Genomic DNA, 228,113 nt, shown 5'->3' with positions numbered 1-228,113 from the left:
GCCGATGAGGATATAGGACGCCCAACACAGCCCCGCGAACAACGCGAGCGCGACGCCGCGCCAATCCAGCGCTGCCGAGCCGCCGCTTACCGGAAGCAGGAGGAGCAGCCCGGCCACAGCAATTCCGACCCAGAAGAAATCGCTGCGCCGGCGAGATGTGATCACGGCCACGCTTAAAGGCCCGATGAACTCTATCGCGATCGCGATACCGAGAGGGATGTAGGAGAGCGCGTGATAGAAGCTGAGGTTCATCGCGCCGAGGACGACGCCATAAGCGAGTAGCGATCGCCATCCGCCGGAACGAAGACGCAGCCGCCAGGGCGGGAGGACAGCCGACAGGAGAAGCGCGCCGACCACCAAACGCATCGCCGTCGTTCCCTCAGGCCCGATGGCCGGGAACAGGCTCTTGGCAAGGCTTGCGCCCACGGTCACCGACAATAGCGACAGAAACAGCGCGCCAAGCGCCAGCCAATCGGGGCGTGCACGGGAGCTTGGAATTACCGGAATAGCAGTCATCGCATCCTCAAAGCAGATTTCGCGACAACTACATTTTTCACGCTGATAAGGGTGATCGAGTTTGACGGGAACGCGATAAATATTATCACCCAATCCGTCTTTGCGATAAGGATTGCCGGATGGACGATTTCGATCTCAAGCTGCTGCAGCTGCTTCAGGAGAATTCCGCACGGCCGGTTCCGGAAATCGCGGCGGATGTAGGCCTTTCAGTTCCCGCCTGTTATCGCCGGATCCGCCAGCTTCGCACGTCGGGAGCGATCCAGCGCGAAGTTGCGGTCGTGGGCGCCCGCGCGCTTGGCTGGCCGCTTTCCATGATTGTCCTGGTCACGCTCGAGCGTGAAGGCCCGCATACCGTCGACGAGATGATTTCCGTCCTCGCCCAAGTCCCTGAGGTCATTGAAGCCTGGAACGTGACGGGCGACCATGACATCGCGGTTCGCATGGTGGCTGAAGACATGGAAGGCTATGACGCGCTCGTTCGGGAGCTGTTCGCTGCGGATGATCGCGTGCGCAGCTTCAAGACGCTAGTGATCATCCGGGACGTGAAGACACGAAGTCCCATTCCAGTTGCCAAATCCGCGTGGTCCAGGAATCTTGGCCGCCGTTAGGCGATGATGGCCGATTTCGGACTGGCAGCTTTCGGGCGGCGAACTTGGAGAAGCGGACGGTCAAAATCGGTGGGCGAGTTTGGCAGTTCGCGACCGGTTCCGGATATTAAGCCCTCACTTTAGGGGAGGGGTTAGCATGGGGTCCTTACTGTCTCCAAGATTGAGGTTGCGGCTCATACGAATTTTGAAATGCTGAGGTGGCCTGCGCCACTCTGGTATGAGCTTGGCGATCACATCGAACAGCTTATCGTTAGCCTTGGGCTCTTCCTGCTAGTCATTGCTCTTCGTGAACTTCATATCCTACCTCGCCCGAATACCCCATCTAACCTGCTTGTGTCGGCAACTCTCATCCCGATCGGCAGTCCTTGGCCCCAAGTTTGGTTGCCCCGTCGACGTAGCCAGCGCTATCTAGCCAACGGCATCGATGACCGCTCGCACGATGCTGGCAGTGCCTTTTCCCAAAGGCATGATCGGGTCGCGATCGCCCATGGCTTCCTTGATGCAATAATAGGCGGAATGGCTGCTGCTCCGCCAGGCAAAGACGAAGAAGTCCGCGTTTTTCGCAAGGTTCGTAAGCCTGGCCGTCGCCACAAGATCGGCATTGAGTGTGACTTCGACGCCGGGAAACATGGTTTCGAGTTGGTTTTTGGCACGGCTTCCGGCTGCCTCGGTGAGAGTATAAATACCAATGGTCTTGTCCGACAGATCGGGGAGCGCCTCTTGGTCGCTCGCCTGCTCTTCGGCGTCGATGACGCCGAGCGCTTCGCGGTTGATCCCATAGTCCTGCGCGAGAACGCGAAATGCGTGGCGTTCGTCCGCACGCAGACGATGAGCAAAACCGATAGCCTTGCCGACGACGAGCAGGAAGAATTGCTGGCGTGCACTTTGACAATCGACCGATGGCGCCGGTGCAAGGGCCAACGCTTCCGCGACGTCGAGGGACCAACCCACATGCGCTGGCGATCCCATGCGCTCTTCGACGTCGCTCAAGGCGTCGAGGAGCGACAGGTAATCGGCACTTGCAACGCCGGCATCCAGAAGCTGGCCGAGCATCTGGGACAGCAGCGCGAGGTCGACCGACGACAGGCCATCGTCCATTGCGACAAGCATGAAGAGCGTGTTTGCGATCGGCTTGACCGTGGGCGGAATGGGGCCATCGTCGCCGAGGAACGCGGCGTGGATGGAAGGGATCGCATGCCGCACGATCGCCGCGCTATCGCCGCCCGCGTTCCCGATCCTGTCGGCGAACGACCGCGCCCGCTCCGGAGCCCCGCGGATCGCATCCGCATCCCAGGTCACCGCCGCGTCGGCAGGCAGGGTAGCGGCTGTGCCGCCCGCCAGCCCGGCAGCCCAATCGAGCCACCCGATGGCCGCTTCCGATACGCTGACCGCAGCCGGCTCGGCACCGGCAGGACTCTCCACCTCCTCGGCCGGCCACGCCGCTGCCACTGGCACAGCCTCAACGTCGATGGACGGCGGCGAGACCTGCAAAGCCTCATATTTGGCCCGGTTTGCCGCCGACAATTCGTCGACAAGCTGCCGGCTTGCCTCGACCGTTGCCACGACCTTGTCGATGGCCTCCCTGGTGCCTACGAAGGAGGCACAGTGAATGAGGCGGGTGATCGTCCTTTTGCTCTGCGGGAGCGCCAGATAGAGTTCGATGGCGCGATCGAAATGGCCGTCATCGAAAGCTTCGTCGGCGGCGTCGATATTCGGCGCCTCGCTCGCGGCGGGATCGATGGCGATCAGTTCGGCAATGGCTCCGGCAGCACGCTCCGAATCGGGCAGCAGCCCGCCGAGTTCGGCAATGATTTGCGGGCTGGGATTCGGGCGGCTTCGCTCGAACAGCAGAAATGCCTTCACCACGCGCGGCGTGCGAACGCCGCGGCGCGAGCGGAACAACTGCGGGTAGCGATTGCCGACCTGCTCGACAAAGGTCGCGAGAAGCTCGTCGCTACCGCCGCTCGCTTCGGGAAGATCGAGATGCGTCCGGTACAGCGCCTCGATCAGATCGGCGATGATCTGCGGCGGAAGCGCCAGTTCGGAGAGCGTCTTGATCAGCCAATGATCATGAGCGATTTGCGGCCACAATCCGAGGCCGGCGCGCATCCGCACATCGAGGAAACGCAGATTCTCCTCGTTGAGGCGCGCGCTTTGCTTCAACTCGTCGAGCAACGACTGAGCCTGGGCCTGATCCTGGACAAGCAGCGAGCGATCGAACTCCGACCGAATGGCCCCGACCGGGCGGCGCTCGATCTTCTTGCGCCGCGGCCGTCCCGCGAGGAGGGCAGCCAGCACGCCCAGATCATCGGCGATCCGCCGGTTAGCCGCTGCGTCGGCGCCCGCGAAACGAAAGACCGGCGTGCCGAACGCGCTCCCGAGCGCCGTGGCCATAGGGTCTGCTGCGGCGGCCGACGTCCGGTCGAAATGCGCGAACCATGCGCGCCCGAACCATGCGTTCAGCAGGCGTTCGAGTTCCCCGGTCCGCTCATGATCGCGCGCCGCAGCATACCAGCCGGCAATTTTGCCGTCGCGGACGAACGGAAGGATGATGGGGGCAAGATGCTCGGCGTCGCCGAGCAGCCTGAGCCATGGATCGACGGCTTCGGCTATCGCGGTCGGGATGCTGCCATCTGAGACGGCCGCCCAGTCGAGACCGTTCGGCGCCGCGAAAAAGCGCGTGAGCCACGCAACATGGTCGGGGCCGAACTCAGGCATCGTCGGCCAGATATGATTCAAAGACGATCCGTGCCTGGGCGATGGTCTGCCGCGTCGTATCGTAGACGACATGTTCGTCGTTGAGTTCAAGCCCGTTGTAGGTAAGATTCATCGATCCGGTCAGCAATCCGCGGGAAAACAGCAGACCCTTCGTATGAAGGAGCTGGCGCCGGACAATCACGAGCTTATCGCCCACGCCCGCCTCCAGCGCCCCGGTCTCGAGCGCCGCCAGCAGTGGATCATTGTGTCCGTCGAAACTGGTCGCGATGCCGAGCGGAGTTCCCCGGGACATAAGATAGACCAACAGTTCGATCAGGCGAACCTCGCGTTCGCCCCAATCGGGGTTGAGCGCCGAGAAGCCCGCGGCCCGGTTGTCGAGAAGAATGACGTTGCTGATCCATGGGCTGACCAGCCAGGCGCGCTCGCCGCCCGGCGACAGGAGTTCGGACAACAGCATCTGCTGAAGCAACTCGCGGATCAGATTATGGCTGGTGCTTGCACTCTTGAAAATGCGGCGTGTCGCAAAACTCATTGCAGCGCCTCCGCAATGTCGATGTCGGCCTCAAGATTTCCGCCAACGCGGCGGATCGCCTGGGTCCGTGCAAATACCGAGAGATAATCCGCTTCGACGGGATTGGTCGCGAGGAAGGTAAGCGCGTCGGCCATCCGGTCGCATTGCGCCAGTGCGCAAACGAGCGTAGCGACGCCGGTTCGTGCCAATTGATCGAGGCATCGCTCGCGCCAGGTCGGGTCATCCAGGTCGATCGTCGCGGCGCCCTCTGGAAGGAAGGCCCGAACAAGCAATGTTTCGGGTGCCGGCAAATCGCTGAACGTCGAATAGAGGCCGAGGCCCGCCTGGCGGATATAGGAGCCTCGCGGCCAAAGCAGACCATATATGACGCTGAAGCGCCACTGGTCGGGGTTAATCGTCGGCGTATCGATGCCCGCAGCGCCAAGCGCCTGATCGAGATCACTGCTTCGCGAGAGACGATAGGCGATCACGCGCGCGTCGAGTTCGACGCCGAGCCGGGCCTCCTCGCCATCCCAGAGTTGCAAGGCGTCACGCAGGAAGCGGTCGCTTTCGGCGCTCGACCCCGGCCGCAAAACGCGATTGCCGAGCGCCACCATGAAGGTGTGCGACGTGACATAGCCCTGTTCCGCAATCAGGTGACGAAGCGCGGTAAAGGCGCGGTGCGTGGCTTCGGCGCCCGACGCCCTTCGCATCGCCTGGAGCGCCTCGGCGAGAGCATCGTCCGGGGCCGCCGCGACCGCTTCGGTGACGAAGCGCTTCAACTGGAAATCGCTCAGCGCAAAATCGTTCTCGCGAAGAGCAGCACTCATCAATGTGTAGAAGCGGCGCGGATCTTCGACATATACGCGCTGGATCTCCTCGATGTGGCCATTCCCGCCCGGCGCCATCTCGCTGATCCACAATTCGCTCGTCTGATCCCGGGATATATCTTCGATGTCGCGCGGCCCCGCATGGATATCGACCACCAGTTCGTCGGTGTCGACCTCCGGACAGAGACTTTGGATCGCGTGAAGCACCGCAGCGGCGATGGTCGCCGTGAAGCGTTCGCGCAACCAGCTTTCCCATTCCTCCCCCAGCGGTTCGCAAAGGCTGCGCCCCAGCGCCAGAAGGTTGCGCACGACGTCGGGGTTGGCGAGATGGGCCGCGAGATCCTGACGGAGGCGGTCCTGGGCGTTCCCCTGTGCGCTGGCATCATCCACAATTTGCGACTGGAACAGGAAATTGAGGGTCTGGTCGAGATCGAGGTCGGCGCTTCCCCCGGCGAGATTGGCGGCCGCTTGGCGGAGATCGATCGTCTTGGCCACAGCCTCGTTGGTCAGCGTGGTCAGGAGCAATTGCGCGAGCCAATCGCGGGCAAATATGTTGTCGATACCGCCGAGCAGTGGGCCCTGCCGCGCCTGATGATGGAAATAGGCGGTGCGCATCGCCCGGGCGAGTTCGTCGGCACGGCCATCGAAACTTTCCCACGGGCGGTCCGGCAACGCCAAACGCATGCAAAGAGCATCCACTGCAATCGTGAACCCAAGCCCGACCCGTTCGCCGCCGGACTCGAAATAGAATTCCTTAACTGCCGACGTTCCGTCCTGGAACATGATGTTCGCATCGCTGCCCAGTGCGATGCGCCGCGTCTCGATCGGACAATGGCCCTGGTGCGTGAAAAATTCCATGGCGCGGACATGGTCGGACCATCCGCTTCCAGCAGGTGGCGAAAAAGCAAGGCCCGCCACGCGAGCGATCAATTGGCTCCGCCACCGCAGCCGCGCATTCGAACTATCCACGACGTTGGATGGCGGAAGCGACACACGATAACCCCGCGGACGAAGGACCTGCACTTCGGCGACGCCGCCCCCGCTCTCGATCGGCCAGCGACCGAGCACATCGCCCGCAGCGAAATCACCGACAGGAACGGCCTGTTCGCGCATGGCGTCGAGGTCGGGCGCGACCCAGTGTCGTTCGCGTTCATGGTGCAGTCCGAAGCGCCGGGAAACGCGGCCAGGAGCGAATTCGCGCAGTGCCTGGCCGATCGGCATCACCATATCTTCTGGGTCCGCAGAACCGGGTGATGGCGGAAGCGTGATCATAACCTCGGGCAAATTCAGGCTGGTGAACAGGTTCGCTGGCGCGAACTCGGGCAACGGAGCGTTACCCAGCCAATAATCGCCACCGGCCTGGCCGAGCCAGCGCCAGTTGGTCTCGAGCCTGCGGGCTGCGGTGGGCAGCACCTCGGTGAGCAAGGGACGAGGTTGCTCCCAAAGAAGCAGTTGGACATCCTCTGGAGCCAGCTTCAGCGACTTGGAGAGAAATTCGGCATAGCGATCTTGCTCGGCGGGCTGCACGATGATCCGCCGGAGAGCCTCTGCCAATCGGGTCTGCCGGGTTCTGCTCGACGCATGGTCGCTTGGTTTGGCCAGATCTTGCCAGACGCCGCTTCGGCTGGTCGCATCTGCCGCCGCGAGATAGTCGAGCGTCGCGTACACCGCCTGGATGCGTTGGATGTAGCGATTTGTGGTGGGAAGCGACCGCACCGGCAGTTCGGGATCGAAAAGCAGATCATAGCCCTGATAGGCGATGCGATCGCGGCCATAATCCGACAGGATTGCGACCGTCCAGGGCCGCATCTTTCGCGAACGCCCTGCCCGCCCCTTGCGCTGCAGGAACTGGGCGACATCCCGTGGTGCCTTGTGCTGGATAACGGCGCCGACCCGAGGGTCGTTGAAGCCGACCTCGAGCGCCGCCGTCGCCACAATGATGTCGAGATTGTTGCCGACTCCCGGATCCATCGACATGACCCTGCCCACCGACTTTCGATCCTGCTGCTGCAGCGTATGGCCGATCCGGGTCACCGCATCCCAATCCTGACCGTCAAGCTTGCGGCTCTCGACGGTGGAGGGAAACCGCAAGGTCGCGAGTCCCCCCGCCGGCTTGCGACGCAAATCCGGGGCCCCGCGTCGGTCGCGCCCTTCGGCGTCGAGCATCGCAAAATACATTCGATTGGTCACATCGATGTCGTCGGTGAACACGAAGAGGCGTTCACCGACGACGCCTTCGCTTCTGCGGCCCGCCGGATCATCGAGAATCCGCGACAAGAGCATTGCCGTCTGGATCGAAGTTGAGAGCAAGGCGGTCCGTGAGACAGGATCGCCGCGCAGCGCGAGCATATATTCGGCGCCTTCGGCAATCATGTCGATGCGCGATGGCGTGACCTCGGCGCACGCAGCCTCGGAAAGCCCGGTGAGCCGGGCGAAAAATCGGGCTCCGTCCTTCAGCGTTGCCGAAAGTCCGACGAAAGAAACGGGGCGCCTGAGCAACCAGCGCCAACGGCGGATAAGATAGGCGACCTGCGCGCCGGACGTGCCGGCATAAGTGTGCACTTCGTCAAGCAGCATCAGTTCGGCGGGACGTGTCGCCCGGTCGCCGATACCGAAAAGATGCCGATAGCGACCGTCGCCGATCCGCTGGTTCAACATCTCGGTTGTCGTGAAAAGAATGTCAGGACTTTCCCGCACGAGCCTTTCGCGCGTCAGAATGACCTCATCGCTCTCGATCGTCGCGTCGCAGGTCAGGCAGCAGAGACGCTCGCGCGCCTCCGTCCGATCGGCGTCGAGCCAGACCATGTCGCCCAGGCAATTCTCCGTGGGGCACCGGATGAAATCGCACCGCAGCCCTCCGCCGATCTGCTGCCATCCGGTCTTGGTGTTATGGGCGAATGCCGCGCTATGCGGCGTCGGACCGAAAAATGTTCCGATCAGGATCTTGCGGCGTCCCTTGGCGCCCAGGCTCGCGTCCAGGCGGCGCGCCTGCGAATAGACTTCGGCGAATTGATCTTTGAGCAATTCGTTGCGCGGATAGAGAGCCAGGACTTTCACCCAGCGCGCTGCGGCGGGATCTGTTTCGATATGCGCCGCGACGCACGCCAGCGCGGGCAGATAAAAAGCAAGCGTCTTGCCGCTACCGGTACCGGCACTTACCAAAGTCCCGGAAGACCGGCCGTTGAAACCGGCGAGGATCCGGGCTGTCGCCTTGACCTGGAAATCGGCGAGCGCAAAATCAGCGCCATAGCTACCGATCAGCGCAGCAAGTGCGCCGCGAACGACCGCGTTGTCCGTTACCTCGTCAACGGCACGCACCGCATCGGCAGCCAGCTTGTTCCGCTTCGGGTAGCTTCGGCGCCGCCACAAGAAGCGGAAATCGGCAACGAGCGTCGGCGCAGTCTGCCACAGGATCGGTCCGGCATGTTTCGGAAAAAGCTGGCGCAAACGAAAGCTCAACCGCACGGCTTCGGCCATTCTGGACCTGTAGCGCGCCTCATTGTCGTCGCCGACATTCAGGATCAACGCGCGTGCGATCAGTGTCGCGATGACTTCGCCTGCCCCGGGGTAAGAAACATTCCGACCCATAACCGGGTCGTCAAGCAATGCATCGATAATGCCGTGAAGCTCCGCAGGAGCAACATGGCTATCGACCAGCCCCCAACTCAACAGGCGCGCTTCCATCTGCTCGACAGCGTCGAGCACCGCCATCAACAAGCCTTCGTCGCCATCCATCACGCGGCAACGATGCGATAGGAATCGAAGGCGTCATTGTCCTTGAGCCACGCGCTGACGCTGGGCGTCAGCAGCGTCAGCGCAGCACCTCTTGCCTGAACGGCTGCCAGAAACTTCTTCACATCATCCGGTACAGCAAAATCGAATTCGCCGGCGATTGTCTTCAAATCGGAGGCCAGTTGAAGCACGGCGGCGATCTCCGCTGCGCTCGAAGGCATCGTCTCAAAGGCCGCACGAAATACTTGGTACTTGCTCTCATAGCGGGTGAGCGCGCTGTTGTTCTGATCGGTCCCGGCAATTCGGCTACGCACGACGACAGGCGCGTCGCCGGTAAAAATAGCACCGCGATGCGCCTTCCAAGCTGCCTTGGCATCGGTAGCAATATCTGTCGCGGCTGCCGCGAGATCGCGTGTGAGCGTCGTCCATGACTTGCCGGTCTTGAGGGTTCCCGACCGTCTGTCCTGCGCGAATTTGTCTCGCAGCGCAGCGGCGCGCGCCTGCGCAGCGGCGAGCGTTGCGGGAGACTGGGTCATCATGCCCGCCTTGGCGAGGACACGGGACTGCGTCAAACTCCGTTCGAGTTCCTCGACATCCTTGGCGAGTTCGCGGCTGAGATCGGTGAGCAGCGCGGTCTCCTGGACGTTGGAACCCATCGCATCGAGCGTTTCCAGATGTTCGCGCAGGGCCGCGGCACGGAGTGGAAGGGCGGCGCTCATTGCGGATCTCCCGGGGCTGCCGCGTCCGCAGCGACGCGATCGAATAGCGCGATGATGTCGGCTGCGACGATCATCGGATCCGACTGTCGGCGCACTTCCATCTGCTTTTCGACACGGGGCGCCCCGAGCGACACAAGCATCTCGGCATCCTTCAGGAAACCGAGAGTGCGCTGGATCAGACCGAGATCGATGACACCCAGCGCGTTCAATAATTTGGGCAATTGGTCGCGCTCCGCTTCGCTGACCACCGCGGCCGCGTTGACCAGTTCGGCATAAGGGCTGGTCTGGAACTCGGTGAGATTCCGCCCGAAGCGCGCGACGTCGAAATTGGCCTGGCTCGGCCAGCACTGGGTCTTCTGCAAGAGATGGACAATGCTTTTGAGGTCGGCGACGAATGCATTTTTGTCGAGCTTTGTATCGTCCAGGAACTCGCCGACCTCGTCCCGGAATTGCCGCAGCAACGCGATCACCGGCTGCACACGGTTCCAGACGCGGTCGTCGCCTAGCGAAGGCAGAAACACCCGAATGTCGTCGGAAACACCGTCCGGGATAGTTGCGCGTTCTGCAGGCTCCAACTGCAATGCATCGTAGATGCGCACGAGATCGATCGCGAAAGGCGTTCGGCCATTGCCCTGATAGCTCGCCGAGCGATCGCGCAGGGCGTCCTGCATAAGCTTGCGAATATCACGCCCGTTGCTTCCGTTGAGCGCGTGCGCGCGCAATTGATCCCATTGCGGTTCGACGTTCGAGCTGTCGAGCGGCCCGGGCTGGTCGAAAAGTGCGGCGAGCATGGCTTGCGGCCCCGCGATGCGAACGGGCGGTTGCATGCCGGCTATCCGAGCCTGCGTAAGCAGCGCGTTGCCGATGAAATAGGCCGCCGTCTTCGCGTCTGCGATCAGCATCGGCTCGAGTTGTCGGCGCAGGTCATCGACGATTGGCATCGCGGCGACATAATCGTCATCGCCTTCGGGATAATCCCAACTGCCACCATGGTGCTGGTAGCGCAGCGCGCCGAACATGCCCTGCCGCATTGTCCCGTCTTCGTCGCGATAATCGGTACAGACCGTCAATTCGCGCCCACCCGTAGGATTATTGCTGGCGCCGGCGATAGCGAGCCTGCTGCCGACGACCTCGACTTCCGGGATACGAAGTCCCGGTCCGTCGATGGATTTCTGCAGCAGTGCCGCCAATGCATTGCGGATCGCACGCGCGTCGGCTTGAATAAGCGGCTCGCCCATCGCCCAGCGGTCGAGTTTTCCGACCCATGCCGCGATTTTCGGATCCATCGGGCCTTCCGCGGGAAGTTGATCCGCTGCTGCTGACCCACCGTTTATCGTCGGCGTATCTGAGGGGGCAGCGCCAGGCGTTTCGGTCGTCTTGACGAATTTGACGTTCGCAAGATCTTCGGGCGTCGGTACGCCGAAGGTGCGAAAAACGAGCGGTTGGACGTGCGCCAGCGTTTTCGCGTCAGGCGCATCCCCGCCCCATATTGCGAGCGTGCTCTGCAGACGCCGCTTTGCCGGATCGGGGATGCTCAATTGCCGGACGAGATTGGCCAGATAGCCGTTGGGCTGGAGCCCGTGATAGGCGGACGGCGGGAATTCGCCCCGGATATAAGCATCGCGATCGAGCAGCGTGTTTCGCAGTATCTCGTTGATCACCCGGCGCGGGTTGAATGTGAGTTTTGCGTTCTCGAGAAGATGCTGTTCGGCAAGGCGCTCGATGGCGGCGCGATTGAACGGAAACAGGGGAAGTCCGGAATCGGACTGGCCGAATGCGTCCAGCGCAGCCGCGGCCTCCTCCGATCGGGCATCGTCATGCCAGACCGGAAGCCAACCGGCCTGGGTGTGCGTCGTCTGATTCTTTCCGAAGCGTTCTTTCAATCCTTCCTCGCCCCAGCGGGCGGCGTTGAGATAAGCTCCGACCATCTCGACCACGGCCGCCTTCGTCTCGGCCTCGCTGCGCGGCGCGTTTCCGATCATCCATATGCGCTGCGCGCGCGTCAAAATGGTTTCGCGTGAGGTGAGATAGCCGTCGGTCAGCGCCAGCGCGGTCCGCATCGTGGCATAGACCTGCTTGCCATCGCGCGTGCCTTCTTGAATGCACACATTCAGCAGGGCTTCCTGGATACCGGAGAGGGCCGCGAAGTCTTCGACGAGGAGCACCAGCTCCCTGCCCTCCTCCAAAAGCGACTCGCGGACACCCATAATGATATCCTGCAGCGTCAGCCCGCCGCTGCTCTGCTCGAGCCGGAACACATGACTGATGGCGCGGTCCACGACCGAATTGAGTAGCTTTGCGATAGGCTCGCGCCGCGCGGCATCGGCTACGGCAATTTGCGAGAGATAATAGTTGCGGACAGGAAAGGCCGCCTCCGAGATATCGCAACTTTCGGGAACGAGAAGATCATCGCCGAAGAATTGCGTATCCGTTTCGCCGCCAACGCTTTCTTCATCGCGCCCTTTGATCGCTCGGGAAATGATCCGGCTGAAGACGCTATTCGCATAATGCTCGTGGAGAACCGCGTCCCGAAAGAGCTTGGGCAGTTGCTCGGCGTGCCCGATGAGCGGGCGCAGTTCTGCGCCCCGACCGGAATCCTCCGAAACTTGCGCACGCATTTCCTTCGCACGGTCTGCCAACGCATTCTGCAGTTCGGCTACGAACCTGACGATGATCTGCGAGGCGTTCACTTCCGCTACCGCCCTGCTCAACTCCTCGCGCGGTTTGGCGTAACGAGGGTTATTCTTGAGCGGGTCCAGGATGAGTTCGACGACCTTGCGTAGGCTCGCGCTCTTCGGAATTCGAATAACGAGCAAATCTTTATAGCGCTTGGACCGTTGCAACTGCGCATCGAGCCAGCGGATGACATGCGATTTGCCGACGCCCGACGGCCCGGTGATCGGGCACAGGATATAGCCCGCCGGAACATCATCGCTAAGGAAGGCATCCAGCAATTGCTTCTCGGAGACCACCGTCTCGCGGTTTGTCACCGCCGCTCGCGCAACAAGCGGAGTCGGTTGATGAACGGCCAGAAGAACCGAGACGTCGGCTGTCTCCGCTTCATTCTTGATGCACGCGTTCACGGCATCGGCGCCGGGCCAATAAGCTTCGAGCATCACCGGACCTTCTTCGCGACGAGATTGATATGACTGACGTCGCGCCATCGCTTCCCGGCACGGCCCGTCAGCGAGATGCCTTCCCCGGCGTCGCTCCGTTGCTCGAGTTTGATCGATCCTTCGCGATCAAGTCGCTGCAGCGCGCGAGACAGCGATGTCGAAATGCTGCCCTCATCGGGCCGTGGCCAAGTCCCGTCCTTGAGCGCGGCTTCCACGTCCCGGCGATATTTGCCCCCGTCAAGGATTGGAACAATCTCGGACAGGCGCCCGACGAATTCGCCCGCGAGCAGCATTTTGGCGCTCCCGAAAATATCGGGCAGCGTATCCCGAACGGCCTCGGTCGGGTCGATGTCCCAATTGCCCGCGTCGCGCGCTAAGCCAAGATAAGGCATCCAGGCCCGCAGTCCGTTCCACCGCGTATCATTTTGCACGATTGTCGTGGTTCGGGGATCGGCGATCTGGCGTGCCGCGAGGCTTTCCCATCCGGCTACAGCGGAGGGCATGGCATATACATCCTGTGCGAGCATCCACGCCGCCCCCTTGGAGAAATCGGCGCTTTGGGCGCCTTCGGCGTCCCAGAAGCGGGCATTATTCTCTTCCTTCAATACGAGCCTGCGCGCCACATCGGGCAATCGCGCCTCGGCGATATCGGGTTTTGTACCGAGGATGGTGCGATAGGGCTCGGCGATAGCGAAGGAATCTTTACCGGCTTCGAAAAGCCCGAGCGACGTCCAACGCGTCAACGTGCGCCCCAGATGTCCCGTATCGAACGAATCGATCATGCTCCCGCAGGCGCCCAGAAGCTGCTCGGTATCGCGCGGAGAAAAGCGGACCGCTGTTCGCACCAGGGTAATCAGAACATTGTAAAGCCCGTCGCTCGGACGGTTCAGGATGGTCACGATCGGGCTCCGCGCAAAAACTGCTCTTGGGTCAAAATATTGGATCCGGTATCGCCCAGGCGCCTCAGAGGATGATCGGGATCCGAGGCAGTGCGCGACGCAAGAATTACGTGGACCGGCTTGCGAAGGTCAAGCAGCCCGCGATCGATATCGAGCGTGTCGAATATGGTCGCTCGCGGTAACTGGTACAGCGAGCCGCAACGCCTTTCTTCCGCCATGTCCTGCAGAAAGATCATGCCGCCTGGAACGCGTTGATGCAGCGTCGAGAAGCGGGGTTCGCTTGTGCGGAAACTCAACGGAAGACAAAGTTCGCGAATGCCGAAGGTCGAGACCAGAGCTTCGACGACCGGGTAGACCGATCTTGCCTCCAAGGGCCCCGGAAACAGAAGATAGACGGGCGAGGAGAGATCGAGATGCCTGAACCGGTCTGTCCAGGTCGCGGCATCGAAAGGCCACAGCCCTTCAATCCCGGTCGCGGTCGGCTCGGCGTAGCCCTGAGCCGGGCCTCCGGTCGCACGATCCGCAGGACATCCACCGCACGCCCGCGACACGATGATGGTTCGGCCCGGTGCATGATTGCGGTATAGCCGCTCGAGCAGAACCGAGAACTCCTGGGAAGCCGACAGCAAATCTTCGAGCAGGTCCTGACCGGCATTGGATGCTTTGAAGGCGCGCGTTCTTTCGGCTCCAAGGTCGCGAACAAAGATCTCCTTCGTGCGATGCCCAGGTTGACTGAGCCGAATAACCGTATGCCGGAAATATTCGGCCCAATCGTCCTCATCGTCGGCGTCGAAGCTCCCGCCCGCTGCGCATTCGAGATCAGCAAACCGTGCCGGCGACTGCGATTCAAGCTCGAGCATCTTCGCCCTGGCCATCATGATCAGCGTCCGCATATTCCAGGCCTGATTATAGTCCGATTCTTGGCGGAGGCGATCCGGCACGGTTCCGAGGTCGATTTCACAGATCATCCCGTAATCATCGAGCTTGTCGGCACTGTCATACATGGCCGCCCAGCGCTCGAAAGCGAGATCGTCGCTGATCAGGGACGGCGCAGCGATTCCTTTGGCGACCTCGATATCTTTCTGGGAATAGATAAGGAAAGATCCCGAGCGACATCCATCGCGGCCGCCGCGCCCGACCTCCTGGTAAAAGCGATCGAGCGTTTCCGGAACCGCGGCATGGATGACCGTGCGAACGTCCCGCTTGTCAATCCCGACGCCGAAGGCCGAGGTTGCGACCATTCCGTCGAGTTGGTTCGCGGCCCACGCATCGATCGCGGCCGCGCGCTCGCCATGCGGCGTCTTGCCGTGGAAGCTGGCGAGGCGCTCATAGCCTTCGGCTCTGAGAATCTTCAGCCAGTCATCGGCGTCGCTTCGCTTGGTTACATAGAGGATGAACGGCCGCGGCGCGTGCCGCAGCATTTCGAGTACCTTGCGCCGTTTGGAAAAGATGTCGTCGTCACGATGGATCCAATATTGCGGCTCGGGCCGCAAATAGATCGACGCCGTCATCTGCACGCTTCTTGCCGGACCGAACAGGGCGTCGATCGTTTCGATAGTGTCCGGCGCCAGTGTCCCCGACATCAAGATCGTCCGGAAAGGCGTCGTGGGACACGCAGCGAGCAAGCCGCGCCTTACGCCGGCGAGCATTTGAAATGCCGGTCGAAACCCGTCGCCCCACTGGCTGACGAGATGCGCTTCGTCGATGACGAGATACGAGAGCAGGTTGAACCGGGCTGCATCGTAGAGGGCCGGCAGGAGCGCGCCGACTACGGCCTCGGGCGAGCAGTAGAGCACGCCTTGCGTGCCTCCTCGAATTGCCGACTTAATGGCGTCCCGGGTTTCGGAAGAAAGGCCCGCGTGCCACGCGATGTGCGGGATCGGCCGTCCGGGAAAGCGTTTCCGCAGCAACTCGGTCATTTGCCGAGCCTGATCCAGAACGAGCGCGGTTGTCGGAACCACACAAAGCACAAGACCAGCTTCCAGCCCGCGCGCCAATACCGGGGCCTGTGCAACGAAGCTCTTGCCTGAACCCGTCGGCAATCCGACAATCAGGGTTTCGCCGGGCGGCAAAATCAAAGCGCTGCGGACCGCCTCGCGCTGACCTGGCGAAATATAGTGGGAGAAGCCACTCGCTTCGCCCAGAAAGGGATCGATCTCGCGTTGCCGGGCATTGCGAACGTTCGTCTCGGCGAATATTTCTTCGAACACAGGCTGGTCGGACGGCTCCAGCCATTCAGGCTGCCAGGGTTGAGCGTCAATGAGGCCGTAACCGCTTTGCTCGCTGTGCAGGCGAATGCCACATTGCCGCCAGCGCTCCGCCTTCGGCCAGTCGCTGGAAGTCGGCACGCGAAGATGGGTAGTGCCGCCGGAACGCCGGGACTCTCTGCGAAGCACATGGCGAAGGAGCGCGATCAGATCGCTTTTGCACACGAGGCGACCCGCCCCTTGGGACTGGGCGAGTATTTGGCGGATACGTTCGAAGACACCGTCGCCGTCGCGGGAGGCTTTCGGCAACTCGTAGCCGCGCAGATCGGCGATCGCGTCTTCAAGAGCCGGGAAATCGAACGGCGCTGTCATAGTCCACCCGTCAGACGATCGGTCGCAGCCGTGCTCCCGGTCATGAAGACCGCGCCGATCGTTTCGAGACGCACTTGCGGACGAAGAATGCCCTCGCGGGTTGCGGCCGCTATGGCGCGTTCAAGCTCGATCGCCGCGCTGTCCGCCGATGGATCTTGCCCGATACGGGTCTCCATCTGCGAGATACGTCCATAGTCGATCGTCGCAGCCTCCGCCGCGGCGGCATTCAGTCGCGTGACAAAGTCCGGGTCTTCACGCAAATATTCTTCGGCGCGCACTCGGCCTTGCGCGCAAAATTCGGTCCAATAGGCAAGACAATCGATCTGCAAGCTGCGTACGCGCTGCCATCTGCGGGCATTGATGTTGATGTCGCGTCCCTGGTCGCCGCCGGAGCCATAGGGTCGTCCGAGCATCGCGCGCAAATCGCCCTGCGGAACGAGGTTAAGACTGCTGTCGAGCCAGACGGTCGAGAAGGACGGCGCGAGAGCAAGGTCGCCCCGTCGACGCAGTGCCGCGCGCGCGGCACTGCTATCCCTTCCATGCGCAGCGAGCACAGCATGCACAGCCTCAAGATCCGCATCCGCAAGAAAATCAAAGCGCAAGAACACATCCGCGACCTGATCGGCGTCATATCGAGAATCTTCGCGCCATAGGGCGAAGGAACGCCCGCGATCGTCAGCGTCCGTAATAGCGCCGATACCGGTCAAGAATGGCTCGCCATATCGAAGCAGGCGCACGCCTGTCTCACGTCCATCGCGGCTGAGTACCGTGCGACGTTGAAAGCTGAAGGGCACCGATTTGATTGCCCGTCCGGACCGCGGATCCGGCACGAAGTCGAGCGAATTCGAGCAATGATCCAAAAACAGCGGAAGCGGCAGAAGGGTGTGGCCTCGTTCGGTCGCATATGTGTAGCGAAAGGGAGAAGCTTTTGGGTCCGCAGCCTGGTTCGCGCTGCCCAGACGGCCGAACATCAAAGTCTGCTCCAGCCACAATGTCGTGTCATCAGCGATCTGACGCCAGTCATCGTCGACGTCGCATAGAAGGTCCGTGAGATCCGATGGCGGAGCGCCAAGCGCGTCGAGTGCATCTTGCTGGTCGATCGCCTTGAGTTCTTTCTCGATGCGCCCCGCGTCACCGGTATCGGCATCGACCAACGCTTCAAGTGCCTCATGACCTTCATCAAACACGAGGGCCGGAAGGCTGCGAACCGTGGCATCGATCAAATATTGAAGACTGGCGACGGAGCGGTCGAAGATCTTGAGTGCGCCGTCGAGATACTTCGTCCAGATCTCCTCAAGCGGATCATCTTCACACAAGAGCAGGATCGACCGCACCGATTCTCCAGAGCCGTAACGATCGACCCGCCCGAGGCGCTGCTCCAATCTATTGGGGTTGAGCGGCGTATCATAATGCACAACGACTTTCCGGCCGCCTTGGAGATTGAGCCCTTCTTCCGCCCGGCGGTCGCATACCAGAATGCGATGATCCGGATGCACATTGAACAAGTCCCAGTCATTGTCCTGCGGGCTGTGCCGATCGACCGGGCACCGCATGGCCGAACGCAGATGGTCTGCGAGCGCATTGGCGGTCGAACTGTCGCTGCAGAACACGACACATTTGCATCCTTGTTCAAGCATCGGCCCCATCGCCGCGATCATCGCCCGCGCGCGATCCTCGAACAGACCGCCGCGCTCCAGGGTCCGCGCGATCGCCGTGAAGCGATCAATATTTCCAACCGCCTCAGGCCGACGCGCGAGAAAACCAACCATGCCCGCGCCCGACACCGCATATTGGGACGCGCGATCGAGCACTTGAGAAAAGGCAACATGGCGCCGTTTGCCATCTTCGCCTGGCTCATCCCCCAAGGCCACCGCTTCCGCGAATTTCCAATCCTCCATCGCGGTGGTCAATGCCCGGCGGTCCGCACTGCGGTAGCGATGGACGACGGCCCCGGCGCGGTCGGGGGTCAGACCGGCGACATTTCGGCGACGATGCCGGAGAATTCGGCGATTGAGCCGGTAAACCTCGCTCAGATGGGCACGCGTTTTACCGATCGCCTCGATCAGCGCCGGATCCTCTTCGTCCGGCATCTGCTCGACGATGGCGCGCAACGCCGCGACATGCGCCTGCAGCAGACCGTCGTGAGGAAAAAGTTCCACCAGAGCGTCGAGCATATGGTCGAGATAGAGTGCGTTTTCAGGCACGAGCCCCGCTACGATCTCGGCCAGCGGCTGGCGCGCCAGGATCTTGGCCCGAAATGCTTCGATGCTATCAAGGGGAAAATTCGCCGGATCCAATATGTGCAGCATGGTGAGAAAGCCGCGTTCGTTGTGCAGAACAGGCGTAGCCGACAACAGCAGGACCCGCTCGATCGATGCCGCCGCGGCAGCGATCTTGGCATAGGCCCCCGCGCCGGCATCCCGATCGATGAGATGATGCGCCTCGTCAACGACCAGCATGACGGCGCGCGAAAACAGAGGTTCCGCAGCGTCAACCTCGCTCATCGCAACAATATGAATCGATTTGCCGAGCAGATCGCCAAGCAGGAATTTTTCGCTGAGTTCGCTATGCCATTGCAGCACAAGCGCATCGGGTACGACGATCAGGATCGTGACGTCATTTCCGCAATCGAGCACGCATTGCCGGATCAGGATACCGGCCTCGATCGTCTTTCCCAGACCGACTTCATCGGCGAGAAGATATCGTTGCACCGGATCCTGCAAAATGCGCCGCACCACCTCGATCTGGTGACTTTCCAACTCGATCGCGGAAGACAGCAAGGCCGACATGCCGAGCGATGCAGCGCGTTGGGCTAGCTGGCTGCGCCTGAATGCGCTTCGCCCGTCAGAAAAGCGCGGACTCTCATTGATGTGGTTGGCGAGAAAAAGTGTCGGATCGACGATCGGCCTCGCCCAACGGGTAAAAACGTCGATCACATTCAGATGCTTGGTGACCTTGTTGGGAAACTGGACCAATTGCGTGTCGCCATGGTCATCGAGCAGGCGTCCGATTTCCCACGCGCCGATAGAAATATCGAAATGATAAACGCGCGTTTGCTCCGGGATGCGCGCTGGCGCCACCGCATCCACAGGCAGCGACACGTTGATCGGACTCGCGGACGGCGCATCAAAATATTGTACGGTGCACCGATCGCCGACGCGGTCTGTCTGCTTGCCTATTCCCCAAGCTGCATGCTCGCCTGCGAGCGCCCTTACAAACACCATTTCCCCCGAATCAGCGCTCCGATTGTATCGAAGTCTTAGTCAGGGTCCCACATATTATTCGATAATTTCAACCGATTTGAAATGTTTCCAGCCCGTCTTTCTCAATTCGCAAGCTGGGCAAGTATCACAGCCATAACCCCATTCGTGCCGTACCTTCCTCTCGCCAGTATAGCAGGTATGGGTATTCTCCCGAATGAGATCGACCAAGGCGTTCCCTCCGATATCCTGGGACATCTTCCATGTCGCGGCCTTGTCGATCCACATGAGCGGCGTGTGGATGACGCAGTTGCTGCCCATGCCGAGGTTGAGCGTGACCTGTAGCGACTTGAGCGTGTCATCTCGGCAATCGGGGTAACCCGAATAATCGGTTTCGCACATACCGCCGACAAGATGCCGCAACTGGCGGCGATAGCCGAGCGTCGCCGCCATGGTGAAAAATATCAGGTTGCGGCCCGGTACGAAGGTATTCGGCAACCCGTCTTCGCGCATCGCGATTTCGGCCTCTCGCGTAAGCGCGGTTTCGCTGACCTCGCCGAGAATGGACAGATCGAGCATATGGTCGGGACCGAGCCGGTCCTTCCATTCGGCCTTCAAGCTCGTAACCCGGGCGAGAAATTCATCGCGAACCTCGAGTTCGACACGGTGTCGCTGTCCATAGTCGAACCCGACCGTTTCGACCGTTTCGAAATTGTCGAGCGCCCAAACGAGGCATGTTGCGCTGTCCTGCCCCCCCGAAAACAGAACAAGTGCACCGCGGTCGTTCATGCACTGACCTCCTCTTCACCCCAATAGGAACAGGCTTCGCTAACCGAATCGCGGTAGACGCTAACCCGATGCAAATTGGAAATTTCGGGTCGGAGACGATCCCATATCCAGCGCGAGATATTTTCCATCGTGGCCGGGCCAAGGTCGTTGATTTCGTCAAGGAAGCGATGGTCGAGCGCATCGCGCGCGTCTTCCATCATCTGCTCGAGCCTGCCCAGATCGACAATCATGCCGGTGACAGGGTCTGGCCGACCTCGCACAGTAACTTCGGCCCGATAGCTATGACCGTGAATACGCCGGCTCGGCTCGGTAGCGATCGACCGATCAAGCGTATGGGCTGCGTCGAAACGAAATTGCTTGCTGAGTTCGAACATCAGCGGATTCCGATCATCTTGTGCGACTGGAGCGAAAGTCTCCAGCGCGGGTTTTCGGTACAATATCTTATCGTGGCGGCGAGATTGGCTTCGGCGTCGGACGAGTCCATCGGCTGAAGAAAAAAATGCTCGAAATCGAGGCCGACGAATGCTTCGGGCGGGGCTTTGGGCTGCGGATAGACGAGTTTGAGTTCGTTCCCGCGGGTAAGCGTCACCGGAGCGTCCGATTTAGGAGAGACGCATATCCAGTCGAGGCCCGCGGGTGCGTCCTGCGTGCCGTTTGTTTCGACACCGATTTCGAACCCGCGCGCGTGAAGCGCCTCGACGAGCGCCGAATCGACCTGGAGGAGCGGCTCGCCTCCTGTCAGCACGACGTAGCGGCCTTCGTGTGGGCCTTGCCACTCGCGCTCCACAGCCTCGGCAAGCGCGTCGGCATCGACAAACCGTCCGCCACCGGTTCCGTCAATTCCGACGAAATCTGTATCGCAAAAGCTGCAAACCGATCCGGCACGGTCCTGCTCGCGCCCTGACCAGAGATTGCATCCGGCGAAACGGCAGAAGACGGCGGCCCTGCCGCTTTGCGCCCCCTCGCCCTGCAGCGTCTTGAAGATTTCTTTCACGGCATAGCTCATAGAGGCTCGGCACCCTGTTCCAGAAGCGGGGCGGGCACGGCTTTACGCCGCCGGCGCTGATCGGCCTTCACGATGCCGATAAGATAATGTTTGAGCAGCGCCACATCGCGGTTGATGTTCTGAAGCGATTTCCATCGCCGCACTTCGCCGTCAAAGTTCCATTCGCCGCTCGTCCAGGCGGTCTTGCCTTTGAGGCACTCGAGCCCTTCACGGAAATCCTCGACGCTACGCGCATCCGATCGCTGCGCGAGCACCTCCATCACGTCGCCCAGCGCCTGGATGCCGGCCCCGTGGAGCAGCCGCGATGTCGCCGGCGTTTGACCGTGCCAGTCCAGCGAAAATGTCGTTTTGACCGCCTCGAAGAAATTGGAAAGAATCCGCACGCAGCGCTGCACGCCATGCGGCCCGCGAACGAGTTCGCGCATGACGCCGTTGTTGAGCGACTCCATGATGATGCGCTGCATGACCGTGTCGGCAATCATGCCTTCGGGAACGGTGTGCTGCTTGATCCGGCGATGGAGCGCCGTGTCATCGAAATTGAGGCGGGCAACGATATCGGCCGCCGCCGACCGTCGGCCGAGCCGTGGCGGCAAGTCGTCGACCGTCGGCAGCAGTTCATAGATCAACGACTTCGGAAGCGGTTTGGTGTTGTTGATCAGGACGAACTGACGGCGCAGTTCCGCCTCGTCGCGGCAGATGAGGACGGAAACGAAAACCTGGAAATCGCGCGCGACGTCGGACAGCGCTGACAGCCGTTGCTGCCCGTCGACGACTAGACCGGGCGCGCCCTCGCTCATGTCGATGATAAGGCGGGCAAGCCCGCCCTCAAGATGCTCGACCGAAACGCGGTCGGTAAAGGCGACGACGATCGGGTTCGGAAGCACCGAATTGGGCTTTTCGAGATAGTCGCGAATTTCGCGGATATGCGCCGCGACCTGCGGACGCTGGAACCCGCTGAGTTCACCTTGCGCGTCGCGGCCGATCCGGTCGATCGTCGCAAAGCGCAGCACATCGGCAGCGCTTGCGGCAAAGCTGAGGACAACATGTTCCTCACTCTGCTTCGCACAGACAGTGTTGAAGATCATCGGGTCGGCTGACGGCACGCTTTAAATCCAATCGTTGAATATGGTTCTGATAGACGGCGAGATTGTGGATGCCACGGCGCTTGTTGCGATTGCTGCCGCGGAAGATGATGACATCGACCGAGGCATGTTTGCAGATGGCGCACGGGCATTGCTTCCAGGGCATTTCCTCGAGCGTGGTGCGATATCGATCGGCGAGTTTGGCGAGCGCAGGGGACGCCTTGCAGTCGTCGTACGGCCGCTCCTCGACGAGCGGCGCGCTGTACACGAGCACATTGTGCAGCGTTTCTTCGAGATCGGCTTCGCCCCGATCGAAGGCCCGAAGGGAAGTCAGCGCGCTTGTTTCCATGGCGAGAAGGTCTTCGGCGCGGAAGATGCCCTTTTTTACCGAGCGCTGCAGTTTGGGATTTTCGATCGCCTGCGGCACGCGGATCGACGTGAAATATTTAAGCGCGAGCCCTTCGCTCGGCAGGTAATAATTCTGCTTCGCATCCTTGAATGCGCGGATGAGCGGCGAGGTCGTATCGAAGCTCGCAATATCGTAGCCATGGAAGCTATCGATGTCGTCGGCCTTCGCAAAGCCGAGGATATGCAGCCGCGTGCTCGCTGGAACGGCAGCGCGGATCGCCTCGAGGCACAGTTTGATCTCGGGCGATTTCAATGGGACCATGCCGCCGAGCGCCAGATAGTCATAGCCCATCGCGACCAGCCTTCGCGCGGCTTCGGCCATGCTCCCCGGCGACCAACCCTGGACCACGCCGAGCGGCTTGAAATCGGCGCCGATCGCAAGCGCTTCGCGGCGAAAGCCATCGGCATTTTCGAGCGTGATCTCGAAGCGATGGCGGGCATCCTCGTTTCCGCCCTCCATAGCTGTCAGCCCGGGATCGAAATCGAAGATGATGTGGTCGACCGAGCAGCCATGAGTGAAGCCGCATTCGTCATAAAACTCGGCCATTTCCATCGGCGTATAGGGCGGCTTTTCTTCCTGCACATAAGTGAAAGCGCCGCAGTCGCCGAAGATGGAGAGGTGAGCGAATTCGGGTTTGTCTAGACGTAGAAATTTGCGCGCGCCCACCAGCGCGAAACGCCGTGCCTGGCTAGCCGTGTATTTCCCTTTAACCCGGTGATCGCCGACGATGCCGCGCGAGACGAGAACGCCGTCATAGGGCGCATAGCCGAGGATTTCGTGCGGATAGGCGTCATCCCAATAGGGCTGTCGTTCCGCCGGACTGCGGTCCGCGATGAAATCGAAGGCAGGATCGACATAGTCGAGACTGTCGGCGAAGATGAACTTCATGGACGCACCCGCGCGAGCTTTCGATCTATCCGACACAAATGCTCAGCGAGACGATGGATATCCTGAGACGTCGACTGTATCTGGTTCCACTTGAAGCCAAGTTCTTCCCACTGACCGCTCGTCCAGTGGCAGTGAGGTGCGAGGCGATCGAGCGAAGCCCGAACCTCAAGCTCGGGTTCTGCGGTACTGTCCGCGCGCACCATGATCTGGTCCATCAGGACACCCATTGCGCGGATACCGGCCGAATGCATCAATCGGCTCTGCGTCGCCTTTTTTCCCCACGCGTGGGGAAAAGCGTCCCTGACCGCGGACCAATAGATAAATAGCGTCCGGTACATGGCGTCGGTGTCGACGTCATTTCCACCCCGATACTGCGAGAGCGCGCCCATCGACGACTTCAGATTTTGGCCTATCGCTGCGCGAAGGGAGGAGTCGGTGATGACACCGACGTTCGCCGGGTCCGATTTGCGCTTCAGCATCTTGTGGAACGGCGAGTTGGGATCCTTCGCGAGCTCTTCGGTCAGCAAGCTCGGGAGCCGGCGCTCCTCAAGATCCTGCGGCAACAATCCCCCGACTTGCGGGAGGAGTTCGTCGATGAGGCGTGCTGAAAGCGGCTTGGCCTTGTTCACAAGAATGAACTGCTCTCGGGCGGTTGCAAGGTCCGCGCTCAGGAAGCCCACGACGGGAACCACATGTGCGTCATTCTTGGCTTGCGCCAAAGCGAGTGAGCGCTGCTGACCATCGACGATCCAGGCGGCTCGTTTTCCTTCGGCACGCGCGGGAATAGTGATGACGCCGCCATCACTGATGTCGGAGCAGTCTTTTACGCCGCGGCCACGCACGGCCCGGAAAGTTACATCTGACGAGAAGGCCAGGATGATGGCGTTGGGGAACAGGATCGGCCCGGAATCGAGAAACTCCGCGATCGATCGGACATGGCTTTTGATTTCTGGTCGCTGAAACCCCTCGAGTTCGTCATTCGAGCGGCCCACGCGATTGATATCGGCGATGCGTGCGATATCGGCCCCGCGAAGGAAAAAAGCGAAGACCTCAATATTGTTGCCTTGGCGCGTGCGGGTCGCCCGAACGCGCAATTGCTCCTGCTTCCTCACGCTACGTTTTCCCGCTCTGTCCGCAAGCTGCGGACCAGGCCGACAAAGCGGCTTTGCTCGCACGCGATTCCAAGATCATCGCGGAGCAACCTCAGCATCCGCGTCGATCGGCCTCCCATCACTTCCCAATGCGCCGTGAGGATTTCGCGAAGCTCCTCGTCGGTCTTGCGCTTCCCAACGGTGCGGATTGGGCGGGGCCAGTTTGCCATCGCAGCCTCGACTCTGCTGGCATGGTCCATCGCCCCAGCCGCCTCAAGGCCCGGAAGCACGCTGTTCGCGAAATGCCGCACGGCTCTGGCGGCGAAGTTCGATCTCGTGCCTCTGTATGGGCTATTCGCGCCATCGAGACGCGCGTCATAGGGCATCTGCAAATCGGCGAGCACCCCCAGGGCTGGCGATCCCGAGAAGAGGCGCACGCGCTGGAACAAGAGTGCTGGCAGCGACAGGATCTCCGATTCGATCATCGCAAGATAGGCTTGCGGAAGGGCAATCAAACAAGGCCCGTCTGATGCGGCAATTACCGTCGCAAGAGGCTGCGAAAAAGGGGAGTTACCCTGTAGCCAGCGCCACCAGATGCCGGCATCGGCACCATCGCTTAGCGTGGCGAGAATGTCGTCCTCACCGGCCAGCACTGACGCTTTATAACTTGGCACCTGCGTCTCTGCGGAAATGAGTCCGAGACCGGCAGACACGATATAATGGGAATAACCCGCGTCGCTCGCGGCGCGGCGGCTTTCAGCATGGCTCCCGCCCTGATAGAGGTTGGCCGCTGATACCCGCTGCGATGCCGCGTTCAGGGCTGCCACCCATTGTTCGCCGACAGCCTCGATTGCGCCCGCATCGAGGCTAGAGACGCAGGCCTCCGCGGTCCCCGCCTTTTTCTTCGTACAAGCCGTGATTATCGAGCCCATGCCATAAACTGCAAAATAAATGATCGTTGCTATGTCATATACTCAAAAAAATGTGCATTCCAAACTGCATTTACGCCGTCCGATCCCGCGTTCGCGCGCGGAAGGTGGATACTCCTCTCGCTGTCTAAAGAGTTGGCGCCCAAGCATTGCTGAAAGCAATTTGACGCGGGCGTGTGCGCCCTTATCGTGCCACCATGACCCAGACATCGACCGCATCTCAAGCGCTGACGGCCCGGCACAAGCGCTGGGTTGCCAATCATTTCAAGGGCAAAGTGAAGGAACTTGAATATCAGTTGATGACGCTGGTTGACGCATGCGATCATTCGCTCGCGCTGTTCTCCGAGGGAGCTGAAACGCCGCCTGCCAATGGCGCGGCAGTGATGTACAGCTTCTCCGCTTTTGCGAACGTCGTGCAGACCATGAAGGACGCAGTGAAGACAGTCGCCGGGCAGCAGTTGAATTGGGCGGACATCGACAAGCTACGCCACGGCGCCTTCCTGCACGCGGCGCGCAATGCCATCACTCATGACGGCCATCCTGTTGTAAGTGCCTGGGCCGACGGACGGTACTTTGTTCCGGCAAAGATCATACGCTTCGGACTCCAAGGCCAGGTCATCACAATCGCCCCACCCCTCGACGATATCCGGACGGTCTGCCTCGCCTTCAGCTCTGATTTTTGCGGCCTTCTGTCCACTGCCCTAGTGGGCGTCGTGGACCAGCCCGATCTTGCGGGCAGCATGTTCGATTTGGCTGATCTTGACGAGGTTTTTGCGGAGAGTTTGATCATTCCCGATAGCGTCAAGGCAATATTCACCGCTAATCGCGACCAAGTCGTGGCAGCGCTAGAGGGGATAATCCACGATCCAATTTCGGACATGATCGCCATGCTAGCCGAGCTGGCCCAAAAGTGCGAGGCACGGCTGCGCATTTGAATCGGGCTGATTTGCACGTGGCCTGACGCCTCAAAATGGTTTCCAACGCCGTCACCCTCTTCCGTGGCGTACTTGTGGTTTGCCAATGCGGGGCTGCACGGCGCTAGATTGCGGTCCGCCTGGTGAAGCCGTGATCGGGCATCCGCCGACGAGTCGTGGGCCAGATTAACGTAGCGCGCTGCCGCCTTCGAGCACATAACTTCGTAATTTGGCGTTTTGCCAATAGTTGACGTGCGCGGGATAGACGAAGCGCCAAGCCATGTGTCGATCGAGCGACCGCTTTCGGGCGGCCGCTGATAGAGGCTGGAATGACTGACATCAGGCGCAAAGTCGCCAATCGAACCGGATGGAATGTAGGTGATTTTGTGACGTCGCTAGTTGTTGCTCAACGTCATCGCTTATCTTTCGTTGTCATTCAAACCGTACACGAATGCAGCTAAGTACCTGATTTATTTAAATTAACGAACTCTCTTAATCAGCGGGTCCTAGGTTCGAGCCCTAGTGCGTCCACCATTTTCTCAATGGCTTAACGGCCATTTCCTCCCTTCATTCCGACAATGTCATTTGCGCATTCCGACAAGTCAGCGGGCGCGCTTCCCTAGCAGAAGATTGCGGACAACGCGGTTGGAATGATCGTTCTCGACGGGCAAGCCCTCTCGAACGCCGACATGCTACGCCGATCAATAGATTTCGTGCCAATTCTCGATTTCCGACGAGCGGTTCGCGAGGCCGAAGCAGATAAGCCCGGGGCGACTGGCCGATGCCGAACCTTTTTCCAGCCGGTATTCGAGGCGTCGGCAGCGGAAACCCTCGACCTGCTCCTCGCGCGTGACGGTCAGCATGCCCTTCGCGGCCCGCCCCTGCCAGCGGTGGACGTGGCCGACCGGCCAGCTGCCGGCGCGTTTGGCGCGTTCGCCATATTGGCCGCTGAACTGGTCGTAGGGAAATTTGGGACGGCCATCGAAGTCGATCCCGCCCTCGCAATCGTTGCAGCTGACCTCGCCGAACTTGTTGTAGCCGGCCTTTTGCGCCTCGATCTCGGGCGGCACGCGCAGGCCGTCGATATAGGCCGCCCCGACGGACGTCGCGCGAGCGGGTTCCGGTGCGGGCGCGGGGTCGTTCGAACCCGTTTCGCTGCCCTCCTCTGCCCCGTCGGGGGACGGCTCGCTTCCACCGCCGCCGTGCAGCCCGCTCGCGATCGTGTCGCGCACGACGCTTTGGACCTCTTCCTCGGCCTGTTGCGCGGTGCGATCGACAAGGCGCTTGAGCAAGCTCTGGGCCTGCGCCGCGTGGGCGATGCCGAACAGCGTGGCGGCCGCCACGATCGTGCGAAAAACCTGTCGCATGAGGGTCTCCTGATTGTCGTGATGCCGGGGGGAAAGGGTCAGCCGAGGTCGGTGGTCAGCGTGGCGGTCAGCCGGCGCGGCAAATTGTAGAGGTAGATGCCCGACGGCCCGTTCGCCCAACCGAATTTGTTGCCGACATTGGCGATCTGGACGCGCAGCGTCGCGGGCGCCTTGCCAAGCTTGAAGCGATAGCGCCCACCGACCGACGCGATCGCGCGCGCCGGAATGACGAGCTTGCCGTCGGTGCTCGCGACGCGGTCCGAGGTGCTTTCGACGACGAGGTCGACCGAGACGGCGGGCGCGAAGGTTGGCCGGTAATCGAGCACCGCGGTCGACAGGCGACCGAAACTCGCCAGCGGCTTTCGGCCGAGTTGCTCGCTGTCGACCGCGTCGCCCGACAGCGTCGCGTCGATCAGCGCGGTGCCCGCGATCGCGGTGAGTCCCGGCGCGATCTGCCCCGAAAAGGAGAATTCGGCGCCGCGATGGTGGACGTCGCCGAGCTGGCGGAACACCCGCGCCGTATCGACCGAGTAGAAGGGCTTGGACACCTCGAACACGCCCGCGACGAGGCGGATCGCCGGGGTGATCGACCAGCGCACGCCGGCGTCGAACTGGCGGGTGCGGATGGCGGGGGGCGCCTCGTCGCGGTTGACCGCGTGGCCGGGCGCAACTGGGCTTTCCTCCAGCCCCTGCGTATAGCTGCCGTAAAAGGCGAGCGACGGCGACGCATAGACGGCGGCGGTCGCGTTGAGCAGCAACGGGCCGTCCTTGGTCGTGATGACCGGCGCGCCGGGGCCGAAGACGCGCTTGCGATAATCGGTCTTTTGCAGCCCGACGCTGATTTCGCCGACATCCTTCCACCGCCCCTCATAGGCGATGCCCGCTGTCCATTGTCCGACCGTGTCGCGCGTCTGCGGGCCAAAGCTGGTGACCGGTTCGGGGACGGTCACCGGGTCCTCGAGCGGATGGTTGCCGATGAAGATCTCGCGGCTGCCGCCATAGGTGCGCGACCTGTCGCGGCCCTTCAGCGACAGGTGCAGCGTATGCAGGCGCGGCCCGTCGGCGAAACGCCGCGACAGCCGCATTTCGCCGCTGGTCGAGGCCGAGCGGCGGCCGGGCTCGGCGATCACCACCTCGTCTGCGGTCCCGTCGGGCCGGACGTTGAGAAAGAGCTGGGTGTGCGAGCGATCGAGGTCGAGGATCGAGCGGAAGGCGCCGGCCTTGAGCGTCCAGTCGCCGCGCCGGATCGTCGTCGTCAGGCCGGTGGCGATGGTCTGGCCGTCGTTGGCCGCCCATTTCTGCCCGATCCGCTTCACCCGCTCGAGCCGCGGCGGCAGATGGTCGCCGGCGGTAAGCAGCAACGGCGGCAATTCCTCGTCGGCGATGCCGATGCGGCTCCAGAAAGGCGTGACCTCGACCCCGTCGACCGGCTCCCAGCGCGCGATCGCCGCCATGGTGCGGAATTGCGCGCTGCCGCCCGTGTGGTTGCGGTCGGAAAAATAGCCATAGCCCGCGCCGAGCGACAGCCGGTCGGTCACCGGCAGCTGGCCGTCGAGTTCGACCACCTTCGCGCCGAAGGGCCCGAGCCGCCCGCTGACGCTGAGCAACCGCTTGTCGCCGGGCTTGCGCAGCTCATATTCGGCGATGCCCGTGGGCGCGGGAAAGGGATAGCCCTGCGCCGACAGTCCGACGCGCATCTGCAACCCAGCGATCACCCGGTCGGTGAAGCTCGCCTGCTGGTCGATATAGAGACCGTCGAGGCGGATATTGCCCGCCTCTGCGGCCGAGAAGCCGCGGACATAATTGGGATTGTAGATGCCGATCTGCTCGCCGCCGATCGAGGTGCCGAAGGCATCCTCGGCGCTGGTCGTCGCATTGTCGTCGGTGCGCTGGGCGAGCGCGGGGGCGGGCGCGGCGGCGAGCGCCAGCCCGAGCGTGGTCAGGGTAAAGCGGCGCATCATTTCACCTCCTTCATGCGGCGTTGAACATCGTCCCAGTCGGTCATGAACATCGCCGCGGCGAGGCGTGCCGCGGGGCGTTCAGGGCTCAGCCGATCACCGCGCAGATCGTCATTTTCGTGGGAGTAGCTCGACATATGGACGAGCAGCGGGTGGATGCCCGCCGCGCCGGGCTGATACCAGCTGCGGTCGTGCTGCAATTTCAGCGCGAGCGGCCGCGGACCCCAGGCATATTCGGAATCGGGATCATAGTCGGGGAGCCGGTCGGCGACATACAGGCCATAGGCCGCGCCGGTGCGGACCTGGAATCCCCCGCGCTGCACGCCCTCGGCCTGTACCTGGCGGCGCGCCATCATGTCATAGGGGTTGAGGAGAACACTCAGCACTGCGCCCTCCTCCGACGGCGTCAGGTAGCGGCCGTCGCGCTGGACCGTGTCGGAACTGCCCTCGATCACGCTCTTGGCGCGGAGGGTGAAGGTCGCCCCGACCAACCGCACGCCATCGAGCGTCGGCACGACCGAGATGTTGATGTCGGCGTGCAGGCTGGTGCCGCGCACGTCGCGCAGCGACGGCTGGCGCATCAGCGCGTCGAACGCGACCATCGCGCGGCGGCGCAGCAGGTCGATCTCGGCGATCGGAATCCGCGCCAGATTGCGCGGCTGGTGGACATGGACGTCGGGCGCCTTCGACGCCCAGCCGGGCAGGCCCGCACCGGGTTCGGGCGCGGTGCCCGACCAGCGTGCCATCAGCTTCTTGGGCGCGCGGCTGTCGCCGGGCGCGGCGTGCGCCGCAAGAATGGCGGGCGCAGCCGCGAACAAGCCGAGCATCGCAAGACGGATCAGGGGATTTTTCATCGGTCGGACTTTCGAACGGAGAGGATAGCCATCAACCCGGCAGGCCGAGCGCGCCGCCGAGACCGCGCAGCAGCCCGCGCTTCTTCTTCGGCTTTTCATCAGCGGCGGGCGCATCCTCGTCGTCCCCGCCCGCCATCATCGCGGCGAGATCCACCCCGAGCAGGCTCATATGCCTCGCCCGGGTGCGCAGCTTGACACTCCAGCCGGCGGGCGCCTCGCGCGGCGAGCCATAATTCGCCTCGGGGCCATAAGCCGTCATCATCAGCATCGCCGATTCCGCCGCGGTGGCGACCGCCGTAGGCACAGCGCATTCGGTCGCCGCGGGCGCGAGCAACACGCGTTGCTGGACGAGGCGCGCGATATCGCCCTGTTCGAGATAGTCGGGAAGCGCCATCGCGGGCATGCGCACCGTGCTCGACGTCCACATCACGATGGTGCCGTCCTCCTTGGCACCGGTGACCGACAGCAGATAACCGCGCGCATTGGCGAGCGCGGGCCAGCTGACCATGACCGCGCCCGAGGCGAGCGCGCCACTCCGCGGCGCGAGCGGCGCGAGGAAGTCATTCCCCGCGGCGACGGCAAAGCGCATCTCCGGCGTATAATTGCCCTGTACGACATGATCGCCGATCAGCGAGCCGCCGCGCGGCACGCGCGTGCCGTCCCGGCTGTTCGGCCATTCACCATAGGTCGCGTGGCTCGCGGTCGACGGCGGCGTCATCGCGCGCACATCGGGCAGGACGCCAAAAGGCGAGGCGCCGCCGGGCTTCATCGTCGCGAGATCGCTCACCACCGGCTGCCCGGCGGGCGCGGTTTCGCCGCAGCCCCAATAAAGCTCGATCCGCCCCTTGGGCTTGCCGGCCGGGCCGGGCCGGAAATCGGGCCGCCCGTCGGGCTTGGGCGTTCCAACCGCCGGAGTCAGCAGCGGCAGGCGATCGCCAGCGCGCAGCCCCTGCGGAGGCAAATGGTCGGCGCTCGGCACCGCGTTGCGGTGCACCGACCCCAGCTGGAGCATCAGAGTCTTTTCGATCCCTGCGGGCTGACCGGTTGCCATGCCCGATACGGTCTCTGCCGACAGCCAATAGACCGCGTCGATCTTTTGCTTGGGTGCCGGCTGGGCGGTGGCGGCGGTCGCGGCGATGGCAAGCGCGGCGAGCGCGCTGCCGGAAAGGAGCATCTTCATGTTAGATATCGCTTTCGGGGTCAGGGCTGCGGGGTCGCGGCGGGGGTCACGATCGGCGGCGAGACGTGGAGGCGCAGGCCCGGATGATCGATGACGAAGCGCCGGTCGGCGAACATGTCGATGCCCAGGATCACCGCGGGCTGTTCGAGCGTGAAGCCGAGGATCTTGAAGATCGAGAGATCGGCGATACGGACCTTCTTGCCCTCGACCTTTGCCTCGCCGATCGACAGCGCCGCGATCGGCGCCTCGACGCTGGGCATCGCATGATTGGTCGCGCCCTTGATGTCGGTCGCCTTGACCACCCCGGGGCTGTCGGGGGTGATCCCGATCGCCTTCGCCGCCGCCCAGTTGATGATCGTGCCGCGCGCGCCGGTGTCGAGGATCGCGGGGACTTCGACGCCATTGAGGCGGATCGTCAACCGCGGCGCACGCATGTCGTCGAGGGTGAAGGGCACCGAGGCCGGGAGGCCGTCCAGCCTGTCGGCCTCGACCTTTCGCGTCATGCGCCAGCGGCGGCCGGGAATGTCGAGTTCGACCACGAAATCGGCGATGATGTCGGCGCCGAGGATGCCGTCGACGCCCAGATGGTCGGTCGGCCCGGGGGGCAGCAGCATCAGTTCGGGCGCGCGGAAGACATGGCCCGCGACCTCGACCTGGCTGACGATCGTCGTTTCGACATCGCTGCGGCCCGCCGCGCCATCGAGCGGGTCGTCCGACAGCTTGGCGACCAGCCCCGGCATTTCGGTGCGCAGCTTGGGCATGATCGTCGTGCTGCTCGCCGCGGTGTCGATGACGAAGCGCCTGGGCGCGCCGTCGTCGATGCGGACGAGCACCACCGGGTGGCCCGAGGGCAGGATTTCGAGCGGCTGCGCGGCCGCGGCGGCGGGCGCCGCGATGGCCGGCGCGGGTTCGGCGGCGGCCGAGCGCGTCTCGGCGAGGATGAGGGCGCCGAGCAAGCCGAAGGCGGCCAGCCCCGTGCGATAACGATGTGCCATAGCGTGTCTCCTGGGCGGCGAGGTGCCGCGATGGAGGCCGGCTATCGGACGGGCGCGGGCGCCGCCATCGGCGTGCGATCAAGCCGGATCGGGCGTCGCCGGGCAGGAATTGGCGCGACGAAGGCCGACACCGATGCGACGAGCGAGGACGTCAGCCGCGCCCACTTCCCTTATGCTGGGCGCAAACTACACAATGGAACCGCCATGCCGTTGAAGCCCGAACATCGTCAGACCATCTGGCTGGTCATCACGACCTGGACCCTGTCCGGGATCCTCTACCTCATCCCCTATCATATCTTCAGCGGCGCCAGCACCTATGTGCTGGTGTCGGTCGTCAACATCTGCGTCATGGGGACGCTGTTGTCGTGGGGGGTCTGGTGGACCGTGCGCCGGACGCGCCGACGCAACATGGCGGTGCGGCTCGCCGCGATGGGCGTCGCGGTCTGCCTCGCGTCGGGCACGCTCGCGCTGATCGACGCCGCGACGGGCGAATGGATCGGGCGGCTGGTGGTGTCGAAACAGATGTCGGCGCCCTTCGGGCTGCGCGCCACCAATAATTTCATCGCGCTTATCTGGCAGTTCGCGCTGCTCGGCGCCGCCTTCACGGTGATCGAGGCGAACAAACTGACACGCGAGCGCGAGTTCGAACTCGCGGTGGCGCGCGAGACCGCGAGCCGTGCCGAGGCCGCGGCGAGCGCCGCGAGCCTCGCCGCGCTGCGTTACCAGCTCAACCCGCATTTCCTCTTCAACACGCTCAACGCCATCTCGTCGCTGATCGTGACGCGCGAATATGCCACCGCCGACGCGATGCTGGCGAAGCTGTCCGAATTCCTTCGCGCGACCTTGTCCTCCGAACCCGACGCGCTGCTGCCGCTCGAGGACGAACTCGCGACGCTGCAACATTATCTGGAGATCGAGAGCGTACGTTTCGGCGAGCGGCTCGCGGTCGAATTCGTCTGCCCGCCGTCGCTCAACGCGGCGCTTGTGCCGAGCTTCCTGCTCCAGCCGCTGATCGAAAATGCGATCAAATATGCGCTCGCGCCATCGGCAGTGCCGGTGACGATCCGCGTCGAGGCGGCGCGCGAGGGCGACACTTTGGTCGTCACCGTCGAGGACGACGGCAACGGGCAGGAAAAGGACATGCGGCCGGGCACCGGCGTCGGCATCGCCAATGTCCGCCAGCGGCTCGAAGCGCTCTATGGCGCGGCGGGCAGCCTCCGGACCGAAAAAAGGGCGCGCGGCTTCGTCGCGGTCGCCCGCCTGCCGTTCGACACCCAGGTCGAGGGAGCGGCGACATGAGCGCGCTCACCGTCCTGCTCGTCGACGACGAACCGCTCGCGCTGCGCCGGCTCGAAACTTTGTTCGGCGACATCGACGATGTCGCGGTGATCGGCACCGCATCGACCGGCGGCGAAGCCGAGGAGCGCATCGCGGCGCTGACGCCCGACCTCGTCATGCTCGACATCTCGATGCCGCAGAAAAGCGGCATCCGGGTCGCCGCCGACCTGGTCGCCAACCCGCGGCCCGAGATCATCTTCGTCACCGCCTTCGAGCAATATGCGCCCGACGCCTTCGAGGTCGACGCCGCCGACTATCTGCTCAAGCCCGTGCGCTTCGACCGGCTGCGCCAGGCCGTCGAGCGCGCGCGCCGCCGCCGCGCGATGCGCGACGCCGCCGACCGGCTGGCTGAGGCGCCAGTGGCCGAGGCGCGCGACGAGGCGATATGGGTCCAGGTCGCCACCGGCAACCTGCGTCTGCCGATCGCGCAGATCGAATGGGTCGAGGCCGCGCGCGACTATGTGCTCTTTCACACCGCGACGCGCAGCTACATCCACCGCATCTCGATGGCCGCACTCGGACAATTGCTCGATCCGCAGCAATTGATGCGCGTGCATCGCTCGACCTTCATCCGCCCGGCGCTGGTGAGCAGCGTCCAGCGGCTCGGCAAAGGGCTGATCGCGCTCGAGATGGCGGATGGCGCGGTGGTGCAGGTCGGGCCGAGCTATGTCCACGCCGTCCTCGAACGGTTGGGGCTCGCCTGACGCCTTCGTCGCGCGAGCGGCCGCCTTCGTCGACGCACCACCCGTCCTGTCGCGCCGCGATCGGCTTTCGAAGCACCACCGAGGCGCAGCCGCGCCGCCTGTCCTAGCCACGAGTTGCGGCATCCAGCCGCGAGCAGAGGTTGCCGGCCCCCTTCCCACCCCCGGCAAGGCCCGGCGCCTCTGCTCTCCCCCTCATGATGGAGAGACAGATGAAGCAAACCCTCCCCCTCCTCGCCGCGGCGATCGCGCTCAGCCTGCCCGCGTCAGCGCTGGCCGCCAAGGCCGAAGCGAAGCCCGAGGCCCGCGCCAAGGCCGAAGCCAAGCCCGAGGCGCGTGCGAAGGCCGAGGCCAAGCCCGAGGCCCGTGCCAAGGCGGAAGCGAAGCCCGAAGCCCGCGCCAAGGCCGAAGCCAAGCCCGAAGCCTGACCGCAACGGGACAGCGAGTGCCGGCGGCGTCCCCCCGGTTCGCCGGCACTCCTTCTCCGCGCGCGACCGAAGCCATCGTCAAGGCTCTCCCCGCCCGCTCCCCACACTATCCAGAAACGAGGCGATGATATGCGAACCCTTTTCCAAGCGGCGGCCTGCGCCGCCTTGCTGCTGACCCTGCCCGCTCCCGCGATTGGCCAGGGTCTGTTCAAAAGCATCGCCAATCGTCTTTCCGAAAGCACCGACAAGGAAAAGCCGGACGCGGCGCCGGATACGGGCGGCAAACCCGCCGCCGCGAAGCCCGCCGCCAGGAAACAATCCGCGTCGACGGTGCAATATCCCGGCCAGATGCCGCCCCCCGACGGTTTCGCCGCGGTCAAACAGGCCTATGACGATTTCGGCAAGGTCCGCTGTACCGGCTGCGAGGGCGGCTATGCCTATGATGGCTGGGCGGTCTTCCCCCGCGACGAAACCCCGCGCCCCTACAACGGATCGAAGCATATTCTCGGCGAATTCGCGATCGGCCAAGTCCACACATGGCAGGGCGCCGAAGCGCAAGGATCGCTGACGATCGTCAGCGAAGAGCCGGTCCAGGGCTTCCGCTGCCGCCAATTGCTCTACCGACTGACCAAGGACGGCGCCTCCGCCGAACGTCCGGGCCTGATCTGCTGGGGCTATGCCAACCAGTTCGCGGGTTCCGAAGGCTGGAACATGGTCTATTGAGCGAGAGTCCCCATAGCAATTCTACGCAGCTTGCCGGCGTTCGCCGTCGGCCTGACCCTGTCGAGCGCAGCCGCGCGGGTCGCAGCAGCGGCGGCGTCTCGCCATGGAGTCCAAAGGCCCGGATTTCTCATGGCTGCAGGACATCGTCGGCCTTGCTCCGCTGCAGCGCGCATTCGCGGGCGAAGAAGTCGAGAAGCGCGCGAACCGACGGCAGCAAACCCCGGCGTGAGGGGAATACGGCGTGCACGATGCCGGCCGGCGGTCGCCAATCCGGCAGGACATGAACCAGCCGCCCAGCCTGGACGTCCGGCCAGATCAACAACGTCGGCAGTTGTACGATCCCCAGCCCTTCGATCGCGGCCGCACGCAGCGTCGCCAGATCGTCGGTAACGATGCGCGGCGTGTAGGGAACGGTTGCTTTCCGGCCATCGGCACTTTCGAGGTCCCATCGATAATCCGATCGTACCGGACCCAGGTCGAGGCTGGGAAAGCCATTCAGGTCGGCGGGCGATCGGGCGGGGCCTGCGATCAGTTCGGGGCTTGCGACCAGACATTGCCGGCTGTCGTCGAGTTTACGCATGACCAGGCCGGTATCGTCGAGGGGCGGGAAGCGGACGCGGATCGCGAGATCGAACCCCTCCGCGATCACGTCGACCGGCCGGTTTAAGGTCTTGAGATGGACCTCGACCGCCGGGTTCGCCTTCACAAAACGGGCGATCAGGCCGCTGAACTGAAATTGCAGAAGCCCGACCGGGCACGCCATGCGGATCACCCCGCGCGGTTCGGCCCGCAGTTCGGCGATGGCCTGCTCGGCCGCATCGGCCTCGGCCAGCATGGCGACGCAGTGACGATAAAATTCCTGGCCAACCTCGGTCACCGAGAAGCGGCGCGAGGAGCGGTTGAGCAGCCGAACGCCGAGCCGGTCCTCGAGCGCCGCGATCCGCCTGCTGAGCTTCGATTTCTGCAGACTGGTCGCGCGGGCGGCGGGCGCAAAGCCGCCATGATCGACGATCTGGACAAAATAATAGAGGTCGTTCAGATCCTTCATCGTTCCATTCATAGGACGCTGCGTCCGGAATCGCAATCTTTCGCGCTCGGCGATGCAGGAGCATCTTCCTCGCAAGTCAGCAGCGCCCCGTCTGGGGTCGCTCCCCGAGGAGATGAACGATGAACAAGACGATACTCGGCCGCTATGGCAATGAGCACGGCCATTGGGTGGGCGACGGCTTCCCGGTCCGCTCGCTCTTTTCCTACAATATGCTGGATCGGCACATCAGCCCCTTCCTGCTGCTCGACTATGCGGGACCGCATTATTTCGCACCGACGACCGATCGGCGCGGTGTCGGCCAGCATCCGCATCGCGGGTTCGAGACGGTCACCATCGTCTATGACGGCGAGGTCGAGCACAAGGATTCGGCGGGCAATGGCGGTGTGATCGGCCCCGGCGATGTCCAGTGGATGACGGCCGCCAGCGGCATCCTCCACGAGGAATATCATTCGGCGGCCTTTGCAAAGACCGGCGGTCCGTTCAAGATGATCCAGCTCTGGGTCAATCTGCCCGCAAAGGACAAGATGGCGCCCAGCGGCTATCAGGGCATCACCAACGCCGACATTCCCGTGGTCGAACTGGCCGGCGGTGCCGGGATGGCGCGCGTGATCGCCGGCGATTTCGGCGATGCCAAAGGTCCCGCCAGGACCTTCACGCCGATCAATGTCTGGGATCTGCGCCTCACCCGCGACGCCGACATGACCCTGTCATTGCCCGAAGGGCACACGGCGATGCTGGTGGTCCTTGGCGGACATCTGACCGTCGAAGGCAATCAGGACGTCGGCGAGGCGGAGATGCTGATGCTGAGCCGCGAAGGCAGCGAGGTGCATCTGCGCGCCAACGGGGACACGACCATATTGGTCCTGACCGGCGAGCCGATCGACGAACCGATCGTTGGCTATGGCCCGTTCGTGATGAACACCGAGGCGGAAATCCGCCAGGCGATCGACGACGTCAACAGCGGCAGGTTTGCGATGGCGGCCTGATTGAAAGCCCGGCTCCTTTCGACACGGAGCCGGGCTTTTTTTGACCCGCGCCGGACCGGTCAGCGTTGAGAGTGATTTTTGCGGCCCGATAGCGGGCATTTTACAGGAGGACGACGATGACCAGTGAAGCCACCCGGGACCCAAGGGCCGACCATCTGCTGACGCCGCAGAACGCGGCCTTCATCATCATCGACTATCAGCCGGTGCAGGTGAACTCGATCGCCTCGATGGACCGGCAATTGATGCTCAACAATATTGCCGGCTGCGCCCGGGCCGCGGTCGTCTATGATCTGCCGATCATCCATTCGACGGTCAATGTCCAGACCGGCCTCAACAAGCCCCCGGTGCCGCACGTCGCCAAGGTTCTGGCGGACTATCCGACCTATGACCGCACGACGATCAACAGTTGGGAAGATGTCGAGTTCAGGAAGGCCGTCGAGGCCACCGGGCGCAAGAAGCTGATCATGACCGCGCTGTGGACCGAAGCCTGCCTGACCTTCCCCGCGCTCGACGCGCTCGCGGCCGGTTATGAGGTTTATGTCCCCGTCGACGCGGTCGGCGGCACCTCGCTCGCCGCGCATGAGGCGGCGCTGCGCCGCATCGAACAGGCGGGCGGCCAGATGATTTCCGTCCCCCAACTCTTCTGCGAACTACAGCGCGACTGGAAACGTAGCGAGACCGTTCCCGCCTTCATGAACCTGTTCATCGAGACGGGCGGCACCGCCGGCATCCAGTTTTCCTACGACCGCACCGAATAGCATCGCACAAACAGCCCGCGCGCCGGTGGGGCGCGGGCTGTCCACCCCGCTCAGCAAGGAGAAAACCCATGTCCACGCCCGCCAATTTCAACGGCGCCCGCCCGGTGATCGATCCCGATGATGCCGCCGAATGGGCGCAGGTCTATACGAAGATCTTCCCGCCCCAGCAGTTGCTGATCGAAAGCTACGCCAAGGCGCAGCAGGTCGCGAACGATCGCGAAGAACTCGATTCACAGCGTGTTTGAGGCAACCCGCATCCCGGCCCGCCATCGCCCGTTCGATCAGCGGGCCGGAACGGCATGGGGTCGGTTCGACTGCCGGGGCTTTTCGCTCACGACGACAATGAGAATCGATTTGCCATCAAGCGCGGCGGGTTCATGATGCACGACAGCGCCCAACGAGAATCAGGAGAGACGAAATGACCGACGCACCGACCATCATCCTCGTTCATGGCTTCTGGGGTGGCGCAGCTCACTGGGCCGGCGTCATTCCGCTGCTCCATCAAGCGGGACTCACCAAGCTGAAAGCGGTCGAAATGCCGCTCACGTCGCTGGCCGACGATGCCGAGCGCACCCGCAAGATGATTGCACAGGTCGGTGGCCCGGTGCTGCTGGTAGGGCACAGCTATGGCGGCGCGGTCATCACCGAAGCCGGCACCCATCCCGACGTTGTCGGGCTGGTCTATATCGCCGCTTTCGCTCCCGACGCGGGTGAAAGCCCGGGCGGCATAACGCAAGCCAATCCCCCGGCGGGCGCGGCAGCCATCGCGCCCGACAGCGATGGATTTTTGTGGATCGCACAAGACCAATACCACGCGAACTTCTGCCAGGATCTGCCCGAGGATCAGGCGTTGGTGATGGCGGTGACCCAAAAGGCGCCGCTAGGCTCGACCTTTGGAAACACGATCTCTCAACCGGCATGGAAGAGCAAGCCGTGCTGGTACCAGCTGTCGGAACAGGATCGCATGATTGCGCCGGCCAATCAGGAGATGATGGCCTCGCGGATGGCGCCCAAAAAACTGATCCGACTCGCCGCAAGCCATGCGTCTCTGGCGTCGCAGCCCAATGCGGTCGCCGCACTGATAGTCGAGGCGGCACAAGGCTGACGGGGACAAGGGATCGGCTGGCGACTTGCGAAGCGGATTTTCGAGATTGACCGCCGAGAGGTGGTGTTCAGTTGATCCTGCGTTGTCCGTTCCCGGGTGGCTGGTCCGCACGCCGCCCTGAATATGGCGATATCGTCGCCGCATGGCTGATTTCAGAGCAAGGGAAACACCAAGACCATGACGATCGAACGCATCATCGACAAACGGGAACGCGATCTCGGCGGCGGTTTCGTCGTCGGACGGGTTCTGCCCTTCCACGCGCGCCGGATGGTCGGGCCGTTCATCTTCTTCGACCATCTGGGTCCGCTCGACCTGGCACCGGGCATCCCGCGCGATCTGGATGTGCGTCCTCACCCGCATATCGGCCTTTCGACCGTGACTTATCTCTATTCGGGCCAGATCACCCATCGCGACAGCCTGGGCTTCGAGCAGGAGATCCGCCCCGGCGAAGTCAACTGGATGGTCGCGGGCAGCGGCATCACCCACAGCGAACGGCTTGAATATGCGCGCGCGCATGGTGCGAACATGCACGGGATCCAGGCCTGGGTGGCGCTGCCCGTCGAGGCCGAGGAAAATGATCCCAGCTTCCACCACCATGCCGGGGCCGACCTGCCCGAATGGGACGAGCATGGCGTCAAGGGCCGGTTGATCGCGGGCGAGGCCGATGGCCTTTCATCGCGGGTGACAGTTCATTCGCCGCTCTTCTACCAGCACTGGGAGATGCAGGCCGGCGCGCGTCGTAGCGTCACCACCGCTTATCCCGAACGCGCGGTTTATTGCGCCGTCGGACAGATCGAGATTGGCGGAACGGTGCTGGGCGCGGGCCAGATGGCGGTGCTGAACGGACGCGACGGCGCCGATGTCACCGCGAGCCAGCCCTCCACGGTGATGGTGCTGGGAGGCGAGCCGATCGGCGAGCGGTTCCTGCTTTGGAACTTCGTTTCGTCGAGCAAGGACCGGCTCGAACAGGCGCGCGAGGATTGGACGGCCGGGCGCATGAAATTGCCCGACGCGGACCACGCCGAATTCATCCCGTTTCCCGAGGTTGCGAAATGACCGCCGGCATCCAGGAAACGCGGGGACATCACCGGACATCGAATGGCTTGGGCCGGGTCCGAAATCCTCCATATACGGATGGCTGGAACCGTCCGATGATAGCCGAACAAGGAAAGCTGCCGCTATGGCCGAAATAACGATCACCAAGGAAGACGATGGCCGCCATGGCCGTTACCTGGCGCGGGTCGCCGGGATCGAGGATGCGGCCGAACTGGTCTTCACCCATCGCGGCCCCGGCCTTATCAGCGCGGACCATACCGGCGCGCCGGAGAGCCTGAGGGGCACGGGCGCGGCGGCGGCGCTGGTCGATTTCCTCATCGCCGATGCACGGGGCAATGGCTTTCGCATCATTCCCTTATGCCCCTATGTCCGCGCGCGATACGAGAAGCACCCCGATTGGCAGGATGTGATGACCGTCGGCCCGGGCGAAAAGCCGAGCATCGCCGCAAGGCCGCACCCATGACCCGTCTGCTCGGCATTTCGGGCAGCCTGAGGACAGGCTCGTTCAACACCGCCCTGCTCCGCAACGCGGCCGGGCTGGTGCCCGAGGGCGTATCGCTCGATATCCGCACGTTGCACGGCATCCCGCTCTACGACGCCGACGCGGAGGCGGCGAGCGGCCTGCCCGATGCGGTGGTCGATCTGAAGGAGGCGATCGCGTCGGCCGATGGTGTGATATTGGCGACGCCCGAATATAACAACGGGATACCCGGCGTGTTCAAGAACGCGATCGATTGGGCCTCGCGCCCGCCGGGCGACATTGCGCGGGTGTTCGGCGGGCGTCCGTTCGCGATTCTGGGCGCGTCGCCGGGTGGGTTCGGTACGCTGCTGGCGCAAAACGACTGGCTGCCGGTGCTGCGCACCCTTGGTGTGACCTTGTGGACCGGCGGCCGGATGCTCGTCTCGCGCGCGTCGGGGATGTTCGACGAGGATGGCGCGATGGGCGATCCCGGCGTCCGCAATCAGCTCGCGACGTTCCTTGCTGGTTACACCGACTTCATTCGACAAAAGGACGGCTGACACGATGGCGCAAAAGACCATGGCCCATGTTTCCGATGCTCAGGGCAGCCCGCTCGCGGTCGCCATCGAGGTGTCCGGTCATCATATCTTCGGGGACGAACCCCTGTCCAAGGGCGGAAAGAATCTGGGTCCGTCGCCCTATGACCTGCTCGCCGCCTCGCTTGGCGAATGCACCGCGATAACCATTCGCTGGTACGCGATTCGTGAAGGCTGGCCGGTCGAACATGTCGATGTCGAGGTTCGTCATGGCAAAAAGATGGAAGCGGGATCGGAGCAGATGATCGACGAGTTTCACAAGACCGTCACCATCATCGCCCCCGATTTGTCGGAAGAACAACGCCAAAAGCTCTTTGACGTCGCCGAAAAATGCCCCGTTCACAAAACGTTGACTGGCGCCATCCGGATCGCAACCGAACGCGGATCATAGCCGGCGCCAGCCGGAAATCAGCGCCGTGGGTGAAAAGTGCATCGCGGATGCACCTGGGCCGTGGGTGGACGGCCCTGCGTTGGCGCCGAACGGGTTTTGCGTGTGTCTCGCGTCACAGCATCGTCCGTCTGCATCGCCTATCGGGATGGCATCGGATGAAAAGGCGACGGCAAGGAGATGAAAAGTGAGCGATAGAAAAGACGCCCCTGAAACGATCAGTGACGAAGCGCTCGACGCGGTCAGCGGCGGCCTGCCGGCCGTGCAGGCCGCGCGCGAGGCGGCGCGCCGGGCCAGCGTCAATTTCGTGATGGCGGACGGATCGGTCAAGGCCGGCGACGGATCGGTGAAGCCAGGTGACGGGTCGGTCAAGCCCGCCGTCGGCGGTTAAGCTCCCGGCCATCCTCGGCCCACGGTCGGACTCTAATGCTCGCGCCCCTCGAGCAGCGCGATCAGGCGAACGAAACGGTCGCCCGCCTCGCTGAGCGTGTCGAGCAGGCCTTCGTCGAGTTCGGTCTGCCCGCCCGCCGGGGTCGACAGGCTGCGCAGCCGATCGGACAGGAACACCGCCAGCGCGCGATAGAAGCGCGCCGCGAACCCGCTGTCCGCCGCGAATTCGGCGAGGATCGCGGCGCGCGGCACCGCGAGCACCCGGACATGGTCGCGCGCGGTCACCGTTGCCGACGGCAGCGCCTTTTCCACGAACGACATCTCGCCGACCACATCGCCGAGCGCGAGGTCGGCAACATGCGCACCGGCGGGGCTGGTGACCGCCAGCGTGCCATCGGTGACGAAGAACAGCTCGCCGATCGCCTGCCCCGCCTTGATCAGCACATCGCCGGGCGCGAGGCTGCGGACGCTGCCGTGACGCGACAGCCAGAGGATGTCGCTGTCCTCCAGATCGCCCAGGATATAGAGCGCCTTGCGCATATCAGTCCTCCAGCAATTGGCGGCGCGCGAGCGCGGCAAAGGCGCCATTTCGCGCCATGAGGTCGGCGAATGTTCCGCTTTCGACAAAGCGCCCGCGTTCGAGGACGCAGATGCGGTCCGCATTGCGCACGGTCGACAGCCGGTGCGCGATGGTGATCCGGCTGGCGTCGAGCGCGTCGAGGGTCGCCGCGACTATCGCCTGCGTCGCATTGTCGAGCGCGCTGGTCGCCTCGTCGAAGAACAGGAGGCGCGGCCCTCCGGCGAGGGCGCGCGCGATCAGGATGCGCTGGCGCTGCCCGCCCGACAGCGTCCCCGCCCCTTCGGTGACCATCGTGTGCAGCCCCATCGGCATCTGATCGAGGTCGTCGGCCAGCCCCGCCGCATCGGCCGCCGCCTGGCATTGCTCGAGCCCGGCATCGCTCGCGCCGCGAATATTCTCCATGATCGTCCCCGCGAACAGCTGGCTCGACTGAAGCACGACGCCGATCTGGCTGCGCAGCCGTGCCGGATCGAGGCTCGCCAGTTCCTGCCCGTCATAGGCGATCGACCCCGTGGTCGGCGCCTCGAAGCCGAGCAGCAGCCGCAGGACGGTCGATTTGCCGGACCCCGACCCGCCGACGATCGCGACATGTTCGCCCGGCGCGACGCTCAGCGACAGGTCGGCGAGCAGCGGCGCCATCGCCTGATCATAACCGAAGCTGAGCCCCGAAACCTGGATGTCGCCGGTCAGCCGCCCCGGGTCGGCGCGTCCGCCCGCCGCCTCGATCTCGGCGGTCAGGATCGGGCGTGCGCGCTCGGCCAGCGGGCGCGCGGTGTAGATCGCGAGCAGCGAGTCGCACAGCGCGACAAGGCTGCCCTGAAAGATCGCGAAGGCAGCGAGGAAGCCGATGAACTGCCCCGGCGGCACATCGCCCGACACGAGCAGCGCCGCGGTCGCAAACAGCGCGATCAGGCCGATGATGCCCCAGGCATCGGCAAAAGCGCCGAAATGCACGCCGATCCGCTGTCCTCGCGCATCGGCCGCGCGTTCGAGCCTATAGGCGCGCATCCAGCGATCCCGCATGCGGTCTTCGGCCGCCGCCGAGCGCAATTTGGGCAATCCCTCCAATATCTCGAAGGTGAGACCCGCGAGCTTGCCGTCGCGTTCGGCCGCCTCGCGCAGCGGTGCCGCCTGTGCCACGCGGCTGACCGCCACCGCGCCGATATAGACGAGCGTTACGCCCAGCCCGGCGAGCGCCATGCGCGGTTCATAGGCGAAGAGCAGGACAAGATAGAAAAGCGAGAAAAAGGCGGTCAGCCCGGCGTTGAGCAGGATGCTTGCGACCAGCGCGCGAATACCTTCCAACGCCTCGATCCGCTGGTTGAAATCGCCCGGCGACAGCGTCTTGAAGAAACGCGCCGGCAACCGCAGCACGCGATCGGTCACCCCCGCCGCCATCGCGACCTGGCCGCGCCCGGTGACACGCGCGACGGCGAGCGCGCGCACCGCGGTGAAGGTGGTCCCAACCAGCGCCGCGATCACCAGCGCGATACCAATGCCGATCAGCAACCCGCCGGCGCCGCCGGTGACGATCTCGTCGAATATCCAGGCGCTGGCGACCGGAACGATCAATCCGAGCAGCGCCGTGCCCAGCCCCGCGCCGGCGATCAGCGGCAGTTCGCGCCGGATGCCCGCGGCGACGCTCACCGCCATCGGACGGAACGACGACAGGTCGCCGACCAGCGGCGCATAGAAACGCCAGCACAGCGGGTGTACCTCGCCGGGATCGAGCGTGTGGCCTTCGGCATCGCGATAGGCGCCGCGCTGCCACAGGGCTGCGCTGACATCGCCCTCGCCGTGCTGCACCAGCATCGGCCCCGTATCATCCTTCCACCAGCCCGGCGCCAGGATCGTCCGCCCGGCGCGCAAACCAGCGATCCGCGCGAGAACCGGGGCCTGCGCAAAGTCCATGCGCGCACCGCGAAAGATCGCAGGGTCGACCGTTTGACCGAGCGCCTCGCCGAGCGCTGCGATCGCCCGCGCGATCTGGTTGCCCTCGACGCTGCCCGGCGGCCCCGCGCCGAGCCGGTCGATCAGCGACGCGTCTCGCGCCGCCGCTTCGGCCGCAAAGGCCGCGTCGACTGCGGCGCCGGGATCGTCGTCCGCGAATGTCCCTGCGGGCAGCGGCACGAGCGTGCAATCATCGAGCACAACGACGACGAAGCGCCGGGTCCCTTCGGGCAGCGGCGCGACATGCCCCTCGGTCTCGACCAGTTCGACGAAGCGCCGCCGCTCGGCCGTCACCAGATAGAGTTCGAGGCGCCCCGCCGCGACGCGCCAGCCGGAGCCGCCGTGCGGCAACGCCCGGGTCGCACCCGCCGACAAGGCGATCGCGCCCGTCACGCCTCGACCAGCCCCGCATAGACGCCGCGCCCGGCCATCAGTTCGCCATGGTCCCCCGCCTCGACCACCCGCCCCTGTTCGAGCACGAAAATCCGGTCGCAATCGCGGATCGCCGACAGCCGGTGCGCGATGATGATGCAGGTGATGCCGCGCCGCCGGATCGCCTCCATCACCCCATGTTCGGTGACCGGATCGAGCGCGCTGGTCGCTTCGTCGAGGATGATCAGGCTGGGATCGCTGGCCAGCGCGCGTGCGATTTCGATCCGCTGCCGCTCGCCGCCCGAAAAATTGCCGCCACCCTGCGCGATCGGCGCGTCATAACCGCCGGGCCGCGCCGCGATGACGTCGTGGATCATCGCATCGCGCGCCGCGCGGATCATGTCGGGTTCGGGCAAAGCGTCATTCCACAGCGTCAGATTGTCGCGCACCGACCCTTTGAACAGCATCACATCCTGCCGCACATAGGCGAGGCGGTGCGCAAGCGCGGCGCGCGGCCAGTCGAGCAGGGCGCGGCCGTCGAGCAGCAGGTCGCCGCCGCGCGGCCGTTCGAGCCCGGCGATCAGCTTGCCGACGGTCGATTTGCCCGACCCCGACGGCCCGACGAGCGCGATGCGTTCGCCGGGCAGCAGATCGAAGCTGAGTCCGTCGATGAGCGGCGGATCGAGCGGCGCATAGCCGAAGGACAGGTCGCGCGCGCTCACCCCTCCCTGCGGCAGCCGTCCGTCGGAGACAGGATCGGCGCGATCGAAACGCGGATCACTCGCCTCGGCCAGCACATCATCGAGCCGTCCGGTGTATGAGCGGATCTGGTGCAGTTCGGCCCCGAAACCCGCAAGCGCCGCGACCGGCGCGACAAAGCTTGCCGCCAGCGTCTGATAGCCGACGAGTTCGCCCAGCGTCATCGTCCCGCCCATCACGGCAAAGCCGCCCCACACCAATATGGTCGCGATAATCAGCGCACTGATCAGCGCCGGCATCGGCTGCACAAAGGCGGCCAGCCGCGCGACCTGTTGCTCGCCGTTCTGGACCGCGATCGTCAGGCCGGTCCAGCGCGCAAACAGCATATCCTCGCCGCCCGACGCCTTGAACGTCTCCATATCCTTCAAACCCGCGACACGCGCCCCCGCGAGCTTGCCGCGGTCGATTGATATCTTGCGATAGCGGTCGGACAGCAGACGGTTCGACAGCAGCAGGACGGCAGCGTTGAGCAGCGCTAGCGCGGCGATCGCCAGCGTCAGCGCCCAATGATAAAAAAGCAGCACGATCAGGAAGAACAGGGCGCTGACCAGATTGACCGCCGCCTGCGCCAGATGGCCGGTCAGCAGCGTCGCCAGCGATTCATTGAGCTTCACCCGGTCGGCGATCTCGCCGGCGAAGCGCTGGTCGAAAAAGGCCACCGGCAACGTCAGCAGCTTGCGCATCAGCGCCCCGCCGGTGTTGAGGCTCATCGCCATGCGCGCGCGGAGCAATGTGCGCTCCTGCAGTTCGAGGAGGATGAAGCGGATGCCCGCCGTCAGCCCCATCCCGAACAGGAGCGGCAGCAACCAGTCGGACAGGCCGCGGACGAGCACATAATCGACAAAAATCCGGCTGAACACCGGCAGCACCACCCCCGGCACCACCAGCGCCAGCGCGGTCAGGACCACGAACCACAAGGCGGTGCGCACCCCGTCGAACCGCTGGCGGAGCGACTGCGCCAGGCTGGGGCGGCTGTCGCCCCGCTCGAAACCGGCGCCGGGGACGAAGGTCAGCACGACCCCGGTAAAGCCGTCGGAGAATTCGGCGATCGTCTCGCGGCGGCGACCCGACGCCGGATCGTTGAGCCAGACCTGACGCGCGTCGATATGCTCGACGACGAGAAAATGGTTGAAATGGACAAAGGCGATCGCCGGCAATGGCAGGTCGGCGATATGCTCGGGCTCGGCCTTCAGCCCCTTGGCCTCCAGCCCCAGCGAGCGCGCCGCGCGCAGCAGGCTCGACGCCTTGGTCCCGTCGCGCGACACCCCGCACAGCGCGCGCAGTTCGTCGAGTCCCATGTGGCGGCCATGCGCGGCAAGGACCATCGCCAGCGAGGCCGCCCCGCATTCGGCTGCTTCGAGCTGGAGCACCGTTGGCGTAGATCGGCGCCGTGCCATTCGCTAGTTACCGGCGCCCGGCACCAGCAATCCGATGATGCGCCGGTCGGCGACCACCACCCTGCCCGCGACGATCGATCCCGCGCTGATCGCCCCCGGCGGTCCCTTCGACGCCGACCAGGCAAAGCCGCTCGCATTGGCGGCGTCGCGGTCGAGCAATATCCGCACCTCGATCGGCGCGCCGCGCGCGGTCAGTTCGGCTACCAGCTGGTCGTTGCGCAGCATGCGCCGCATGCCCTCCGGGGTCGCGGGCAGCGGCGCGACCGACGCGACGCGGCCGCGGATATGGCCATAGACCGCACGCTCGACCGCGGTCGGCGTGATCTCCGCGCGCATCCCCGGCGCGATGCGCTTGCCTTCGGCGGCGGGAACATAGAGCAGCGCCACGAGCCCGCCCTGGTTGGGCGCGACGGTCGCGAGCGCGGTGCCCGGGGCGACGATGTCGCCGGTGCCCAGCTTCACCTCGGTGACGCGTCCGGAAACGGTCGCGCGGATCACTTCCTCGTCGCCGAGCCGCGCCTCGAGCCGCTCGATCAGGCGCTGCTGCGTATCGACCTCGCGCTGTTCGTCGAGCAGGGCGAGACCGCTGGTGCCCGATCGTGCGTCGGCATCGACGCGCACGCGCAGCGCCGCCTCGCCCAGGTTCGACAGTTGCTCGCGCACCGCCGCCAGTTCGATCTGGACATCGACCAGTTGGTCCTGGGTGATGAAGCCGCGCGCGATCAGTTTCTCCATCCGGCCCGCGCGCTGCTCGAGATAGCTGGCGCGGCTGGTCAGCGCGCGGCGGCTTTCGGAGATCGTCGCGAGCCGGGCGCTGTCGGCGCCGCGTTCGCGCCCGCCCTGTTCGCCGTAAAAACCCTGCAACCGCGCAAGCCGCGCCTGGGCATCGCGCAGGTCGAGGCGGGCGTCGGCCAGTTCGCGGGTGAGCTCGGTGCGGGCAATGGTTGCGATCGGCTGGCCGATCCGCACCGCATCGCCCGGGATGACCAGCATGGTCTGGATACGGCCATCCTGCGCGGCGGCGATTTCGGCGAGGCCCGACCGGTTGATCAGGATGCCACTCGCGCCCACCGTCACCGGCGCGCGCGCAACGCTGGCCCAGATCAGCGCCGCGACCAGCGCGACGGCGAAGGCGCCGAGCAGTATCCACGACGGGCGCGGCACCAGCGTCAGTGGGGCGTCGAGCCGCTCCGGATTCGCCATGCGATCCAGCGCCGTCTGCCGATAGATGGTTTCGCTCATCCGCGTGCCGCCCCTGTTGCCATGCGCACGCGACCCATATTGTTCTATCCGCGCACATGAACCGATTTTCCCCGTTGTGACAAGGGTGTCGGCATCGCTGTGACGCAAGGCACACTATCGCGCGCGGAATCGGCTATGCAGGACGCCTGTCGGGAAGGATATTCCGACTCGGGCCGCAACCTGTCGAACCGCCGCCTCCGCGCGGCGTTGTTAGGAGAATTGCGATGACCAGAAAGACCGACAAAGTGACCAGGGCGGGCGCCGTCGCGCTGAGCGAGGACGCGCTCGGCCAGGCATCGGGCGGCGCAGGCCCGACCTATATCAAGCTCGACCCCGACTTTGGCAGCGTCGTGCAGAAGGTCAACGAGGTGAAGCTCAGCCCCGCGACCGCCGCGAACAAATATACGCCCAACCCGGTGAAGTTATGACGGCGTAGCGGAGGATCGCGCGCATGGCGCCGCACGACACGACGGCGGGTCCGTCCGACAGCATCGACGGCTATGTCGGCGACTCGCTCTATCCGAGCAGCTTTCATGCGAGCTTCGCCCCGCCAAATATCGACGCGATGCTGGCGCATGTCGGGATCGCGTCGCCGCGCGGTCATGGCACGCGCTCGCCCTTCACGATGGTCGATATCGGCTGCGGCGACGGCATCGGGCTGATCCTCAACGCTGCCGCGCATCCCGAGGGGCATTTCATCGGTATCGACGGCAATCCGAACCATGTCGCGCGCGGCGCGGCGATGGCGGCGGAAATCGGCCTCGATAACATCGAACTCCATCATCAATATTTCGACGCCGCGCTGGCGGCACAAGCCGGCGACGCGGCCGATTATGTGCAATGCCAAGGCGTATTGGCCTGGGTCAGCGAAACCAATCGCGGCCATGTCCTCGACCTCGCCGCCCATATGCTGAAACCCGGCGGGGTGATGGCCGTCGGCTATAATTGCCTGCCCGGCTGGACACCGATGGTCGCGTTCCAGCAAATGCTGTGGACACTGGCGGACGGCCTGCCGGGCACGCCGACCCAGCGGTTCGAAACCGCGCTTGAACAGCTACGCGCGACCGGGATATTCGAAGCGGGCCATTGGGAATGGATCGACGAGATGCGCGGCCGCCTGCCGACCGATTATTTCGCGCATGAATATCTCAATCGCCACTGGACGCCGCTCTGGTCGGGCGCTGTTCTCGAAGCTGCGGCGGAGCGCGGACTGGCGCTGGCCGGCCAGGCGAGACCTAACCGCTTGCGCGCCGATTTTGCCCTGAAGGCGGCATGGCGCGAAACACTGTCCACGATCGCCAATCCCGCCGCGCGCGAATGCGCGCTCGACCTGCTCACCCGCAACTGGTTCCGCACCGACCTGTTCGTGAAACAGCGCTACGCGCGGCTTTCAGCGACCGAACAGGCCAAGGCGCGGATGCAGGGCTGGTGGTCAGCCCCGCGCCCGCTCGGCGAAGCCAGTTTCGAGGCCCGCACCGCCGCCGGCACGATCCGTTTCGACAACGATGCGGCGCATGCGATCCTGCGCGCGCTCGAAAACGGGCCGCAACCGCTGACCGCCGTGGCTGACATCGGCGAGGCCGATCTGTTCAACGCCCTCGACGCGCTCTTCATGGCGGGCGAAGTGGTCCCCGCCGACCCGCCGGCCGACGTGCCGCTGGCGGCGGCGACCCACGCCGCCTTGCTGCGGCTCGACGCCGCAACGATCAATGGCGCGGTTTCAAGCCACGGGGTCATCGGGATTCCGCGCGGGTCGCTACGGCCGTGACTTCGCAAGTCGGACGCTAGCCGAAAGCAGTCGATTGGCGCCAAAGTATCCCTATCAACTGGTCAGCAGCTTCAGGCCCGAAAACAGCAGGACAGCCGCAAGCGCCGGACGCAACAGATGATCGGGCGCACGACTGGACAAGAGGCTGCCGACGATCACGCCGGGGATCGATCCCACCAACAGGCTGATGAGCAGCGTCGGATCGACATCGCCATAGAGCCAGTGCCCCGAACCCGCCACCAGGGCCAGCGGAACCGCGTGCACGATATCGGTGCCGACAATCCGCGAGACCGGCAGGTGCGGGTAGAGCATCAGCAGGGCGGTCACGCCGATCGCCCCCGCCCCGATCGACGAGATGGAGACCGCAACTCCAATGAACGCGCCGAGCATCACGGTCGGCAGCAGTGCCCGCCCATCGTCGGGACCTTCGTGCCGCCGCGCGAACCGCATGAGATGTCCCTGAAAAAACGCGGCGAACGCCGTCAGGATCAACATAAAGCCCAGAAACAGAATGATGACATGCTCGGCACCGTCGCCGATACTGCCGAGCCCCTGCAACGCGACGACCGAAAGGACAGCGGCCGGGATCGATCCTGCGGCGAGACGGCGAAAAATATGCCAGTCGACGGTGTCGCGCCAGCCATGGACGGTGCTCCCCACCGTCTTCGTCAGCGCGGCGAACAGAAGGTCTGTGCCAACGGCTGTCTTGGGATTAACGCCGAACATCAGCACCAGCAGCGGCGTCATCAGCGACCCGCCCCCAACGCCTGTCAGCCCGACCATGATGCCGACCAGCAAACCCGCGGTCGCATGCATCGTGTCGACATGTTCAAGCAGATTTTGGAGCAACCCGATCACCCAGGAATTGACAGACGCATCCGACCTTCTGACGAAGGCCGTTCGGACTGTCGAATGAATTTGCTGTCATCGGCGCTGATCCGCCTGCGACGCCTTGAGCAACGCCTGGGCCAAGAGGGGCAGGGTTTCCACGAACCCCGTATCGTTTCAGGCAATCGACGACGGACGCGACGGCGGCAAGGGTTTCGCGCGGATCGCGTGTGCAAATCGTGTCGAGACCGAGCGTCTTTGCGCAATGGTCATTGCCCGCATGGGCAAGCATCCAGATTTGGCGTTTTAACCGTTCAATCGCGCCCGGTGCAGCCGGGCGGACGGGGCCTCAGCAGAGCGCGACCGGCAGCGGCGCCCGTTGTTCGACCGTCATCGACCGCCAATGCGCCATTGACGAAGAGTTTCCGAACACCGACGCTCAGTTCGCGCGGGTGCATATAATCGGCGCGCGGCGCATATTGGGCAGGATCAAAGACGAGCACGTCCGCAAAAAAGCCTGGACGCAGGTAACCACGCCCGTCGAGCTTGTAGATGTCGGCGGTGCGGCCGGTCGATTGACGGATGAAGGTCCGCAAGTCGATGACCTTGCGCTCGCGGACGTAACGCGCATATTTTTCGGGGAAAGTCGCGAACATGCGGGGATGGCCGTCGGACCCGTCGGATGACGTCACCATCCACGGCTGCGTCATCAACAGGTCGACGTCCGCCTGCGCCATGTTGAAGGACGCGACGGCGGCGCCGCCGCCCTTCTGTCCCTCGCCCTTCGCCTCGATACCCTGACGGATGATCCGCAGCGCCGCGTCGCGCGGATCCGCCCTCCACTCCTCTGCAACCTGTTCCAGCGTCCGGCCGGTCCAGGGAAAGCCCTGTGCGATCAGGAGCAACGCGCTGGCCCCGCCGCGCCGGCGAAGATTGTCCTGCATTTCGCCCCGGATCCGCGCCAGCGTGACGGGATCGTCGAGCCGCTTCAGCAACGCCGCCCCGCCGCCATCGACCGCCCAGCGCGGCAGCAGCGACGCGTCGAGACTCGATCCCGACGCCAGCCAGGGATATTGGTCTGCAGTCACGTCGACCCCCGCCTTGCGCGCGGCGTCGATCGCGGAGATCACCGCGCCGGCCTGACCATGAACGTCGACGCCGAGCGCTTTCAGATGGGCGAAATGGACCGGCATTCCGGCCTGCCGGCCGATCTCGATCGCTTCCTCCACCGACCCGAGCAGGCCGATGCTGTAACTCGATTCGTCGCGCTGGTGGGTGTCGTAAAGGCCGCCGCGGATCGCCGCCTCGCGCGCCACGGCGACGACCTCGCCGGTGGTGGCGAAGCTTTGCGGCGCATAGAAAAGCCCCGTGGAAAGGCCTACCGCGCCTTCGCACATGCCCTTGGCGACCAACGCCTTCATCGCATCGAGTTCGGCCGAGTTCGGCGCGCGCGCATCCTGACCCAGCACCCGCTGGCGCACTGGTCCGAAGCCAACGAAGGGCACGATATTGGTGCCGATCCCCGATCCGGCCAGCCTGGCGGCATCCTCCGCGACGTCGGGCGTGCCATAGCCATCGACCCCGATCATCACCGTGCTGACCCCTTGGGCCAGCCAGGCGGCATTGACGCGCACCGTCGGGTCGGGCGAGCGGAGGAAGCTGTCGGCATGGGTGTGCGGATCGATGAAGCCGGGCGCGACGATCAACCCCTTCGCGTCGATGACCCGGGGCGCCGAATAGTCGCCGGACGGGCCGACATGGACGATCCGGTCGCCCCGGATCGCGACGTCGCCGACAAAGGGTTCGCCCTCGCCGCCGTCATAGATCGTCCCGCCCCGGATGATCACGTCGACCGCCTCGTCCGGCCGCGCTGCGGCGCCGGCCACGCAAAGCAGCGCCGCAGCGGCCGACAGCGAAGCGATCGTCCGGCGAACGGAAAGCGAAGCAAGCGACGACGGCATCGGCGTGATCCTTCTTGTGGGCAGTTGCGACCGCCGGCCGGGGCGCACCCTCGGTCGGCTTTTTCCGGCGACGAGGATGTCTCGAATAAGCGCCCCGCGTCCAGAGAGTGTAGTTGCAGCCCCTATAACCCAATGGCATAAGATCGAAAACCAGCGTCGATATTCGGCCGAAACAGCGGCAAATCCTTGCCCGACAACCGCAGCTTTGGAGCCACAACGCGATGAACCTGCGCCAGATCGAGATATTTCACGCGGTCTTCCTGCACGGCACGGTCAGCGCCGCCGCCCGGTCGCTCAACGTCTCGCAGCCCTCGGTGACGAAGGTGCTGCGCCACGCCGAACGCTCGATCGGGCTAACGTTGTTCGAGCGGTCAAAAGGGCGGCTGATCCCGACGCAGGACGCGCGCACCCTGTTCGCCGAAGTATCCGACATCCAGGACCGGGTGCGGTCGCTGCGCCAGGCGTGCCAGAACCTGCGCCACGGGCGCGGCGGCCTGCTCCGCATTTCGGCGCTTCCGTCGCTGGGGCTCGGCGCGATCCCGACGGCTGTCGCCCGGTTTCTGGACGATCATGCGGACGTCATGTTCGATCTCCAGACGCTGCACCATGATGAAATGGTGCGTAAACTCTATGAGCATGAAACCGACATCGCGATCAGTTTCGAAGTGCCGCTGTCGGCTCCCGTCGCCCATCAGGTGATCGGCGAGGGCGAACTGGTGGTCATCTACCGCGAAGAGGATATGCCGGCCGCGCCCCCGCGCCTGCGCCTTGACGAACTGTGCGGGCACAAGTTCATCAGCCCGGCGCAGAGCGGCCCGATCGGACGGATGCTGTCGAGTGAGCTCAATCGGCTGGAGGTCGTGCTGGACGAGGTTGTTTCGGCCCGCACCTATTATGTCGCCGCAGCGCTGGTCAGCGCGGGAGTCGGCATGGCGATCGTCGACAATTTCACGGCGCACGCCGCGCTGCCGCCCGGGCTGGCGAGCCGGCCGCTGCAGCCCGCGATCACCTTCGACATCAACGCGGTCTATCTGCAGAATCGCCCGCCGTCGCGGACAGCGTCGGCATTCCTCGCCGTACTCGCGACGGTGATCGAAGGTCTATAGCGTCAAGCTATAGGATATGGGGCGCTGGATATTGGGGCGTTGCGACAGGGGAAGCTATTATCGGCCCCATTACCATCAGGCAGGTTCCCGGATCCATGATCGAAACGCCCTATCTTCTCTATCTCGGCCATTCCAGCGACCCCGCTGACATCAAGACTTCGCGCGGACTGGCCGTGTTCCGGCCCGACATCTGCATCGGCGAATATCGTCACGACGATTGCCCGTTGACCCTGGACCTGCCGCGCATGGATTTCGCCGCAGCCCACGCCGCCGGTGCGCGGACGCTGGTGCTCGGCATCGCCAATGCCGGTGGCAGGCTGGGCGAGGATCTGATCGTCGATGCGCTGGCCGCGATGGAGGCCGGGCTCGACATCGCTTCGGGGCTGCACCATCGGCTGAACGCCGAACCGCGGCTGATCGAGGCCGCGGCGCGGCGCGGCCGCCAGCTGCACGATGTGCGCGACCCGCGACCCGATATCCCGATCGGCAACGGCAAGCCCCGCGCGGGCAAAAGGCTTCTCACCGTCGGCACCGATTGTTCGGTCGGCAAAATGTACACGACGCTCTGCCTCGCTGCCGCGCTCGACAAACGCGGCGTGGCGGCCGATTTCCGCGCCACCGGACAGACGGGCATCTTGATCGCGGGCGACGGTGTTCCGCTCGACGCCGTGGTCGCCGACTTCATCTCGGGCGCGATCGAACAGGTTTCGCCCGCACGCAGCGATGACGGCTGGGACCTGATCGAGGGGCAGGGATCGCTCTATCACCCCTCGTTCGCCGGCGTATCGACGGGGCTGCTGCACGGCGCACAGCCCGACGCGCTTGTCCTGTGCCATGACCCGGCGCGCCCGCATATGCGCGGCCTGCCCCATTATCCGCTGCCCGGCATTGCCGAAACACTGGAAGCCAATCTGCGCGTAGCCCGGCTGACCAACGCGAATGTCCGGGTTGTGGGCATCGCGCTCAACACCTCGGCCATGCCCGAGAACGAGGCACGTGCCCTGTGCGCCGCGACCGAGGCCGAATTCGGGCTGCCGACCAGCGATCCCTATCGTTTCGGGGTCGAGACGATCCTCGACCGGCTGCTGGAAACCGGTGCCGCCACACACAGCGTCGCCGAAACCGCCTGACGTCGCGATGGCACGCAGCCTGTCGACCCTCGGCGAGATCCTGCCGCTCCACACGCCCTTTCGCATTTCGCGCGGGGTGAAGACCGCGGCGCAGGTCGTCACCGTCGCGATCGCGCAGGACGGCGTCATCGGGCGCGGCGAATGCGTGCCCTATCCGCGCTACGGCGAGAATGAAGAAAGCACCATTCTGACGATCGAGGCCGCTCGCGATGCGATCGAAGCGGGCGCGACGCGTCAGGAATTGCTCGGCATCATGCCCGCCGGCGCCGCGCGCAACGCGGTCGATTGCGCGCTGTGGGACCTCGAACTGCGGCTGGCGGGAAGCGATATCGCGGCCGCGCTCGGCCTCGAAAAGCCGCTGCGCCCGATCGTCACCGCGATGACCGTCAGCCTCGACGCCCCCGATCGCATGGCGGCCGCCGCCGCCGCGCTCGCCGATGCCCCGCTCCTCAAGATCAAGGTCGACCGGAGCGATCCCGCGGCGCAGATCAAGGCCGTCCGCGCCGCGGCGCCGGCGCCGAAGATGATCGTCGATCCCAATGAAAGCTGGACCATCGCCGAAGTCCGGGCCCTCCAGGACCTGCTCACCGAGCTGCGTATCGACCTGCTCGAACAGCCTTTGCCCGCCGATGCCGACGACGATCTGCGCGGTTTCCGCTCGGCGATCCCGATCGCGGGCGACGAAGCGGTGCATGTCGCCGCCGACCTCGACACGCTGCCCGACGGCTATGGCGTCGTGAACATCAAACTCGACAAGACGGGCGGGCTGACCGCCGCGCTCGACCTGGCGCAGGCGGCGCGCGCGCGCGGGCTCGATGTGATGACGGGCTGCATGATCTGTTCGTCGCTGTCGATCGCGCCCGCCTGGGCCATCGCGGCCAACAGCAGTTTCGCGGACCTTGACGGACCGCTCTGGCTTGCAGAGGATCGCGTGGGCGGGGTCAGCGCGGCGCACGGCATCATGTCGCCGCCGCAGCCCGGCTTCTGGGGTGGCATTTGACAGGATCGGGGCACAGGGGCGAATGACGGGACTGCTTCGCCGCTGGGTCGCGGTGCCGCTGTGGCAAAGGGTGCTTGGCGCGCTCGCGATCGGCGTGGTGCTGGGACTCGTCTGGCCCGCCGCAACCGGAGCGATCGCCATCGTCGGCGAACTCTTCGTCCGGCTGATCCGGATGCTCGTCGTCCCGATCGTCTTCATCAGCATCGCATCGGGGGTCACTGCGCTCGCCGACCCGCGCAGGCTGGGATCGGTCGGCGCACGCACCGTCGGGATGTTCGCGGCGACGACCTTTTTCGCGGTGTCGATCGGCATCATCGTCGGCCTGCTGCTCGAACCCGGCAAGGGCGCCGCACTTGCCGGTGCGGTCCCGCATGCGCTGGGCGAACCCAAATCGCTGCACGACCAGCTCGTCGGGATCATCCCCACCAACATCGTCCAGTCGCTGGTCGACGGCGACATGCTGGCGATCATCTTCTTCTCGATCCTCTTCGGCTTCGGCGTCATCCTGGCGGGCGACGAGGGGAAGCCTATGGCCGACTTGCTGCAATCGGCGGGCAAGGCCCTGTTCCACGTCGTGCGGATCGTCATGGAGGTCACGCCGTTCGGTGTCCTCGCGCTGATCGCCAAGGCCGTGGCGGACAATGGCGTCGCGGTCTTCGCCAACATCGGCTGGCTCGCGGTGGGGGTCGCCGTCGGCGTGCTGCTGCAAATCCTGCTCGTGCACATACCGCTGCTCGTCCTCGTCGCGCGGCGGCCGGTGCTGCTCTTCTACCGCACGATCGTCGATGCCCTCGCGGTCGCCTTCTCGACCGCCTCCTCCGCCGCCACCCTGCCCGTGGCGCTGCGCATCGCGCTCGAGGATTTGAAGATCGCACCCGGCGTCGCCAAGACCGTGCTGCCCATCGGCGCCAGCATCGGCAAGGACGGCACTGCCATGTACGTCGGCCTGCTCAGCATCTTCGCGTTGCAGGCGGTGGGGGTCGAGCCCGACCTCCAGATGCTGCTCGTCGTCCTGCTCACCGGCGCACTCGCGGCCTTCGGAACGGCGCCCATCCCCTCGGCCTCGCTGTTCATGCTCGCTGCGGTGCTTTCGGCGGTCGGCGTGTCGCCCGAACAGACCGCGCTCGTCGTCGGCTTCGTCCTGCCCTTCGACCGCCTGCTCGACATGACGCGCACCGTCGCGAGTGCGAGCGCTAACCTGACCGTCACCACCATCGTCGCACGCTGGGAGAAGGCGGACGAGACACCACCGCCCGCTGACACAAGACCCCCGCCATGACGACGACGCTCGCGGCCGGCAGCCCGATCGAAGGGCTCCCCTTACCCGCCAGGCCCTCCGCACGGCGTCTGTTCGGCCTCTACCTGCTGCTCGGCTTTGCCGCCGGGCTGCCCTTCTACATGTTCAACGCGGTGCTTACGCTTCGCCTGTCGAAACACGGCGTCGACATCGTCATCATCGGTTTCTTCGCCTGGATCGCGCTGCTGCCGACCTTCAAATTCCTCTGGGCGCCGTTGGTCGAGCGCTATGACGTGCCCGGCTTTGCGCGCTTCTGGGGGCGGCGGCGCGGGTGGATCATGTTGTCGCAACTCGGCATCTTCACCGCGATGGTCGCCATGGCCTTCACCTCGAACGACAAGAGCCTGCCGCTCACCGCCCTCTTCGCGATCCTGCTCGCTTTCTGGACGACGACATTGGAGGTTGCCGCCGACGGCTGGCGCATCGAACTTGCCCCGACGCAGGCCGAACAGGCACCGATCGTCGCGGCGAACCTGTGGGGCTATCGAAGCGCGATGGTCGCGGCCGGCAGCGGCGCAATCCTTGTCGCGGCGCGTGCCGACTGGACGGTCGCCTATCTGGTCATCGCCTTCGCCGCCTTCCTGCCCTTTCCGATCCTCGCCGCGATGCGCGCCGAACGCGACGGCGCGACCGGCCGCGTGCCGGCGCTCCTCGCCGGCATCGGCGCCAGCCTCCTGATCCTGCTTGGCGCGGCGCTCGTCACGGCGGCCGCCGGCTGGCTGCTGCTGTCAGCCGCCGAAGGCGCGGGCATCTCGGCCAAGACCAATGTCACCCCGGTCGTCCTCGCCGTCGCTCTGCTCCCCTTCGTCCTGCTCGCACTCGCGCTCCCCCGCATCAATCGCCTCAGCGCGGATGCGCTCGCGGGCAAATCGGGTTTTGCCGCCCCCTATGTCGAACTGTTCTGGCGTTATGGCTATGCGGTGCTCGCGGTGCTCGCCTTTGTCTCGCTCTATCGCATGGGCGACGTGCTGACGCTCACCCTGTCGCACCCGCTGTGGAACGAAGCGGGCTACAGCCTCGAACAGATCGGTTTTGCCGACGGCGTCGTCGCGCTCTCGGCGAGCATGGCCGGGGTCGCGCTCGGCGGCCTTCTGTCGACGCGGCTGTCGCTCGGCTGGACGCTGGGCATCGGCGCGGTAACGGCGGCGGCGGGCAACTGGATCTATGTTTGGTTGTGGCACAGCGAAGCGTCCGCCTTCGTCCTCTATACCTCGGTTGCGATCGACCAGTTCGGCAATGGTTTCGCGGGTGCGGTGTTCGTCATCTATCTGTCGATGCTGGTCAGCCCGGCCCATCCGGCGGCACAATATGCGCTGCTCTCCGGCTTCGCCTTCCTGCTGCCCCGCCTGCTCGCGGGTGCATCGGGGTCGATGCAGACGCAGATCGGCTATGACGGCTTTTTCCTGCTGTCGGGGGCGCTGAGCTTCGCCGCGATCTTCCTGTTGCCGGTCATCGTCCGCGTGAAGGCGCGCGCGGCGACATGACGCTGCAGGCCATCTGCGACGCGGGCGTTGCGCCCGCCCTTGAAGCCGTCGAAAGCGGCCGCATCCCCGGCGCGGCGCTCGGCGTCGTCGATGCCGACGGCCGCACCGCCGTGCGCCTTACGGGCATGGCCGCGCTCGTTCCTGACCGCGAGACGCTGACCCGCGACCACTGGTTCGACCTCGCCTCGCTGAGCAAGGTCATCGCAACGACGACGATCATCCTGACCCTCGCCGAACAGGGCCGACTCGATCTCGATCGCGCGCTGACCGACGCGATCCCCGACCTGCGCCAATATGACGTCGCGGGCGCCGCCGAGCGCCGGCTGACCTTCCGTGACTGCCTGATGCACCGCAGCTTCCTGCCCGCGGTCGAGCCGATCTATACCTATGGCGACGACCCCGCGCGGCTGCGCGCCTTCGTCCTCCAGCGCGAATGGCGCCACGGGCCGCCGGTCTATTCGGACATCAATTTCATCCTGCTCGGCATCGCGATCGAACGGATCACCGGCGCGCCGCTCTCCGCTTGGCCGCTCGGCGAAGCACTGGCTTTCGGTCCGCCGCCCGGCCCGGCGGTCGCGACCGAGCATTGCAGCTGGCGCGAGCGCGTCATGAAGGGCGAGGTCCACGACGAAAACGCCTATGCCCTCGGCGGAGCGCCCGGCCATGCCGGGCTGTTCGGCACCGTCGACGGCGTGCTGGGCTTCGCGGCCGCGATGCTGCGCGGCGAAATCCTGTCGCCCGCGATGATGGCCGAGATCCGCACGGCGGGCGAAAACCACCGGACCTGCGGCTGGGAGCGCGCCTTTGCCGGCTGGCACGGCGGCGACGCCTGTTCGGCCGAAACGATCGGACACACCGGCTTCACCGGCACCGGCCTGTGGATCGATTTCGAGCGCGGTCTCGCCTGGACGCTGCTCACCAACCGGGTCCACCCGACCCGCCACTTCGACAGCGGCATCGTGGCGCTCCGCCCCGCCACGGGCAACGCCCTCATCACTGCATGGGACGAACGGACAGACCGATGAAAATGACGATCAAAAGCTTCGCCCTCGCCTCCGCCCTCGCGCTGTCGCTCGCCACGGCCCACGCCCAGACGGCACCGGCCGCACCGCTGCTCTCCACCGTCGAACAGACGCTCGCCACGGGTCCCACCGGCACGCGCTACGGCCTGCTCGTCACGACGCTCGACGGCGAAACGCTTGTGTCGATCGCCCCCGACCAGCGCTTCATTCCGGCGTCGAACACCAAGATGTTCACGACCGCCATCGCCTATGCCGAACTGCCACTGCTCCAGCAGACCGCAAAAGGCACGGGCGTAAGGCTCGAAACGGCCGCCGATGGCAAGGTCGACGTCGTGCTTCATGGCCGCGGCGACGCGGTGCTTTCCAGCGCCGACGACTGCAAGACCGATTGCCTCCAGACGCTCGCCGACGCGGTCGCCGCGAAGACGCGCCATGTCCGCAACATCGTCGGCGACGACAGCTGGTTCCCCGACGAACGCTGGAGCCCGGGGATGAGCTGGAACAATATCCAGTCGCGTTACGGCACCGGCATTTCGGCGCTGACGCTCGACGACAATGAACTGGTGCTCAAACTCGCACCGGGCGCGCTGGGTGCGGCGCCCGCCATTCAGGCCCCGGGCTACTACAGCATCGAAAATCACGTCACGACCGTCGCGGGCAAGGAGGACAAGGTCGCCGCCGACCGGATGCCTAACAGCCGCATCCTGCGCCTGACCGGCACCATCGGCGCCGAGGCCGCGCCGATGACGCTGCGCTACGGCATCGACGATCCGGCGCATTATGCCGCGTGGCGCCTCAGCGAATTGCTGCGCGCGCGCGGCGTACGCGTCGACGGCGACATCGCGGCCCGCCACCGGCCGCTGACCACCGCCGACGATCCCAAGACCCGCGACGGTGCGCCGGTCGCGCTGCCCGCCGAACCCGCGATGCTCGCCGAATTGGCCGCGCCGTCGCTCGCCGAGAATATGATCCGGATCAACAAGGAGAGCCAGAATCTCCATACCGAACTGATGCTGCGCCGCGTCGCGCGGCAAACCGGCAGCGGTTCGATCGCCGACGGCCAGGCGGTGATGCGCAAGGTCATGGGCGAAGCGGGCCTCCCCGCCACCAGCTATTTCTTCGCCGACGGGTCGGGCATGTCGAGCTATAACCGCATCACCCCGCGCGGCGCGGTCGGCCTGCTGAGCTGGATATCGCGCCAGCCGTGGAGCATGGCCTGGCGCGAGACGCTGCCGATCGCCGGGCGCGACGGCACGCTGCAGAACCGCTTCAAGGGCACGATTCTCGAGGGCAAGCTCTTCGCCAAGACCGGATCGCTCAACGCCTCGCGCGCCGTGTCGGGCTACCTCGTAACACGCAGCGGCAAGACGCTCATCTTCTCGGCGCTGGCCAACGACATACCCGGCGAACTGGACAGCCAGGCCACCGCCGCAGTCGACCGCGCCCTCGTCGCGATCGCCGAAGCGCTCTAGGCGGGCGCGAGGACCAGCCGTGTGGAGGCATGACGGTCGACCGCCGCCTTGCTAAACCACAAAGGCTGCATCTCGCCAGCGAGCCATTTTGGATAGAAGTCGCGGTAGCGCGGCGAGCGCGGATCGGCCGACTGGCCGGGCAGCAGCAGGAAGCGGCTGTTGTCCCACGCGCCGACGTCGGCGACGAACAAATAGCTCGCGCCATGCGTCACATCGAAGCCGCGCCGAGGATTGAAGCCGCGCGCCATCGGCGTGTTCCAGTCGCCGCCCGAGCGCCCGCCCATGATCTTCGGGAAAGCCGCCGCAATCGCGCGGTTCGAGGCCGCGAGCGGATGCTCGATCGTCACGCGGTGCAGGTCGCCCCAGCGCCAGCTCGCCGGATCGGGTCCGCCGACTTCAACCGCCTTTTTCCACCCCGCGGCCAATGCGCCATCGACCAACGCATCGCGCGCCACGGCGGTATCGTCGCCGAGGCGCTTGTCGGGACCAGCGAGCATGCGCAGCATTTCGGCGAGGTTGAGCGAAGTCACCAGATCGCGAGCGGCGGCGGGCACAACGCGATCATAGACCGCAGTCGACAGCAACGGCAGCACCATCTCATAGAGCAAAGCCGCAGCGCTGTCGGCATCGATCCCGCAATCCCAGCGCTTGAGCAGCGCCGCCGCCTCTGCCGCTTCGGCCGACGGCGTAGCGGGCAGCATCTTGACGAGCACCCGCGCCGGCAGTGACTGGACGTCGTGCTGCAGCGCGATGCTGTCCTCGATCCGGTGCTTGGGCTGCGCGCGCAGCACTTCGGCGCAGCGATCGTAGCGGAAGGGATCGCTCCAGCCGAAGCTGATGATCCGCTCGCGATAGGGATAATCCGCCGGCAGGTTCATCTGGTTCGCCGAGGCGAACCAGCCCTCGGCGGGGTTATAGACGTGCGGCATATCCTCGACAGGCAGAATTCCCGTCCAGTCGAAATCGCCATCGCCCGGCGCGGGAAACAGCCCGTCGTGCTTGGGGCGGCGCGGGGTGAACCCGATCGTCTGCCAGCCGGTGTTACCGTCAACGTCGGCATAGTGGAGGTTGGTCGGCGAGACGTGCAGCTTGAACGCCTGGCGCAGCGACGCCCAGTCCTTCGATAAGTTGATTGCGATGATCGCGAACCGCATGTTCGCGCCCGGCAGCATGCTGACGGTGGCAAAGGCGACCGCCCGCCCCCGCGCCGCGTCCTCCGACACGATCGGGCGTCCCGCTGCGTAGCGCAGCGTCACGCGCTCGGACGGCGCACCCTTGACTGCGATCTCGTCTTCGAACGTCTCGAATTCCCGCCACGCGCCCTTGTGCCAATATCGGCCGGGATCGCCCTCCTTGGTGCGCAGGATGAACAGGTCGGTCTGGTCGATGTGGAAATTGGTGCGACCAAAGGCGAAGCGGTCGGTGTGCCCCTGCATGATGCCCGGCAGCCCCGGCGCGCCGGCGCCGATGACGTCGAGGCCCGGCGCCGACAGATGGCACATGTGACGCGGGCTGGCGCGACCGATGCCCAGATGCGGGTCGTTGGCGAGGATCGGCCGCCCGGTGGCGCTGCGCGACGGTGCGATCGTCCAGGCGTTGCTGCCGAGCGCGAAGCGGTCGCCCCAGCGTGTTTCGGGGTCGAAGCGCGCCTCCTGTAACGGTTCGAAGCCCCCCGGACGGTTGGCGGGGTCGAGCAGGCCAAGGTCGGCATTACTCACCGCCGCGGTATCAAGCCCCTCGGGTACGGTGAAGGACCAAGCCGGACGCAGCGGTGCCATCAGTTGGTCGGCGTCGAGCAGTCCGCGCGCGTGGAGCTGCGCCCGGCGCACCTCGTCGTCGGCGTCGCCCATGCTGATGCCGCGATTGCGCACCAGATCGCCGATGTCCCAGCGCAGCGGGCTGATCCCGAGAATGCCATATTCGAGCGGCAATTCCGCCGGATTGGCCGCCAGCTCGTCGATCCGGGCGTTGACCCCGGCAACATAGCCCATCGCGCATTCGAGCACATCGGGCGACAGCGCCGCCAGCTCGGCGTCGATATCGCCGCGATAGAGGAACAGCCGCGCCGCCGTGTCGGCGGCGACGAAGCGCGGTCCGAACGCCTCGGCCATCCGGCCCATGTCGCGGCGATGCTCCATGTCGATCTGGAACAGGCGGTCGCGCGCGACCAGATACCCCTGCCCGAAGAAAGCGTCGTGCAACGAGGCGGCGCGGACGTGCGGCACGCCCAGTTCGTCTTCGATGACCTCGACCAGCGCCCGCGCGCCGGACAGCCTGACGGTGCGCGCGTTCTTGCCGCCCTTTACCGCGGGTTTTGCCAAAAGGGTTCCGGGCAGCGCGACAAGCGCAACCGAAGCCAGCAGAAACGCACGGCGCTGGATCAACAGAGCCTCCCCGATAAGAATTGAAGATGACGAGGCGACCCTATCGCAGCGGAGTGCGGCCATGCCATAGCAAGCGGACCGCGCCCTATAACTGCAAGCTATTCCGCGCCCGGCCTTCATCGATTTCGGCGACGCTATGCCTTGGGGCTATAGGTCCATATCGCTAGGGTAATCGCGAAGCTGTTGACCGGCGGTAACCACCCTGTAACCTCCCCGTCACGGAACGGTCTATCCGCGCACCTCGAACGCGGCGATAGCCGGGCCGATACGATGAATATCACGAAAACATAAGAAGGCGGAGCCAAGAGCCCGCCACGCGGTCAGGTGGGACAATAGGGCTAGCCGCGGCACGCACTGGCGGTGTGCGGCGTAGCCTTTGGGCAATTAAGGGGACTTGTTAACATGCGTGATCTTGGACGAATTCGTCGGCCGCTGGGCCGTACATGCCGCTTCGGCGCGGTGATGACCGCGCTGGCGCTGGTTCACAGCGCGCCGGCGTTGGCACAAGAGGCCACCGCCACGCCGAACAGCGGCGAAGCGGCCCCCAGCGAGCAGATCGTCGTCACCGGCTCGCGCATCGCCCGCGACGGGTTCCAGGCCCCCACCCCGGTGATCGTGCTGACGAAGGAAGATATCCAGAACACCTCGCCGTCGAACAACATCGCCGACTTCGTCAACCAGCTGCCGCAACTCGCCGGATCGACGAAGCCCGGCAACTCGCGCCTCAACATCTCCAACGGCTCGGCGGGCATCAACGCGCTCAACCTGCGCAACCTGGGCGAGAGCCGCGTGCTGGTCCTCGTCGATGGCCGCCGGTCGGTCGGTTCGACGATCTTCGGCTGGGTTGATATCAACACTATCCCGCAGGCGCTGATCGAGCGCGTCGAACTGGTGACCGGCGGCGCATCGTCAGCCTATGGTTCGGACGCCGTCACCGGCGTGGTGAACTTCATCCTCAACAAGAAGATGGAGGGGCTGCGCATCAGCGGCGACATAGGGCTCACCGACAAGGGCGACGGCTTCAACTATTCGGGCAGCGTCGCTGGCGGCACCTCCTTCGCCGACGGCCGCGGGCATATCGTCTTCAACGCCGAAATCGCACATCAGGACGGCATCTACGAAATCGACCCCGGGGATCGGCCGTGGAACCACAAGGGCTATCTGGCCATTGCCAACCCCGCATATACGACGACCAATGGCCAGCCCGCCTTCATCACCTTCCGCGAGAATGCTGGTCAGACCAATCAGGCCCCCGGCGGCTTCATCACCGCATCGACCGGGACCTCGACCAATGCTTTGCGCGGCAATTATTTCGGCCAGAACGGCCAGGTCATCCCGTTTCAATATGGGTCGTTCAACTCGCCGGTGCTGAACACCAACGGCACTGGCTCCCCCGTCACGCGCACGGTCGGCGGCGACTGGCGCGTCAACGATTCGGGCCGCCGCATCGGCCTCGCGCCAAAGGACGACCGCTGGGGCGTCTATGGCCGCACCAGCTTCGACGTATCGGATGGCCTCACGCTGTTCGCCGAAGGGTCGTACAACAAGCAGGAAGTCTTCTTCAACGCCGGCCCCAACCTGGGATCGGCGACTCTCAACACCATCGGTTGCACGACCATCCCGGTCCCGACCACCTGCAACGCCTTCGCCCTGCAGACGCTGGGCGCGGCACGGCTCACCGGCGTCAACAGCATCAGCATCACGACCACCGCGGCCGACCTGCCGTTCCGCGGCATCAACAACAAGCGCCAGGTCCAACGCTACGTCGTCGGTGCCGAGGGCGAGTTCGACGCCTTCGGCAAGGCGGCACGCTGGGACATCTTCGGCCAATATGGCCGCTCGGATGTGCGCGAACAGCTGCGTAACATCATGCATGTCACGCGCATGGCGAATGCGACGAATGCGGCGTTTGCGCCCGCCGGCAATGCGGGCGGCTACGCCGTCGGATCGATCCAGTGCCTGATCAACGTCGACACCGACACCACCAACAATGACCCGACCTGCGTGCCGCTCAATCGCCTTGGCATCGGCGTCGCCAATCCGGCGGCGATCGACTATGTGCTCGGCGATCCGTTCCGCAAGCAAGTGCTCGAACAATATGTCACGGGCGCCAACCTGTCGCTGACGCCCTTCGCCACCTGGGCGGGCGACGTCAGCATCGCGATCGGCGGCGAATATCGCGAAGAGAAGATCCGCGGCAGTGTGCCGACGGAGTTCCAGCCGATCGCGACGGTCGACGCCAATGGCCGGCCCGGATTCCGCAACGCCTGGTCGGTCGGCAACTATCTGCCGTTCAAGGGCAGCTATAATGTGAAGGAAGCCTATCTCGAAACGCTGATCCCGCTGGGTTTCGGCCTCGAATTCAACGGCGCGGTGCGCGCGACCGATTATTCGACGTCGGGTTATGTCACCACCTGGAAACTCGGCGCGACCTGGGCGCCGATCGAGGACATCCGCCTCCGCGTGACGCGGTCGCGCGACATTCGCGCGCCGAACCTGAACGAGTTGTTCCAGGCCGGCACCGCGAACAGCGATTCGGTACGCAATCCCAAGTTCAATTCGGCCGATCCGAACAGTGGTCCACAATTCTTTCCCTATTCGGGCCTGACGACGGGCAACCTCGCGCTGGAACCCGAAAAGGCCGATTCGTGGAACATCGGCGGCGTGATCACGCCGCGCTTCCTGCCGGGCTTCAGCGCATCGGTCGATTATTTTCGTATCAACCTGCAGGATGCGATCGACACCATCAGCGCGCAGGAAGTGGTCAACCGCTGTGACGAAGGGGTCCAGGCGTTTTGCGACGCGATCACCACCGATCCGACGCGCTCGACCCCGACGGTGCCTTATCTGCTCATCCGTACCCAGCCCTTCAACTATGTGCGCCGGCTGGTGCGCGGCATCGACTTCGACGCCGCCTATCGCCTGCCCGTGGGTGAAAGCAGCAGTATTACGCTGAAAGGGACCGCGACGCGCTACATCGAGAATCTGGCGGAAACGGGCATCGCCGGGACCACGCCGGTCAACACGGTGGGGGCGAACGGCGGTCAGGCGAGTACACCGAAGTGGATATTCCGCGCCAACGCCAATTATTCGACCCCGACCTTCTCGGGCACCGTGACCGGTCGCGGCGTCAGCTCGGGCAAATATCTGGCGAACGCGATCGAATGCACAAGCGGCTGCCCGACCTCGACCAGCCAGAACCCGACCTATGACAACAACCGCGTCAAAGGGACGTTCTACGTCGACCTCAACCTGACTCAGAAGATCAAGGTCGGCAACGCATCGGAGGCGGAGTTCTTCTTCAACGTCACCAATCTGTTCGATGCCAACCCGCTGCTGCTGCCCGAAACGGGCCTCGCGGCGAACAGCACCTTTTCGGACCTGCTGGGTCGTACCTACCGCGTCGGCGTCCGGTTCAAGCTGGACTGACGCGCATCCAACCAAGGGAGAAAGGGGGGCCGGCGTTGCTCCCCTTTTTTTTGGTCGATGTGGAGGCTTTGACGCGGCGCGAAACCAAAGCGCAGGTTCGAAAACTCTGCATATCGGCCATGATACAGCGTCTATATGTCGCCATATCGGCTTAGCTCTGGCGAATTCGAACGCCGCACCGTAAAGGCGCGGCCATGAAGATCGCGATCATCGACACCAGCACGACGCGCGCCGCGATCATCTCGGATGGCCTGCGCGAGGCCGGACTCGACGATCTGGTGCTGATCGATCCCGCCGGGCCGCTCGTCGCGCAGGTCGAGGCCGCGAAGCCCGAGGTTGTCCTGATCAACCTCGAAAACCCCAGCCGTGACCTGCTTGAGGATTTCTTCGCGATGTCGCGCGCGCTTGCGCGCCCGATCGCGATGTTCGTCGACCAGAGCGATGCCGAGGTGACGGGCGCGGCGATCGATGCCGGCGTCTCGGCCTATGTCGTCGACGGCCTGTCGAAGCAAAGGATCAAGCCCGTTGTCGAGCTTGCCGTCCGCCGCTTCCAGGCCTTCTCGCGGCTCCAGCGCGAACTCGACGATGCCAAGAACGCGCTCGCCGAACGCGCGGTGATCGACAAGGCCAAGGCGATCCTGATGAAGCGTCGCCAGGTCGACGAGCCCGCCGCCTATGCCCTGCTGCGTGGGCAGGCGATGCGCACCAACCGCCGGATTTCGGAAATCGCCGAAGCCATCGTGACCAGCGAAGCGCTGATGGGAGACATGGAATGACCGCCGAGCGCTTCCGTATCGGCTTCCTGCCGCTCGTCGACGCCGCGCTGCCGATCCTCGCGCACGAACTGGGCTTCGCGGCGCGCGAAGGCGTGGCGATCGAGCTGGTGCGCGACATGACCTGGGCGACGGTGCGCGACCGGCTGCTCTACGGCCATACCGACGCCGCGCATATGATCGCGCCGCTCGCCATCGCGACGACGCTCGGCAAGGATCGCCCCGCCGTACCGCTCGCGGTGCCCTTCGTCCTGGGGCTCAACGGCAACGCCGTCACATTCTCGGCCAGGCTGGCGGTAGAGACCGGCCTGACCGCCGCGCTGGGCGACCCGGTCCGGATCGGCGCGGCTTTGAAGCAGACCGCCGACGCGCGCTTGGCGGCGGACAAGCCGTTGCGTTTCGGCGTCGTCCATCGCTATTCGAGCCATAATTACATGCTGCGCTACTGGCTCGCCGGCGTCGGCATTCGGCCCGATCAGGACATCGAGATCGTCGTCACCAGCCCGCCCTTCGCCGCCGACGCGCTCGCCGCAGGCGAAGTCGACGGTATCTGTGTCGGCGAGCCGTGGAACTCGATCGCGGTCGATCGCGGCGTCGGCCATATCGCGCTGGCAACCGCCCAAATCTGGCGCCGCGGCGTCGAGAAGGTGCTCGCGATGCGGGCCACGATCCTCGACGAACGCCGCGAGTCCGTCGAAGCGCTGGTTCGCGCCCTGCATGCGGCGGCGGCGCATTTCATCGAACCCGGCACGGCCGAGGAAAGCGCCGACATATTGGCGCGGCCCGAATATCTCGATGCGCCGCGCGATGCCGTCCTTCGCGCGATCACCGACCGCATCCGCCTGACCCCCGGCGGCGAACCGGTCCATTATCCCGACTTCATGTTCCAATATCGCGAGGCAGCGAACTTCCCCTGGCGAAGCCAGGCCGCATGGCTCTACTCGCAGATGGTGCGCTGGGACTATATGGCGTTCGACAGCACCGAAGCGGCGGCCGCCGGCAACGTCTTCCGGCCCGACGTCTATCGCGCCGCGCTGGCAGGCTCCGGCGCCCCGCTTCCGGGCGCCAGTTCGAAGCTCGAAGGCGGCCTCCACGAACCGATCGGCGCGGGGTCGACGCAGGGCCGCCTGACGCTTGGCAGCGACCGCTTTTTCGACGGCCGCGCCTTCGATCCCGACGATATCGAGGCCTATCTCGCTGAACTTCCATAGCTTTTATTTTATGCTGCACGTGCGAAATAACCGCTTGCGGGAAACCCACGAATCAGGCAGCTTAAACGCACTCGGCAAGGCTGCCGGGGCAGGATAAAGCGGCGACGGCTCCAACGAGGGGGCTGGCCCGCGCGGCACATGGGGAGCCTTTCCCTATAATCCCAACAGGCAATGAAGCCGTCAGGATGCGCCCGCGTGGCCGCCGTCCTGGCGGCTTTTTTATTGCCCGTCACACAAGGGGACGGACGATGACGACGATCAGCGGGGGCAGCGGAACGGGGCCCAAATCGAATTTCTGGACCAGCGGTCACTGGCCGACTTTGGTCGCCGCCTTTCTCTATTTCGACCTCGCATTCATGGTCTGGGTGATGCTCGGCCCCCTCGCCCCCGCGATTTCCGAAGACCTCGGCCTCAGCCCCGCGCAAAAGGGGCTCATGGTCGCGGTGCCGACGCTGGCAGGGGCGCTTCTGCGCGTCGTCAACGGCCTGCTCGTCGACCGCATCGGGCCGAAGCGCTCGGGCGCGATCAGCCAGCTCATCGTCATCGCCGGGCTGTTCACCGCCTGGGCGATGGGAGTCCACAGTTTCGCCGGCACCCTCGCGCTCGGCGTGATCCTCGGCTTCGCCGGCGCCAGCTTCGCGATCGCCCTCCCCCTCGCGAGCCGCTGGTACCCGCCCGAGCATCAGGGCAAGGCGATGGGCTTCGCCGGCATGGGCAATTCGGGCACCGTGCTCGCCGCGCTCTTCGCCCCCGGCCTCGCCAAGCTGTTCGGCTGGAACGCGGTGCTCGGCCTCGCCTGCATCCCGCTGACGATCGTCTTCTTCGTCTATCTCGCGATGGCGAAGGACGCGCCAAACGCGCCCGCGCCGAAGAAGCTGGTCGATTATTTCGAACCGCTCAAGACCGCCGACGCTTGGTGGCTGATGGCCTTTTATTCGGTGACTTTCGGCGGTTTCGTCGGGCTCGCCGCCTCGCTTCCCATCTATTTCACCGACCAGTTCCACCTGACCCCGGTGATGGCGGGCTATTGCACCGCGGCCTGTGTGTTCGCCGGATCGCTGGTGCGCCCGATGGGCGGCGCGCTCGCCGACCGGATCGGCGGGGTGAAGGCGCTGATGATGGTGTTCGTCGTCGCCGCGCTGGCGCTCGCCGGGGTGCCGCAGGCCGCAACCCTGCCCGCCGCGCTCACCCTGTTCGTCATCGCGATGCTCGCGCTCGGCACCGGCAACGGCTCGGTCTTCCAGCTCGTGCCGCAGCGCTTCTCGGCCGAGATCGGGGTGATGACCGGGCTCGTCGGCATGGCGGGCGGCGTCGGCGGCTTCTACCTCGCCTCCTCCTTGGGCTTCGCCAAGCAGTGGAGCGGCAGCTTCGGCCCCGGCTTCTACATCTTCGCGGGGCTCGCCGTCGTCGCGCTGGTCGGGCTGATCTTCGTCAAGGGCCAGTGGCGCGCGACCTGGGGCGCGGCCGAAGGCGTGCGGATCTAAATCATGACCCGCACCCTTTTCATCCTGCTGGCGCTCGCGCCGGCAGGGGTGGCGCACGCCCAGGACGTCACCCTCAAGCCGCTCGGCGAGGCCCGGCTCCGTTACGAGAGCGTCGACCAGGACGGCCTCGCCGCCGAAGCCGACGCCCTGACCCTGCGCGTCCGCGCCGGGGTCGAGGCGAAGGCCGGGCGCTGGTCGGCGCTCGTCGAAGGCCAGAGCAATCTAGGACTTGTCGATGAGTATTTCGACGGCCTTCACGGCGCCGCGACGCGGCCGCTGGTGGCGGATCCCGAGAATATCGCCCTCGCCCGCGCCCAGCTCCGCTACGCCTCACCGACCTTCGGCCTCACCGCGGGGCGCCAGCGGATCGCGCTCGACGACGAGCGTTTCGTCGGCGCGGTGCCCTTCCGCCAGAACGGGCAGAGCTTCGACGCGGTCCGCGCCGAAATCACCCCGGCCAAGGGTATCAAGGCCGACCTGACCTATGCCTGGAGCGTCCGCACCATCTGGGGCATCGATGGCGCGGGCGCGCGGCAGCAAGCGGTGTCGGGCGACAATGTCTTCGGGAATCTGAGCGTCGCGACCCCGGTCGGCAAGCTCGCCGCCTTCGCCTATCTCGTCGATCAGGACGAGGCGACGGTGCAGGGTTTCCGCATGTCGAGCCAGAGCTATGGCGTGCGGCTCGACGGCAGCCAGAAGCTCGGCAAGGCGAAGATCGCCTGGCAGCTGAGCTATGCGCGCCAGTCCGACTGGCACCGCAACCCCAATGATTATTCCGCCGACTATTGGCTCGCCGATGTCGCGGTCGATCTTGGCGGCCCCCGGGTCGGCGTGGGCTATGAAATACTCGGCGCCGACAACGGAATTGCCCTCACCAGCTTACAGACCCCGCTCGCCACCGGGTTCAAATTCCAGGGCTGGGCGGACAAATTCCTCGCCACCCCGCCCGATGGCGTGCGCGACCTTTATGCGAGCGCCGGCTGGGGCTGGCAGGCCGTGGGGCCGCTCAAGGCGGTGACGCTGCAAGCGGTGTACCACGACTATCGCAGCGACCGGGCCAGCCGCTCCTATGGCGACGAGATCGACCTGCTGGCGAGCGCCAAGCTCGGCAAATTCACCGCCTCCGCCCGCTACGCACATTATGACGCGCGCACTCTTGCCACCGACACCGACAAATTCTGGCTGCAACTGGACTGGATGCTCTGATGGAACACCGCCCCCTCAAACCCGACGCCGACACGCGCGAGCATCTCGTCGTCATCGGCAACGGCATGGCCGGCTGCCGCGCGGTCGAGGAACTGCTCGCGCGCGATCCCACCCGCTACCGCGTCACGATCTTCGGCGCCGAACCGCGCGTCAATTATAACCGCATCATGCTCTCCCCCGTCCTCGCGGGTGAGAAATGCTTCAACGACATCGTGATCAACGACGCCGCATGGTACACCGACAACGGCATCGCGCTCGTCGCGGGCGATCCCGTCGCGGCGATCGACCGCGCGGCCAGGACCGTGACGACGCGCGGCGGGCTCAGCGAAAGCTATGACCGGTTGCTGATCGCCACCGGCTCCGACCCCTTCATCATCCCGGTGCCCGGCAAGGACCTGCCCGGCGTCATCGCCTTTCGCGACATGGACGATGTCGACACGATGCTCGCCGCCGCCGATGCGGGCGGCGACGCGGTGGTGATCGGTGGCGGTCTGCTCGGGCTCGAAGCCGCGCATGGCCTCAGCTTGCGCGGCATGAAGGTCACCGTCATCCACCTGATGCCGACCTTGATGGAGCGCCAGCTCGACGAAGCCGCCGGCTGGCTGCTCAAGAACGCGCTCGAAGCGCGCGGCCAGGCGATCCTGACCGGCGCCGACACCGCCGAGATCGTCGGCGACGGCAGGGTCGAAGGCGTGCGACTCAAGGACGGTACGCTGATCCCCGCCAGCCTCGTCGTCATGGCGGTCGGCATCCGCCCCTCGGTCGCCATCGCCCGCGACGCCGGCCTCGCGGTCGGGCGCGGCATCCAGGTCGACGATCATATGGTGACCAGCGACCCCGCCGTGCTCGCGGTTGGCGAATGCGTCGAGCATGACGGACAGGTCTATGGCCTCGTCGCACCCTTGTGGGATATGTGCCGCAGCCTCGCCGACGGCCTCGTCGAGAAACCCAGCGGCTATCGCGGCTCGGTAACCTCGACCAAGCTCAAGGTGTCGGGCATCGACGTCTTTTCCGCCGGCGACTTCTCGGGCGGCGACGGATGCGAGGACATTGTCCTCCGCGACGCGAGCCGCGGCGTCTACAAGCGCGTGATCGTCAAGGATGACCGTATCGTCGGCGCCGTCCTCTATGGCGATACCGCCGACGGCAACTGGTATTTCGACCTGCTCAAACGCCAAGAGGACGTCTCCGACCTTCGCGACCTGCTGATCTTCGGCCAGGCCTTCGCCGCGGGAGGCGGCGCGGCGGACCCTAAGGCGGCCGTTGCGGCGCTCTCGGACGATGCCGAGATTTGCGGCTGCAACGGCGTTACCAAGGGCCATGTCGTCTCGTGCATCGCCAAGGGTGCGCACAGCCTCGACGCGGTGCGCGGCGGTTGCAAGGCGTCGGCAAGCTGCGGCTCTTGCACCGGCCTCGTCGAAAATCTGCTCGCACTGACGCTCGGCGACGACGTCCAGTCGGGGCCTAGAAGCATGTGCAAATGCACCAGCTTCGGCCACGATGACGTCCGCCGCGAGATCGTTGCGCAGAATATGCGCTCGATCCCCGAGGTGATGCAGAAACTGCACTGGACGACCCCCGACGGCTGCTCGTCGTGCCGCCCGGCGCTCAATTATTATCTGCTCTGTGCGCTGCCCGGCGACTATGTCGATGACCAACAGAGCCGCTTCGTCAACGAGCGGCTGCACGCCAATATCCAGAAGGATGGCACCTACTCGGTCGTCCCGCGCATGTGGGGCGGACTCACCAACCCGCGCGAGCTGCGCGCGATCGCCGACGTCGTCGAAAAGTTCAACGCCCCGATGGTCAAGGTCACCGGCGGCCAGCGGCTCGACATCTTCGGGATCAGGAAGGAGGATCTGCCCGCCGTCTGGGCCGACCTCAACGCTGCCGGAATGGTCTCGGGCCACGCTTATGGCAAGTCGCTGCGCACGGTGAAGACCTGCGTCGGGTCCGAATGGTGCCGCTTCGGCACGCAGGATTCGACCGGGCTCGGGGTCAAGGTCGAACGGATGAGCTGGGGCAGCTGGATGCCGCACAAGTTCAAGATCGCGGTGTCGGGCTGCCCGCGCAACTGCGCCGAGGCGACGATCAAGGATTTCGGCATCGTCTGCGTCGACAGCGGCTACGAACTGCATGTCGGCGGCAATGGCGGCATCCATGTCCGCGCCACCGACCTCCTCTGCAAGGTCGCGACCGAGCAGGAGGCGATGGATTATTGCGCCGCCTTCATCCAGCTCTACCGCGAGGAAGCGCGCTATCTCGAACGTACCGCGCCTTGGATCGAGCGCGTCGGGGTCGATTATGTGAAGGCGCGCATCGTCGACGACCAGCCGGGCCGTGAGGCGCTCCGCGCGCGCTTCCTCTATTCGCAGAGCTTTTCGCAGGACGACCCCTGGGCGCAGCGCGCCGAGGGCGCCGAGGCCGAACATCACGCACCGATGGCGCGCTTCATTCCGCAAGGAGAATATGCATGACCACCGCCGAATGGCTCGACATCGGCTGGGTCGACCAGATCCCGGTGCGCGGCAGCCGCACCGTGCAGGTCGCGGGGGGCGACGACATCGCGGTGTTCCGCACCGCCGAGGGCAAGGTTTTCGCGCTGCTCGACCGTTGCCCGCACAAACATGGCCGGCTGTCGCAGGGCATCGTCCACGGCGGCGCGGTCGCCTGTCCGCTCCACAATTGGCGGATCAGCCTGTCGACCGGAGAGGCGCTGGGCGAGGACAAGGGCTGCACGCCCACGGTGCCGGTCAAGATCGACGGCGGCCGCGTTCTCATCTGCCGCGCCAGCACGCTGAAGGCCGCGGCCTGATGACGGAAGCCGTCCGCACCACCTGCGCCTATTGCGGCGTCGGCTGCGGCATCCGCGCGACGGTGACGGGCGAACGGGCGGTCGAGATCGCCGGCGACCCCGATCATCCTGCAAATCGCGGCAAGCTCTGCTCGAAGGGCACGCACCTCGGCGAGACCGTCGGCCTCGAAGGCCGCCTGCTTGCGCCCATGATCGGCACCAGGCGCGCGAGCTGGGACAAGGCGCTCGACCTCGTTGCAAAGAAGTTCCGCGAGACCATCGCGCGCCACGGCCCGGGCAGCGTCGCCTTCTACGTCTCGGGCCAGCTGCTGACCGAGGATTATTATGTCGCGAACAAGCTGATGAAGGGTTTCATCGGCACCGCGAACATCGACACCAATTCGCGCCTCTGCATGTCGAGCGCGGTGGCCGGCCACACCCGCGCCTTTGGCGAGGACATCGTGCCCGCGACCTATGACGATCTCGACGCCGCGGACCTGATCGTCCTTGTCGGCAGCAACACCGCCTGGTGCCATCCGATCGTCTATCAGCGCATCCGCGCGCGCTGCGAGGCGGGCGCCAAGCTTGTCGTGATCGACCCGCGCCGCACCGAGACCGCCGAGGAGGCCGACCTGCACCTCGCGATCCGTCCGGGCAGCGACGTCGCGCTGATGAACGGCCTGCTCGAGCATTGCCGCGAAGCCGGCGTGGTCGATGAAAACTATCTGGCGGCCCATGTCGCGGTGCCGCGGGATTTCTGGGACCAGCTTGGAGAGGGGAACGACCTGTGGTCGGTGGCACGGACATGCGACGTGCCGGCCGCCGACCTCAGGCGTTTCTATGAACTGTTCGCCGCGACCCCGCGCACGGTCACGATGTTCAGCCAGGGGATCAACCAGGCGACCGCCGGAACCGACCAGGTCAACGCGATCCTCAACCTCCATCTCGCGACGGGGCGCATCGGCAAGCCCGGTGCCGCGCCCTTCTCGATCACCGGCCAGCCCAATGCGATGGGCGGGCGCGAAGTCGGCGGGCTCGCCTCGACGCTGGCCGCGCATATGGATTTCGCGCCGGAAAACCGCGCGCGCGTCCGGCGTTTCTGGGCCGCGCCGACGATCGCCGAAAAACCCGGATTGAAGGCGGTGGATCTGTTTCGCGCCGTCGGCGAAGGCCGGATCAAGGCTTTGTGGGTGATGGCGACCAATCCCGCAGTGTCGATGCCCGACGCGAACCGTGTGCGCGAGGCGCTGTCCGCCTGCCCCTTCGTCGTCGTCAGCGACGTGATCGAAAAGACCGACACCGGGGCCTTTGCCCATGTCCGCCTGCCCGCCGCCGCGTGGGGCGAGAAGGACGGGACCGTCACCAATTCGGACCGCACGATCAGCCGCCAGCGCGCGCTGTTTTCATTGCCCGGCGAGGCGATGCCCGACTGGTGGATCGTCAAGGAGGTCGGGCGGCGGATGGGCTGGAAGACCGCCTTCACCTATGATCGTCCCGCCGACATCTGGCGCGAACATTGCCGCCTGTCGACCTATGACAATGACGGTGCGCGCCTGTTCGCACTGCCCGGCGCGGCGCAGGGCGGCACCGCCGCCTATGACGACATGATCCCCTTTCGCTGGGGCGGCGATCATGTCTTTGCCGACGGACGTTTTTCGACCGACGACGGCCGCGCACGCCTCGTTCCCGTCGCGCAAAAGCCGCTGCCCGAACCGCTCGCCAAATGGCCGCTGACGCTCAATACGGGGCGATATCGCGATCAGTGGCACACGATGACGCGCACCGGCCTCGCGCCGAAACTCGCGCGCCACCGCGAGGAGCCGCTCGTCGAGGTCCACCCCGACGACGGCGCGCGCCTCGGCCTCGCCGACGGCGGCCTCGCGCGCATCGAAACCCCCCAGGGCGACAGCCTCTACCGCGTCGCCTTCCACCCCGGCCAGCGCCCCGGCGAGCTGTTCGTGCCGATCCACTGGACCGACCGCACCGCGAGCGGCGGCCGCACCGGCCTGCTCCCCCGCCCGCTCGTCGATCCCGTGTCGGGCCAGCCGGGGTTCAAGCGCACCCCCGCATCGATCGCCGCGGTCGCCCCCAAATGGCGGGGCTTCCTCCTGCTCGCGCGCGAGCTTAGTGAGACCCCGCGCTGCCTGTGGGCGACGCGCGTCGCGGTGCCTTCCGGCGTGCTGTGGGAGGTCGCGGGCAAGGGCGACCTCAAGAGCATCGAAGCGCTGCTTCCCAAGGGCGAACGCATCGAGGCGCAGGACGCCGCGCGCGGCACGCGGCGCATCGCGATCGCCGCGAACGGCCGCCTCGCCGGCGCGCTGTTCGTCACCGAGACCGGCGAATTGCCGCCGCGCGACTGGCTGATCGCCCAGTTGTCCGCGCCCGAGGTCGCCCCCACCCTGCTCGCCGGCCGCGCGCCGGGAATGCAGGCCGACCGCGGCCCGATCATCTGCGTCTGTTTCGACATCGGGCTCAAGACGATCGTCGGCGCCATCCGCGACCAGGGCCTGGCCGAGGTCGCGGCGATCGGCGCCGCGATTGGCGCCGGCACCAATTGCGGATCGTGCCGCCCCGCGCTCGCGCGCATCCTGACCGAGGAGACCAGTAATGCCGCCTGACGACTTCCCCCCCGGCACGGTCTGGCTTGTCGGTGCCGGCCCCGGCGACCCCGAGTTGCTGACGATGAAGGCGATTCGGTTGATCGCGGCGGCGGACATCGTCTTTTACGATGCGCTGGTCGGCCCGGACATTCTTGCCCTTATCCCGCCGCATATCGAACGCGTCGGGGTCGGCAAGCGATCGGGTCGCCATTCGAAGGACCAGCCGGCGATCGACGCGATGCTCGTCGCCGCCGCGGCGGCGGGCAAGCGGGTCGTGCGGCTGAAGGGCGGCGATCCGTCGCTGTTCGGCCGGTCGGCGGAGGAAATGACGGCGCTGCGCGGCGCCGGGCATGTCGTCCATGTCTGTCCGGGCATCACCGCCGCCAGCGCCGCCGCCGCCTCGGCGGGCGTGTCGCTCTCACTGCGCGGCGTAGCGCGCGACGTCCGTTTCGTGACGGCGCACAGCCGCCGCGGCGCAGCGCTCGATCTCGACTGGCCAGCGCTCGCTGCGGCGGGCACCACCCTCGCCTTCTATATGGGGCGCGAAGCCGCGGGCGAAATCGCGCGCGGATTGGTCGATGCCGGAATGCCCGCCGCGACGCCGGTGCTGGTCGTCTGCAACGTCAGCCTTCCCGACGAAAGGCAGCTCGCGACGCGCCTCGACCTTCTCGCGCTCGCGACCCGCGCGCTGGCCGCCGACGCGCCGACGCTGATCCTCGTCGGCGAAGCGGTCGGCAAGGCACCGTCCCCGCACCCAGCCCCGGTCGCCGAAACCGAGGTGGCCTACGGCCGGTAAGGGACGGAATCGGGAAGGATGACGCCAACCGTTCTTGCATAGCTTGCCCAGGCCTCCACCAATTCGGTCCGGCGTTCGGGCTCGGCGAGCGACAGGTCGCGGGTTTCGCCGGGATCGCGGGCGATATTGAACAGGCGCCAGGTCCCGTCGCCGATGTCGGTGAGTTTCCACTCGCCGCGGCGATAAGCGCGCGATCCGAACAACTCCGCGCCCACGCCATCGTCAGGACCATAGACAGGGGCCCGGGGGTCGCGCAGCCAGCGGACCCATGACCGGCCGGTGATCGGGCGGACCGTGCGATCGCCGACCCTCGTCGCCGTTGCATCGACCCCGGCAAGTTCGAGCACGGTCGGCGCGATATCGGCGACCGATTGATATTCGGTCGCGGCGCCGTCACGCCGGGGAATGCCGAACCCGCTGACGAAAGCCACGGCGCGCGTGCCGCCTTCGCTTTGATAGCCCTTTGTGAGCCAGGAAGGCGCGGTCGCAGCCTGGGCCCAACCGGCGCCATAGGTGAGATAGGAGGTCGCCGTGCCGCGATTGGCGAAGCCGTTGTCGGCGCCTTTCAGCGCACCTGCGAGCATTTCGGCGCCGGTAGTCTCGACGTCGAGCGCCTCGGCGCCATTGTCGGCGAGGAAGATGATCACCGTATTGTCGAGTTCGCCCGCGGCGCGCAAAGCCTCGATCACGCGGCCGACATTCTGGTCGAGCCGGTCGACCATTGCGGCATAGATTTCCATATTGCGCGCGGCGAGGCGTTGCTGCCCGGCGGTCAGCGAGTCCCAGCTGCCGTCGCGGTTGCGCGGGGTGTGGGCCGCAACGCCGGGCGCCAATATGCCGAGTTCGCGTTGGCGCGCCAGGCGCCGTTCGCGCAGCACGTCGAAACCCTCGTCGTACCGCCCCTTGTAGCGGGCGATATCCTCGGGCGGCGCCTGCAGCGGCCAATGCGGCGCGGTGAAGGCCAGATAGGCGAAGAAGGGCTGGTCGCCCTGCCCTGCCGCTGGCCGCTCGCCGAGAAAATCGACCAGGCGCGTCGCGAAATAATCGCTCGAATAGAAATCCCGCGGCAAGCGCGTCAGGCGCTCTCCCTGTTCGGTATAGGTCGCCCGGCCACCCTTTTCCGGATCGGCGTCGGTCCCGAAATGATTGTGCCCGCCCTGCAGCAAGGCAAAGCTGCGTGCGAAACCGCGCGCGTGCGGATCCTGCTCAGGGGTCAGGCCAAGGTGCCATTTGCCCGAAAAGAGCGTCTGATAACCGCCGGCCGAAAGCCGCTCGGCCAGGGTCGCGACATCGCTGCGCAAATAGCCTTCATACCCCGGCTGGCCCTGCTGGTTGGGGCGGATCATCTCGGCCATCGTGCCAAGGCCGGCGAGGTGGTTGTCGGTGCCCGAAAGCAGCATCGAGCGCGTCGGCGAGCAAGTCGGCGCGGTGTGAAAACCGGCGAGGCGAATGCCCGCGAGCGCCAGCTTGTCGAGATGCGGCGTCCTGATCTCGCCGCCAAAGGCCCCGAGGTCCGAATAGCCAAGGTCGTCGGCGACGATGACGAGGAAATTGGGACGGCGCTCGGTGGCCGTGGCGGAAAACGGCACGCCGATGGTCACAAGGGTCAAGGCGAGAACGAGAAAGCGGCGGATCATGTTGGCGTCCGTTCGATCGAAACAAAGGGGCGGTGCGCCCGGGCGAATGGAACCCGGGCGCACCGCAAACAGGACCGGCGCAGTCGCAGGATGGGAGAGGAGAGCATGGGCGCCGGCCCATAATGCGTCAGGCCGGTTCGTATTGTACCGCCTTTTCCTTGCGCACCGTGCGGCTGGTGCGGCCGTCGATCGCGAGGGGGATGTCGCCCGCGATCGTGGCGCGGCGCAGCGTGCGGCGCTGCAACCCGAAGTCGGCAACGGCGCGGTGCTGGGTCGCCTGATTGTCCCAGATGGCGACGTCGCCTTCGCGCCAGCGCCAGCGCACGACATTTTCGGGCTTGGTAATATGGTCCTGCAAGATCGCGAAGAGCCGCGCCGAATCCGCCCCGTTCAACCCGACGAACTGCTTGACGAAATGCCCGAGTAACAGGCTGCGCTGGCCGCTGACCGGATGGACGCGGACCACCGGATGCTCGGTTTCATAGACGGTCGAGGCAAAGACGTTACGATGGTCCTTGATGCGCTTGGCGGCGCTTTCGCCGTCGGGCGCGCTCTGCAGGATCGCCGCATAGTCGTAGAGGTTGGTGTGCGTCGCCCACAGCGTGTTGACGAGCTGACGCAGCGTCTCGGGAAGCCCTTCATAGGCGGTCTCGCCATTGGCCCATAACGTGTCGCCGCCGGCTTCGGGGATCGTCAGCGCCCGCAGGATCGACGCCTTGGGATAGGCCTCGACGAAGGTCACGTCGGTGTGCCAGCTCGACGCCGCATAGCCTTCCTTGCTGTCGAGTTCGAGCAGGTAACGCGACCCGTCGGCGACCGGCACCGTCGGATGGGCGACCGGATCGCCGAGCGATGCGGCGAAATCCTCATGCTCCTGATCGGTCAGATGCTGCTGGTCGCGAAAGAAGAGCACCTTGTGGCGCACCAGCGCGGCCTGGATCGCCTGCACCGTCGCCGCGGGAAGATCGCCCGAGAGCTGGACGCCATTGACCACGGCTCCGATAGTGCCGGTCACGGGCGTGACGTCGAGGTCGATTTTCTTGTCGCGAGCATTGGCATAGCTGTTGTGAAGATCCGTCATGATCAGTCTCCTTTGGGGGTTGGACGGCGGGCTATCCGGGAAGGGCGGGATCGGGCGGAACCGGTCGGGGCCTTCGGCGAATTTCGGGAAGGGGCGGCGCGGATCACAGCTTCGTCCGCAGCGTCGCGCCGATGGTGCGCGGTTCGCCGATCAGCGCAGTGACGATGCCGGTGTTCTGCGCCGACAAGGTCTGGAAATAATCCTTGTCGAACAGGTTGCGCGCCCAGATCGACAGGTCGAACAACCCGTCGTCGGTGCGGATGACGATGCGCGCGTTGGCGATGCCGAACCCGGGGACATCGGCATAGCGGCTGTCGCTCGACGAGGTGTTGAAGGTCGAGCGGTGCGAATAGTCGGCGTGGGCGTAGAGCGACAGGTCGCGTCCACCGAGCGCGCCGAGCGGTGCCGACGCGTCGCCGCCCAGCGTATAGGTGAATTTGGGCACGCCGGGCAGTTGCTCGCCGGTCAAATCCTGCTTGCCGCTGAGGTTGAGCCTTTCGGGCGCCTGCGGTGCGTTCGGATAATCGCTATAGGTCGTATCGGCGTAGGCGGCCGACGCATAGAAGCTGATGCGATCGGTCGGCGCCGCGACAAGATCGGCCTCGACCCCGCGCGAACGGACCCCGGGAATATTGGCGATATATTGACGAAAATTGACGGTGTTCGCGATCTGCTCGGTGATCGCGGTCTGGTAATCGCTGATCTCGGTCCAGAAACCCGCGAGGTTGAAGGTTACCGCACGATTGAGCCACTGGGTCTTGACCCCGATTTCGTAACTGTCGACCTTTTCCGGCGCGACATTGGGATCGACCCCGACGGGCAAGCTGGTCAGGTTGAGCCCGCCGGACTTGTTACCGCGCGAATAGGTCGCATAGCCAAGCGCGTCGTCGGAGAACTGCCACGACAGCGTCGCGAGGCCCGACACGCTGTTGTCGCTGAAGCTTGTCGAATAGTCGGTGACGGGATTGAACTGGGTCCGCAGGATCGCCGCGTCGCGCGCGATATCGGCGGGCAAGGTCGACAGGTCGACCCCCGCCACATGATATTGGTGAAAGGATCCGCTCTTCTTTTCACGCGTATAGCGAAGGCCCGCGGTCAGCGTCAGGCGATCGGTGAACTTCCAGTCGAGTTGGCCGAACAGCGCATAGCTTTTGGTGCGCGGGTCGGAGGTCGAATTCGCCTCGAACCCGTTGACCGCCGCTTCCCATGTGGCGAGCGAGAACGGCGATGCCGGTGGCCGGTTCCACAGCGCCGCGGCCGGCCCATAGGCCGTCGCGCCCTTGCCACGGATCACCTGCCAGAAATAATAGGCGCCGACGACATAGTTGATCGGGCCGGTGCTGTCCGATGCGAGACGGACTTCCTGGCTGAACTGACGCTGCCGGTTCGCCTGCTGCGCCTTGGTGATGACCGGCAGCGAGGTGGAGTCGCCGTCGTTGGCGGGGTTCCAGTCCCACCAGCGATAGGCCGTGATCGACGTCAGCTTGGCGCCGCCAATATCCCAGTCGACCTGCCCCGACACGCCATAACCGTCCATGTTCGACTGATAATGGCCGTCGGCCTCGCCGCGGCGCGCGAAGGGATCGATGGTCGGAAAGCTATATCCGGGGAAGCGCGCCGCACGCTGCGCGAAGTTGTTCGGGATCGCGGCACCATTGTCATAGGTGCCGAAATAATCGGCGAAGACGTTGAGCACATGGTTCTGCTTCTGGCGCGCGAAGTCGCCGATGATCCGCACCTCGACATCCGACGAGGGCGTGAAGAGCAATTGCCCGCGCAAGCTCCAGTTCGAATAATCCTGCGCGCGTTCATTCTGGGTATCGTTGTAGAGAAACCCGCGCCGTTCGGTCGCCGAGCCGCTGACCCGGATCGCGAGCAGATCCTGGACGATCGGACCCGAGGCCGAAGCACGCAGCTGATAATAGCCATAATCGCCGACGCTCGCCTCGCCCGAGAATTCGGGGTCGAAGCTCGGCTTGCGCGACGTGATGTTGATCGCGCCCGAGGTGGTGTTCTTGCCGAACAACGTTCCCTGCGGTCCGCGCAAAACCTCAATCTGCTGAAGATCGACGAGGTCGAACTGCGACTGACCGACGCGGCCGTAATAGACATTGTCGATATAGAAACCGACGCCGTTCTCCAGCCCGTCGTTGGTGAGCGCGACATTGCTGCCGAGGCCGCGGATATTGATGTTGGTGTTGCGCGGGTTGAAGCTGAACACCTGCAGGCTCGGCACGAGTTGCTGGACCTGGGTCAGCGTGTAATTGCCGGTCTTCTCGAGCGTTTCCGCGCCCACGACCGACAGCGCGATCGGGACGTTCTGCGCGCTTTCGTCGCGGCGGCGCGCCGAGACGATGATTTCACTGCCGTCATAGCTGTCGCCGCCCGCTTCGGCCGCAGCTTCGCCGTCGATGATGGTCGCGGCGTCGGCGGCGGCCTCAGTCGCAGCGGCGGGCACCGCGTGCCATGCCACGGCGGCGCCGAGCAACAGTTTGAGCCGGTGGTCGGGAGAGAATTTCGTCGTCATATTTTGTCCCCGGGCGGCGTTCCCGCCCCCTTTTTGATGTGTTTGAGATGGGCGCTATGCGCCGCGCCGGATCGTCCGCTCGCCAGACCATCGCCCCACAAAGCGCGAGCCGCGCTGCGCAGGGACGCAGGATAGCGAGCCAGATCCGACAGGTCGGATTGGGTCAGCAAAGGCATGGTTTCACCTGTCGCCGACGCGCAGGCGCCGGACGCTGGACCGTGAGCCCTCGCGTGAGGGATATCGGCCACGATGAAAGGAGGGCGCCGCCGTGCGGAGGGGATGCGGTGGTCCGCTATCCCGCGCACAGGAAGGGCGAAGGTCTACATGATGATACTACACATGCGCATCGCAATACCCCTTCTGGGGGAACGCAATGCCTGGCGCTGTCGCCCGAGCATCACGCGCTTTAGCCGTTGGTAACGCGGAGCAAGCTGCTTTCCCGTTCAAAAGCCGCGGGTCGAAGAGGAGCGGGAGAGCCCGTCACCCGTCTCGACCAGCTCCGAGTGACAATCTCAACTTAAAAGATTGATATTGGAGTCGTCAATGGCGGACCACTGTTTTTGCGGCAAAGAAAATCTTTGAGACGACGAACCGAGGTCTTTCGGACAGGTCGTGCCAGCATCGCGTCCATTCCCGGTCCGCGAGCGGATCGACGCTCGTCAGGCCGGATCGCCGCCGCCGGACAGCAGCAGCCGTGACAGATATTCGCTGATCGGGACTGGAAGCGGAACCGGACCTGCGGGGCCGGTCGAAACGACGACGCTGTCGGCGCATCCGATGCATTTGCCGCCGACGAACAGCCCCTGCCCGATGACGAGCGAACGCTCGCCCACGCGGATGATGCCGGTCGCGACGTCGATGGTGCCGGGGTAGCGCGCCTGTCCCAGAAAGGCGGTGTCGACATTAGCGATCACCAGCGCCGGACTGTCTTCCTTGGCGACCTGCACCCGCGCTTCGGCGAGCAGTTCGAAACGCGCTTCCTCATAAAATTGCCCGGTTGCGACATTGTTGAGGTGGCGGAACATGTCGATGTCGGAAAAGCGGATCGGCACCGCCTTGTGGAGCGGGTAGGAACCGGGATCGAGGCGGGGCGGCGTCGGTTTCATCGCGTTTCCAATCGGTCGCGCCACGCCATCAGCGCGGCATGGGTCGCTTCGGGTACCTCGCGCTGGGGGACGTGACCGCACACGGGAATCATGTGCAGCACGGCATCGGGCAAAGCGGCCGCCATGTCGCGCGAACGATCGGGAGCGACGATCGCATCGTCCTCACCCGCGAGCACCAGCGCCGGACCGGCGATGCCGGCCAGCAGGCCGCACCGGTCGACGCGCGTCGAGGCCGCCGCCTGCTGCTCGGCGAAGCGTTCGGTGCCGCAGCGCAAGAGCATCGCATGTATGTCGGCGAGCAACTCGGCATCGGCGCGGCTGGTGCGCGATAACATCGCGCGGGCGAGACGGTCCGCCAGCAGGCCAAAGTCGTCGCGCGCCTGCATGATTGCCGCTTGCCGCCCTGCCCTGGCTTCGTCGCTGTCGGCGGTGCAGGCGCTGCTGAGCATCGCAAAGCCCGTCAGCCGTTCGGGGACACGCGCGGCGAGTTCCAGTGCGACATAGCCGCCCATCGAATGACCGCAGAGCGCGAAGCGGTCGGGCAGGTCGGCGAGTATGGCCTCGGCCATCGCCTCGACCGAGGCGCCGCGCGGCACGAAGATGCGATCGACAGGCATGCCTTGCCAACTCGCCGCATCGGTGGCGATGCCGCAGATCGCGATTACCGGTACCGTCATCGCGCGCTCCTCTCTTCGGACGGGATGCTGCTACTCTTCAATGATCCCCGCAAGGTCGCGCGCGAAACCTTTCTTGGTTTCGACATCCATGCCGCGCAAGATCTGGATGCGCTGGGCTTGCGGCGACCCCGCGCCGTGCATCGATTCGGTGAGATAACCGACCGCGTTGCGCCCCAAGGTCATATTCTCGATCAACCGCAGGATGCGCTGGCGATATTCGACCGGAACATTGTGTTTGCCCTTCATATATTTCTCGAGGATCGGGCCGATCGTCTCATTCTTGAAGTCGGCGTCCGACGGCATCGTCACCATGATGCCGCCGGCGAGATCCTGCGCGAGGCGCGAAATCTCGTAAGGGAAGCGCGTCACATTATGCTTGCACACATTGGCGAGCATCGCGTCGTTCATGAAGATGCCCGACGGCAGCTGTTTCGCCTCATGGCTCGATGCGATGGCGGAGGAATAGATGGTCTCGTTGAGGTGCGTCATCTCGACGAGCTTGTCCTTGATATGGCTCGCCGCCTCGGCGCCGTTGTAATCGGCGACCTGCGCCGCGGCACCGACCATCACGTCGCCGAGCCCGGTTTTGCAGACGTAACTCGCGCGATGGTACGACGTGAAGCGCGCGACCATGTCCTGCGCGAATTCATATTCGCCGTCCATCAGCACATGTTCGTGCGGGATGAAGACATTGTCGAAGACGACGAGCGTTTCCTGCCCGCCGAAGCGCGCATTGCCCTGGTCGATGTCGCCCGCCTCCATCGCGCGGGTGTCGCACGACTGGCGGCCATAGATGTAGGTGAGGCCCGCCGCGTCGCCCGGCACCAGACCGACGATCGCGAAGTCGCGGTCGGCCTCGCCCATGTTCATCGTCGGCATCACGCAGATCCAGTGCGAGTTGAGCCCGCCGGTCATGTGCGCCTTGGCGCCGGTGACGTACACGCCCGCGTCGGTGCGCTTGACGACGTGCAGGAACATGTCGGGATCGGCCTGTTCGTGCGGGCGTTTCGATCGATCGCCCTTGGGGTCGGTCATGCCCGCGCCGATGATGATATTCGCGCGCTGAGCGTGGCGCATGAAGTCGAGGTAGCGCTGGTGGTAGGGCGTGCCGTGCTTCGCATCGATGTCCCAGGTGATCGAATGGAGGACGCTGATCGTGTCGAGCCCGGCGCAGCGCTGGAAGCAGGTGCCGGTGAGCTGGCCCATCTTGCGCTGCATGCGGTTCTTCATGACGAGGTCTTGCGGCGAGCCGACGATATGGAGGAAGCGGTTGACCGGCGCGTCGATGAGGTCGCTGTGCGCGGTCGCCAGCTCGGGGTCGGCGACCGCGAGGTCATAGGTCATTTTGAGCGCGTTGATCGAGGGGCGGATGATCGGGTGATCGACGAGTTCCGCGACGCGTTCGCCGAAGAGCCAAACCTCGACGCCGCGATTGCGGAGCGAGGCGACATAGTCGTCGCCGGTGACGATCGGGGGGAAGCGCGCCCAGCGGTCGGCGGCGCTTTCTTCGCGGGGGTGGATGGTCATGTGCAGTCTCCCATTTTGTCTATCTTCACGCATATCGCGGAGACGCGGTGTCAAAACAGGGCATGACAGGCGAGGAAAACTCACCATAATGCGCAGCCATCATGGCGACGATCGACGGTTATTATTTTCAGGTTTGCACGAAAGGCGCCGAGCGCGCGGGCAAGCACGTGCGCGACCTGACCCTCGGGACCGGGCTCGACCCCGCCGATTTCGCGGTGCCGGGGTGGCGCGGGTCGGCCGAGGCGATGGCGCTGCTGGTGCGCAATATCTGGGCGGCGCTGGATGACGAGTTTATGGGCCATACCGCGCGGCGGGTGCGGCCGGGGAGCTTCGCCTTCGCGTGCGAGCTGGCGCTCGAGGGGGCCGACGTCGCCGACGGGCTGTCGCGCGCGGCGCGGTTCTACAACCTACTCGATGCGGGGATCGCCACGGGCGTGCGGGCGACTGCGGCGGGGCTTGAGGTCGAGGTGCGCTTCGACCGGCCCGATCTCGATCCCGATCAGTATTTCAGCGAATTCTGGCTGATCATCTGGCACCGGCTCGCCTGCTGGCTGGCGGGCGAGACGATTTCGCTGCTGGCGGCCGAGTTCGATTATCCGCGTCCGCAAGCCTATTTCGAGGAGTTCAAATATCTCTTCCCGTGCCGTCATCGCTTCGACGGCGCGGCGCGGCGAATACTGATGGACGGACACGCGCTGCACGCACCGATCCAGCGCACGCGGGACGAACTGGAGGCGATGCTCGCGGCGGCGCCGCTCGACATCATGACGATCCCCGCGAGCGATGCGAGCGTCGCGCGGCGGGTGCGGCAGTATCTGACGCGCAGCCCCGATCTGACGCTGGAGGAACTCGCGGTGGCGACCGGGCTGTCACCGCACAAGCTGCGCCGCCTGCTCCGCGCGGAGGGCATGACGCTGGCGACGATCCGCGAGAATGTGCGGCGCGACAAGGCGATGCGGCTGCTGACCAGCGGCAATGCGACGGTCGAGGCGATCGCCGAGATGCTGGGTTATGCCGAAGCGCGGAGCTTTACGCGAGCGTTCCGGCAGTGGACGGGGCGGTCGCCTTCGGCTTGGCGGGCTGGTGGGTGAGGTTTGGAATGCATTCCAAGCGCGCCTCTATTTTCCGTTTGTGTCGAGCGAAGTCGAGACACCCCGAAGACGTGCGCGCCCGATGGGTGTCTCGACTTCGCTCGACACGAACGGGATTTATAGGGCGGCTTATCCACGCGCCCTCCACGGCCCCTCCACCCCTCGCTTCGCGAGCGGTCCCCCTTCCCCATGGCCTTCGGCCACAGGGAGGATCTAGCTCCCCCCGCCCCGGCACATGCCGATGACATAGTCGATGATCATCCGGTCGCGTTGCGGCGACGGCGGGCCGAGGACGCCTTGCGCGTGGAGCGGAAGATGCGCGACCGCCTCCCCTGCCCCCTCGCCGAAGACATAATGGTCGAACCAGGTGCGCCACGCTTCACGTTCGGCGTCGGGCAGTTCGCGGATCGAATGCATCGCCAGCATCAGCGCGGCGAAGGGGAAGCGGTCGGTGCGCTGGCCGAACCAGTAGTTGACCAGCACATTGAGCTTGCCGGTCGAGCGGACATGATGCCACCACATCGGCGGCATGAAGAGCGCGTCGCCGGGTTCGAGATCGGCGACCAGCTTGTGCCGTTCGGCCTCGGCATAAAGCGGATAACGGTCGAGGTCGGGATGGTCGGGGTCGACCATACTCGTCGGCTGGCCGGCAATGGTGCGCTCGACCGGGCCGACATAGAGGTTCGAAATCTGCTCGGGCGGGAAGAGCGAGAAGCGGCGGCGCCCCGCGACGACGACAGCGATGTTCGACGCCATGTCATAGTGCGGCGCGATGCGGCTGGCGTTACCGACCCAGATGCGCGGATCGACGCCCTGCACATCGATACCGAGCGGATTTTCGGCAGCGAAGCTCGCGACGCTGTCGGGGGTCGGGGTCGATCCGGCGTAAAGCGTGGGTCCCGCGGGATCGCCGCGGATCGCGAGGAGCCGTTCGACAAGCGTCGCCATCGGCATCTTCTCGCTGCGGAAATTCACCCCGCGCATGTCGTCGGTGTAGAAATAGCGCCCGCCGGTTTCTGGCGGGCCGACCAGCACTGTCAGCGGTTTGCCATTGTCGCGCGCCGCCAGATAGGCGGCGATGGCCTGGTCGCCCTGCCCGGCGGCTGCGACGGCGGGCCAGTGGGACGCGAGACCGCGCATGACGAAAGGGCGCGCGGCGGCGGCGATGGCAGCATCAATCGCCGCCAAGTTAGCGCCGTCAACTTCGTCGATCGTCTTTTCCGTTTCGGTGCTCACGGACATCAATCTAGCCGTTCGTGTCGAGCGAAGTCGAGACACCCCGAAGCCTTGCGGGTCCCAAGCGTGTCTCGACTTCGCTCGACATGAACGGGATTAGGGGGCGGCGCATAGATAGGCGAGATGCAGGCAGCTCGGGCTTCCCGGCGCTTACCGCCCGGGTTCGACACGAACCGTCCGGCTGGCACGCTTGCCGTCGGCGGAACGGCTACGCAGGTCGACCGCGCCGCCGACCGCGACCGGTCCCGCATAGCGCGTCCAGACGCCGCCTTCGACGCGATATTCGATGGTCGTGCCGGGATAGGCGCTGTTCGCTTCGAGCTTGCCCGCGGCGATGCGTGCGCCCGGCGGGGCGACGCGATAGGCGACGCCGATGCGGTCGAGCAGCGGGAATTGCGCCGCAGCGCGGCCGGCAAAATCCTGCCAGCCCGTTTTCAGCTTTGCCCGATCGACACGGCTGTCGCCCCATTCATAGGCCGCCCCCGCTTGATAGGCCGGCGTCCAGGGCGCGGGCGCCCAGCCGCGTTCGGCGAGCGCGAGCAGGCGCGGGAAGAGCATATAGTCGACCTGGCCGTCGGTGCGGATCGTCTCGCTCCACAATTGCGCCTGCACCCCGGCGACGCGGTGGCCGGGCTGGAGCGTCGGGGCATCGTCGATCGGCTTGCCATCGGCATAGATGTTGCGGATCGTCGCGGCATTGGCGGGCAGATTGTCCGGCATGAAGCCGAAGACCTGATATTCGTCGACGCCGCGCGAGGCCCAGTCGTAACCGCCTTCGTCGGGATGCGGCGCATAGGGCATGTCGAAATAACCAAGGTCGGGGATCGACAGTATGACGTTCCAGCCGCGATTGAGCTGGTCGTGCGCCTCGCGGATCGCGCCGGTGTGGAGAACGCCCCAGATGTTGGTCTGTGAATCCTTGGGCATGTTGGCGGCATCGGTATGCCCCATGCCGTCGCTCCAACCGCCGGCGCGCAGCCCCTTGGCGGCAAGGCTGGCGCTGACGCGTTCGATGAAGCGCGGGGTCAGCTTGCCGGGATCGCCGCCATTTTCGGCGATCATCGCGGCGCAGGCGGGCGACTTGACCCAGGCGCCCGCGGTCTCGTCGGCGCCGAGGTGGAAGGTCTTGAGCGGCGTTCCCGCCTGGCGGTGCATGGCGGCAAGCGCGTCGACGACGGTGTCGACGAAGCGATAGGTCGCGGGCAGGCAGACGTTGAGCGTATTGTCGTCATAATTCTGGATGCTGCGATATGCGGTGGTGTCGGCCGGGTCGATCAGGCGATAGGCGTCGGCCTCGGCGGTCTTGCCCGCAGCCGCCAGCCGCGCGTGGCGGAGTTCCATCGCCTTGATCGCGGCGCGGCTGTGTCCCGGCATATCGATCGACGGGATCACCTCGATCTGGCGCGCCGCCGCCGCCTGCACGATCGCGACATAGTCGGCGACGCTGAGATAGCCGTTGACCCCGCCCGTTCCGTCGGGCCCGGCGCCGAGTTGCGGCAGGATGCAGGTCTTTTCCTCCGGGTCGTGGCAGCGCTTCGAGCCGATTTCGGCGAGTTCGGGCAGCGCCGGGATTTCGATCCGCCACCCCTCATCCTCTGCAAGGTGAAGGTGAAGCTTGTTGAGCTTGAACGCAGCCATCGCCTCGACGAGCTTCAAAACCTCGTCGCGGCCGTGAAAATTGCGCCCGAGGTCGAGGTGCAGCCCGCGAAAGCCATATTCGGGCGCGTCCTCGACATGGAGCGGCTTGAGCTTGCCCTGTTCGAACGCCGCCTGTTGCGCGAGCGAGCGCAGCGCATGACTTGCCCCCGCCGCGTCATGCGCGCTGATCGTGACGCCGGATGCAGCGACGTCGAGGACATAGGCTTCGGGCGCGAGCGAGGGGGCGCCGATGCGGATGGTGAGCGGCAGCTTGCCGCCCTCACCCACCCCCGCCGCCGCCAGCGCGGACAGGGCGGGCGCGAGAGCGCTGCGATCGGTGCCGTCGAGCGTCAGCGCGATACCGCCGCCGAGGTCGACGGGCTTGCCCTTGCCCTGCACCGCCCTGGCCGGTTTGGGCAGGATAACGACGCCGGTCGCGGCGGGGGCCTGACGGTCGGCCTGCAGCGCGAAGGCGCGTTCGGGGAGCAGCCAGCGCGTCTTGTCGGCGTCGCTCTTGGTCGCGAGCCGCGCCTCATCGGTCATCGGCGCGACGAAAGGCAGGATTTCGAGGCCGGTTTCGGGGTCGATGACGGGCCGCGTCGCGGCGATCGTGCGCGCCCGCACCCCGTCGGCGACCAGATAGGCGTTGGGCATGCCGAACGCCTTCGAGAAATTGGCGCCGACGCCCCATAATTCGATCTTATGCGTCGACCCGGGTTTCAGCGTGACCCCGGGCTTGAGGGTCAATTGCTGGAGGTCGCCGTTGATCAGGCGATGGTCGAAGATGTCGCTTTCGACGACGGGGAGGCGGTTGACGAAGCTGAAGTAGAGCGAGAGGCTGTGAAGGTCGGCGGGGACCGTGTCGGGCAGCGTCAGCGTGATCGTCGAGAGGAAACAGGCGTCGATTCCCGTCGGGCACGCCGGACGGTTGTCGACCATCGTCAGCCGGTAGCCGAGCGTATCGGCGAAGCGGTCGAACGCCGCCTGCGCGGGGGCTTCGTTCGCGAACGCCGCGGGCGCCATCGGCAGCGCCGCCACCATCGCCGCGGTCGTCATCGCCCTGGCCATCATCCGCATATCCGCTCTCCCGCTCGACAAGTTGTATCTAATTTGTCATGTAGTTTCCCAATGGTCAATGCGCTTCAAATGGGGCGCTTTCAAAAGGGATAGGCGTGACATGGCAGGATTGTCGGCTTTTTGGCGCATCGCGGCGATCCTGATTGGTTTTACATTAGTATTGTCGTCGGCATCGACCGCCTCCGCGACCGATCGTCCGGTTGTGGTCGGCTATCTCGCGGCGTTCAAGGGCCTCGACCTGTCGATCGAACGGACCGACCTGTCGTCCTTCACCCACTACAACCTCTCCTTCGCCAATCCCGATGCCGGAGGCGCTTTCGTCCGCGACGGGCGCATGACCTGCATGGGCGACGAGAATGGCGCGGCCATGCGCGTCGATGCCTTGCGTGCGGCGGTGGCGCGGTTGCACGCGGCGGGCGGAAAGGTGCTGTTGTCGACCGCCGGGGGCGTGATCCCCGGCTGTTCGGGCGACTGGCGGGCGTTGCTGGCGCCCAAGCGGAGCGCGGCGACGGTGGCGGCGCTCGTCGAGCTCGCCGAAACGCTGAACCTCGACGGGATCGACATCGACATCGAAGGGGCGCTGCTGACCGAGATCGACAAGGCCGGCAATTATACGCCGTTCATCGCCAAGCTGTCGGCGGCGCTGAAGGCGCGCGGCAAGCTGCTGACCTGTGCCACCGCATCCTATGAGGGCGGGATGATCCCGATTTCGTCGATCGGCTATTTCGATCTGGTCAATATCATGTCCTATGACGCGATCGGGCCGAGTTGGGGCCAGTCGGGCGACGAGCATTCACCCTATGAGATGGCGAAACGCGACCTCGACCTGTGGCTGGCGCGCGGGGTGGCGCGCGAGCGGCTGGTGCTCGGCGTGCCTTTTTACGGCTACGGGTTCGGCGGCGAGACGGCCAATTGGTCCTATCGCGACCTTGCCGCAAGCAAGGGGCTGGACGCTACCAAAGCCGATGTCATCGGCGATCGCTGTGCGGGTTGCCGCTACATCACCCACAATGGTCCGGCGACGATCGCGGCGAAGGCGCGACTTGCGGCGGAAAAGGCCGGCGGCGTGATGGTGTGGGAATTGTCGCAGGACAGCCCCGATCATGCGCTGACCCGGGCGATCGGGCGCGGATTGTCGCGCGAATAGGTCGCAACGAGGTTGACGCGACGATACCAATGCAACACATGGGGCGGGCGCACTGGTCCTATTGCCGCGCGCGTCGCCAAAGAGGATGTCGTCCGTGTCGCTGATCGATCGCCTGGGTCCGCTCCAGAAGGCGGATCCAACCCCGCTCTACCTGCAATTGCAGAAGATATTGCGCGACGCGATCGAGGGGCAGATCGTCAAGGCCGAGGAGGCGATCCCGACCGAGCGCGACCTGGCCGAGGAATTCGACGTGTCGCGCATCACGGTGCGCAAGGCGATCGACGGGCTGGTCGCCGACGGCATCGTCACGCGGCGGCGCGGCGCCGGCACCTTCGTCACCCGGCCGCGGGTCGAGAAGAGCTTTTCGAAGCTGACCAGCTTTTCCGAGGACATGATTTCGCGCGGGCGACGGCCGTACAGCAAATGGGTGAGCAAGACCGAGGGCACGGTGACCCCCGAGGAAGCGCTGTCGCTCGGGCTGTCACCGGGGTCACTCGTCTATCGGTTCCACCGCATCCGCTATGCCGACGACACGTCGATGGCACTCGAACAGGCGACCATCCCGGCTTACTGCCTGCCGTCGGTCGAAGCGGTGGGCAATTCGCTCTATGAGGCGCTCGAGGCCGCCGGGCATCTGCCGGTGCGCGCGTTGCAGCGGCTGCGCGCGATCGCCTTTACCGCCGAGCAGGCCGAGGTGCTGGGGATCGAGCCGGGGACGCCGGGGCTGTTCATCGAGCGACGCGGGTTCCTGTCCGACGGGCGCACCGCCGAATATACGCAGAGCTATTATCGCGGCGACGCCTATGACGTCGTCGCCGAGCTAAACGGCGGATAGACGGCGCAGAAATTCGCTGTGCGGCGGCAGTTCGGATAGCTGCTCGGCGACGCGGCCGCGCAAGGTGGCGAGGCGGGCGGACAGGTCTTCGGACGAGAGGCCGTCGGCGATCGGGTGCCAGCTTTGCGGTTTGACCCCCTGCCCCGTGAGCACCGCATACCAGTTGGTCGGGCCAAACAGGTCGCTGGGTTCGAACAATATGTTGCCGGTGGCGCGATACGCCTCGATCCTTTCGGCGAGGCTGTCGGGCAGACCGGCGGCGGCGACGTCGCGCCAGAAGGGCGTGTCGTCGCGGTTTGCGGTCGCATAATGGGCGATCACGAAGTCGCGGATCGTCGCATATTCGTGGAGCGCGTCGCGGTTGAAGCGCGCGACGACATGCGGGTCGAAACCGTCGCGCGGCAGCAGCGCGAGCAGCCGGATGATCGTCGTCTGGATCAGGTGGATCGAGGTCGATTCGAGAGGTTCGAGAAAGCCGCCGGCGAGGCCGATCGCGACGCAGTTGCGGTTCCAGATGCGCTTGCGATGGCCGGCGGTGAAGCGCAGCCGATTGGCGTCGGCGAGCGGGGCGCCGGGGAGGTTGGCGCGGAGCGCGGCCTCGGCGTCGTCATGGCCGAGGTGCGCGCTCGAATAGACATAGCCATTGCCGTCGCGGTGCTGGAGCGGGATGCGCCATTGCCAACCCGCTGCCCGCGCGGTCGAGCGGGTGAAAGGCGGCGGGTCGCCGCTGCGCTCCGCGGGCATCGCGACCGCGCTGTCGCAGGGGAGCCAGTGGTTCCAGTCGGTGTAACCGGTCTGGAGCGCACCCTCGATCAGCAGGCCGCGGAAACCCGAGCAGTCGATGAACAGGTCACCCTCGACGATGCGGCCGTCGTCGAGGGTGAGCGCTTCGATATAGCCGTCCTCGGGGTCGAGGGTAACGTCGGCGACCTTGCCCTCGATGCGGACGACGCCCTTGTCCTCGGCATAAGCACGCAGGAAACGGGCGTAGGCGGCGGCGTCGAAATGCACCGCGTGATGGACGGGGCCGTGGCGCGTCGCGGGGGCGAAACGGCCGGCGCGCGCCGCCATGGTTTCGAGGTTGTACGGGCCATGATCGGGATCGCCGCCCGCGGCGAGGTGACGCAGCCAATAGTGGTGGAAATGGATGCCGCTCATCTCGACGCCCATATAGCCGAAGGGGTGGAAATAGCTGTTGTCCGCGCCGCCCCAGCCATCGAACGCGATGCCGAGCTTGATCGTGCCGTGGGTGGCGCGGAGGAAGTCGGCCTGGTCGATGCGCAGATAGCGGTTGAATTCGTGGATCGGCGGCACCGTGGCCTCGCCCACCCCGACGGTGCCGATCGCTTCGGATTCGACGAGGGTGATCGTCTGCTCCTGCCCGGCGAGCGCGCGGCCGAGGGCTGCGGCGGTCATCCAGCCAGCGCTGCCGCCGCCGACGATGACGATGCGGCGAACGGGGCGGGTGCGCGCGCTCATGCCCAGAGCCGCCGCAGCGCTTCGGCGTGGGTGTCCATCGCGCGGACGTCGGTGGCGACGGCGCGGAGCTGGCGCTGGAATTCAGCCATCAGCGCCGGATCGTCGACCTGCAGCGCCTGCGGATCGAAGCCGCGCGGGACGACGCCATGGCCCGCCATGACGAGCGCCCAGCCGTCCTCGACATGCGCCTCGTGGTTGTAATGCGCGAACATGCCGCGCGCGGCGAAGAGGTCGATTTTCGACGCGAGTTCGCTTGAGACCGGCGCGGCGCGCGCGGCGGCCCAAAAGGGCTCGGTGCGCGCGTTGAGCCGGAAATGCTGCGCGGTGAAGTCGCGCACCCGTGCCCGGCCACCGCCGATTTCCTCGTTGTAGATATCGGCCTCGGGCATCGCGGCGCGATCGAGCGGCCAGAGCAGGACGAGCTGTGCGATGGCGAGTTGGAGGAGGAGCAGGTCGGCGCCGTCGAGCGGCGGGGCGTCGCCCGCGGCACGGCCGATGGCGACGACATTGCCGACCCACAGCCGCGCCCGCGTCGCCGCGCCGACCGGTTCGGAACTGCCCTCGACAGGGCGGCCGATCATCGCGGCCAGCGCCGCGCGGGCATCGGTCTCGGACAGACGCGCGCCGTCGTAGAAGAACTCGACCGCGGTACGGTCGGCGAGCGGGATCAGCGTGGTCCAGCCCGCCGGATGCGCGGCGGTGCGGCTGTATAGCGGCAGCGGATCGAAGGGCGCGCCCGATGCGCGCAGGACGCGGTCGCAGAGCAGCGCTTCCTGCTTGGCCCCGCCGGGATCGAGCATGGAGATCAACACGCCATCGGCGTCGACGAACAGATCGGCCGCGACCCGCTGCCCGTCGGCGAGGGTCAGCGCGGCGAGTTCCGTCCCGTCGCGTTCGGACACGGCATCGCGTCCCGGCACGATCCGCACCCCCGCCTTTTCGCAGGCATCGCGCGGCAGCCGGGCGTAACCGCCGGCATCGAGATGCCAGCCGCGCTTGACCGCCTGCCCGGTCGCCTCGCCGCGCTCGCCGGTGCGCCCCTCCTTGGCGGCGGCGGCGGCGAGGCAGAAGTCCTCGAGCCCGACACGCAAGCCGGCGGCGCGCGCGCGGGCCCAGTGCTGGACGAAGGGCAGCGAGGCATAGGGTGTCCCGGCATCGCCATAGGCATGAAGGAAGGCAGCCTCGCCGCCCGACCAGCCGGCATATTGCTGCCCCATGTTGAAGGTCGCGGCGGCCTGTCTGGCCAGCGCCGCTTCGTCGATGCCGAGCAGGCGGTGGAAGGTTGCCAGGTCGGGCGGCGCCACCAGCGCGGCGTGCGGCGGCGGCGCCTCCCCGGTGTCGACCCAGGTCACTTCGGTCCCGAGCCGCGCAAAAGCGCGGGCGATCGCGAGCGCCGCCATCACCGCCGCGACGCCGCCGCCATAGACGGCAACCCGCTGCACCGCGCCGCTCAAGGCGCGGGCGCCGGGCAGTAGGAGGCAACGAAGTCGGCGTGGGACGGCGCCGACTTCGCGCCAAGCGTGATCGTCGCGGCCAGATTGCCGAGCCGATCGGCGAGAAGATCGTCGGGGAGCGTGTCGGCGAGCCGGTCGGCGGCGTGGGGCACGATCCCCTGCCCCACGAACACCGCCTGCCAGCTCGGCGGGCCGAACAGCCCGTCGCGATACGCCTGAACAAAAGCGCGCTGGCGGAAGCGGTCGATCTTGCCGGCGAGCGTGTCGGGGACATTCATCGTCGTCACCTGTTCCCACAAGGGCGCGTCGGCGTCGTTGGCGATATAGTGGAGGATCAGGAAATCGCGGATGCGGTCATATTCGACATCCATCACGCGATTGAACTCGGCGGGCAGCGCCGGGTCGATGCCATCGCACGATGGTAACAATGTCAACATGTGCATGATCGCCATCTGCACGAGATAGATGCTCGTCGATTCGAGCGGTTCGAGGAAGCCGCCCGCGAGCCCCATGCCGACGACATTATGCGCCCATGCCTGGTCGCGCTTACCGGCCTTGAACCGCAACACCCGCGGTTCGGCAAGCGCCTCTCCGTCGAGATTGGCGAGCAGGGTCGCCGCCGCTTCGTCGTCGGAAATGTCTTTGCTGGCATAGACATAGCCGTTGCCGGTGCGGTGCTGGAGCGGGATGCGCCATTGCCAGCCCGCCTTGCGCCGGGTCGAGCGCGTATAGGGAGTGAAGTCGGTCGAGCGCACCGACGGCACCGCCGCGGCGCTGTCGCACGGCAGCCATTTCGACCAGTCGTCGAGGTCGACGCCAAGCGTTCCGCCGAGCAACAACGAGCGGAAGCCCGAGCAGTCGACGAACATGTCGCCCGCGACGCTGGTCCCCGAGGCGAGCGTCACCGCCGCGATGTTGCCACTGTTAGCATCGCGCGCGACATCGACGATCCGGCCCTCGACACGCTCGATCCCGCGCGCTTCGGCCCAGCCGCGCAAATAGCGCGCATAGAGAAAGGCATCGAGGTGATAGGCATAGGCGAAAGCGTTGCGCACATCGTTCGGATCGCCGTTCGGCAGCATGAAGCGGTTCTGCAGCGCGGCGACGATCGGGAAACAATAGTCCGAGAGCGGCGCCGCAACGCCGGCGTTGCGGCCGCGCACCCAATAGCTGAAAAAATCGGCCTCGCCGATCGGGCGGCCAAAGGTACCGAAGGGATGGACATAGCGGTCGCCCTGCCGCCCCCAATTGACGAATTCGATGCCGAGTTTGAAGCTCGCCTGCGTCGCCTGCATGAACTCGACCTCGTCGAGTCCGAGGAAGTCGTTGAAATCCTTCATTTGCGGCAGAGTGGCCTCGCCGACGCCGACCGTGCCGATTTCCTCGGATTCGATCAGGCGGACGCGGAAACGCGAGCGATCGAGCTTGGCGGCGCAGGCTGCGGCGCACATCCAGCCGGCGGTCCCGCCGCCGACGATCACCAGATTGAAAAGCCCCTCGTCCATCGCCTCACACTAACCGCGCCGGATACCGGCGCCAGCCCTTTCGGTCCGGCGCCGGCCCCCGCTTTTAGAAGGTCAGGCGCGCACCGACCTGGTAGCGCCGGTCGTTCCTGAACCAGGCGTTCGGCTTGAGCAGCCCGGTCGAATCGACCTGCTGGAACAGCACGGTATCGGTGCCGAGCAGGTTCGTCCCTTCGAGGATGAATTCGATGTTCTTTGTCGCACGGAGGCGCACGGAGGCATCGAGATAGCCCGTCGCCTGCTGCCAGATCGGCAAGCCGACGCAGCAGTCGATCGCGGTCACCAGATATTTGGAGCGCCAGTTATAGGCGACGCGCGCCGAAATCGGACCCTTTTCATACATGCCGACGAGATTGTAGCTGTGCTTCGAAATCCCCTCGAGCGCGTTCGGTTTGACCGTGCTGTCCTCATAGGTGATGCCGCCGCCTGCGGTGCCGCCAGCGGTCTCGTTGGTCAGGTTGACCGTTTCGATGCCGTTGTTCTTCACATAGGTGTAGTTCGCCTGGACCCCGAAGCCGTCGAGCGGTGCGGGCAGGAAGTCGAAGAAGGTCTGGAAGGCGAATTCGGCGCCGTAGATCTTCGCACCATCGCCGTTGACCGGGCGATCGAGACGGACCGTCTCGGTCACGCCGCCGTTGGTGATTTGCAGGCTGAACTGGCCCGCCTGGATATAATTGTAGAATTTCTTGTAGAAACCCGTGGCGGTGAACGAGCTCGACCGGCCGAAATAATATTCCAGCGTCAGGTCGAACTGGTCGGCGGTCATCGGCTTGAGATTCGGGTTCCCCGACTTGCCGGTATATTGCCAGTCATAGGCGATCGCCTCACCCGCCGCGTTGCGCGTCACATTGGGATCGGAGAAATCGTTGAGGTTGGGCGACAGGCGGTTGATCGTCAGGAAGTTGCGCAACAGCCCGAAATCGGGGCGCGACATCGCACGCGAATAGGCGAAGCGCGAAACCAGCTTGTCGGTCAGGTCGAACTTGACGTTGAAGCTGGGCAAGGCGTGGAAATGATTGGCCTTGGTGGCGTCGGCCACGGTCGCGCCATTGTTGAACGCGATCTCGCTCGCGGTCACGACGCAGCCCGAGGTCGCGGTGGGACGACCATCGACGACGGCACGCTCGCAGGACAATTGGGTCGGGGTGAACGGGTTGGCGAAGGTCGTCGCACCCGCTGTGTCGTTGCGCGTCCAGATGAGGCGCACGCCGAGGTTGCCCGAAATGCCGACATTGCCGATGCTCAGGCTGTCGCCGCCGAACTTGGCCATCGCATAGGCCGACATCGTGCGCTCACCGACCTTCAGCACTTCGCTGGGCAGATAGCAGCCATAGTCGCCGGTGATCGTTTCGCCGGCGCGATAGCCCTGGTTCGAACAGACCGGGAAATATTCGCCGACGCCGATCGTCGGCCGGCCGAGCGTCGCCGCGAGTTCTTCGCGGTTCACCAGCCGGTCCATGTTGAAGAAGACGAACGAATGCTGGTTCAGCTGGTTGCCGGCGAAGAAGTCCTTGCCGAAGCTGTGGATCGCCGTCGAACCCGCAGGATAGGTGGGGCTGTCGGTGTTGAAATAGGGCGCCTGGGTGTAGGTCCAGGTGTTCGAGATATTCGCCCAGTTATAAGCGCCCCACCGCACCGTCTGATCGCGGTCGGCATAGCGGGCGCCGACCTTGATCGCGCTGAGCCAGCCCGAATCGACCTCATATTCCAGATCCGCCTTCAGTGCGATTTCCTTGCCGTCGCTGTCCTCGGTGTGATCGGTGACCGAATAGAAGAAATAATTGTTCGGATTGGTCAGGCCGCCGGCCGACAGGTTGATATTGTCCGCCGTCGTGGGGGTGAAGGTGAGGGTCGGATATTTGCCGGTCAGATCGACATAGGTGTTGGCGTAGCTGCGCGAGGTGACCGACGCGTTATAATTGCTGACGCTGGCATCGACATATTGCCCGTCGAGCGTCAGCCGCACCCGATCGGAGACGTCCCAGCGGAAGTTCAGGCCGAAATCCTGGGTAATCTGCTTGTTCTTCAGCGCGTTGGCGGCGGTGTCCACCTGCGGCGCGCGGCGGTCGTTGGTGCAGCCTTCCCACGAATAGCAGCGGTTGAAGAAGGCCTCGCCATCCTCGTTCAGGCCGAGCCCGCGATTCTCGTCGCCCTCGCCCACATAGGGACGCTGGTACGACCACCAGCCGCTCTGGAAATTGCCGTCGGCGTCGAAGGCGAAGGGCGCGGTGCCCTGAAGCGGGCTGATCAGCGACGCGTCGCCGAACTCATAGTCGCTCGGCTGGCCATAGAGGTCGCCGTAGAAGGTCGACGAGAAGACCGCATATTCGCGCCAGCTGTTGTTATACTGCGAGCGGTTATACTGCCCGGTGAGTTCCATCGTCTCGTCGTTCGAGCGCCACTGGAACGCCGCCGCGGCGCCATAGCGTTTACGGTCATATTCATTCTCGCGCATGAAGATGCCGCTGGGGATATATTGCTTGCCCGGGCCGAACACGCCGTCGAAAATGCCCATGCGTTCGAACTGGATGCCCTGGCTCGCGGTCTTCGCGTGCGAATAGGCGCCGTTGATCATCAAACCGATCTCGCCGATGCCGGTCTGCCAGCGGTCCGAAATGATGCCCGAGAATTCGGGCGTCGATTTGCGGGCGATGTCGCCATAGGTGTTCTTGATCGAGATCGAGATCAGGCGGCCGTCCTGGTCGAAGGGCACGCGCGTGCGCAGGTTGACGGTGCCCGCGATGCCGCCCTCGATCATGTCGGCGGTCTGGTTCTTGTAGGTATCGATGCCGCCGAGCAGTTCGGGCGAGATATCCTGCCAAGACAGGCCGCGCGACGAGTTGGCGCTGAAGGTGTCGCGGCCGTTGAATTCGGACCGGACCTGGTTGAGGCCGCGCACGATCACGCCCGAGGGTTCGGCGGAGAAGTGCGAGGTGTCGTCGGTGCCGGCGAACCGGATGACGGTGATGCCGGGGACGCGCTGCAAGGCTTCGGCAACCGATTTGTCGGGGAAGGAGCCGATATCCTCGGCGGTGATCGAATCGACCACCGTGTCGGCGTTGCGCTTGCGGTTCTGTGCCGATTCGAGGTTGGCGCGGATGCCGGTGACGACGATGTCGTCGGCATTTTCCTCGCTGGCCGGTGCGTCCTGCGCCGCGGCGGGCAGCGTGATCGCGCCCACCAGTGCGGCGGCGCAAACACCGCGCATCAGCGCATTGCGGCGCCCCAAAGCTTTTGCAGGCCCATGAACCATATTATATCCCCCATCATCGTCCGGTGGTCCGGTCCAGATTGCCTTCCCAACAATCTCGATAAGACCAATTGCGTCATTGGACTATTACCAATAGACTACAAATCTGACGCGCTGTCCATGGCAAATTTGTGGCAGTGTCGAGAAGCCGCCCGCGGGGGCGCGGCGACCAAGGGGAGGCACAGCCATGCGCCTGATTTCGCTCGACGTGTTGCGCGGCCTGACCGTGGCGGGGATGATCCTCGTCAATTCGGCGGCGGCGATGAAATATGGCGCCGAGGCCGATGTCGCGCCGATCCTGCTGCACGTCAGCTGGGATGGGCTGACCCTCGCCGACCTGGTGTTTCCAGGATTCCTGACGATGGTGGGGATCGCGATTCCCTTTTCGCTGCGCGCGGGCGGTGCACCGCAGACGGGGCGCATATTGTCGCGCGCGGGGCGATTGCTGCTGCTCGGCTTCCTGCTCAGCAACCTCTATTGGTTCATGAGCTTCGCGTCGGGCGAGTGGCGGTTGTTCGGGGTGTTGCAGCGAATCGGGCTGGTCTATGCGGCGTGCGCCTTGCTGTTCCTGGGCGTCGGCCCACGGGCGCGGCTGGCGATGATCGTCGCGGTTCTCGCGCTTTACTGGCCGCTCGCGCTGCTGCCGTCGCTCGACGGGCTGGCGACCGATATCTGGGTGCGCGGGCATAATTTCATCGCCTCGGTCGACCGGCTGTTCCTGGGCACGCATCTTTATGTGCAAGGCCCCGAAGGCTATGATCCCGAGGGGATATTGGGGACGCTGCCGGCGATCGCGCAGGGGCTGATCGGGGTCGCGGTGGGCGAAATGCTGATCCGCCGCGCCGGACCGGCGACGCGGCAGCTGGCGCTGACCGGCGCGGCGATGCTGGCAGCGGGCGGGGTGTGGAGCTTCGCCTTTCCGATCGTCAAGGATATCTGGTCGAGCCCGTTCGTGCTGGTCACCAGCGGCATCACGATCCTCGCGCTCGCACTGCTCCACCATATCCTCGATCGCGAGGGCCGCGCGCCGGGGATCGCCGCGACCGCGATGCTGGCGTTCGGGGCCAATGCGATCGCCGCCTATACGCTGCATCAGGTGACCGCGGGGGTGGTGACATGGGACCTGCTGCTCGCGCCGTTCCGCGCGACGCGGGCGATGCTGGGCGACCCGGTCGCATCGCTGATCCCGGTGCTGCTTTATATGCTGCTCATCTGGGGGGCGATGGAATGGCTGCGACGCAAGCGGTGGTTCGTAAAAATCTGATCGGCGAAAGATACAAGTTGATGCGATATATATAACCTATATAGTACCAATAATATCGGGGCGAACGAGGACCCCGGCGCGAGTCGGAGACGGTAGGAAGCATGACGCTGCAAGAGGCGCTGAAAACGGGGCGGACGCTGATGGAAAGCGAGGCGGGCGAGGCCGCCGCCGCGGTTGCGGCGATGCTCGCCGCCAATGCGCGGGCCTTTGCCGCGATCGGCGAACGGCTGCGCGCCGATCCACCCGCCGCGGTCGTCACCTGCGCGCGCGGATCGTCGGACCATGCCGCGACCTACGCCAAATATCTGATCGAGACGATGACCGGCACCCCGACCGCGTCGGCGGCGCTGTCGGTCGCCTCGCTCTATGACGGGCCGACGCTGGCGGGCAAACGGCTGTGCCTTGCGATCTCGCAGTCGGGCCAGAGCCCCGACCTTCTCGCCGCGGTCGAACAGCAGAAGCGCGCCGGCGCCTATGTCGTCGCGCTGCTCAACGCCGAGGACGCGCCGCTGTGCGCGCTCGCCGACGTCGTGATCGCGCTCAAGGCCAGCCCCGAAAAATCGGTCGCGGCGACCAAATCCTATATCGCGTCGCTCGCCGCGGTCGCCGCGCTCGTCGCCGCCTGGGCGCGGGATGACGCGCTGGAAGACGCGCTCGACGCCCTGCCCGGCCAGCTCGAACGCGCCTTCGCGCTCGACTGGTCGCCCGCGGTCGCGGCTTTTGCCGATGCGACGAACCTGTTCGTGCTCGGCCGCGGCTATGGTTATGGCGTCGCGCAGGAAGCCGCGCTCAAGTTCAAGGAAACCTCGTCGCTCCATGCCGAGAGCTTCAGCGCCGCCGAAGTGCGGCACGGGCCGATGGCGATCGTCGGCGATACGTTCCATGTGCTGGCGTTCGGCGGCAGCGACCGCGCCGCGACAAGCGTGCGCGAGGCGGCGGCGGAGTTTCGCGGCCGCGGCGCGACGGTGCTGCTCGCCGATCCGGCGGGCGGCGACCTGCCCGCGCTGCCCGCGCATCCGGCGATCGAACCGATCCTGCTGATCCAGAGCTTTTACCGCATGGCGAGCGCGCTCGCGGTCGCGCGCGGCCGCAACCCCGACTCGCCCCCGCACCTCAACAAGGTTACCGAGACCCTATGATCCTTCGCTTTCAGAATGGCTGGGTCGCACAGCCCGGTGGCGCCGTCGGCGCGGCGGACATCGCCGTCGCCGACGGCGCCATCACCGCCGTCTCGGCCGCCGGCAGCGCGCGCGCCGATGCCGTGATCGACCTGGAGGGCGGCTGGCTACTGCCCGGCTTCGTCGATACGCAGGTCAACGGCGGCGGCGGCATATTGTTCAACGACCATGTCGATGTCGAATCGATCGCCGCGATCGGGGCGGCGCATGTCCGCTTCGGCACGACCGCCTTCCTGCCGACGCTGATCAGCGACACCGCCGAGCAGATCGCCGCCGCGCTGACCGCGGTCGACCATGCGATCGACACGGGCGTTCCCGGCGTTATCGGCATCCATATCGAAGGGCCGTTCATCAACGAGGTGAAGCGCGGCATCCACGAGGCGCATCGCATCCGCAAGCTCGATGCCGAGACGCTGGCGCTGCTGACCGCGCCGCGCCGCGGCAAGGTGATGCTGACTCTCGCCCCCGAATTGTGCGATGACGAGGACATCCGCACGCTGGTCGCGCATGACGTAATCGTCAGCGCGGGGCACAGCGACGCCACCTATGACGAGGCGCAGCGCGCGATCGCCGCCGGACTGAGCGGCTTCACACATTTGTTCAATGCGATGTCGCCGCTGCACCACCGCGACCCCGGCGCCGTCGGCGCGGCGTTCGATTCGGACTGTTATTGCGGGCTGATCGTCGACGACGTCCACCTCCACCCGGCGGTCGTGCGGCTGGCGGTGAAGGCGAAGGGCATCGACCGGCTGATGCTGGTCACCGACGCGATGCCGAGCGTCGGCACCGACGACAGCGAATTCACCCTGCAGGGCAAGCGCATCGCGGTGAAGGACGGCGTCTGCATCTTCGAGGACGGCACGCTCGCGGGCACCCACCTCGACATGGCGTCGGCGCTGCGCAAGACGGTCGAGGTCACCGGCTTATCGGTGCCCGAGGCCGCGACGATGGCGAGCGCGACGCCCGCCGCCTTCCTGTCGCTGTCGGCGAGCCATGGCGCGATCACGCCGGGGCGCCGCGCCGATTTCGTGTGGCTCGACAAGGCGCTCGCGCCGCGCGAGACATGGATAGGCGGCGTTTCCGTCGCCGATACCGCATCGGCCTTTGTCCAGGCCGCCCAGTAAAGTTGAGGAACCGCCGATGAGCCTGATCGTCACCTCGCCGCTCAGGGGTTGGGTCTCGGCCCTCGACGGCGTTCCGGACCCCGTCTTCGCACAGCGCATGATGGGCGACGGGGTAGCGATCCAGCCGCTCGGCGACACCGTCGTAGCGCCGTGCGACGGCGAAGTGACGACGCTCCATGCCTCGGGCCATGCGGTCGCGCTGCGCAGCGCCGAGGGCGCCGAACTGCTGATCCATATCGGGCTCGATACGGTGATGCTGAAGGGCGAAGGCTTCACCCCGCTGGTGTCGGTGGGGCAGATGGTGTCGCGCGGCGACCCGCTGATCCGCTTCGACATGGACGCCGTCGCGATCGCCGCGACGAGCCTGATCACCCCGGTCCTCGTCACCAATGCCGAGGCCTTCACGATCACGAAGCGCACCGTCGATGCGGCGGTCGGCGCGTGCGAGGCGCTGATGACGCTGGTCCCGGTGCAGACCGATGCGCGCAAGCGGTCGGACGACGGGACACTGATCGAGCAGGCGGTGACGCTGTCGCTGCCGCACGGCATCCACGCCCGCCCCGCCGCGCGGATCGGCGAAACGGTGCGCGGGTTTGAGGCGGACGTTCACCTGCTCCACGGCGACACGCGCGGCAATGCGCGCAGCACCGTCGCGCTGCTCGCGCTCGGCACCAGCTTTGGCAGCGAGATCGTCGTGCAGGCGCGCGGCGACGATGCCGAGGCGGCACTGGCGGCGGTCGTCGCGTTGCTGGCGACCGACATGGGCGAAGGCGCGCGCGCCGCCCCCGCTCCAGTCGCAGCACTGCCAACAGCGCTGGCCGAGGGGCGTATCGGCGGCGTGATCGCCTCGCCCGGCCTCGCCATGGGTCCGGCTGTGCGGCTGCACCGCGCCGAGATCGCGGTCGCACGCGAAGGAACCGGCGCCGTCGAGGAACGCGCCGCGCTGATCGCCGCGCGAACCGATGTGCGCGGGCGGATCGCCGCACGTGCCGAGGCCGCAGGCGGCAGCGTTGCGGCGGTGATGCAGGCGCACCTCGCGCTGATCGACGATCCCGAATTGCTGGGCGCCGCCGAGCGGCGCATCGCCGACGGCGCGAGCGCGGGTTTCGCGTGGCGCGGCGCGGTCCATGACCAGATCGACGCGCTGCGCGCGACCGGCAACGCGCATCTGATCGAACGCATCGACGATCTGGTCGACATCGAACGCCAATTGCTGTCGGCGCTGACCGGCACCCCGAGCGAAGCCGAGACGATCGCGCCGGGCGCGATCCTGGTCGCCGACGAGCTGCTGCCGTCGCAGTTGATCGCGCTGTCGGCGACGGGGCTGGCCGGCATCGCGCTGTCGCGCGGCGGGCCGACGTCGCATGTCGCGATATTGTGCGCGGGCATGGGGCTGCCGTCGCTGGTTGCGATGGGGGAGGCGCTCGATGCCGTCGAGGATGGCCATTTGCTGTTGCTCGACGCCGAAGCGGGCCATGTTAACAGTGTTCCGTCGGCTGCCGATACCGAGGCTTTCACGCGGCGCCTGACCCAACGCGCCGCACGCCGTGAGGCCGCGCGCGCCGCCGCCGCCGAGGCGTGTCACAGCGCCGACGGCACCCGGATCGAGGTCTTTGCCAATATCGGCACCGTCGACGATGCGGTGTTGGCCGCCGCACAGGGGGCCGAGGGGTCGGGTCTGGTGCGCAGCGAGTTCCTGTTCCTGGGCCGCGACGCAGCGCCGTCGGAGGATGAGCAGCACGCGGCCTATCAGGCGATCGCCGACGCCCTCGCCGGCAAACCCGTCATCATCCGCCTGCTCGACATCGGCGGCGATAAGCCCGCCGCATTCATTCCGATCGGGCCCGAGGAAAATCCGGCGCTCGGCCAGCGCGGCATTCGCGTCGCGCTCGCGCATCCTGATCTGCTCGAAACGCAACTCCGCGCGATCCTGCGCGTCGAGCCCGTCGGCCAGTGCAGGATCATGATCCCGATGGTCGCGAGCCTCGACGAACTGCGCGCTGTGCGGGCGCTGGTCGACACGCTGCGCGGCGCGATGGGCATCGTCGCTCCGGTCGAGGTCGGGGTGATGGTCGAGACCCCCGCCGCCGCGATGACCGCCGACCTGCTCGCCGCCGAGGCCGATTTCCTGTCGATCGGCACCAACGACCTGACCCAATATGTGCTGGCGATGGACCGCGGCAATCCGGCGGTCGCCGCCGGAGTCGACGCGCTGCATCCCGCGGTGCTGCGGATGATCGGCGAGACGTGCCGCCTTGCCGCGACCCATGGCCGCTGGGTCGGGGTGTGCGGCGGGCTGGCGTCGGATCCCGCGGCGCTGCCGATCCTGATCGGGCTGGGGGTGACCGAAATATCGGCGGTGCCGGGCTTCGTCGCCGAAGCCAAGCAGGTGGTGCGCCGACTGACGCTGGTCGAGGCGCGCGCGCATGCCGACCTGGCGCTGCAATGCAAATCGGCGGCGGACGTGCGCGCGCTGGCCCGCGCGTTCGAGGAGACACGGTGATGCGGAAAATTCTCGAAACGCTCCAGCCGCTCGGCCGCGCGCTGATGCTGCCGATCGCGGTGCTGCCGGTGGCCGGCCTGCTGCTGCGCATCGGCCAGGACGACCTGCTCGACATCGCCTTCATCTCGGCGGCGGGGTCGGCGATTTTCGCCAATCTGGGGATATTGTTCGCGATCGGCGTCGCGGTCGGCTTCGCGCGCGACGGCAATGGCGCCGCGGCGCTCGCCGGGGTCACCTGTTACCTCGTGACCGTTACCGGGGCGCAGACCTTCATGGTTGCGCCGCCGGATATCGGCGTCGGATTGCCCGACGCGGTGGCGGGGCTGGCGGCGAAGGACTGGGCGTTGAGCCAGATCGACAAGCTGGAGGTCCCGATCGGCATCTTGTCGGGGCTGATCGCCGGCAATTTCTACAATCGTTTCGCGACGATCGCGCTACCCGAATATCTCGCCTTTTTCGGCGGCCGCCGCTTCGTGCCGATCGCCAGCAGCGTCGCCGGACTGCTGCTCGCGGCGGTGATCGGTTATGGGTACGCGCATATCAGCGGCGCGATCGACAGCGCGAGCCGCACCGTGGTCGAAAGCGGCAGCGTCGGACTGTTCCTCTATGGCGCGCTCAACCGCCTGCTGATCGTCACCGGGCTGCACCATATCATCAACAACGCCGCCTGGTTCGTCGTCGGCGATTTCAATGGGGCGACGGGCGATCTCGGTCGTTTCTTCGCGGGCGATCCCAAGGCCGGTGCCTTCATGTCGGGATTCTTCCCGGTGATGATGTTCGGCCTGCCCGCCGCGTGCCTCGCCATGTATCACGAGGCGCGGCCCGAACGGCGCAAGGCGGTCGGCGGCATGCTCTTCAGCCTCGCCTTCACCAGCTTCCTGACCGGGGTGACCGAGCCGATCGAGTTCACCTTCATGTTCGTCGCGCCCCTGCTCTATGCGATCCACGCGCTGCTGACGGGGGCCTCGATGGCGCTGATGAACGCGCTCGACGTGAAGCTTGGCTTTGGCTTTTCGGCGGGATTGTTCGATTATGTGCTGAACTTCGGCCTCGCGAAGAACCCCCTGTGGCTGCTGCCGATCGGCGCGACTTACGCGGGGATCTATTACGGGCTGTTCCGCTTTTTCATCCGCCGCTTCAACCTGGCGACCCCGGGGCGCGAGACGGGCGAGGTCGCCGAGACGGCGACCGCCTCGGCGGGCAGCGCACGCGGGCGGGCCTTTGTCGCGGCGCTCGGGGGAGCGGGCAATCTGACGAGCGTCGACGCCTGCACCACCCGGCTGCGGCTGATCGTCGCCGACAGCCATGCGGTCGACGAGGCAGCGCTATCGGTGCTTGGCGCGCGCGGGATCATCCGCCCGTCGGAGAAGGCCGCGCAGGTCGTACTCGGCCCGATCGCCGATCTGGTCGCGGAAGAGATTCGCGGGGCGCTGGCGGCCGGCGGCACGGCGGCAGCGATGGTCACCGCGACACCGGCCGGCCGGCCCGCGGACGCGGTGCTGCCCGCCGCGATCCTCGATGCGCTGGGCGGCGCGGCGAATGTGCGCAGCGTGCAGGCGCTGCACGGGCGGGCGCGGGTCGAACTCGCCGATCCGGCGCGGGTCGACGAGCCGGGACTGGCGCGCGTCACGCGCGGCGTCGCGCGGCCCGGCGACGACGTGCTGCATATCCTGCACGATTAGGGTTCCGCCCTCCTCTTCCCGGAGGGCATGGAAGTGGCGGCGCGGCCTGACTGGACTATAGGACCGCGCCGCCACGCTTTCTCAACAGCTTGTCATTCGGCGGGCGCGGCCCCGCGCACCGCCTGACGATAGATACGGACATGTTCGATCTCGAACTGCACCGGGAAGATCGCATCGTCGACCGCGCCGCCCATGACGCCGCCGATCGCGAGATTGAGCAGCAGATAATGCGGCTTGTCGAACGGCCATTGGTCGTCGCCCGTGCCGGCGTTGGCATAGCGGTGATAGGGCTTGCCATCGACCGCGATGCGCAGTTCGCGCGGGGTCCACAGCAGTTGATAATCGTGAAAGGCGGTGCAGGCGTCGTCGACGCGGATCTTGTTGCCGTTACCCGACGTCCCGCGGTCGAGCGGTTGTGGATCGTGCCGAAGACGTCGCCGGGGGTGGTGCCGACATGCTCCATGATGTCGATCTCGCCGCCGTCGGGCCAGGGTGCGTTCGCGCCGAGCATCCAGATCGCCGGCCAGCTGCCCTGCCCGCACGGCAGCTTGGCGCGCACCTCGACCAGCCCATAGGTGAAGTCGGCCTTTCCCCTGGTGATCAGCCGCGCCGACGTATAGGCCTGCCCGCCATGGTCGGCGCGGTCGGACAGCGTCTCCTTGCGCGCGGTGATGATCAGCCGGCCACCTTCGACGCGGGCGTTTTCGGGCCGGTCCGCGGCGTAATATTGCAGTTCCTTGTTGTACCAGCCGATCTTGTTGGCGTGGGTGTCCCACACCCATTTGGCGGGATCGGGCGGACCGTCGGTGTCGAATTCGTCGGCCCAGACGAGTTCGTAGCTGCCCTTGGTAGCTGCGCCATCCTGCGCATATGTCGCGGGAGCGAGCGCGGCGCCCGCGACTCCCAGAGCCAGTATCGCCGCGATCCGCATGCCGATCCCCTTTTTCGTCAATTGGTATTAGATTGATATCTTACTTGTCTCTATAAGATCATGCAATCGACTCGTGCAAAATGGGGAGACTTGTCATGATTTCGATGCGTATCGCGCTGACTGCCGCCGCTCTGGCACTGACCTTTCCGCTTCAGGCCCAGAACGAAGCCGCGCCGCCGCCCTTGCTCAACGAGCCGACCGCAGGCTGGACCGTCTTCGGCCCCGGCCAGACCCACAAGGCGCGCAAGGACGGCGCGGTGCAGGGCGGCACGGCGATGCGGGTGACGATCGCGGCGAAGCCGGCCAATGCGTGGGACATCGGCGCGTCGGTGCCGATCGACAAGCCGATCGCGCGCGGCGACAAGTTGATCCTCGCGCTGTGGGTGCGGATCGCCGACGGCGAGGCCGGCGACATCGGCGCCGCGATCCAGCAGAATTACGCGCCTTATGCGCCGATCGTCGCGGGCCGCGTGCCGGTGACGAAGGACTGGGCGCTGGTCCATATCAACGGCATCGCCGCCGCCGACCATGCGGCCGGCAAGGCCAATGTCGCGCTGACGCTGGGCGACGGCGCACGGACGATCGACCTTGGCCCGGCGTTCGTGATGAAGACCGACTAGCCCGGCGGGTGCCGCCGCCTTTGACTTGTCGGGCCGCCGGCCTAGGTTCGGGCGGACCGTCAGGACGGCGGCGCGGAAGGACGGGCCAGAGGTGAAACTTTTCTTCGACGACCGGCAGACGGCGCACGCGCCGACGCGCGAACTGCACAACGGCGAATTCGTACCCTATGCCGAGAATATCGCGCGGCCGCGGTCGATCGTCGCGGCGCTGGCGGACTGGCAGCCGGTGCGCGATTTCGGGATGGCGCCGCTCGCCGCGGTGCACGACGCCGCCTATCTCGCCTTCCTCGAACGCGCTTATGACGGCTGGCTCGCGGCGGGACGCACGGGCGATGCGATCGGTTACAGCTTTCCGGTGGTGCGGCGGCGGCCGCTGCGCTTCGACCGCATCGACGCCGAGATCGGTGCGTACAGCTTCGACGCTTCCACCCCGATCGCGGCGGGGACCTGGCAATCGGCATACTGGTCGGCGCAATGCGCGCTGACCGCGCTCGACCGGCTCAAGGAAGGCGACCCGCATGCGTTCGCGCTGTGCCGCCCGCCGGGGCACCATGCCGGGCGCGACTATATGGGCGGCTATTGCTACCTCAACAACGCCGCGATCGCAGCACGTCAGGCGCAGGTGCTGGGGCTCGGCCCGGTCGCGATCCTCGATGTCGACTATCATCATGGCAATGGCACGCAGGACATCTTCTACGCCGACGGCGACATCTTCTTCGCCTTGATCCACGCCGATCCGGTCACCGACTATCCCTTTTTCTGGGGCCATGCCGACGAGCGCGGCGAGGGTGCGGGCGAAGGCGCGACGCTGAACCTGCCGCTGCCGCGCGGGACCGATGGCGCGGCGTACCGTCCAGCGCTCGATACCGCACTGGGCGCGATTGCCGACCGGCGCGCGCGCTGCCTGATCGTCTCGTTCGGCGCCGACACCTTCAGCGGCGATCCGATCTCGAGCTTCCGGCTCGAACGCGCCGATTATGGCGACATGGCGCGGGCGATCGCCGACCTTGGCCTGCCGACTTTGGTGGTGATGGAAGGCGGCTATGCGGTCGGCGACCTCGGCGTGAATGTCGCCGCGTTCCTGGCGGGGTTCGATTAGGTCCTCTCATATCTTTGGAACAGGGAGGATTTGAAGGATCGATTGCGGCTGTGAATATATTGGCATACCATGTGTCAATATATCGGAGGGGGATTCGCGATGAAGAGGCGGGGAATGGCGGCACTGGCCGCCGCGTTGATGCTGGCGCCGGTGCAGGCGGCCCCTGCCCCCTCTCCCGCCCCGAAGCGTCCCAATATCGTCATCCTGCTCGCCGACGACTGGGGTTTCAGCGACGTCGGGTCGTTCGGCGCCGAGTTCGCGACCCCCAATATCGACGCGTTGGCCTATGCGGGCATGCGCTTTTCGAATTTCCACGCCGCCGGAAGCTGCTCGCCGACGCGGGCGATGCTGCAGACCGGGGTGATGAACCACCGCAATGGCCTGGGCAACATGCCCGAGACGATCCCCGACGCGCATCGCGGCCAGCCTGGGTACGACACGGTGATGAACCATCGCGTCGTGACGATCGCCGAACTGTTCGGCGCGGCGGGATACAACACCTATCTGACCGGCAAATGGCATCTGGGGAGCGACGCGACGCGCCTGCCCGAGGCACGCGGTTACAATCGCGCCTTCAGCCTCGCCGATGCCGGTGCCGACAATTTCGAACAGCGGCCGATCGAGGGCATGTACGACACCGCCGCCTGGACCGAGAATGGCAGGCCGGCGACGCTGCCGAAAAACTTCTATTCCTCGACCTTCGTCGTCGAGAAGATGATCGATTATATCGACGCCGATCGGGCGAGCGGCAAACCCTTCCTCGCGTCGATCAATTTCCTCGCCAACCATATCCCGATACAGGCGCCCGACAGCGACATCGCGCGCTATTCGGCGATGTACAAGGACGGCTGGACCGCGCTGCGCGAAGCGCGGGCGAAGCGCGCCGCGGCGCTGGGCATCGTCCCCCCGGGCGCGCCGATGTCGACGATGGCGACCACCCCCGACTGGGCCAAACTCGACGCCGAGGAGCGCGCGGCGGCGGTGCGGGTGATGCAGGCCTATGCCGGCATGGCGACCGCGATGGACCGCGAGGTCGGGCGGCTGGTCGACCATCTGGAGGCCAGCGGCCAATATGAGAACACGATTTTCGTCTTCCTGTCGGATAATGGCGCCGAGCCGATCAACCCGTTCAGCAGCACGCGCAACCGGCTGTTCCTGAACATGCAGTACGACACCGCGACCGCGAACATCGGGCGGCGTGGCAGCTTCGCCGCGATCGGCCCGGGCTGGGCGAGCGCGGCGGTGTCGCCTTTGTCGGGGTATAAGTTCAGCGCGACCGAGGGCGGACTGCGCGTGCCGCTGATCGTCGCCTGGCCCGGCCATGCGAAGATCCGCGCCGGCGCGATCAACGGCGGGCTGGCGCATGTCACCGACATATTGCCGACGCTGGCCGAACTGGCGAGGGTGCCCGGGCATGGCGGCAGTTGGAAAGGCCGCGCGGTCGAGCCGGTGACCGGCCGCAGCCTCGTCCCGATGCTCGGCGGCGCGGCGGGCAGCGTGCATGGCGACGATCCGCTGGGGTATGAGCTGTCGGGCAATGCCGCGCTGTTCCGCGGCGACTACAAGCTGGTGCGCAACCTGCCGCCGACCGGCGACGGCAGCTGGCGGCTGTACGACCTGAAGAGTGATCCGGGCGAGACGAAGGATTTGTCGGCGGCGATGCCCGACCGGTTCAGGGCGATGATGGCCGACTACCGCGCCTATGCGAAGGCCAATGGCGTGCTCGACATGCCCGCGGGCTATACCGCCGATGCGCAGATCAACGCCTATGCGTGGGAGAAGCAGGGCAAGAAGCGCGCGATCAAGGCCGGGCTGTGGCTCGGCGGCGGGATCTTGGCGATCGTGGCGCTGATCTGGGGCTGGCGGCGGCGCAGGCGGGTTCGGACATCGGGTTCGCGCTGAATCCGGGAGGTCCTGCCTTCGTCACCCCGGGCTTGACCCGGGGCCTGCCTTGTCTTTGATCCGACGGCGACAGAAGGAAGGCGGGTCCCGGGTCAAGCCCGGGATGACGATGAAATGGAATGTCCGCCCCGGTTAGCGACCCGGCGCGGTCGCGCGCTACCCAATTACCCCGTCGGCGCCGGGCGCGCCGTGTCGATCAGGCGGAAGCCGATGTGGTCGGTGCCCAGCGAGCGTTCCTGGAACTGGCGCGCGGCGGGGCGGTAGCGGGCGCAATAATTGGCGGCGCACAGGAAGCTGCCGCCCTTGATGACATTGCTTTCGTCGTCGATCGCGCCGGTCGTCCATTCCCAGACATTGCCGATGAGGTCGTGCACCCCATGCTTGTCGGCGGCGAAGCAGGCGACGGGGGCGCGGCTGGTGAAGCCGTCGGTGCCCATGTCGCGGACCGGGAAAACCCCCTGATAATAATTCGCCTGCGGCTTGCCGTCGACGATGGGGACATTGCGGTCGGCGCCCCCGGTCGCGGCGGCGAGTTCCCATTGCTCCTCGCTCGGCAGCGCCTTGCCCGCCCAGCGGGCGTAGGCGAGCGCGTCGTCATAAGCGATCTGCACCACCGGTTCGCGGTCGCGGCCGTCGATCGCGGTGTCGGGTCCGGCGGGATGGCGCCACTCGGCGCCGACGACCCAGCGCCACCAGTTGGGATTGCCGTCGGTCGGCGCGGTGAACACCGCACCGCCGGGCACGAGCATGTCGGGCGGCGCGCCGGGCAGTGGCGGCGGGTCGCGTTCGGCGATGGTCTTGTAGCCGGTGGCTTTCACGAAGGCGGCGAATTCGCCGTTCGTCACTTCGTGCGTCGCCATCCAGAAGCCGGCGACGGTCACCGGCTTTTCCGGCCCCTCTTCGGGCAGATGCGCGTCGGCGCCCATCGCGAAGGTGGCGCCGGGGATCCAAACATAATCCGCCTTCGGCATCGCGGGGCAGATCGGCGTCGAAGTCGCCGCGACCTTGTCGGCGGGCTTGTCGCCGCAGGCGGCGAGCAACCCGGCCAGTGCGAGCGATCCGGTCAGGACGGCCCGCTTCATCGCACCGCCCCCGCGATCAGCGCTTCGACCATCTGCGCGACGACCGCCCCGGCTTCGTCGACCAGCAAGCCCTGGTCGTGGCGCAGCGCGCGCCAGGTCTGGAACGACAGCGCGACGCACAGAGCCTCCCGGCCGACGCGGTCGGCGATCATGGTGTCGGGGAGCAGGCGGAACAGGAGATCGCGTTCGAGCGCGACGACCTGGCCATATTGTCCCATCAGGAACGGCGACTGATAGCGCTTGATATTGGCGGCGAGGCGGAAGGGCAGCATCGTTTCAAAGACGCGCGCACGCCGTGCCGCGAGGTCGCGCACATCGGCACGCCAGTCCTTGCCCGCATAAGGCGCGACGACGATCGGCATCACCCGCTCGGCGATGGTTTCGGACATTTCGCGGTAGAGCGTATCCATGTCGTCGAACTGGCGGAACACGGTGCGCAGGCCCACCCCCGCTTCCTCGGCGACGCGCGCCGCACTCGGCGACAGATCGCCGCGGTCGATGAGGTCAAGCATCGCGGCGACGATGCGCGCGCGGCTCGACCGGCTGCGTTCGCGGCGGCCGTCGACCCGCGGCGCGGCGTCGGCGTCGATCCTGGCTTTGGTTTTCGTTGCCATGGCGTCCCCGCTGGCCCAGCTTGACGCCCGGGTCAATGCCGCGCCGAACGATCTTGCATGGCGCATCATATAATGACACATATAGTGCCATAACATCGACGACAACCGTGGAGCGGGTGGGGCTATGAAGAAAAGATGGGCGGCGCTGAGCGTGCTCGCGCTGTTGGGAGCGGGCGGATATTGGGCGTATCAGGCGAACAGCTATCGCCTGCCCGGGCTGGTCCAGGACTGGCGCGACCCCGTGCAGCCGAACCATGTGGTGACATGGGCCGCGGGACCTGCGGACGCACCCGCCGCCCCGCCGGGAACGAAACGGCCGCCGAACATCATCCTGATCGTCGCCGACGACCTGGGGTTTAACGACATCAGCCTCAACGGCGGCGGGGTCGCCGGCGGGATCGTCAAGACCCCGAATATCGATGCGCTGGCACGCGAGGGGATGAATTTCACCACCGCCTATGCCGCCAACGCAACCTGTTCGCCGTCGCGCGCGGCGATGATGACGGGGCGCTATCCGACGCGCTTCGGCTTCGAATTTACCGCCGTGCCGGTCCAGTTCGCCGAGAATCTGGCGCATGGCGACGCGATCGGACCGCTGCGGCCGGTGTTCCACAAGGAGCTGATCACCCCCGACATCCCCGACTATCCCGACATGGGCGTTCCCGCGAGCGAGGTGACGATCGCCGAGGCGGTAAGGGCGGCGGGCTATCACACGCTGCATATCGGCAAATGGCATCTGGGCGAGTCCCCGACCCTGCAACCGCAAAACCAGGGCTTCGACGAAAGCCTCGCGGTGCTTGGGGGGGCGGCGATGTTTTTGCCGGAGGATGACCCTGAGGTTGTCAACGCCAAGCTGCCGTGGGACCGCATCGACCGCTTCCTGTGGGCGAATTTGCGCCATGCGGTGAGCTTCAACGGCAGCAAAAGATTCCACCCCAAGGGGCATATGACCGATTATTTCGCCGCAGAGGCGACGAAGGCGATCGAGGCGAACAAGAACCGGCCTTTCTTTATGTATCTGGCCTTCAACGCCCCGCACACCCCGCTGCAGGCGACGCGCGCGGAGTATGACCGACTGCCGCAGATCAAGGATGAGAAGACCCGCGTCTATGGCGCGATGATCGCGCAGCTCGACCGGCGGATCGGCGACGTGATGGCGAAGCTGAAAGAGCTGGGCATCGACGACAATACGCTGGTGATCTTCACCAGCGACAATGGCGGCGCCTGGTACACCGGGATCGACCGGCTGAACGCGCCCTATCGCGGGTGGAAGGCGACCTTTTTCGAGGGCGGCATCCGCACCCCCTTTTTCATGCGCTGGCCAGGGACGATCGCGCCGGGGTCGACGCGGGCCGACCCGACCGGTCACCTCGACATCTTTTCGACGATCGCGGCGGTCGCCGGTGCGAAGCTGCCGGCCGACCGGGTGGTCGACAGCGAGGATATATTGGCGGGTCCGGCGAAACGGCAGGCGCTGTTCTGGCGCTCGGGCGACTATCGTGCGGTGCGCGCGGGCGACTGGAAATTGCAGGTGACGAAGCGGCCGGCGAAGACGCGCCTCTATAATCTCGCGGCCGACCCCACCGAACAATTCGATCTTTCGGCGCACGAGCCGCAGCGCGTCGCCCAGCTCAGCGCGATGCTCGAGGCGCAGAACCGGGGCATGGCGAAACCAATCTGGCCGGGCCTGATCGAAGGCCCAGTGCGGATCGACGTGCCGCAGAACGCGCCGTGGAAAGACGGGCAGGATTATGTGTACTGGACGAATTGATGCAGTCCCCTCCCCCTTGATGGCGCCGCTCTCGTCGATCGCCTGAGTTTGGACTATGATGCCGCCGCGACGCGGCGACGCCTTGCCCGCGCCGAAGGAGTCATCGCATGACCGCCGAGCTCGTCGAGACGATCCAGTCCACGATCCAGCCGAACGACCATCCCTATATGCAGGGCGCATGGCGGCCGACGTTCAACGAATGGAACGCGATCTTCGCCAATGGCGATGCCGAGGTGATCGGCACGATCCCCGCCGACATCGACGGCGTCTATGTCCGCACCGGCGAGAATCAAGTGCATGATCCGATCGGGCGCTATCACCCCTTCGATGGCGACGGGTTCATTCATGCGATAAGCTTCAAACAGGGGCGTGCGAGCTATCGCAGCCGCTTCGTCCGCACCAAGGGGTTCGAGGCCGAGAAGGAAGCCGGGCGTTCGTTATGGGCGGGGTTGATGGAGCCACCGCACAAGTCGACGCGGCACGGCTGGGGCGCGCAAGAGTGGCTGAAGGACAGCAGTTCGACCGACGTTACGATCCATGCGGGCAAGATCATCTCGACATTCTATCAGTGCGGCGAGGCGTATCGGCTCGATCCGTTTACGCTGGAACAGCATGGCACCGAAAGCTGGGTACCGCTCGACGGCATTTCGGCACATTGCAAGGTCGATCCTGCGACCGGCGAACTGATGTTCTTCAATTACTCGAAGCACGCGCCGTACATGCATTATGGCGTCGTAGGCGCGGACAATAAGCTGAAGCATTATATCCCGGTGCCGCTGCCCGGGCCGCGCCTGCCGCACGATATGGCGTTCACCGAAAACTACGCGATCCTCAACGACATGCCGCTTTATTGGAGCCCCGAGCTGCTCGAAAAGCGGCTCCACGTCGTGCAATTCCACCCCGACGAAAAAACACGTTTCGCGATCATCCCCCGCCACGGGAGCCCCGAGGACATCCGTTGGTTCGAGGCCGAACCGACCTATACGCTGCACTGGCTGAATGCATGGGAGGACGGCGACGAGATCATCCTCGACGGCTATTATCAGGAAGAGCCGATGCCGAAATCCTATCCGAATGCCCCCGAGGGGTTCGAACGGATGATGGCCTATCTCGACCAGGAACTGCTCAAGCCGCGCCTTCACCGCTGGCGCTTCGATCTGGTGACGGGCGAGACGAGCGAAGAGCGGCTGGACGACCGCAACCTCGAATTCGGGATGTTCAACCAGCGCTATGCCGGCAAGCGCTATCGCTACGCCTATAGCGCGATCCCCGAGCCGGGCTGGTTCCTGTTTCGCGGGCTGGTCAAACACGACCTTGAGGCGCGGACGAGCGAGCAATATGAATTTGGTCCCGGCCGTTTCGGCAGCGAGGCGCCCTTCGCACCGCGGATCGATGCGAAGGACGAGGATGATGGCTATCTCGTCTCCTTCATCGCCGACCTCGAAACCGACCAGTCCGAATGCGTGCTGATCGACGCGAAGAATATCGCGGCGGGCCCGGTGTGCCGGATCATCCTGCCCGAGCGCATCTGTGCCGGCACCCACAGCGTGTGGGCGAACGGCGACGATATCGGCATGGGCGAAAACGATATCCTCGCCGCCTGACCTCGCCTTGTCGCGCGGCCTGAGCCAAGCCCGTTGAAACGGTGCGCGTTTCCCCGTAGCGCCGGATCCACAGTCAGAGGAGGCGAACATCGACATCGGTCAGGCACAGGATGAATTGCGCAGCGGCTATCTGGGCGGCGCGCCCGGGGTTTTCGTTTCGGGGCTGGCCTGGCTCGCGGCGGACGTCGCCTGGTACATCTGGGGCGGCTTTTACGCCTATGTCGCGATCTTTGTCGGCGGGATGCTGATCTTTCCGCTGGCGCTGCTGATCGCGCGGGCGTTTCGTGCACCCAAGGTGTCGAAGGGCAATCCGCTGTCACTGCTCGGGTTCGAGGCGACCTTTCCGTTGTTCGCGGGTCTGCTCATCGCGTTCGGCCTGCTGCCCGCGTCGGAGACCTTCGCCTTTGCCGCGCTCGCGATCGTCGTCGGGGCGCGCTATTTCGTCTTTGCGACGCTCTATCGCGACCGGCTCTATTGGGCGCTTGGCGGCGCGATCTTCCTGATCGGCACCGGCTTCGCGATCCAGGCCGAGGCGCTGCCGGTCCATATCACGCTGGCGGTCGGCAGCGTCGAATTGCTGTTCGGCGCCTGGCTGTTCACGCGGTGGAACGCCGCCACCGCGTGACCGTCAAGCGGTCGCCTGGCGTGCCGCCCACAGCCCGAAACCGGCGATGATCGCATAGCAGACCAGCGGCACCGCCAGCGCGAGCCGGATGTCGATATCGGCCACCGTTCCGAACAGGAACGGCACGATCGCGCCGCCGATGATCGCGGTGCATAGGATGCCCGACCCCTGCGGCGTCCGTTCGCCCAGCCCCTCGGTCCCGAGGCTGAAAATCGTCGGGAACATCAGCGAATTGCAGAAGCCGACGAGGATCAGCGCCCAGCCCGACAGCGCGCCCGTCGTCACCGCCGACAGGATGATCAGCGAAATCGCCCCCGCCGCAAAGGTCGCAAGCACGCGCCCCGGCTTTGCCAGTCGCAGGATGAAACCGCCGAGCAAGCGGCCGATGAGCGCGCCCAGCCAGTAGAACGCCACCAGCTTGCCCGCGGCCTGAAGCCCCAGTCCCATCACGCTGGGGTCGCCGAGATAGGCGATGAGGTTCGAACCGATCGCCACTTCGGCGCCGACATAGACGAAGATGCACAGCGCGCCGAGCTGGACGCGGCGGTTGTGGGTGAGCAGGCCCCACGTGCCCTCGAGCTTCACGTCGCTCGCCTTGGCGTGGTCGAGCGCCGACCGGAACATCCAGAACACCGCCGCGATCACCAGCATCAGCACGCCGAGCCACATATAGGCGGTGCCGATCGACGCCCCCTCGGCGACGCGATAGGCCTGAATTTGCGCCTCGGTCGCGGTCTCGGCGTCGATCGGGGTTGAATCGCCAAGCAGAAAAGATGCGCCGCCATAGACCATCGCGAACACGCCGACGGAATTGAACGCCTGGGCAAAGGTCAGGCGGCTGTGCGAGGTTTCGATCGGCCCCAGCGTGGTGATCACCGGGTTCATCGCCACCTGCAGAACCGTGATGCCGGCGCCGATGCAGAACAGCGCGGCGAGGAAGCCCGGATAGGACGCCGCCGCCGACGCGGGGATGAACAGGAAGGCGGCCGCCGCCACGATGACGAACCCGAGCACGAAGGTGCGGATATAGCCGAGCTTCGACATGATGATGCCGGCCGGGATCGAAAAGGCGCCATAGGCGATGAAAAACGCCATCTGCACCAAATTCGCCTGCGCATGCGTCAGGTGGAACATCGGCTTGAACTTGCCGACCAGCAGGTCGTTGATGTTGGTTACCCCGCCCAGCAGGAAGAACACCGCAAAGGCGAGGATCAGCACCACCAGCGCGCCGCCACCACCCTTGCCCGTTTTTTCGACCATGTTCGGGTCCGCACTCGTCGCGACGTTCGGCGCCAATGCCATCTAAGCTCTCCCCATTTTATCGGACTTACGCCAACCCGTGTACGGGTCTGGTCACTTTCCCCGGGGCGGACAAGGCAGATTCTCGCCGACCGCCTCGACATTCGTATGCAGCAGCGTTGCCGCGAAACCCTTGTCGGCCTGCACCGCCACGGCTGCGCCGACGCGCGTCAAATCGGCGCCGGCGTCGGCGAAGCAACGCAGCGGCACCTTTATCGTCGACACCTGCCCCTTCGGCGCCGCGGCGACAAGCGCGCTGATGTCGAAGGGGATGTTCGCGAAGGACAGTTGCACCGGCCCCGTGCCCACCGCATCGATCCGCCAGTCGATCCGCACCGCGAAGCTGTTGTTCAGCTGGCGCGACAGGTCGGCGTTCGGCCCCGACAGGCTGAACGATCCCGGGCCGGTCCAGGTGAAGCTTTTGCCGTCCTCCTGCGCCGCGACATCGACCGAGCGCGACGCGACATGGCCATAGGGGCTGGCGAGCGGCGGCGAGGCCACCGGTCGCGCGCCGCCGGCATCGGTCACCGACAGCAGCCACGGCGCCCGCGCGCGGCCACCGGCGAAATATTTCTCGACATTGAGCGCCGCGCCGACGTCGATGCCGAGGTCTTCGGAGAGCGGCGGCACCGGTTTGGTCTCGCCATATTTCAGGCCATAGCCTTCGGCGAACACCGGCTTCTTCACCGGCGAGGCGGCATCGGCGGGCCAGGCGAAGGGCAGCACGCCGGAGAAGCCGTGCGCAGGCTTGCCGGTCTTGCCCGCGACGAGGACGTCGGCAACGCCTGCGCCTTGCGACCCCGGCAGCCAGCCCGCGACAAAGGCGTCGGCGGCATTGATTTCGGGGTTGGTGAACATCGGGCGGCCCGAGAGGAACAGCGCGACCACCGGAATACCCGCCGCCTTCAGCTTCCGGAGTGTCGCCAAGTCATTCGCCTCGTTCGGCTGGTAATCGAGCGTCGACACGTCGCCCTGAAATTCGGCATAGGGTTCCTCGCCGAAGACGACGATCGCGACGTCGGGCTTGTCCTTGAAGCTGCCGTCCTTCGACAGCGCGGCGGCGCCACCCGCCTCGCCGACCGCTTTCTGCAACCCTTCCCAGATCGTCTGGCCGTTGGGGAAGTCAGCGTGGGTGACGTCGGTGCCCTGCCAGCTGATTGTCCAGCCGCCCGATTGCATCGCCATATTGTCGGCGCCGGGGCCGGTCACGAGGACGCGGGCGCCCGCCTTGATCGGCAGCACGCCGCCATTGTTCTTGAGCAGCACCAGCGACTTCGCCACCGCCTCACGCGCGACCGCGAGATGCGCGGGGGCGCCGACCGCGGCAAAATCGCCGCGGCCGCCATGATCGGCGTCGAACAGCCCGAGCTTATATTTCACCCGCAGAATGCGGCGCACCGCATCGTCGAGGCGCGCGGCGGAGATGGTGCCGTCCTTCGCCTGTTTGACCGTGGTTTCGTAGAGGCCCTTCCAGCTGTCGGGGGCCATGAACATGTCGAGCCCGGCGTTGATCGAGGCGGGGCAGTCGGTGACGCTGCACCCCGCGACCTGGCCATGGCCGTTCCAGTCGCCGACGACGAAGCCGTCGAAGCCCATTTTCCGCTTGAGCGCGTCGGTGAGCAGCCCCTTGTTGCCGTGGTGCTTGATCCCCTGCCAGCTTGAGAAGCTGGCCATGACGGTGAGCGTGCCGGCGTCGATCGCGGCGGGATAACCCATCGCGTGTTTGGCGATCAGTTCCTTTTCGTCGACCCTGGCGTCGCCCTGATCGCGGCCGCCGTCGGTGCCGCCATCGGCGAGGAAATGCTTCGCGGTCGCCGCGACATGCGCCTTGCCGACCACCTTGCCCGCGACGAGCTGGCCCTGCAGCCCGATGACCATCGCCTTGGCATAGTCGGCGACGAGCCTGGGATCGGCGGCATAGCCTTCGTAACTGCGGCCCCAGCGCAGATCCTGCGGCACCGCGAGCGTCGGGGCGAAGGTCCATTCGATGCCGCTGCCAGCGATCTCGGCAGCGGTGACCGCGCCGATGCGCTGGATCAGTTCGGGGTCGCGCGTCGCGCCGAGCGCGATATTGTGCGGGAACAGCGTCGCGCCGGGGATATTGTTGTGGCCATGGACGGCATCGACCCCGAAGATGATCGGGATGGCGACGCCGTTCGCCTGCGGCTTCAGCGACACCGCGCGGAATTCGCCGACCAGCTTGGCCCAGTCGGCGGCGCTTGAGCGCTCATTGCCGTTCGGACCGCTGTTGCCGCCCGCCAGAATCGAGCCGAGCGGGTAGGTTTCGAGGTCCTTGGGCGTGATCGTGCTGATGTCGCCCTGGACGAGTTGGCCGACCTTCTGTTCGACCGTCATCTTCGCGAGCAGCGCGTCGATGCGCTTCTCCGTCGCGGCGTCGGTGATCGCGGCCGGGCTTTTCGCCGCCGGCCAAAGGTCGGGATGGACCGTCGCGGCGTCCGCCGCACCGGTCTGTGCTGCCGCTGCGCTGGCCGTGCCCGCCAAAAGGAGCGCCGTCGCCATCGCGATTGCAGGTCGCCGCATATTCTCTCCCATTCCGCTTATGTGAACGTTATCAAACATCCTCTCGCATAGCGGGTGAATGAAATCAAGCGCCTGTTTGATTGCGCTATCAGCGCAGGCGCGGCATCGTGGCGAGCAGGACGACCGCGATGCTCGCAAAGGCCGCGAGCAGCAGGAACAGCGCATCGAAGCCGAAACCCGGGACCAACGAAATGGTGAGCCAGGGCATGATCAGCGACGGCACGGTGTTGGTCAGGTTGAACAGGCCGAGATCGCGCCCGCGCCGGTCGGGGCGCCGGAGCACCCGCAGCGTCTGGCCGCTGTGCAGCGACAGGAAGATCGTCGCCGCGACCCCGAAGACGACATAGGCGAGCTTGGCCGCCAGCAGTGTTTCGGCCAGCGCCATCCCGGTGAGGCCGAGCGTCAATATGCCCGTACAGATCGCTAGCGGCAGGATCGGGCGGTCGGTGCGGTCGGCCCAGCGGCCGGCGAGCAGCGCCATCGGCACCGCGATCGTCAGCACGAGGCTGAACAGCTGTGCGGTCTCGCTGTCGGTGATCGTCGGCTCGATCGAGCGGAACCAGAAGAAGAGATAGGCGAACAGCGCCGCCTCGGCGATCTGGACGAGCAGGCGCGCGCTCCACATGCGGACGACGATCGACCGGGGCCGCGGCGTGCCGGTTTCGGGTTCCGGGGTGCCGGGTCGATTGAGTTCGGGAAAGGCGCGCGGCCGGCCGAGCAGCAACACGGGCAGTACCGCGCCGGCGACCAGCACCGCGACGAGCGCGAGGCGGCCGTCGGCGTCGGCGAGGCCCGGCAGCGTGACGAAGGCGCAAGAGACCGCGCCGAGCGCGGGCGAGAAGGCGAGCAGCCCGCCGAGCAGCCCCTTTTGCTGGTCGGGGACGCTATCGCCGGCCCAAGCCGCGAGCGGGGCGAGCATCATGTTGAGCGCGAGCTGCCAGCCGATGATGATCGCGATCAGCGACGGCACATCCTTCGCCAGCGGCACCGCGAGCAGCAGCGCGATCGTCAGCAGCAGGCCCGCGGTCACCCAGCCACGGCGGTTGCCGGTGCGATCGCTGAGCCAGCCGAACAGCACGCCCCCCGTACTCGCCGCGATCGCGCCGAAGAAGGTGACATAGCCGAGCGCCTGAATGTCGTTCGTCCCCGCGAGCGCGGTCATCCGCACCGGCAGCAAGATGGTCAGGAAGGGCACATAGGCGATCGCACCGCCGGCGGCGGCGAGCGCGTAGAGCAGCAGGAACCCGGTCGACTGGCGGCGCGGTCCGGCGTCCTCAGCCATTCGCGGACGGCGCCGCGGTCGAGCCGCGCTCGATCAGGCTGCCGTGAACGACGGTCGGCGCGGTGGGGCGCGGTTCGCCGCGCTGGGCGGCGATGATCAGTTCGACCGCGCGCGACACCGTCGCGGCGATCGGCTGGTCGACCGCGGTCAGCCCCGGCGGGGTGAAGCGGATGATCGGGGTGTTGTCGAAGCTGATCAGCGACAGGTCGCGCGGCACGTCGAGACCGCATTCGCGCGCCACGCCAAGCGTCGCGAGCGACATCTGGTCGTTGCTCGCGATGATCGCGGTCGGGCGGTCGGGAAGCGCGAGCAACTGCCGCGCCGCCGCCTCGCCCGATGCGGCGCTGAAATCGCCCTCGGCGAGCAGATCGTCGGTCGGCAGGCCGGCAGCGGCCATCTCGGCGCGCCAGCCGTCGATGCGCCAGTGGCTGAGGTCATATTCGACCGAGCCCGAGATGAAGCCGATGCGGCGATGGCCGAGAGCGGCGAGATGGCGGGTGGCGAGCGCCGCCGAGCCTTCGTCGTCCATCGTCAGCGCGATCCCCGCATCGCCGCCGTGCGAGCCGATGCGCGCGAAGGGGATCTTCTGCTGGTGGAGCAATGCGACGATCAGCGGATTGTCCGAATGCGGCGGGGTCAGGATGACGCCGTCGGGCTGGAGCGCCGCGATGATCGCGCGCAGTTCGCGCTCGACATGGTCGTTGTGGGTGTCGACGAGTTCGAAGATCATCCGGTACCCGAGCTCGGCGCATTTGAGCATGCCGCCGAACAGCATCTGGTCGACCCAGTCGGTGCCTTCGCGCGCATTCCAGTCGGCGATGGTCCGTTCGCGGTCGTTGATCGCGAGGATCAGATAGGATCGCGAGCCGCTCATCCGCTGCGCCGCGATCGACGGGACATACCCCAGCTTGTCGATCGACGCCTGGACGCGCTCCTTCATCTCGGGCCGGACATTGGGTTCGTTGTTGATGACGCGGCTCACCGTCTGCAGCGACACCCCCGCATCGGCCGCCACATGTTTGATCGTCACCGACTGCCGCCGACGCCCCATTATATCGTCCGATCCCCGCTAGCTGCGCAACGCGCCCTGCTAGCGACAACTTCGCCGCATGGCCAGACGCGCATCATGCCGCCTGCGGCACCGCGGCGCCGCAATAGCGCGCGACATAGGCGTGATGCTCGGGCAGCTTCGCCACCGTGTCGCGGACATTGTCGCGGATGCCGCCGAGGAAGCGCGCCAGTTCCTCGTCGCTCAGCTTGGTCGCGATCGGATGATGGCTCTGCGGCGCGACCCCCTGCCCCATCATCACCTGGACCCAGCTGTTCTCGGCGAACAATTCCTCATTCTTGCGGAAGACGCGGCCGGTTTCGCGGAACAGCTCGATCTTTTGCGCGAGACTGTCGGGGATCGGCATGTCGGCGCATTGGCGCCAGAAGGCGCTGTCACGCCGTTCGGTCGCCTTATAATGGAGGATCAGGAAGTCGCGGATCTGCAGATTGTCCTGCATCTGCTGATCGTTGTACTCGGCAATGTCGCGTTCGCTGACCTTGCCGAGCGGTAGCATGCGGATGAAGCGCAGCACAGCGCGCTGGATCAAATGGATGCTCGTCGATTCGAGCGGTTCCGTGAAGCCGCTCGACAGCCCGACCGCGATGCAGTTGCGATACCATTGGCGGCGGCGCACCCCGGTGGTGAAGCGCAGGAAATTCGGCTCGGTCAGCGCCTCGCCCTCGATATTGCCGAGCAGCCGGTCGAGCGCTTCGTCCCGGCTCAGATAGCGGCTGCAATAGACGAGGCCGTTGCCGGTGCGATGCTGGAGCGGGATGCGCCATTGCCAGCCCGCATCATGCGCCATCGCGCGCGTATAGGGCACCGGTGGGCGGACGTTCGGGGTCTGGAGCGCGATCGCGCTGTCGCACGGCAGCCAGTGCGTCCAGTCGTCGAAGCCCGCGTGGAGCGCGCCCTCGATCAGCAGCGCGCGGAAACCGGTGCAGTCGAGGAACAGGTCGCCTTCGATCCGCCGGTCGCCGTCGAGGACGAGCGCCGCGATGTCCCCGCTTTCGCTGTCGAGTTCGACGCGCGCGATCTTGCCCTCGACGCGCTTCGTGCCGTCGCCCTCGGCCATCTGGCGCAGGAAGCGGGCGTAAAGGCCGGAGTCGAGTTGATAGGCATAGTTGATGCCCTCGTTCGGCAGGTGCGCGAACTTGCCTTCCAGCGCGGCGACGAGTTCCATGCAATAATCGTCGTAGCTCTGCTCGTGCCCGCGCGTCTTGCCGTGGAGCCAGAAATGCTGGAATCCCGCCGACCAATGGTCCTTGCCGGTCAGCCCGAAGCTGTGGAAATAGCGGTGGCCCGGCTGCTTCCAATGATCGAACAATATGCCGAGCTTGAAGGTCGCCTGCGTCGCGCGCATGAAATCGGCCTCGTTGATCCCGAGCAGCCGGTTATAGTTGACGAGCGGCGGGATCGTGCTTTCGCCGACGCCGATCGTGCCGATCGCTTCGGACTCGACGAGCGTCAGATCGACCGCGTTGCCCATGGTGCGCGCGATCGCGGCGGCGGCCATCCAGCCGGCGGTGCCGCCGCCCGCGATGACGATGCGTTGTTTCTTGTCGGTCATCGGCTCAGGCTCCTCAGGAGGAAGGCGCGGAGGCGCCCGGCGGTTTCGGGGGTCAGCGGCGCGAGGATGCTGCGTGCCGCCTCGGGGATATGGTCGGTGACGTCGGCGCCATTCTCGAACACATAATGGTCGAACAGAGCGCGCCAGATCGCCTTGTCGGCGTCGGGCAGGTCGCGGATCGCGAGGATCGCGTGGTTGAGCGCCTCCTGCGGCTGGCCGAGCCACGCCGGGGTGCTGCGCCACCAGTAATTGACGAGGATGTTGAAGGGTTCGAGCCCCTCGACATGGTGCCACCACATCGACGGGATAAAGAGCGCGTCGCCGGGGTCGAGCTCAACGGTCATCGCGTGCGCCATCGCCTCGACGAAGCGCGGGTGGGCGGCGAGATCGGGCGCGCCGAAATCGACCATGCTGACCGCGCGCCCCGCCGGGGTGTTGTCGATCGGGCCGAGATAGAGGTTGGCGAACTGGTCGGGCGGAAACAACGTGAAGCGGCGGCGGCCCGCGGCGCAGCACGCGAGATTGTCAGGAAAGTCATTGTGCGCGGCGATCCGCGTCTTCGTCCCGATCCAGATGCTCTTGAGCGGATCGCGGGCGCCGAGGTCGATCGGGTTGGCGGCGTCGAGGCCGTCGAAATGCGCCGGAATGTCGATCGAGGCGAGATAGACGGTGCGCGCTTCGCCGCGCTTCTCCGCCGTGTCGATGCCGGCGAAGATGTCGGGCAGCTTGCCGGTGCCCGAACGGAAATTCATCGCCATGTCGGCGTCGTAGAACAGCCGTCCGTCGTGCCCCGGCGCGCCGATCGACACCGCGAAGGGCCGGTCGCGCGCGTGGTCGAGCAGATAGCGCCGCGCGTCGCGCGCCGAGCGCTTAGCCGCAGCGACCAACGGCCAGTCGGCGATAAGGCCGCGCAGGACAAAGGGCTCGCGCGCGCCTTCCAGCAACGCGTCGAGCCCCGCCCCCTTATCGCATAAGCGCTCGGGCACGCGCGCCAGGCGGTCGTATATCGCGCCGTCGCGTTCAGCCATGGCCGAGCCTGCGGTTCTTGCGCGCGATCAGCGGCGCGAGCTGGGCAAGCGAGGCGAGCGCCATGAAGATCGGCATCAGATGCCCGGCGGCGTGGAGCTTGCCGATCGTGTCGGCATCGAGCGCCTGCAACTTCGCCTCGTCGATGATATGGAAACCGACGAGCGAGTTTACCGCGCCGTCGTCGAGCGTCACCTCGAGCGTGAAAGGTTCGAGCAGGTCATGGTCGCGCAAGGCCGCGAAAAAATCGCCGCTGGCGCGATACCCCTCGTCGAGCGCGCCGAGCTTTTCGGCGATATCCTCGAGATAAGGCGTTGGCTGGCCGTCGGCGTCGAACAGCCGCACCCCGTCGCCGCCGTCCGCAAGGCGCGGGTGATCGAGGTCGATATGCACCTGCCCCGGCCCGTCGCCGTTCGCCGGGCGGCCGACAAGAAAGGGCTGGATCGCGGCCGACAGCGGGCGATAGCGGGCGTCCCAGCAGGTGCCGTCGAGATAGAGATTTTCGCCCGGCTCGAACCCGAACAGCGCCATCGCGATAAACGCCTCCTGCCCGGTCTCGCGGCGGAACAGGATCGGATAATGCGCCTGCACCTGGCGAAATTCGCTCGGCACGGTCAGCGTCGCCATCACCGCGTCGCCAAGGTCGGCGCCCGCGTCGGTGCGGACGCGCAGGTCGCGGTGGCTGTTGGTGTCGAGCGCGGCGTGCCTGGTCATTCGGGGTCCTTCATTCCGCCGCAGTGGCGGTGGCGGTGAGTGCGTCGAGATAGTCGCGATTGGTCGGCAGCGCCGAGGCGAGCGAGCGGGCGCGCTGGCGCTGCTCGGCGAGCGCCGCGACCGCGCGGTCGCTGGCGACGAGGTCGGGAGGGATCGGATAGCCCATGCCGTAGAGGATATATTGGTGGCTTTCGGCCGAGAAAATCTCGTCGACCTGCGGGAAATCCCAGGCCGATGGCGGCTGCTCCTGCCACAGCGCCAGCATATCGGTGAGGCGTTGCGGGACCGACGCGGGGTCACGCTGCGCCAGCCAATAGGGCTCGGGGCGCTTGCTCAGCACATAATGGAGTTTGAGGAATTCGACGATGCGATCCCAGCGATAGCGAAAGAGCGTGTTGAACCGCCCGGCGTGGATCGGCATCGCCGACGCGCTGGCCGGGAAATTGTCGATCAGCGCGTTCAGCGACAATTCGATCAGCACGATCGCCGAGGCTTCGAGCGGTTCGATGAAGCCCGCCGACAGGCCGATCGCAACACAATTGCCCTGCCAGAAGCGCGCGCGGTGGCCGGTCGGAAAGCTCAGGCGGCGGACCGGTACATCGGGCGCGCCCGGCAGGACCCTCGCAATATAGGCGCGCAGTTCGGCCTCGGCCGCGTCGTCGCCCAGGAAGCGGCTGGCATAGACGCAGCCGATGCCGCGCCGGCCCGGCAGGCCGATGTCCCAGATCCATCCCGCGCGGTGCGCGGTCGAGATCGTCTGCGAGGCGATCGCGCTGCCCTCGGCGACGGGCACCTGCACCGCGAGTGCGCGGTCGTTGAACAGGGTGTCGCTGCGGTCGATCCATTCGACGCCCAGTTCGCCGCCGATCAGCAGCGCGGCGTGCCCGGTGCAGTCGAGGAACAGGTCGCCCGCTATCTCGCCATGCGCGCGGATGACGACCGCCGCGAGGGTATCGCCCTCGCCGCGCGTCACCGCGGTGACATGATCGGCAATGTGCCGGACGCCGAGCCGCCGCGTCGCATGATCGCGGAGCAGCGCCGCGAATTTTCCGGCATCGAGATGATAGGCGTAGTTCGCCGCGCCCTGATAATCGGGCATCGCGCGCTGGCGCGGCGCGAGGTCGAGGTCGAGGTCGCAGACCGCGGCCTGCGCGGTCATCGCGGCGCCGAAACGCCTGTCCGCCGCCGTCGCCTGCCAGGCGGCGAGCAGTTCGCCGGTCGGCAGCGCGGGCGGCGCGGTGAAGGGGTGAAGGTAGCGATCGTCTGCCGCACCATCAACCCAGAAGTCGAAGCGCGATCCCTGTTTGAACGACCCGTCGCACGCCGCGAGGAATTCACCCTCCGGAATCCCGATCGCGGCCAGCGTCGCGCGCATCGTCGGCCAGGTGCCCTCACCCACCCCGATCGTCGGAATGTCGGGTGCTTCGATCAGGGTCACGTCGAGCGTAGGACGCGCCGCGGCGAGCCGCGCGGCCGCCAGCCAGCCAGCGGTGCCGCCGCCGACAATGACCACCCTCTCGACCGTTTTTGCCATTGGGAACGTTCCTAAGCCACTCGCCGGCCCGCGTCACGCAAAAGAGCCGCGCCCCGATTGGAAGCGCGGCTCTCTCGCCAGTCGGTCAATGCACCGCGCCCGCCCTAGAAGGCGAAGCGAACGCCCGCCGCGTAGCGGGCAAAGCCCGGCGACACGAAAGTCACATTGTTGTTGTGCCGCAGATGCCCGCGCCGGCCCTCGCCCGTGATGTTGATCGCCTCGACGAACCCGGTGAGACCCGGCATGAACTCATAGCTCGCGCTGGCGTCGATCTGCCAATAATCCTCGATATAGGTCGGGTTCGGCCCCGAACTCTGGAGGAATTCTTCGCGCCAGTTCCACGCGACACGCGCCTGTAGTCCGTTCTTGTCGTAGTAGGCGACCGCGTTGGCGCTGTCGCTGAGCCCGGTCAGCGCGAATTGCGGCACCGACGACGGCAATTTATTGTCATAGGTCGCATCGCCATTGACGATTGTATAGTTCAGTATGACCCCGAAGCCGGTGTCCCAGAAGCTGTGCTGGAGCGCGAATTCGAAGCCGTTGAGCGACGCGGTCTGGTCGCTGTTGATCGGCGTCGTAATCTCGAAGTTCAGCGCCGGATCGCCCGGGATGCTGTTGATCGTGCCGACATAGGTGCCCGGTCCGCCCCCGGTGATCGTCACCGAATTGGGGAAGTTGGCAAAGATGTACTGGCGGATCTGGGCGACGGTCGCGTTCGCCCCGAGCGAGGCGAGCGCCGCGTTCCAGCGCGGACCACCGACCGGGGTGGTCAGGCCGAACGCCTCGGTATCGATGCGCGTCGTCGAGATGAAGTTGCTGACGTCCTTGTGGAAATAGCCGACCGAAACATAGCTGCCCGGCGAGTAATACCATTCGGCCGACAGATCGATATTCTTCGACTTGTAGGGAACGAGGCCCGGATTGCCCTGCGCCCCGCCGCCGCCGCCGACGCGGAACAGCGTGTCGAGCGTGCGTCCGCCCTGCAGATTGGCATAGTCGGAGCGCGTGATCGTGTGGCTGTACGATGCGCGCAGCTTCACATTATCCATCGGCGAGATGTCGAAATCGACCGCCGGCAGCCAGTTGTTGTACGACCCCTTGAAGCGGGTGAAATCGCTGTCGCCCGAGAAGATGATGTTGAATTCATTGTCGCCGACCCAGCGCGTGCCGGTCGGCACCGGTACCAGCGCCGCCGACGACACATCGGTGACCTCGTAGCGGACGCCGGCGACGAAATGCGCCGGATTGTCGAAGAGGTCGAACTTGGTCGCGACCTGCAAATAGGGGGCCAGCGTTTTTTCGGTGATGCGCCGGTCGGTGTTGAAGGCCGCGATACAGGTGCCGGGGATCGCCGCCGAACCCGTCTGCGGTCGGCTGCAGACGCCATATTTGCTTTCGATCAGGTCGACCATGCGCTCATAGTCGAACCGGTAAAAGCTCTGGATCATGCCCGGCTGCGCCAGCCCCGGGAATTTGTCGGGCAGCGTTTCGAGCGTGAAGATGTCGTCGGGAATGTCGGCCGCCGGACCCGAACCGCCCCAGGTGTCGTTCTGGATCGTGCCGAAGGCCGAGCGGACCTTGTTCTCGACATAGGAGACGCCGAAATCGATGCTGTCGAGGAAGCCCCCGTCATGGTCGTAATTGCCGCGCAGCTGGACCTGGTTGATCTCGTCGCGGAAATAAGCGGCGCGGAAGGCGTTGCCGGTCGGCTGGATCAGCGCCGCGTTCAGCGGATCGATGCCGGGATGCATATTGTAGGAGAGGACCGGCAGGTCGTTCTCGAAGTTGACCGTCTGGTTGGCGATACCAAAGATGGCGTTACCGACCGACGTGCTCGACCCGAAGCGGTTGACCGGCTTCACCGTCGCGCTCGACCGATGATAGTCGAGGTCGATCGTCACGCCGCCGGGGCCGTCCCAATGGATATTGCCGCCGAGCGATTTATTCTCGGCGCGGTTTTCGGTCAGCGAGCCGCTGTACGACAGGTCCTTGCCGCCGTTGAGCGCGGTGGTGCTGGGCGGAGCCGGCGGCTGCGGGAAGGCTTCGGAATAGAAGATCGGGCCGGCGACGGGGCCGTCAGTCCACGAACTGGTCGTGTTTTCATGGTTGAACCAGATGCCGACATTGCTGTTGCGCGTTTCGACGGTGTTACGCGAATAGGTATAATCGATCGTCGCGGTCAGGCTGTCGGTCGGGCGGAATTGCAGCACCGCCTGCCCGTTGATACGCTCGCGGTTGACGTCGTTGAGGTCGTAGGAGGCGTTCTGCGGCACCTGATAGACGTCGGTCGGGTCGGGCCGGTTGGTGATGCGCGCCGCGCCCGGCGTACCCGGCTGGGCCAGCGAACCCCAGTTGTTCTCGGACCCCAGATACCCGTCGCGCCAGCCGACATTGGCCGAGTTCGTGCTCGACTTGCGCTTCTGGTACGACCCGGTGACGAGGATGCCGATCGTGTCGTCGGCAAAGGTGGTGCTGAAGATGCCCGAGATTTCGGGGGTGACCGGATTGCCCTCGTTGCGCGACGAGTCATAGACCGCCTTGGCCGAGATGCTGCCGTGCATGCCCGGTTTGTCGAGCGGGCGCGGGGTGCGGATGTTGATCGTCGAACCGATGCCGCCCGATTCATTCGTCGCGCGGCCGCTCTTGTACACCTCGACCGCCGAAACGGCCTCGGACGCAAGGTTGGCGAAGTCGAACGAACGCGACGCGGGCGCACTGCCGCCATCGCCGATGAAGGCGGTCGGCATCTGGCGACCATTGAGCGTCACCAGGTTGAATTCGGGGCCGAAGCCGCGGACCGTGACCAGCGAACCCTCGCCGTTCGAGCGGTCGATCGACACGCCGGTGATGCGTTGCAGCGATTCGGCGAGATTGGTGTCGGGGAATTTGCCGATGTCTTCGGCCGAGATCGCATCGACGACGCCCTGCGCATCGCGCTTGATATCGGCGGCGGCGGACAGGCTGGCCCGGATGCCGGTGACGACGATCTCGTCGCCATCGACGGTGCGGTCTTCGGGGGGGGCGTCCTGCGCCATCGCGACCTGTGCCACGCTCATCAGCGCAACCGCCGATGTGCCGGCCAGAATCTTCGCGAGCCAAAGCTTATGCGGAGCCTGCATCCCTGTTCCCTCCCGTTTAGCCGCTCATTTTCGGCGGCATTTCGCTAATGTGAACGTTATCTAAATGAGAACGTTCTCATTGTCAACGCGGGTCGTCGTTGCATTCCTATGCAACGGACAAGGAAATTGCACCGGGGATCGGTGCAGCGGAGGGTCCGTGGGCGGCGGAAGGGGCCGGCGGCGCCGGCCCCTTCATATGGTTCCGGTCAGAGCATCGGATAGCTCAGCCCGTAATAGCCATAGACGGTGCGGCCATATTCGTCGGTATATTCGGGGGTGTCGTCGCGCGCATAGCGCGGCGCGCCGGTCACCTGCTCCTTGCTGATCTCGACGACATAACCGCCCTTTTCGGTGTCGTAGCGCAGCATATCCCAGGGGATCGGATAGTGATCGCTGCCGAGGCCGAAGAGGCCGCCGAACTGCAGCACGGCATAGTCGGCCTTGCCCGAAACCTTGTCGAGCATGACATTGGCGATGGTGCCAAGCTTTTCATCCTGCGGATTGTAGACGGTGGTGCCTTCGACCTTGTCGGAGGAAATGAGGCGATTGGTTCCGCCGCGTTCGAGCGTGTCAGCCATGATGCGTCTCCTTGACGAAGGAGCGCACGAGAGCCGGAAGAGCCGGCCCCGCCGCCCCCATGTCCAGGCAACGGCGCGCCGGGGCGCGAGTTGCCCGGCTCGCCGCGAACGGTGCCGGATTAAGGCTCAGCGGCTCCAGCGCGCGAAGATCGCGGTGGGAAGCAGCAGCCCCCTCGCCTCTTCGCGCACCGCGAGTTCGCCGCATTCGACCTTGCCGGGAAGGTCGGCGAAGAGCTGGTTCAGCAATTCACCGATCGCCAGCGCCGACATGCGCACCGCATAGACGGTGAGGAACAGCGCGCGGCTGTCGGCGTCGAGCAGCTGGCGGCAGTCAGCGAGCAATGGCGCGAGCCCTTCCTCGAGCTGCCAGCGTTCGCCGGTCGGGCCGCGCCCGAACTTGGGCGGGTCGAGCAGGATCGCGTCATAGCGCTTCTCGCGCCGCACTTCGCGCGCGGTGAACTTGCCGGCGTCATCGACGATCCAGCGGACCGGCTTTTCGGCCATGCCCGCCAGCGCGGCATTCTCGCGCGCCTGCGACACCGATTTCTTCGACGCGTCGACATGGGTGACAGACGCACCCGTGGCGGCGAGCGCCTGGCTGCCGACGCCCGTGTAGCCGAACAGGTTGAGGAAGGCGGGATCGGGCTTGTCGGCGATCTGCCCGCGCAGCCAGTCCCACACCGGCGCCATGTCGGGGAAGAAACCGAGGTGACGGAAGGGGGTGCATTGCGCCGTGAAGCGCGTTTCGCGCCAGCCGAGCGGCCAGCCCTCCTGCGGAACGGGCTTGTTGTAATACCAGCGACCACCGCCGTCGTCGTCCGACGCCGGGATGAACTCGCCATCGGCGGCGTCCCATTCGCTTTGCGGGAGCGCGGGCGCCCACATCGCCTGCGGTTCGGGACGGATGAAGCGGAAGCGGCCATAGCGCTCGAGCTTGCGCCCGTTGCCGCTGTCGACCAGCCCATAATCGTCCCACGCCTCGCCGACGAGGGTGACGAGGGGTAGCAGATCAGCCACGCGCGGCTTCCGCGAGGACGAAGGCCTTCACCGCGTCATAGTCGCCGGGCAGCTTGGTATAGCGTTCCTCGCGATCGAAGAGATTGCCGAGCCGCGCGGGCAGCGCCGGACGCACGCCGGTCGCACGCTCGACCGCCTCTCGGAACTTCGCGGGATGCGCGGTGGCGAGGGTGACGACGGGAATGTCCGCATCGATGTCGAGTTGGCGTGCCGCCGCGAGGCCGACCGCGCTGTGCGGGTCGATGACCTGCCCGCCCTTTTCCTGCGCCCAGCGCAGCGCGAGCGACATCGAATCGCCGTCGATGCTGGCGCTGGAGAACAGCCCGCGCGCGCCGCTGAGCATGTCGGCGGGGATCGTCATCGCGCGGTTGGTGTCGAAGTCGCCCATCATGCCGGTGATCGCAGCGCCGTCGCGGCCCGACAGGTCGAAGAGCAGCCGTTCGAAATTGCTGCTGACCTGGATGTCCATGCTCGGCGTCGCGGTCGGCGTCACCGTGCCGGCGCTATAGTCGCCGCTGGTCAAAGCGCGGTGGAGGATATCGTTGACGTTGGTCGCGACGACGAGGCGCGCGATCGGCAGCCCCATGCGCGAGGCGACATAGCCCGCGAAGACGTCGCCGAAATTGCCGGTGGGTACGCTGAACGCGACCGGGCGGTCGGGACCGCCGAGGCGAACCGCAGCGTAGAAATAATAGACGACCTGCGCCATCAGCCGAGCCCAGTTGATGCTGTTCACCGCCGACAGCGTGACCTGGCCGCGCGCTTCCTCGTCGCCGAACAGGCGCTTCACCATCGCCTGGGCATCGTCGAAGCTGCCGTCGATCGCGATATTGTGGACGTTGGGGGCGAGCACCGTCGTCATCTGCCGCCGCTGGACGTCGCTCACCCGTCCTTCGGGGTGGAGCATGAAGATCTGGATATGCTCGCGCCCGGCAACCGCCTCGATCGCCGCCGAGCCGGTGTCGCCCGATGTGGCGCCGACGATCGTGATATTGGTGTCGCCGCCCGCGAGGAATTTCTCGAACAACTGGCCGAGCAGTTGCAGTGCGACATCCTTGAACGCCAGCGTCGGGCCGTGGAACAGTTCGAGCAGCCAGTGGCGATGGTCGAGCTGGACGAGCGGGGTCACCGCGTCGTGGCTGAACCGGCCATAGGCCGCCTTGCACAGCTGACGCAGTTCATCCTCGTCGAGCGCGCCCGCGACGAAGGGGGTCATCACCCGCACCGCGGTTTCGACATAGTCGAGGCCGGCGAAGGCGCGGATTTGGTCCCGGCTCAGCGTCGGCCATGTCGCGGGCACATAAAGCCCGCCGTCGCTGGCGAGGCCGGCGAGCGTGGCGGCACGAAAGTCGAGGGTCGGCGCGGAGCCGCGGGTGCTGATATATTCCATGGCGGCCCAGCGCCTAGCGGTGTCCGCTCAAGCCCGCAAGCGGCGGCGCACCGCGATGATGTAGATGATCAGCGCCGCGGCGGCGAACAGGAACCACTGCCCGGCGTAAGCGAGATGATTGTTCGGGGTGTCGGCGGCCGACGGCACCGCGCTGGCGCGCAGCCCGGGCGCCGGGGCGTCGGCGACAAGCATCGCGCGCGCCGGCACGGCCTTGCCCGTCATCCGTTCGATCAGCGTCGGTTGTTCGGGACCCGGAACGATCGTGCCCTGCACGATGCCGCCGGTCCATTTCGGCGGAGTGAAGTCGTCGGCGGTGCCGACGTCGACGAGCACGCCCGGCCCCTCGGCACCGGTGCGGCAGTCGGCGATCATGCGGATCCCCGTCTTGCCGGCGCGGTCGGTGCCGCTGCGCTGGTCCCAGCGCACGGGTTCGAGGCAGGCGACGCTGCTCTTGCGATAGAGCATCGTGTCGGGAACCGGCGGCAGTTTGGGATAGGCGACGGTCGCCGACATCGCGCTGTTGCGCTGAAAGAGCGCGATCAGCGCTTCCTTTTCGCCCTTGCGCTGCAATTGCCAGACGCCGAGCGCGATCATCGTCGCCACCGCGGCGAGGACGAGGATCGTCGGGACGATCGGCCAGCGGCGGGCGGGTGCGGACGTGTCCGGGGTTTCGGGGGTTGCAGGCTGGTCAGTCATCCGGTTTCTCCACCCGTCCCTCGGCCGCGTCGCGCTGATGCTCGCTCGCCAGCAGCGCTCCTTTGGCGATGCGCAGGCCATAGATGACCGCGGCGACGGTCAGCGGCACCCACAGGATGACATGCACCCACAAGGGCGGGGCAAGCGCGGCATCGAGCAGGAGCGCGGCGACGATCAGCAGCGCGCCGATAATCAGGGTCAGGAAGGCGGCGGGGCCGTCGCCGACATTGTAGCGGCCCGAATCGAAGCCGCACGTCGGGCAGCGTTCGCGAAAATTCGCCGCGCCCTCGAACAGTCCCGGCGTCCCGCATTCGGGGCAGAGACCAAAAAGGGCAGCGCGCCAGAGCGGCGGCTGCCCCTTTTGAAGTTGGTCGGTGTCCGGCAACTCAGTGCGCGGCGACAGGTGCGCCCCAGCCGCCCCAGACATAGACGATGATGAAGAGGAACAGCCACACGACGTCGACGAAGTGCCAGTACCAGGCAGCCGCTTCGAAGCCGAAATGCTGGGTCGGGGTGAAGTGGCCCTTGTAGGTACGCGCGAGGCAGACGATCAGGAAGATCGTGCCGACGAGCACGTGGAAGCCGTGGAAGCCGGTCGCCATATAGAAGGCCGAGCTGTAGTTGCTCTGACCAAAGCCGAACGGCGCGACGCTATATTCATAAGCCTGGATCGACGAGAAGACGACACCGAGGATGATCGTCGCCCACAGGCCCTTTTTCAGGCCTTCGCGGTCGCCGTGGATCAGCGCATGGTGCGCCCAGGTGATCGTGGTGCCCGAGCAGAGCAGGATCAGCGTGTTGAGCAAAGGCAGCGAGAAGGCGTCCATGACGTGGATGCCCTTCGGCGGCCACATGGTGATCGCGGCGGCGCCGTCCTGGCCGAACAGCGAGGTGACCGCGCCGTCGGCATATTCGATCGGCACCGGGAACAGCGAAAAGTCGAACCAGGCCCAGAACCAGCCGACGAAGAACATGACTTCCGACGCGATGAACAGGATCATGCCATAGCGCAGGTGCAGCTGGACGACCGGGGTGTGGTCGCCGGCATGGGCTTCGTTGATGACGTCCGACCACCAGCTGAAGAAGGTGGCGATGACGCCCATGAAGCCGAGGCCGAGCACCCATTTGCCCGCGCCGCCGAAATAGTCGGCGTGCATGAACATCACGAGGCCGAAGAACATCACCAGCGCGGCAGCCGAGCCGATGAGCGGCCAGACGCTCGGGTTTACGAGGTGATAGTCATGATGTTTCGCACCGGACATGGCGTTTTTCCCGTTTTTAGCAGCCCCAGCATCACGATTCCCCATCGTCCGCCGGCCTTGGTAAGACTCTTTGATCGCGGCCTTAGCTCGCCTTTTTGCCCCCGTCTACTGGCTCCACAGGGTGGAAGGTGTAGCTGAGGGTGATTTCCTGGATGTCGCGCGCGTCGGGATCGTCCATGATCTTGGGATCGACGAAAAACAGCACCGGCATGCGCACTTGCTGCCCTGCCTCAAGCCGTTGTTCGGTGAAGCAGAAGCACTGGATCTTGGTGAAATATTTGCCCGCGGCGTCGGGGGTGACGTTGAAGCTCGCGGTCCCCGTCACGGCATGCGACGAATTATTCTCGGCGATGAAGATCGCCATGTCGCGCGCGCCGATGCTGACCGTGTCGGTCGGGTGCTCGGGATAGAATTTCCACGGCAGCTTGGGCGACACATTGGCGTCGAAGCGGACCGAAATCGTCTGGCTCAGCACCTGCGGCGTTTCCGCCGCGGCGACCGGGTCGTAGCGCTGGGTCGTGCCGCCGAAGCCGGTGACGCGGCAGAAAAGATTATAGAGCGGCACCGCCGCGAACCCCAGGCCGACCATCGAAATCGCGAGCAACGCAGCGAGGCTGGCGGTTTTCGCGTTGGGCGACATCCGCGCGATCATTTCAGCACCGTCATCTTGGCGATCGTGATGAAGAAAAAGAGTATCGCAAGCCCGCCGAGCAGCACCGCCATCAGATTCGCGCGGCTGCGTTGACGGCGGCGATATTCGGCCTCGTCGAAGGGTTCGGGGGCGTCGTTCACGGGTTCGGTCATAGCGGCCACCAATGGTCGGCGACAACCGCGCCGAACAATATGAAAAGATAGGCGATCGAATAGGCGAAGAGGCGCTTTTCGGGCTGCATCGGATCGCCCTCTCGCGCCATGCGCGTGCCGACCTGCGCCGACAATATCACGAACAGCGCCGAGAGCACCACCGCGATCCAGCCATAGATCGCGCCGGTGTAGCCGAGCGGCCAGGGCGCGATCGCGGCGGCGGCCATGATCAGCGCATAGAAAAGAATCTGGCGCCGCGTCGATTTCTCGCCCGCGACGACGGGCATCATCGGGATGCCCGCAGCAGCATAGTCCGAGCGCACGAACAGCGCGAGCGCCCAGAAATGCGGCGGCGTCCACAGGAAGATGAGCAGGAACAGCAGCACCGGCAACGGTGCGACAGTGCCGGTCGCGGCGACCCAGCCGATCAGCGGCGGAAAGGCGCCGGCGGCGCCGCCGATGACGATATTCTGCGGCGTCCGCGGCTTGAGCCACATCGTGTAGACGAAGACGTAGAACAGAATCGAAACCAGCAGCAGCAGCGCCGCCTGCCAGTTCGACGCGAACAGCATCAAAAAGACCGAGAAGGCGGCGAGTCCGACCCCGAACTGCAATGCGGTCTGCGGGTCGAGGCGTCCGGCGGGCAGCGGGCGCCCGGCGGTGCGCTTCATCTTGGCATCGAGACCCGCTTCATACCATTGGTTGAGCGCCCCCGAGGCCCCTGCCCCCAGCGCGATCGCGAGGATCGACGAGAAGGCGAGAACCGGATGGACGGTCCCCGGCGCCGCGAGCAGGCCGCACAGCGCCGTGAACACGACGAGCGACATCACGCGCGGCTTGGTCAGCGCGAACAGGTCGCGCCAGTCGGCCGGAAGGGCCAGGTCGCCATGGGTCAGGCTCTGCGCCATGATAACTCCAGGCCGGAAAGCTATCGCCCCCTGCCAAGGCTATTTGGCAGGGGGCGAGTGCAATCAGGCGATACGCGGCAGTTCGTTGAACTGGTGGAACGGCGGCGGGCTCGACAGCGTCCATTCGAGCGTCGTCGCGCCTTCGCCCCACGGATTGTCGGCGGCCTTCTTGCCGGCGAACAGCGAGTAGAGGATGTTCACGAAGAAGAAGATCATGCCGACCGCCATGATGACATAGCCGAGCGACGAGATGTGGTGCCAGTAAGCATAGGCTTCCGCATAGTCGGGGTAACGGCGCGGCATGCCCTGCTGACCCAGGAAGTGCTGGGGGAAGAACATGACGTTCACGCCGATGAAGAAGATCCAGAAGTGCAGCTGGCCGAGGACTTCGCTGTACATCCGGCCCGACATCTTCGGGAACCAGTAGTAGAAGCCGGCAAAGAGCGAGAAGACCGCGCCCAGCGACAGCACATAGTGGAAGTGCGCGACGACATAATAGGTGTCGTGCAGGTTGGTATCGACCCCGCCGTTGGCGAGCACGACGCCGGTGACGCCGCCGACGGTGAACATGAAGATGAAGCCGAGCGCCCAGACCATCGGGGTCTTGTAGCTCATGGAGCCGCCCCACATGGTGGCGATCCAGCTGAAGATCTTGATGCCGGTCGGCACCGCGATGACCATCGTCGCGGCGGTGAAGTACATCTTCAGGTTCACGCTCATGCCGACGGTGAACATGTGGTGCGCCCACACGATGAACCCGACGACGCCGATCGCGACCATGGCATAGGCCATGCCGAGATAGCCGAACACCGGCTTCTTGCTGAAGGTCGAGATGATCTGGCTGACGATGCCGAAGCCCGGCAGGATCATGATATACACTTCGGGGTGGCCGAAGAACCAGAAGAGATGCTGGTAGAGCACCGGATCGCCGCCGCCCGTCGCATCATAGAAGGTGGTGCCGAAATTGCGGTCGGTCAGCAGCATGGTGATCGCAGCGGCGAGAACCGGCAGCGCGAGCAGCAGCAGGAAGGCGGTGACCAGCACCGACCACACGAACAGCGGCATCTTGTGCAGGGTCATGCCCGGCGCGCGCATGTTGAAGATGGTGGTGATGAAGTTGATCGCACCAAGGATCGACGCCGCACCCGCGAGGTGGAGCGAGAAGATCGCCATGTCGACCGCCGGCCCGGGCGACCCGCTGGTCGACAGCGGGGCATAGACCGTCCAGCCGGTTCCGGCGCCAAGCCCGTTGCCCCCCGTGACGAACATCGAGCCCGTCAGCATGACGAAAGCGACGAAGGTCAGCCAGAAGGACACGTTGTTCATGCGCGGGAAAGCCATGTCGGGCGCGCCGATCATCAGCGGCACGAACCAGTTGCCGAAACCGCCGATCATCGCGGGCATGACCATGAAGAACACCATGATCAGGCCGTGTGCGGTGATCAGCACGTTCCACATATGCTTGGCCTGCGTTTCGCCGGCCGCGGAGTCGAACATGCGCGCCCAGTCACCCAGATACTGGATGCCGGGTTCGGCGAGTTCGAGGCGCATCATGCCCGAAATCACGCCGCCGACGATACCGGCGACGATCGCGAAGATCAGGTAGAGGGTGCCGATGTCCTTGTGGTTCGTCGACATGAACCAGCGGACGAAGAATCCGGGCGTGTCATGGTCATGGTCGTCATGCGCGTGATCGGCATGGCCATGAGCGGGTGCAGTTGCAGCAATATCGGTCATCTGTCGGACCCCTTGTTATTTCTTGGCGGCCGGGGCGGCGGCGGGCGCCGCTGCAGCCGGTGCGGCTTCGGTCGTGGCGGCCGGCGCGGTTGCCGGAGCGGTGGCGGCGGCGGGCGCCGGAGCCGGCGCGGCGGCGGGTGCCGCGGCCACCGGACCGGCCGGATTGCCGCCCCGCGAGCGGACCCAGGCTTCCCATTTGTCGACCGGCAGCACTTCGACCGCGATCGGCATATAGCCATGGTCGACGCCGCAAAGCTCCGAACACTGGCCGTAATAGACGCCGACCTTGGTGGCGGTGAAGGTGGTCTCGTTGGCGCGGCCGGGGACCGCGTCCATCTTGGTCCAGAAGGCCGGGACCGCGAAGCTGTGGATCACGTCGGCGCCGGTGATGATCAGTTTCACCTGGCGGCCGACGGGGACGACCATGCGGTTGTCGACCGCGAGGTGATAGGGCTCGCCGGCGGCCTTGGCCTGGTCTTCGGTCAGGATCTTCGAGACATATTCACCGATGCCCTGGTCGGGATAGGCGTAACCCCAATACCATTGATACCCGGTGACCTTGATCGTCAGCGCTTCCTTCGACGGCGGTTCATATTGCGCCGCGAGCAGGCGGATCGACGGGACGGCGATGACCGCGAGGATCAGCACCGGGATCGCGGTCCAGATGATTTCGATGAAGGTGTTGTGCGTCGTCTTCGACGGCACCGGGTTCGCGGCGGCGCGGTAGCGGACCACCGCCCAGAGCAGCAGACCGAGAACGAAGAGCGAGATCACCACGATCACCGGCAGCAGGATATAGTGGTTGAACTCATAGGCCTGGACGCCGATCGGCGTGACCTGCGGCTGGAAGTTGATCCCCGCGTCGACCGGCTGACCCACGCCCGGGGTCGGCTTCATCGGCACATAAGTCGCGTCGCCGGCGGGAACCGCCGCCGCCTTCGTCGCATCGGCCGCAGCCGGAGCGGCGGTCGTCGCAGCCGCCGCATCGGCGGGGGCCGGAGCCGGATTCGCCGCGGTGGTCGCTGCGGGGGCCGCGACAGGTGCCGCCGCCGGTGCCGCCGCCTGACCGACGCTGACCGCGCCCAGCGACAAAACCGCCGCGATTACAAGGGTTTTCAAGCTCTTCATAAGGATAGTGCCGCCCGTTGCCTGTTGTTCTTATCGATGCTTCATTCCCGCCGCGCGGATACCGGACATGCGTCGCGGCAGCCGGGCGGCTGGCTGAATCTCGCGGGCGCTATAGACCCGCTTGCCGCTTGCCTCAAGCATCTCTAACACTATTTTGCGGCTGGCAAATCTGCCCCGTCGAAACCCCGTCGTTCCCGATGGACGACGTCCTGAACAAAAGACCCATTCTCCCATGACCGACGACGACATCCTGGCCGAATTCCGCGCCGCCGACGCCCTGCTGCAGGGGCATTTCCTGCTCTCCTCCGGGCGGCACAGCGAATATTATCTCCAGTGCGCACGCGTGCTGATGGACACCGAGCGGGCCGGACGGCTCGCGATCGCGCTCGCCGCCAAGCTGCCGCGCGACCTCAAACAGGCGATCGACATCGTCGTCTCGCCCGCGATGGGCGGCGTCATCATCGGCCATGAAATGGGCCGCGCGCTCGGCAAGCCCGCGATCTTCGTCGAACGCCCGACCGGCACCTTCGAACTGCGCCGCGGCTTCACCATCGCACCGGGTGCCAAGGTGCTGATGGTCGAGGATGTCGTCACAACCGGCCTGTCGTCACGCGAAGCGATGGCGTGCGTCGCCGACGCCGGCGGCGAAGTGATCGCCGAAGCGGCGCTCGTCGACCGCTCGGCGGGCAGCGTCGACCTTGGCGTTCCCTTCTATCCGCTCGTCGCGATCAACTTCCCGACCTATGCCGAAGACGAACTGCCACCCGAACTCGCAAAGACCAAGGCGGTGAAGCCGGGGAGCCGCGCGAATTGAATCTTGAACGATCTGGTGGGCGCCTCCGCCTCGGGGTCAACATCGACCATGTCGCGACGATCCGGAATGCGCGCGGCGGCGAGCATCCCGATCCGGTCCGCGCGGCCGAGATCGTCGCGGCGGTCGGCGGCGACGGCATCACCGCGCACCTGCGCGAAGACCGGCGTCATATCCGCGACGACGATCTCGCGCGCATCCAGGCCGCGACCGACCTGCCGCTGAACCTCGAAATGGCGGCGACCGAGGAAATGCTGGAAATCGCGCTGCGCCATATGCCGCACGCCGCGTGCATCGTCCCCGAAAAGCGCGAGGAACGCACGACCGAGGGCGGGCTCGACGCCGCCGGACAGCACAACCATCTCGCGCCGATCGTCGCGCGGCTGAACGACGCGGGCATTCGCGTCAGCCTGTTCATCGAACCCGACCCGCGTCAGATCGAGGCCGCGATGCGGCTGCGCGCGCCGGTGGTCGAATTCCACACCGGCCGTTACGCGCATGTCGAGGGCGAGGAACGCGCCGCCGAATTGCGCCGGATCGCCGACGCCGCCGCGCTCGCGTGGAAAAACGGCATCGAACCGCATGCCGGGCATGGCCTGACCTATGACAATGTCATCCCGATCGCCGCGATCCCGCAACTCGCCGAGCTCAACATCGGCCATTATCTGATCGGCGAGGCGATCTTTACCGGGCTGGAGGATGCGGTGCGCCGCATGCGCGACCTGATGGACGAGGCGCGAGGATGATCATCGGACTCGGCTCCGACCTCTGTAATATAGAGCGAATCCAGAATTCGCTCGACCGTTTCGGCGAGCGGTTCGAGAATCGCGTGTTCACCGACGTCGAACGCGCCAAGGCGGCGCGGCGGCCGTTCACCCGTGCGGGCACCTATGCCAAGCGCTTCGCCGCCAAGGAGGCCTTCTCCAAGGCGGTCGGCACCGGCTTCAAGCGTGGCGTGTTCATGAAGGACATCGGCGTCGTCAACGCCCCCTCGGGCGCGCCGACGCTCGCACTGACCGGCGGCGCGGCCGAACGGCTCGCGGCGATGATCCCTGCGGGACACAAGGCCCATATCCATCTGACACTGACCGACGATCATCCCTGGGCCCAGGCGTTCGTCATCATCGAAGCACTGAAGGACTAGGCAAGGACCGACATGGCAAAGAACAAGAGCGGCGGCGCCAAGGGCGAGGAAAGCTGGGGCAAGCTGATCCGCGATATCGCGGTGATCCTGCTGCTGGTGCTCGGCATCCACAGCCTGCTCGCCAAGCCCTTTTATATTCCGTCCGATTCGATGATGCCCGGGTTGCTCAGCGGCGACCGCCTGATCGTCAGCAAATATCCCTATGGCTGGTCCTATGCCTCGGCGAGCTTTCACCTGCTCCCCAGGATGGAAGGCCGCATCTTCGCGAAACTGCCCGAGCGCGGCGACATCGTGGTGCTCGAGCATCCGGTCGACCGCACCGACTATATCAAGCGCGTCATCGGCCTGCCCGGCGACACGATCGAATTGAAGGGCGGCGCGCTGTTCATCAACGGCAAGCCGGTGAAGCGCGAACAGCAGCCCGACCTGCGCATCCCCGTCGACGCCAACACGCCGTCAGGCGGCGGCGGCAGCGCGCTCGACCGGTTCAGGCAGGTCGACGGATCGGGCCGCGAAACGCTGGTGCTGCCGATCATCCGCGAAACGCTGCCGAACGGCGCGTCCTATGACACCATCGACATGGGCGAACGGCCGAGCGTCGACGAATATGGCCCCTACAAGGTCCCGGCGGACCATTTGTTCCTGATGGGCGACAACCGCGACGGCAGCGCCGACAGCCGGGTTCCCGTCGGCGAACTGGGCCTCGGCGGCGCGGTGCCGTTCGACGTCATCGCGGGCCGCGCCGAGATCATCACCTTCTCGACCGACGGCACCGCCAAATGGTACAACCCGATCAGCTGGTTTCAGGCGCTACGCTCGGGCCGAGCGGGAACCGACCTGACCCCCGAACGTAAGGGCAGCTAGGCACAGGGGAGCACAGCGCATGGCCGAGACCGACGCACGGGCGAAAGCCAAGGCCAGCGTCGAGGCGCCCGGCCCCACCGAAATCCGCAGCGACGCGGTCCGCGGCGAATTGCTCAAGGCCGGGGTCTGGCTCGGCCTCGCGTTGTTGATCGGCGTCTGCATCATCCTGATCCAGCCGATCCTGCTGATCTTCGCCGGCGTCGTCATGGCGGCGATGCTCGACGGCGGTACCCGCCTGCTCGGTCGGGTGCTACCAATCGGCCGCGGCTGGCGGCTGCTGATCGTCTGTCTCTCGCTCGTCGCCTTCCTCGTCTGGACCATCCTGTTCGCGGGCTCGCAGATCGCAGATCAGGCCGCTACGCTACAGACAGTGGTGATGGGACAGGTCGAGCGCATCGCCGCCTGGGCCAGCGCGCATGGCATGGGCAATCTGCAGATCGACACCAAGACGATCACCGAAAATCTGGCCGGCACCGTCGGACGCGTCACCGCCGCGGTCGGGACCGTGCTCGGTGCGCTGACCAGCCTGGTCATGGTGCTGGTACTCGGGGTCTTCCTCGCGATCGAACCGCGACTCTATGAGCGCGGGGTGGCGTGGATGCTGCCGATGAACGCCCGCGAGAATTTCTACATCGTCACCGCGCGCATGGGCTTCACCCTGCGCCGGTTGATGGCGGGGCGCCTGCTCGGCATGCTGGTCGAGGGGATCGGCACCTGGCTCGCCTGCCTCGCGGTCGGCATCCCGATGGCGGCGCTGATGGGGCTGCTCACCGGGCTGCTCGCCTTCATCCCCAATATCGGCGCGATCGTGTCGGGCGTGTTGCTGGTGCTCGTCGGCTTTTCGGCCGGGACCGACACCGGGCTCGCCGCCATCGCCATCTATTTCATCGTCCAGACGGTCGACGGCTATCTGATCGTGCCGATGGTGGCGAAGCAGACCGTCGACCTCGCCCCTGCCCTCGTCCTCGGTGCGCAGATATTGTTCGGTGCCCTGCTCGGCATCATGGGCCTGTTCCTCGCCGACCCGATCGTCGCGATGATCAAGGTCGCGCTGGAGCGCGAGGCCGAGCGCAATGCCGGGACGCAGGGGAAGCGAAAGGCGGCGGGGTAAAAAGGGCGTCGAGCAGGCCGACAGGGCCGCTCACGACCGAGAGTCGCCTCTCTCTCTCGTCTCGTCACCCCGGACTTGATCCGGGGTCCCGCTTGAAATCGAAGCCTGTTGATGCCTCAAAAAAGCGGGATCCCGGATCAAGTCCGGGATGACGACGGGAAATACGACGACGTCCACTCGCCACCCGAAAACCGCCCCAAACAAAAACGGCGGCAGGATCAACCCGCCGCCGTCTTGAATGCCCGAAAGTCCCTGCTCCGGGTCAGGGCTGCGGCGCGCCCTGTGGCGGGGCGCCCTGCATCTGCTGTTGCTGCATCTGCTGCTGCATCATCTGCATCTGCTGCTGCATCGCGCGAACCTCGGCCTCGGTCTTGAATTCGAGCAGTTCGACGTCGAAGTGCAGCGTGCTGCCACCCGGGATCGGACCATTGTCCTTGTCGCCATAACCCAGCGCGGGCGGGATGGTGACCTTGTACTTGCCGCCCTTTTTCATGCGGGTCAGCGCCTCGGCAAAGCCCGGCGCGGTCTGCGCGACCTGGAACGGCGCCTGTTCATTGGCGTCGAAAACCTTGCCGTCGTCGAGCTTGCCTTCATATTTCACCAGCACGACGTCGGACATGGTCGGGCTGTTGCCCGTGCCTTCCTTGACGACTTCAAAGCCGATCCGGGGGGTCGACATCACCGCGAAAGCGATCGCCGCGGCAATCAGCCCCGCAACGCCGAACCACATCAGCCACAGGCCGCCCTTGCTCACCGGACGCAATGGAACCGTCGTCACGCTCATTTTCTGATCCTTCCCCTGCCCCCGCACCATATTTCGGCGGAGCAAAAACATCGGCTCGCCTATAGGCGGAGCGGCGCGGAGCGGTCCAGCGACAATTGCACACACGCCGCACAACGAAAAAGGCGCCGCGTTGCTGCAGCGCCTTTTTCAAATCCGGATCCCGAACGGGAAGGACGGGTCTTACTTGATCCCGTCGCGCTCCATCCGCTTGCGCTCCATCTTGCGGGCGCGGCGGACGGCGGCGGCATGTTCGCGCGCACGCTTTTCGCTGGGCTTTTCGTAATGACGGCGCAGCTTCATTTCGCGATACACGCCCTCACGCTGCAGCTTCTTCTTGAGCGCACGAAGGGCCTGGTCGACATTATTGTCGCGAACGATGATCTGCATGTGCCGTGTCGTCTCCGGTTCGTCCAACGATGAACGGCAACCGGATAGCCGGTCCGCCATAAATCGCCGATATAAGGGCAATAAAAGAAGCGCCGCGAACCCGCGACGTTCCGTTGGGAGCGCCACTAGCCAGATTCGCGGCCAAATGCAAGCCCCTGCGCGGCGGCAGGGGCGTGAAACGTGGCTATTGCCCTCCCCTGCGGCGCGCGTCGGGAACTTCGGGTCCGCCGCCCGGCTGCTGGGTCGCGAGCGGCATCGGCGAAATCGCCACCCCGAACAGCCGCCACTTGCCATTATACCACTGAAATTCGAAGTCGAAGGCGACCGCGGTCGGGCGCAGTCCAAAACTGCCGCGCACGCGCAGGATGTTCCCCGCCCCGACCTGCGGCGCGCCGTTATAGACGGGCGCCAGCAACAGGCTGTTCGACAGGTCGACGCGATTGTCACGCAGCGAGGCGAAGATTTGCGCCAGTCGCGACGGATCATTGGCGAGCTGGAACGACGGCGACGATATGTCGCGCAGCACCGAATAATTGCCCGACTGATTGGCATGGTCGATCGCGGTCAGCGTCGACCAGATCAGCTTGGCGAGTTCGAGGTCGCCGGGCACCGGCATCGCGGCGACGGGCGGCGGCGCGGCAGCCCCCGTCTGCGCCTGTGCCGGAGCGGCAAGCGCGACCAGCAGCGCCGCGGGCAAAGAAAAGGCGGCCGAAGACCAGCCGCGCGAGAAGGAAGATGGCTTTTTCATAGGTTCCAACATGAAAGGGCGATGCTCCCTTGGCAAGGAGCATCGCCCGTTTTCATTTACAGCTTACCAGACGACCTGGAAGCCGCCGCGTGCGCCGATCTCACCCGAGTCGAAGCCCGCGCCGACACCAGCCGAGAAGGTGGCCTTCTCGCTGATCCGCGCGGTCATCGCGATCGAGCCGGCGGTGCGGTCGTTGTAGTAACCGATGCCGCCCGACATGCCGAACTTGGCATCGGCCGGCAGCGCCGGGGTTTCCATCGACAGCGCCAGCGCGACGCCTTCGTTGGCGAGGCGCGCCTGACGACGGTTCTCGTCCGACTGCGCGAACAGCGTGTTGATCTGACCGGTATGGGTCGTGGTCAACGTCTGCAGTGCCGCGATGTTGGCATTCTGCGTCGCGTTGACGCCCTGAATGGCCGTGATGGCGGCGCTGTTCGCGGCAACGCCCGCCGTATTCGCCGCGATCGCGGTGCGTACGGTCGGGTCGCGGCCGACGACGCCATTGGCATCGACGGTCATCACGTCGGTCGCCCCCGTCTGCGCCGCGGTGCTCGCCGCGATATCGCCGACGCGAACCGCGCTGCCCGCGCCGCCAAGCGCGACCTGGTTCGCCGCAGTGGCGGTGGCACCGAAACCGAGCGCGGTCGAATTGTCGAACGCCGCATTGGCATTCTTGCCGACCGCGCTGGCATTGATGCCCGCCGCATTGGCCTGGTGACCGACCGCCAGGCTGAGATTGCCCGTGGCCATGGCCTGCCAGCCGAATGCCTGCGCACCGCGACCCGAAGCGACCGATTCGCCGCCGACGGCGGTCGAATGGAAGCCCGAGGCCACGGCATTGTCGCCGACCGCGACGGCATCCTCGTCCGACGCCGCGGCGAAGTTGCCGATGGCGGTCGATGTCGTCCCCGAGGCGGACGCGCTCTTGCCGAAGGCCGAGCTGTTGGCCCCCGAGGCGCTGGCCTGATGGCCCGACGCGACGCTGAGGTTGCCCGTCGCCGACGCCTGCCAGCCGAAGGCCTGCGCCCCGCGCCCCGAGGCCACCGATTCGGCGCCGACCGACGTCGAGTGGAAGCCCGAGGCATTGGCGCCCTGCCCAAAGGCGGTGGCGTCCTCGTCGGTCGCCTGCGCGCCGGTGCCGACCGCCGTCGAGGTCAGGCCGGTTGCATTGGCGAGCACGCCGACCGCCGTCGAGCCCTCGCCGGACGCGTTCGAGTTCGAGCCGATCGCGCTCGACAGGTCGCCCGACGCGTTGGCGAGTTCGCCGACCGCGCTCGAAAAGGTGCCCGACGCGGTCGCGAACGACCCGTTGGCGGTCGAGGCGAGGCCGGTGGCCTGCGCGCTCGCGCCGGTCGCGACGCTGAACGTGCCCGACGCCAGCGCATTGGCGCCGACGGCGGTGTCGTCCTGGCCGCTCGCGGTGGCATTGTCGCCGGTGGCGGTCGCGCGCACGCCCGACGCATCGGCCTGGCGCCCCGTCGCGACGCTGAAGTTGCCCGTTGCCGACGACTGCCAGCCGAACGCCTGTGCACCGCGGCCCGAGGCGAGTGATTCGGCGCCGACCGAGGTCGAGTGGAAGCCGGTAGCCTGCGCCTGTTCGCCGATCGCGACCGCATCTTCATCGGTCGCCGATGCGAGGTTGCCGATCGCGACGCTGGTCTGGCCGGTGGCCGTCGCGGTGCGACCGATCGCGGTGCTGCGGTCGTTCGCGGTCGCATTCTGGCCGACCGCGGTCGAACCGGTGTTGGTGGCGGTTGCCCCCGAACCCACCGCCGTCGAACCATTGCCCGTCGTGCGCGCGTTCGGACCGCAGGCGAGCTGCGTGTTATTGCCCGAGATGGCGCCGCCATCGGTATCGCCAGCCGACACGACGCCGTCGTTATCGCTGTCGAGCAGGCAGGTTTCCGCCTGTGCGGGTGCCGCCGAAAAAGCGGCATAGGCCGCCAACGCCATCGCAGACGCGGACAGTTTCACCGTATAACGCATTGTTCCTCACTCCCCATTGCGCGGGCAGCAGGAGGCCGCACCGCGAAAAGATGCACTGCAACCGACATGAAGAGGATGGTCAGGTCGACCAAGCGCAGACACGCCGGCGGACCACATTGTCTCTTTTGGACAAATGGAAGCCCCGCAGCTCGACCCTGATTCGAAGACTGACGACTAACCGCCGCAAGGTCAACGTTTTATCGCTCTTGTTAACCAGTTCGCCGCCCGGCTTCGCGGGATTGTGCGAACCGGCGCGGCTGTGGCATAGGTGGCACAACGAAACCGACTGCGAGAGGATCAGGCCATGGCGACCCAGCTGAAGCGCAACAGCAAATATAGCGAAGCCGAATGGACGGCGCGGCAGGAACTCGCCGCCTGTTACCGCATCTTCGCGATGATGGGCTGGGACGAGATGATCTTCAACCACATCACGGTGAAGCTGGAGGACCAGGAAGGCGCCTTCCTGATCAACCCCTATGGCATGCATTTCAGCGAGGTCACCGCCTCCAGCCTGATCAAGATCGACATCGACGGCAACAAGCTGGACGAGGATAATCCCTGGCACGTCAACAAGGCGGGCTTTGTCCAGCACAGCCTGTTCCACCGCGTGCTGCCCGACGCGCATGCGATCATCCACACCCACACCACCGCGACGATGGCGGTGTGCGGACTCGAGGGCGGGCTGCAGCCGACGAACTTCTATGCCTGCAACTTCATGGGCCAGCTCGCCTATCACGACTTCGAGGGCGTGACGGTGCGCGAGGAAGAAGGCGAACGGCTGGTCGAGCATCTGGGCAACAAGCGCATCCTGATGCTGCGCAACCATGGCCCGGTGGTGATGGGCAAGTCGCTCTCCGACGCCTTCATCAAATATTGGGCGCTGCAGCGTGCGTGCGAAATCCAGCTTGCGACGATGAGCATGGGCAAGCCGATCCTGGTCGACGAAGAGGTGATCAACGTCCACCAGCGCGACCTGTATATGGCGGCGATCCCCGGCCAGTCGGGCAAGGCCGAATTCGACGCGATGGTGCGCAAGGTCGACAAGATCGACACGAGCTGGCGTGACTAATCCCGCCATTCGGCTAACAGGGGCGGCATGACGCGCTTTTCGGTCAACGACCGCCCGGTCGAATATCGCATGGATCCCGAAACGCCCCTGCTGTGGGCGCTGCGCGACGCGTCGAACCTGACCGGGACCAAATATGGCTGCGGCACCGGCGAATGCGGCGCCTGCACCGTCGATATCGACGGCGAGGCGATCCGCAGTTGCCTGGTCACGATCGCCGAATGCGAAGGGCGTTTCGTCACCACGATCGAGGGACTGACCCGCGACCGCAGCCATCCGGTGCAGCAGGCATGGGTCGCAGAGCAAGTGCCGCAATGCGGTTTCTGCCAATCGGGCATGATCATGGCCGCCGCCGCGTTGCTACGCACCAACAGCAACCCCAGCGATGCCGAGATCGACGCGGCGATGACCAACATCTGCCGCTGCGGCACCTATCCGCGCATCCGCGGCGCGATCAGGCGCGCCGGGCGCGTGCTGCGCGGCGAGGAACGCATCGCCGCCGCGCCGCCGCCGGGCATCCGCCCGCAGGACGCCGCCGGCGCCGTTCCGGCGATGCGCGCGCCGCCGGACCATTGAACGCTTTCGCACCGTTCATCTAGCTGAACCGCAGGCAACATCATGGTTCAGCCATGACTCATATTGCCGACGGTAAATATCGGTTCATCTTCCCGGTCGGCTGTCCGCCGCCCATGGGAAACCGAGGAGTATGGCAGATGAAGAAGTTTATCGGAGGATTGCTGATCGCCGCGACGATGCTGACCCCGATCGCCCCGGTGTTCGCACAGGGCCGCGACGGCCAGCAACAGGCGCAGCGCGGCGACCGCGGGGATCGCGGCAACCGTGCCCAGCGCGGCGGTGGCGGCGACCAGCGCGGCCAGCGCCAGCAGGCACCGCGCCCGCAGGCTCAGCCGCAGGTGCAGCGCCAGCAGGTACAGCGTCAGCAAGGCCAGCGCCCGCAGGGACAGCAGCCGCAACGCCGCGACTGGTCGGGCAACCGCGATCGCGGCGGTCAGGTCCAGCGTCAGCAGGGTCAGCGTCCGCAGGTCCAGCGTCAACAGGCTCCGCGCCAGCAGTGGCAAGGCCAGGATCAGCGCCCGCGTCAGGACCGCAACCGCGGCACCTATGACCGCAATCGCGACGGCCGCACCGACCGCCAGTGGGATCGCAACCGCGACGGTCAGGTCGACCGCCAGTGGGACCGTAACCGCAACGGCCAGGTCGACCGGCGTTACGACCGCAATCGCAACGGCGACCTCGATCGCCGCTGGGATCGCAACGACAACAACCGCGTCGACCGCCGCTACGACCGGAACCGCGACGGCTATGCCGATCGCCGCTATCGCGACGGACGCCGCGACAACAACTGGAACCGTGGCTGGCGCAACGACAACCGCTACAACTGGCGCGACTATCGCCAGCGCTACGGCAACAACTATCGCCTGCCGCGCTATTACAACCCCTATCGCGGCCGCAATTACACGCGGTTCAGCGTCGGCTTCACGCTCGGCTCGCTCTTCTATGGCCAGCGTTACTGGATCAACGATCCGGGCTATTACCGCCTGCCGCCGGCCTATGGCGGGTATCGCTGGGTCCGCTATTATGACGATGCGCTGCTCGTCGACACATACAGCGGCGAAGTGGTCGACGTGATCTACGATTTCTTCTGGTAATTCCTTTCGGTTATCAGATGGCAAACTGAGGGGCCGGTCAACCGGCCCCTCTTTTTATGCGCTTGCCCTCCCCCGCCCGGCGCGCCACGATGAAGGGACAAAGCAGGGGAAAATCGGATGCGTAAACTCGGACTCGTCGCCGCGGCGATGCTCGCGCTCATGGGCAGCGCGGCTTTTGCGAAAACCACCGTCATCTACGCGGGCCATGTCATCACCGACGCCGACAAGCCCACGCTCGGTGCCTCGACCGTCATCGTCACCGACGACCGCATCACCTCGATCAGCGCGGGCCGCACCGCCGCCCCCGCCGATGCCGAAATCGTCGACCTGGGCGACAAGACGCTGCTTCCCGGCCTGATCGACCTCCACGTCCACCTCACCGGCGACCCCGGCGGCGATTATCGCAGCGAAGCGGTCGATCCCGACGAATGGGGCGTCGTCGTCGGCGTCAAAAATGCCGGCATCACGCTGCGCGCCGGCTTCACCACGGTGCGCGAGGCGGGCTCGGCACAATATACCGCCTTTTCGCTGCGCCGCGGCACCGCCGCCGGTTTCATCACCGGTCCGCGCATCATCGCCGCCGGCCCGGCGCTGTCGATCGTCGGCGGCCACGGCGATGTCACCGGTTTTCGCGAGGACGTCCATGGCGTGCTCGATCAGGGCTATACCTGCACCGGCGCGGTCGAATGCGCCGAAAAGGTCCGCAAGGCGTCGCGCGCCGGCGCCGACATCATCAAGATCACCGCGACCGGCGGCGTCCTGTCGCAGCAAGGCCGCGGGCTTGAGGGACATTTCAGCCGCGCCGAACTCGACAGCATCGCGACCACCGCGCACTCGCTGGGGCTGAAGGTGATGGCGCATGCGCATGGCGCGCGCGGCATCGAGGATGCCGCCGCCGCCGGGATCGACACGATCGACCATGGCACCTTCGCCGACGACGCCGCGCTGAAGGTGATGAAGGCCAAGGGCACCTATCTGGTCCCGACGCTGATGGCGTTCGAGGGGATCAAGGAGCGGCTGGGCAAGGGCATCTATACGCCGACGGTCGAGGAAAAGGTCCGCATGACGATGGGCAGCGTCGGCAAGGCGGTGACCCGCGCCAAGGCTCTCGGCGTCCCCGTCGCCTTCGGCACCGATGCCGGGGTGTTCGACCATGGCCGCAACGCCGGCGAATTCGCGCTGCTGGTGGCGAACGGCCTGACCCCGCGCGAAGCGGTCGCGGCGGCCACGACCGTCGCGGCGAAGGCGCTGTCGATGGAAAATGAAATCGGCCGCATCGCGCCGGGCATGTCGGCCGACCTGATCGCGGTTTCGGGCGATCCGCTGACCGACGTGCGCACGCTGGAAAAGGTCGACTGGGTGATGGTGCGCGGGCGGATCGCGGACTAGTTTTCAGCGGCTTCGGGCGTAAACCGCCATTCTTAAATGGGGTTAGCCGCTCCCCACCCCAAAGCCGACTCCACCACCCACCCACGCAGCAGCGCGGGCGCAGGTCATCACGCCGCGCGTTCGATCCGCGCGCGTACCGACTGCCCCGCCACGCTGCCGCCGATCAGCGCCGTGATCTCGACAGCCTGCGCGAATTGCACCCCGACGCGGTTTTGATCGGACCAGCGCGCCTCGGCATCGAGCACAAGGTCGGGGCCGAATTCGAGGCGAAATCCGGTACCCGCGGGCACGTTCCACAGCCCCTCGATCAGCGCGCCGCGCGTCGACAGGTTGCGGACGATCGCCTCATAGCGATGCCCGCCGCTTTCGACCTGGATCGTGCGGAAGGTGCGGCTGCGCGTCTCGCGCGCGCTCTTATACCCCTGCGCGACGACCCGGCCACCATCGGCACGCAGCAGCGCGACCGCTTCGTCGAGGCTCATCGGACGCCCATAGATATAGCCCTGGACGTGGCTACATCCGAGTCCGCGGATCAGGTCGAGGTCGTCGTGCGTCTCGACCCCCTCGGCGGTGGTTTCCATCTTGAGCGCGGCGGCGAGTCCGACGATCGACGAGATGATCGCGGCGTTCATGCTGCTCTTGTCGGCGGCGCCGCGCACAAAGCTCTGGTCGATCTTGATCTTGTCGAACGGCGCCTTCTTCAGATAGCCGAGCGCCGAATAGCCGGTGCCGAAATCGTCGAGCGCCAACCGCACCCCGGTGCGTTTCAGCCGCTGGAACATCTCCAGATTCTCGGGGCTTTCGTCGAGGAACACCCCCTCGGTGATTTCGAGTTCGAGTTGTTCGGGGCGGATACCCGCCGCCGATACCGCGCTCATGATCGTCGCTGGCAATTTGTCGTTGGCGAACTGGCGCGGCGAGACATTGACCGCGATGCGATAGTCGGGGCCGAGCCGGGCGATCGACGCGCAGGCCGAGCGGATGATCCACTCGCCGATCGGGACGATCAGGTTCGATTCCTCGGCGATCGGAATGAATTTCGACGGGCTGATCATCGCCTCGTCGCCGCGCTGCCAGCGGATCAGCGCCTCGAAGCCCGAGATGCGCTCGCTCGCGACATCGACGATCGGCTGATAGACGAGCTTGAGTTCGTCCTTCGCCAAGGCATCGCGCAGCGCGTCCTCGATCGCCTTACGTTCGCTGGCCTGGTTGTGCATCGCGTCGGCATAGAAGCGATAAACGCCGCGCCCGGCGTCCTTGGCGGCATAGAGCGCAAGGTCGGCGTTACGCACCAGCGCCGCCGACGACACCCCCGCCCCTTCGGACACCGCGATCCCGATCGACGAGCCGACCCGCACCTGATCGCCCTCGATCGCAAACGGCTTGGCGAGGCTGAGGATGACCGCATTGGCGATGTTGGCGAGCTTGTCGGCGTGGGTGATCTGCGGCAGCACGATCTGGAATTCGTCGCCGCCGAGCCGCCCGACCTGGCCGCGGTCGCCGACGATCTGCGCGAGCCGCGCCGCGACCTGCTGGAGCAACTGGTCGCCGACCGGATGGCCGAGCGTGTCGTTCACCGCCTTGAAGCGGTCGAGGTCCATCAGCAGCAGCGCGCACGGCTGCGGCTGGCCGATATGGTTCTTCAGCGCGCGTTCGAGCAGGTCGGTGATATGCAGCCGGTTGGCGAGCCCGGTCAGCACGTCGTAGCGCGCGAGCTGGTTGATCTCGCGCTCGGACTTCTTCTTTTCGGTGAGGTCGGTACCGCTGCCGCGAAACCCCTGGAAATTGCCGAGCTCGTTGCTGATCGGGTGGCCCGAGATCGACCACCAGCGCTCCTCGCCCGGCACCGCCGCCTGCACCGTCAGTTCCTTGAACGGGGTGCGCGAAGACAGGCTGAAGCCGAGGGTGCGTTCCTCGCTTTCGTCATTGCCGATGCGTTTGCGGATGATGTCGGTGAACGGCTTGCCGCGCAGGTCGCTCGGCTCACGGCCGAGCTTGGCCGCCACCGTCGGCGAGATATAGACGAGCTGGCCGTGGCGGTCGGTTTCCCAGAACCAGCCGCGCCCGGCGCGTTCGAAGTCGCGCACCAGGTTGAGCGCGCGTTGCTGGTCGCTGATCGTCCTCCGGTTCGCGCGCTCGGTACGCCGCTGGTGCCGCGCATCCTCGCGGACCATGACGATCAGCAGGAAGAGAAAAATCATCGCGGCGAAGGCGAAGGGCATCGACGCCTTGCCGATCGCCCCGCCGAGCGCGGTCGCGCCGGCAAAGGCGAAAAAGGCCGGGCGCGCGATCGCCACCGCCGCCGCCGCGACGAGCACGGCGCCGATGCGGATCGCGGCAAAGGCGTCGACATAGGGCGTGGCGTCGGCCGACGGCGACGAGACGAACATCGCTATGCTGGTCAGCAAGGTGCCGAGCGCGATCAGCGTCATGCACGACGTGCCCCACACGATGGTGCGCCGCGCCAGCGCATTGCCCGGCGCACGCGACAGCTGGCCGATCACCGTCAGCACCAGATCGCAGCCGATGCCGAGCGCCAGGACCAGCCATTGCGACGGACGATCGAAAAAGCCGGGAAGGCCAGGAAAAAAAGCGCAGGCAAAATAGACGAGCGCGCGGCTGACCAGCACATAGTGCCACAGCTGCGCGACGCGCGTCAGACGTGTCACGAATTCCGGCGATTCGAACAGCGATCCGTCGAACGACGGCTCGCTATTCTCCGGTCGCACGATGGCCCGCTTCAACCCCAATCCCGCTGTTCCTGCTTTAGTCGGTCCTTGCGCCATTCCGTGCCAGAAAGGGGTTTCCAAAACCTTATCCCTTCGATCCGTAAATCCCCGGAATTGCTCCATAATGGGAGGGATTGGGTTTTCGTGTGAAACCGATTATAGTCGCACCATGCCTGCCGTTCGCCTCTTACCGCCCGACCGATTCTTCGACCGCGCCGAATGGGCCGCGATCACCCGCGCCTCGGCGTGGCGCGGCATCTGGCTCGTCGCCCACGGGTGGATCGTCAGCATCGCGGTGATCGGCCTCGCGGCCTGGCTGGCGAACCCGCTGGGCTGGCTCGCGGCGATCATCCTCGTCGGCGGGCGCCAACTCGGCTTCGCGATCCTGATGCACGACGCCGCGCACGGCGCGCTGCATCCGAACCGAAAACTCAACAATTTCCTCGGTGACTGGCTGACCGGCGCCGCGGTGGGATCGGACCTGATCGCGTATCGCACCTATCATCTGCAGCATCACAAATTCACCCAGCAGCCCGAGGATCCCGACCTGTCGCTGTCGAAGCCCTTCCCCACCACCCGCGCCAGCCTGTGGCGCAAGGTGGCGCGCGACCTGACCGGCCAGACATTTTTCAAACAGCGCGTCGCGCAGTTCGGCTTCGCGCTTGTCGGGCTGAAGGCGATGCTACGCGGCGAGAAGCCCGGAAAGAAGGGCGCAAGCACCAAGGCCGGTACACCCTTCAACAAGCAATCCGACGACGGCATGACGTCACCAACGGTCGACGTCGCGGGTGCGATGGCGGTGACGCGCGCGGTCGGACGTTTCCTGCTCGTCCAGGCGGTGCTGCTGGCGCTGTCACTCGCGCTCTACGGCTGGACGCCGTATCTGCTCTGGCTCGCGGGGCTGGCGACGACGTTCCAGCTTTACCTGCGCATCCGCAACATCGCCGAACATGCCTGTACGACCACGGGCAGCGACGATCCCTTCACCCACGCGCGCACGACGCACGCCGGCTGGCTGGCGCGCGCAACGGTCGCGCCCTACTGGGTGAATTATCACGCCGAGCATCACCTGTTCATGGGCGTGCCCTGTTATCGGTTGCCGCAGGTCCATGCCGCGCTCGGCCGCGCCGGGCGGCACGAGGCGATGACGATCGCGCCGGGCTATTTCAGCGTATTGCGGCAGGTGACGGCAGTTCGCGCCTAATCCGCGAGCACCAGCACCCCGTCGGCAAGCCATTGCGCGAGCCACCCGGCCAGCGCCTGCATCGCCGCATCCTCACCCAGTCCCGCGATCGTCGCGGCGCTGAGATCGGTGAAGCTGGCGCCCGCTTCGAACAGCGCCAAGGCATCCGCCTCCCCCTCCGACAGCGTGCGAAACTGCGACTGGACGCCGCGGCGCCATATCAGCAGCCGCACCGGCGCCGCGAGCAGCACCGCGTCGGGCGGCGCCTCGCCCTCGTCGAGCGCACTCCAGATCGCGCGGCTGTTGTGGCACTGGCGCAGCACCTGCGCCGCCGGATGAAGCGTCAGCCGCCGGTCGATCCAGCCTTCGCCGAGCGCGCCGACCGCTGCGGCATCGAGCGGCGCCGCATCGGCGGCGTCGAACGCGCTCCGCAGCGCCCAGTCGAGTGCGGCCAGTTCCGCCAGTTCGCCATCGGCGGGATAATGCTGCGCCAGAAACGCCGGAAATTCGCCGCCATAATAACGTAAATTGCGCGTGAGCGACGGATGCGCAGTGACATAGGCGTCGGCCAGATTGTCGAACTGATCATCGCCGAGCCAGGCGTGGAGGCGCTCGAAATGGTCGGCGAGCACGTCGCGCAGGCTGGCGCGGTAATTGTTGCGATAAATGTCGAGCCGCCGCGCCGCGCCGACGCGGTTGTCGTCGACAATCAGCGCCTCGGCCTCCGCATCGCCGGACATCACCCCGGCGAGGAATCGCGCCTGCACATCGCGCAACGCCTCAACCATGCACCGGCTCCAACACCCGCGCGGCGAGCGCCCGCGCGCGGTCGAGTTCGGCGATGACGTCGGCAAGCGGCGGAATGTCGTCGTCGCGCTCGATCATCGTCGCGACGGGGCCGAACATGCGGCACGCCTGCTCATAGAGGTCCCACACCGCGTCGCAGACGTCGCTGTCGTGGGTGTCGATGACATAGTCGCCCATGTCGCTATGACCGGCGAGGTGGATTTGCTGGATGCGATCCCCCGGCAGGCCGGCGAGATAATCGAGCGGGTCGAAACCATGGTTGCGCGCGCTGACGTAGATATTGTTGACGTCGAGCAGCAACAGGCAATCGGAGCGCACCGCCATGTCGGCGAGGAAATCCCATTCGCTGCGGTCCGAGGAGCGGAAGGTGACATAGCTCGACGGATTTTCGATCAGGATGCGCCGGCCAAGATGGTCCTGCACGCGGGCGATATTGTCGACGACGCAGGTCAGCGCGGGCGCGTCATAGGGCAGCGGCAGCAGGTCGTGGCTGTTGTGCGCGTTGATCCCGGTCCAGCACAGATGGTCCGAAATCCACAAAGGCTCGACCCGCGCCGCAAGCGCCTTCAGGTCGGCCAGATAAGTCCTGTCGATCGGCTCGTCCGACCCGATCGACAGCGACACGCCGTGCATCACCATCGGATAATCGGCGCGGATCGTATCGAGCATCGCCATCGGCTTGCCGCCGGGCACCATGTAATTTTCGGAGATGATCTCGAGCCAGTCGACCGCTTGCGGTCCGGCCAGGAACTCGGGGTAATGATCGGGGCGCAGGCCGAGCCCGAAGCCCGGCGACGGCGCCGTTTTGCGGTCGTCCATGGGCGTCCCTTCAAATTCCAATCAGCAGGCCCGGCGGCGCCGGACCTGCCGAGCGGAAATCAGGCGCCGATCGTGCCGCCGTCGGCAAGGCACTTGCTGGCCGCGACCTTCTTGTACCCCTTGCCCTTGCAGGCATTGGCGCCCTTGCAGCTGTTGCCCGCGGTGCTGCAGCCCGACGCGCTCTTGCACGAACTCGCTTCGGTCTTGCAATCCGACGTGCCCTTGCAGCTGTTGACGCCATAGCATTTGACCTCGTCATTCGCGCCGACCTTCTTGGCGGCGGCCGGCGGATCGGCGGCCAGAGCGGCGCCCGACAGGGCCAGCGCGGTGGCCGAAGCCGCGATCAGCCCGGCAAGTTTGTTGGTCATGAGATCGTCCTTCCCTTGATTGTCAGAATAAAGGTGGGGCGAATCATTGCCCCTTGGCCTTTGTCACACGACCCGGGAGGATATTGGCATGATCTCGATCACAGGCGAAAGAAAAACTGCCCCGCGCGGCGCTCCGCGGCCGCGCGGGACAAGGGCGGGATCAGCCGATGTCGCCGATGACACCACCGTCGCTCAGGCATTTTGCGGCGGCCACCGCCTTGAATCCATGGCCCTTGCAGGCGTTCTGGCCCTTGCACGCGTTCGCGGTCGTCTTGCAGTCGGCGGTGCCCTTGCAGCTGTTGACGCCATAGCAATGGACCATGTCCTTGGCGCCGACGGCGCTGCCCGAACTGCCCGACGGCGCGTCGGCGGCAAAGGCGGCGCCGCCGAGCGCAAGCGCGGTGGCCGATGCGGCGATCAGGCCGGCAAGCTTGCTGTTGATCATAGGGTGATCCTTCCAAAATAAGTCCGGCGGAAGAGCCCATTGCCCTCCCACATCTGCTTATTCCGGCCGGAACGACGGAAAGTTACAGGGGTGCTCGGCCCCTCGCCGAATATTCTAATCCGCCGCGGCGACGAAGCGGGCGCCCGCGCGGTCCTTTTCGGTCGTCGCGGGGTCGAAGATCATCCCGTTCATCGCGATATAGACCCCGGGCGGCAGCGTCTGCGCGGCGGCGAGCGCGAAGCCGACGTTGAACTCGGCATCGCTCGCGCGCACCGACGCGGGCTGCATCGCGCCGGTCATCACGATCGTCTTGCCCGCCAGCCCGGCGAGCACGCGCCCGGTGACGACCATCGTATCGGTGCCGTGGGTCACGAGAATGCGGGTGGCGTCACTCGCCGCGACCGCGGCGCGGATCGCGGCGCGATCGGCGTCGTCGAGCTCGAGGCTGTCCTTGCGCATCAACTGGGTGACGCGGTGCGCGACATGGACATTATTCTCGCGCAGCATGTCGGGGATCGCCGCGGGGCCAATCTGGAACTCGCTGAGCGCGTCGAAATAGACCTTGTCGATCGTCCCGCCGGTGGTGAAGATGTCGATCATGGGGCTGTCCTCTTCGTTGCTCCGTCATTGCGAGCGAAGCGAAGCAATCCAGAGTCGCGTAGGCCGCTCTGGATTGCTTCGCTTCGCTCGCAATGACGAGCTATTTTACGCCAACGCCTCGGCGATCAACCGCCGCGTGTTATCGATCCCGAACAGCGCGATGAAGCTGCCCATGCGCGGCCCGGCGCTCGACCCGAGCAACGTCTCGTAGAGCGCCTTGAACCAGTCGCGCAGATTTTCAAAACCATAGGCTTCGTTCTTGCCGATCTCGTAGACGATGTTCTGGATATCGTCGGCCGAGGCATCGGCGGGCAATGCCGTCAGCTTCGCGTCGAGGTCGGCGAGCGCCGCGCCCTCGCCGCCCACCGGCTTGCGGCGGTTCAGCGTCGGCGCGACATAGTCGCGGTTATACGCCATCGCATTGTCGATCAGGCGATCGAGTTCGGGATAGGTCGCCGCATTGGCACCCTCGACATATTGGCCGAGGTAGCGCCAGATCTGTTCCTTCGACGCATCGGCGCCCATCACCCCGACGAGGTTGAGCAGCAGCCCGAAGGTCACCGGCAATTCGTCCGCCGGCACCGCCTCGCTGCGCGCGACATGGACATGATGCACGGGGTTGCCGAGCTTCTTGTCGCCTTCCTGCGCGGGATAATTGCCACGCATCTGCAGATATTCGTCGACCGCCTTGGGGATCACACCGATGTGCAGCTGCTTCGCGGCCTTGGGCTCGCGATAGGCGAAGAAGGCGAGGCTCTCCTCGCTGCCATAGCTCAGCCATTGCTCGAGGCTCAGGCCATTGCCCTTCGACTTCGAAATCTTCTCGCCCTTTTCGTCGAGGAACATTTCGTAGATCAGCCCTTCGGGCTTTTGCCCGCCGATAGCGCGCGCGATCTTGCCCGACTGGACGCCGCTGTCGGTCAGGTCCTTGCCGTACATTTCGTAATCGACGCCCAAGGCGACCCAGCGCATCGCCCAGTCGACCTTCCACTGCAGTTTGGCGCCGCCGCCGAGGACCGAATGGGTGATCGTCTGACCCTCATCCTCGAACGACACGAGGCCCTTGTCGGCATCGACGACGGTCACCGGCACCTGCAGCACGATGCCCGAGGTCGGGCTGACCGGCAGGATCGGCGAATAGGTCGCGGCGCGCTCGGCGCGCAGCGTCGGCAGCATGATGTCGAGAATATCCTGATTGTGGCGCAGGATCGTCTTCAGCGCCTCGTCGAATGCCCCCGACTTGTAGCGCTCGGTCGAGCTGACAAATTCATAGTCGAAGCCGAAACGGTCGAGAAACTCGCGCAGCATTGCATTGTTATGATGCGCAAAACTCTCATACTTGCCGAACGGGTCGGGAATGTCGGTGAGCGGTTTGCCGAGACAGGCGGTCAGCATTTCCTTTTGCGGGACATTGTCGGGCACCTTGCGCAGCCCGTCCATGTCATCGCTGAACGCGACGAGGCGCGTCGGCGCGCCGCCGGTCAGCGTTTCATAGGCGCGGCGGACCATCGTCGTGCGCAGCACTTCGTTGAAGGTGCCGATATGCGGCAGGCCCGAGGGACCATAGCCGGTCTCGAACAGCACGGGATCGCCACCAGGCTTGCCCTGCGGATAGCGTTTGACCAGCTTGCGCGCTTCCTCGAACGGCCAGGCCTTGGACGTCAACGCGGGTTCGCGCAGGGCGGGATCGAGATGCAGGTCGGTCATGGGCCGCCCATAGCGGGAAGCGGCGGCCGCGCGAAAGGCAAAAATGCGCCGAACCGCTCCCCTCTCCCCAAGGGAGGGGAGGTCGATCAGTCGCGCGGCTGAGTCGCGGGCAGGAAGCTGCTCCGGCGCAGCAGCGCCGCCGACACGAGCGACACCAGCAGCGCGACGGGCAATATCTCGGTCAGGGTCAGCGCCATGCGGAAGAGAGGGTTTTTATATTGCTCCGCCATCGCCCCCATTTCGGCAGAGAATTTCGCGATCTCGGCCGCCGACTTGCCCGCCGCGCGCATGTCCGCGATGCTCGTGGCGATATAATCGGTCATGAAGGTCCCGCCGGTCCGCCACATATAGAGTTCCCAGCCGAGGATGTAGAAGAGCGATGCGACCAGCCCGATGCCCAGTCCGATCCCGAACGCCTTCCAGAAGCCGATCACCCCGCCCAGGTTGACGTCGCGATAGCGCTTCACCCCGACGAAGACGAACAGCAACGCGACCAGCATCGACAGATAGCCCGCGACCATGCCCATCGTGCCATGGTCGGCGACGACGGTGATGCTGATAAACATGCCGAGAATGACGATGATGCCCGCGATCGCGCCGTAAACCGCGATGATCCTGCCCATGACCTGTCTCCCCAAAGAATGAATGCCATGCGGGATGGACCCGAACAACGGCCGAAATCCATCGCCCAAACGGGTGATTTGGGGGGCATCGTCCGAATTTACGGCAGGATGTCGAGCGTCCGCGCCTTCTGCACCGCCTGAGTCCGGCTGGCGACCTCCAGCTTTTCATAAAGCCGGGCGATATGCGTCTTCACCGTGTTCGGCGAAATATCGAGGTGCCGCGCGATAACCTTGTTGGCGTGGCCCGCCGCGAGCATGGCCAGCACTTCGCATTCGCGCGCGCTGATCCCCAGCGCCGCGATCGCGGCGTCGTTGCGCGCAAAGGGCTGGCGCGGCCGCGCGGTGAGCCGGTTGCCGACCCATATGCCAAGCGCCACGCACAGGACGGCGATGCACAGGATATAAAATTCGCTCGACCAGCGATGGACGACATGTTTGTAGTTCAGCCATTCGAGCAGGAAGGCCGCGGCGGCGAGCGCGATGCCATAGAGGATGATCGGGCGGGCCATGGCGCATGGTAAACCATTGTCGCCCCCTGCTTGCAACATGGCCGGAACGTCCCGGGGCGACACAAGATCGTTACCGGAAAATTTACCATCTTTGCCTAGCCTCGCACCATGACCAGCATCACCCCCCGCAACCCGCGCCAGCATGCCCGCACCGCCGTATCGCTCGACGTCGTCGTCAACGGCGTGCTCAACATGGTCGAGGGCCGGATCACCGACCTGTCCGAGGGTGGCGCGCGGATCGAGGGCGGCGTGATCCTGCCGGTGCGCTCGCGCTGCGAAATCCATTATGGCGGCCAGACGGTCTATGCGGTCGTCATGTGGGCCGAAGTCGACCGCATGGGGCTGCGCTTTCCCTACGAACTCGTCGACGGCCCGCTCTACAACGCCCTCGACCGCGCGCGGGGCACCTGGCCGAGCGAGCCGGCGCAGGTGTTTCGCAGCATGCGCCCGGCGAGTTTCGGACGGCGCGGATTGAACTGAACGGACCGAAGGGCCGGTATCTGGCGTTAGCTGTCGTTCGAACCTCTCACTTCGTCATCCCCGCGAAAGCGGGGACCCAGTAGCAACGCCGGATCGCTGGGTCCCCGCTTTCGCGGGGATGACAATTATGAGACCTTCCCTCCCCACCCCAAAATCACCACCACCCCACCTTGCCGCGTTCCTCTTTTGTCCTTAGCTTGGGGCGATGGCCGCTCCCCTTCCCCTGCCCGCGATTCATGCGAGCCATGTCGGCATCTGGCTGGCCGATGCGCAGGGCCATGCGCGCCGCGTCGATCGGGGCGAGGCGATCGCGGCGGTTGCAGGCACGCCGCATATCCTGCTCGGCGCGCCGCTGACCGGTGACCGGCTCGGCTATCCCGATCTGTCGGGGCTCGACCTGCTCGAACTCTTCGCTTTCCTTTATCCGGCACGCTTCGCGGTGCCGACGCCTGCGGGGATCGCCGCCGCGCTGGGGCTGGAACCGCCCAAGGCCGAAGCCGATGTCGCGGCGTTCCTGCCGCACGCCGCCGCCGCGATGCTCGCGAGCCTCGACGACCCCGACTGGCCCGAGCGCGAAGGCGCCTGGCACGGGCTGCAGGCGCTGGCGCGCCAGCGCTGGCCCTGGGCGTCGTTGATCCAGCGCCAGGCGGCGCCCGAACGCGACGAACGCTGGCTGTTCGCGCGGCTGCCCGAATGGGAGGAACAGCCGCCGCGCGGGCAACCGCGGCAGGTGACGATCAACGCCGACGACGTGACCGCGCGGCTCGACCGGCTAACCGGCGATGGCGCCGAACGCCGCACCGGCCAGCAGGACTATGCCCGCTCCGTCGCGAGCATTTTCGCCCCGCGCGAACGCAAGGACGCGCCGCAGATGCTCGTCGCCGAGGCGGGGACCGGGATCGGCAAGACTTTGGGCTATCTCGCGCCCGCGAAACAATGGATCGACCAGTCGGCGGGTGCGGTGTGCATCTCGACCTTCACCAAGGCGCTGCAACGCCAGCTGGCGCGCGAGACCGAGCGGCTCTACCCCGACCCCGCGACCCACCGCGAAAAGGTTGTGGTGCGCAAGGGTCGCGAAAATTACCTTTGCCTGCTCAACCTGGAGGATGCGTTGCAGGGCGGCTTTTCAGGCCGCGCCGCGATGCTCGCGCAGCTTGTCGCGCGCTGGGCGGCCTATAGCCGCGATGGCGACATGGTCGGCGGCGACCTGCCCGGCTGGCTGCCCGCGCTGTTCCGCCGCAACGGCACCACGGCGCTGACCGACCGGCGCGGCGAGTGCATCTATGCGGGCTGTCCGCATTTCCGCAAATGCTTCATCGAACGCTCGGCGCGCGCAGCGGGCCAAGCCGACATCATCATCGCCAACCATGCGCTGACGATGGTGCAGGCGGCGCGCCCGCGTGACGGCGGGGCGCCCGCGACACGGCTGATCTTCGACGAGGGCCATCATCTGTGGGACGCCGCCGACAGCATGTTCGCCGCCGCGCTGACCGGGCAGGAAGCGATCGAGATCCGCCGCTGGATCCTCGGCCCCGAAGGCAAATCGCGCGGGCGGCGGCGCGGGCTGGCGGCGCGGCTCGCCGATGTCGCGAGCTATGACGAGGCGGGCGACAAGGCGATCCAGGCGGCGACCCACGCCGCGGGCGAATTGCCCGGCGACGGCTGGCTCGCGCGGCTCGCCGAAAATGCCCCATGGGGCGCGATAGAGCGGCTGCTCGCGGCGGTGCGCGGGCAGGTCTATGCGCGCGGCGTCGATGCCAAGGGCGACAGCGGCTACGGCCTCGAAACCGAACTCGCCGACCCCGACGCCGAACTGGTCGCCGCCGCCGCGAGCGCGGGCGACGCGATCGAGGCCTTGCTCCGCCCGCTAATGGCGCTCGGCAAACGGCTCGACGCGCTGGTCGACGATCCGCCCGACTGGCTCGACGGCCAGGCGCGCGCGCGCGTCGACGGCGCGCGGCACAGCCTCGGCAACCGGATCGATACGCTGGGGGCCTGGCTGTCCTTGCTCGGGCGCGTCGGCGGTCCCGCCGATCCCGATTTCGTCGACTGGCTCGCGGTGAACCGCATCGACGGACGCGAGGTCGATGCCGGCTTGCACCGTCACTGGCTCGACCCCGCCAAGCCGATCGCCGACATCGTCTACGCGCAAGCGCAGGGCGTCCTCGTCACTTCGGCGACGCTGCGCGGCGCGAACGACTGGCACGACGCAGACATCCGCACCGGCGCGCGGCATATGGACGGCGGGGTGCAGCATTTCGCGGTGCCGAGCCCGTTCGATTATGCGCGCCAGTCGGAGGTGCTGATCGTCACCGACATCGCGCGCGGCGACCTGCCCGCGCTCGCCGGCGCGTACAGCCGGTTGATCGAGGCATCGGGCGGCGGCGCGCTTGGGCTGTTCAGCGCAATAAGGCGGCTGCGCATCGTCCATGCCCGCATCGCCGACCGGCTGGCGCGCGCGGGCCTCCCACTCTACGCGCAGCATGTCGACCCGCTCGACACCGGTACGCTGGTCGATATCTTCCGCGCCGACCCGCATGCGTCGCTGCTCGGCACCGACGCCTTGAGGGATGGCGTCGACGTGCCCGGAGATTCGCTGCGGCTGGTGGTGATGGAGGGGGTGCCCTGGCCGCGCCCGACGATATTGCACGCGGCACGCCGCGCCGCGCAGGGGGGTGCGCGTTACGACGACATGGTGATCCGCGGCCGCATCGCGCAGGCGTTCGGCCGCCTGATCCGGCGCAGCGACGATTTCGGCCAGTTCGTCATGCTGTCGCCCAGCTTCCCCTCGCGGCTGCTTTCGGCCTTCCCGCCGGGCACCCCGATCCGCCGCCTGCCGCTCGACGAAGCGGTCAATCATGTCGCTGCGGCGAACGTCGAAAGAAGAAAAACCGCCTTTCCCGCCTTTTCACCGTCATAAGATTGCGGCACAAGGCCAGCGAACACGGGGAAGAAGCGCGGGGCGCGCGGGGAGAAATTTTGAAGACGTTGACGATCCTGCGCCATGCCAAATCGGGTTGGGACGTACAGGTCGAGCGCGATTTCGACCGCCCGATCAACGCCCGCGGCCGGCGCGGCGCCGAACTGATCGGCCAATGGCTGAAGCGCCAGAGCCTGCCGATCGACCGCATCATCGCCTCGCCCGCGGTCCGCGTCACCGAGACGCTCGACCTGTTCCAGCCCGCCGCGGGCCTTGACGCGATCGAGCCGCATTGGGACCGCCGCATCTATCTCGCCTCGGCGGCGACGCTGATCGACACCATCCGCGACACCGGGCGCGATGCCGAACATCTGCTGATCGCGGGGCATAATCCGGGGCTGGAAGACCTGATCCTCGAACTGGTGCCCGAAAGCGACGACGACGCGCTGCGCGCCAAGGTCGAAGAAAAATTGCCGACCTCGGCGATGGCGCGGCTGGAAATCGATATCGCCGACTGGCGCGACCTCGACGTCCGGCAGGCGCGCTTCGTCCAGTTCGTCCGCCCGCGCGACCTCGACCCGACGCTAGGTCCGGCGATCGATTAGATCAAGACCCCGATCGCGGTCGCCAACCGCTGGCGCAGCGCGATCAGGTCGGCCACCGGAACGCCGGGCTTCCCGGCCGCGGCGGGCGTCGGCGATGGCTTGGCAGGTGCGACGTCGCCGCTGTCCGACAACGCCTTGCGCGCGCCTTCGACCGTATAGCCCTTCACATGCAGCAAATCGTGGATCTTGCCCGCGAGCGCGACATCCTCGGCGCGGTAATAGCGGCGGCGGCCCGAACGCTGGAGCGGCCTCAGTTCGGGGAAACGCGTTTCCCAATAACGCAGCACATGCGTGGGCACGCCGATCCGGTCCGCCAGCTCGCCGATCGCGAGCATGGCGCCGGCGGCCTTGCCGTCATCCTGCGCCATGATTACCCGCCCGCGACGCGGCCACGCATCGACTGGCTGGCGCGAAAGGTCATGACCCGGCGCGGGAGAATCGGCACTTCGACGCCGGTCTTGGGATTGCGGCCGATGCGCTGCGCCTTGTCGCGCAGGACGAAGGTGCCGAAGCCCGAAATCTTCACATTCTGGCCCTCGGCCAGCGCGTCGGACATGTGGTCGAGGATCGATTCGACGATCGTCGCCGCCTCATTGCGCGACAGTCCGACCAGATGATTGATCCGTGCCGCAATGTCTGCGCGAGTAAGAGTCCCTGCCGCCATGATTGTCCCTCCCGTGACGAAGCAATGCCTAAACGGGTCCCGCCGGTCCCCCACCGTCACGAGTCCCAGACGCCTATGTAACAAAAGCGAATTAATCCGCCAAACTGAAACGGATGGAGCGAGAAGTTAATGCGTCGGACGCAGGATCAGACGCGCAGGACCGCGGCGCCCCAGGTAAAGCCGCCGCCCATCGCCTCGAGCACCACCAGATCGCCGCGCTTGATGCGTCCGTCGCGGACCGCGAGGTCGAGCGCCAGCGGCACCGACGCCGCCGACGTATTGGCGTGCTGGTCGACGGTCAGGACGACGCGTTCGGGCGGCAGGCCCAGCTTTTTGGCGGTGGCGTCGATGATCCGCTTGTTCGCCTGGTGCGGCACGACCCAGTCGATCTGGTCCGCCGACAGGCCGACATCGGCCATCACTTCGCCGAGCACCGACGCGAGGTTGGTCACCGCGTGGCGGAACACTTCGCGGCCCTGCATACGCACATGGCCGACGGTGCCGGTGGTCGAGGGGCCGCCATCGACATAGAGCATATCGCAATATTTACCCTCGGCATGGAGCCGGGTGGCGAGGATGCCGCGGTCGTCGTCGACATCCTTCGCCGACAGCACCACGGCGCCCGCCCCGTCGCCGAACAGGACGCAGGTGGTGCGATCTTCCCAGTCGAGGATACGGCTGAAGGTTTCGCTGCCGATCACCAGCGCATGCTTGGCGGCGCCGGTGCGCAACATCGAGTCGGCGACCGACACGGCATAAAGGAAGCCCGAACAGACCGCCGCAACGTCGAAGGCGATGCAGTCGGGCGCACCGAGGATCGCCTGGACCTTGGTCGCGCTGGCCGGAAAGGTGTTGTCGGGGGTCGCGGTCGCGACGATGATCAGGCCGATGTCGGCAGGCTCGAGGCCGGCGGCCTTCAACGCTTCCTGCGCCGCCGCGGCGCCGAGCGTCGCGGTCGTCTCGTCGGGTTCGGCAATATGGCGAAAGCGGATGCCGGTGCGCTCGACGATCCATTCGTCGCTGGTATCAACCCGCTCCGCCAGTTCGGCGTTCGATACGCGGGTGCGCGGCAGCGCCGAGCCGGTCCCGGCCAGAATCGCGCGGAGGGTCATGCCGGCGCGCGGCCGCTGAAATTGGCGAGATCTTCGGTCACCTGACGCGTAATGTCCTTTTCGACGAGCTCGGCGCACAGATGCACGGCGTTGGCGACGCCCTTGGCATCGGCGCTGCCGTGACTCTTGAGCACGACGCCGTTGAGGCCGAGGAACACGGCGCCATTATGGTTGTTCGGGTCGAGATGATGCTTGAGCAATTCGGTCGCGGGGCGCGAGATCAGGAAACCGATCTTCGAACGCGTCGACGAGGTGAAGGCGCGGCGCAACAGGTCGGTGACGAAACGCGCCGTCCCCTCGATCGTCTTGAGCGCGATATTGCCCGAAAAACCGTCATGGACGATGACATCGACGTCGCCGCGCGACAATTTGTCGCCCTCGATGAAGCCGACGAACTCCATCGGCAGCCCCTTCGCCGCGCGCAGCAGCGCGGCGGCGTCGCGAATCTGGTCGGTGCCCTTGAGTTCCTCGGTGCCGATGTTGAGCAACGCGACGCGCGGGCGTTCGAGCCCCATCGCGGTGCGCGCATAGGCCGCCCCCATCACCGCGAACTGGGTGAGGTTGGTGGCGTCGCACTCGGTATTGGCGCCCAGGTCGAGCATGACGACGTCATTGGCGCCCAGCGTCGGCAACAGCGCCGCGAGCGCCGGCCGGTCGATCCCGGGCATCGTGCGCAGCGCGAGCTTCGCCATCGCCATCAGCGCGCCGGTGTTGCCCGCCGACAGCGCGCCGCCGGCATCGCCGCGCTTCACCGCGTCGATCGCCAACCCCATCGAGGTCGTCTTGGCCTTGCGCAGCGCCTGGCTCGGCTTGTCCTCGCCCGACACCACGCCATCGGTGTGGATGATATCCGACGCCGCGCGCAGGTTCGGGTGATTGTCGAGCGCGGCCTTGATCCGCACCTCGTCGCCGACGAGCAGGAAGCGCAGGCCGTCGTGCTGGTGGCGCGCCATCGCGGCGCCGGCGCACATGACGCGCACGCCGACGTCACCGCCCATCGCATCGATCGCGATTCGCGGTGTCAGACCCATGATAGCGCTCTCCGGCTAATGCTTAGGCGCCGACCGACACCACTTCGCGGCCATTATAATGGCCACAGGCATTGCAGAGGTTGTGCGGGCGCTTGAGCTCACCGCAATTCGGGCATTCCTGATAGGCTTCGACCTTCAGGCTGTCGTGGCTGCGACGCATACCGCGCTTCGAGGGCGAGGTTTTTCGCTTGGGAACGGCCATGATATATCCTGCATATTTAAACGTTTATACGAATCGGCGTACCCGGATTTGTCGCCCCCGTCGCCGGGAATGACTGGCCCGCCCGCCGTGCCGAAGCGCTATCCTGCCTGAAATGACAAGAAAATCTTCCGCCGAAGGGTGCCTCAACGCCAGAAGGTGTCGGGTGCCGGATCGGGCGGGGCTATAGCGTTTTTGCCCGCAAAGGCAAGCCCCGAGCGCCCACGTCGACGGCGCTTGCCCCAAGGCGGCGGGAATGCCACATCTCGCGCACCGCCGGGCAAGCACCCGGCCAACGATATAGGGGGAAGCGATATGATAATCTTGCCGATCAGCCTGACGATCGCCGCGGGGGCGGCGATTCTTAATATCTGGCTCATGATGCGCGTCGGGCGCGTGCGCGGGCAGGAAAAGGTGTCGATCGGTGACGGCGGCAACGAACGCGTCATCCGTCGGATGCGCGCGCACAGCAATTTTGTCGAAAACACCGCCTTCGTGCTGGTCCTGCTCGCGCTGATCGAGTTGGCCACCGGCCCCTCGACCTGGCTGTGGGCCGTCGGCTCGCTCTATCTGATCGGGCGCATCCTGCACGCGATCGGCATGGACGGCATGATGTGGGGCCGCATGGCGGGCACGATCATCACGATGCTCACCCAGGTCGGGCTCGCGGGTTTCGCCGTCTTCACCGTCTATGCGACTCCGGTCGAAACCAAGGCGGTGGTGCTGGGCGACACGACCACCGTACCGGCGGAATGACCCCTGCCCTCCCGCCTGCGGGCGGGAGCGGTCAGGCGGTGCCCATCGCCATGTCGCTGACATAGGGATTCGTCCGCCGCTCGGCGGCGAAATTGCTATGCGCACCATGTCCGGGCAGGAAGGTCGTGTCGCCGCCGAGCGGCCACAGTTTCTGGGTGATCGAATCGAGCAATTGCTGGTGATTGCCGCGCGGGAAATCGGTGCGGCCGATCGAACCCTGGAACAAGACGTCGCCGACGATCGCGAGCTTCGAGGGGCCGTGGTAGAAAACGACATGGCCGGGCGTGTGCCCGGGGCAGTGAATGACGTCGATCGTCAGATTGCCGACGGTCACCGTGTCGCCATCGACCAGCCAGCGGTCGGGTTCGAACACTTCGCCCTCCATGCCGAAACGCTCGCCGGCGGTGGCGAGTCCCTCGATCCAGAAACGGTCGTCCTCGTGCGGCCCTTCGATCGGCACGCCGAGTTCCTTCGCCAGCACCCCCGCCTGCCCGCAATGGTCCATATGGCCGTGGGTGACGAGGATCTTCTCGACCTCGACCCCGGTCTGGCGCACCGCCTCGCGCAATTTGTCGAGATCGCCGCCCGGATCGACAAAGGCACCCTTGTTGGTCTCGGTACACCACAGCAGGGTGCAATTCTGCTGAAAGGCGGTGACGGGGACAATAGCGGCGCGCAGCGGCGGATTGGGAGCGTTCATGCTGTGCGATGTGGGCAAAGTGCGCCGATTTGGCAAGTCCGCGGCCCTTAGTCCCAGTCGAGCGCGCCCTTTTTCCATTCATAAACGAAGCCGATCGTCAGGATCGACAGGAAGACCATCATCGCGATCCACGCCTCCCAGCCGAGGTCGAGCACGACGGCCGCCCACGGCCACAGAAAGGCCGCTTCCAGATCGAAAATGATGAAGAGGATGGCGACGAGATAGAAGCGCACGTCGAACGGTTTCCGAGGCGACTCGAACGCCGGAAAACCGCACTCATATTCGCTGAGCTTCCCGGCATCGGGCTCATGCGTCCCGGTCAGACGCGACACCGCCATCGGCAGGAAGACGAAGAGCAGCGAGAGGGTGAGCGCCACACCCAGAAAGATCAGGATGGGCAGATATTCGGCAAGATCGAGGCCGACCGAAAGCGGCGCGCCAGCGGCGGGACTTGAGGGCATGATGTTCCTGCATGTTCGCGCCGGGCCGTCCCGGACCTGAAACTGCGGAAGGCAGCGGAGGACGTGGCCTCGCTCGACGGGGCCGGGATCGCGCCCGGCGGGCGCCCGATCAGGCCGGCGACGAAATCTTCATCAGCACAAGGCCGCTGACGATCAGCACCGCGGCAAGCATGCGCATCGCGCTCACCTGCTCGCCGAGGACGAGTATGCCGACCGCAAAGGCCCCGACCGCGCCGATGCCGGTCCAGATCGTATAGGCGGTGCCGAGCGGAAGCGATTTCATCGACAACGAAAGCAGCGCGAAGCTCGCGATCATCGTCACGATCGTGACGATCGACGGGACGAGCTTCGTAAAGCCCGCCGACTGCTTCATTGAAAACGCCCAGACGATTTCGAGCGCGCCAGCGATGATGAGGTAAATCCAGGCCATGACAGTCTCCCAAAGGAACTGCCGGGCCGTCCCGGACTGTGCCCGCCATTGGCGGTCGAGGACGTGGCCTCGCGCTGCCCTTTAGTCACTGCATGCGAAGGAATCAACCGGCGCCCGATCAGCGCAGGGTCATCGTGTCGCCTTCGACATTGACCGCGTCGAGCTTCGACAAATAGCTTTGGCCGAGCAGCGAGATGCCCATGTCTGCGTCGATCACCGCGGCCTCGACGCGGCGCACCTCGATGCCGTCGACGTCGACGCTGTCGAGGATCAGGCGGCGCATCGGCACCTCGCCGCCCGCAGTGCGCGCCGTCCCGGCGATCGGCAGGTCGTCGACATTGATCCCGATCGCTTCGGCATCGCGGCGCGTAAGCGCGACGACCGAAGCACCGCTGTCGACCATCATGCGGATGTTGGTGCCATCGATATTGGCATCGGCGTAGAAATGCGAATCCTCGGCACGGCCGAGCCTGACCTCGCCCCCCGGCGCCGAAGCCGCCGAAGAGGTCGAAGACAAGCCGCGCTTGCCCTTTTGCGTCGTCCAGTTGGGATTGTCGTCGCCGCCGCGATCGGCGGAAGCCGCGGCATCTTCGGAGGTCGCCGACCGGCCGGCGACGCCCGCCACGCCGACCGAAACCGCCGCGATCACCGCGGCCAATCCAAGAAAACGCCCCAACATGGCGCCATCGTCGCAGAGGATGGTTGGCGAAAGGTTAAGCGGCGATCAGCGCTTCGGCTCGGGAAGCCCCGACCCCGGTTCCTCGACATAGGCGCGCCAGCTCCGTTTCCCATTGCCCATCGAATAGGTGATGCGAACACAGGCATAGGGCCGGCCGGGTGCATTGTCCGCATCGAAGGCCGCGATCGGCCACAACCGCGCCGCGTCGGCGCGATCCGACCAGCAGGCCAGCGCCTCGGCGTTCTCCTGCGCCTCGCTGGCAAGGCGGTCGGCCGCCGAGGGCGGGCCATAGAAATGCCAGCCGAAAATCGCGCGGCTCGGCCGTTCTGATCGCAGGACGGCGCGGAACGGCGCCCTTTTGTCGTTCAGCAGCGCTGCGATGCGCTGATGGTCGGCGCTGGCCAGCCATGGCCCGCCGAACAGCGGTTTCCAGCGCTCGGGCTTGCCCGAGGCGAGCGCGGCGAACACCGCGTCGGCGGCCGCCGCGAAGCGCGGGGTCCACACCGATTCGGGTGCGAGCGGCGACAGGCCGATCAGATCAGGCGTCGCGTCGGCGGGGGTCAGGCGGGTGACGGGAAAGGCCGTGACTTCGGCCGCCACCCCGACCAGCGACATCCCGCCGCCCGACGAACTGCAGCCCGAAAACGAACGATAGCCGATGAGCTGGTCGGGCTCGCCGCCGCGCATTGCGCCGCCGCGGCAACGCCCCGCCTTGCCGGTGACGGTGACGCGGCGCGGCACCGCCTCGAATCCCGTCCATTGTTCGGACTGGAGCGCGAATTCGCCAACCGTCATGTCGGGAGAGACTTCGATCGGCGCCTTCGGATCGGGCCGGCGCGTGCTGAGCGCGATGCGCTTCACCGGCACCCCCCGCCGCTCGGCATAGATGGCCGCGACGTCGGGATAGAGGCTACGCCGCCATGCGATGCCGCCGACCGTCACGCACTGGCCGTCGACGCGTTGGGCGATGATATCGTCGGGCGTCACGGCGCGCGCGGTCTCGGGGGTGCATTCGGGCTCCGCCGCGGTGGCGGGGGACGCGAGCGCCGCGGCGCCCATGATCATCGCTGCCGACAAAAGATTTCGCATCACCCTCTCCTGCGCCCCTCTGGCTGCACCGGTCATGAACCGGCGGTCAGGCCCTCGCGCATCCACCCCGGCGCACCGGCGGGATCGATGCTCTCGACCCGCCGATGCTCGACCGACAGGCCCAGGTCGGGATAGGCGATGACCTGCCGCTTTTCGTCGGCTGCGGCGATCGGGACCACGACGAGCCGTCGGTTGACCTTTTGCCGCCAGTTCATGCGCGCGGTATTTTCCTGCCCGACATAACAGCCCTTGGTGAAGCTGACGCCATATAGTTCGGCCGCATTGCATTCGAGCCACAGCGTCGTGCCGTCGCCGAGTTCGGCGCGGCCCTCGGTGACCCCGAGCGCCAGCCGGTGCGCGCGCCATGCGGCGTCGGCCCCCTCACCCTCATCGGCGGGGGCGAGCCAGCGCTGGCCGAGGTCGGACAGGCGCGGATCGACGACGCCGAGATCGCCCATGGGCGCCCAATGCACGGACAACCCCGGTTCCGGGGCGATGGTGATCGCCCGGCGCAGGCGGTACAGCGTCAGGCGTTTCGCCAGATCGGGCGCCGCGTCGCGTTCGCAGTCGATCAGGACATCGTCCTCGTCGCCCCAGATCAGGAAATCGAACAAGGCCTTGCCCTGTGCGGTGAGCAGCGCCGCCCACACCGGCAGGTTTCCCGCCGTGTCGTTGGTAACGAGGCCCTGCAAAAAACCCCGCACATCCTCCCCCGAAAGACGGATCAGGGCGCGGTCGTGAAGGGTGGTATTGGCCATGGGCTTAATCTAGGGACACTCGCGCATAAACCAAGTGCCCAAATGCCGCCGGAGCCTTTCGCATGACCGATCGCCTGACCATCCGCCGCCCCGACGACTGGCACGTCCACCTGCGCGACGGCGCGATGCTGGATCATGTGGCGAAATATACCGCGGCGCAATTCGCGCGCGCGATCATCATGCCGAACCTGTCACCGCCGGTGACCACCGCCGAGGAAGGCGCCGCCTATCGCGACCGCATCCGCGCCGCGGTTCCGGCGGGTCTCGATTTCACCCCGCTGATCGTCGCCTATCTGACCGATGCGAGCGACCCCGACCAGATGGCGCGCGGCCATGCGACAGGCGTCTTCACCGCCGCAAAGCTCTATCCCGCCAATGCGACCACCGGCAGCGCGCACGGGGTGACCGACATTGCGAAAATCATGCCAGTGCTCGAACGCATGGCCGAGATCGGCATGCCGCTGCTGATCCACGGCGAGGTGACCGACCATGATGTCGACATCTTCGACCGCGAAGCGGTGTTCATCGAGCGCACGCTCAAAGGTCTCGTCCGCGACCTGCCGACGCTGAAGATCGTGTTCGAACATATCACCACGTCGGAAGCCGTCGATTTTGTGCAGGCCGCGCCCGCCAATGTCGCGGCGACGATCACCCCGCAGCATCTGCACATCAATCGCAACGCGATGCTCGTCGGCGGCATCCGTCCGCACGCTTACTGCCTGCCCGTCGCCAAGCGCGAGGCGCACCGTCTCGCGGTGCGCGCGGCGGCGGTCTCGGGCTCGCCCAAATTCTTCCTCGGCACCGACAGCGCGCCGCACGCCGTGCATACGAAGGAAGCGGCCTGCGGCTGCGCGGGCATCTTCAACGCGCCCTTCGCGCTCGAATCCTATATCACCGTGTTCGACGAGGAAGATGCGCTCGACAAGTTCGAGGGTTTCGCCAGCGAACATGGCCCGAATTTCTATGGCCTGCCGCTCAACGGCGGCACGATCACGCTCGAACGCGGCGAGACGGTGGTGCCCGATCGCTGCGGCGAGGTGGTGCCGTTCCATGCCGGCGAAACGCTCGGCTGGCGGATCGTCTAGGCGGCGGGCATCATCCGCTCGGCGCGCATCTTGCGCCACATGTCGAAGCTGAACACCGCGATGCTCGTCCAGATCAGCACGAAGCAGGCGAGTTGCGCGGGCTTGAGCGGTTCATCGAAGACAAACAGACTGAGCAGGAACGTCAGGCTGGGCGCCAGATACTGGACGAAGCCGAGCGCCGCATAGCTCATCTTCCGCGCCGCGGTCGCAAAGAGCAGCAGCGGCACCGCGGTCACCACGCCGCCCGCCGCGAGCAACCAGCTGATGTGGAAATCCGTGCCGAAGCCGCGCCCGTCGCCGATCCAGACATAATAGGCCGCGGCGGCCAGCGAGATCGGCAACAGCAAGGTCGTCTCGATCGCGAGCCCCGGCAGCGATCCGACCGGTGCGGTCTTGCGGATAAGGCCGTAGGTGCCAAAGCTCAGCGCCAGCGTCAGGCTGATCCACAGGGTGTCGAGCGCGCCCGCGAGCAGGATCGCGACGCCGATCCCCGCGATCGCCACCGCGAGCGCCTGCAACCGGCTCAATCGTTCGCCAAGGAAGACCATCCCCAGTACGACGTTGACCAGCGGGTTGAGATAATAGCCGAGGCTTGCGGCCAGCACATGATCGGTGAACACCGCGAAGATATAGACGAGCCAGTTCACCGCGATCAGCACCGAACTGGCGAGCAGCATGCGCAGCGTGCGCCAGTCCTTCAGCCCCGCCAGATAGTCGCCGATCTGGCGGCGGAACGCCATGATGACAAAGCACAAGGGCAGCGACCAGACGATCCGCTGCGCCAGCACCTCGACCGGCGGCACGCTGGTCAGCAGCTTGAAGAACAGCGGGACGAAGCCCCAGATCGCATAGGCGCCGAGCGCATAGGGCAAGCCGCCCTGCTCGCTCCCCGCGGGGGCCGCTGGCTGGTTCATGATCTCACGCGTTCCGGCGGGTCGATCAGATGATGCCGCCGCCGAGCATCAGGCGGATGACGCCGATGACGATCACGACGATGTTCAGGTTCCGCCCGCTCGTCCGGTCCGACATCGCGCCGAGCGCGAGGCCGACGACGGCGAAGGGAATGATCACCCAATTCGCCCAGCCGAGGAACGGAATGAAGGCGAAAACCGCGAGAATGAGCGCGATGACGCCGATGATGAGCGAACCGATATTGAGCATGAAACCCATGTCGCATGCCGCACGGCGCCCCGCAAGGCCCTTTCGGTTCGTCGCTCCCAGCACTCGGTTCGTCTTGTTGCTTTGAGTTAATGCAACGCAGATCGGCTTCGGGCCGTTCTCCTTTTCGTAGCGACCGGCCCCTCGCGGGACCGGGACGCCAAACCAGGAAAGGACTTACCATGCGCAATTTCACCAAGGGCCTGCTCGGCGCCTTCGCCGCGGCCAGCGTTGCCGCCGCCGCGCCCGCCTATGCGGGCATCTCGACCGCCGCACCCGCGCAGGGCCACGGCCTGTACAAGGCCGATCAGGACACCGGCTTCTACAAGAAAAAGAAGCGAGGCCGCTATTATGCGCGCGACCAGCGCGTCAATTCGAACACCCGCATCTGGCGCGACAATGACGGTCGTTATCGCTGCAAGAAGGACAATGGCACGACCGGCCTGCTGATCGGCGGCGCCGTCGGCGGTCTCGCCGGCCATGAAATCGCCGGCAACGGCGACAAGCTGCTCGGCACCGTGCTCGGCGCCGCCGGTGGCGCGCTGCTCGGACGCGAGATCGACCGCGACAAATATCGCTGCCGCTAAGCGATAGACTAACCGTTACGGGTGCGGGTCCGAGACCCCTCCGCCTGCATACGTGATGGAGAGGGCGTCGGTCGAAAGACCGGCGCCCTCGACTTTTGGGGATGGAAGGTTTCGACCGAAACAAGACGTCGCCCCCGCGAAAGCGGGGGCCGCTGTCGGTTTACGCAGCGATTCGGAAATAGGCCGTTAGCGGCCCCCGCCTTCGCGGGGGCGACGGTTTAAAAAACGTCCTCTCTCCACCCCAAAGCCGACACCCGCATAGGCCCTCGCGACCTCCCCATCCTCCCTTTCCCTTGCCCTCCCCGCCGCCATGCCGCAGAAGCACCGTCTGATTTCAAGGGGAGGACCATCATGCTCAACGGCCCATTGCTCGTCACCGAGCGGCTGATCCTGCGCCCGCCCGCCGCCGAGGATTTCGACGCCTTCGCCGAAATGTGCGCCGATGCCGAGACGATGCAGTTCATCGGCGGCGCCTGTCCGCCGGCGCAGGCCTGGCGCCTGTGGTGCACCCTCGCGGGCGCCTGGCACATCCGCGGCTTTTCGATGTTCTCGGTGATCGAGCGCGCGAGCGGCGAATGGGTCGGGCGGATCGGGCCGTGGGAGCCCGCCGAATGGCCGGCGCCCGAGATCGCCTATGGCGTCCGCGCCAAATTCGCCGGCACCGGCTTTGCCTTCGAGGCGGCCGTCGCGGCGTGCGATTTCGCGGTCGAGTTTCTGAAGTGGGACGAACTGATGCATTGCATCGACCCCGCCAACATCCGGTCGCAGGCGCTCGCCAAACGGCTCGGCGCGGTCAACAGCGGTCCGACGCGCCTGCCAGCACCCTTCCAGGACGCACCGGTCGACGCGTGGAAACAGAGCGCCGACAACTGGCGCGCGAACCGCAAGGCGCTGGGCGCATGAGCGACCGCCAAATCGACCCCGAACGCGCGCAGTTCGAGGCGTTCAAGGCCCTGCCACGCGATACCGTCATCCACATGCTCAACCTCGTCCGCTTCAAGGATGTCGCGACCTATGTCGAGGGCCATCCGCTGGCGGGGCAGCCACTCACCGGCGCCGAGGCCTATCGCAACTATGGCGCCGACAGCGGGCCGGTGTTCCAGCGCGTCGGGGGCCGCATCGTCTGGCGCGCCGCGATGGAGACGATGCTGATCGGCCCCGACGGCGAGCACTGGGATGCGATCTTCGTCGCCGAATATCCGAACAGCGGCGCCTTCCTCGAAATGGTCACCGACCCGGTGTATCGCGAGGCGGTGAAACATCGCCAGGCGGCGGTCGAAACCTCGCGTCTGATCCGCTGCACCGCGAATCCGTCTCAGGGCGAGACAGTTTTCGGCTAACAAAGCGTTACCCGTTAACACTCTTTATTCGCGCCTTCTTAACCAACATCGGGCATTCCCTGACGGATATTAAGGGAGTGTTAGCGATGATCTTGCGCGGAAAATGGCTGGTCGCCGGCCTGCTGATGGCAGCGGCCCCGCTCGCCGGGTGCCGGGACAATCCCGATGCCAAGGCCGAACTGTCGCCGCTCGACGACGGGCTGACCAACGCCGATCCGGCGATCAAGGGCTCGCTCGAAGACAAGATCATGGTCGACCCCAAGCTGACGGGTCAGGCGAACCAGAATGCGGTGACGCCGGGCAACAAGCCGGTCGACGGCGGCGTGCCCGCGGTTGCCGGCGCCAAGGCCGCGACGGTCGCCGAAGCCGCCGCGGCGTTGAAGGCGGGCAAGCTGCTCGCCGCGCCCAAGGCGCTGCCAATGGAAGCCTGCGACGGTTGCGACACGAAGCGGCCAGTGACCATCGGCGCGATGGCGCGCGACCAGGCCAAGGGCAGCTGCGACGCCAAGCTGACCTATAACAACCAGTGGGCCGATCGCCTGCCCGCCGCGTTCAAAGTCTATCCGCGCGCGACGCTGCGCGAAGCCGCGGGCATCGCGGGAGGCAAGTGCAACATCCGCGTCGTCAATTTCCAGACCGCGGCGTCGCTGCAGGCGGTGCTCGACTATTATCACACGATGGCCGTCAACGCCGGCTATACCAGCGACCACCGCGTCAACGGCAGCGAACATATGCTCGGCGGCACCAAGGGCGAGCTCGCCTATGTCGTGATGGCACGCACCGACGGCGGGATGACCGACGTCGATCTGGTGGCGTCGGGCGGCCGCTGAGCCAAATCCGGCGCGGACAATGAAAAAGGCCCCGGATCGCTCCGGGGCCTTTTCCTAGCGTGACGCAACCAGGTTTTGCGTCAGACCTTGTCGCCGAGCGCGCCCTTGACCGAACCCTTGAGGTTCTGGGCCTCGCCCTTGCGCTCCTGCGCTACGCCTTCGGCGCGCAGTCGCTCGTTGTCGGTCGCCTTGCCGACGGCCTGCTTGACGTTGCCGGCGGCCTCGTTGGCGATGCCTTTTGCCTTGTCTGTCAGTTCGCCCATGGGGAGTCTCCTTTGACTGGGGTGGGAGGCGATCGGCCTCTTGCAGCATCAACCCTCAGCCCCCGCCGACGTTCCGTAAAACGGGTTAAACCGTTCATCGCAAAGTCATTTTTAACATGGATTAAGACGGCCGCCTTCAGGGACGCGCGGCGATCGCATCGAGCGCGGCGGGGTCGCAAATCGTGATGCGGTTGTAATCGGCGACGATCAGTCCCGCCGTCTCGAACCCGCGCAGCAGCTTGTTGACGCTCTGCCGCGTCACCCCGAGCATCGCGCCGAGTTGTTCCTGCGGCAACCGCAGGCCCAGATCGATACCATTCGCCCCCGATATGCCGTGAATGCGCGCGAGGTCGGCGAGCGTCGCCGCCATCCGCTGGTCGAGCGAGCCGAGGTTCTGCGCGTCGAGCAGGCGCAGGCTGTCGCCGTGCCGCGCGCACATCAGCAGCGCGACATCGCGCCACAAAATCGGTTCGGCGTCGAGGATCGCCGCCAGCGGGTCGATGGGCAGGTGTAGCAGCACGCTGTCCGCATAGGCGCGATAGTTGTAATGGATCGGCGGCGCCGCGAGCAGCCGGACGATCGCCAAAATCTCCGGCGGACCGTTGATGCCGAGGACGAATTTCTTGCCCGCCGCCGAACCGCGGCTGATCTCGACCTCGCCCGACGCGATGACGAAGGCTTCGCGCTTTTCGGGGTCCTGCGCATAGATTTCGGTGCCGCGCGGATAATATTCGGCGCGCGCGATCGCCGCGAGCTCGGCGAGCCGCGCTTCGGGCCAGGGCGCGAACAGCGGACAACGCCGCAGCACCGCGATGCGCTCGGCTTGCGACCATGAATACGGCTTTGCTGCCATCGGCCCCTCCCCGCAAAGCTTAGGCGCGCGCACTCAAATTCCCAAGAGATTGTCGGCACGTTGACAGACGCGACGCGGGCGCGGCGCTAAGGGCGCGGGAAATATCGGTTCGGGAGATGCCTGTAATGAAGAAACTGCTTGCCCTGTTGGCGATGCTCGCTGCCTTCCTGTCCGGCCCCGCGGCCGCGCAGCCGGTCAGCGAAGAGGAGGCTTATGCGATTGGCATCGAGGCCTATACCTATGCCTATCCGCTCGTGCTCATGGAAACGACGCGCCGCGTGTCGACCAACGCCGGATCGCCCGGCCGTCTCCGCGCGCCGGTCAACCATTTCGCGAATATGAAGACCTATCCCGACGCGAGCTTCAAGGATGTCGTGCGCCCCAATGCCGACACGCTCTATTCGTCGATGTGGTTCGACGTCGGGAAAGAGCCGCTCGTCCTGACGCTGCCGAACACACAGGGCCGCTATCATGTCATCCCGCTGATGGACATGTGGACCGACGTCTTCGCGACGCTCGGCACGCGCACGACGGGCAACGGCGGCGGCACCGCGGCGATCGTCGGCCCGCATTGGCAGGGGGTGCTGCCAAAGGGCATGCGCCTCGTTCGCAGTCCGACCGACATGGGCTGGATCATCGGTCGCATCCAGACCAATGGCGCGGCCGATTACGAGCATGTCCATGGCCTGCAGGCCGGTCTCAAGGCGACCCCGCTGTCGCGCTGGGGCAAGCCCGAAACCGCCGCCGCCACGCCCGCCGCCGACGCCTCGATCGACATGCGGACGCCGCCGGTACAGCAGGTCGCGGCGCTCGCCCCGCAGGCCTTTTTCGCCACCTTTGCCGAACTGATGAAACGCAATCCGCCGCACGCAAGCGACTATTCGGTGGTGCTCCGCATGGAGCGCCTCGGCATCGTTCCCGGCCAGGGTTTCGACCTGTCGAAGGCCGATCCCGCCATCCAGCGCGGGATGACGCGCGCCGCCGCCGATGCCTGGCAGCGCATCGTCACCCGCCGCAAGGCGCTGCCGGTCCGCGGCAGCTGGGGCGCAATCGGCAGCACCGTCGGCGTCTATGGCAATGACTATCTCGCGCGCGCCTTCATCGGCTTCGCGGGGCTCGGCGCGTTGCCGCCCGAGGAAGCCGTCTATCCGATGGCGGTGCTCGGCGACGACGGCAAGCCGCTCACCGGCGCGTCCAACTATGTGCTGCATTTCGAAAAGGACCAGATCCCGCCCGCCGACGCCTTCTGGTCGCTGACCCTATATGGCGAGGACCAGTTCTTCGTCGCCAACCCGATCGATCGTTTCGCGATCGGCGACCGCGACAAGCTGGCCTTCAACGCCGATGGCTCGCTCGACCTCTATATCCAGAACGCCTCGCCCGGCGCCGGCAAGGAAACCAACTGGCTGCCCGCCCCGACGGGCGCCTTCACGATGAACCTGCGCCTCTATCTGCCGCAGCGCCGCGCGACCGACGGAAGCTGGGCGCCGCCGCCGGTCAGGCGGGTGCCCTAGCTTCGGCCCAGGGGAGGATTTCGAGGTCGGGCCAGAAGCGGCGCCACCGCGCCGCCTTCTTCTCGAAATAGGCCTCGGTGATCTGCACGGCATTGGCGCGAACGCGCGGATGGAGCAGGTCGGCAAGGCCGAAGGGCGCGATGATGTCGCGGCCATCGCCGCCGCGCAGTCCGACCGCCGAAGACGTGGTCGGAAAAGTGGCGATGGCACCCGCGATCGAGCGATAGGGCCCGATCGCATAGCCGAACTTGGCCTGATACCAGAGGTGGACCCGGGCCTGGTTCTTCACGTCGACGCGAACCGGCAGATCGGCGAACTGCGCGGCGATCCGGCGTTCGGCGGCCAGCTCGCTTTCGTGCGACAGGTCGCCGGCATCGAAATAGACGATGTCGAGATCGTCGATCCCGTGATGGGGGCCGAACCCGAACACTTCGTTCCAGTGCGCTTGTGCGATCAGGCTTCCCGACAATCGGGCGTCGGGCAGGTCGATCGCGTGCCAGCGATCCAGCAGGCTGCCGATCGTCGGATGCCGTTCGGCGAGGCCCCACAGGCGCCGGATCAGTGGAAGGGGATCGGACATGCCGCAACCATAGCGGCGCGCCCGGCCGACGACAGCCCCGTCAGATCAGCCCCGCCAGGGGGCTCGACGGGTCGGCATATTTGCGCAGCCCCATGCGCCCAGCCAGATAGGCGTCGCGCCCCGCCTCGACCGCGAGCTTCATCGCGCGCGCCATACGAATCGGGTCCTTCGCCTCGGCGATCGCGGTGTTCATCAGCACGCCGTCGCAGCCGAGTTCCATCGCCACGGCGGCATCGCTCGCGGTGCCGACCCCGGCGTCGACGAGCACCGGCACCGACGCCCCCTCGACGATCAGGCGGATCGTGACGCGGTTCTGGATGCCCAGCCCCGACCCGATCGGCGCGCCGAGCGGCATGATCGCCACCGCGCCGGCGTCCTCGAGCTGCTTCGCGGCGATCGGATCGTCGACGCAATAGACCATCGGCAGGAAGCCCTCTTTGGCCAGCACCTCGGTCGCCTCGAGCGTCTCGCGCATGTTCGGATAAAGCGTCTTCGCCTCGCCGAGCACCTCGAGCTTCACCAGATCCCAGCCGCCCGCCTCGCGCGCCAGCCGCAGCGTGCGGATCGCGTCGTCGGCGTTGAAGCAGCCCGCCGTGTTGGGCAAATAGGTGATCTTCTTCGGGTCGATATAGTCGGTCAGCATCGGCGCGGTCGGGTCGGACACATTGACGCGCCGCACCGCGACGGTGACGATCTCCGCCCCGGAGGCTTCGACCGCGGCGGCGTTCTGCTCGAAATCCTTATATTTGCCGGTGCCGACAATCAGGCGCGAGGTGAAAGTCCGTCCGGCGACACTCCATTGATCTGCTGACAACTCAACCACCTCCCACGAAATGAACGATTTCCAGCGCGTCGCCCTCGGCGAGCGCGACGTCGGCAAGCGTCGAGCGCGGGACGATCTCGCGGTTGCGCTCGACCGCGACCTTCTTCACGTCGAGCCCCAGCGACGCGACGAGATCGGCGATGCTGCCCTCGCGCACCTGCCGCGGATCGCCGTTGAGAATGATCGAAATCAAGGGAGTTTCCGCCTCGCTTTGCCTTTTGCCGAGCAGCCCATATAGGGGGAGCGCATTTCGCCGCAACCGAAAGACCGTGCATTGACCGACAAGCCCACCGTCTATGTCCTCAGCGGCCCCAATCTCAACCTGCTCGGCACGCGCGAGCCCGAAATCTATGGCCATGACACGCTGAACGACATCCATGCGCGGCTGGAGGCGCAGGCCGACGGCCTCGGCATCCGCCTCGAATGCCGGCAGACGAACCACGAGGGCACGCTGATCGACTGGCTGCATGAGGCCTATGTCGCGGGCGCAAAGGCGGTGCTGCTCAACGCGGGCGGCTATACCCACACCTCGATCGCGATCCACGACGCGATCAAGTCGATCAAGGTGCCGGTGATCGAGGTTCATTTGTCGGACCCGATGAAACGCGAATCCTTTCGCCATATCAGCTATGTAGGCATGGCGGCGGCGCTGCATTTTGCCGGGCACGGCGCGGCCAGCTATACGCTGGCGCTGGACGCCGCCGCGTCTCTCTGACAAGAGGCGGCATCGAAAACAGGGGTCCGCGCGTCTTCACGTCATGAAAGGCGCCGCAACAAGCAGGAAAATCATCATGGGTGACCATAAAGACAATGGCATCAACATCGATCCGGCCTTCGTCCGCGCGCTCGCGGAACTGCTCGACGATACCGGCCTGTCCGAAATCGAGGTCGAGGACGGCGAACGCAAGATCCGCGTCGCGCGCACGCTGACCGCCGCCGCGCCGGTCGCCTATGCGCCCGCCCCGGTCGCCGCGCCCGCCGCCGCTTCGGCCCCTGCGGCCATCGCCGCGCCGGCCGCACCCGCCGTCGACAGCTTCGCCGACGCGGTGAAGTCGCCGATGGTCGGCACCGTCTATCTCGCCCCCGAACCGAGCGCGCCGAACTTCGCGGCCATCGGCTCGGCAGTAAAGGCCGGCGATACCATTTTGATCATCGAGGCGATGAAGGTCATGAACCCGATCGTCGCGCCCGCGTCGGGCACGCTGAAGGCCGTGCATGTCGAGAACAGCCAGCCGGTCGAGTTCGACCAGCCGCTGTTCACCATCGGCTGAGCAATCGCATGACGATCGAAAAGCTGCTGATCGCCAACCGCGGCGAAATCGCGCTGCGCATCCACCGCGCGTGCCACGAGATGGGCATCAAGACCGTCGCGGTCCATTCGACCGCCGACGCCGACGCGATGCACGTCCGCCTTGCGGACCAAGCCGTGTGCATCGGCCCGCCGGCCGCGAAGGACAGCTATCTCAATATCCCCGCGATCATCTCGGCCGCCGAGGTTACGGGCGCCGACGCAATCCATCCCGGCTACGGCTTTCTGTCGGAAAACGCGCGTTTCGCCGAGATCATCGAGGCGCATAACCTCGTCTTCGTCGGGCCGAAGCCCGAACATATCCGCACCATGGGCGACAAGGTCGAGGCGAAGCGCACCGCGGTCGCGCTCGGCATGCCCGTCGTTCCGGGGTCGCCCGGCGCCGTGACCTTTGGCGACGAGACGAAGAAGCTCGCCGCGGCGATCGGCTATCCGGTGCTGATCAAGGCCGCTTCGGGCGGCGGCGGGCGCGGCATGAAGGTCGTGCCCGACGAGGACAGCCTTGAGAGTCTGATGGGTCAGGCCTCATCCGAAGCCGCGGCGGCGTTTGGCGACCCCACGGTCTATATGGAAAAATATCTGGGCGATCCGCGCCATATCGAATTTCAAGTCTTCGGCGACGGCCAGGGCAATGCGATCCACCTCGGCGAGCGTGACTGCTCGCTGCAGCGCCGCCACCAGAAGGTGCTCGAAGAAGCCCCCTCGCCCGTCATCTCGGCCGAGGAACGCGCGCGCATGGGCAAGATCTGCGCCGACGCGATGGCCAAGATGCATTATCGCGGCGCCGGCACGATCGAGTTCCTGTGGGAAAATGGCGAATTCTTCTTCATCGAGATGAACACCCGCATCCAGGTCGAGCATCCGGTGACCGAAATGATCACCGGCTTCGACCTCGTCCGCGAACAGATCCGCATCGCCGATGGCCGCGGGCTGTCGGTCAAGCAGGAGGATCTGGAATTTCGCGGCCATGCGATGGAATGCCGCATCAACGCCGAGGATCCGCGTACCTTCATGCCCTCGCCCGGCAAGGTCACCCAGTACCACCCGGCGGGCGGCATGCACGTCCGCGTCGATAGCGGGCTTTACGCCGGCTATTCGATCCCGCCCTATTACGACAGCATGATCGGCAAGCTGATCGTCTATGGCCGCACCCGCGAAAGCTGCATGATGCGCATGCGCCGCGCGCTCGAGGAAATGGTTGTCAGCGGGGTCAAGACCAACATCCCGCTGCACCAGGCACTGCTTTCGGCCCCCGACGTGATCCACGGCGACTATACGATCAAGTGGCTGGAGGAATGGCTGGCGAAGCAGGACGAAGAGGCGTCGGCCTGACCGCCCGACACCCTTGCCTTCGGCGAGGGGCTAATCGCGCCGAGCTGTGGCCCAGCTCACTTTCACTGGGGGCGCTTTTTGGCTATGGGCCTTGACCATGGTCAAAATCTCCCCCCTCGCCGCCCCGCTTCTTGTCTCGCTGACACTCCTTGCCACCCCGGCCTCTGCGCAGGGGGTCAAGGAAGATTCGGTCGTCGTCCAGCCGGACAAGGTCACCGACGACGCGCCGAAGGTCGAAAGCGCCGCCGAAGCCAATCTGCCGAGTTGGTCGAAGGCCAATGCCGAAGCCCTGCTGCGCAGCATCGAGGGCATCGGGGCCGAGGGGCTGTTCACCAAGGATTACAACCCCGAAGGCCTTGCCGCCGCGATCGTCAGCGACGACCAGGCGCGGCTCGACCGCACCGCGACCGACAGCTTCCTGCTGCTTGCCACCCACCTGCGCGACGGCCGCACCCCCAATGCCGCGCGCAAGCAGTGGTTCATGGTCGACGACGACGCCGACCATATGCCGCTGGTGTCGATGCTGACCTCGGCGTTGCTCGCCGGGTCGATCGCCGAGACGCTTGCCGGTCTCGACCCCGTCCATCCCGATTTCGCGGCGCTCAAGGCGTCGCTCGCGACGGCCAAGCCCGCCGACGCCAATGCGATCCGCGTCAATATGGAGCGCTGGCGCTGGATGCCGCGCGACCTCGGCCAGCGCTACATCGTCAGCAACGTCCCCGAATATCTGACCCGCGTCATCCATGACGGCACGATCATCGCAACGCACAAGGCCGTTGTCGGCAAGGCCAGCACCGCGACGCCCCAGCTCAACCCGATGGCGACCGGGATCATCGTCAACCCGACCTGGACGCTGCCGCGTAGCATCATCAACGAAGGCATCGGCGCGACGATCGCCAACAATCCCGCCTCGGCGCGCGCGCAGGGCTATACCTGGACGGGCAGCGGCAAGACGCTGTCGGTGGTGCAAAAGGCCGGGCCGGGCAATGCGCTCGGCGTGATGAAGCTCGAAATGCTCAACCCGCACGCCATCTATCTGCACGACACGCCGTCGAAGGGCGCCTTCGCCTCGGCGACCCGCGCCTTCAGCCATGGCTGCATCCGCACCGAACGCGCGCTGCACTTCTCGGGCCTGATGACTGTGATGTTCGCGGGCAAAAGTCCCGAGGAATTTGGCGCCGCCATCGCCAGCGGCGAAACGACACGCTTCGGCTTCGACCAGCCCTTCCCCGTCTATGTCGCCTATTGGACGGTGATCCCGGGCGACAAGGGCGGGGTGAAGAAACTCACCGACATCTATGGCCGCGACGCGCCGGTGGTGGCGAGCTTCGCCCAGCCCGGCCGCCCCGCCGCGATCATGATCGCGCCGACGGTGGTGCCGACGGTAGCGTCTGCGCCGGCGAAGGTCAGCGGCGGGAATTGATTCGATCCTCCCTGCGCCGAAGGCGTGGGAAGGTGGCAGCGCGAAGCGCTGACGGAGGGGCCGACGCCGTCAAAGGCTGGCGCGAGGCCGAAGCCCCTCCACCGCTTGCTTCGCAAGTGGTCCCCCTCCCCATCGCTGCGCGACAGGGAGGATTTTCGGCTCAATCCGCCTTGGTGGGAAAAACGCCCTGCCGGGCGCTCGCGCGCACCATATTCTCTGTGCCCGGCGCGGGCGGTCCCGGCAGTTCGAACGGCACCGGCGCCGGCGGCGGCAGGCTCAGCTTGTCGGCGAACAGCAACCGCCCCGGACCCAGCTTGTAGAGGATCATCGGGAGCAATTCCTCACCGAACACGAAACAGCCCTCGCTGCGCCCCAGCTTGCCCTGCGTCGCGATCAGCGACGGTTCGGCATACCAGGCGCCATGGACGACGATTGCGCGCTGATCGGCATTGTTGTTGTCGGGCTCGAGTCCCGCGAGGCGCATCGACGACCCGTTGCTGCCCCAATAATAATCGCTGGTCCGATATGCCCCGCGCGAGGTCGCGAGCGACCCCACGCGGTTCGAAAAGCTCTTGAGCCAGCCGTCGTGCTGCGGGTCGGAGCCGCGACCATGGGTGACCGGAAACATGTCGACCTTGCCCGCGACCATATCGACCAGCGCGAAGCGCGCGCGCGACGACGGCAGGCCGAAATCGACGATTCCGACACGGTCGGTTTGCGAAATATTGCGGCCCTGCGTCGCCAACTGGCGTTTCGCGACGGCGAGATAGTCAACCGGTGGCTGCGACGACACCGGCTGCTGAATCCAGCCCGGCATCGTCTGCGCGCGCAGCGCGGTCGCGGCGAAAGCGCCTGCGCCCGCCACCGCGGCCAGCATCGATCGGCGATCGATCATTTTTGTCACGTGCAACCCAACCCCGTCTGCCGCCTCTGGCGATCCCTCGTCCGGGTATTAGCCGCAGCTTCGCCTGCGATGGCAAGCGGCAATGCGTTCTTCATGCCGCCAGTTGTGGCATAATCGCCATGAACGGCGGGTTTACACGGCAACCCCCGCCGCGATAGAGCCGGTGCCATGAAAGCAACCATCTGGCACAACCCCGCCTGCGGCACCTCGCGCAAGACGCTCGCGATTCTGCAAGAGACGCCCGGCGTCGACCTCACCGTCGTCGAATATCTCAAGACGCCCTATGAAGCCGACAAGCTGCGCCAGCTGTTCGAAGCCGCGAACATCAGCGCCCGCGACGCCCTCCGCCTGCGCGGCACCGACGCCGCCGAGCGCGGCATGGCCGACTGGAGCGAAGACGCGATCATCGCCGCGATGGCGGCGAGCCCGGCCTATGTCGAACGCCCCTTCGTCGAGACCGATAAGGGGGTTCGGCTGTGCCGACCGATGGACAAGGTGCACGAGATTCTCTGATCGGTTTCGACCGCTTGGGGGTGGGAAGCGGACGCCTATGTCACCGTCATCCCGGGCTTGACCCGGGACCCGCATTTCTTCTTTCGCTGCCGGTTCAAAGACAAGGCAGGCCCCGGGTCAAGCCCGGGGTGACGGGAATGGAGCGACAGCAACCGCTCGATTTATGCCGTTCCGATCCAATCGGCGTCGAACGACGGACAAGCGGTGGAATCCGAACCAACCGGTTTTGGACGAAACGATGCGGAGGCAGATGTCGGGCCGGAAAGCGAGGCAATGAAATCGCTCGCGGCGGCCAACCCTTGCGACCAGCATGGGTCAATGGCTTTGACACTGAAGCACATTATCGTTCATGCCTCGGACCCGGAGGCGACTGCCGACAGCGAAGGAAAAGGGAAAACAATGGCCGCGCCATTTTCAATGGACGAGCGACGCGAGCACTTCGCTTATTGCGTCCAACTATTTGGTGGCACCACGGCTTTCTCGCGGCGTCTTGGCATCGACGAGCGGGCCATCCGCCGTTTTATCAACGGCGAGCGGCCTCTTGGTGCCGGACTTCTGGAGGACACCGCAAAGGCACTACGCCTGCTCATCGCGGAGGCAACCACGGCCGAAGAACAGATCGCTGCCACATTGCGCTTTCCACCGACCGATCCGTCATAATTTGCCCCATCAGACCCGTCGCGATTAGCGTTCGATGGCGGAGGGTCAGGACCGGGGGACGGAAAATGGTCCGCTGAGCTGCTGAAATTGGTCGAAAGCCGACCAAAGGACGCTTCCCGCTGGACAGAATCGCGACCCTGCCGCTACCCGCGCGCCATGGGTATCACCGCAACAATCATGAACACCGCCACCGGCCAGCCGATCCAGAAGATGAGCTTTGGCCGCATGCCGAAACCATGGGCCAGCTTCACGCTCGAAACCGGCGAACTGGTCACCGCCGAGCGCATCGACGTCGGCAAGCCCGCGCCGGGCAAATTCGTCGCCCCGGTCAGCGTCTGGGTGACGGTCAAGCCGAAGGGCTGATAGCGCCTATTTCTTGTCCCACGGCGACGACGTGTCGCCGGACGCAACCCCACCGCCCCCGCCACATGGCGTCAGCACCGCGGGCGCGGGTTCGCGCAGCGTGAACACGCCGTCGTTGACGATCTCGATCGCGCCCGACGCCGACTTGCGCTGCATCACCGTGATGCAATAATCGCTGTGGTTCGGCCAGATCGCGTCGAACTGCGCCGACGGCACCGCGATATCGGTGCTTTCGCCGGCCTGATACGGGTCGATCTCGAACGAATCGCGCCGTCCCTTGCGGCCATGGCTCGCATATTTGATCGGATAGCTGGCGGGCTCCCAGGCGGCGGAGGAAAAGCCGAACTCGGTCCAGTCGCTGATCCGCCAGGCGGCTTCCCCACCGACAAAGCCCGTGAGGAACGGGAGAAACAGCACGATCAATATCTTCTTGGCGATCCCCATCGGCTCGTGCGGCCGCGTGATGACGAACAGCGCAAAGGGTATGCCGAGGACAAAGCCGATCAGCCGCATCGCGTTGAGGAAGGTCCCGTTGATCGGCGTGATCAGCGAGGTCCCCGAAAACAGCGCCTCGATGCACAGCAGCGTCAGCAACCCGCCCAATATGATAGCAGCAAGGCGCAACGCCGAAATGCGGTTGGCCGGTTCGTCGGCCTCGAAGGCATAGGGTGGTGCCCGCTCGGTCACCGGCTCCCCGGCAGACGCGCCCATCAACGCGCTGCGCCGCCGTCCGAAACCCCCGCCCGTCAGATTGTCGCGACTGTCCATGGCCATGCCCCCTCTGACGGCACAGCTATACGGCAAGCCTTGATATCGCGTTACTTATCCCGCCCCAATCCGTCCGCCCGCGATGCGGAAGCGCGTCACCGGCCCCGGCATCTCCGCGAACAGCGCCGCCTCGGTGCCGGTCAGCCAGGCCTGTCCACCCTGCCCCACCAGCCGCTCGTAGAGCGCCGCGCGGCGCATCGGGTCGAGGTGCGCGGCGACTTCGTCGAGCAGCAACACCGGGCGCTGGCTGCGCGCGCGCGCGACGCAATCGCTGTGCGCGAGGACGAGCGAGAGTAGCATCGCCTTTTGCTCGCCGGTCGAGCAGCGCGCCGCGCTGCGCCCCGTCGCGGCGTGGACCGCCATCAGGTCGTCGCGATGCGGCCCGGCGGTCGCGCGGCCCGCTGCCGCGTCGATACGCCGCCGTCCGGCGAACAACGCCCTCAGCGCGTCCGCCGTCCATGGCGCCCCGCGCTGTGCGCCCTCGCTGTCGACCAGCGTCAGCAGCGGGCGCGCGAAGGGCGCGTCGGGTTGCTGCGCCAGTTCGACCGACAACCCCGCGAGTGTCCTCTGCCGCGCCGCGTCCATCGCCGCGCCATGGTCGGCGAGTTGCGCCTCGAGGCTGGTCAGCCATTGCAGGTCGGCGCCCGCGAAGTCGGCGAGCAATTTGCCGCGCGCGCGCAGCGCCGCCTCATAGCGATTGCCGTGCTGCGCGTGGCGCGGGTCGAGGGCGAGGACCAGCCGGTCGAGGAAGCGCCGCCGGTTGCCCGCGGTCTCGACGAACAGCCGGTCCATCGCCGGGGTCAGCCACAGCACCGCGAGCCAGTCGCCGAGCGCCGTCGCCGCCGCAGCCGCGCCGTTGACCCGCACGATCCGCCGACCGGGGTGCGCGGGCTCGATCCCGGTACCCAGCGCGACCGGCGCCAGATCGTCGCCCGCCTGCACCTCGGCGAAGACCGCGAAGCCCCCGCTGGCACCGTCGCGCACCATGTCGGACAGCGCCGCGCGCCGCAGCCCGCGCCCCGGCGCGAGCAGCGAGACGGCCTCCAGGATATTGGTCTTGCCCGCGCCATTGTCGCCGTGCAGCGCGACAAGGCCAGGCCCGGCCGCCATTTCCGCCGCGGCATGATTGCGAAAATCGGTGAGCGAGAGGCGGGCGAGTGTCATTGAGCCGTCGTCCTAGGGGATTTGGCGCGGCGAAGGAACGCCCTGTTTCCCCCCTCCCGCTTGCGGGAGGGGTCGGGGGAGGGTTTGTCTTTTGAACACTGCGTAAGAAACATGCCCTCCCCTAACCCCTCCCGCAAGCGGGAGGGGGATAGCCCCACTAACCCATGTTAGAAATTTCCATTCATTGGGAATTAATCCCGCTAGACAGGATTTTTCCCGTTGAAACAATCGATCAAAATCCGAAAAACCGCAGTTAACCGACAATGAATGAAATTGGCACGGCTCCTGCATTACCCTTGGCATCTGCCGGAAGGTCCGGCGGGATGAAAAAAGGAAGGACAAAATCATGGCCCATTTCAACGCAGACTCGCTTCGCAGCTACGCCGTCGCCGCTTTCGCTTCGGTCTATTGCTCCGCGATGCTCTTCATGGTCGCCGTCGGTCAGACGGGTGCACATGTCGGTCAGTTGGTCGCTTGACCAACTGACCCGCCGCCACCGAAAAACGCCGGCCCGATGGCCGGGATGGAAAGGAAAGAAATGACACAGGGTTTTCGCAAGAATCGTCGCGATGGGATGGTCTTCGGCGTCTGCGCCGGCATGGCCGACCGCTTCGGCTTCGACGTCTTGTGGACGCGCGTCGCCTTTGTCGCGCTGACTTTGCTGGGCTTCGGCCTGCCACTGCTGCTGTACGTCACCGTCGCGATCCTCGCGCCGTAGAGCCGGCACCGGGCCGGCCGCCTTTCAGGCGCAGTCGCACCGGCCCGCACATTCCCACAGATCAAAGGCTCGCCGGTCTATCCCCCGGCGGGCCTTTTTCATTTGGGTCGGATCGAGAAATTATACGGCAGGTACAGGAACACCTCGGTCGGGCTGGCCTGCGCCCAGGCAAGCTGCTCGTTGAGCCCGGTAACCTCGACGCCATAGTCGGGACCGAAGGCCGCCGCGGTCTTCAGCCCCTCGGCCGCGACCAGCCTGACGATCTCGGTCCGATACTGGTCGGGATTCTTGATCGTCAGCGTGATGCCGCCACGCTTCTCGATCAGCGCACGACCGTTCGCGGGCACGCCTTTGACAAAAGTGTCGATCCGCTCCTGCGCGCTGCCGACCGAACCCGCGAGTCCCGCCTTGACGAACAGCCCGATCTCGCTGGTGTCGGGCCGTCCGCCGCGCTGGAAGACCAGGCCTTTGTAGTTTGTCAGCGTGACCTTGGTCAGTTCGAAATCGCCGGTAACCAGTTCGACGCCGGCACTCTCGGCGCGGCGGATCGCGGCCTCCAGCATCGCGTGGATCTCACGCTTGCGGACATCCTCCTCGCGCGAGTCCGAGGTGAATTGCACCCGCTGGATCGCGCTGTCGGCGGTGCGGCGCAGGCCCACCACCGGCTGCACATCGGCAAGATAGCCCGCCGAGGCGCGCTGCGCGGTGACCACCACCTCGCCCTGGATATTGCTGTTGTCCTGCGCGGCGACGCCACCGCCGCCCGCCGCCAGCGCGAGAACCGCCGCCGCAAGTCCGATCCTGCCGATACTCATGATACCCTCCTTCGCCGCAGACGTGCGTTCCGTGGACGGCGTATCAGGCAATGGCCTGCCCGGCCATGAACGAAAAAGGACCCGCCGGTTTCCCGGCGAGTCCTTGTTTCTTGTCGCAAGCCGTGTGGCCGAGGAGCTTACTCCTCGCCCTCACCTTCGGGACGGTCGATCACCGCGACATCGTCGGTGGTGAAGTCCTCGCCCTGCACCTTGCCCAGCGGATCGTCGCCGATCGCGGCCTCGGGGCCCTGCGCCAGTTCGGCGGCATGCTCTGCGGCGGCGGTCGCCGGTGCGATCAGGTCTACCTGGTTCGCGGCGCGCATCGCGGCGCGCAGCGCGGCATCCTTCGACGAGGCCGTCACGCGGACGCGGTTCATGGCAGCGCCGGTACCCGCCGGGATGAGGCGGCCGACGATGACATTTTCCTTAAGCCCGATCAGCGAGTCGACCTTGCCCTGCACCGACGCTTCGGTCAGCACGCGGGTCGTTTCCTGGAACGATGCCGCCGAAACGAAGCTGCGGGTCTGCAGCGACGCCTTGGTGATACCCAGCAGGACCGGGCGACCTTCAGCCTTGCGGCCATTCTTCGGCAGCTTGGCATTATATTCCATCATCTCCAGATAATCGAGCTGCTCGCCCGGCAGCAACGTGGTGTCGCCGCCTTCGGTGATCTCGACCTTTTGCAGCATCTGGCGAACGATCACCTCGATGTGCTTGTCGTTGATCTTCACGCCCTGCAGTCGATAGACTTCCTGGATTTCGGCGACGAGATATTCGGCCAGTGCCTCGACACCCATGACGTCGAGGATGTCGTGCGGGTTCGGCGAACCGCTGATCAGCGCATCGCCGCGCTTGACCTGGTCGCCTTCCTGCACTTCGAGGACCTTCGACTTGGGGATCAGATACTCGATCGGATCGCCTTCTTCCGGAACGATCGCGATCTTGCGCTTCGCCTTGTAATCCTTGACGAATTCAATGCGACCGCTGATCTTCGCGATGACGCTGTTGTCCTTCGGAATGCGCGCTTCGAACAGCTCGGCAACACGCGGCAGACCGCCGGTGATGTCGCGCGTCTTCGACGCCTCGCGGCTGACACGCGCCAGCACGTCGCCCGCCTGCACTTCCTGGCCGTCCTCGACCGACAGCATCGTGCCGACCGCCAGCAGGTAGCGCGCAGCCTCGCCCGACTGGTCGTCGAGCAGGGTCAGGCGCGGCTGGAGGTCTTCCTTCTTCGAACGACCCGCCGAGCGATATTCGATCACGACGCGCTGGGCGATGCCCGTCGCTTCGTCGACCTGTTCGATCAGGGTCTTGGTATCTTCCAGATCCTGATACTTCACGACGCCCTGCTTTTCGGTGATCAGCGGCATGGTGAACGGATCCCATTCGGCAATCCGCTCGCCCTTCTTCACCTTGTCGCCATCCTTGAGCAGGATGTGCGCACCATAGGGCAGCTTGTGCGACGCGCGCTCGCGGCCTTCGCTGTCGATCACCGCGACCTCGCCCGAACGCGCCAGCGCCAGGCGGCGGCCACGCTGGTCGACGATCGTCGGCATGTCGCGATATTCGATCGTGCCGTCCGAGATCGATTCGGCGTTCGACTGCTCGTTGACCTGCGCCGCGCCACCGATGTGGAAGGTACGCATGGTCAGCTGGGTGCCGGGTTCACCGATCGACTGGGCGGCGATGACGCCGACCGCTTCACCGATGTTCACCGGGGTCCCGCGCGCGAGGTCACGGCCATAGCATTTGCCGCAAACGCCCAGCGTCGCTTCGCAGACCAGCGGCGAACGGATCTTCACCGACTGGACTTCGGCGTCTTCGATCCGCTGCGTCGTCGGCTCGTCGAGCAGGGTGCCGACGGGCGCCAGCACATTGCCGTCCTTGTCGAGCACATCTTCCAACGTGGTACGGCCCAGGATGCGCTCGCCCAGCGAGGCGATCGTCGAACCGCCCTGGATGATCGCGCGCATTTCCATGCCGCGTTCGGTGCCGCAATCTTCCTCGATGACAACGCAATCCTGCGACACGTCGACCAGACGGCGGGTCAAATAACCCGAGTTCGCCGTCTTAAGCGCCGTATCCGCGAGGCCCTTACGGGCGCCGTGGGTCGAGTTGAAATATTCAAGGACGGTCAGGCCTTCCTTGAAGTTCGAGATGATCGGGGTTTCGATGATCTCACCCGACGGCTTGGCCATCAGGCCGCGCATGCCGGCGAGCTGTTTCATCTGCGCCTGCGAACCACGAGCACCCGAGTGCGCCATCATATAGATGGAGTTGATCGGGGCCAGACGACCCGTTTTCGGATCCTTCGGTTCGGCGCGGATTTCGTCCATCATCGCGTTCGCGACCTTGTCGCCGCACTGCGACCAGGCGTCGATCGCCTTGTTGTACTTTTCCTGCTGCGTGATCAGGCCGTCCTGATACTGCTGCTCGAAATCCTTCACCAACGCGCGGGTTTCGTCGACCATGCCTTCCTTCGACGCCGGGATGATCATGTCATCCTTGCCGAAGGAGATGCCGGCCTTGAACGCGTTGCGGAAGCCCAGCGCCATGATGGCGTCGGCGAACAACACGGTCTCTTTCTGGCCGGTGTGACGATAGACCTGATCGATCACGTCGCCGATTTCCTTCTTGGTCAGAAGGCGGTTGACGACGTCGAAGGGCACGGTGTGCGACTTCGGCAGGCATTCGCCGATCAGCATGCGGCCCGGGGTCGTCTCGAAGCGGCGCAGATATTCATTGCCCTTCTCGTCGGTCTGCGGGACGCGGCTGATGACCTTGGTGTGGAGCGTCACGGCACCGGTGAACAGCGCCTGATGCACTTCGGCCATGTCGGCGAGCAGCATGCCTTCGCCGGGTTCGCCCGCGCGTTCCATCGACAGATAATAGAGACCCAGCACCATGTCCTGCGACGGAACGATGATCGGCTTGCCGTTCGCGGGGCTCAGGATGTTGTTGGTCGACATCATCAGCACGCGCGCTTCCAGCTGGGCTTCCAGCGAGAGCGGTACGTGGACGGCCATCTGGTCACCGTCGAAGTCGGCGTTGAACGCGGCGCAGACCAGCGGGTGAAGCTGGATCGCCTTGCCCTCGATCAGCACAGGCTCGAACGCCTGAATGCCGAGGCGGTGAAGCGTCGGGGCGCGGTTCAGCAGGACCGGGTGCTCGCGAATGACTTCGTCGAGGATGTCCCAGACTTCCTTGCGTTCCTTTTCGACCCACTTCTTCGCCTGCTTCAGGGTCATCGAGAGACCCTTGGCGTCGAGGCGCGCGTAGATGAACGGCTTGAACAGCTCGAGCGCCATCTTCTTGGGCAGGCCGCACTGGTGCAGCTTGAGTTCGGGACCGGTCACGATGACCGAGCGGCCCGAATAGTCGACGCGCTTGCCGAGCAGGTTCTGACGGAAGCGGCCCTGCTTGCCCTTGAGCATGTCGGACAGCGACTTCAGCGGACGCTTGTTGGCGCCGGTGATCGTGCGACCGCGGCGGCCGTTGTCGAACAGCGCGTCGACGGCTTCCTGCAGCATGCGCTTTTCGTTGCGGACGATGATGTCCGGCGCGCGCAGCTCCATCAGGCGCTTCAGGCGATTGTTGCGGTTGATGACGCGGCGATACAGGTCGTTGAGATCCGACGTCGCGAAGCGACCACCGTCGAGCGGCACCAGCGGGCGCAGTTCGGGCGGGATCACGGGAACGACTTCGAGGATCATCCATTCGGGGCGATTGCCCGAATCGATGAAGCTTTCGACGACCTTCAGGCGCTTGATGATCTTCTTGGGCTTCAGCTCCGACTTGGTCGTCGCCAGATCTTCCATCAGGTCGGCGCGTTCCTGTTCGAGATCGAGATTCTCGAGCAGGACGCGGATCGCCTCGGCGCCGATGCCGGCGCTGAACGCGTCTTCGCCATATTCATCCTGCGCGTCGAGCAGTTCGTCCTCGGTCAGCAGCTGGAACTTTTCCAGCGGCGTCAGGCCGGGTTCGAGGACGATATAGGCTTCGAAGTACAGGACGCGCTCGAGCTGCTTGAGCTGCATGTCGAGCAGCAGGCCGATGCGCGATGGCAGCGACTTCAGGAACCAGATGTGCGCGACCGGCGCGGCGAGCTCGATATGGCCCATGCGCTCGCGGCGGACCTTGGTCACCGTGACTTCGACACCGCATTTTTCGCAGACGATGCCCTTGTATTTCATGCGCTTGTACTTGCCGCACAGGCACTCATAATCCTTGATCGGGCCAAAGATGCGCGCGCAGAACAGGCCGTCACGCTCGGGCTTGAACGTGCGGTAGTTGATGGTTTCGGGCTTCTTGATCTCGCCGAACGACCACGAACGGATCCGCTCGGGGCTCGCAATGCCGATCTTGATCATGTCGAAGGTTTCCGGCTTCGCGACCGGGTTCATGAAGTTGGTAAGCTGGTTCATATTCTAGCTCCACTCTTCCCCTCCCGCTTGGTGCGGGAGGGGCGAGGAAAAGATCTTATTCGGCGGCTTCGGGAAGGGCGTCGGGGCCTTCGTCGGGATCGGTCTCCGCATAGGAAGACAGTTCGACGTTGAGACCCAGCGAGCGCATTTCCTTGACGAGCACGTTGAAGCTTTCGGGAATGCCGGCCTCGAAGGTGTCGTCGCCCTTGACGATCGCTTCGTAAACCTTGGTGCGGCCGATCACGTCATCGGACTTCACCGTCAGCATTTCCTGGAGCGTGTAGGCGGCGCCATAAGCCTGGAGCGCCCACACTTCCATTTCCCCGAAGCGCTGGCCACCGAACTGCGCCTTACCGCCCAGCGGCTGCTGGGTAACAAGCGAGTAGGGCCCGATCGAACGCGCGTGGATCTTGTCGTCGACCAGGTGATGGAGCTTCAGGATATACATATATCCCACCGTCACCTTGCGGTCGAAGCGGTCGCCGGTGCGGCCGTCGTACAGATCGACCTGACCCGACCGGTCCAGACCGGCGCGTTCCAGCATCTCGGACACATCGCCTTCGCGCGCGCCGTCGAACACCGGGGTTGCAAAAGGCACACCCACCGAAAGATTGCCGGCAAGCTCGACGACCTCATCGGCGCTACGCGCCTTGATTTCGTCCGCATATTCATCGCCATAGGCCTGCAGAAGCGCTTCGCGCACCGCCTCGGGCGGAGCGCCCGCCTCGGGGTCGGGGTTCGCCATGCGCCAATCTTCGAGCGCCGCGGTGATCCGGCGACCAAAGCCGCGCGATGCCCAGCCGAGGTGCGTCTCCAGGATCTGCCCGACGTTCATGCGCGACGGCACGCCCAGCGGGTTGAGCACGAAGTCGACGTGCGTGCCATCTTCGAGGAACGGCATGTCCTCGATCGGCAGGATGCGGCTGATGATGCCCTTGTTGCCGTGACGGCCGGCCATCTTGTCGCCCGACTGCAGCTTGCGCTTCACCGCGACGAAGACCTTGACCATCTTGAGCACGCCCGGGGCGAGTTCGTCGCCGCGCTGCAGCTTTTCGACGCGATCTTCGTACTTCGCGCTGATCCGCTTGATCGCGTCGTCATACTGCGCCTTGATCGCTTCGAGGGCGGTCTGGGCATTGTCTTCGACGACCGCCAGCTTCCACCAATCGCCGCGGTCGAGTTCGACCAGCATGTCCTCGGTGACCACATCGCCCTTCTTCAGGCCCTTCGGTACCGCGCTGGTCGTCTGACCGATCAGCAGGTCCTTCAGGCTCGAGAAGGTCGCACGGTTGAGGATCGCGCGCTCGTCGTCGGCGTCCTGCTTCAGGCGCTCGATTTCCTCGCGCTCGATCGCGATCGCGCGCTCGTCCTTGTCGATGCCATGGCGGTTGAAGACGCGGACTTCGACGACCGTACCCGACACGCCCGGCGGCAGGCGGAGCGAGGTGTCGCGCACGTCGCTGGCCTTTTCACCGAAGATCGCGCGCAGCAGCTTTTCTTCCGGCGTCATCGGCGATTCACCCTTAGGGGTGATCTTGCCGGCCAGAATGTCGCCCGGGCCGACTTCGGCACCAATATAGACGATACCCGCTTCGTCGAGGTTGCGCAGCGCTTCCTCGCCGACGTTCGGGATGTCGCGCGTGATGTCTTCAGGGCCAAGGCGCGTGTCGCGCGCGGTGACTTCGAATTCCTCGATGTGGATCGAGGTGAAGACGTCGTCCTTCACGATGCGTTCGCTGATGAGGATACTATCCTCATAGTTATAGCCGTTCCACGGCATGAACGCGACGAGCACATTCTTGCCCAGAGCCAGTTCGCCCAGTTCGGTCGACGGACCGTCGGCGATGATGTCGCCGGTCTTGACCACTTCACCGACCTTCACCAGCGGACGCTGGTTGATGCAGGTGTTCTGGTTCGAACGCTGGAACTTCTGCAGGCGATAGATGTCGACGCCCGACTTGCCGGGCTCGACCATATCGGTCGCACGGATGACGATACGCGTCGCGTCGACCTGGTCGATGATGCCGCCGCGGCGGGCCGCGATGGCCGCGCCCGAATCGCGGGCAACGGTTTCTTCCATGCCGGTGCCGACGACGGGCGCTTCGGCCCGGATCAGCGGCACGGCCTGGCGCTGCATGTTCGATCCCATCAGCGCGCGGTTGGCGTCATCGTTTTCCAGGAACGGAATGAGCGATGCCGCGACCGAAACGAGCTGCTTCGGCGACACGTCCATCAGCGTGATCTGCGCCTTGGGCGCCATCAGGAATTCGCCCGCTTCGCGTGCCGAGATCAGGTCCTCGACAAAGCTCCCGTCCTCATGGAGATCGGCGTTCGCCTGCGCGACGGTGTGCTTCTGCTCTTCCATCGCCGACAGATAGACGACGTCGGTCGTGACCTTGCCGTCGATGATCTTGCGATAGGGGGTTTCGATGAAGCCATATTTGTTGACGCGCGCGAAGGTCGCGAGGCTGTTGATCAGACCGATGTTCGGGCCTTCCGGCGTTTCGATCGGGCAGATGCGGCCATAGTGCGTCGGGTGAACGTCGCGGACTTCGAAGCCCGCGCGCTCGCGCGTCAGACCGCCCGGCCCGAGCGCCGAAACGCGACGCTTGTGCGTCACTTCGGACAGGGGGTTGGTCTGGTCCATGAACTGCGAAAGCTGCGACGAACCGAAGAATTCACGCACCGCGGCAACCGCGGGCTTCGCGTTGATCAGGTCGTTCGGCATCACGGTCGATACGTCGACCGAACTCATGCGTTCCTTCACCGCGCGCTCCATGCGGAGCAGGCCGACGCGATACTGGTTCTCGAGCAGTTCGCCGACCGAGCGGACACGACGGTTACCGAGGTTATCGATATCGTCGATTTCGCCCTTGCCGTCCTTCAGGTTCACCAGTTCCTTGACCACGGCGAGGATGTCCTCGCTGCGCAGCGTCGTCACCGTGTCCTCGGCGTCGAGGCCGAGGCGCATGTTGAGCTTGACGCGGCCGACGGCCGACAGGTCGTAACGCTCGGCGTCGAAGAACAGGCCGCCGAACAGCGCTTCCGCGGTTTCGCGCGTCGGCGGTTCGCCGGGGCGCATCACGCGATAGATGTCCGAAAGCGCCTGGTCGCGGTCCTCGGCCTTGTCGACCTTCAGCGTGTTGCGGATCCAGGGGCCGGTGTTGTTGTGGTCGATGTCGAGCAGGACGAGCTTGTCGATGCCCGCGCCGTCGATCTTCTCGAGATTCTCGGCCGACACTTCGTCGCCGGCTTCGATGTAGATCTCGCCGGTGGCTTCGTTGATCAGGTCATAAGCCGAGTAACGGCCGAAGATTTCCTCGGTCGGGATCAGCAGCGTGTCGAGACCATCCTTCGCCGCCTTGTTGGCGAGGCGCGGGCTGATCTTGTGGCCGGCGGCAAAGACGACTTCGCCGGTCTTGGCGTCGACGACGTCGAACGCGGGCTTCGACCCGCGCCAGTTTTCGACCATGAACGGCACGCGCCAGCCATTTTCGGCGCGCTCGAAGACGAGGCGGTCATAGAAGTCGTTGAGGATTTCCTCGCCCGTCATGCCCAGCGCATAGAGCAGGCTGGTGACCGGAAGCTTGCGCTTGCGGTCGATACGGACGTTGACGATGTCCTTGGCGTCGAATTCGAAGTCGAGCCACGACCCGCGATACGGGATCACGCGCGCGGCGAACAGGAACTTGCCCGACGAGTGGGTCTTGCCGCGGTCGTGATCGAACAGCACACCCGGCGAACGGTGCATCTGCGACACGATGACGCGCTCGGTGCCGTTGACGAAGAAGGTGCCGTTCTCGGTCATGAGCGGCATGTCGCCCATGTAGACGTCCTGCTCCTTGATATCGAGGACCGAACGGGTGTCGGTTTCGCTGTCGACTTCAAAGACGATCAGGCGCAGCGTGACCTTCATCGGCGCCGCATAGGTGATGCCGCGCTGGCGGCATTCGTCGACGTCGTATTTCGGCGCTTCGAGTTCGTAGTGGACGAAGTCGAGCTCGGCGGTGCCGGCGAAATCGCGGATCGGAAAAACGCTGCGCAGCGTCTTTTCGAGGCCCGAAACATAACCCGTCGACGGATCCGAGCGCAGGAACTGCTCATAGGATTCGCGCTGCACCTCGATGAGGTTGGGCATTTCCACCGCTTCGTGGATGTTGCCGAACAGCTTACGGATTCGCTTGCTTGCGGTTGCTTCGAGGGCCTTGCCCACCGACTTCGCCTTGGTCGCCATAAGTGATTGTCTCGCCTTGATAAAATAACTCGTGGGCGCATCGACGCGAAAAAAGCCGCAGGCAACCGTCGCCGGTTTACCGCAGCTTTCAAACGCCTGTCGAAATCCCCGCCGACCTATCCGTACAGCCTGCCGCGCAAAGTCAGGCTCTATCTCGGACGATGGGGTGTGACGGCGATATAGGATCGGGGCCCTGTTTTGTCAACGCGGCGGCGACAGGAACCTCAGCGATCGAGCCCGTCGATCTTGCGTTCGATCCGCTCCAGCCGCGCGGCGATATCGCCGCCAGCGCTGCCCGGCGGCGCTGGCAGGTTCAGCACCGGCATCACATAGATGGCGACGCGGCGCCGGATTTCCAGCGGATCGTCATAATCCTCGGCACCGAGCACGAGCATCTGGTGGAGCAGCCATTCGATCAACCGGTCGAGATCGTCGGGCGGCGCCCAGCCGCCCGAGGCGATCGCGCCGTCGAACATCGACCGCACCAGCGCCCCGGTGATCGACTTGTGCGCCGCGAGGAAGATCGAGAAATCGTCGTGGAGCAGCCCGTCCTGCGCGACCTTGTGGATCCACGGGGTGTTGCAGATGCTTTCGATCCCGCCCGCGATCACCTGCTCCAGCCGGTCCTCGATCGGCCCCAGCCCGACCGCGATCTTCGCCCCCTGTTCCAGATACGGCCCCGCCAGATGCCGGAGCAAGGCGAGCAGCAATCCGTCGCGGTTGCCGAACCAGCGATAGAGCGTTGCCCGCGACACTCCCGATTCGCGCACGACATGATCGATCGTCGTGTCGTGAAAACCGATGCGCGACACCACCTCGGCGGTCGCGTCGAGCACCGCCGCGCGCGCCGCATCGCCGCTCGCGGGGCGCAGATTTTGGCCGAGACTCGCGATCTTTCCCTCCATCGTTGAGACGCGCTGGCTAGCATATCCCACCCTATGAGGCAAAATGTTGCATCTATCTCACTTAGTGTGATAAGTGGGCCTCAATGTCTCGCGGACGAACAGACCGGCTCCAGCCGGTGGCGCGCGATGGAGGGAGAGAAAAATGAGAATGACGCACGGACTGTTTTTGCTGCTGACCAGCGCCAGCATCGCGATCGCCACCGGCGCCGCGGCACAGGAAGCGCCCGCCCCCGCCCCTGCCGACGCGGAGACGACGCAGGGCGGCATCGAGGATATCGTCGTCACCGCGCGCCGCACCAGTGAGGTCGCGCAGACGATTCCGATCGCGATCACCGCCTTTGGTGCGCAGCAACTGACCGACGCCAATGTCGAGGGCATCGCCGACATCGCCAAGCAAACCCCGAACTTCTTCGTCCAGACGTCGAGTGCCGACCCGACCGGCGTCCTCCTGACGATCCGCGGCCAGTCGCAGCAGGATTCGATCCTGACCATCGAATCGCCGATCGGCGTCTATGTCGACGGGGTGAACTACATCCGCTCGTCGAACCTCGAAACCGCGCTGTTCGACACCGAACGCGTCGAGGTGCTGCGCGGGCCGCAGGGCACGTTGTTTGGCAAGAACACCACCGGCGGCGCGATCAACATCACGACGCGCCAGCCCGACCTGTCGGGCGTCGGCGGCTATGTCCAGGCGAGCGGCGCGACCCACGACCGCTACGATATCGGCGCGGTGTTCAACCTGCCCGTCGTCACCGACAAGCTGGGTGTGCGCCTCGTCGGCCGCTGGCTCGACAACGGGTCGCTCGGGGTCAACGGCCTGAACCAAGGCATCGGCGGGCGCGAGCAGCTCGCCTTTCGCGCCAACACGCTGTTCACCCCCAACGATGCGGTCAGCTGGGCGATCTCGGCCGATTACACCCGCACCAAGGGCGACGGCCCGGTCAGCAAGCTCGCCTTCGTCAGCCCCTTCCCCAGCCCCGCCGCAGGCACCCCCAACCCCGCCCCGGCGCTGATCGACATCGCGATCAGCCAGGGCATCCTCAACCCGGCGCTGCTCGCCGATCCGGTCGCCAACGGCCCCGCGATCGGCGCCGCGCTGGCGCAGGCCCGCACGCTTTTCGCCGGTCTCGTCGACCGGCGCGGATTTTACGACAATGATGCAACGGGCGCGCAGGGCATTTATGCGCGCACCTATGGCGTCAGCTCGAACCTGGCGGTCGAGCTGACGCCAAATTTGTCCTTCCGCTCGATCTCGGCGGCGCGCTGGCTGAAACGCTGGCTCGACGTCGACCTCGACAGCTCGCCCTTCCCGCTGCTCGAGGCGAGCCTTTCCAGCCGCGCGAAAAATCTCAGCCAGGAATTCCAGTTCAGTGGCACTGTCGGCCAAAGCCTCGACTGGATCGTCGGCGCCTATTTCAACGAGGAAACCGGCCGCGACTTCTCGCGTGCCACCGCGCTCGGCACGATCAACGCGACCAATCCGAACATCACCGACGGCTTCGTCAAGAACAGCAGCTGGGCGGTGTTCGGCCAGTTCAACTATGACCTGACCGATGCCTTGCGCTTCACCGGCGGGCTGCGCTGGACCGAGGAAAGCAAGGAATTGCGCTCGTTCAACCGCTCGTCGGGCGGCGCGGTGTGCAACATCCCGCCGGCGCTGCAACTCGGCGGCACCTGTCAGGCGGTCTTCAAGGACGGCTTTTCGGATTACAGCTATCTCGCCAGCGTCGACTGGACGCTGCGGCCGGGCCTCTTGGTCTATGCCCGCACCGCGCGTAGCTTCAAGGGTGGCGGCCAGAATCTGCGCGGCACCGGCAGCGCCGACAGCTTCGCGGCCTTCGCCCCCGAAACCGTCACCGACTATGAAGTCGGGACAAAGGCCGACCTGTTCGACCGGCGGCTGCGCATCAACGCCGCGATCTTCCAGGCCAATTACAGCGACATCCAGCGCACGATCGTCCAAGCCTCGCCCGGCGGCGCGATCGTCAGCCTGGTCACCAACGCGGCGCGCGCGCGGATCCGCGGCGGCGAGCTCGAAGTCACCGCGATCCCGCTCGACGGGCTGACCCTGTCGGGCAGCGTCGGGGTCAACGACGCCAAATATCTCGACTTCACCGACGTCACCGGCGACCGCTCGAACGAACCCTTCCAATTCCCCAAATACAGCTACCGCCTCGGCGCCACCTACGCGGCGCCGCTCGATTTCGGCGAACTCAGGCTCAGCGTCGACTGGACCTGGCGCAGCGCGACCCAGCTCGTCGGTTCGGCGATCTACCGCGACAGCCTGCGCCAGCCCGCCTACGGCCTGCTCGGCGCCCGCGCGTCGGTGGATATCGAGAGCCTGAACAGCCAGATCGCGATCTTCGCGACCAACCTGACGGGCAAACGCTATGCGGTGTCGGCGGTGCAGTTCGACAACAGCCTGGGCTTCAACAGCCTCTACGCCGGCGAACCACGGGTGATCGGGGTGCAGTTGACGACGCGGTTCGGCGGCGAGTGAGCACGGCCGCCGCGGTCGCAACGCCGCTCCTATAAGCTTCGTCATTGCGAGCGAAGCGAAACAATCCAGAGCGGTTTACGCCGGTCTGGATTGCCGCGTCGCTTCGCTCCTCGCAATGACGAGACTTGAGTGGCAGCCCCCGCGCGCGCCGACCGACGTCAGAAAATCCCCTTCAACAAATTCGCCGGATTCTTCCGCAACGCCGCCTCTTCGCCCGCCATATATTGGAAAATGCCTTTCAGCGCCTGCTCGGTCACCGACTTGGTCAGCCCGTCATGCGTCAGCCCCGCCGACGCCAACAGCGAATTGCCCTTCGACAAATCGTCGAGTTGGCGAAAGGCGCCGACATTCTGCAGCGCCGATCCGACCAGCGGCGACACTTTGGTGAACAGCACGTCCCCGGCGCTGGTCTGCAGATAGCGCGTCGCGCCATCCTTCTTGGTCACCAGCGCGGGTGCGTCGGACCAGCGCAGGTCGTCGATCGCGGCACGAAAAACCGGCTTCGCCTCGCCCGCGGCCTTGCCGCCGGCGTCGTTCAGGCTTCTGGTCAAATTGGTCGTCAGGCCCAGCTTGTCGCCCATGCCGAACAGCTTCGACGCCATTTTTCCGCCCGCCCCCGGCAACAGGATGCGCACCGCCTTGTCGGCGTAAAAGGCCCCCGGCTGCGCCAGTTTGTCGAGCGCCCCGTCGGACGCGTTGCCGATCAGCGACTTCACACCGCCGTTCGGCGCCTTGGCCATGGCGAATGGCGTCACCGCGAGCGCCAGCATCCCGGCCGCCCCCGCAAACAGCGCCCGGCGCCGCATTTCCGTCTCGTCCCACTCCATGACGCACTCCTGCTCGGGCCTGCCCCGCCGCAATCGACGGGCCGGTTGTAGCAGCAAAGCCTAGGTCGCCATAGAGACAGTGAGGACCTCCGCCAGCGACCGGTTGCTGTCGTTCCATTCCCGTCATCCCGGGCTTGACCCGGGGCCTGCCTTGTCTTTGAACTGGCAGCGAAAGAAGAAAGGCGGGTCCCGGGTCAAGCCCGGGATGACGATGATGGAGGCGTCCTCTCTCCACCCCATATCCGTCGTTCGACGTCGATTGGATCGGAACGGCATAACCAACACAATTTCGGACCTTTCATGTCAGGTCGTCGATTTACACGCCATGGTGGTCCGGCTGTGCCCCACTCGCTTTTTGGGCGGCAGGTGCTTCACCATCCAGCCGCCGTCTTTTGATCGCACGAAAGACGCCTCGCACGCGAGCGTGTCCGGCGCTCGCTCGTTAAAGACCGACTTGTCTCCTCCATCCCGAAAGAGATCGAACGAGCAACGGTAACCCTTGGACTGCTCACCACAAATAAGGGACTGGATGTGCAAATCTGCGGCTTCGGGAGCCGTGCTTCCGGCATTATACCAGAGCGATGCAATCCAGTTGCCATTTCCAATCATCGCATTCCGCTGAAGATCATTCCAAATGGCAGCTCTAAGCCCGCCGGCTAGCGGTTCGGCGGGTGCGACTTGGGTCAAAGCCGCGAAGAGGGCGAGAGCTGACAACACGAACGGATAATACATTTGCGACGTCCGCTTTCTACCCCTTCTCGTCCGCGCGACTCCAAGCGGAGGCGATGACGGCAAACGACCGGTTGCGGACGATGGATTCCTGCTCCATTCAAACATGTAATGGGTATTGTTGCGAGAGCGTAGATGTTGCGAGACAAACAGAGAGCGGTCATCGTGGCCGCAATCCTTTCAGTCGCCGCCTCCCTCTCCATGCTGGTGAGCACTTTTGTGGCCCCGGAATTTCCCATTTGGCCCATTATGGCGTGCAATTGGCTGCTCTTCATGTCTGTAACTTGGCTCGTCGGCCACCAGGTGAGCTTATTCGGACAATGCAAAGGCATCGGTCGCGTCAACCGGAACATCTGGCGCGTGGTGATACTTGCCTTCTCCGGTTGTGGCTTCGTCGCGATAGCCAATGGCGCAACCATCATCTGAAATTACTGACGGCGCCCCACCCCAAAGCCGACCGCCCACCGCTCAAGCCGCCATGCGCAGCCGGTTCCGTCCTTCGCGCTTGGCGGTGTAGAGCGCGTCATCGGCGCGCTGGAGCAGTTCCTCGACGCCGGTCTCGCCGGCATAGACCGCGACGCCGATGCTGACCGTCGCCGGCGGACCGTCGTCGTCGGCGCGGCCGTTCAAGGCTTCGACCGCCTGCCGCACCCGCTCGGCGACCAGTTCGGCGGCCTGCGCACTCGACCGTTGCAGCACGCAGACGAATTCCTCGCCGCCATAACGGCCGACCATATCCTCTTCGCGTAGCGACGCCTTGGCGCGCTGCGCGACGCGGCGGATCACCGCGTCGCCGACGCCATGGCCGTGGATGTCGTTGATCCGCTTGAAATGGTCGATGTCGAAGATCGCGACCGCCAGCGGCGCACCATTTTCGCGCGCGCCGACCAGCGCGCGTTCGAGGAAGGCGAGCGTGTGGCGGCGGTTCGGCAATCCGGTCAGCGCATCGGTGTTCGCCGCGGCCTCGGCATCGTTTCGCGCCGCTTCAAGCATGCGGGCGTTCTCGACGGTCTCGGTCACATCCTGGATCGTGCCGAAGATGCCGACCGGCTTGCCGCCGCGGCTCATTTCGATCGAGCCGTGCGACACGATGTCGCGCACCTCGTCGTCGGGGCGGATGATCTGGCCATGGAATGCGAAGGATGTGCCGTCGGCGACCGCCTTTTCCAGCGTCGCGCGCATCCGGTCGCCGTCCCCGGGCATATAACGGTCGAGGCTGCCCTGAACCGTCATCGGCGTGTCGGGTTCCAGCCCGTGGATGCGATAGGCCTGATCCGACCATTGGATCGTCCAGCGGACAAGGTCGACGCGCCAATGGCCGACGAGCGCCGCCGCCTCGGCCTGGAGCAGCCAGCGGTTGCTCTGCTCGAGCCGTTTCGCCAGCCGTTGCCGCACGACGAGCAGCGCCGCGAGCGGCAGCGCGGTGAACAACAGCGTCAGCAGATAGAATTGCAGAAACAGGACGATCGTCGTCGGCGCGGCGTCCATATTGGCGATCGGGCCGAGCCCGTGCCCGGTCATCCATGATGCGATGATCGTGACGATCAGCACGCTGGCCGCGGCGCCGAACGGGCCGAGACGATAGGAGGCCGCGACCACCGCGACGCACGGCAGGAAGGTGACCGGAAATTCGGCCTGCGAAAAACAGACGGTGGTGATCGCCGCCGCCGCGGTCAGGATCGCGGTCGCCTCGACGGTCCCGGCGCGATTGCTGTTGCCGAGCGCGCCCGCTCCGGCAAGCCGCGCGAGCATGACGATCGGCGGGGTGACGATCAGCATTCCCAGCCCGACGGTGGTCAGCCACGACCGGAAAAAATCGAAACCGCCACCGGTCAGCAAGGTCGCGATACCGGCGCTGGCGCAACTGGCGGTCAGCGCCGCGATACAGAAATTGCCGACCGAGCGCGGCACCATGAACGACAATATGCCGCGCTCGCGGCGATTGATCATCCACAGCGCGACACTACCCTCGACGGCATTGGCCAAGGTGAAGGCGGCCGACAGCGACAGCGGGGCGCCGCCAAGCATATTGGCGCTGACGCTGGCGCCCGCCATGCCGACAAGGGCGCCGATCCGCGCGCCGGCCGGCGCCAGCAACAGCATCGCGAGCAGATAGCCCGACGGCGGCCACACAGCGGCGATATTATCAGCGCCCTTGGTCGCGGCGAGCGACAGGCTGGCGAGCAGGAAATAGCCCAGCGCCGTCAAAAGCGACCAGAACAGCGTCTCGACCTTGGGGGACATCGACCGCGTCATGCGACAAGACTGATCGAAATTGGCAAAGAAATCGATAACATAAGCGCCGCCGCCCTGGATTTGCGACGAAATGCGGGTCGCGGCGCCGGCGGTCAGGCCACCCCGCCGAAGGTCAGCCCGACGACCTGTTCGACCATCGCCTCGTCCCAGTCGATGCGGCGGTCGAGGATCAGCATCGCCAGGCCATGGACCAGCGCCCAGGCGTGCAGCGCGGCAACATCGGGGTCCTTCACCCCCGGCAGCGCCTCGCCAACCCCGGCACGGAGCAGGTTGTACGCCACTTCGCCGCCGTCTTCTTCGCCATCCTTGCGGTCGGGCATCTGGCGCGTGAAACTCAGGCGGAACAGCGCCGGCTCGTCGTGCGCGAACCGCACATAGGTGGCGCCGGTCGCCTTGAAGCCCGCGACCCCGCCGCCCGCCTTCAGCCACGCCTGCGCCTGCAGCGCGCCGAGCCGCCGCAATCCCTCACCCGCGAGCGCGTCGAGCAGCGCCTCCTTGTCGGGGAAATGGCGGTAAAGCGCGGTCGCGCTGACCCCGACATCGCGCGCCAGCGCGCGCAGCCCCAGTTCGCCGTCGTCGCCGGCTTCCAGCCGCTTGAGCCCCGCCGCGATCACCGCCGCGCGCAGGTCGCCATGATGATAGGTGCCCGCCGCTTTCGCGCCGTCGCTTTTTATGTTGACACTGTTATCTTTGTTCGCCATCATGTTGTCACTGTAAACATATCGAGTCGCCCACGCAACCCCACGCTGCGCGGCACCTTCGCCAACTTCCGTACGGAGCTTCATCATGGCCAGCAACGTCGAAACCATCATCCGCGGTGCCGTCACCAAAACCATCGGCAAGGTCGCCGATTTCAACCGCAAGCGCCTCCCCCGCCCCACCGACGCGCATCCCTTCCTGACCGGCATCCACCAACCGATGACCGAGGAATTCACGCTGCAGGAACTGCGCGTCGACGGCGAAATCCCGGCCGCCCTGACCGGCCGCTACCTGCGCAACGGTCCCAACCCGGCGATCGCCCCCGATCCCGCCAGCTATCACTGGTTCACCGGCGCCGGCATGGTCCATGGTATCCGCATCGCGAACGGCAAGGCCGACTGGTATCGCAACCGCTGGGTCCGCGGCAGCGAGGCCTGCGAAGCCCTCGGCGAAGATCTGCCCCCCGGCCCGCGCGAAGGGCGCAACGATGCCCCCAACACCAACGTCGTCGGCCTCGCGGGCCGCACCTTCGCGATCGTCGAGGCGGGCGGAAAGCCGGTCGAACTGGGTTACGAATTGAACACGATCGCTCACAACCCGTTCGACGGCAGCCTCGCCGGCGCCTTTACTGCACACCCGCACCACGACCCCTTCACCGACGAAATGCACGCGATCACCTATCGCGGCGACGAGCCGAACAAGGTCTGGCACGTCGTGCTCGACAAGGATGCGCAGGTCGTCCGCGAACTGGCGATCCCGGTGAGCGACGGTCCGTCAATCCACGATTGCGCGATCACCGAAAATTATGTGCTGGTGCTCGACCTGCCGGTGACCTTCTCGATGAAGATGCTGCTGGCGGGCTACCGCTTCCCCTATGCGTGGAACGACGCGCACCAGGCGCGGGTCGGCCTCCTCCCCAGAAAGGGCGGCGCCGACGACATCGTCTGGGTTCCGGTCGAGCCTTGCTATGTCTTCCACCCCGCCAACGCCTTCGAGACGGCGGACGGCAAGGTGATCGTCGACGTCGTCGCCCACGAAACGATGTTCGCAAGCTCGAAGCGCGGCCCCGACAGCGAAAAATCGCGCATGGAACGCTGGACGATCGATCCCGCGGCCGGCACCACGACCCGCACCGTGATCCACGATCATGCGCAGGAATTCCCACGCTACGACGAGCGGCTGACGACCCGGCCCTATCGCTACGCCTACAGCGTCGCCATCCCCGACGCGCAATCGGCCGAGTGGGCGCTCGCCGAAACGCGGCTTTTCCGCCACGACCTCGATGCCGGCACCACGACGGCGCACGACTTCGGCCCCGGCCGCCACCCCGGCGAATTCGTCTTTGTTCCGCGCAGCGAAGATGGCGCCGAAGACGACGGCTGGCTGATCGGGCTGGTCGTCGACATGAACGACGAGACCACCGACCTCGTCATCCTCAACGCCGACGATTTCACCGGCGCGCCGCAGGCGGTGATCCACCTGCCGCACCGCGTCCCGCCGGGGTTCCACGGCAATTGGGTCGCCGACTGACGCCCAAAGCACTGAAACGGGACAATTTCGAGACCGGCGTCACCCAGTTGACGCCGGTCCCTTTTTTCCGCCATGAGGGGCACCATAAAGGAGATTCCGCATGGCCCGTTTCACCCGCCTCGCAGCCGTCGCTGTCGGCCTCACTCTGCTGGCAAGCCCGCTTGCGGCACAGGATAAGTCCAAGACGATCGAAGGCACGTTGACCCTGTTCGAAGGCCAGAAGTTCGACGGCGATTCCTATCGCCTCGAAAAGGACGAACCGTCGCTGCAGCACGACTTCCTCGTCGGCAGCATCGCGGTCTATCCCGGCGAAACCTGGGAATTGTGCGACAAGCCCAAGTTCAAGGGCAATTGCCTGACCGTGTCAGCCAACGAGACCGGCATCGGCAAGGCGATGATCAAGTCGGCCCGCGTGATCAAGGCCAAGTAATAAGTCCGCGTCCGGCCGCTGCGGCGGCCGGCGCCTTTCCATGATCGCCTCGGTCGCGCGCAGCGACCGTTCGTTGTCGACGTCGACCGCGGTAGCGCCGTCGCGCACGAGCAGGGCCGCGACATCGACCTTCAGGTGCCGCGAGATGCGGCCGAAGATATGATGGATCGGGCCGAGCCCGAAGCGGAAACGCAGCAGGTTGACCAGCCCGAATGCCTGCATCACCCGAACCGGTTTCTTGACGAACTGCCCGCCGCCGCGAAATGCCTCGGCGGCTTTCAGCGCTCTGCGATGGCCGATCCAATAGGCGTTGCAGTTCGACACCGCGACGTCCGAAAATTCGTAAAAGCGCCGCTGGCCCTCAGGATGCGCCGCCAGCACATCCTCACGCCGCGCCAGCGCCACCCCCGCCTCGGCACCGAGGCGCGCCGCTTCGGCGCTGATTTCGGCGATCGTCGCAGGGGTCAGCAGGCAATTGTCGGCGGTCGTAACGAGCAGCGGGAAATCCGCCTGTTCGGCAACAGCGAGTACGGAATCCGCCAGATTGTCGGAAGCGGGCACGAACACAAGGCGATCGCCGAGGCTGTCGACGACGATATCGCCGAGATCGTCGGCCAGTCCTTCGTGATGGCTCGACACGAAGATGCGCGCCGCGTCGGTCGCAGCGGCGCTGACGAGCACATGTGCGACCATCGGACGGCCTACAACGGGCACCAGGCATTTGTCGGCGACGCCATGCGCCTCGGCGAGGGCGTCGACCGCGCCGGGCCGCCGCCCCGCGAGGATGAGGATAGAACCGAGGCCCGTTTGCTGTCCGCTCATGCCGCGTCCCTCCGCGCCGCCGCCGGCGCCAACTGGCGGAGCATGCTTTCGGCGACGATCGTCTCGATCAGGTCGGCCTGGGTAAATCCGGCAGCGACGGCGGCGCGGCCGAAGACTTTTTCGGACCAGAGATTGCAGTTGAGGTTCACCTCGAGCAGCCGCACCTCGCCGGTCGCGAAGTCGACGCGGAACTCGAAACGCCCGAAATCGAACGGGCGGAAAACCTCCGCCATCTGCGCGGTCATCGCCGCGATGCGCGCACCGATTTCGGGTTCGTCGAACAGTTTGAGGCTATATTTGGCGCTGCGGTCGACCAGGTCGCGCTTTTCCTGATAGGTGCGCAGGTGCGTCGGATCGGCCTGTTCGAAGATCATCATCGGCAGCATCGCGGGTTCGCCGCCCTGCGTGATCACCGGCACCTCGACATCGCTACCGACGATGAAGGGTTCGACGATCGCGTCATGGTCGAGCGCATGGATCTCGGCGACCGCCTGCGCGAGTTCGATGCGATCGTGCGCGTCGCGAATGCCCCATGACGCCGAGCTGTTGTTCGGCTTGATCACCCAGCGCGAGGCGGGCGGGCAGCGCGACACGTCGACCGGCGCGCCGCGGCGGAACAGGGCCCAGGGCGCGGTCGGCACGCCGCGGGCGGCGGCCTCCAGCTTGGTCAGATGCTTGTCGTCGGAGAGTCCGCGCACGATCGGCGAGGCGCCGACATAGGGCAGGCCCATGCGGTTGCAGAGCAGGGGCAGCAGCATTTCCGAATTGAAGAAGCCACCCCGGTTGAGCAGCGGAAAGACGAAATCGGCATCGGGTCTGTCGAACAGCGCCGCATAGCTGTCAGCAATGACAAGCGGGACACCAAGCCCTTCCAATATCTCGCGAATCTCGCGGTGATAGAGGGCGTGGTTGCCGTCCTCGGGGTGCAAGGCGCCGGTCCAGCGCGCATGTTTGGCGATGAAGAGCAGCCGCTGTTGGCGGATGGCGTCGGGTAGCCGCGTGGGCTGAAGAGAGGTGGTTCGCATAAGGCGGTTCGACCACACGGAGGTTGCAGCGGCATGACCTTTCGGTGACGGCGCTGAAACCAAAACGCCAAATCTCTGTCATGTTGGGGCGGTAGACATCGGTCTTGCCCTCCCCTTGCCAGGACCGCGCTCCAAATGTTGCTCAACGCGATTCCCGCCGACGAACCCCGCCTTCCGCCCGCCAAACGCTACGCGGCGCGGCTGGCGACCGCCCTCACCAGCGGCGGCGATGCGCGGATCCGTCCCGACGCCGACGGCCGCAACCAATATCATGCCAGCGTGCTGCCGTCGGACGCACTCGCCTATGGCTCGTCGACGATCAGCAGCATCTCGGACCACGCCTTTCATACCCTGCTCGATCGCTGGCATCACGGGCTCGACCGCCCCGTCGCCGCGGGCGATTATGCCGAGGCCCTGGCGATCCTGCGCTTCAAGCTGGTCGAAGCCTTTGGGACGCCGGACACCGCGGTGGTGTTCGCCGCGTCGGGCACCGACCTCGAATATGCGGGGCTTGCCGCGGCCCATGACGGGCGACCGCTCACCGCGATCCTGCTCGGGCGCGACGAAGTCGGCAGCGGCTGCGTCCACAGCGCCGCGGGGCGCTTTTTCGCCGACGAGACCGCGACCGGCGCGCGGGTCGTCGCGCAATCGGCGATTGATCCCGCCTTTGCCGGCACCGAACTGGTCGATGTTCCGGTGCGCGACGCCGCCGGACGACCGCGCGCGTCGAGCACCGTCGCCGACGACCTCGCCGCCGCTGCGCAGCGAGCGATCGCAAACGACCGCCGTCCGGTCGTCCATGTCGTCCACGGGTCGAAATCGGGACTGACCCTGCCGGTCCTCGCCGATGTCGAACGGATCGTCGCGGCCTTCGGCGACGCAGTGACGATCGTCGTCGACGCGTGCCAGCTGCGCGTCGCGCCTACGACGATCCGCCGTTACCTCGCGCTCGGTTGCGTCGTGTTGATGACCGGATCGAAATTCGCCGGCGGGCCGCCGTTCAGCGGCTTCGCCCTGATCCCCGACGCGGTGCGGGCCAGAGCCATGCCGCTTCCCGACGGTTATCGCCGCGTCGCCACGCGCGCCGAATGGCCGGCGGACTGGCCGGGGGCCGATCGTTTGCCGGCGTCGGGCAATTTCGGCCTGCTCCTTCGCCTCCAGGCGGCGATGATCGAGATCGAGCGTTTTGCCGCACTGCCCGCGCCGCAGGTCGATCATATCGCCGCGCGCTTCGGCCATCATGTCGGCCGGATGGTCGCGCGGCTCGAACTACGCGACGTACTGGACAGCGACGGCAAAAACAGGACCGCGCCCTGCCTCGCCGCCGCGACCCTGCGCACGCTCGACCTCTCCGCGCCCTGCCTCGCCGCCGCGACCCTGCGCACGCTCGACCTCTCCGCGCGCTGGGCGGCCTGCGATTTCGATCAGGCGCGGGCAATCCATCGCCATATCGCGCGCCAATCGCGCCAATGGCTGGGTCGCGAAATCCGCCTGGGCCAGCCGGTGCGCACGCATAGTCTGGCCGATGGCCGCGCCGCGGGGACGCTGCGGCTTTCGCTGTCGATGCCGATGATGGTCGCGATGGCGACACTCGACGATGCGGCGCTCGACACCCGGTTCGACCGTGACATGGGGCTGATCGGCGCAGCGATTTCCGCCGCGGCGGCGGCAATGGATTCGTCGCGCCCGCCCCAACACGCCTGACCGCGATTCCGACGCCGCAAGGCGCCGAAACGAGTCGAAATCATCGCCGCGCCGTCCGGCTGCCACGGTTCATCGTGAAAATCGCCGCCATTCGGCAGCATTTTTTGCGTGCCGTTCGTTGGCCCTTCACTATGACGAAGAACATTCCCCTCTCCCGCCCCGCCACGTGCGCGATTGCCGCGTTCCTGGTTCTGTCCAGCCCCAGCGCTTTCGCGCAGGAAACCACCGCACCCGTGGCCGAGCCGGTCGCCCCGCCGGTGATGGTGCCGCCGGTCGCGCCGACGACGGCTCCGGCGCCGGCAATGAGCGCCCCGGTCGCCGCACCGGCGCAGCCCGCGCCGGTGATCCGCGTTCCCGTCGATATCGAACCCGCTGCCGCTCCGGTCGCCAAGGCGACCCCGCGCGCCGCGCCCAAGGCCGCCGCGCGTCCGACACCAACGGCACGCACCGCCGCGCCCGAACCGGTTGCAGTTGCGCCCGTCGCGGCTGTCTCAAGTGCAGCCATTCCCGCCGAAGCCGCGGCCAGCACCTTGCCCGCGGAAAACCTGACCCCGGTTGCGCCGGTGGTCGATCCGGTTCCGACGCCGGTCGCCGATGCGGCCCCCGCCACTGACGGCTTCCCGTGGGAGCTGGCCGGTGGGGCTGCCGCGCTGCTGATCGTCGGCGGTGCCGCGCTGGCCTTCAGCCGCCGTCGCCGGACGCGCGAGGCTTGGGCCGAATCGACGGTCGAATATGCCGATGTTCCGGTCGTCGCACCCATCGCCCCGGCGGTGGCTCGTGGCCCCGTGACCACCCCTGCGGCGCCCGCCTATGCGCTGCGCGACGAACAGGTCATCGCGCCCCCCCCGCCAGCCCAGCGCTCGACGCCGGCCTTCGCCGCCGCACCGAGCGGCAGCATGGGACGCCACGAGGCGCTGGCAATGGTCGGACCGACCGCCGACAACCCGTTCCTGACGCTCAAGAAGCGCCTGAAGCGCGCGCGCTTCCATGACCGCAAGGAGCGGATGGAATATGACGGGCTGATGGATCAGCCGCAGGTCGCGCGCCAGCCGGTCAGTGCATGGGAAATCGCCAACCGTCCCGAGCCCGCGCTTGCCAAGCAGACGACGCGCCGCCCCGATCAGGCGCCGCTCTTTCCCGGCCGGCTTCGTCCCGGATACGCCGGCAGCTAGTTAACTGCCTGCGATATCCGGAAACAGAAAAGGGCGGCGCCTCGCGGCACCGCCCTTTTCCTATTCCAACCCGCGCCCCGACGAAGGGGCCCGGACAAGAGCTTACTTCAGTTCGACGGTACCGCCGGCAGCGAGAATCTTCGCCTTCAGCTCTTCGGCTTCCGCCTTGTTCACGCCTTCCTTGATCGGCTTCGGCGCACCTTCGACGAGCGCCTTGGCTTCGCCAAGACCCAGGCCGGTGATCGCGCGGACTTCCTTGATGACGTTGATCTTGTTGCCGCCGTCACCGGTCAGGATGACGTCGAATTCGGTCTGCTCTTCAGCAGCCGGACCAGCAGCGGCAGCGGCCGGAGCGGCAGCAACAGCAGCGGCAGCCGAAACGCCCCACTTTTCTTCGAGCAGCTTCGACAGGTCAGCCGCTTCGAGGACGGTCAGGGTCGACAGTTCTTCAACGATCTTTGCAAGATCAGCCATGTTCATTCTCCATCAGAGCCGGGATGTCCCGGCAGTAGTTCAAGGGGTTAGTTCGAAATCACGCTGCTTCTTTGGCGGCATATGCGCCAAAAACCCGCGCCAGCTGGCCCGCCGGGGCTGCGGCAATCTGCGCAACCTTGGTGGCCGGAGCCTGCACCAGACCGATGATCTTGGCGCGCAGCTCGTCGAGCGAGGGAAGCGAAGCAAGCGCTTTGACGCCATCGACGTCGAGCACCACGTCACCCATGCCGCCGCCAACGATCTCAAGCTTGTCGTTGGTCTTGGCAAACTCCACCGCGATCTTCGCAGCCGACACCGGATCGGTGGAGGTTGCGAGCGCCGTGGGACCGGTCAGCAGTTCGCCGATGCCGGTGTAGGACGTGCCGTCGAGCGCGATTTTGGCAAGACGGTTCTTCGTGACGCGAAAGTCGGCCCCGGCATCACGCATCTGCTGGCGCAGCACCGTCGACTGAGCGACGGTCAGACCCAGGTTGCGGACGACCACAACCGAGGCAGCTGACGACAGCGTAGCGTTCAGCGAGGATACGGCTTCGGCCTTTTCCGTACGATCCATGCCTATACTCCACTCTGTGCCCGGTACCGCGCGCAAGCACGCGCCGCCGGGCGGCTAAAACACGCAAAGGCGGCAGCGAGCCAAAGCTCGCCTGTCCTTTGCGCAACGATGTCCGATGGGGTCGGTCAAGCCGCGTCACCTGAAACCAGGCGGGCGACCGATAAAGACTGTTCCCCGTCTCGGCTGGAAATTAAGAAGGGCATATTCCCCTCACCAACTGTCTCGGACGGAATCGCCGCTGCCGGAGCAGCGACAATGTGCGGTGGCCAATAGCGCCGACGCCGGGGAAGTCAAGGTGCGATGCGCCGCCCGGTCGGCGCCGTTCCCCGACCGGGACGGCAAGAGAGCAGCCAACCCCAAGACAAGCCTCCTTTAATCTGATAAGTTGTCACAACTTGATGTCACTCCCCCCGTGCATCTTCCATGTCGACAGGAGGGATCATTGGGTTTTTCGGACATGTTCGGCGGTCGACGCGCGGCACAAAAGCTCGCCGACGACCTCGACGCATTGCAACAGATGAAGCTGAAACACGGGGACAACACGCGCCCCGAACTGGAACGGCGCGCCGCCGATCGCGGCCTGAACGGCCGGGACCGACGCCACTGGCAACGCCTGCTGGCACTGGCCCGGGAAGAAGGCCTTTGACGCATCGCGGCGCATCGGTTCACAAAAGCCGCAGGATCATGTCCGGAAAATTTGCGGACGCCCCCCTTGTGTAGCTATTCATAAGATATATCTTAGAGCTATCTGAAACAGCTCTAAGGACTATATGATGTTTCACGGAAAGATGGAGGGGCGCGGCTGCGGCATGCGCCGCGCTATGCACAACGGCGGACACGGACGGGGCTTCGGCCATGGACGCGGCTTCGGCGGTCGCCACGGACATGGAGGCGGCGACGATGGCCGCCGGTCGCGGCGGCGGATGTTCGACAGCGGCGAACTGCGGCTGGTGCTGCTCCGGCTGATCGCCGACGAACCGCGCCATGGCTATGACCTGATCCGCCGGATCGAGGAACTGACCAGCGGGGCCTATGCCCCCAGCCCCGGGGTCATCTACCCAACCCTCACCCTGCTCGACGACATGGGCCAGATCGCCGCGCAGCAAAGCGAAGGCGCCAAGAGATTGTTCGCGATTACGCCAGATGGCGCGGTCGAACTCGACGCGAACAAGGATATCGTCGAAGCGCTGCTCGCGCGGCTGGCCGAGGTCGGCGAAGAGCGGCAGCGCACCGATGGCGGATCGGTCCGCCGCGCGATGGGCAATCTGCGCCAGGTGTTGCTCAATCGGCTCGGCGACCGCGACATCGACGAGGCAAGGCTGCACGAAGTCGTCGCGCTGATCGACGAAGCCGCGCAGAAGATCGAACGGCTGTAAGGAGCAACGGATATGACGATATCGGCAACCGCCAGCGTGCCCACCGCGCATGCCGGCAAATATCTCCAGCAACTGTGCAAGCATTGGCAGCACAACCTAGCGGTCGAATTCACCGCCGATCATGGCACGGTGACCTTTCCCAAGGACGCTCGCGGCGCCGAGTGGCCGGGCGACGGGCTGGTGACCTTCGATGCCGGCACGGATGCGCTGGCGGTCCGCATCGATGCCAGCATCGACGGCCAGCTCGAGGGTTTGAAGGGTGCCGTGGCGCGCCACCTCGATCGCTTCGCCTTCCGCGAAGCGCCGCTGACGTTCGACTGGCAGGCGGCCTAGGCCCGAAATATCGTTTTTCGATAATATCGATTGACGATAAGGACGACTCGCGATATTGTTCTTCGATAAACAACCTATCGGAGAACGATATGCCCGCTCAACATTCCACATTGCTTGGGGTCACCCGCGGCCTGCTCTGGCTCATGCTGGGGCTGGTGGCGGCGGCCACCGTGCTCGTGCTCGTAGTCGGCATCGCGCTGGTCGCCGCCTGGCCCGACGTGATGGTCGAGCTGAAGAACAACAAGGTCTTTGTCGACCCCGGCATCATCCAGTCGCAACTGCTCTGGATGATGGCCGTGCTGGCGGCGATCCTGGCGGTTGCCGTCTATGTGCTGCGCCAGTTGCAGGCACTGGTCGCCAGCGCCGCGACCGGCGATCCCTTCGTCCCCGCGAATACTCGGCGCCTCCGCCGTATCGGCTGGGGCCTTGTCGCGGCGCAGCTGCTGGCGATCCCGCTCCACATGATCGCGAGCAGCGTCGCGGCGGCGCACAGCGAATTTGCCGGCATGGGCGGGCTGTCTCTGAACAACATCCTCGCCATCCTGCTCGCCTTCGTCCTCGCGGCGGTGTTCGAACAGGGCGCGGCGATGCGCGACGAACTGGAAGGAACCGTGTGATGGCGATCGTCGTGAAACTGGACGACCTCCTCCACGCCAAGCGGATGACGCTAACCGACCTGTCCGAGCGCATCGGCATCACGCTGGCCAATCTGTCGATCCTCAAGACCGGCAAGGCCAAAGCGATGCGTTTTTCGACGCTCGAGGCGATCTGCACCGAACTCGGGTGCCAGCCGGGCGACCTGCTCGTCCATGAGGCCGATGGCTGACCGCGCGGGAACGCAAATCCCGCTCCGGCGTTGAGATGAAAGGCGGTCGCTTTCGGCCGCGTTTCGCATGTGCCGAGAAAGGAATTTTTGTGACCGATGCCCAAGGGCTGCTTTGCCCGACCTGCCGCGTGAATCTGACGATGTCCGAACGGCAGGGGATCGAGATCGATTATTGCCCGCAATGCCGCGGCGTCTGGCTCGATCGCGGCGAACTCGACAAGATCATCGAGCGCAGCGAAGCCGCGACCGCGCCGCAGCAGCAGGCCGCGCCTCCGCCCCAGCAGCCGCAATATCGCGAGCAGGAATATCGCGGCGGCGAGCGCGGCTATGACGACCGCCACTATGGCAAGCCCTACAAGAAGAATTACAAAAAGAGCTTCCTGAGCGAGCTTTTCGACTGACGATCAGCCCGCGACGGCATTTCGCCGGGCATAGAGGAAATAGACGCCCAGCCCGGCGATATTCCAGATGAAGAACCAGATCTGGGTCTGCGCCGGCAGGCTGAAGAAAAGATAGATGCAGCCGAGCACCGCGATGCCGCCGACCACCCAGGGCAGCGGCGTGCGGAAGGTGCGCGGCGCATCGGGCGCGCGGACACGCATGATCAGCATGCAGACCGAAACGGCGGTGAAAGCCGCGAGCGTGCCGGCATTGGCCAGCGCGGCCAGCTCGTCGAGCGGGATGAAGCCCGCGAGTACCGCGACGACAAGGGCGGTGAAGATGGTGATGCGCACCGGCGAACCCCGCTCCGACAGCTTGGCGAGGCCCTTGGGCAGCAGGCCGTCGCGCGCCATGGTGAAGAAGATGCGGCTCTGGCCGTAGAAAAACGCGAGAATGACGGTCGGCAGCGCGACGACTGCCGAAACGCCCAGATAATAGGCCGCGTTCGGGCTGCCCAGATCGCGCAGGATCAGCGCCAGCGGCTCGGGACTGTTGGCGAATTTGCTGTAGGAAATGGCGCCGACCGCCGCGACCGCCACGGCGACATAGATCAGCACGCAAACGATCATCGACCCGACGATGCCGATCTTGAGGTCGCGGTCGGGGTCTTTCGCTTCCTCGGCGGCGGTCGCGATCGCATCGAAGCCGTAGAAGGCGAAGAAGATGATCGCCGCCGCCGCCATCACCCCGCGCTCGACCCCGTCGGGGCCGATATGCTTGGCAAAGCCATAGGGGCTGAACGGTTCGAGATTGGCGGCGTCGAAGGCGGGCAGCGCCACCGCGACGAACACCGCCAGCGCGATGATCTTGACGACGACGAGGATCGCATTGACCGTCGCGCTTTCGCGCGTACCGAACAGCAGCATGCCCGCGACGAGGGCGATGATCGCGATCGCCGGCAGGTTGACGATGCCGCCAAGTTCGGGACCCTGCATCAGCGCCATCGGGACGTCCGCCCACGCCTGGAGCAGCGGCGCCGCATAGCCCGACCAGCCGACCGCGACCGCGCTGACCACCAACGAATATTCGAGGATCAGGCTCCAGCCGACGATCCAGGCGATGAGTTCGCCGATCACGACATAGCTGTAGGTATAGGCGCTGCCCGAGGCGGGGATCATCGTCGCCATTTCGGCATAGGCGAGCGCGGCGCAGGCGCAGATCAGCCCCGCGACGGCAAAGGACAGGATGACCGCGGGTCCCGCCTTGTCGGCACCGACGCCGATCAGCGTCAGGATGCCGGTGCCGACGATCGCACCGACGCCCAGGGCGACGAGATGCGGCCAGCCGAGCGTGCGCGCGAGCCTGTGCCCCTCCTGCTGTTCCGGAACGATGGTTTTGCGGCGCAGCAGGCTGTCGGTCATTCGGGCTCCCCTATTTTCGTTGCTTGTGAAACGGGATCGGGGAGAAGGCAAGCGGAGCCGTCAGCCCGGGCGCGCCACCCCATGCGCCCGCGCCGCCAGCCCCGCCGCCAACAGCACCGCCAGCGCGTAAGCGAGCGGCGCCGACCACAGGACCACCCGCGCCCCGGCGACCGCGCCGGCAACCAGCGCCGCCCACAGCCAAAGATGCGCGAGCCAGCGCCCGTCGCCCGTACCGCGCAGCGCGTTGGCGATCTTGTGTCCCATCTGCACCAGCGTGCCGGTCATGTAGGTGACGCCGACGACGGCGCCGTCCTGTCCCTCGATCGCGGCGTTGACGACCCCCATGGCGAAGGCGAGGCAAAGGACTGGCGGCCAGCCGGGAAGGATGAAACGCAGTCCGATCGCCAGCACGAGCAGCAGCGCGACGAGCGCGAGCACGCAAGGCGACCGCCGCGAACCGGCACGCGCGGCAACGAGCGAGCCCGTCACCACCCCCGCGACGAAGGTCGCGATGATGCCGCCCGCGACCATCGCCGCTTCGCTCCATTGGGCGAGACCGACCGCCAGCCGGGTCGAATTGCCCGTCATGAAGGATACGAAAAAGCCCGACGACTCCACAAAGCCGATCGCATCGACGAAACCGGCGAGGATCGCGATACCGACCGCCAGATGTTGATGGGCGCGATCGAAGCGGATCATCGCGTCAGAGCAAAGCCTCGATCGCCTCGGCCAGTTTCGCATCGCGCTCCGACAATCCGTCGGCATCGTGCGTCGTGAGCAGGATGTCGACGCGATTGTGGACGTTCGACCATTCGGGATGATGGTCCATCTTTTCGGCGATGATCGCGACGCTGGCCATGAAGCCGAAGGCTTGCGCGAAATCGGCGAATTTGAAGCGGCGGGTGATCGCGTCGCGCTGCGGCTCGTGTGTCCAGTCGGGAAAGCGCGCCAGCAGGGCATCGCGCGCGGCATCGTCGAGTTTCTGGATCATCGCTTAGTCTCCCCGCTGGTAATGGCGCGATGCTCCCCATAAGGAAGGGCGCGATGAGCGACAAGACCGCCCTTTCCTCTCTTCCTCCCGGCTGGACCGGCACGGCGCCCGATACCGACGCGCTGTTCGCGATGGCCGACGCGGCGCTGGACAGCCTGCCCGCCGTGTTCGCGCCGCATATCCAGGATGTGGTGATCGCGATCGAGGAATTTGCCGACGACGACGTGTTGAAGTCGCTCGACATCGAGCATCCTTACGACCTCACCGGCCTCTACGAAGGCCGCCCGCTGACCGAACGCAGCATCGACGCGAGCGGTGGCATGCCCGACCGCGTCACCCTCTATCGCATCCCGATCCTCGTCGAATGGATCGAGACCGGCGAGAAACTCGACCGGCTGGTGCGCCATGTGCTGATCCACGAAATAGGCCATCATTTCGGCTTTTCCGACGACGATATGCACGCGCTCGAGGACATGGCGTGACAGTATTGCTGCGGCTCGACCGGGTGGCGTGCATCCGCGGCGACCGGCTGTTGTTCGAAGAGCTGTCGCTGGCGCTGGCGCCCGGCGAGGCGCTGTGGCTGCGTGGCCCCAATGGCGCCGGCAAATCGAGCCTGATCCGCGTCGCGGCGGGGCTGCTGCGCGCCGCCGCGGGAACGGTCGAGCGCTTCGGCCGGGTCGCGCTGATCGACGAGGCCGCGGCGCTCGACGCCGAACTGCCGCTGCGCCGCGCGCTCGATTTCTGGGCACGGGTCGATACCGTTGACGGTCATACGGTGGATCGCGCGATGGAAGCGATGGCGCTGCATCCGCTGGCCGAGGTGCCGGTCGCGATGCTGTCGACCGGACAGCGCAAGCGCGCCGCGATGGTCCGGGTGATCGCCAGCGGGGCGCCGATCTGGCTGCTCGACGAGCCCGCCAATGGCATGGACGACGCGGCGCAGGCGCGGCTGGTCGCGGCGATTGCGATGCATCGGGCCAATGGCGGCGCGATCATGCTGGCGTCGCATTTTGCGCTGGGCGTCCCCGATCTGGCCGACCTCGACATGGGGGCGCTGGCATGACGATGCTGATCGCCCTGTTCTGGCGTGACCTGCGGCGGGCATGGGGTAGCGGGGCGCTGTGGCTGCCGGTGCTGTTCTTCCTGCTTGTCGCCACTGCCTTTCCCTTTGCGGTCGGCCCCGATGCCCCTTTGCTCCAGCGCGCGGGCGGCGGGATGGCATGGGTTGCGGCGCTGCTCGCGGCGCTGCTGCCGATCGACCGGCTGGTCCGTCCCGACCGCGATGCCGGGGTGCTCGACCAGCTCGCGGTGCGCGGGGTCGCCGACGAGGTGATCGCGGCGGTGAAGATCGGCGCGCATGCTATCGGCTTCGGCTTGCCGCTGCTCATCGCTCTCCTCCCCGCCTCGGCGCTGCTGGCGCAGGATGCGGGGCGGATGGAGACACTGGCGACGGGGATCGCTATCGCCATCCCCGCCCTCGCCTCGCTGGCGGTGCTGAGCGCGGCGCTGACTGCGGGTCTCAAGGGCGGAAGCGCGATCGGCGGGCTGCTGGTGCTGCCGCTGGCGGTGCCGCTGCTGATCTTTGGCGCCGGCATGCTCGACCCGTCGGGGCGCGGGGCGATCAAGCTGCTGGCGGCGGTGAGCCTGTTGCTCACGGCGATCGGGCCGTTTGCGGCGGGCGCCGCGTTACGAGGCTTGCGCGAATGACAAACGCCGGCGGATCGCGAAAAACCGGCCCGGTTTGGCCTTAAAGCCACAAAAGCCCCGCATGGCCGCGTCGGAATTGTATCCTTTGTGGCTTTAAGCGGGCGATGGAGGACAGGCGTCGTTGCGGGGTTCGGCGGGATAGGCGGGACGGCCATCTCGCAGGGTAGATCATGGCCGAATAAATTAGGAAAGCGGTTTTTGGCGCTGCAGTGACGATGACTGCTCCCGACCAATTGCGGACATAGATCCTCCCTGCGGCAGAGCCGTGGGGAGGGGGACCGCCGC

The 228,113-nt window shown here is 65.7% G+C and carries 204 protein-coding genes and 1 pseudogene (1 of these 205 cut by a window edge); 91 read left to right on the top strand and 114 right to left on the bottom strand.

What is annotated here, in order from left to right:
• Positions 1-609, bottom strand: the 5' portion of a protein-coding gene (locus AC07U1_RS13190; RefSeq protein WP_495176193.1) for an EamA family transporter. It extends 399 nt beyond the left edge of the window; the window shows 609 of its 1,008 coding nt (coding positions 1-609); the start codon lies at positions 607-609; its stop codon lies off the left edge, out of view.
• 26 nt (positions 610-635) lie between these two features.
• Here AC07U1_RS13190 and AC07U1_RS13185 point away from each other — a divergent pair, with 26 nt between their 5' ends.
• Positions 636-1,124, top strand: a complete 489-nt coding sequence (locus AC07U1_RS13185) for an Lrp/AsnC family transcriptional regulator (RefSeq protein ID WP_495176194.1) — start codon at positions 636-638, stop codon at positions 1,122-1,124.
• A gap of 408 nt (positions 1,125-1,532) precedes the next feature.
• On the opposite strand, the gene dpdD is transcribed toward AC07U1_RS13185, so the two are convergent.
• From dpdD to AC07U1_RS13110, 15 genes are read right to left on the bottom strand one after another with little or no spacing between them, the layout of a single operon-like run.
• The gene (dpdD, locus tag AC07U1_RS13180) at positions 1,533-3,842 is read right to left on the bottom strand and encodes a protein DpdD (RefSeq protein WP_495197710.1); all 2,310 of its coding nucleotides are present in this window, start codon (positions 3,840-3,842) and stop codon (positions 1,533-1,535) included.
• Positions 3,835-4,374 (bottom strand): phospholipase D-like domain-containing protein DpdK, encoded by a 540-nt coding sequence (gene dpdK, locus AC07U1_RS13175; protein ID WP_495176196.1) that lies wholly within the window; start codon positions 4,372-4,374, stop codon positions 3,835-3,837. The genes dpdD and dpdK overlap by 8 nt, the downstream gene beginning before the upstream one ends.
• Complete coding sequence (gene dpdJ, locus AC07U1_RS13170; RefSeq protein ID WP_495197709.1) at positions 4,371-8,918, bottom strand: protein DpdJ; 4,548 nt, start codon at positions 8,916-8,918, stop codon at positions 4,371-4,373. The genes dpdK and dpdJ overlap by 4 nt, the downstream gene beginning before the upstream one ends.
• A complete protein-coding gene (locus AC07U1_RS13165; protein ID WP_495176198.1) occupies positions 8,918-9,634 on the bottom strand; it encodes a hypothetical protein in 717 nt (238 codons plus the stop codon). Before AC07U1_RS13165 ends, dpdJ begins: the two co-directional genes overlap by 1 nt.
• On the bottom strand, positions 9,631-12,750 hold the full coding sequence (gene dpdH / locus AC07U1_RS13160) for a protein DpdH (RefSeq protein ID WP_495176199.1): 3,120 nt from the start codon (positions 12,748-12,750) through the stop codon (positions 9,631-9,633). Before dpdH ends, AC07U1_RS13165 begins: the two co-directional genes overlap by 4 nt.
• Positions 12,750-13,649 carry a protein DpdG gene (gene dpdG / locus AC07U1_RS13155; protein ID WP_495176200.1) on the bottom strand — a complete coding sequence of 300 codons (900 nt, stop codon included), beginning with the start codon at positions 13,647-13,649 and terminating at the stop codon, positions 12,750-12,752. The genes dpdH and dpdG overlap by 1 nt, the downstream gene beginning before the upstream one ends.
• Positions 13,646-16,228 (bottom strand): protein DpdF, encoded by a 2,583-nt coding sequence (gene dpdF / locus AC07U1_RS13150; protein WP_495176201.1) that lies wholly within the window; start codon positions 16,226-16,228, stop codon positions 13,646-13,648. Before dpdF ends, dpdG begins: the two co-directional genes overlap by 4 nt.
• The gene (dpdE, locus tag AC07U1_RS13145; protein ID WP_495176202.1) at positions 16,225-19,452 is read right to left on the bottom strand and encodes a protein DpdE; all 3,228 of its coding nucleotides are present in this window, start codon (positions 19,450-19,452) and stop codon (positions 16,225-16,227) included. The genes dpdF and dpdE overlap by 4 nt, the downstream gene beginning before the upstream one ends.
• Before the next feature lie 54 nt (positions 19,453-19,506).
• The gene (gene queC, locus AC07U1_RS13140) at positions 19,507-20,217 is read right to left on the bottom strand and encodes a 7-cyano-7-deazaguanine synthase QueC (RefSeq protein WP_495176203.1); all 711 of its coding nucleotides are present in this window, start codon (positions 20,215-20,217) and stop codon (positions 19,507-19,509) included.
• Positions 20,214-20,591 (bottom strand): 6-pyruvoyl trahydropterin synthase family protein, encoded by a 378-nt coding sequence (locus AC07U1_RS13135; protein WP_495176204.1) that lies wholly within the window; start codon positions 20,589-20,591, stop codon positions 20,214-20,216. The genes queC and AC07U1_RS13135 overlap by 4 nt, the downstream gene beginning before the upstream one ends.
• Complete coding sequence (gene queE, locus AC07U1_RS13130; RefSeq protein WP_495176205.1) at positions 20,591-21,223, bottom strand: 7-carboxy-7-deazaguanine synthase; 633 nt, start codon at positions 21,221-21,223, stop codon at positions 20,591-20,593. The genes AC07U1_RS13135 and queE overlap by 1 nt, the downstream gene beginning before the upstream one ends.
• Positions 21,220-22,308 carry a DGQHR domain-containing protein DpdB gene (gene dbpB / locus AC07U1_RS13125; RefSeq protein WP_495177455.1) on the bottom strand — a complete coding sequence of 363 codons (1,089 nt, stop codon included), beginning with the start codon at positions 22,306-22,308 and terminating at the stop codon, positions 21,220-21,222. The genes queE and dbpB (AC07U1_RS13125) overlap by 4 nt, the downstream gene beginning before the upstream one ends.
• Positions 22,274-23,602 carry a tRNA-guanine transglycosylase DpdA gene (gene dpdA / locus AC07U1_RS13120; protein WP_495176206.1) on the bottom strand — a complete coding sequence of 443 codons (1,329 nt, stop codon included), beginning with the start codon at positions 23,600-23,602 and terminating at the stop codon, positions 22,274-22,276. Before dpdA ends, dbpB (AC07U1_RS13125) begins: the two co-directional genes overlap by 35 nt.
• Positions 23,599-24,714: a DGQHR domain-containing protein DpdB gene (gene dbpB / locus AC07U1_RS13115; RefSeq protein ID WP_495176207.1), complete on the bottom strand. Its 1,116-nt coding sequence runs from the start codon at positions 24,712-24,714 to the stop codon at positions 23,599-23,601. Before dbpB (AC07U1_RS13115) ends, dpdA begins: the two co-directional genes overlap by 4 nt.
• Positions 24,711-25,625, bottom strand: coding sequence for a hypothetical protein (locus AC07U1_RS13110; RefSeq protein WP_495176208.1), 915 nt, complete (start codon positions 25,623-25,625; stop codon positions 24,711-24,713). The genes dbpB (AC07U1_RS13115) and AC07U1_RS13110 overlap by 4 nt, the downstream gene beginning before the upstream one ends.
• A gap of 194 nt (positions 25,626-25,819) precedes the next feature.
• Between AC07U1_RS13110 and AC07U1_RS13105 the strand changes: the two genes are divergently transcribed.
• Positions 25,820-26,557: a hypothetical protein gene (locus AC07U1_RS13105; protein WP_495176209.1), complete on the top strand. Its 738-nt coding sequence runs from the start codon at positions 25,820-25,822 to the stop codon at positions 26,555-26,557.
• Between the two features lie 680 nt (positions 26,558-27,237).
• Here the strand turns inward: AC07U1_RS13105 and AC07U1_RS13100 are convergent.
• The 5 genes from AC07U1_RS13100 to AC07U1_RS13080 are packed head-to-tail and all read right to left on the bottom strand — an operon-like array spanning position 27,238 to position 32,890.
• Entirely contained in the window at positions 27,238-27,903 is a 666-nt protein-coding gene (locus tag AC07U1_RS13100) for a hypothetical protein (protein ID WP_187142217.1), read from the bottom strand.
• A gap of 38 nt (positions 27,904-27,941) precedes the next feature.
• A complete protein-coding gene (locus AC07U1_RS13095) occupies positions 27,942-29,861 on the bottom strand; it encodes a TonB-dependent receptor domain-containing protein (protein WP_495197708.1) in 1,920 nt (639 codons plus the stop codon).
• On the bottom strand, positions 29,861-30,715 hold the full coding sequence (locus AC07U1_RS13090; protein WP_495176211.1) for a hypothetical protein: 855 nt from the start codon (positions 30,713-30,715) through the stop codon (positions 29,861-29,863). The genes AC07U1_RS13095 and AC07U1_RS13090 overlap by 1 nt, the downstream gene beginning before the upstream one ends.
• A 31-nt stretch (positions 30,716-30,746) precedes the next feature.
• Positions 30,747-31,895 (bottom strand): hypothetical protein, encoded by a 1,149-nt coding sequence (locus AC07U1_RS13085; protein WP_495176212.1) that lies wholly within the window; start codon positions 31,893-31,895, stop codon positions 30,747-30,749.
• 20 nt (positions 31,896-31,915) lie between these two features.
• A complete protein-coding gene (locus AC07U1_RS13080; RefSeq protein ID WP_495176213.1) occupies positions 31,916-32,890 on the bottom strand; it encodes an aspartyl protease family protein in 975 nt (324 codons plus the stop codon).
• A 204-nt stretch (positions 32,891-33,094) separates the two neighbouring features.
• Between AC07U1_RS13080 and AC07U1_RS13075 the strand changes: the two genes are divergently transcribed.
• The 4 genes from AC07U1_RS13075 to AC07U1_RS13060 all read left to right on the top strand — a co-directional run bounded on the left by AC07U1_RS13075 (position 33,095) and on the right by AC07U1_RS13060 (position 36,080).
• Entirely contained in the window at positions 33,095-34,189 is a 1,095-nt protein-coding gene (locus AC07U1_RS13075) for a sensor histidine kinase (RefSeq protein WP_495176214.1), read from the top strand.
• On the top strand, positions 34,186-34,932 hold the full coding sequence (locus AC07U1_RS13070; RefSeq protein ID WP_495176215.1) for a LytR/AlgR family response regulator transcription factor: 747 nt from the start codon (positions 34,186-34,188) through the stop codon (positions 34,930-34,932). Before AC07U1_RS13075 ends, AC07U1_RS13070 begins: the two co-directional genes overlap by 4 nt.
• Before the next feature lie 209 nt (positions 34,933-35,141).
• Entirely contained in the window at positions 35,142-35,357 is a 216-nt protein-coding gene (locus AC07U1_RS13065; RefSeq protein WP_492738805.1) for a hypothetical protein, read from the top strand.
• A gap of 129 nt (positions 35,358-35,486) precedes the next feature.
• Positions 35,487-36,080 carry a hypothetical protein gene (locus AC07U1_RS13060; RefSeq protein WP_495176216.1) on the top strand — a complete coding sequence of 198 codons (594 nt, stop codon included), beginning with the start codon at positions 35,487-35,489 and terminating at the stop codon, positions 36,078-36,080.
• Between the two features lie 127 nt (positions 36,081-36,207).
• Here AC07U1_RS13060 and AC07U1_RS13055 read toward each other — a convergent pair whose 3' ends face one another.
• Positions 36,208-37,128 (bottom strand): LysR substrate-binding domain-containing protein, encoded by a 921-nt coding sequence (locus tag AC07U1_RS13055; protein ID WP_495176217.1) that lies wholly within the window; start codon positions 37,126-37,128, stop codon positions 36,208-36,210.
• A 119-nt stretch (positions 37,129-37,247) separates the two neighbouring features.
• Between AC07U1_RS13055 and AC07U1_RS13050 the strand changes: the two genes are divergently transcribed.
• From AC07U1_RS13050 to AC07U1_RS13010, 9 genes are all read left to right on the top strand, one after another.
• Positions 37,248-38,114 carry a pirin family protein gene (locus AC07U1_RS13050; protein WP_495176218.1) on the top strand — a complete coding sequence of 289 codons (867 nt, stop codon included), beginning with the start codon at positions 37,248-37,250 and terminating at the stop codon, positions 38,112-38,114.
• A 116-nt stretch (positions 38,115-38,230) separates the two neighbouring features.
• The gene (locus tag AC07U1_RS13045; RefSeq protein WP_492738811.1) at positions 38,231-38,872 is read left to right on the top strand and encodes a hydrolase; all 642 of its coding nucleotides are present in this window, start codon (positions 38,231-38,233) and stop codon (positions 38,870-38,872) included.
• Between the two features lie 68 nt (positions 38,873-38,940).
• On the top strand, positions 38,941-39,117 hold the full coding sequence (locus AC07U1_RS13040) for a hypothetical protein (protein WP_495176219.1): 177 nt from the start codon (positions 38,941-38,943) through the stop codon (positions 39,115-39,117).
• A 173-nt stretch (positions 39,118-39,290) separates the two neighbouring features.
• A complete protein-coding gene (locus AC07U1_RS13035) occupies positions 39,291-39,977 on the top strand; it encodes an alpha/beta fold hydrolase (protein WP_495176220.1) in 687 nt (228 codons plus the stop codon).
• Between the two features lie 177 nt (positions 39,978-40,154).
• Positions 40,155-41,033, top strand: a complete 879-nt coding sequence (locus tag AC07U1_RS13030) for a pirin family protein (RefSeq protein ID WP_495176221.1) — start codon at positions 40,155-40,157, stop codon at positions 41,031-41,033.
• A 124-nt stretch (positions 41,034-41,157) separates the two neighbouring features.
• Complete coding sequence (locus tag AC07U1_RS13025) at positions 41,158-41,496, top strand: GNAT family N-acetyltransferase (protein WP_492738819.1); 339 nt, start codon at positions 41,158-41,160, stop codon at positions 41,494-41,496.
• Positions 41,493-42,053 (top strand): NADPH-dependent FMN reductase, encoded by a 561-nt coding sequence (locus AC07U1_RS13020; RefSeq protein WP_492738821.1) that lies wholly within the window; start codon positions 41,493-41,495, stop codon positions 42,051-42,053. The genes AC07U1_RS13025 and AC07U1_RS13020 overlap by 4 nt, the downstream gene beginning before the upstream one ends.
• Positions 42,054-42,057: 4 nt before the next feature.
• Complete coding sequence (locus AC07U1_RS13015) at positions 42,058-42,480, top strand: OsmC family protein (protein ID WP_056348033.1); 423 nt, start codon at positions 42,058-42,060, stop codon at positions 42,478-42,480.
• Positions 42,481-42,664: 184 nt separating this feature from the next.
• Positions 42,665-42,868: a hypothetical protein gene (locus AC07U1_RS13010; protein ID WP_056348035.1), complete on the top strand. Its 204-nt coding sequence runs from the start codon at positions 42,665-42,667 to the stop codon at positions 42,866-42,868.
• Positions 42,869-42,900: 32 nt separating this feature from the next.
• On the opposite strand, the gene AC07U1_RS13005 is transcribed toward AC07U1_RS13010, so the two are convergent.
• From AC07U1_RS13005 to AC07U1_RS12990, 4 genes are read right to left on the bottom strand one after another with little or no spacing between them, the layout of a single operon-like run.
• A complete protein-coding gene (locus tag AC07U1_RS13005; RefSeq protein ID WP_495176222.1) occupies positions 42,901-43,407 on the bottom strand; it encodes a cyclic nucleotide-binding domain-containing protein in 507 nt (168 codons plus the stop codon).
• 1 nt (position 43,408) lies between these two features.
• Positions 43,409-45,790, bottom strand: coding sequence for an ATP-binding cassette domain-containing protein (locus AC07U1_RS13000; protein WP_495176223.1), 2,382 nt, complete (start codon positions 45,788-45,790; stop codon positions 43,409-43,411).
• On the bottom strand, positions 45,787-47,925 hold the full coding sequence (locus AC07U1_RS12995) for an NHLP family bacteriocin export ABC transporter peptidase/permease/ATPase subunit (protein ID WP_495176224.1): 2,139 nt from the start codon (positions 47,923-47,925) through the stop codon (positions 45,787-45,789). The genes AC07U1_RS13000 and AC07U1_RS12995 overlap by 4 nt, the downstream gene beginning before the upstream one ends.
• Before the next feature lie 3 nt (positions 47,926-47,928).
• Positions 47,929-49,167 (bottom strand): NHLP bacteriocin system secretion protein, encoded by a 1,239-nt coding sequence (locus AC07U1_RS12990; protein ID WP_495176225.1) that lies wholly within the window; start codon positions 49,165-49,167, stop codon positions 47,929-47,931.
• Between the two features lie 224 nt (positions 49,168-49,391).
• Between AC07U1_RS12990 and AC07U1_RS12985 the strand changes: the two genes are divergently transcribed.
• Positions 49,392-49,595, top strand: coding sequence for a hypothetical protein (locus tag AC07U1_RS12985; protein ID WP_495176226.1), 204 nt, complete (start codon positions 49,392-49,394; stop codon positions 49,593-49,595).
• Positions 49,596-49,618: 23 nt separating this feature from the next.
• Complete coding sequence (locus AC07U1_RS12980) at positions 49,619-50,935, top strand: methyltransferase regulatory domain-containing protein (RefSeq protein ID WP_492738833.1); 1,317 nt, start codon at positions 49,619-49,621, stop codon at positions 50,933-50,935.
• 54 nt (positions 50,936-50,989) lie between these two features.
• Here AC07U1_RS12980 and AC07U1_RS12975 read toward each other — a convergent pair whose 3' ends face one another.
• Together AC07U1_RS12975 and AC07U1_RS12970 are read right to left on the bottom strand one after the other, a co-directional pair.
• Positions 50,990-51,751, bottom strand: a complete 762-nt coding sequence (locus tag AC07U1_RS12975; protein WP_492739175.1) for a sulfite exporter TauE/SafE family protein — start codon at positions 51,749-51,751, stop codon at positions 50,990-50,992.
• A 326-nt stretch (positions 51,752-52,077) separates the two neighbouring features.
• Positions 52,078-53,724 (bottom strand): N-acyl-D-amino-acid deacylase family protein, encoded by a 1,647-nt coding sequence (locus AC07U1_RS12970; protein WP_492738835.1) that lies wholly within the window; start codon positions 53,722-53,724, stop codon positions 52,078-52,080.
• Between the two features lie 221 nt (positions 53,725-53,945).
• Between AC07U1_RS12970 and AC07U1_RS12965 the strand changes: the two genes are divergently transcribed.
• The 7 genes from AC07U1_RS12965 to dacB all read left to right on the top strand — a co-directional run bounded on the left by AC07U1_RS12965 (position 53,946) and on the right by dacB (position 62,235).
• A complete protein-coding gene (locus AC07U1_RS12965; RefSeq protein WP_056348052.1) occupies positions 53,946-54,830 on the top strand; it encodes a LysR family transcriptional regulator in 885 nt (294 codons plus the stop codon).
• Between the two features lie 95 nt (positions 54,831-54,925).
• The gene (dgcN, locus tag AC07U1_RS12960) at positions 54,926-55,960 is read left to right on the top strand and encodes an N-acetyltransferase DgcN (RefSeq protein WP_495176227.1); all 1,035 of its coding nucleotides are present in this window, start codon (positions 54,926-54,928) and stop codon (positions 55,958-55,960) included.
• Positions 55,961-55,967: 7 nt separating this feature from the next.
• The gene (gene dgcA / locus AC07U1_RS12955) at positions 55,968-56,960 is read left to right on the top strand and encodes an N-acetyl-D-Glu racemase DgcA (RefSeq protein WP_495176228.1); all 993 of its coding nucleotides are present in this window, start codon (positions 55,968-55,970) and stop codon (positions 56,958-56,960) included.
• A 22-nt stretch (positions 56,961-56,982) separates the two neighbouring features.
• Positions 56,983-58,239 (top strand): dicarboxylate/amino acid:cation symporter, encoded by a 1,257-nt coding sequence (locus AC07U1_RS12950; protein ID WP_495176229.1) that lies wholly within the window; start codon positions 56,983-56,985, stop codon positions 58,237-58,239.
• Complete coding sequence (locus AC07U1_RS12945; RefSeq protein WP_495176230.1) at positions 58,236-59,741, top strand: MFS transporter; 1,506 nt, start codon at positions 58,236-58,238, stop codon at positions 59,739-59,741. Before AC07U1_RS12950 ends, AC07U1_RS12945 begins: the two co-directional genes overlap by 4 nt.
• Complete coding sequence (locus AC07U1_RS12940; RefSeq protein ID WP_495176231.1) at positions 59,738-60,766, top strand: serine hydrolase domain-containing protein; 1,029 nt, start codon at positions 59,738-59,740, stop codon at positions 60,764-60,766. The genes AC07U1_RS12945 and AC07U1_RS12940 overlap by 4 nt, the downstream gene beginning before the upstream one ends.
• Positions 60,763-62,235: a D-alanyl-D-alanine carboxypeptidase/D-alanyl-D-alanine endopeptidase gene (gene dacB / locus AC07U1_RS12935; protein WP_495176232.1), complete on the top strand. Its 1,473-nt coding sequence runs from the start codon at positions 60,763-60,765 to the stop codon at positions 62,233-62,235. Before AC07U1_RS12940 ends, dacB begins: the two co-directional genes overlap by 4 nt.
• Here dacB and AC07U1_RS12930 read toward each other — a convergent pair.
• A complete protein-coding gene (locus AC07U1_RS12930; RefSeq protein WP_495176233.1) occupies positions 62,232-64,619 on the bottom strand; it encodes a penicillin acylase family protein in 2,388 nt (795 codons plus the stop codon). The genes dacB and AC07U1_RS12930 overlap by 4 nt on opposite strands.
• 402 nt (positions 64,620-65,021) lie before the next feature.
• Here AC07U1_RS12930 and AC07U1_RS12925 point away from each other — a divergent pair, with 402 nt between their 5' ends.
• The 9 genes from AC07U1_RS12925 to cobA all read left to right on the top strand — a co-directional run bounded on the left by AC07U1_RS12925 (position 65,022) and on the right by cobA (position 78,912).
• Entirely contained in the window at positions 65,022-68,048 is a 3,027-nt protein-coding gene (locus tag AC07U1_RS12925; RefSeq protein WP_495176234.1) for a TonB-dependent receptor plug domain-containing protein, read from the top strand.
• Positions 68,049-68,242: 194 nt separating this feature from the next.
• Positions 68,243-68,824 carry an ANTAR domain-containing response regulator gene (locus AC07U1_RS12920; protein ID WP_495176235.1) on the top strand — a complete coding sequence of 194 codons (582 nt, stop codon included), beginning with the start codon at positions 68,243-68,245 and terminating at the stop codon, positions 68,822-68,824.
• The gene (locus tag AC07U1_RS12915; protein WP_495176236.1) at positions 68,821-70,032 is read left to right on the top strand and encodes a CmpA/NrtA family ABC transporter substrate-binding protein; all 1,212 of its coding nucleotides are present in this window, start codon (positions 68,821-68,823) and stop codon (positions 70,030-70,032) included. The genes AC07U1_RS12920 and AC07U1_RS12915 overlap by 4 nt, the downstream gene beginning before the upstream one ends.
• A gap of 248 nt (positions 70,033-70,280) precedes the next feature.
• Positions 70,281-71,516 (top strand): nitrate/nitrite transporter, encoded by a 1,236-nt coding sequence (locus AC07U1_RS12910; protein ID WP_495176237.1) that lies wholly within the window; start codon positions 70,281-70,283, stop codon positions 71,514-71,516.
• 3 nt (positions 71,517-71,519) lie between these two features.
• Positions 71,520-72,722: an alginate export family protein gene (locus AC07U1_RS12905; protein ID WP_495176238.1), complete on the top strand. Its 1,203-nt coding sequence runs from the start codon at positions 71,520-71,522 to the stop codon at positions 72,720-72,722.
• Positions 72,722-75,199, top strand: a complete 2,478-nt coding sequence (gene nirB / locus AC07U1_RS12900; RefSeq protein WP_495176239.1) for a nitrite reductase large subunit NirB — start codon at positions 72,722-72,724, stop codon at positions 75,197-75,199. Before AC07U1_RS12905 ends, nirB begins: the two co-directional genes overlap by 1 nt.
• On the top strand, positions 75,196-75,537 hold the full coding sequence (gene nirD / locus AC07U1_RS12895; RefSeq protein ID WP_495176240.1) for a nitrite reductase (NAD(P)H) small subunit: 342 nt from the start codon (positions 75,196-75,198) through the stop codon (positions 75,535-75,537). The genes nirB and nirD overlap by 4 nt, the downstream gene beginning before the upstream one ends.
• Positions 75,537-78,134, top strand: a complete 2,598-nt coding sequence (locus AC07U1_RS12890; RefSeq protein WP_495176241.1) for a molybdopterin-dependent oxidoreductase — start codon at positions 75,537-75,539, stop codon at positions 78,132-78,134. Before nirD ends, AC07U1_RS12890 begins: the two co-directional genes overlap by 1 nt.
• Positions 78,124-78,912, top strand: coding sequence for a uroporphyrinogen-III C-methyltransferase (gene cobA / locus AC07U1_RS12885; RefSeq protein ID WP_495176242.1), 789 nt, complete (start codon positions 78,124-78,126; stop codon positions 78,910-78,912). Before AC07U1_RS12890 ends, cobA begins: the two co-directional genes overlap by 11 nt.
• On the opposite strand, the gene AC07U1_RS12880 is transcribed toward cobA, so the two are convergent.
• From AC07U1_RS12880 to AC07U1_RS12855, 6 genes are all read right to left on the bottom strand, one after another.
• The gene (locus AC07U1_RS12880) at positions 78,900-80,513 is read right to left on the bottom strand and encodes an arylsulfatase (RefSeq protein WP_495197735.1); all 1,614 of its coding nucleotides are present in this window, start codon (positions 80,511-80,513) and stop codon (positions 78,900-78,902) included. The genes cobA and AC07U1_RS12880 overlap by 13 nt on opposite strands.
• Positions 80,514-80,676: 163 nt before the next feature.
• Complete coding sequence (locus AC07U1_RS12875; protein ID WP_495176244.1) at positions 80,677-81,630, bottom strand: TauD/TfdA dioxygenase family protein; 954 nt, start codon at positions 81,628-81,630, stop codon at positions 80,677-80,679.
• Between the two features lie 103 nt (positions 81,631-81,733).
• Entirely contained in the window at positions 81,734-84,157 is a 2,424-nt protein-coding gene (locus tag AC07U1_RS12870; protein WP_495176245.1) for a TonB-dependent receptor, read from the bottom strand.
• A 659-nt stretch (positions 84,158-84,816) separates the two neighbouring features.
• Positions 84,817-85,263: an acyl-CoA thioesterase gene (locus AC07U1_RS12865; RefSeq protein WP_495176246.1), complete on the bottom strand. Its 447-nt coding sequence runs from the start codon at positions 85,261-85,263 to the stop codon at positions 84,817-84,819.
• On the bottom strand, positions 85,260-85,940 hold the full coding sequence (locus AC07U1_RS12860) for an alpha/beta fold hydrolase (RefSeq protein WP_495176247.1): 681 nt from the start codon (positions 85,938-85,940) through the stop codon (positions 85,260-85,262). The genes AC07U1_RS12865 and AC07U1_RS12860 overlap by 4 nt, the downstream gene beginning before the upstream one ends.
• Before the next feature lie 30 nt (positions 85,941-85,970).
• Positions 85,971-87,467, bottom strand: coding sequence for a 4-hydroxyphenylacetate 3-hydroxylase family protein (locus tag AC07U1_RS12855; protein WP_495176248.1), 1,497 nt, complete (start codon positions 87,465-87,467; stop codon positions 85,971-85,973).
• Positions 87,468-87,568: 101 nt separating this feature from the next.
• Here AC07U1_RS12855 and AC07U1_RS12850 point away from each other — a divergent pair, with 101 nt between their 5' ends.
• Positions 87,569-88,558: an AraC family transcriptional regulator gene (locus tag AC07U1_RS12850; protein WP_495176249.1), complete on the top strand. Its 990-nt coding sequence runs from the start codon at positions 87,569-87,571 to the stop codon at positions 88,556-88,558.
• Positions 88,559-88,771: 213 nt separating this feature from the next.
• Here the strand turns inward: AC07U1_RS12850 and AC07U1_RS12845 are convergent, their stop codons facing one another.
• Both AC07U1_RS12845 and AC07U1_RS12840 read right to left on the bottom strand, forming a co-directional pair.
• Positions 88,772-89,794, bottom strand: coding sequence for a cupin-like domain-containing protein (locus AC07U1_RS12845; protein ID WP_495176250.1), 1,023 nt, complete (start codon positions 89,792-89,794; stop codon positions 88,772-88,774).
• 150 nt (positions 89,795-89,944) lie between these two features.
• Positions 89,945-92,509: a beta-N-acetylhexosaminidase gene (locus AC07U1_RS12840; RefSeq protein WP_495176251.1), complete on the bottom strand. Its 2,565-nt coding sequence runs from the start codon at positions 92,507-92,509 to the stop codon at positions 89,945-89,947.
• Positions 92,510-92,609: 100 nt separating this feature from the next.
• On the opposite strand from AC07U1_RS12840, the gene AC07U1_RS12835 reads away from it, so the two are divergent.
• Positions 92,610-93,656, top strand: a complete 1,047-nt coding sequence (locus AC07U1_RS12835) for a glycosyl hydrolase family 18 protein (protein WP_495176252.1) — start codon at positions 92,610-92,612, stop codon at positions 93,654-93,656.
• A 94-nt stretch (positions 93,657-93,750) separates the two neighbouring features.
• On the top strand, positions 93,751-94,491 hold the full coding sequence (locus AC07U1_RS12830) for a GntR family transcriptional regulator (RefSeq protein WP_056348551.1): 741 nt from the start codon (positions 93,751-93,753) through the stop codon (positions 94,489-94,491).
• On the opposite strand, the gene AC07U1_RS12825 is transcribed toward AC07U1_RS12830, so the two are convergent.
• The 4 genes from AC07U1_RS12825 to AC07U1_RS12810 form a co-directional block, all read right to left on the bottom strand.
• Positions 94,477-95,970 (bottom strand): tryptophan halogenase family protein, encoded by a 1,494-nt coding sequence (locus tag AC07U1_RS12825; protein WP_495176253.1) that lies wholly within the window; start codon positions 95,968-95,970, stop codon positions 94,477-94,479. The two genes, AC07U1_RS12830 and AC07U1_RS12825, sit on opposite strands and share 15 nt — an antisense overlap.
• Positions 95,967-97,412, bottom strand: coding sequence for a tryptophan 7-halogenase (locus AC07U1_RS12820; RefSeq protein WP_495176254.1), 1,446 nt, complete (start codon positions 97,410-97,412; stop codon positions 95,967-95,969). The genes AC07U1_RS12825 and AC07U1_RS12820 overlap by 4 nt, the downstream gene beginning before the upstream one ends.
• Before the next feature lie 8 nt (positions 97,413-97,420).
• Complete coding sequence (locus tag AC07U1_RS12815; RefSeq protein WP_495176255.1) at positions 97,421-98,929, bottom strand: tryptophan halogenase family protein; 1,509 nt, start codon at positions 98,927-98,929, stop codon at positions 97,421-97,423.
• A gap of 64 nt (positions 98,930-98,993) precedes the next feature.
• A complete protein-coding gene (locus tag AC07U1_RS12810; RefSeq protein WP_495176256.1) occupies positions 98,994-102,155 on the bottom strand; it encodes a TonB-dependent receptor in 3,162 nt (1,053 codons plus the stop codon).
• A gap of 229 nt (positions 102,156-102,384) precedes the next feature.
• On the opposite strand from AC07U1_RS12810, the gene AC07U1_RS12805 reads away from it, so the two are divergent.
• The 5 genes from AC07U1_RS12805 (at position 102,385) to nagE (ending at position 109,948) form a co-directional block, all read left to right on the top strand.
• Complete coding sequence (locus AC07U1_RS12805) at positions 102,385-103,461, top strand: acyltransferase family protein (protein ID WP_495176257.1); 1,077 nt, start codon at positions 102,385-102,387, stop codon at positions 103,459-103,461.
• Between the two features lie 101 nt (positions 103,462-103,562).
• Positions 103,563-104,600 carry an SIS domain-containing protein gene (locus AC07U1_RS12800; protein WP_495176258.1) on the top strand — a complete coding sequence of 346 codons (1,038 nt, stop codon included), beginning with the start codon at positions 103,563-103,565 and terminating at the stop codon, positions 104,598-104,600.
• Entirely contained in the window at positions 104,597-105,763 is a 1,167-nt protein-coding gene (gene nagA, locus AC07U1_RS12795; RefSeq protein WP_495176259.1) for an N-acetylglucosamine-6-phosphate deacetylase, read from the top strand. The genes AC07U1_RS12800 and nagA overlap by 4 nt, the downstream gene beginning before the upstream one ends.
• A gap of 16 nt (positions 105,764-105,779) precedes the next feature.
• Positions 105,780-108,266: a phosphoenolpyruvate--protein phosphotransferase gene (ptsP, locus tag AC07U1_RS12790; protein ID WP_495176260.1), complete on the top strand. Its 2,487-nt coding sequence runs from the start codon at positions 105,780-105,782 to the stop codon at positions 108,264-108,266.
• Positions 108,266-109,948 (top strand): N-acetylglucosamine-specific PTS transporter subunit IIBC, encoded by a 1,683-nt coding sequence (nagE, locus tag AC07U1_RS12785; protein ID WP_495176261.1) that lies wholly within the window; start codon positions 108,266-108,268, stop codon positions 109,946-109,948. The genes ptsP and nagE overlap by 1 nt, the downstream gene beginning before the upstream one ends.
• 92 nt (positions 109,949-110,040) lie before the next feature.
• Here the strand turns inward: nagE and AC07U1_RS12780 are convergent, their stop codons facing one another.
• Together AC07U1_RS12780 and AC07U1_RS12775 are read right to left on the bottom strand one after the other, a co-directional pair.
• On the bottom strand, positions 110,041-110,490 hold the full coding sequence (locus tag AC07U1_RS12780) for a glycoside hydrolase family 16 protein (protein WP_495177456.1): 450 nt from the start codon (positions 110,488-110,490) through the stop codon (positions 110,041-110,043).
• A pseudogene (locus tag AC07U1_RS12775) lies at positions 110,406-110,879 on the bottom strand (glycoside hydrolase family 16 protein); the annotation flags it as partial. The pseudogene AC07U1_RS12775 and the gene AC07U1_RS12780, both read right to left, overlap by 85 nt.
• 95 nt (positions 110,880-110,974) lie before the next feature.
• On the opposite strand from AC07U1_RS12775, the gene AC07U1_RS12770 reads away from it, so the two are divergent.
• The 3 genes from AC07U1_RS12770 (at position 110,975) to AC07U1_RS12760 (ending at position 114,500) form a co-directional block, all read left to right on the top strand.
• Entirely contained in the window at positions 110,975-111,499 is a 525-nt protein-coding gene (locus AC07U1_RS12770) for a carbohydrate binding domain-containing protein (RefSeq protein WP_495176262.1), read from the top strand.
• Positions 111,500-111,590: 91 nt separating this feature from the next.
• Entirely contained in the window at positions 111,591-112,598 is a 1,008-nt protein-coding gene (locus AC07U1_RS12765; protein WP_495176263.1) for a histone deacetylase family protein, read from the top strand.
• Between the two features lie 114 nt (positions 112,599-112,712).
• Positions 112,713-114,500 (top strand): arylsulfatase, encoded by a 1,788-nt coding sequence (locus AC07U1_RS12760; protein ID WP_495176264.1) that lies wholly within the window; start codon positions 112,713-112,715, stop codon positions 114,498-114,500.
• A gap of 164 nt (positions 114,501-114,664) precedes the next feature.
• Here AC07U1_RS12760 and AC07U1_RS12755 read toward each other — a convergent pair whose 3' ends face one another.
• Positions 114,665-115,582 (bottom strand): formylglycine-generating enzyme family protein, encoded by a 918-nt coding sequence (locus AC07U1_RS12755; RefSeq protein WP_492738936.1) that lies wholly within the window; start codon positions 115,580-115,582, stop codon positions 114,665-114,667.
• On the bottom strand, positions 115,579-116,196 hold the full coding sequence (locus tag AC07U1_RS12750; RefSeq protein ID WP_492738938.1) for a TetR/AcrR family transcriptional regulator: 618 nt from the start codon (positions 116,194-116,196) through the stop codon (positions 115,579-115,581). The genes AC07U1_RS12755 and AC07U1_RS12750 overlap by 4 nt, the downstream gene beginning before the upstream one ends.
• Positions 116,197-116,320: 124 nt before the next feature.
• Between AC07U1_RS12750 and AC07U1_RS12745 the strand changes: the two genes are divergently transcribed.
• The 3 genes from AC07U1_RS12745 (at position 116,321) to AC07U1_RS12735 (ending at position 120,196) form a co-directional block, all read left to right on the top strand.
• Positions 116,321-117,967 (top strand): sulfatase-like hydrolase/transferase, encoded by a 1,647-nt coding sequence (locus AC07U1_RS12745; RefSeq protein ID WP_495176265.1) that lies wholly within the window; start codon positions 116,321-116,323, stop codon positions 117,965-117,967.
• Positions 117,968-118,074: 107 nt separating this feature from the next.
• The gene (locus AC07U1_RS12740; protein WP_492738942.1) at positions 118,075-119,571 is read left to right on the top strand and encodes a carotenoid oxygenase family protein; all 1,497 of its coding nucleotides are present in this window, start codon (positions 118,075-118,077) and stop codon (positions 119,569-119,571) included.
• A gap of 88 nt (positions 119,572-119,659) precedes the next feature.
• Complete coding sequence (locus tag AC07U1_RS12735; RefSeq protein ID WP_492742888.1) at positions 119,660-120,196, top strand: DUF7010 family protein; 537 nt, start codon at positions 119,660-119,662, stop codon at positions 120,194-120,196.
• Positions 120,197-120,199: 3 nt separating this feature from the next.
• Here AC07U1_RS12735 and AC07U1_RS12730 read toward each other — a convergent pair whose 3' ends face one another.
• The 20 genes from AC07U1_RS12730 to coxB form a co-directional block, all read right to left on the bottom strand.
• Positions 120,200-121,498 carry a sugar MFS transporter gene (locus AC07U1_RS12730; protein ID WP_495176266.1) on the bottom strand — a complete coding sequence of 433 codons (1,299 nt, stop codon included), beginning with the start codon at positions 121,496-121,498 and terminating at the stop codon, positions 120,200-120,202.
• A gap of 51 nt (positions 121,499-121,549) precedes the next feature.
• Positions 121,550-124,036, bottom strand: coding sequence for a glycoside hydrolase family 3 protein (locus AC07U1_RS12725; protein ID WP_495176267.1), 2,487 nt, complete (start codon positions 124,034-124,036; stop codon positions 121,550-121,552).
• An 88-nt stretch (positions 124,037-124,124) separates the two neighbouring features.
• Positions 124,125-125,318, bottom strand: a complete 1,194-nt coding sequence (locus AC07U1_RS12720) for an MFS transporter (protein WP_495176268.1) — start codon at positions 125,316-125,318, stop codon at positions 124,125-124,127.
• Positions 125,311-126,369, bottom strand: coding sequence for a LacI family DNA-binding transcriptional regulator (locus AC07U1_RS12715; protein ID WP_495176269.1), 1,059 nt, complete (start codon positions 126,367-126,369; stop codon positions 125,311-125,313). Before AC07U1_RS12715 ends, AC07U1_RS12720 begins: the two co-directional genes overlap by 8 nt.
• Before the next feature lie 73 nt (positions 126,370-126,442).
• Positions 126,443-127,939, bottom strand: coding sequence for a tryptophan halogenase family protein (locus tag AC07U1_RS12710; RefSeq protein WP_495176270.1), 1,497 nt, complete (start codon positions 127,937-127,939; stop codon positions 126,443-126,445).
• Entirely contained in the window at positions 127,936-128,967 is a 1,032-nt protein-coding gene (locus tag AC07U1_RS12705; protein ID WP_495176271.1) for a cupin-like domain-containing protein, read from the bottom strand. The genes AC07U1_RS12710 and AC07U1_RS12705 overlap by 4 nt, the downstream gene beginning before the upstream one ends.
• The gene (locus tag AC07U1_RS12700) at positions 128,960-129,679 is read right to left on the bottom strand and encodes a SapC family protein (protein ID WP_495176272.1); all 720 of its coding nucleotides are present in this window, start codon (positions 129,677-129,679) and stop codon (positions 128,960-128,962) included. Before AC07U1_RS12700 ends, AC07U1_RS12705 begins: the two co-directional genes overlap by 8 nt.
• A gap of 10 nt (positions 129,680-129,689) precedes the next feature.
• Positions 129,690-131,213 (bottom strand): tryptophan halogenase family protein, encoded by a 1,524-nt coding sequence (locus AC07U1_RS12695; protein ID WP_495176273.1) that lies wholly within the window; start codon positions 131,211-131,213, stop codon positions 129,690-129,692.
• Positions 131,214-131,317: 104 nt separating this feature from the next.
• A complete protein-coding gene (locus tag AC07U1_RS12690; RefSeq protein ID WP_492738963.1) occupies positions 131,318-134,332 on the bottom strand; it encodes a TonB-dependent receptor in 3,015 nt (1,004 codons plus the stop codon).
• A gap of 206 nt (positions 134,333-134,538) precedes the next feature.
• Entirely contained in the window at positions 134,539-134,910 is a 372-nt protein-coding gene (locus AC07U1_RS12685) for a PRC-barrel domain-containing protein (RefSeq protein WP_495176274.1), read from the bottom strand.
• Positions 134,911-135,036: 126 nt separating this feature from the next.
• On the bottom strand, positions 135,037-135,927 hold the full coding sequence (locus AC07U1_RS12680; RefSeq protein WP_495176275.1) for a class I SAM-dependent methyltransferase: 891 nt from the start codon (positions 135,925-135,927) through the stop codon (positions 135,037-135,039).
• Complete coding sequence (gene thrC, locus AC07U1_RS12675) at positions 135,920-137,317, bottom strand: threonine synthase (protein WP_495176276.1); 1,398 nt, start codon at positions 137,315-137,317, stop codon at positions 135,920-135,922. The genes AC07U1_RS12680 and thrC overlap by 8 nt, the downstream gene beginning before the upstream one ends.
• Positions 137,318-137,344: 27 nt before the next feature.
• Complete coding sequence (locus tag AC07U1_RS12670; protein WP_495176277.1) at positions 137,345-138,013, bottom strand: SURF1 family cytochrome oxidase biogenesis protein; 669 nt, start codon at positions 138,011-138,013, stop codon at positions 137,345-137,347.
• Complete coding sequence (locus tag AC07U1_RS12665) at positions 138,006-138,398, bottom strand: DUF983 domain-containing protein (RefSeq protein ID WP_056348158.1); 393 nt, start codon at positions 138,396-138,398, stop codon at positions 138,006-138,008. The genes AC07U1_RS12670 and AC07U1_RS12665 overlap by 8 nt, the downstream gene beginning before the upstream one ends.
• Position 138,399: 1 nt before the next feature.
• Entirely contained in the window at positions 138,400-139,275 is an 876-nt protein-coding gene (locus tag AC07U1_RS12660; protein WP_495176278.1) for a cytochrome c oxidase subunit 3, read from the bottom strand.
• Between the two features lie 82 nt (positions 139,276-139,357).
• Positions 139,358-139,927, bottom strand: a complete 570-nt coding sequence (locus AC07U1_RS12655; protein WP_056348162.1) for a cytochrome c oxidase assembly protein — start codon at positions 139,925-139,927, stop codon at positions 139,358-139,360.
• Positions 139,924-140,079 (bottom strand): cytochrome c oxidase system small membrane protein, encoded by a 156-nt coding sequence (locus AC07U1_RS12650; RefSeq protein ID WP_495176279.1) that lies wholly within the window; start codon positions 140,077-140,079, stop codon positions 139,924-139,926. Before AC07U1_RS12650 ends, AC07U1_RS12655 begins: the two co-directional genes overlap by 4 nt.
• The gene (locus AC07U1_RS12645) at positions 140,076-140,987 is read right to left on the bottom strand and encodes a heme o synthase (RefSeq protein ID WP_056348164.1); all 912 of its coding nucleotides are present in this window, start codon (positions 140,985-140,987) and stop codon (positions 140,076-140,078) included. Before AC07U1_RS12645 ends, AC07U1_RS12650 begins: the two co-directional genes overlap by 4 nt.
• Positions 140,988-141,050: 63 nt before the next feature.
• Positions 141,051-142,724 carry a cytochrome c oxidase subunit I gene (gene ctaD, locus AC07U1_RS12640; RefSeq protein ID WP_056348166.1) on the bottom strand — a complete coding sequence of 558 codons (1,674 nt, stop codon included), beginning with the start codon at positions 142,722-142,724 and terminating at the stop codon, positions 141,051-141,053.
• Positions 142,725-142,739: 15 nt separating this feature from the next.
• Positions 142,740-143,852, bottom strand: a complete 1,113-nt coding sequence (coxB, locus tag AC07U1_RS12635; protein WP_495176280.1) for a cytochrome c oxidase subunit II — start codon at positions 143,850-143,852, stop codon at positions 142,740-142,742.
• A gap of 232 nt (positions 143,853-144,084) precedes the next feature.
• Here coxB and pyrE point away from each other — a divergent pair, with 232 nt between their 5' ends.
• From pyrE to AC07U1_RS12610, 5 genes are read left to right on the top strand one after another with little or no spacing between them, the layout of a single operon-like run.
• Entirely contained in the window at positions 144,085-144,666 is a 582-nt protein-coding gene (gene pyrE, locus AC07U1_RS12630) for an orotate phosphoribosyltransferase (protein ID WP_187138848.1), read from the top strand.
• On the top strand, positions 144,663-145,409 hold the full coding sequence (locus AC07U1_RS12625; RefSeq protein ID WP_187138849.1) for a pyridoxine 5'-phosphate synthase: 747 nt from the start codon (positions 144,663-144,665) through the stop codon (positions 145,407-145,409). Before pyrE ends, AC07U1_RS12625 begins: the two co-directional genes overlap by 4 nt.
• A complete protein-coding gene (gene acpS / locus AC07U1_RS12620) occupies positions 145,406-145,807 on the top strand; it encodes a holo-ACP synthase (protein WP_056348177.1) in 402 nt (133 codons plus the stop codon). Before AC07U1_RS12625 ends, acpS begins: the two co-directional genes overlap by 4 nt.
• Before the next feature lie 12 nt (positions 145,808-145,819).
• On the top strand, positions 145,820-146,671 hold the full coding sequence (gene lepB, locus AC07U1_RS12615; protein WP_056348178.1) for a signal peptidase I: 852 nt from the start codon (positions 145,820-145,822) through the stop codon (positions 146,669-146,671).
• 19 nt (positions 146,672-146,690) lie between these two features.
• Positions 146,691-147,782: an AI-2E family transporter gene (locus AC07U1_RS12610; RefSeq protein WP_495176281.1), complete on the top strand. Its 1,092-nt coding sequence runs from the start codon at positions 146,691-146,693 to the stop codon at positions 147,780-147,782.
• A 262-nt stretch (positions 147,783-148,044) separates the two neighbouring features.
• Here the strand turns inward: AC07U1_RS12610 and AC07U1_RS12605 are convergent, their stop codons facing one another.
• From AC07U1_RS12605 to AC07U1_RS12590, 4 genes are all read right to left on the bottom strand, one after another.
• Positions 148,045-148,566, bottom strand: a complete 522-nt coding sequence (locus AC07U1_RS12605; RefSeq protein WP_187138852.1) for an FKBP-type peptidyl-prolyl cis-trans isomerase — start codon at positions 148,564-148,566, stop codon at positions 148,045-148,047.
• Positions 148,567-148,746: 180 nt separating this feature from the next.
• Complete coding sequence (gene rpsU, locus AC07U1_RS12600; protein WP_037510267.1) at positions 148,747-148,953, bottom strand: 30S ribosomal protein S21; 207 nt, start codon at positions 148,951-148,953, stop codon at positions 148,747-148,749.
• A 184-nt stretch (positions 148,954-149,137) separates the two neighbouring features.
• Positions 149,138-149,701, bottom strand: a complete 564-nt coding sequence (locus AC07U1_RS12595; RefSeq protein ID WP_492738988.1) for a hypothetical protein — start codon at positions 149,699-149,701, stop codon at positions 149,138-149,140.
• A gap of 63 nt (positions 149,702-149,764) precedes the next feature.
• The gene (locus AC07U1_RS12590) at positions 149,765-151,687 is read right to left on the bottom strand and encodes a YadA-like family protein (RefSeq protein WP_495176282.1); all 1,923 of its coding nucleotides are present in this window, start codon (positions 151,685-151,687) and stop codon (positions 149,765-149,767) included.
• 304 nt (positions 151,688-151,991) lie between these two features.
• Here AC07U1_RS12590 and AC07U1_RS12585 point away from each other — a divergent pair, with 304 nt between their 5' ends.
• The 4 genes from AC07U1_RS12585 to AC07U1_RS12570 all read left to right on the top strand — a co-directional run bounded on the left by AC07U1_RS12585 (position 151,992) and on the right by AC07U1_RS12570 (position 155,812).
• Complete coding sequence (locus AC07U1_RS12585) at positions 151,992-152,756, top strand: class II aldolase/adducin family protein (RefSeq protein ID WP_495176283.1); 765 nt, start codon at positions 151,992-151,994, stop codon at positions 152,754-152,756.
• A gap of 27 nt (positions 152,757-152,783) precedes the next feature.
• Positions 152,784-153,329, top strand: coding sequence for a (2Fe-2S)-binding protein (locus tag AC07U1_RS12580; protein ID WP_056348190.1), 546 nt, complete (start codon positions 152,784-152,786; stop codon positions 153,327-153,329).
• Between the two features lie 137 nt (positions 153,330-153,466).
• Positions 153,467-154,423, top strand: a complete 957-nt coding sequence (locus tag AC07U1_RS12575; RefSeq protein WP_495176284.1) for an RcnB family protein — start codon at positions 153,467-153,469, stop codon at positions 154,421-154,423.
• Between the two features lie 117 nt (positions 154,424-154,540).
• Positions 154,541-155,812 carry a metal-dependent hydrolase family protein gene (locus AC07U1_RS12570; RefSeq protein ID WP_495176285.1) on the top strand — a complete coding sequence of 424 codons (1,272 nt, stop codon included), beginning with the start codon at positions 154,541-154,543 and terminating at the stop codon, positions 155,810-155,812.
• A gap of 107 nt (positions 155,813-155,919) precedes the next feature.
• Here AC07U1_RS12570 and AC07U1_RS12565 read toward each other — a convergent pair whose 3' ends face one another.
• Positions 155,920-158,556: an EAL domain-containing protein gene (locus tag AC07U1_RS12565; RefSeq protein WP_495176286.1), complete on the bottom strand. Its 2,637-nt coding sequence runs from the start codon at positions 158,554-158,556 to the stop codon at positions 155,920-155,922.
• Positions 158,557-158,710: 154 nt separating this feature from the next.
• Here AC07U1_RS12565 and AC07U1_RS12560 point away from each other — a divergent pair, with 154 nt between their 5' ends.
• The gene (locus AC07U1_RS12560; RefSeq protein WP_495176287.1) at positions 158,711-159,745 is read left to right on the top strand and encodes a fatty acid desaturase family protein; all 1,035 of its coding nucleotides are present in this window, start codon (positions 158,711-158,713) and stop codon (positions 159,743-159,745) included.
• On the opposite strand, the gene AC07U1_RS12555 is transcribed toward AC07U1_RS12560, so the two are convergent.
• The 8 genes from AC07U1_RS12555 to AC07U1_RS12520 all read right to left on the bottom strand — a co-directional run bounded on the left by AC07U1_RS12555 (position 159,742) and on the right by AC07U1_RS12520 (position 165,602).
• Positions 159,742-160,512, bottom strand: coding sequence for an HvfC/BufC family peptide modification chaperone (locus tag AC07U1_RS12555; RefSeq protein WP_495176288.1), 771 nt, complete (start codon positions 160,510-160,512; stop codon positions 159,742-159,744). The genes AC07U1_RS12560 and AC07U1_RS12555 overlap by 4 nt on opposite strands.
• Positions 160,505-161,350: an MNIO family bufferin maturase gene (gene bufB, locus AC07U1_RS12550; RefSeq protein ID WP_495176289.1), complete on the bottom strand. Its 846-nt coding sequence runs from the start codon at positions 161,348-161,350 to the stop codon at positions 160,505-160,507. Before bufB ends, AC07U1_RS12555 begins: the two co-directional genes overlap by 8 nt.
• 59 nt (positions 161,351-161,409) lie before the next feature.
• On the bottom strand, positions 161,410-161,718 hold the full coding sequence (locus tag AC07U1_RS12545) for a hypothetical protein (protein ID WP_056348204.1): 309 nt from the start codon (positions 161,716-161,718) through the stop codon (positions 161,410-161,412).
• 160 nt (positions 161,719-161,878) lie between these two features.
• Positions 161,879-162,163, bottom strand: a complete 285-nt coding sequence (gene bufA2 / locus AC07U1_RS12540; RefSeq protein ID WP_187138862.1) for a BufA2 family periplasmic bufferin-type metallophore — start codon at positions 162,161-162,163, stop codon at positions 161,879-161,881.
• Between the two features lie 114 nt (positions 162,164-162,277).
• Entirely contained in the window at positions 162,278-162,763 is a 486-nt protein-coding gene (locus AC07U1_RS12535) for an asparaginase domain-containing protein (RefSeq protein ID WP_492739015.1), read from the bottom strand.
• Between the two features lie 105 nt (positions 162,764-162,868).
• Positions 162,869-164,470: a lysine--tRNA ligase gene (locus AC07U1_RS12530; RefSeq protein ID WP_495176290.1), complete on the bottom strand. Its 1,602-nt coding sequence runs from the start codon at positions 164,468-164,470 to the stop codon at positions 162,869-162,871.
• Positions 164,471-164,556: 86 nt separating this feature from the next.
• Positions 164,557-165,093, bottom strand: coding sequence for a DUF4199 domain-containing protein (locus tag AC07U1_RS12525; protein ID WP_495176291.1), 537 nt, complete (start codon positions 165,091-165,093; stop codon positions 164,557-164,559).
• Positions 165,094-165,191: 98 nt separating this feature from the next.
• Positions 165,192-165,602 carry a response regulator transcription factor gene (locus tag AC07U1_RS12520; RefSeq protein WP_495176292.1) on the bottom strand — a complete coding sequence of 137 codons (411 nt, stop codon included), beginning with the start codon at positions 165,600-165,602 and terminating at the stop codon, positions 165,192-165,194.
• A 108-nt stretch (positions 165,603-165,710) separates the two neighbouring features.
• Between AC07U1_RS12520 and AC07U1_RS12515 the strand changes: the two genes are divergently transcribed.
• The 3 genes from AC07U1_RS12515 (at position 165,711) to AC07U1_RS12505 (ending at position 169,607) form a co-directional block, all read left to right on the top strand.
• Complete coding sequence (locus tag AC07U1_RS12515) at positions 165,711-166,082, top strand: PilZ domain-containing protein (protein WP_495176293.1); 372 nt, start codon at positions 165,711-165,713, stop codon at positions 166,080-166,082.
• 205 nt (positions 166,083-166,287) lie between these two features.
• Complete coding sequence (locus AC07U1_RS12510) at positions 166,288-169,002, top strand: ATP-dependent DNA helicase (RefSeq protein ID WP_495176294.1); 2,715 nt, start codon at positions 166,288-166,290, stop codon at positions 169,000-169,002.
• A gap of 59 nt (positions 169,003-169,061) precedes the next feature.
• Complete coding sequence (locus AC07U1_RS12505; protein WP_495176295.1) at positions 169,062-169,607, top strand: SixA phosphatase family protein; 546 nt, start codon at positions 169,062-169,064, stop codon at positions 169,605-169,607.
• Here AC07U1_RS12505 and AC07U1_RS12500 read toward each other — a convergent pair.
• The 5 genes from AC07U1_RS12500 to rpmF form a co-directional block, all read right to left on the bottom strand.
• Complete coding sequence (locus AC07U1_RS12500) at positions 169,604-169,975, bottom strand: MerR family transcriptional regulator (protein WP_495176296.1); 372 nt, start codon at positions 169,973-169,975, stop codon at positions 169,604-169,606. The two genes, AC07U1_RS12505 and AC07U1_RS12500, sit on opposite strands and share 4 nt — an antisense overlap.
• A 2-nt stretch (positions 169,976-169,977) precedes the next feature.
• Positions 169,978-170,271, bottom strand: a complete 294-nt coding sequence (locus AC07U1_RS12495; protein ID WP_187138871.1) for an integration host factor subunit alpha — start codon at positions 170,269-170,271, stop codon at positions 169,978-169,980.
• Positions 170,272-170,417: 146 nt separating this feature from the next.
• Positions 170,418-171,383, bottom strand: a complete 966-nt coding sequence (locus tag AC07U1_RS12490) for a beta-ketoacyl-ACP synthase III (protein WP_495176297.1) — start codon at positions 171,381-171,383, stop codon at positions 170,418-170,420.
• Entirely contained in the window at positions 171,380-172,414 is a 1,035-nt protein-coding gene (gene plsX, locus AC07U1_RS12485) for a phosphate acyltransferase PlsX (protein ID WP_187138872.1), read from the bottom strand. Before plsX ends, AC07U1_RS12490 begins: the two co-directional genes overlap by 4 nt.
• A gap of 22 nt (positions 172,415-172,436) precedes the next feature.
• The gene (gene rpmF / locus AC07U1_RS12480; protein WP_056348227.1) at positions 172,437-172,616 is read right to left on the bottom strand and encodes a 50S ribosomal protein L32; all 180 of its coding nucleotides are present in this window, start codon (positions 172,614-172,616) and stop codon (positions 172,437-172,439) included.
• 312 nt (positions 172,617-172,928) lie between these two features.
• Between rpmF and AC07U1_RS12475 the strand changes: the two genes are divergently transcribed.
• Positions 172,929-173,369: an MAPEG family protein gene (locus tag AC07U1_RS12475; protein WP_056348230.1), complete on the top strand. Its 441-nt coding sequence runs from the start codon at positions 172,929-172,931 to the stop codon at positions 173,367-173,369.
• A 31-nt stretch (positions 173,370-173,400) separates the two neighbouring features.
• On the opposite strand, the gene AC07U1_RS12470 is transcribed toward AC07U1_RS12475, so the two are convergent.
• The 6 genes from AC07U1_RS12470 to ygfZ all read right to left on the bottom strand — a co-directional run bounded on the left by AC07U1_RS12470 (position 173,401) and on the right by ygfZ (position 177,486).
• The gene (locus tag AC07U1_RS12470; RefSeq protein ID WP_056348234.1) at positions 173,401-174,069 is read right to left on the bottom strand and encodes an MBL fold metallo-hydrolase; all 669 of its coding nucleotides are present in this window, start codon (positions 174,067-174,069) and stop codon (positions 173,401-173,403) included.
• Positions 174,070-174,116: 47 nt separating this feature from the next.
• On the bottom strand, positions 174,117-174,530 hold the full coding sequence (ndhC, locus tag AC07U1_RS12465; protein ID WP_495176298.1) for an NADH-quinone oxidoreductase subunit A: 414 nt from the start codon (positions 174,528-174,530) through the stop codon (positions 174,117-174,119).
• Positions 174,531-174,639: 109 nt separating this feature from the next.
• Entirely contained in the window at positions 174,640-174,960 is a 321-nt protein-coding gene (locus AC07U1_RS12460; protein WP_495176299.1) for a DMT family transporter, read from the bottom strand.
• A 118-nt stretch (positions 174,961-175,078) separates the two neighbouring features.
• Positions 175,079-175,639 carry a retropepsin-like aspartic protease family protein gene (locus AC07U1_RS12455; protein ID WP_495176300.1) on the bottom strand — a complete coding sequence of 187 codons (561 nt, stop codon included), beginning with the start codon at positions 175,637-175,639 and terminating at the stop codon, positions 175,079-175,081.
• A gap of 45 nt (positions 175,640-175,684) precedes the next feature.
• Positions 175,685-176,728: a hypothetical protein gene (locus AC07U1_RS12450; RefSeq protein WP_495176301.1), complete on the bottom strand. Its 1,044-nt coding sequence runs from the start codon at positions 176,726-176,728 to the stop codon at positions 175,685-175,687.
• 32 nt (positions 176,729-176,760) lie between these two features.
• Positions 176,761-177,486: a CAF17-like 4Fe-4S cluster assembly/insertion protein YgfZ gene (gene ygfZ, locus AC07U1_RS12445; RefSeq protein WP_187138877.1), complete on the bottom strand. Its 726-nt coding sequence runs from the start codon at positions 177,484-177,486 to the stop codon at positions 176,761-176,763.
• A 62-nt stretch (positions 177,487-177,548) separates the two neighbouring features.
• On the opposite strand from ygfZ, the gene pyrC reads away from it, so the two are divergent.
• Complete coding sequence (gene pyrC / locus AC07U1_RS12440) at positions 177,549-178,571, top strand: dihydroorotase (protein WP_495176302.1); 1,023 nt, start codon at positions 177,549-177,551, stop codon at positions 178,569-178,571.
• On the opposite strand, the gene rarD is transcribed toward pyrC, so the two are convergent.
• Both rarD and AC07U1_RS12430 read right to left on the bottom strand, forming a co-directional pair.
• Positions 178,568-179,485, bottom strand: coding sequence for an EamA family transporter RarD (gene rarD / locus AC07U1_RS12435; RefSeq protein WP_495176303.1), 918 nt, complete (start codon positions 179,483-179,485; stop codon positions 178,568-178,570). The two genes, pyrC and rarD, sit on opposite strands and share 4 nt — an antisense overlap.
• 25 nt (positions 179,486-179,510) lie before the next feature.
• Positions 179,511-179,741: a hypothetical protein gene (locus AC07U1_RS12430; RefSeq protein WP_443028040.1), complete on the bottom strand. Its 231-nt coding sequence runs from the start codon at positions 179,739-179,741 to the stop codon at positions 179,511-179,513.
• 170 nt (positions 179,742-179,911) lie between these two features.
• Here AC07U1_RS12430 and AC07U1_RS12425 point away from each other — a divergent pair, with 170 nt between their 5' ends.
• The 4 genes from AC07U1_RS12425 (at position 179,912) to AC07U1_RS12410 (ending at position 182,486) form a co-directional block, all read left to right on the top strand.
• Entirely contained in the window at positions 179,912-180,316 is a 405-nt protein-coding gene (locus AC07U1_RS12425) for a glycine zipper 2TM domain-containing protein (protein ID WP_056348255.1), read from the top strand.
• 351 nt (positions 180,317-180,667) lie between these two features.
• Positions 180,668-181,219, top strand: coding sequence for a GNAT family N-acetyltransferase (locus tag AC07U1_RS12420; protein WP_492739030.1), 552 nt, complete (start codon positions 180,668-180,670; stop codon positions 181,217-181,219).
• Positions 181,216-181,656, top strand: coding sequence for a DUF1330 domain-containing protein (locus tag AC07U1_RS12415; RefSeq protein ID WP_495176304.1), 441 nt, complete (start codon positions 181,216-181,218; stop codon positions 181,654-181,656). Before AC07U1_RS12420 ends, AC07U1_RS12415 begins: the two co-directional genes overlap by 4 nt.
• Positions 181,657-181,742: 86 nt before the next feature.
• Positions 181,743-182,486, top strand: coding sequence for a hypothetical protein (locus AC07U1_RS12410; protein WP_187138883.1), 744 nt, complete (start codon positions 181,743-181,745; stop codon positions 182,484-182,486).
• Between the two features lie 80 nt (positions 182,487-182,566).
• Here AC07U1_RS12410 and AC07U1_RS12405 read toward each other — a convergent pair whose 3' ends face one another.
• Positions 182,567-182,749, bottom strand: coding sequence for a CsbD family protein (locus tag AC07U1_RS12405; RefSeq protein WP_056348273.1), 183 nt, complete (start codon positions 182,747-182,749; stop codon positions 182,567-182,569).
• A 136-nt stretch (positions 182,750-182,885) separates the two neighbouring features.
• The gene (locus AC07U1_RS12400; RefSeq protein ID WP_495176305.1) at positions 182,886-183,602 is read right to left on the bottom strand and encodes a Crp/Fnr family transcriptional regulator; all 717 of its coding nucleotides are present in this window, start codon (positions 183,600-183,602) and stop codon (positions 182,886-182,888) included.
• 125 nt (positions 183,603-183,727) lie between these two features.
• Between AC07U1_RS12400 and AC07U1_RS12395 the strand changes: the two genes are divergently transcribed.
• Entirely contained in the window at positions 183,728-185,116 is a 1,389-nt protein-coding gene (locus tag AC07U1_RS12395; RefSeq protein ID WP_495176306.1) for a DUF1254 domain-containing protein, read from the top strand.
• On the opposite strand, the gene AC07U1_RS12390 is transcribed toward AC07U1_RS12395, so the two are convergent.
• From AC07U1_RS12390 to thiS, 3 genes are read right to left on the bottom strand one after another with little or no spacing between them, the layout of a single operon-like run.
• Complete coding sequence (locus AC07U1_RS12390; protein ID WP_187138887.1) at positions 185,100-185,696, bottom strand: nucleotidyltransferase family protein; 597 nt, start codon at positions 185,694-185,696, stop codon at positions 185,100-185,102. The genes AC07U1_RS12395 and AC07U1_RS12390 overlap by 17 nt on opposite strands.
• Positions 185,697-185,736: 40 nt before the next feature.
• Positions 185,737-186,519 (bottom strand): bifunctional sulfur carrier protein/thiazole synthase protein, encoded by a 783-nt coding sequence (locus tag AC07U1_RS12385; RefSeq protein WP_495176307.1) that lies wholly within the window; start codon positions 186,517-186,519, stop codon positions 185,737-185,739.
• Complete coding sequence (gene thiS / locus AC07U1_RS12380; RefSeq protein WP_056348288.1) at positions 186,512-186,712, bottom strand: sulfur carrier protein ThiS; 201 nt, start codon at positions 186,710-186,712, stop codon at positions 186,512-186,514. Before thiS ends, AC07U1_RS12385 begins: the two co-directional genes overlap by 8 nt.
• Before the next feature lie 81 nt (positions 186,713-186,793).
• Between thiS and AC07U1_RS12375 the strand changes: the two genes are divergently transcribed.
• The 4 genes from AC07U1_RS12375 to AC07U1_RS12360 all read left to right on the top strand — a co-directional run bounded on the left by AC07U1_RS12375 (position 186,794) and on the right by AC07U1_RS12360 (position 190,583).
• A complete protein-coding gene (locus AC07U1_RS12375) occupies positions 186,794-187,234 on the top strand; it encodes a type II 3-dehydroquinate dehydratase (RefSeq protein WP_187138889.1) in 441 nt (146 codons plus the stop codon).
• A 76-nt stretch (positions 187,235-187,310) separates the two neighbouring features.
• Positions 187,311-187,790 (top strand): acetyl-CoA carboxylase biotin carboxyl carrier protein, encoded by a 480-nt coding sequence (gene accB, locus AC07U1_RS12370; protein ID WP_056348293.1) that lies wholly within the window; start codon positions 187,311-187,313, stop codon positions 187,788-187,790.
• An 8-nt stretch (positions 187,791-187,798) separates the two neighbouring features.
• Entirely contained in the window at positions 187,799-189,160 is a 1,362-nt protein-coding gene (accC, locus tag AC07U1_RS12365) for an acetyl-CoA carboxylase biotin carboxylase subunit (protein WP_495176308.1), read from the top strand.
• 97 nt (positions 189,161-189,257) lie between these two features.
• Positions 189,258-190,583 carry a L,D-transpeptidase family protein gene (locus AC07U1_RS12360; protein ID WP_495176309.1) on the top strand — a complete coding sequence of 442 codons (1,326 nt, stop codon included), beginning with the start codon at positions 189,258-189,260 and terminating at the stop codon, positions 190,581-190,583.
• A 160-nt stretch (positions 190,584-190,743) separates the two neighbouring features.
• On the opposite strand, the gene AC07U1_RS12355 is transcribed toward AC07U1_RS12360, so the two are convergent.
• Complete coding sequence (locus tag AC07U1_RS12355) at positions 190,744-191,478, bottom strand: murein L,D-transpeptidase catalytic domain family protein (RefSeq protein ID WP_495176310.1); 735 nt, start codon at positions 191,476-191,478, stop codon at positions 190,744-190,746.
• A 177-nt stretch (positions 191,479-191,655) separates the two neighbouring features.
• On the opposite strand from AC07U1_RS12355, the gene AC07U1_RS12350 reads away from it, so the two are divergent.
• The 3 genes from AC07U1_RS12350 to AC07U1_RS12340 all read left to right on the top strand — a co-directional run bounded on the left by AC07U1_RS12350 (position 191,656) and on the right by AC07U1_RS12340 (position 193,023).
• On the top strand, positions 191,656-192,000 hold the full coding sequence (locus AC07U1_RS12350; protein ID WP_495176311.1) for an arsenate reductase family protein: 345 nt from the start codon (positions 191,656-191,658) through the stop codon (positions 191,998-192,000).
• Between the two features lie 204 nt (positions 192,001-192,204).
• Complete coding sequence (locus tag AC07U1_RS12345) at positions 192,205-192,660, top strand: helix-turn-helix domain-containing protein (protein WP_495176312.1); 456 nt, start codon at positions 192,205-192,207, stop codon at positions 192,658-192,660.
• Between the two features lie 156 nt (positions 192,661-192,816).
• Positions 192,817-193,023 (top strand): hypothetical protein, encoded by a 207-nt coding sequence (locus tag AC07U1_RS12340; protein ID WP_082545055.1) that lies wholly within the window; start codon positions 192,817-192,819, stop codon positions 193,021-193,023.
• Positions 193,024-193,029: 6 nt separating this feature from the next.
• Here the strand turns inward: AC07U1_RS12340 and AC07U1_RS12335 are convergent, their stop codons facing one another.
• Together AC07U1_RS12335 and recF are read right to left on the bottom strand one after the other, a co-directional pair.
• A complete protein-coding gene (locus AC07U1_RS12335; protein ID WP_495197707.1) occupies positions 193,030-193,797 on the bottom strand; it encodes a hypothetical protein in 768 nt (255 codons plus the stop codon).
• Between the two features lie 48 nt (positions 193,798-193,845).
• On the bottom strand, positions 193,846-194,955 hold the full coding sequence (gene recF, locus AC07U1_RS12330) for a DNA replication/repair protein RecF (protein WP_495176314.1): 1,110 nt from the start codon (positions 194,953-194,955) through the stop codon (positions 193,846-193,848).
• 346 nt (positions 194,956-195,301) lie between these two features.
• On the opposite strand from recF, the gene AC07U1_RS12325 reads away from it, so the two are divergent.
• Together AC07U1_RS12325 and AC07U1_RS12320 are read left to right on the top strand one after the other, a co-directional pair.
• Positions 195,302-195,433 (top strand): hypothetical protein, encoded by a 132-nt coding sequence (locus tag AC07U1_RS12325; RefSeq protein WP_262407985.1) that lies wholly within the window; start codon positions 195,302-195,304, stop codon positions 195,431-195,433.
• Between the two features lie 60 nt (positions 195,434-195,493).
• Positions 195,494-195,673, top strand: coding sequence for a PspC domain-containing protein (locus AC07U1_RS12320; protein WP_056348315.1), 180 nt, complete (start codon positions 195,494-195,496; stop codon positions 195,671-195,673).
• 98 nt (positions 195,674-195,771) lie between these two features.
• On the opposite strand, the gene AC07U1_RS12315 is transcribed toward AC07U1_RS12320, so the two are convergent.
• From AC07U1_RS12315 to AC07U1_RS12300, 4 genes are all read right to left on the bottom strand, one after another.
• Complete coding sequence (locus AC07U1_RS12315; RefSeq protein ID WP_495176315.1) at positions 195,772-196,488, bottom strand: TonB-dependent receptor; 717 nt, start codon at positions 196,486-196,488, stop codon at positions 195,772-195,774.
• 137 nt (positions 196,489-196,625) lie between these two features.
• Positions 196,626-200,912: a DNA-directed RNA polymerase subunit beta' gene (gene rpoC / locus AC07U1_RS12310; RefSeq protein WP_187138896.1), complete on the bottom strand. Its 4,287-nt coding sequence runs from the start codon at positions 200,910-200,912 to the stop codon at positions 196,626-196,628.
• Positions 200,913-200,967: 55 nt separating this feature from the next.
• Positions 200,968-205,146 carry a DNA-directed RNA polymerase subunit beta gene (gene rpoB / locus AC07U1_RS12305; RefSeq protein WP_056348324.1) on the bottom strand — a complete coding sequence of 1,393 codons (4,179 nt, stop codon included), beginning with the start codon at positions 205,144-205,146 and terminating at the stop codon, positions 200,968-200,970.
• Between the two features lie 224 nt (positions 205,147-205,370).
• Entirely contained in the window at positions 205,371-206,051 is a 681-nt protein-coding gene (locus tag AC07U1_RS12300) for a TetR/AcrR family transcriptional regulator (protein WP_492739040.1), read from the bottom strand.
• A 142-nt stretch (positions 206,052-206,193) separates the two neighbouring features.
• Here AC07U1_RS12300 and AC07U1_RS12295 point away from each other — a divergent pair, with 142 nt between their 5' ends.
• Positions 206,194-208,551 carry a TonB-dependent receptor gene (locus AC07U1_RS12295; protein ID WP_495176316.1) on the top strand — a complete coding sequence of 786 codons (2,358 nt, stop codon included), beginning with the start codon at positions 206,194-206,196 and terminating at the stop codon, positions 208,549-208,551.
• Positions 208,552-208,709: 158 nt separating this feature from the next.
• Here AC07U1_RS12295 and AC07U1_RS12290 read toward each other — a convergent pair whose 3' ends face one another.
• Both AC07U1_RS12290 and AC07U1_RS12285 read right to left on the bottom strand, forming a co-directional pair.
• Positions 208,710-209,378: a DUF4197 domain-containing protein gene (locus AC07U1_RS12290; RefSeq protein WP_262407984.1), complete on the bottom strand. Its 669-nt coding sequence runs from the start codon at positions 209,376-209,378 to the stop codon at positions 208,710-208,712.
• A gap of 303 nt (positions 209,379-209,681) precedes the next feature.
• The gene (locus AC07U1_RS12285; RefSeq protein ID WP_495176317.1) at positions 209,682-210,110 is read right to left on the bottom strand and encodes a hypothetical protein; all 429 of its coding nucleotides are present in this window, start codon (positions 210,108-210,110) and stop codon (positions 209,682-209,684) included.
• A gap of 162 nt (positions 210,111-210,272) precedes the next feature.
• On the opposite strand from AC07U1_RS12285, the gene AC07U1_RS12280 reads away from it, so the two are divergent.
• Positions 210,273-210,533, top strand: a complete 261-nt coding sequence (locus tag AC07U1_RS12280) for a hypothetical protein (protein ID WP_492739042.1) — start codon at positions 210,273-210,275, stop codon at positions 210,531-210,533.
• Positions 210,534-210,575: 42 nt separating this feature from the next.
• On the opposite strand, the gene AC07U1_RS12275 is transcribed toward AC07U1_RS12280, so the two are convergent.
• Both AC07U1_RS12275 and AC07U1_RS12270 read right to left on the bottom strand, forming a co-directional pair.
• Positions 210,576-212,363 carry a sensor domain-containing diguanylate cyclase gene (locus AC07U1_RS12275; RefSeq protein ID WP_495197706.1) on the bottom strand — a complete coding sequence of 596 codons (1,788 nt, stop codon included), beginning with the start codon at positions 212,361-212,363 and terminating at the stop codon, positions 210,576-210,578.
• A gap of 92 nt (positions 212,364-212,455) precedes the next feature.
• Positions 212,456-213,064 (bottom strand): TetR/AcrR family transcriptional regulator, encoded by a 609-nt coding sequence (locus AC07U1_RS12270; RefSeq protein WP_495197705.1) that lies wholly within the window; start codon positions 213,062-213,064, stop codon positions 212,456-212,458.
• A gap of 85 nt (positions 213,065-213,149) precedes the next feature.
• Here AC07U1_RS12270 and AC07U1_RS12265 point away from each other — a divergent pair, with 85 nt between their 5' ends.
• Both AC07U1_RS12265 and AC07U1_RS12260 read left to right on the top strand, forming a co-directional pair.
• Complete coding sequence (locus AC07U1_RS12265; RefSeq protein ID WP_495176320.1) at positions 213,150-214,592, top strand: 8'-apo-carotenoid 13,14-cleaving dioxygenase; 1,443 nt, start codon at positions 213,150-213,152, stop codon at positions 214,590-214,592.
• 100 nt (positions 214,593-214,692) lie between these two features.
• On the top strand, positions 214,693-215,022 hold the full coding sequence (locus tag AC07U1_RS12260; protein ID WP_056348351.1) for a beta/gamma crystallin-related protein: 330 nt from the start codon (positions 214,693-214,695) through the stop codon (positions 215,020-215,022).
• Here AC07U1_RS12260 and AC07U1_RS12255 read toward each other — a convergent pair.
• Positions 214,957-215,844 carry an NTP transferase domain-containing protein gene (locus tag AC07U1_RS12255; protein WP_495176321.1) on the bottom strand — a complete coding sequence of 296 codons (888 nt, stop codon included), beginning with the start codon at positions 215,842-215,844 and terminating at the stop codon, positions 214,957-214,959. The genes AC07U1_RS12260 and AC07U1_RS12255 overlap by 66 nt on opposite strands.
• Positions 215,841-216,869 carry a D-alanine--D-alanine ligase family protein gene (locus tag AC07U1_RS12250; protein ID WP_495176322.1) on the bottom strand — a complete coding sequence of 343 codons (1,029 nt, stop codon included), beginning with the start codon at positions 216,867-216,869 and terminating at the stop codon, positions 215,841-215,843. Before AC07U1_RS12250 ends, AC07U1_RS12255 begins: the two co-directional genes overlap by 4 nt.
• A gap of 135 nt (positions 216,870-217,004) precedes the next feature.
• Between AC07U1_RS12250 and AC07U1_RS12245 the strand changes: the two genes are divergently transcribed.
• Positions 217,005-218,573, top strand: a complete 1,569-nt coding sequence (locus AC07U1_RS12245; protein WP_495176323.1) for a hypothetical protein — start codon at positions 217,005-217,007, stop codon at positions 218,571-218,573.
• Between the two features lie 233 nt (positions 218,574-218,806).
• The gene (locus AC07U1_RS12240) at positions 218,807-219,745 is read left to right on the top strand and encodes a hypothetical protein (protein WP_495176324.1); all 939 of its coding nucleotides are present in this window, start codon (positions 218,807-218,809) and stop codon (positions 219,743-219,745) included.
• Between the two features lie 102 nt (positions 219,746-219,847).
• Here AC07U1_RS12240 and rplL read toward each other — a convergent pair whose 3' ends face one another.
• Complete coding sequence (gene rplL / locus AC07U1_RS12235) at positions 219,848-220,219, bottom strand: 50S ribosomal protein L7/L12 (RefSeq protein WP_056348362.1); 372 nt, start codon at positions 220,217-220,219, stop codon at positions 219,848-219,850.
• 58 nt (positions 220,220-220,277) lie between these two features.
• Entirely contained in the window at positions 220,278-220,793 is a 516-nt protein-coding gene (rplJ, locus tag AC07U1_RS12230; protein WP_056348365.1) for a 50S ribosomal protein L10, read from the bottom strand.
• A 442-nt stretch (positions 220,794-221,235) separates the two neighbouring features.
• Here rplJ and AC07U1_RS12225 point away from each other — a divergent pair, with 442 nt between their 5' ends.
• The 6 genes from AC07U1_RS12225 to AC07U1_RS12200 all read left to right on the top strand — a co-directional run bounded on the left by AC07U1_RS12225 (position 221,236) and on the right by AC07U1_RS12200 (position 223,729).
• Positions 221,236-221,439: a hypothetical protein gene (locus AC07U1_RS12225; protein WP_156377715.1), complete on the top strand. Its 204-nt coding sequence runs from the start codon at positions 221,236-221,238 to the stop codon at positions 221,437-221,439.
• A 127-nt stretch (positions 221,440-221,566) separates the two neighbouring features.
• A complete protein-coding gene (locus AC07U1_RS12220) occupies positions 221,567-222,169 on the top strand; it encodes a PadR family transcriptional regulator (protein ID WP_495197704.1) in 603 nt (200 codons plus the stop codon).
• A 12-nt stretch (positions 222,170-222,181) separates the two neighbouring features.
• Positions 222,182-222,502: a DUF2218 domain-containing protein gene (locus tag AC07U1_RS12215; RefSeq protein WP_495176326.1), complete on the top strand. Its 321-nt coding sequence runs from the start codon at positions 222,182-222,184 to the stop codon at positions 222,500-222,502.
• 89 nt (positions 222,503-222,591) lie between these two features.
• Positions 222,592-223,119, top strand: a complete 528-nt coding sequence (locus AC07U1_RS12210; protein WP_495176327.1) for a DUF2975 domain-containing protein — start codon at positions 222,592-222,594, stop codon at positions 223,117-223,119.
• Positions 223,119-223,328 (top strand): helix-turn-helix domain-containing protein, encoded by a 210-nt coding sequence (locus AC07U1_RS12205; RefSeq protein ID WP_187138910.1) that lies wholly within the window; start codon positions 223,119-223,121, stop codon positions 223,326-223,328. The genes AC07U1_RS12210 and AC07U1_RS12205 overlap by 1 nt, the downstream gene beginning before the upstream one ends.
• Positions 223,329-223,468: 140 nt before the next feature.
• The gene (locus tag AC07U1_RS12200; protein WP_410468136.1) at positions 223,469-223,729 is read left to right on the top strand and encodes a TFIIB-type zinc ribbon-containing protein; all 261 of its coding nucleotides are present in this window, start codon (positions 223,469-223,471) and stop codon (positions 223,727-223,729) included.
• 3 nt (positions 223,730-223,732) lie between these two features.
• Here AC07U1_RS12200 and AC07U1_RS12195 read toward each other — a convergent pair whose 3' ends face one another.
• The 3 genes from AC07U1_RS12195 to AC07U1_RS12185 are packed head-to-tail and all read right to left on the bottom strand — an operon-like array spanning position 223,733 to position 226,121.
• A complete protein-coding gene (locus tag AC07U1_RS12195) occupies positions 223,733-225,130 on the bottom strand; it encodes an amino acid permease (protein WP_495176328.1) in 1,398 nt (465 codons plus the stop codon).
• Between the two features lie 60 nt (positions 225,131-225,190).
• Complete coding sequence (locus tag AC07U1_RS12190) at positions 225,191-225,829, bottom strand: YoaK family protein (protein WP_495176329.1); 639 nt, start codon at positions 225,827-225,829, stop codon at positions 225,191-225,193.
• Positions 225,830-225,833: 4 nt separating this feature from the next.
• Entirely contained in the window at positions 225,834-226,121 is a 288-nt protein-coding gene (locus AC07U1_RS12185) for a 4a-hydroxytetrahydrobiopterin dehydratase (RefSeq protein ID WP_495176330.1), read from the bottom strand.
• Positions 226,122-226,174: 53 nt separating this feature from the next.
• On the opposite strand from AC07U1_RS12185, the gene AC07U1_RS12180 reads away from it, so the two are divergent.
• Genes AC07U1_RS12180 through AC07U1_RS12170 form a run of 3 tightly spaced genes read left to right on the top strand, consistent with a single transcriptional unit; the run spans position 226,175 to position 227,828 of the window.
• Complete coding sequence (locus AC07U1_RS12180; protein WP_495176331.1) at positions 226,175-226,603, top strand: metallopeptidase family protein; 429 nt, start codon at positions 226,175-226,177, stop codon at positions 226,601-226,603.
• Positions 226,600-227,184, top strand: coding sequence for a heme ABC exporter ATP-binding protein CcmA (gene ccmA, locus AC07U1_RS12175; protein WP_495176332.1), 585 nt, complete (start codon positions 226,600-226,602; stop codon positions 227,182-227,184). The genes AC07U1_RS12180 and ccmA overlap by 4 nt, the downstream gene beginning before the upstream one ends.
• Positions 227,181-227,828, top strand: coding sequence for a heme exporter protein CcmB (locus AC07U1_RS12170; protein WP_495176333.1), 648 nt, complete (start codon positions 227,181-227,183; stop codon positions 227,826-227,828). Before ccmA ends, AC07U1_RS12170 begins: the two co-directional genes overlap by 4 nt.
• Positions 227,829-228,113: the final 285 nt, after the last annotated feature.

The sequence above is a fragment of the Sphingopyxis sp. GW821-FHT02C12 genome, from assembly GCF_059421785.1.
Note: the sequence above shows the minus strand (reverse complement) of the source record. Positions and strands in the feature narration are given on the sequence as shown.

Bases quoted from the DNA above. Each gene is read 5' to 3' on its own strand.
- nirB (WP_495176239.1), top strand. From the start codon at position 72,722: ATGGAACACCGCCCCCTCAAACCCGACGCCGACACGCGCGAGCATCTC.
- AC07U1_RS12350 (WP_495176311.1), top strand. From the start codon at position 191,656: ATGAAAGCAACCATCTGGCACAACCCCGCCTGCGGCACCTCGCGCAAG.
- AC07U1_RS13070 (WP_495176215.1), top strand. From the start codon at position 34,186: ATGAGCGCGCTCACCGTCCTGCTCGTCGACGACGAACCGCTCGCGCTG.
- AC07U1_RS12220 (WP_495197704.1), top strand. From the start codon at position 221,567: ATGTTTCACGGAAAGATGGAGGGGCGCGGCTGCGGCATGCGCCGCGCT.
- dpdD (WP_495197710.1), bottom strand. From the start codon at position 3,842: ATGCCTGAGTTCGGCCCCGACCATGTTGCGTGGCTCACGCGCTTTTTC.
- AC07U1_RS12700 (WP_495176272.1), bottom strand. From the start codon at position 129,679: ATGACCAGGCACGCCGCGCTCGACACCAACAGCCACCGCGACCTGCGC.
- AC07U1_RS13075 (WP_495176214.1), top strand. From the start codon at position 33,095: ATGCCGTTGAAGCCCGAACATCGTCAGACCATCTGGCTGGTCATCACG.
- cobA (WP_495176242.1), top strand. From the start codon at position 78,124: ATGCCGCCTGACGACTTCCCCCCCGGCACGGTCTGGCTTGTCGGTGCC.
- bufB (WP_495176289.1), bottom strand. From the start codon at position 161,350: ATGGACGACCGCAAAACGGCGCCGTCGCCGGGCTTCGGGCTCGGCCTG.
- AC07U1_RS12320 (WP_056348315.1), top strand. From the start codon at position 195,494: ATGACACAGGGTTTTCGCAAGAATCGTCGCGATGGGATGGTCTTCGGC.
- rpoC (WP_187138896.1), bottom strand. From the start codon at position 200,912: ATGAACCAGCTTACCAACTTCATGAACCCGGTCGCGAAGCCGGAAACC.
- rpoB (WP_056348324.1), bottom strand. From the start codon at position 205,146: ATGGCGACCAAGGCGAAGTCGGTGGGCAAGGCCCTCGAAGCAACCGCA.
- AC07U1_RS12745 (WP_495176265.1), top strand. From the start codon at position 116,321: ATGAAGAAAAGATGGGCGGCGCTGAGCGTGCTCGCGCTGTTGGGAGCG.
- AC07U1_RS12340 (WP_082545055.1), top strand. From the start codon at position 192,817: ATGGGTATCACCGCAACAATCATGAACACCGCCACCGGCCAGCCGATC.
- AC07U1_RS12825 (WP_495176253.1), bottom strand. From the start codon at position 95,970: ATGAGCGCGCGCACCCGCCCCGTTCGCCGCATCGTCATCGTCGGCGGC.
- AC07U1_RS13055 (WP_495176217.1), bottom strand. From the start codon at position 37,128: ATGAAGGATCTGAACGACCTCTATTATTTTGTCCAGATCGTCGATCAT.
- dpdH (WP_495176199.1), bottom strand. From the start codon at position 12,750: ATGCTCGAAGCTTATTGGCCCGGCGCCGATGCCGTGAACGCGTGCATC.
- AC07U1_RS12815 (WP_495176255.1), bottom strand. From the start codon at position 98,929: ATGGACGAGGGGCTTTTCAATCTGGTGATCGTCGGCGGCGGGACCGCC.
- AC07U1_RS12300 (WP_492739040.1), bottom strand. From the start codon at position 206,051: ATGGAGGGAAAGATCGCGAGTCTCGGCCAAAATCTGCGCCCCGCGAGC.
- AC07U1_RS12390 (WP_187138887.1), bottom strand. From the start codon at position 185,696: ATGTCCGATCCCCTTCCACTGATCCGGCGCCTGTGGGGCCTCGCCGAA.
- AC07U1_RS12925 (WP_495176234.1), top strand. From the start codon at position 65,022: ATGCGTGATCTTGGACGAATTCGTCGGCCGCTGGGCCGTACATGCCGC.
- AC07U1_RS12245 (WP_495176323.1), top strand. From the start codon at position 217,005: ATGTTGCTCAACGCGATTCCCGCCGACGAACCCCGCCTTCCGCCCGCC.
- plsX (WP_187138872.1), bottom strand. From the start codon at position 172,414: ATGGGTCTGACACCGCGAATCGCGATCGATGCGATGGGCGGTGACGTC.
- AC07U1_RS13030 (WP_495176221.1), top strand. From the start codon at position 40,155: ATGACGATCGAACGCATCATCGACAAACGGGAACGCGATCTCGGCGGC.
- AC07U1_RS13050 (WP_495176218.1), top strand. From the start codon at position 37,248: ATGAACAAGACGATACTCGGCCGCTATGGCAATGAGCACGGCCATTGG.
- AC07U1_RS13080 (WP_495176213.1), bottom strand. From the start codon at position 32,890: ATGGCACATCGTTATCGCACGGGGCTGGCCGCCTTCGGCTTGCTCGGC.
- AC07U1_RS12275 (WP_495197706.1), bottom strand. From the start codon at position 212,363: ATGACGCGGTCGATGTCCCCCAAGGTCGAGACGCTGTTCTGGTCGCTT.
- AC07U1_RS13185 (WP_495176194.1), top strand. From the start codon at position 636: ATGGACGATTTCGATCTCAAGCTGCTGCAGCTGCTTCAGGAGAATTCC.
- AC07U1_RS12335 (WP_495197707.1), bottom strand. From the start codon at position 193,797: ATGGCCATGGACAGTCGCGACAATCTGACGGGCGGGGGTTTCGGACGG.
- AC07U1_RS13100 (WP_187142217.1), bottom strand. From the start codon at position 27,903: ATGCGACAGGTTTTTCGCACGATCGTGGCGGCCGCCACGCTGTTCGGC.
- dgcA (WP_495176228.1), top strand. From the start codon at position 55,968: ATGGCACGCAGCCTGTCGACCCTCGGCGAGATCCTGCCGCTCCACACG.
- AC07U1_RS13045 (WP_492738811.1), top strand. From the start codon at position 38,231: ATGACCAGTGAAGCCACCCGGGACCCAAGGGCCGACCATCTGCTGACG.
- AC07U1_RS12250 (WP_495176322.1), bottom strand. From the start codon at position 216,869: ATGCGAACCACCTCTCTTCAGCCCACGCGGCTACCCGACGCCATCCGC.
- bufA2 (WP_187138862.1), bottom strand. From the start codon at position 162,163: ATGATCAACAGCAAGCTTGCCGGCCTGATCGCCGCATCGGCCACCGCG.
- AC07U1_RS12685 (WP_495176274.1), bottom strand. From the start codon at position 134,910: ATGGCTGACACGCTCGAACGCGGCGGAACCAATCGCCTCATTTCCTCC.
- rpsU (WP_037510267.1), bottom strand. From the start codon at position 148,953: ATGCAGATCATCGTTCGCGACAATAATGTCGACCAGGCCCTTCGTGCG.
- AC07U1_RS13020 (WP_492738821.1), top strand. From the start codon at position 41,493: ATGACCCGTCTGCTCGGCATTTCGGGCAGCCTGAGGACAGGCTCGTTC.
- ctaD (WP_056348166.1), bottom strand. From the start codon at position 142,724: ATGACCGATATTGCTGCAACTGCACCCGCTCATGGCCATGCCGATCAC.
- AC07U1_RS12470 (WP_056348234.1), bottom strand. From the start codon at position 174,069: ATGAACGCTCCCAATCCGCCGCTGCGCGCCGCTATTGTCCCCGTCACC.
- AC07U1_RS12750 (WP_492738938.1), bottom strand. From the start codon at position 116,196: ATGGCAACGAAAACCAAAGCCAGGATCGACGCCGACGCCGCGCCGCGG.
- AC07U1_RS12740 (WP_492738942.1), top strand. From the start codon at position 118,075: ATGACCGCCGAGCTCGTCGAGACGATCCAGTCCACGATCCAGCCGAAC.
- AC07U1_RS12170 (WP_495176333.1), top strand. From the start codon at position 227,181: ATGACGATGCTGATCGCCCTGTTCTGGCGTGACCTGCGGCGGGCATGG.
- lepB (WP_056348178.1), top strand. From the start codon at position 145,820: ATGGCAAAGAACAAGAGCGGCGGCGCCAAGGGCGAGGAAAGCTGGGGC.
- AC07U1_RS12970 (WP_492738835.1), bottom strand. From the start codon at position 53,724: ATGCCGTCGTCGCTTGCTTCGCTTTCCGTTCGCCGGACGATCGCTTCG.
- ygfZ (WP_187138877.1), bottom strand. From the start codon at position 177,486: ATGGCCAATACCACCCTTCACGACCGCGCCCTGATCCGTCTTTCGGGG.
- AC07U1_RS12800 (WP_495176258.1), top strand. From the start codon at position 103,563: ATGACGCTGCAAGAGGCGCTGAAAACGGGGCGGACGCTGATGGAAAGC.
- coxB (WP_495176280.1), bottom strand. From the start codon at position 143,852: ATGAAGAGCTTGAAAACCCTTGTAATCGCGGCGGTTTTGTCGCTGGGC.
- AC07U1_RS13165 (WP_495176198.1), bottom strand. From the start codon at position 9,634: ATGAGCGCCGCCCTTCCACTCCGTGCCGCGGCCCTGCGCGAACATCTG.
- AC07U1_RS12205 (WP_187138910.1), top strand. From the start codon at position 223,119: ATGGCGATCGTCGTGAAACTGGACGACCTCCTCCACGCCAAGCGGATG.
- AC07U1_RS12290 (WP_262407984.1), bottom strand. From the start codon at position 209,378: ATGGAGTGGGACGAGACGGAAATGCGGCGCCGGGCGCTGTTTGCGGGG.
- AC07U1_RS12430 (WP_443028040.1), bottom strand. From the start codon at position 179,741: ATGGGTTTCATGCTCAATATCGGTTCGCTCATCATCGGCGTCATCGCG.
- dpdE (WP_495176202.1), bottom strand. From the start codon at position 19,452: ATGGTGTTTGTAAGGGCGCTCGCAGGCGAGCATGCAGCTTGGGGAATA.
- AC07U1_RS13025 (WP_492738819.1), top strand. From the start codon at position 41,158: ATGGCCGAAATAACGATCACCAAGGAAGACGATGGCCGCCATGGCCGT.
- AC07U1_RS12525 (WP_495176291.1), bottom strand. From the start codon at position 165,093: ATGGGCAGGATCATCGCGGTTTACGGCGCGATCGCGGGCATCATCGTC.
- AC07U1_RS12855 (WP_495176248.1), bottom strand. From the start codon at position 87,467: ATGACCATCCACCCCCGCGAAGAAAGCGCCGCCGACCGCTGGGCGCGC.
- AC07U1_RS12975 (WP_492739175.1), bottom strand. From the start codon at position 51,751: ATGCATGCGACCGCGGGTTTGCTGGTCGGCATCATGGTCGGGCTGACA.
- AC07U1_RS12210 (WP_495176327.1), top strand. From the start codon at position 222,592: ATGCCCGCTCAACATTCCACATTGCTTGGGGTCACCCGCGGCCTGCTC.
- AC07U1_RS12185 (WP_495176330.1), bottom strand. From the start codon at position 226,121: ATGATCCAGAAACTCGACGATGCCGCGCGCGATGCCCTGCTGGCGCGC.
- AC07U1_RS13105 (WP_495176209.1), top strand. From the start codon at position 25,820: ATGACCCAGACATCGACCGCATCTCAAGCGCTGACGGCCCGGCACAAG.
- queE (WP_495176205.1), bottom strand. From the start codon at position 21,223: ATGAGCTATGCCGTGAAAGAAATCTTCAAGACGCTGCAGGGCGAGGGG.
- rplJ (WP_056348365.1), bottom strand. From the start codon at position 220,793: ATGGATCGTACGGAAAAGGCCGAAGCCGTATCCTCGCTGAACGCTACG.
- AC07U1_RS13015 (WP_056348033.1), top strand. From the start codon at position 42,058: ATGGCGCAAAAGACCATGGCCCATGTTTCCGATGCTCAGGGCAGCCCG.
- AC07U1_RS12730 (WP_495176266.1), bottom strand. From the start codon at position 121,498: ATGGCATTGGCGCCGAACGTCGCGACGAGTGCGGACCCGAACATGGTC.
- AC07U1_RS12355 (WP_495176310.1), bottom strand. From the start codon at position 191,478: ATGATCGATCGCCGATCGATGCTGGCCGCGGTGGCGGGCGCAGGCGCT.
- AC07U1_RS12690 (WP_492738963.1), bottom strand. From the start codon at position 134,332: ATGCAGGCTCCGCATAAGCTTTGGCTCGCGAAGATTCTGGCCGGCACA.
- queC (WP_495176203.1), bottom strand. From the start codon at position 20,217: ATGAACGACCGCGGTGCACTTGTTCTGTTTTCGGGGGGGCAGGACAGC.
- rplL (WP_056348362.1), bottom strand. From the start codon at position 220,219: ATGGCTGATCTTGCAAAGATCGTTGAAGAACTGTCGACCCTGACCGTC.
- AC07U1_RS12530 (WP_495176290.1), bottom strand. From the start codon at position 164,470: ATGACCGACCTGCATCTCGATCCCGCCCTGCGCGAACCCGCGTTGACG.
- AC07U1_RS12985 (WP_495176226.1), top strand. From the start codon at position 49,392: ATGACCAGAAAGACCGACAAAGTGACCAGGGCGGGCGCCGTCGCGCTG.
- AC07U1_RS12595 (WP_492738988.1), bottom strand. From the start codon at position 149,701: ATGAAAAAGCCATCTTCCTTCTCGCGCGGCTGGTCTTCGGCCGCCTTT.
- AC07U1_RS12515 (WP_495176293.1), top strand. From the start codon at position 165,711: ATGACCAGCATCACCCCCCGCAACCCGCGCCAGCATGCCCGCACCGCC.
- AC07U1_RS12255 (WP_495176321.1), bottom strand. From the start codon at position 215,844: ATGAGCGGACAGCAAACGGGCCTCGGTTCTATCCTCATCCTCGCGGGG.
- AC07U1_RS12870 (WP_495176245.1), bottom strand. From the start codon at position 84,157: ATGACGACGAAATTCTCTCCCGACCACCGGCTCAAACTGTTGCTCGGC.
- AC07U1_RS12920 (WP_495176235.1), top strand. From the start codon at position 68,243: ATGAAGATCGCGATCATCGACACCAGCACGACGCGCGCCGCGATCATC.
- nagA (WP_495176259.1), top strand. From the start codon at position 104,597: ATGATCCTTCGCTTTCAGAATGGCTGGGTCGCACAGCCCGGTGGCGCC.
- thrC (WP_495176276.1), bottom strand. From the start codon at position 137,317: ATGGAATATATCAGCACCCGCGGCTCCGCGCCGACCCTCGACTTTCGT.
- AC07U1_RS12560 (WP_495176287.1), top strand. From the start codon at position 158,711: ATGCCTGCCGTTCGCCTCTTACCGCCCGACCGATTCTTCGACCGCGCC.
- AC07U1_RS12570 (WP_495176285.1), top strand. From the start codon at position 154,541: ATGCGTAAACTCGGACTCGTCGCCGCGGCGATGCTCGCGCTCATGGGC.
- AC07U1_RS12705 (WP_495176271.1), bottom strand. From the start codon at position 128,967: ATGGCTGAACGCGACGGCGCGATATACGACCGCCTGGCGCGCGTGCCC.
- AC07U1_RS12610 (WP_495176281.1), top strand. From the start codon at position 146,691: ATGGCCGAGACCGACGCACGGGCGAAAGCCAAGGCCAGCGTCGAGGCG.
- AC07U1_RS12315 (WP_495176315.1), bottom strand. From the start codon at position 196,488: ATGAGTATCGGCAGGATCGGACTTGCGGCGGCGGTTCTCGCGCTGGCG.
- accB (WP_056348293.1), top strand. From the start codon at position 187,311: ATGGGTGACCATAAAGACAATGGCATCAACATCGATCCGGCCTTCGTC.
- AC07U1_RS12715 (WP_495176269.1), bottom strand. From the start codon at position 126,369: ATGGGGCGTCGGCGGCAGTCGGTGACGATCAAACATGTGGCGGCCGAT.
- AC07U1_RS12575 (WP_495176284.1), top strand. From the start codon at position 153,467: ATGAAGAAGTTTATCGGAGGATTGCTGATCGCCGCGACGATGCTGACC.
- AC07U1_RS12425 (WP_056348255.1), top strand. From the start codon at position 179,912: ATGCGCAATTTCACCAAGGGCCTGCTCGGCGCCTTCGCCGCGGCCAGC.
- dpdJ (WP_495197709.1), bottom strand. From the start codon at position 8,918: ATGGATGGCGACGAAGGCTTGTTGATGGCGGTGCTCGACGCTGTCGAG.
- AC07U1_RS12910 (WP_495176237.1), top strand. From the start codon at position 70,281: ATGACGACGATCAGCGGGGGCAGCGGAACGGGGCCCAAATCGAATTTC.
- AC07U1_RS12905 (WP_495176238.1), top strand. From the start codon at position 71,520: ATGACCCGCACCCTTTTCATCCTGCTGGCGCTCGCGCCGGCAGGGGTG.
- nagE (WP_495176261.1), top strand. From the start codon at position 108,266: ATGCGGAAAATTCTCGAAACGCTCCAGCCGCTCGGCCGCGCGCTGATG.
- AC07U1_RS12455 (WP_495176300.1), bottom strand. From the start codon at position 175,639: ATGTTGGGGCGTTTTCTTGGATTGGCCGCGGTGATCGCGGCGGTTTCG.
- AC07U1_RS12285 (WP_495176317.1), bottom strand. From the start codon at position 210,110: ATGTATTATCCGTTCGTGTTGTCAGCTCTCGCCCTCTTCGCGGCTTTG.
- AC07U1_RS12605 (WP_187138852.1), bottom strand. From the start codon at position 148,566: ATGAGCGTGACGACGGTTCCATTGCGTCCGGTGAGCAAGGGCGGCCTG.
- AC07U1_RS13110 (WP_495176208.1), bottom strand. From the start codon at position 25,625: ATGGGCTCGATAATCACGGCTTGTACGAAGAAAAAGGCGGGGACCGCG.
- AC07U1_RS12950 (WP_495176229.1), top strand. From the start codon at position 56,983: ATGACGGGACTGCTTCGCCGCTGGGTCGCGGTGCCGCTGTGGCAAAGG.
- ptsP (WP_495176260.1), top strand. From the start codon at position 105,780: ATGAGCCTGATCGTCACCTCGCCGCTCAGGGGTTGGGTCTCGGCCCTC.
- AC07U1_RS12325 (WP_262407985.1), top strand. From the start codon at position 195,302: ATGGCCCATTTCAACGCAGACTCGCTTCGCAGCTACGCCGTCGCCGCT.
- AC07U1_RS12490 (WP_495176297.1), bottom strand. From the start codon at position 171,383: ATGACCCTCCGCGCGATTCTGGCCGGGACCGGCTCGGCGCTGCCGCGC.
- dbpB (WP_495177455.1), bottom strand. From the start codon at position 22,308: ATGATCTTCAACACTGTCTGTGCGAAGCAGAGTGAGGAACATGTTGTC.
- AC07U1_RS13135 (WP_495176204.1), bottom strand. From the start codon at position 20,591: ATGTTCGAACTCAGCAAGCAATTTCGTTTCGACGCAGCCCATACGCTT.
- AC07U1_RS12835 (WP_495176252.1), top strand. From the start codon at position 92,610: ATGGCAGGATTGTCGGCTTTTTGGCGCATCGCGGCGATCCTGATTGGT.
- dpdF (WP_495176201.1), bottom strand. From the start codon at position 16,228: ATGACAGCGCCGTTCGATTTCCCGGCTCTTGAAGACGCGATCGCCGAT.
- AC07U1_RS12660 (WP_495176278.1), bottom strand. From the start codon at position 139,275: ATGTCCGGTGCGAAACATCATGACTATCACCTCGTAAACCCGAGCGTC.
- AC07U1_RS12670 (WP_495176277.1), bottom strand. From the start codon at position 138,013: ATGACTGACCAGCCTGCAACCCCCGAAACCCCGGACACGTCCGCACCC.
- AC07U1_RS12555 (WP_495176288.1), bottom strand. From the start codon at position 160,512: ATGGTTGAGGCGTTGCGCGATGTGCAGGCGCGATTCCTCGCCGGGGTG.
- AC07U1_RS13005 (WP_495176222.1), bottom strand. From the start codon at position 43,407: ATGCGCAAGGCGCTCTATATCCTGGGCGATCTGGAGGACAGCGACATC.
- acpS (WP_056348177.1), top strand. From the start codon at position 145,406: ATGATCATCGGACTCGGCTCCGACCTCTGTAATATAGAGCGAATCCAG.
- AC07U1_RS12450 (WP_495176301.1), bottom strand. From the start codon at position 176,728: ATGCGAAATCTTTTGTCGGCAGCGATGATCATGGGCGCCGCGGCGCTC.
- AC07U1_RS12890 (WP_495176241.1), top strand. From the start codon at position 75,537: ATGACGGAAGCCGTCCGCACCACCTGCGCCTATTGCGGCGTCGGCTGC.
- AC07U1_RS12990 (WP_495176225.1), bottom strand. From the start codon at position 49,167: ATGAGCGAAACCATCTATCGGCAGACGGCGCTGGATCGCATGGCGAAT.
- AC07U1_RS12840 (WP_495176251.1), bottom strand. From the start codon at position 92,509: ATGCGGATGATGGCCAGGGCGATGACGACCGCGGCGATGGTGGCGGCG.
- AC07U1_RS13035 (WP_495176220.1), top strand. From the start codon at position 39,291: ATGACCGACGCACCGACCATCATCCTCGTTCATGGCTTCTGGGGTGGC.
- AC07U1_RS12405 (WP_056348273.1), bottom strand. From the start codon at position 182,749: ATGGGCGAACTGACAGACAAGGCAAAAGGCATCGCCAACGAGGCCGCC.
- AC07U1_RS12725 (WP_495176267.1), bottom strand. From the start codon at position 124,036: ATGCGGCGACCTGCAATCGCGATGGCGACGGCGCTCCTTTTGGCGGGC.
- dgcN (WP_495176227.1), top strand. From the start codon at position 54,926: ATGATCGAAACGCCCTATCTTCTCTATCTCGGCCATTCCAGCGACCCC.
- AC07U1_RS12200 (WP_410468136.1), top strand. From the start codon at position 223,469: ATGTCCGAACGGCAGGGGATCGAGATCGATTATTGCCCGCAATGCCGC.
- AC07U1_RS12180 (WP_495176331.1), top strand. From the start codon at position 226,175: ATGAGCGACAAGACCGCCCTTTCCTCTCTTCCTCCCGGCTGGACCGGC.
- AC07U1_RS12190 (WP_495176329.1), bottom strand. From the start codon at position 225,829: ATGATCCGCTTCGATCGCGCCCATCAACATCTGGCGGTCGGTATCGCG.
- AC07U1_RS13060 (WP_495176216.1), top strand. From the start codon at position 35,487: ATGCGAACCCTTTTCCAAGCGGCGGCCTGCGCCGCCTTGCTGCTGACC.
- accC (WP_495176308.1), top strand. From the start codon at position 187,799: ATGACGATCGAAAAGCTGCTGATCGCCAACCGCGGCGAAATCGCGCTG.
- dpdK (WP_495176196.1), bottom strand. From the start codon at position 4,374: ATGAGTTTTGCGACACGCCGCATTTTCAAGAGTGCAAGCACCAGCCAT.
- AC07U1_RS12805 (WP_495176257.1), top strand. From the start codon at position 102,385: ATGCGCCTGATTTCGCTCGACGTGTTGCGCGGCCTGACCGTGGCGGGG.
- pyrE (WP_187138848.1), top strand. From the start codon at position 144,085: ATGACCGACGACGACATCCTGGCCGAATTCCGCGCCGCCGACGCCCTG.
- dpdA (WP_495176206.1), bottom strand. From the start codon at position 23,602: ATGAAGTTCATCTTCGCCGACAGTCTCGACTATGTCGATCCTGCCTTC.
- dacB (WP_495176232.1), top strand. From the start codon at position 60,763: ATGAAAATGACGATCAAAAGCTTCGCCCTCGCCTCCGCCCTCGCGCTG.
- AC07U1_RS12500 (WP_495176296.1), bottom strand. From the start codon at position 169,975: ATGGCGCAGGATGACGGCAAGGCCGCCGGCGCCATGCTCGCGATCGGC.
- AC07U1_RS12710 (WP_495176270.1), bottom strand. From the start codon at position 127,939: ATGACCGACAAGAAACAACGCATCGTCATCGCGGGCGGCGGCACCGCC.
- AC07U1_RS12510 (WP_495176294.1), top strand. From the start codon at position 166,288: ATGGCCGCTCCCCTTCCCCTGCCCGCGATTCATGCGAGCCATGTCGGC.
- AC07U1_RS12260 (WP_056348351.1), top strand. From the start codon at position 214,693: ATGGCCCGTTTCACCCGCCTCGCAGCCGTCGCTGTCGGCCTCACTCTG.
- AC07U1_RS12965 (WP_056348052.1), top strand. From the start codon at position 53,946: ATGAACCTGCGCCAGATCGAGATATTTCACGCGGTCTTCCTGCACGGC.
- AC07U1_RS13090 (WP_495176211.1), bottom strand. From the start codon at position 30,715: ATGAAAAATCCCCTGATCCGTCTTGCGATGCTCGGCTTGTTCGCGGCT.
- AC07U1_RS12585 (WP_495176283.1), top strand. From the start codon at position 151,992: ATGGCGACCCAGCTGAAGCGCAACAGCAAATATAGCGAAGCCGAATGG.
- AC07U1_RS12940 (WP_495176231.1), top strand. From the start codon at position 59,738: ATGACGCTGCAGGCCATCTGCGACGCGGGCGTTGCGCCCGCCCTTGAA.
- AC07U1_RS12395 (WP_495176306.1), top strand. From the start codon at position 183,728: ATGAAGAAACTGCTTGCCCTGTTGGCGATGCTCGCTGCCTTCCTGTCC.
- AC07U1_RS12535 (WP_492739015.1), bottom strand. From the start codon at position 162,763: ATGATCGACATCTTCACCACCGGCGGGACGATCGACAAGGTCTATTTC.
- nirD (WP_495176240.1), top strand. From the start codon at position 75,196: ATGACCACCGCCGAATGGCTCGACATCGGCTGGGTCGACCAGATCCCG.
- AC07U1_RS12265 (WP_495176320.1), top strand. From the start codon at position 213,150: ATGGCCAGCAACGTCGAAACCATCATCCGCGGTGCCGTCACCAAAACC.
- AC07U1_RS12720 (WP_495176268.1), bottom strand. From the start codon at position 125,318: ATGGCTGAGGACGCCGGACCGCGCCGCCAGTCGACCGGGTTCCTGCTG.
- AC07U1_RS12770 (WP_495176262.1), top strand. From the start codon at position 110,975: ATGATTTCGATGCGTATCGCGCTGACTGCCGCCGCTCTGGCACTGACC.
- rpmF (WP_056348227.1), bottom strand. From the start codon at position 172,616: ATGGCCGTTCCCAAGCGAAAAACCTCGCCCTCGAAGCGCGGTATGCGT.
- AC07U1_RS12520 (WP_495176292.1), bottom strand. From the start codon at position 165,602: ATGGCCCGCCCGATCATCCTCTATGGCATCGCGCTCGCCGCCGCGGCC.
- AC07U1_RS12400 (WP_495176305.1), bottom strand. From the start codon at position 183,602: ATGGCAGCAAAGCCGTATTCATGGTCGCAAGCCGAGCGCATCGCGGTG.
- AC07U1_RS12655 (WP_056348162.1), bottom strand. From the start codon at position 139,927: ATGATCGCGCGGATGTCGCCCAACGCGAAAACCGCCAGCCTCGCTGCG.
- AC07U1_RS12915 (WP_495176236.1), top strand. From the start codon at position 68,821: ATGACCGCCGAGCGCTTCCGTATCGGCTTCCTGCCGCTCGTCGACGCC.
- AC07U1_RS12215 (WP_495176326.1), top strand. From the start codon at position 222,182: ATGACGATATCGGCAACCGCCAGCGTGCCCACCGCGCATGCCGGCAAA.
- AC07U1_RS12760 (WP_495176264.1), top strand. From the start codon at position 112,713: ATGGCGGCACTGGCCGCCGCGTTGATGCTGGCGCCGGTGCAGGCGGCC.
- AC07U1_RS12580 (WP_056348190.1), top strand. From the start codon at position 152,784: ATGACGCGCTTTTCGGTCAACGACCGCCCGGTCGAATATCGCATGGAT.
- AC07U1_RS13095 (WP_495197708.1), bottom strand. From the start codon at position 29,861: ATGCGCCGCTTTACCCTGACCACGCTCGGGCTGGCGCTCGCCGCCGCG.
- AC07U1_RS13040 (WP_495176219.1), top strand. From the start codon at position 38,941: ATGTCCACGCCCGCCAATTTCAACGGCGCCCGCCCGGTGATCGATCCC.
- AC07U1_RS12590 (WP_495176282.1), bottom strand. From the start codon at position 151,687: ATGCGTTATACGGTGAAACTGTCCGCGTCTGCGATGGCGTTGGCGGCC.
- pyrC (WP_495176302.1), top strand. From the start codon at position 177,549: ATGACCGATCGCCTGACCATCCGCCGCCCCGACGACTGGCACGTCCAC.
- recF (WP_495176314.1), bottom strand. From the start codon at position 194,955: ATGACACTCGCCCGCCTCTCGCTCACCGATTTTCGCAATCATGCCGCG.
- AC07U1_RS12475 (WP_056348230.1), top strand. From the start codon at position 172,929: ATGATAATCTTGCCGATCAGCCTGACGATCGCCGCGGGGGCGGCGATT.
- AC07U1_RS12865 (WP_495176246.1), bottom strand. From the start codon at position 85,263: ATGAAACCGACGCCGCCCCGCCTCGATCCCGGTTCCTACCCGCTCCAC.
- AC07U1_RS12875 (WP_495176244.1), bottom strand. From the start codon at position 81,630: ATGACGGATCTTCACAACAGCTATGCCAATGCTCGCGACAAGAAAATC.
- AC07U1_RS12420 (WP_492739030.1), top strand. From the start codon at position 180,668: ATGCTCAACGGCCCATTGCTCGTCACCGAGCGGCTGATCCTGCGCCCG.
- AC07U1_RS12360 (WP_495176309.1), top strand. From the start codon at position 189,258: ATGGTCAAAATCTCCCCCCTCGCCGCCCCGCTTCTTGTCTCGCTGACA.
- AC07U1_RS12495 (WP_187138871.1), bottom strand. From the start codon at position 170,271: ATGGCGGCAGGGACTCTTACTCGCGCAGACATTGCGGCACGGATCAAT.
- AC07U1_RS12645 (WP_056348164.1), bottom strand. From the start codon at position 140,987: ATGGCGCAGAGCCTGACCCATGGCGACCTGGCCCTTCCGGCCGACTGG.
- AC07U1_RS12460 (WP_495176299.1), bottom strand. From the start codon at position 174,960: ATGGCCTGGATTTACCTCATCATCGCTGGCGCGCTCGAAATCGTCTGG.
- AC07U1_RS12810 (WP_495176256.1), bottom strand. From the start codon at position 102,155: ATGCGCGGTGTTTGCGCCGCCGCACTGGTGGGCGCGATCACGCTGCCC.
- AC07U1_RS12755 (WP_492738936.1), bottom strand. From the start codon at position 115,582: ATGAAGCGGGCCGTCCTGACCGGATCGCTCGCACTGGCCGGGTTGCTC.
- AC07U1_RS13065 (WP_492738805.1), top strand. From the start codon at position 35,142: ATGAAGCAAACCCTCCCCCTCCTCGCCGCGGCGATCGCGCTCAGCCTG.
- AC07U1_RS12295 (WP_495176316.1), top strand. From the start codon at position 206,194: ATGAGAATGACGCACGGACTGTTTTTGCTGCTGACCAGCGCCAGCATC.
- AC07U1_RS12850 (WP_495176249.1), top strand. From the start codon at position 87,569: ATGGCGACGATCGACGGTTATTATTTTCAGGTTTGCACGAAAGGCGCC.
- ndhC (WP_495176298.1), bottom strand. From the start codon at position 174,530: ATGCCCTCAAGTCCCGCCGCTGGCGCGCCGCTTTCGGTCGGCCTCGAT.
- AC07U1_RS12860 (WP_495176247.1), bottom strand. From the start codon at position 85,940: ATGACGGTACCGGTAATCGCGATCTGCGGCATCGCCACCGATGCGGCG.
- AC07U1_RS12545 (WP_056348204.1), bottom strand. From the start codon at position 161,718: ATGACCAACAAACTTGCCGGGCTGATCGCGGCTTCGGCCACCGCGCTG.
- AC07U1_RS12995 (WP_495176224.1), bottom strand. From the start codon at position 47,925: ATGGCACGGCGCCGATCTACGCCAACGGTGCTCCAGCTCGAAGCAGCC.
- AC07U1_RS12945 (WP_495176230.1), top strand. From the start codon at position 58,236: ATGACGACGACGCTCGCGGCCGGCAGCCCGATCGAAGGGCTCCCCTTA.
- AC07U1_RS12410 (WP_187138883.1), top strand. From the start codon at position 181,743: ATGATCTTGCGCGGAAAATGGCTGGTCGCCGGCCTGCTGATGGCAGCG.
- AC07U1_RS12270 (WP_495197705.1), bottom strand. From the start codon at position 213,064: ATGGCGAACAAAGATAACAGTGTCAACATAAAAAGCGACGGCGCGAAA.
- AC07U1_RS12980 (WP_492738833.1), top strand. From the start codon at position 49,619: ATGGCGCCGCACGACACGACGGCGGGTCCGTCCGACAGCATCGACGGC.
- AC07U1_RS12195 (WP_495176328.1), bottom strand. From the start codon at position 225,130: ATGACCGACAGCCTGCTGCGCCGCAAAACCATCGTTCCGGAACAGCAG.
- AC07U1_RS12650 (WP_495176279.1), bottom strand. From the start codon at position 140,079: ATGACCGAACCCGTGAACGACGCCCCCGAACCCTTCGACGAGGCCGAA.
- AC07U1_RS12695 (WP_495176273.1), bottom strand. From the start codon at position 131,213: ATGGCAAAAACGGTCGAGAGGGTGGTCATTGTCGGCGGCGGCACCGCT.
- AC07U1_RS13085 (WP_495176212.1), bottom strand. From the start codon at position 31,895: ATGAAGATGCTCCTTTCCGGCAGCGCGCTCGCCGCGCTTGCCATCGCC.
- rarD (WP_495176303.1), bottom strand. From the start codon at position 179,485: ATGAACCAGCCAGCGGCCCCCGCGGGGAGCGAGCAGGGCGGCTTGCCC.
- AC07U1_RS12415 (WP_495176304.1), top strand. From the start codon at position 181,216: ATGAGCGACCGCCAAATCGACCCCGAACGCGCGCAGTTCGAGGCGTTC.